The organism is Brevibacillus ruminantium, from assembly GCF_023746555.1.
GTDB classification, from domain to species: Bacteria; Bacillota; Bacilli; order Brevibacillales; family Brevibacillaceae; genus Brevibacillus; species Brevibacillus ruminantium.
The window spans coordinates 4,755,861-4,982,500 of record NZ_CP098755.1 but is presented as its reverse complement, the minus strand read 5'-3'; the positions used below and the strand labels follow the sequence as shown (position 1 = coordinate 4,982,500).

235 protein-coding genes, 5 tRNA genes, 1 rRNA gene, 1 other RNA gene, 7 pseudogenes and 1 riboswitch (2 of these 250 cut by a window edge) are annotated in these 226,640 nt (G+C 46.2%); of the genes and pseudogenes, 191 read left to right on the top strand and 58 right to left on the bottom strand.

Annotated elements, in window-relative coordinates; translation table 11 throughout:
* From NDK47_RS24570 to NDK47_RS24510, 13 genes are all read left to right on the top strand, one after another.
* Positions 1 to 2,658 (top strand): 23S ribosomal RNA (locus NDK47_RS24570) (it extends 270 nt beyond the left edge of the window).
* A gap of 68 nt (positions 2,659 to 2,726) precedes the next feature.
* A tRNA-Asp gene (locus tag NDK47_RS24565) sits at positions 2,727 to 2,803 on the top strand.
* Between the two features lie 36 nt (positions 2,804 to 2,839).
* A tRNA-Phe gene (locus NDK47_RS24560) sits at positions 2,840 to 2,912 on the top strand.
* Between the two features lie 10 nt (positions 2,913 to 2,922).
* Positions 2,923 to 2,998, top strand: a tRNA-Lys gene (locus NDK47_RS24555).
* 69 nt (positions 2,999 to 3,067) lie between these two features.
* Positions 3,068 to 3,143: transfer RNA gene (locus NDK47_RS24550), tRNA-Gly, on the top strand.
* 346 nt (positions 3,144 to 3,489) lie between these two features.
* Positions 3,490 to 5,172, top strand: a complete 1,683-nt coding sequence (locus NDK47_RS24545) for a tetratricopeptide repeat protein (protein WP_251872343.1) — start codon at positions 3,490 to 3,492, stop codon at positions 5,170 to 5,172.
* 65 nt (positions 5,173 to 5,237) lie between these two features.
* A complete protein-coding gene (trxB, locus tag NDK47_RS24540; protein ID WP_251872342.1) occupies positions 5,238 to 6,197 on the top strand; it encodes a thioredoxin-disulfide reductase in 960 nt (319 codons plus the stop codon).
* 280 nt (positions 6,198 to 6,477) lie between these two features.
* On the top strand, positions 6,478 to 7,308 hold the full coding sequence (gene rapZ / locus NDK47_RS24535) for an RNase adapter RapZ (RefSeq protein ID WP_407653465.1): 831 nt from the start codon (positions 6,478 to 6,480) through the stop codon (positions 7,306 to 7,308).
* Positions 7,309 to 7,392: 84 nt separating this feature from the next.
* Positions 7,393 to 8,403, top strand: coding sequence for a gluconeogenesis factor YvcK family protein (locus NDK47_RS24530; protein WP_305883350.1), 1,011 nt, complete (start codon positions 7,393 to 7,395; stop codon positions 8,401 to 8,403).
* A gap of 6 nt (positions 8,404 to 8,409) precedes the next feature.
* Positions 8,410 to 9,360, top strand: a complete 951-nt coding sequence (gene whiA, locus NDK47_RS24525; RefSeq protein ID WP_251872340.1) for a DNA-binding protein WhiA — start codon at positions 8,410 to 8,412, stop codon at positions 9,358 to 9,360.
* 51 nt (positions 9,361 to 9,411) lie between these two features.
* Positions 9,412 to 9,669: an HPr family phosphocarrier protein gene (locus tag NDK47_RS24520; RefSeq protein ID WP_251872339.1), complete on the top strand. Its 258-nt coding sequence runs from the start codon at positions 9,412 to 9,414 to the stop codon at positions 9,667 to 9,669.
* A gap of 132 nt (positions 9,670 to 9,801) precedes the next feature.
* Positions 9,802 to 9,990: a hypothetical protein gene (locus NDK47_RS24515; RefSeq protein ID WP_251876419.1), complete on the top strand. Its 189-nt coding sequence runs from the start codon at positions 9,802 to 9,804 to the stop codon at positions 9,988 to 9,990.
* Positions 9,991 to 10,005: 15 nt separating this feature from the next.
* The gene (locus tag NDK47_RS24510; RefSeq protein WP_251872338.1) at positions 10,006 to 10,194 is read left to right on the top strand and encodes an H-type small acid-soluble spore protein; all 189 of its coding nucleotides are present in this window, start codon (positions 10,006 to 10,008) and stop codon (positions 10,192 to 10,194) included.
* 132 nt (positions 10,195 to 10,326) lie between these two features.
* On the opposite strand, the gene NDK47_RS24505 is transcribed toward NDK47_RS24510, so the two are convergent.
* The 6 genes from NDK47_RS24505 to NDK47_RS24480 form a co-directional block, all read right to left on the bottom strand.
* Positions 10,327 to 10,812: a QueT transporter family protein gene (locus NDK47_RS24505; protein WP_251872337.1), complete on the bottom strand. Its 486-nt coding sequence runs from the start codon at positions 10,810 to 10,812 to the stop codon at positions 10,327 to 10,329.
* An 8-nt stretch (positions 10,813 to 10,820) separates the two neighbouring features.
* A riboswitch (PreQ1 riboswitch) is annotated at positions 10,821 to 10,865 on the bottom strand.
* A gap of 111 nt (positions 10,866 to 10,976) precedes the next feature.
* Positions 10,977 to 11,579 (bottom strand): ATP-dependent Clp endopeptidase proteolytic subunit ClpP, encoded by a 603-nt coding sequence (clpP, locus tag NDK47_RS24500; protein WP_305883349.1) that lies wholly within the window; start codon positions 11,577 to 11,579, stop codon positions 10,977 to 10,979.
* 127 nt (positions 11,580 to 11,706) lie between these two features.
* On the bottom strand, positions 11,707 to 12,834 hold the full coding sequence (locus tag NDK47_RS24495) for a polymer-forming cytoskeletal protein (RefSeq protein WP_251872336.1): 1,128 nt from the start codon (positions 12,832 to 12,834) through the stop codon (positions 11,707 to 11,709).
* Position 12,835: 1 nt separating this feature from the next.
* Positions 12,836 to 13,396, bottom strand: coding sequence for an anti-sigma factor family protein (locus NDK47_RS24490; protein ID WP_251872335.1), 561 nt, complete (start codon positions 13,394 to 13,396; stop codon positions 12,836 to 12,838).
* The gene (locus NDK47_RS24485) at positions 13,383 to 13,988 is read right to left on the bottom strand and encodes an RNA polymerase sigma factor (protein ID WP_251872334.1); all 606 of its coding nucleotides are present in this window, start codon (positions 13,986 to 13,988) and stop codon (positions 13,383 to 13,385) included. The genes NDK47_RS24490 and NDK47_RS24485 overlap by 14 nt, the downstream gene beginning before the upstream one ends.
* Positions 13,989 to 14,060: 72 nt before the next feature.
* Positions 14,061 to 14,312 carry a hypothetical protein gene (locus tag NDK47_RS24480; RefSeq protein WP_251872333.1) on the bottom strand — a complete coding sequence of 84 codons (252 nt, stop codon included), beginning with the start codon at positions 14,310 to 14,312 and terminating at the stop codon, positions 14,061 to 14,063.
* A 641-nt stretch (positions 14,313 to 14,953) separates the two neighbouring features.
* Between NDK47_RS24480 and NDK47_RS24475 the strand changes: the two genes are divergently transcribed.
* A complete protein-coding gene (locus tag NDK47_RS24475) occupies positions 14,954 to 16,186 on the top strand; it encodes a branched-chain amino acid ABC transporter substrate-binding protein (protein WP_251872332.1) in 1,233 nt (410 codons plus the stop codon).
* 51 nt (positions 16,187 to 16,237) lie between these two features.
* Here the strand turns inward: NDK47_RS24475 and NDK47_RS24470 are convergent, their stop codons facing one another.
* Together NDK47_RS24470 and NDK47_RS24465 are read right to left on the bottom strand one after the other, a co-directional pair.
* Complete coding sequence (locus tag NDK47_RS24470) at positions 16,238 to 16,375, bottom strand: DUF4023 domain-containing protein (RefSeq protein ID WP_251872331.1); 138 nt, start codon at positions 16,373 to 16,375, stop codon at positions 16,238 to 16,240.
* 579 nt (positions 16,376 to 16,954) lie between these two features.
* A tRNA-Arg gene (locus NDK47_RS24465) sits at positions 16,955 to 17,029 on the bottom strand.
* Between the two features lie 107 nt (positions 17,030 to 17,136).
* Here NDK47_RS24465 and NDK47_RS27670 point away from each other — a divergent pair.
* The 10 genes from NDK47_RS27670 to eno all read left to right on the top strand — a co-directional run bounded on the left by NDK47_RS27670 (position 17,137) and on the right by eno (position 27,691).
* Entirely contained in the window at positions 17,137 to 17,268 is a 132-nt protein-coding gene (locus tag NDK47_RS27670; RefSeq protein WP_256481315.1) for a hypothetical protein, read from the top strand.
* Between the two features lie 114 nt (positions 17,269 to 17,382).
* Positions 17,383 to 18,759: an RNA polymerase factor sigma-54 gene (rpoN, locus tag NDK47_RS24460; RefSeq protein ID WP_251872330.1), complete on the top strand. Its 1,377-nt coding sequence runs from the start codon at positions 17,383 to 17,385 to the stop codon at positions 18,757 to 18,759.
* A gap of 7 nt (positions 18,760 to 18,766) precedes the next feature.
* On the top strand, positions 18,767 to 19,039 hold the full coding sequence (locus NDK47_RS24455; RefSeq protein ID WP_251872329.1) for a glutaredoxin family protein: 273 nt from the start codon (positions 18,767 to 18,769) through the stop codon (positions 19,037 to 19,039).
* Positions 19,040 to 19,235: 196 nt separating this feature from the next.
* Positions 19,236 to 20,264, top strand: coding sequence for a sugar-binding transcriptional regulator (locus NDK47_RS24450; RefSeq protein ID WP_251876355.1), 1,029 nt, complete (start codon positions 19,236 to 19,238; stop codon positions 20,262 to 20,264).
* Between the two features lie 19 nt (positions 20,265 to 20,283).
* Entirely contained in the window at positions 20,284 to 21,645 is a 1,362-nt protein-coding gene (locus tag NDK47_RS24445; protein ID WP_251872328.1) for a Na+/H+ antiporter NhaC family protein, read from the top strand.
* Positions 21,646 to 21,665: 20 nt separating this feature from the next.
* Positions 21,666 to 22,670: a type I glyceraldehyde-3-phosphate dehydrogenase gene (gap, locus tag NDK47_RS24440; protein ID WP_251872327.1), complete on the top strand. Its 1,005-nt coding sequence runs from the start codon at positions 21,666 to 21,668 to the stop codon at positions 22,668 to 22,670.
* 114 nt (positions 22,671 to 22,784) lie between these two features.
* Positions 22,785 to 23,969 carry a phosphoglycerate kinase gene (locus tag NDK47_RS24435; RefSeq protein ID WP_251872326.1) on the top strand — a complete coding sequence of 395 codons (1,185 nt, stop codon included), beginning with the start codon at positions 22,785 to 22,787 and terminating at the stop codon, positions 23,967 to 23,969.
* A gap of 14 nt (positions 23,970 to 23,983) precedes the next feature.
* Positions 23,984 to 24,736: a triose-phosphate isomerase gene (gene tpiA, locus NDK47_RS24430; protein ID WP_251876353.1), complete on the top strand. Its 753-nt coding sequence runs from the start codon at positions 23,984 to 23,986 to the stop codon at positions 24,734 to 24,736.
* Positions 24,737 to 24,748: 12 nt separating this feature from the next.
* The gene (gpmI, locus tag NDK47_RS24425) at positions 24,749 to 26,296 is read left to right on the top strand and encodes a 2,3-bisphosphoglycerate-independent phosphoglycerate mutase (protein WP_251872325.1); all 1,548 of its coding nucleotides are present in this window, start codon (positions 24,749 to 24,751) and stop codon (positions 26,294 to 26,296) included.
* A 108-nt stretch (positions 26,297 to 26,404) separates the two neighbouring features.
* Positions 26,405 to 27,691: a phosphopyruvate hydratase gene (gene eno / locus NDK47_RS24420; RefSeq protein ID WP_251872324.1), complete on the top strand. Its 1,287-nt coding sequence runs from the start codon at positions 26,405 to 26,407 to the stop codon at positions 27,689 to 27,691.
* A 242-nt stretch (positions 27,692 to 27,933) separates the two neighbouring features.
* Here the strand turns inward: eno and NDK47_RS24415 are convergent, their stop codons facing one another.
* From NDK47_RS24415 to NDK47_RS24400, 4 genes are all read right to left on the bottom strand, one after another.
* Complete coding sequence (locus tag NDK47_RS24415; protein ID WP_251872323.1) at positions 27,934 to 28,125, bottom strand: DUF4083 family protein; 192 nt, start codon at positions 28,123 to 28,125, stop codon at positions 27,934 to 27,936.
* A gap of 87 nt (positions 28,126 to 28,212) precedes the next feature.
* A complete protein-coding gene (locus tag NDK47_RS24410; protein WP_305883394.1) occupies positions 28,213 to 29,055 on the bottom strand; it encodes an ABC transporter ATP-binding protein in 843 nt (280 codons plus the stop codon).
* A gap of 20 nt (positions 29,056 to 29,075) precedes the next feature.
* Entirely contained in the window at positions 29,076 to 30,113 is a 1,038-nt protein-coding gene (locus NDK47_RS24405) for a FecCD family ABC transporter permease (RefSeq protein WP_251872321.1), read from the bottom strand.
* Complete coding sequence (locus NDK47_RS24400) at positions 30,110 to 31,120, bottom strand: FecCD family ABC transporter permease (protein WP_251872320.1); 1,011 nt, start codon at positions 31,118 to 31,120, stop codon at positions 30,110 to 30,112. Before NDK47_RS24400 ends, NDK47_RS24405 begins: the two co-directional genes overlap by 4 nt.
* A 196-nt stretch (positions 31,121 to 31,316) precedes the next feature.
* On the opposite strand from NDK47_RS24400, the gene NDK47_RS24395 reads away from it, so the two are divergent.
* Positions 31,317 to 32,312, top strand: coding sequence for an ABC transporter substrate-binding protein (locus NDK47_RS24395; protein WP_251872319.1), 996 nt, complete (start codon positions 31,317 to 31,319; stop codon positions 32,310 to 32,312).
* Positions 32,313 to 32,769: 457 nt separating this feature from the next.
* Here NDK47_RS24395 and NDK47_RS24390 read toward each other — a convergent pair whose 3' ends face one another.
* The 5 genes from NDK47_RS24390 to NDK47_RS24370 all read right to left on the bottom strand — a co-directional run bounded on the left by NDK47_RS24390 (position 32,770) and on the right by NDK47_RS24370 (position 36,848).
* Entirely contained in the window at positions 32,770 to 34,092 is a 1,323-nt protein-coding gene (locus tag NDK47_RS24390) for a YjgB family protein (RefSeq protein ID WP_251872318.1), read from the bottom strand.
* Positions 34,073 to 34,606 carry an RNA polymerase sigma factor gene (locus tag NDK47_RS24385; protein WP_251872317.1) on the bottom strand — a complete coding sequence of 178 codons (534 nt, stop codon included), beginning with the start codon at positions 34,604 to 34,606 and terminating at the stop codon, positions 34,073 to 34,075. The genes NDK47_RS24390 and NDK47_RS24385 overlap by 20 nt, the downstream gene beginning before the upstream one ends.
* A gap of 269 nt (positions 34,607 to 34,875) precedes the next feature.
* Positions 34,876 to 35,622 carry an ABC transporter permease gene (locus NDK47_RS24380; protein ID WP_251872316.1) on the bottom strand — a complete coding sequence of 249 codons (747 nt, stop codon included), beginning with the start codon at positions 35,620 to 35,622 and terminating at the stop codon, positions 34,876 to 34,878.
* Complete coding sequence (locus tag NDK47_RS24375; protein WP_251872315.1) at positions 35,610 to 36,371, bottom strand: ABC transporter ATP-binding protein; 762 nt, start codon at positions 36,369 to 36,371, stop codon at positions 35,610 to 35,612. The genes NDK47_RS24380 and NDK47_RS24375 overlap by 13 nt, the downstream gene beginning before the upstream one ends.
* Before the next feature lie 81 nt (positions 36,372 to 36,452).
* Positions 36,453 to 36,848: a YqzM family protein gene (locus NDK47_RS24370; RefSeq protein ID WP_251872314.1), complete on the bottom strand. Its 396-nt coding sequence runs from the start codon at positions 36,846 to 36,848 to the stop codon at positions 36,453 to 36,455.
* 398 nt (positions 36,849 to 37,246) lie between these two features.
* On the opposite strand from NDK47_RS24370, the gene secG reads away from it, so the two are divergent.
* The 5 genes from secG to ssrA all read left to right on the top strand — a co-directional run bounded on the left by secG (position 37,247) and on the right by ssrA (position 41,639).
* Positions 37,247 to 37,489: a preprotein translocase subunit SecG gene (gene secG, locus NDK47_RS24365; RefSeq protein WP_251872313.1), complete on the top strand. Its 243-nt coding sequence runs from the start codon at positions 37,247 to 37,249 to the stop codon at positions 37,487 to 37,489.
* A 134-nt stretch (positions 37,490 to 37,623) separates the two neighbouring features.
* On the top strand, positions 37,624 to 40,098 hold the full coding sequence (rnr, locus tag NDK47_RS24360) for a ribonuclease R (protein ID WP_251872312.1): 2,475 nt from the start codon (positions 37,624 to 37,626) through the stop codon (positions 40,096 to 40,098).
* Between the two features lie 68 nt (positions 40,099 to 40,166).
* A complete protein-coding gene (locus NDK47_RS24355) occupies positions 40,167 to 40,337 on the top strand; it encodes a hypothetical protein (protein ID WP_251872311.1) in 171 nt (56 codons plus the stop codon).
* Between the two features lie 130 nt (positions 40,338 to 40,467).
* A complete protein-coding gene (smpB, locus tag NDK47_RS24350; protein WP_251872310.1) occupies positions 40,468 to 40,941 on the top strand; it encodes an SsrA-binding protein SmpB in 474 nt (157 codons plus the stop codon).
* Between the two features lie 343 nt (positions 40,942 to 41,284).
* Positions 41,285 to 41,639: a transfer-messenger RNA gene (gene ssrA / locus NDK47_RS24345) on the top strand.
* Positions 41,640 to 42,097: 458 nt separating this feature from the next.
* On the opposite strand, the pseudogene NDK47_RS27905 reads toward ssrA, so the two are convergent.
* Together NDK47_RS27905 and NDK47_RS24340 are read right to left on the bottom strand one after the other, a co-directional pair.
* Positions 42,098 to 43,132, bottom strand: a pseudogene (locus NDK47_RS27905) (recombinase family protein); the annotation flags it as partial.
* Between the two features lie 36 nt (positions 43,133 to 43,168).
* Positions 43,169 to 43,801: a LexA family protein gene (locus NDK47_RS24340; RefSeq protein WP_024985310.1), complete on the bottom strand. Its 633-nt coding sequence runs from the start codon at positions 43,799 to 43,801 to the stop codon at positions 43,169 to 43,171.
* Between the two features lie 135 nt (positions 43,802 to 43,936).
* On the opposite strand from NDK47_RS24340, the gene NDK47_RS24335 reads away from it, so the two are divergent.
* From NDK47_RS24335 to NDK47_RS24325, 3 genes are all read left to right on the top strand, one after another.
* Positions 43,937 to 44,173, top strand: coding sequence for a helix-turn-helix transcriptional regulator (locus NDK47_RS24335; RefSeq protein ID WP_024985309.1), 237 nt, complete (start codon positions 43,937 to 43,939; stop codon positions 44,171 to 44,173).
* A 205-nt stretch (positions 44,174 to 44,378) separates the two neighbouring features.
* Complete coding sequence (locus NDK47_RS24330) at positions 44,379 to 45,032, top strand: Rha family transcriptional regulator (RefSeq protein WP_251872309.1); 654 nt, start codon at positions 44,379 to 44,381, stop codon at positions 45,030 to 45,032.
* 53 nt (positions 45,033 to 45,085) lie between these two features.
* A complete protein-coding gene (locus tag NDK47_RS24325; RefSeq protein ID WP_251872308.1) occupies positions 45,086 to 45,334 on the top strand; it encodes a hypothetical protein in 249 nt (82 codons plus the stop codon).
* A 23-nt stretch (positions 45,335 to 45,357) separates the two neighbouring features.
* Here the strand turns inward: NDK47_RS24325 and NDK47_RS24320 are convergent, their stop codons facing one another.
* Entirely contained in the window at positions 45,358 to 45,918 is a 561-nt protein-coding gene (locus tag NDK47_RS24320) for a hypothetical protein (protein ID WP_251872307.1), read from the bottom strand.
* Between the two features lie 93 nt (positions 45,919 to 46,011).
* Between NDK47_RS24320 and NDK47_RS24315 the strand changes: the two genes are divergently transcribed.
* From NDK47_RS24315 to NDK47_RS23985, 69 genes and pseudogenes are all read left to right on the top strand, one after another.
* Complete coding sequence (locus NDK47_RS24315) at positions 46,012 to 46,731, top strand: ORF6C domain-containing protein (RefSeq protein WP_251872306.1); 720 nt, start codon at positions 46,012 to 46,014, stop codon at positions 46,729 to 46,731.
* 16 nt (positions 46,732 to 46,747) lie between these two features.
* The gene (locus NDK47_RS24310) at positions 46,748 to 46,942 is read left to right on the top strand and encodes a hypothetical protein (RefSeq protein ID WP_251872305.1); all 195 of its coding nucleotides are present in this window, start codon (positions 46,748 to 46,750) and stop codon (positions 46,940 to 46,942) included.
* Between the two features lie 257 nt (positions 46,943 to 47,199).
* Positions 47,200 to 47,430 carry a hypothetical protein gene (locus tag NDK47_RS24305; protein WP_251872304.1) on the top strand — a complete coding sequence of 77 codons (231 nt, stop codon included), beginning with the start codon at positions 47,200 to 47,202 and terminating at the stop codon, positions 47,428 to 47,430.
* Positions 47,431 to 47,649: 219 nt separating this feature from the next.
* Positions 47,650 to 47,853, top strand: a complete 204-nt coding sequence (locus NDK47_RS24300) for a hypothetical protein (protein WP_251872303.1) — start codon at positions 47,650 to 47,652, stop codon at positions 47,851 to 47,853.
* A gap of 2 nt (positions 47,854 to 47,855) precedes the next feature.
* Positions 47,856 to 48,239 carry a BC1872 family protein gene (locus NDK47_RS24295; RefSeq protein WP_251872302.1) on the top strand — a complete coding sequence of 128 codons (384 nt, stop codon included), beginning with the start codon at positions 47,856 to 47,858 and terminating at the stop codon, positions 48,237 to 48,239.
* 254 nt (positions 48,240 to 48,493) lie between these two features.
* Positions 48,494 to 49,120: a hypothetical protein gene (locus NDK47_RS24290; RefSeq protein WP_251872301.1), complete on the top strand. Its 627-nt coding sequence runs from the start codon at positions 48,494 to 48,496 to the stop codon at positions 49,118 to 49,120.
* A complete protein-coding gene (locus NDK47_RS24285) occupies positions 49,117 to 49,335 on the top strand; it encodes a hypothetical protein (protein ID WP_251872300.1) in 219 nt (72 codons plus the stop codon). The genes NDK47_RS24290 and NDK47_RS24285 overlap by 4 nt, the downstream gene beginning before the upstream one ends.
* 181 nt (positions 49,336 to 49,516) lie before the next feature.
* On the top strand, positions 49,517 to 50,083 hold the full coding sequence (locus NDK47_RS24280) for a host-nuclease inhibitor Gam family protein (protein ID WP_251872299.1): 567 nt from the start codon (positions 49,517 to 49,519) through the stop codon (positions 50,081 to 50,083).
* On the top strand, positions 50,080 to 50,715 hold the full coding sequence (locus tag NDK47_RS24275; protein WP_251872298.1) for an ERF family protein: 636 nt from the start codon (positions 50,080 to 50,082) through the stop codon (positions 50,713 to 50,715). Before NDK47_RS24280 ends, NDK47_RS24275 begins: the two co-directional genes overlap by 4 nt.
* Entirely contained in the window at positions 50,716 to 51,126 is a 411-nt protein-coding gene (locus NDK47_RS24270; RefSeq protein WP_251872297.1) for a single-stranded DNA-binding protein, read from the top strand.
* An 11-nt stretch (positions 51,127 to 51,137) separates the two neighbouring features.
* A complete protein-coding gene (locus NDK47_RS24265) occupies positions 51,138 to 51,473 on the top strand; it encodes an HNH endonuclease (RefSeq protein ID WP_251872296.1) in 336 nt (111 codons plus the stop codon).
* Positions 51,461 to 51,787 carry a hypothetical protein gene (locus NDK47_RS24260; protein ID WP_251872295.1) on the top strand — a complete coding sequence of 109 codons (327 nt, stop codon included), beginning with the start codon at positions 51,461 to 51,463 and terminating at the stop codon, positions 51,785 to 51,787. Before NDK47_RS24265 ends, NDK47_RS24260 begins: the two co-directional genes overlap by 13 nt.
* Before the next feature lie 113 nt (positions 51,788 to 51,900).
* A complete protein-coding gene (locus NDK47_RS24255; protein ID WP_251872294.1) occupies positions 51,901 to 52,716 on the top strand; it encodes a hypothetical protein in 816 nt (271 codons plus the stop codon).
* Positions 52,604 to 53,446, top strand: coding sequence for an ATP-binding protein (locus NDK47_RS24250; RefSeq protein WP_251872293.1), 843 nt, complete (start codon positions 52,604 to 52,606; stop codon positions 53,444 to 53,446). Before NDK47_RS24255 ends, NDK47_RS24250 begins: the two co-directional genes overlap by 113 nt.
* Complete coding sequence (locus NDK47_RS24245) at positions 53,439 to 53,636, top strand: hypothetical protein (RefSeq protein ID WP_251872292.1); 198 nt, start codon at positions 53,439 to 53,441, stop codon at positions 53,634 to 53,636. Before NDK47_RS24250 ends, NDK47_RS24245 begins: the two co-directional genes overlap by 8 nt.
* 5 nt (positions 53,637 to 53,641) lie before the next feature.
* The gene (locus tag NDK47_RS24240) at positions 53,642 to 53,947 is read left to right on the top strand and encodes a helix-turn-helix domain-containing protein (RefSeq protein ID WP_251872291.1); all 306 of its coding nucleotides are present in this window, start codon (positions 53,642 to 53,644) and stop codon (positions 53,945 to 53,947) included.
* A 25-nt stretch (positions 53,948 to 53,972) separates the two neighbouring features.
* Positions 53,973 to 54,224 carry a hypothetical protein gene (locus NDK47_RS24235; protein WP_251872290.1) on the top strand — a complete coding sequence of 84 codons (252 nt, stop codon included), beginning with the start codon at positions 53,973 to 53,975 and terminating at the stop codon, positions 54,222 to 54,224.
* Positions 54,221 to 54,382, top strand: coding sequence for a DUF6906 family protein (locus NDK47_RS27900; protein WP_407653346.1), 162 nt, complete (start codon positions 54,221 to 54,223; stop codon positions 54,380 to 54,382). Before NDK47_RS24235 ends, NDK47_RS27900 begins: the two co-directional genes overlap by 4 nt.
* On the top strand, positions 54,379 to 54,774 hold the full coding sequence (locus tag NDK47_RS24230) for a RusA family crossover junction endodeoxyribonuclease (protein ID WP_251872289.1): 396 nt from the start codon (positions 54,379 to 54,381) through the stop codon (positions 54,772 to 54,774). The genes NDK47_RS27900 and NDK47_RS24230 overlap by 4 nt, the downstream gene beginning before the upstream one ends.
* 753 nt (positions 54,775 to 55,527) lie before the next feature.
* Positions 55,528 to 56,049: pseudogene (locus NDK47_RS24225) on the top strand (DNA cytosine methyltransferase); the annotation flags it as partial.
* A 100-nt stretch (positions 56,050 to 56,149) separates the two neighbouring features.
* The gene (locus NDK47_RS24220) at positions 56,150 to 56,860 is read left to right on the top strand and encodes a hypothetical protein (protein WP_251872288.1); all 711 of its coding nucleotides are present in this window, start codon (positions 56,150 to 56,152) and stop codon (positions 56,858 to 56,860) included.
* 36 nt (positions 56,861 to 56,896) lie between these two features.
* Positions 56,897 to 57,094 carry a hypothetical protein gene (locus NDK47_RS24215; RefSeq protein WP_251871102.1) on the top strand — a complete coding sequence of 66 codons (198 nt, stop codon included), beginning with the start codon at positions 56,897 to 56,899 and terminating at the stop codon, positions 57,092 to 57,094.
* 42 nt (positions 57,095 to 57,136) lie between these two features.
* A complete protein-coding gene (locus tag NDK47_RS24210; protein WP_251871101.1) occupies positions 57,137 to 57,712 on the top strand; it encodes a hypothetical protein in 576 nt (191 codons plus the stop codon).
* 37 nt (positions 57,713 to 57,749) lie between these two features.
* The gene (locus NDK47_RS24205) at positions 57,750 to 58,376 is read left to right on the top strand and encodes a hypothetical protein (RefSeq protein ID WP_251871100.1); all 627 of its coding nucleotides are present in this window, start codon (positions 57,750 to 57,752) and stop codon (positions 58,374 to 58,376) included.
* A 157-nt stretch (positions 58,377 to 58,533) separates the two neighbouring features.
* Complete coding sequence (locus NDK47_RS24200) at positions 58,534 to 58,878, top strand: hypothetical protein (protein ID WP_251871099.1); 345 nt, start codon at positions 58,534 to 58,536, stop codon at positions 58,876 to 58,878.
* Between the two features lie 22 nt (positions 58,879 to 58,900).
* Positions 58,901 to 59,728 carry an MmcB family DNA repair protein gene (locus NDK47_RS24195; protein WP_251871097.1) on the top strand — a complete coding sequence of 276 codons (828 nt, stop codon included), beginning with the start codon at positions 58,901 to 58,903 and terminating at the stop codon, positions 59,726 to 59,728.
* A gap of 203 nt (positions 59,729 to 59,931) precedes the next feature.
* Positions 59,932 to 60,072 (top strand): hypothetical protein, encoded by a 141-nt coding sequence (locus tag NDK47_RS24190; protein WP_251871096.1) that lies wholly within the window; start codon positions 59,932 to 59,934, stop codon positions 60,070 to 60,072.
* 34 nt (positions 60,073 to 60,106) lie between these two features.
* Positions 60,107 to 60,370, top strand: coding sequence for a hypothetical protein (locus NDK47_RS24185; protein WP_251871095.1), 264 nt, complete (start codon positions 60,107 to 60,109; stop codon positions 60,368 to 60,370).
* 37 nt (positions 60,371 to 60,407) lie between these two features.
* Positions 60,408 to 61,523, top strand: a complete 1,116-nt coding sequence (locus NDK47_RS24180; RefSeq protein ID WP_251872287.1) for a DUF5131 family protein — start codon at positions 60,408 to 60,410, stop codon at positions 61,521 to 61,523.
* 48 nt (positions 61,524 to 61,571) lie between these two features.
* Positions 61,572 to 61,943 (top strand): hypothetical protein, encoded by a 372-nt coding sequence (locus tag NDK47_RS24175; RefSeq protein ID WP_251872286.1) that lies wholly within the window; start codon positions 61,572 to 61,574, stop codon positions 61,941 to 61,943.
* Positions 61,943 to 62,314, top strand: a complete 372-nt coding sequence (locus NDK47_RS24170) for a YopX family protein (protein ID WP_251872285.1) — start codon at positions 61,943 to 61,945, stop codon at positions 62,312 to 62,314. Before NDK47_RS24175 ends, NDK47_RS24170 begins: the two co-directional genes overlap by 1 nt.
* Positions 62,314 to 62,700, top strand: coding sequence for a hypothetical protein (locus tag NDK47_RS24165; RefSeq protein ID WP_251871090.1), 387 nt, complete (start codon positions 62,314 to 62,316; stop codon positions 62,698 to 62,700). Before NDK47_RS24170 ends, NDK47_RS24165 begins: the two co-directional genes overlap by 1 nt.
* A gap of 28 nt (positions 62,701 to 62,728) precedes the next feature.
* Positions 62,729 to 62,908, top strand: coding sequence for a hypothetical protein (locus NDK47_RS24160; RefSeq protein ID WP_122958964.1), 180 nt, complete (start codon positions 62,729 to 62,731; stop codon positions 62,906 to 62,908).
* A 117-nt stretch (positions 62,909 to 63,025) separates the two neighbouring features.
* The gene (locus NDK47_RS24155) at positions 63,026 to 63,280 is read left to right on the top strand and encodes a UBA domain-containing protein (RefSeq protein WP_251872284.1); all 255 of its coding nucleotides are present in this window, start codon (positions 63,026 to 63,028) and stop codon (positions 63,278 to 63,280) included.
* A 189-nt stretch (positions 63,281 to 63,469) separates the two neighbouring features.
* Positions 63,470 to 63,802 (top strand): hypothetical protein, encoded by a 333-nt coding sequence (locus NDK47_RS24150; protein ID WP_251872283.1) that lies wholly within the window; start codon positions 63,470 to 63,472, stop codon positions 63,800 to 63,802.
* A gap of 22 nt (positions 63,803 to 63,824) precedes the next feature.
* On the top strand, positions 63,825 to 64,238 hold the full coding sequence (locus NDK47_RS24145) for a hypothetical protein (protein WP_251872282.1): 414 nt from the start codon (positions 63,825 to 63,827) through the stop codon (positions 64,236 to 64,238).
* A gap of 11 nt (positions 64,239 to 64,249) precedes the next feature.
* Positions 64,250 to 64,732, top strand: coding sequence for a sigma-70 RNA polymerase sigma factor region 4 domain-containing protein (locus NDK47_RS24140; protein WP_251872281.1), 483 nt, complete (start codon positions 64,250 to 64,252; stop codon positions 64,730 to 64,732).
* A gap of 502 nt (positions 64,733 to 65,234) precedes the next feature.
* Positions 65,235 to 65,360, top strand: coding sequence for a hypothetical protein (locus tag NDK47_RS27665; protein WP_256481314.1), 126 nt, complete (start codon positions 65,235 to 65,237; stop codon positions 65,358 to 65,360).
* Between the two features lie 365 nt (positions 65,361 to 65,725).
* The gene (locus tag NDK47_RS24135) at positions 65,726 to 66,619 is read left to right on the top strand and encodes a terminase small subunit (RefSeq protein WP_251872280.1); all 894 of its coding nucleotides are present in this window, start codon (positions 65,726 to 65,728) and stop codon (positions 66,617 to 66,619) included.
* Positions 66,620 to 66,855: 236 nt separating this feature from the next.
* On the top strand, positions 66,856 to 68,142 hold the full coding sequence (locus NDK47_RS24130; protein WP_251872279.1) for a PBSX family phage terminase large subunit: 1,287 nt from the start codon (positions 66,856 to 66,858) through the stop codon (positions 68,140 to 68,142).
* 26 nt (positions 68,143 to 68,168) lie between these two features.
* A complete protein-coding gene (locus tag NDK47_RS24125) occupies positions 68,169 to 69,707 on the top strand; it encodes a phage portal protein (protein ID WP_251872278.1) in 1,539 nt (512 codons plus the stop codon).
* Positions 69,673 to 70,413 (top strand): phage head morphogenesis protein, encoded by a 741-nt coding sequence (locus NDK47_RS24120; protein WP_251872277.1) that lies wholly within the window; start codon positions 69,673 to 69,675, stop codon positions 70,411 to 70,413. Before NDK47_RS24125 ends, NDK47_RS24120 begins: the two co-directional genes overlap by 35 nt.
* 556 nt (positions 70,414 to 70,969) lie before the next feature.
* Positions 70,970 to 72,220, top strand: coding sequence for a DUF2213 domain-containing protein (locus tag NDK47_RS24115; protein ID WP_251872276.1), 1,251 nt, complete (start codon positions 70,970 to 70,972; stop codon positions 72,218 to 72,220).
* A 25-nt stretch (positions 72,221 to 72,245) separates the two neighbouring features.
* Positions 72,246 to 72,761, top strand: a complete 516-nt coding sequence (locus NDK47_RS24110) for a structural cement protein Gp24 (protein ID WP_251872275.1) — start codon at positions 72,246 to 72,248, stop codon at positions 72,759 to 72,761.
* 18 nt (positions 72,762 to 72,779) lie between these two features.
* Positions 72,780 to 73,793 (top strand): DUF2184 domain-containing protein, encoded by a 1,014-nt coding sequence (locus tag NDK47_RS24105; protein ID WP_251872274.1) that lies wholly within the window; start codon positions 72,780 to 72,782, stop codon positions 73,791 to 73,793.
* A 12-nt stretch (positions 73,794 to 73,805) separates the two neighbouring features.
* On the top strand, positions 73,806 to 74,111 hold the full coding sequence (locus tag NDK47_RS24100; RefSeq protein WP_251872273.1) for a hypothetical protein: 306 nt from the start codon (positions 73,806 to 73,808) through the stop codon (positions 74,109 to 74,111).
* 15 nt (positions 74,112 to 74,126) lie between these two features.
* Positions 74,127 to 74,627 (top strand): DUF4054 domain-containing protein, encoded by a 501-nt coding sequence (locus tag NDK47_RS24095; protein WP_251872272.1) that lies wholly within the window; start codon positions 74,127 to 74,129, stop codon positions 74,625 to 74,627.
* Positions 74,628 to 74,641: 14 nt separating this feature from the next.
* Entirely contained in the window at positions 74,642 to 75,256 is a 615-nt protein-coding gene (locus NDK47_RS24090; RefSeq protein ID WP_251872271.1) for a hypothetical protein, read from the top strand.
* Positions 75,257 to 75,269: 13 nt separating this feature from the next.
* Positions 75,270 to 75,623, top strand: a complete 354-nt coding sequence (locus NDK47_RS24085) for a hypothetical protein (RefSeq protein ID WP_251872270.1) — start codon at positions 75,270 to 75,272, stop codon at positions 75,621 to 75,623.
* Positions 75,624 to 76,160 (top strand): phage neck terminator protein, encoded by a 537-nt coding sequence (locus NDK47_RS24080; protein ID WP_251872269.1) that lies wholly within the window; start codon positions 75,624 to 75,626, stop codon positions 76,158 to 76,160.
* 18 nt (positions 76,161 to 76,178) lie between these two features.
* Positions 76,179 to 77,279: a DUF3383 family protein gene (locus NDK47_RS24075; protein ID WP_251872268.1), complete on the top strand. Its 1,101-nt coding sequence runs from the start codon at positions 76,179 to 76,181 to the stop codon at positions 77,277 to 77,279.
* A gap of 17 nt (positions 77,280 to 77,296) precedes the next feature.
* Entirely contained in the window at positions 77,297 to 77,734 is a 438-nt protein-coding gene (locus NDK47_RS24070; protein WP_251872267.1) for a tail tube family protein, read from the top strand.
* A 53-nt stretch (positions 77,735 to 77,787) separates the two neighbouring features.
* Positions 77,788 to 78,255, top strand: a complete 468-nt coding sequence (locus NDK47_RS24065; RefSeq protein WP_251872266.1) for a phage tail assembly chaperone — start codon at positions 77,788 to 77,790, stop codon at positions 78,253 to 78,255.
* 5 nt (positions 78,256 to 78,260) lie between these two features.
* Positions 78,261 to 78,437, top strand: coding sequence for a hypothetical protein (locus tag NDK47_RS24060; RefSeq protein ID WP_251872265.1), 177 nt, complete (start codon positions 78,261 to 78,263; stop codon positions 78,435 to 78,437).
* Complete coding sequence (locus NDK47_RS24055) at positions 78,437 to 80,314, top strand: phage tail tape measure protein (protein ID WP_251872264.1); 1,878 nt, start codon at positions 78,437 to 78,439, stop codon at positions 80,312 to 80,314. The genes NDK47_RS24060 and NDK47_RS24055 overlap by 1 nt, the downstream gene beginning before the upstream one ends.
* Positions 80,315 to 80,330: 16 nt before the next feature.
* A complete protein-coding gene (locus NDK47_RS24050; protein WP_251872263.1) occupies positions 80,331 to 80,903 on the top strand; it encodes a phage baseplate protein in 573 nt (190 codons plus the stop codon).
* Between the two features lie 8 nt (positions 80,904 to 80,911).
* Complete coding sequence (locus tag NDK47_RS24045) at positions 80,912 to 81,250, top strand: phage baseplate plug family protein (RefSeq protein WP_251872262.1); 339 nt, start codon at positions 80,912 to 80,914, stop codon at positions 81,248 to 81,250.
* 101 nt (positions 81,251 to 81,351) lie between these two features.
* The gene (locus NDK47_RS24040) at positions 81,352 to 82,023 is read left to right on the top strand and encodes a hypothetical protein (RefSeq protein WP_251872261.1); all 672 of its coding nucleotides are present in this window, start codon (positions 81,352 to 81,354) and stop codon (positions 82,021 to 82,023) included.
* A gap of 77 nt (positions 82,024 to 82,100) precedes the next feature.
* Positions 82,101 to 83,564, top strand: coding sequence for a phage protein (locus NDK47_RS24035; protein ID WP_251872260.1), 1,464 nt, complete (start codon positions 82,101 to 82,103; stop codon positions 83,562 to 83,564).
* An 18-nt stretch (positions 83,565 to 83,582) separates the two neighbouring features.
* On the top strand, positions 83,583 to 84,182 hold the full coding sequence (locus NDK47_RS24030; RefSeq protein ID WP_251872259.1) for a Gp138 family membrane-puncturing spike protein: 600 nt from the start codon (positions 83,583 to 83,585) through the stop codon (positions 84,180 to 84,182).
* Positions 84,179 to 84,538, top strand: coding sequence for a contractile injection system sheath initiator (locus NDK47_RS24025; RefSeq protein ID WP_251872258.1), 360 nt, complete (start codon positions 84,179 to 84,181; stop codon positions 84,536 to 84,538). The genes NDK47_RS24030 and NDK47_RS24025 overlap by 4 nt, the downstream gene beginning before the upstream one ends.
* A 1-nt stretch (position 84,539) precedes the next feature.
* Entirely contained in the window at positions 84,540 to 85,721 is a 1,182-nt protein-coding gene (locus NDK47_RS24020) for a baseplate J/gp47 family protein (protein WP_251872257.1), read from the top strand.
* A gap of 4 nt (positions 85,722 to 85,725) precedes the next feature.
* Entirely contained in the window at positions 85,726 to 86,385 is a 660-nt protein-coding gene (locus NDK47_RS24015; protein ID WP_251872256.1) for a baseplate wedge 1 family protein, read from the top strand.
* Positions 86,386 to 86,399: 14 nt separating this feature from the next.
* Positions 86,400 to 87,341, top strand: coding sequence for a hypothetical protein (locus NDK47_RS24010; protein ID WP_251872255.1), 942 nt, complete (start codon positions 86,400 to 86,402; stop codon positions 87,339 to 87,341).
* 16 nt (positions 87,342 to 87,357) lie between these two features.
* Positions 87,358 to 88,347, top strand: coding sequence for a PQQ-binding-like beta-propeller repeat protein (locus NDK47_RS24005; protein ID WP_251872254.1), 990 nt, complete (start codon positions 87,358 to 87,360; stop codon positions 88,345 to 88,347).
* A gap of 15 nt (positions 88,348 to 88,362) precedes the next feature.
* The gene (locus tag NDK47_RS24000) at positions 88,363 to 88,686 is read left to right on the top strand and encodes a hypothetical protein (protein WP_251872253.1); all 324 of its coding nucleotides are present in this window, start codon (positions 88,363 to 88,365) and stop codon (positions 88,684 to 88,686) included.
* A gap of 82 nt (positions 88,687 to 88,768) precedes the next feature.
* Complete coding sequence (locus tag NDK47_RS23995; RefSeq protein ID WP_251872252.1) at positions 88,769 to 88,903, top strand: CD1375 family protein; 135 nt, start codon at positions 88,769 to 88,771, stop codon at positions 88,901 to 88,903.
* Between the two features lie 90 nt (positions 88,904 to 88,993).
* Positions 88,994 to 89,389 (top strand): phage holin family protein, encoded by a 396-nt coding sequence (locus NDK47_RS23990; protein ID WP_251872251.1) that lies wholly within the window; start codon positions 88,994 to 88,996, stop codon positions 89,387 to 89,389.
* Positions 89,386 to 90,021 (top strand): M23 family metallopeptidase, encoded by a 636-nt coding sequence (locus tag NDK47_RS23985; RefSeq protein WP_251872250.1) that lies wholly within the window; start codon positions 89,386 to 89,388, stop codon positions 90,019 to 90,021. Before NDK47_RS23990 ends, NDK47_RS23985 begins: the two co-directional genes overlap by 4 nt.
* Before the next feature lie 52 nt (positions 90,022 to 90,073).
* Here the strand turns inward: NDK47_RS23985 and NDK47_RS23980 are convergent, their stop codons facing one another.
* The 4 genes from NDK47_RS23980 to NDK47_RS23970 form a co-directional block, all read right to left on the bottom strand.
* Positions 90,074 to 90,337 (bottom strand): hypothetical protein, encoded by a 264-nt coding sequence (locus NDK47_RS23980; RefSeq protein WP_251872249.1) that lies wholly within the window; start codon positions 90,335 to 90,337, stop codon positions 90,074 to 90,076.
* A gap of 110 nt (positions 90,338 to 90,447) precedes the next feature.
* Entirely contained in the window at positions 90,448 to 90,711 is a 264-nt protein-coding gene (locus tag NDK47_RS27895; protein ID WP_407653464.1) for a DUF3653 domain-containing protein, read from the bottom strand.
* Complete coding sequence (locus NDK47_RS23975; RefSeq protein ID WP_251872248.1) at positions 90,692 to 91,366, bottom strand: hypothetical protein; 675 nt, start codon at positions 91,364 to 91,366, stop codon at positions 90,692 to 90,694. The genes NDK47_RS27895 and NDK47_RS23975 overlap by 20 nt, the downstream gene beginning before the upstream one ends.
* 98 nt (positions 91,367 to 91,464) lie before the next feature.
* On the bottom strand, positions 91,465 to 91,812 hold the full coding sequence (locus tag NDK47_RS23970; RefSeq protein ID WP_251872247.1) for a hypothetical protein: 348 nt from the start codon (positions 91,810 to 91,812) through the stop codon (positions 91,465 to 91,467).
* Positions 91,813 to 92,122: 310 nt separating this feature from the next.
* Here NDK47_RS23970 and NDK47_RS23965 point away from each other — a divergent pair, with 310 nt between their 5' ends.
* From NDK47_RS23965 to NDK47_RS23945, 5 genes are all read left to right on the top strand, one after another.
* On the top strand, positions 92,123 to 92,305 hold the full coding sequence (locus tag NDK47_RS23965; protein ID WP_251872246.1) for a hypothetical protein: 183 nt from the start codon (positions 92,123 to 92,125) through the stop codon (positions 92,303 to 92,305).
* A 15-nt stretch (positions 92,306 to 92,320) separates the two neighbouring features.
* Entirely contained in the window at positions 92,321 to 93,211 is an 891-nt protein-coding gene (locus NDK47_RS23960) for an SDH family Clp fold serine proteinase (RefSeq protein WP_251872245.1), read from the top strand.
* Between the two features lie 113 nt (positions 93,212 to 93,324).
* Positions 93,325 to 93,660 (top strand): YolD-like family protein, encoded by a 336-nt coding sequence (locus NDK47_RS23955; protein ID WP_251872244.1) that lies wholly within the window; start codon positions 93,325 to 93,327, stop codon positions 93,658 to 93,660.
* Between the two features lie 157 nt (positions 93,661 to 93,817).
* The gene (locus tag NDK47_RS23950) at positions 93,818 to 94,279 is read left to right on the top strand and encodes a Panacea domain-containing protein (protein WP_251872243.1); all 462 of its coding nucleotides are present in this window, start codon (positions 93,818 to 93,820) and stop codon (positions 94,277 to 94,279) included.
* Positions 94,272 to 94,706, top strand: coding sequence for an MAG6450 family protein (locus NDK47_RS23945; RefSeq protein ID WP_251872242.1), 435 nt, complete (start codon positions 94,272 to 94,274; stop codon positions 94,704 to 94,706). Before NDK47_RS23950 ends, NDK47_RS23945 begins: the two co-directional genes overlap by 8 nt.
* A 435-nt stretch (positions 94,707 to 95,141) precedes the next feature.
* Here NDK47_RS23945 and NDK47_RS23940 read toward each other — a convergent pair whose 3' ends face one another.
* A complete protein-coding gene (locus NDK47_RS23940; RefSeq protein ID WP_251872241.1) occupies positions 95,142 to 95,924 on the bottom strand; it encodes a hypothetical protein in 783 nt (260 codons plus the stop codon).
* 221 nt (positions 95,925 to 96,145) lie between these two features.
* Between NDK47_RS23940 and NDK47_RS27935 the strand changes: the two are divergent.
* Positions 96,146 to 96,262, top strand: a pseudogene (locus NDK47_RS27935) (DUF7667 family protein); the annotation flags it as partial.
* Positions 96,263 to 96,600: 338 nt separating this feature from the next.
* Here NDK47_RS27935 and NDK47_RS23935 read toward each other — a convergent pair.
* Genes NDK47_RS23935 through NDK47_RS23925 form a run of 3 tightly spaced genes read right to left on the bottom strand, consistent with a single transcriptional unit; the run spans position 96,601 to position 99,321 of the window.
* The gene (locus NDK47_RS23935; RefSeq protein ID WP_216541447.1) at positions 96,601 to 97,401 is read right to left on the bottom strand and encodes an ExeA family protein; all 801 of its coding nucleotides are present in this window, start codon (positions 97,399 to 97,401) and stop codon (positions 96,601 to 96,603) included.
* On the bottom strand, positions 97,394 to 98,746 hold the full coding sequence (locus tag NDK47_RS23930; RefSeq protein WP_216541446.1) for a DDE-type integrase/transposase/recombinase: 1,353 nt from the start codon (positions 98,744 to 98,746) through the stop codon (positions 97,394 to 97,396). Before NDK47_RS23930 ends, NDK47_RS23935 begins: the two co-directional genes overlap by 8 nt.
* Positions 98,747 to 98,784: 38 nt before the next feature.
* A complete protein-coding gene (locus tag NDK47_RS23925) occupies positions 98,785 to 99,321 on the bottom strand; it encodes a DUF6431 domain-containing protein (protein WP_230193409.1) in 537 nt (178 codons plus the stop codon).
* A 260-nt stretch (positions 99,322 to 99,581) separates the two neighbouring features.
* Here NDK47_RS23925 and NDK47_RS23920 point away from each other — a divergent pair, with 260 nt between their 5' ends.
* Positions 99,582 to 100,520 (top strand): serine/threonine protein kinase, encoded by a 939-nt coding sequence (locus tag NDK47_RS23920; protein WP_251872240.1) that lies wholly within the window; start codon positions 99,582 to 99,584, stop codon positions 100,518 to 100,520.
* Positions 100,520 to 101,728, top strand: a complete 1,209-nt coding sequence (locus NDK47_RS23915) for a hypothetical protein (protein WP_251872239.1) — start codon at positions 100,520 to 100,522, stop codon at positions 101,726 to 101,728. The genes NDK47_RS23920 and NDK47_RS23915 overlap by 1 nt, the downstream gene beginning before the upstream one ends.
* On the opposite strand, the gene NDK47_RS23910 is transcribed toward NDK47_RS23915, so the two are convergent.
* Positions 101,675 to 102,415: a helix-turn-helix domain-containing protein gene (locus tag NDK47_RS23910; protein WP_251872238.1), complete on the bottom strand. Its 741-nt coding sequence runs from the start codon at positions 102,413 to 102,415 to the stop codon at positions 101,675 to 101,677. The genes NDK47_RS23915 and NDK47_RS23910 overlap by 54 nt on opposite strands.
* A 341-nt stretch (positions 102,416 to 102,756) precedes the next feature.
* On the opposite strand from NDK47_RS23910, the gene dcm reads away from it, so the two are divergent.
* Both dcm and NDK47_RS23900 read left to right on the top strand, forming a co-directional pair.
* Entirely contained in the window at positions 102,757 to 103,740 is a 984-nt protein-coding gene (gene dcm / locus NDK47_RS23905) for a DNA (cytosine-5-)-methyltransferase (protein WP_251872237.1), read from the top strand.
* Positions 103,725 to 104,888 (top strand): type II restriction endonuclease, encoded by a 1,164-nt coding sequence (locus tag NDK47_RS23900; RefSeq protein WP_251872236.1) that lies wholly within the window; start codon positions 103,725 to 103,727, stop codon positions 104,886 to 104,888. The genes dcm and NDK47_RS23900 overlap by 16 nt, the downstream gene beginning before the upstream one ends.
* A 49-nt stretch (positions 104,889 to 104,937) precedes the next feature.
* Here NDK47_RS23900 and NDK47_RS23895 read toward each other — a convergent pair whose 3' ends face one another.
* Together NDK47_RS23895 and NDK47_RS23890 are read right to left on the bottom strand one after the other, a co-directional pair.
* Positions 104,938 to 105,363: a hypothetical protein gene (locus tag NDK47_RS23895; protein WP_251872235.1), complete on the bottom strand. Its 426-nt coding sequence runs from the start codon at positions 105,361 to 105,363 to the stop codon at positions 104,938 to 104,940.
* Between the two features lie 115 nt (positions 105,364 to 105,478).
* Positions 105,479 to 106,327: a hypothetical protein gene (locus tag NDK47_RS23890; protein ID WP_251872234.1), complete on the bottom strand. Its 849-nt coding sequence runs from the start codon at positions 106,325 to 106,327 to the stop codon at positions 105,479 to 105,481.
* A gap of 429 nt (positions 106,328 to 106,756) precedes the next feature.
* Here NDK47_RS23890 and NDK47_RS23885 point away from each other — a divergent pair, with 429 nt between their 5' ends.
* From NDK47_RS23885 to NDK47_RS23860, 6 genes are all read left to right on the top strand, one after another.
* Entirely contained in the window at positions 106,757 to 107,179 is a 423-nt protein-coding gene (locus NDK47_RS23885) for a hypothetical protein (protein WP_251872233.1), read from the top strand.
* Between the two features lie 80 nt (positions 107,180 to 107,259).
* Positions 107,260 to 107,535, top strand: coding sequence for a hypothetical protein (locus NDK47_RS23880; RefSeq protein ID WP_251872232.1), 276 nt, complete (start codon positions 107,260 to 107,262; stop codon positions 107,533 to 107,535).
* Positions 107,532 to 107,756, top strand: coding sequence for a hypothetical protein (locus NDK47_RS23875; protein ID WP_251872231.1), 225 nt, complete (start codon positions 107,532 to 107,534; stop codon positions 107,754 to 107,756). The genes NDK47_RS23880 and NDK47_RS23875 overlap by 4 nt, the downstream gene beginning before the upstream one ends.
* A 1-nt stretch (position 107,757) precedes the next feature.
* Entirely contained in the window at positions 107,758 to 108,099 is a 342-nt protein-coding gene (locus NDK47_RS23870) for a hypothetical protein (protein ID WP_251872230.1), read from the top strand.
* Between the two features lie 148 nt (positions 108,100 to 108,247).
* Entirely contained in the window at positions 108,248 to 110,980 is a 2,733-nt protein-coding gene (locus NDK47_RS23865) for a hypothetical protein (protein ID WP_251872229.1), read from the top strand.
* A gap of 525 nt (positions 110,981 to 111,505) precedes the next feature.
* Entirely contained in the window at positions 111,506 to 111,832 is a 327-nt protein-coding gene (locus NDK47_RS23860; RefSeq protein ID WP_251872228.1) for a hypothetical protein, read from the top strand.
* Positions 111,833 to 112,302: 470 nt separating this feature from the next.
* Here NDK47_RS23860 and NDK47_RS23855 read toward each other — a convergent pair whose 3' ends face one another.
* Positions 112,303 to 112,470: a hypothetical protein gene (locus tag NDK47_RS23855; RefSeq protein WP_251872227.1), complete on the bottom strand. Its 168-nt coding sequence runs from the start codon at positions 112,468 to 112,470 to the stop codon at positions 112,303 to 112,305.
* A gap of 194 nt (positions 112,471 to 112,664) precedes the next feature.
* Here NDK47_RS23855 and NDK47_RS23850 point away from each other — a divergent pair, with 194 nt between their 5' ends.
* From NDK47_RS23850 to NDK47_RS23840, 3 genes are all read left to right on the top strand, one after another.
* Positions 112,665 to 113,114 carry a hypothetical protein gene (locus NDK47_RS23850; protein ID WP_251872226.1) on the top strand — a complete coding sequence of 150 codons (450 nt, stop codon included), beginning with the start codon at positions 112,665 to 112,667 and terminating at the stop codon, positions 113,112 to 113,114.
* Between the two features lie 163 nt (positions 113,115 to 113,277).
* Positions 113,278 to 113,439 (top strand): hypothetical protein, encoded by a 162-nt coding sequence (locus NDK47_RS23845; RefSeq protein ID WP_251872225.1) that lies wholly within the window; start codon positions 113,278 to 113,280, stop codon positions 113,437 to 113,439.
* Between the two features lie 14 nt (positions 113,440 to 113,453).
* A complete protein-coding gene (locus tag NDK47_RS23840) occupies positions 113,454 to 113,714 on the top strand; it encodes a hypothetical protein (protein ID WP_251872224.1) in 261 nt (86 codons plus the stop codon).
* 531 nt (positions 113,715 to 114,245) lie between these two features.
* Here the strand turns inward: NDK47_RS23840 and NDK47_RS23835 are convergent.
* Complete coding sequence (locus tag NDK47_RS23835; protein WP_251872223.1) at positions 114,246 to 114,443, bottom strand: hypothetical protein; 198 nt, start codon at positions 114,441 to 114,443, stop codon at positions 114,246 to 114,248.
* A 446-nt stretch (positions 114,444 to 114,889) separates the two neighbouring features.
* Complete coding sequence (locus tag NDK47_RS23830; RefSeq protein WP_251872222.1) at positions 114,890 to 115,051, bottom strand: hypothetical protein; 162 nt, start codon at positions 115,049 to 115,051, stop codon at positions 114,890 to 114,892.
* A 304-nt stretch (positions 115,052 to 115,355) separates the two neighbouring features.
* Between NDK47_RS23830 and NDK47_RS23825 the strand changes: the two genes are divergently transcribed.
* Positions 115,356 to 115,808 carry a hypothetical protein gene (locus NDK47_RS23825; RefSeq protein ID WP_251872221.1) on the top strand — a complete coding sequence of 151 codons (453 nt, stop codon included), beginning with the start codon at positions 115,356 to 115,358 and terminating at the stop codon, positions 115,806 to 115,808.
* 65 nt (positions 115,809 to 115,873) lie between these two features.
* Here NDK47_RS23825 and NDK47_RS23820 read toward each other — a convergent pair whose 3' ends face one another.
* Positions 115,874 to 119,974 (bottom strand): Ig-like domain-containing protein, encoded by a 4,101-nt coding sequence (locus tag NDK47_RS23820; protein ID WP_251872220.1) that lies wholly within the window; start codon positions 119,972 to 119,974, stop codon positions 115,874 to 115,876.
* Positions 119,975 to 120,179: 205 nt separating this feature from the next.
* Complete coding sequence (locus NDK47_RS23815; protein WP_251872219.1) at positions 120,180 to 121,514, bottom strand: hypothetical protein; 1,335 nt, start codon at positions 121,512 to 121,514, stop codon at positions 120,180 to 120,182.
* A gap of 34 nt (positions 121,515 to 121,548) precedes the next feature.
* Between NDK47_RS23815 and NDK47_RS23810 the strand changes: the two genes are divergently transcribed.
* The 5 genes from NDK47_RS23810 (at position 121,549) to NDK47_RS23790 (ending at position 127,265) form a co-directional block, all read left to right on the top strand.
* The gene (locus tag NDK47_RS23810; RefSeq protein ID WP_251872218.1) at positions 121,549 to 122,790 is read left to right on the top strand and encodes a helix-turn-helix transcriptional regulator; all 1,242 of its coding nucleotides are present in this window, start codon (positions 121,549 to 121,551) and stop codon (positions 122,788 to 122,790) included.
* 222 nt (positions 122,791 to 123,012) lie between these two features.
* Entirely contained in the window at positions 123,013 to 123,759 is a 747-nt protein-coding gene (locus tag NDK47_RS23805; protein ID WP_251872217.1) for a nuclease-related domain-containing protein, read from the top strand.
* Between the two features lie 57 nt (positions 123,760 to 123,816).
* Entirely contained in the window at positions 123,817 to 125,382 is a 1,566-nt protein-coding gene (locus NDK47_RS23800; RefSeq protein ID WP_251872216.1) for a copper amine oxidase N-terminal domain-containing protein, read from the top strand.
* A 617-nt stretch (positions 125,383 to 125,999) separates the two neighbouring features.
* Entirely contained in the window at positions 126,000 to 126,140 is a 141-nt protein-coding gene (locus NDK47_RS23795; RefSeq protein ID WP_251872215.1) for a hypothetical protein, read from the top strand.
* Between the two features lie 582 nt (positions 126,141 to 126,722).
* Entirely contained in the window at positions 126,723 to 127,265 is a 543-nt protein-coding gene (locus NDK47_RS23790) for a Rad52/Rad22 family DNA repair protein (protein WP_251872214.1), read from the top strand.
* Positions 127,266 to 127,469: 204 nt separating this feature from the next.
* On the opposite strand, the gene NDK47_RS23785 is transcribed toward NDK47_RS23790, so the two are convergent.
* Complete coding sequence (locus NDK47_RS23785; protein WP_251872213.1) at positions 127,470 to 128,315, bottom strand: DUF3825 domain-containing protein; 846 nt, start codon at positions 128,313 to 128,315, stop codon at positions 127,470 to 127,472.
* Positions 128,316 to 128,768: 453 nt separating this feature from the next.
* Here NDK47_RS23785 and NDK47_RS23780 point away from each other — a divergent pair, with 453 nt between their 5' ends.
* Both NDK47_RS23780 and NDK47_RS23775 read left to right on the top strand, forming a co-directional pair.
* Complete coding sequence (locus NDK47_RS23780; RefSeq protein ID WP_063231500.1) at positions 128,769 to 129,677, top strand: tyrosine-type recombinase/integrase; 909 nt, start codon at positions 128,769 to 128,771, stop codon at positions 129,675 to 129,677.
* A 279-nt stretch (positions 129,678 to 129,956) separates the two neighbouring features.
* On the top strand, positions 129,957 to 131,762 hold the full coding sequence (locus NDK47_RS23775; RefSeq protein ID WP_251872212.1) for a recombinase family protein: 1,806 nt from the start codon (positions 129,957 to 129,959) through the stop codon (positions 131,760 to 131,762).
* Here NDK47_RS23775 and NDK47_RS23770 read toward each other — a convergent pair.
* A pseudogene (locus NDK47_RS23770) lies at positions 131,725 to 133,131 on the bottom strand (SpoVR family protein). The gene NDK47_RS23775 and the pseudogene NDK47_RS23770 sit on opposite strands and share 38 nt — an antisense overlap.
* A gap of 259 nt (positions 133,132 to 133,390) precedes the next feature.
* On the opposite strand from NDK47_RS23770, the gene NDK47_RS23765 reads away from it, so the two are divergent.
* Entirely contained in the window at positions 133,391 to 134,383 is a 993-nt protein-coding gene (locus tag NDK47_RS23765) for a hypothetical protein (protein ID WP_251872211.1), read from the top strand.
* Positions 134,384 to 134,689: 306 nt separating this feature from the next.
* Here the strand turns inward: NDK47_RS23765 and NDK47_RS23760 are convergent, their stop codons facing one another.
* Positions 134,690 to 135,913 (bottom strand): hypothetical protein, encoded by a 1,224-nt coding sequence (locus tag NDK47_RS23760; protein ID WP_251872210.1) that lies wholly within the window; start codon positions 135,911 to 135,913, stop codon positions 134,690 to 134,692.
* 294 nt (positions 135,914 to 136,207) lie between these two features.
* Here NDK47_RS23760 and NDK47_RS23755 point away from each other — a divergent pair, with 294 nt between their 5' ends.
* The 9 genes from NDK47_RS23755 to argH all read left to right on the top strand — a co-directional run bounded on the left by NDK47_RS23755 (position 136,208) and on the right by argH (position 143,876).
* Positions 136,208 to 136,546, top strand: coding sequence for a sigma factor-like helix-turn-helix DNA-binding protein (locus tag NDK47_RS23755; protein WP_251872209.1), 339 nt, complete (start codon positions 136,208 to 136,210; stop codon positions 136,544 to 136,546).
* Positions 136,547 to 136,581: 35 nt separating this feature from the next.
* Positions 136,582 to 136,719 carry a hypothetical protein gene (locus tag NDK47_RS23750; protein ID WP_251872208.1) on the top strand — a complete coding sequence of 46 codons (138 nt, stop codon included), beginning with the start codon at positions 136,582 to 136,584 and terminating at the stop codon, positions 136,717 to 136,719.
* Entirely contained in the window at positions 136,716 to 136,910 is a 195-nt protein-coding gene (locus tag NDK47_RS23745; RefSeq protein ID WP_251872207.1) for a hypothetical protein, read from the top strand. Before NDK47_RS23750 ends, NDK47_RS23745 begins: the two co-directional genes overlap by 4 nt.
* A 563-nt stretch (positions 136,911 to 137,473) precedes the next feature.
* Positions 137,474 to 138,304, top strand: coding sequence for a polysaccharide deacetylase family protein (locus NDK47_RS23740; protein WP_251872206.1), 831 nt, complete (start codon positions 137,474 to 137,476; stop codon positions 138,302 to 138,304).
* Between the two features lie 239 nt (positions 138,305 to 138,543).
* Entirely contained in the window at positions 138,544 to 139,851 is a 1,308-nt protein-coding gene (locus tag NDK47_RS23735) for a hypothetical protein (protein WP_251872205.1), read from the top strand.
* 199 nt (positions 139,852 to 140,050) lie between these two features.
* Positions 140,051 to 140,872, top strand: a complete 822-nt coding sequence (locus tag NDK47_RS23730; RefSeq protein ID WP_251872204.1) for a transporter substrate-binding domain-containing protein — start codon at positions 140,051 to 140,053, stop codon at positions 140,870 to 140,872.
* 103 nt (positions 140,873 to 140,975) lie between these two features.
* Positions 140,976 to 141,635 (top strand): amino acid ABC transporter permease, encoded by a 660-nt coding sequence (locus NDK47_RS23725; RefSeq protein ID WP_251872203.1) that lies wholly within the window; start codon positions 140,976 to 140,978, stop codon positions 141,633 to 141,635.
* Positions 141,636 to 141,697: 62 nt separating this feature from the next.
* Positions 141,698 to 142,426 carry an amino acid ABC transporter ATP-binding protein gene (locus NDK47_RS23720; protein WP_251872202.1) on the top strand — a complete coding sequence of 243 codons (729 nt, stop codon included), beginning with the start codon at positions 141,698 to 141,700 and terminating at the stop codon, positions 142,424 to 142,426.
* Between the two features lie 25 nt (positions 142,427 to 142,451).
* The gene (gene argH, locus NDK47_RS23715; protein ID WP_251872201.1) at positions 142,452 to 143,876 is read left to right on the top strand and encodes an argininosuccinate lyase; all 1,425 of its coding nucleotides are present in this window, start codon (positions 142,452 to 142,454) and stop codon (positions 143,874 to 143,876) included.
* Between the two features lie 368 nt (positions 143,877 to 144,244).
* On the opposite strand, the gene NDK47_RS23710 is transcribed toward argH, so the two are convergent.
* Positions 144,245 to 145,171, bottom strand: coding sequence for a hypothetical protein (locus NDK47_RS23710; protein ID WP_251872200.1), 927 nt, complete (start codon positions 145,169 to 145,171; stop codon positions 144,245 to 144,247).
* Between the two features lie 179 nt (positions 145,172 to 145,350).
* Between NDK47_RS23710 and NDK47_RS23705 the strand changes: the two genes are divergently transcribed.
* The 5 genes from NDK47_RS23705 to NDK47_RS23685 are packed head-to-tail and all read left to right on the top strand — an operon-like array spanning position 145,351 to position 154,232.
* Positions 145,351 to 146,865 (top strand): TIGR02677 family protein, encoded by a 1,515-nt coding sequence (locus NDK47_RS23705; protein WP_251872199.1) that lies wholly within the window; start codon positions 145,351 to 145,353, stop codon positions 146,863 to 146,865.
* Positions 146,858 to 148,084 carry a TIGR02678 family protein gene (locus NDK47_RS23700; RefSeq protein WP_251872198.1) on the top strand — a complete coding sequence of 409 codons (1,227 nt, stop codon included), beginning with the start codon at positions 146,858 to 146,860 and terminating at the stop codon, positions 148,082 to 148,084. The genes NDK47_RS23705 and NDK47_RS23700 overlap by 8 nt, the downstream gene beginning before the upstream one ends.
* Before the next feature lie 14 nt (positions 148,085 to 148,098).
* Positions 148,099 to 152,271 carry a TIGR02680 family protein gene (locus tag NDK47_RS23695; RefSeq protein WP_251872197.1) on the top strand — a complete coding sequence of 1,391 codons (4,173 nt, stop codon included), beginning with the start codon at positions 148,099 to 148,101 and terminating at the stop codon, positions 152,269 to 152,271.
* A gap of 5 nt (positions 152,272 to 152,276) precedes the next feature.
* On the top strand, positions 152,277 to 153,725 hold the full coding sequence (locus tag NDK47_RS23690) for a TIGR02679 domain-containing protein (RefSeq protein WP_251872196.1): 1,449 nt from the start codon (positions 152,277 to 152,279) through the stop codon (positions 153,723 to 153,725).
* Positions 153,726 to 153,731: 6 nt separating this feature from the next.
* Entirely contained in the window at positions 153,732 to 154,232 is a 501-nt protein-coding gene (locus tag NDK47_RS23685) for a type II toxin-antitoxin system PemK/MazF family toxin (protein WP_251872195.1), read from the top strand.
* Positions 154,233 to 154,507: 275 nt separating this feature from the next.
* On the opposite strand, the pseudogene NDK47_RS27890 reads toward NDK47_RS23685, so the two are convergent.
* Positions 154,508 to 156,075: pseudogene (locus NDK47_RS27890) on the bottom strand (IS1182 family transposase).
* A 248-nt stretch (positions 156,076 to 156,323) separates the two neighbouring features.
* Between NDK47_RS27890 and NDK47_RS23675 the strand changes: the two are divergent.
* Positions 156,324 to 159,185 carry a PAS domain S-box protein gene (locus NDK47_RS23675; protein ID WP_251872194.1) on the top strand — a complete coding sequence of 954 codons (2,862 nt, stop codon included), beginning with the start codon at positions 156,324 to 156,326 and terminating at the stop codon, positions 159,183 to 159,185.
* A 150-nt stretch (positions 159,186 to 159,335) separates the two neighbouring features.
* Here the strand turns inward: NDK47_RS23675 and NDK47_RS23670 are convergent, their stop codons facing one another.
* Together NDK47_RS23670 and NDK47_RS23665 are read right to left on the bottom strand one after the other, a co-directional pair.
* Positions 159,336 to 160,727, bottom strand: a complete 1,392-nt coding sequence (locus NDK47_RS23670; RefSeq protein WP_251872193.1) for a sensor histidine kinase — start codon at positions 160,725 to 160,727, stop codon at positions 159,336 to 159,338.
* 2 nt (positions 160,728 to 160,729) lie between these two features.
* Positions 160,730 to 161,440, bottom strand: coding sequence for a response regulator transcription factor (locus NDK47_RS23665; RefSeq protein ID WP_251872192.1), 711 nt, complete (start codon positions 161,438 to 161,440; stop codon positions 160,730 to 160,732).
* Between the two features lie 157 nt (positions 161,441 to 161,597).
* Here NDK47_RS23665 and NDK47_RS23660 point away from each other — a divergent pair, with 157 nt between their 5' ends.
* From NDK47_RS23660 to NDK47_RS23585, 16 genes and pseudogenes are all read left to right on the top strand, one after another.
* Positions 161,598 to 162,509, top strand: a complete 912-nt coding sequence (locus tag NDK47_RS23660; protein WP_251872191.1) for an ABC transporter ATP-binding protein — start codon at positions 161,598 to 161,600, stop codon at positions 162,507 to 162,509.
* A 53-nt stretch (positions 162,510 to 162,562) separates the two neighbouring features.
* The gene (locus tag NDK47_RS23655) at positions 162,563 to 163,264 is read left to right on the top strand and encodes an ABC transporter permease (RefSeq protein ID WP_251876351.1); all 702 of its coding nucleotides are present in this window, start codon (positions 162,563 to 162,565) and stop codon (positions 163,262 to 163,264) included.
* Positions 163,265 to 163,275: 11 nt separating this feature from the next.
* Entirely contained in the window at positions 163,276 to 164,007 is a 732-nt protein-coding gene (locus NDK47_RS23650) for an ABC transporter permease (protein WP_251872190.1), read from the top strand.
* A gap of 349 nt (positions 164,008 to 164,356) precedes the next feature.
* Positions 164,357 to 164,941 (top strand): sigma-70 family RNA polymerase sigma factor, encoded by a 585-nt coding sequence (locus NDK47_RS23645; RefSeq protein ID WP_251872189.1) that lies wholly within the window; start codon positions 164,357 to 164,359, stop codon positions 164,939 to 164,941.
* Positions 164,931 to 165,845, top strand: coding sequence for a DUF1269 domain-containing protein (locus tag NDK47_RS23640; protein WP_251872188.1), 915 nt, complete (start codon positions 164,931 to 164,933; stop codon positions 165,843 to 165,845). The genes NDK47_RS23645 and NDK47_RS23640 overlap by 11 nt, the downstream gene beginning before the upstream one ends.
* Positions 165,846 to 166,070: 225 nt before the next feature.
* Positions 166,071 to 166,646, top strand: a complete 576-nt coding sequence (locus NDK47_RS23635; protein WP_251872187.1) for a sigma-70 family RNA polymerase sigma factor — start codon at positions 166,071 to 166,073, stop codon at positions 166,644 to 166,646.
* Entirely contained in the window at positions 166,636 to 167,736 is a 1,101-nt protein-coding gene (locus NDK47_RS23630; protein WP_251872186.1) for a hypothetical protein, read from the top strand. The genes NDK47_RS23635 and NDK47_RS23630 overlap by 11 nt, the downstream gene beginning before the upstream one ends.
* Before the next feature lie 182 nt (positions 167,737 to 167,918).
* Positions 167,919 to 168,786: pseudogene (locus NDK47_RS23625) on the top strand (IS256 family transposase); the annotation flags it as partial.
* A gap of 387 nt (positions 168,787 to 169,173) precedes the next feature.
* The gene (locus tag NDK47_RS23620; protein ID WP_251872185.1) at positions 169,174 to 169,779 is read left to right on the top strand and encodes a glycerol-3-phosphate responsive antiterminator; all 606 of its coding nucleotides are present in this window, start codon (positions 169,174 to 169,176) and stop codon (positions 169,777 to 169,779) included.
* A 260-nt stretch (positions 169,780 to 170,039) separates the two neighbouring features.
* Positions 170,040 to 170,864, top strand: a complete 825-nt coding sequence (locus tag NDK47_RS23615; RefSeq protein WP_251872184.1) for an extracellular solute-binding protein — start codon at positions 170,040 to 170,042, stop codon at positions 170,862 to 170,864.
* A gap of 2 nt (positions 170,865 to 170,866) precedes the next feature.
* A pseudogene (locus NDK47_RS23610) lies at positions 170,867 to 171,325 on the top strand (extracellular solute-binding protein); the annotation flags it as partial.
* Between the two features lie 110 nt (positions 171,326 to 171,435).
* Entirely contained in the window at positions 171,436 to 172,563 is a 1,128-nt protein-coding gene (locus tag NDK47_RS23605; RefSeq protein WP_251872182.1) for an ABC transporter ATP-binding protein, read from the top strand.
* A complete protein-coding gene (locus NDK47_RS23600; protein WP_251872181.1) occupies positions 172,563 to 173,432 on the top strand; it encodes a carbohydrate ABC transporter permease in 870 nt (289 codons plus the stop codon). The genes NDK47_RS23605 and NDK47_RS23600 overlap by 1 nt, the downstream gene beginning before the upstream one ends.
* 40 nt (positions 173,433 to 173,472) lie before the next feature.
* Positions 173,473 to 174,288: a carbohydrate ABC transporter permease gene (locus tag NDK47_RS23595; RefSeq protein ID WP_251872180.1), complete on the top strand. Its 816-nt coding sequence runs from the start codon at positions 173,473 to 173,475 to the stop codon at positions 174,286 to 174,288.
* 28 nt (positions 174,289 to 174,316) lie between these two features.
* A complete protein-coding gene (locus NDK47_RS23590) occupies positions 174,317 to 175,150 on the top strand; it encodes a metallophosphoesterase family protein (protein WP_251872179.1) in 834 nt (277 codons plus the stop codon).
* Between the two features lie 36 nt (positions 175,151 to 175,186).
* Positions 175,187 to 175,726 carry a 5' nucleotidase, NT5C type gene (locus tag NDK47_RS23585; protein WP_251872178.1) on the top strand — a complete coding sequence of 180 codons (540 nt, stop codon included), beginning with the start codon at positions 175,187 to 175,189 and terminating at the stop codon, positions 175,724 to 175,726.
* 365 nt (positions 175,727 to 176,091) lie between these two features.
* Here NDK47_RS23585 and NDK47_RS23580 read toward each other — a convergent pair whose 3' ends face one another.
* Positions 176,092 to 176,706, bottom strand: coding sequence for a TetR/AcrR family transcriptional regulator (locus NDK47_RS23580; protein WP_251872177.1), 615 nt, complete (start codon positions 176,704 to 176,706; stop codon positions 176,092 to 176,094).
* Between the two features lie 202 nt (positions 176,707 to 176,908).
* On the opposite strand from NDK47_RS23580, the gene NDK47_RS23575 reads away from it, so the two are divergent.
* From NDK47_RS23575 to NDK47_RS23550, 6 genes are all read left to right on the top strand, one after another.
* Complete coding sequence (locus tag NDK47_RS23575; protein WP_251872176.1) at positions 176,909 to 178,111, top strand: thiolase family protein; 1,203 nt, start codon at positions 176,909 to 176,911, stop codon at positions 178,109 to 178,111.
* Positions 178,112 to 178,257: 146 nt separating this feature from the next.
* The gene (locus NDK47_RS23570; RefSeq protein WP_251872175.1) at positions 178,258 to 179,406 is read left to right on the top strand and encodes a CaiB/BaiF CoA transferase family protein; all 1,149 of its coding nucleotides are present in this window, start codon (positions 178,258 to 178,260) and stop codon (positions 179,404 to 179,406) included.
* A 28-nt stretch (positions 179,407 to 179,434) separates the two neighbouring features.
* Positions 179,435 to 180,184 carry an SDR family NAD(P)-dependent oxidoreductase gene (locus NDK47_RS23565; protein WP_251872174.1) on the top strand — a complete coding sequence of 250 codons (750 nt, stop codon included), beginning with the start codon at positions 179,435 to 179,437 and terminating at the stop codon, positions 180,182 to 180,184.
* A 50-nt stretch (positions 180,185 to 180,234) separates the two neighbouring features.
* Positions 180,235 to 181,491: an MFS transporter gene (locus NDK47_RS23560; RefSeq protein WP_251872173.1), complete on the top strand. Its 1,257-nt coding sequence runs from the start codon at positions 180,235 to 180,237 to the stop codon at positions 181,489 to 181,491.
* Between the two features lie 25 nt (positions 181,492 to 181,516).
* Positions 181,517 to 182,380: an alpha/beta hydrolase gene (locus NDK47_RS23555; protein WP_251872172.1), complete on the top strand. Its 864-nt coding sequence runs from the start codon at positions 181,517 to 181,519 to the stop codon at positions 182,378 to 182,380.
* A gap of 30 nt (positions 182,381 to 182,410) precedes the next feature.
* Positions 182,411 to 183,799 (top strand): dipeptidase, encoded by a 1,389-nt coding sequence (locus NDK47_RS23550; RefSeq protein WP_251872171.1) that lies wholly within the window; start codon positions 182,411 to 182,413, stop codon positions 183,797 to 183,799.
* 509 nt (positions 183,800 to 184,308) lie between these two features.
* Here NDK47_RS23550 and NDK47_RS23545 read toward each other — a convergent pair.
* From NDK47_RS23545 to NDK47_RS23530, 4 genes are read right to left on the bottom strand one after another with little or no spacing between them, the layout of a single operon-like run.
* Positions 184,309 to 184,845: a phage tail protein gene (locus tag NDK47_RS23545; RefSeq protein WP_251872170.1), complete on the bottom strand. Its 537-nt coding sequence runs from the start codon at positions 184,843 to 184,845 to the stop codon at positions 184,309 to 184,311.
* 17 nt (positions 184,846 to 184,862) lie between these two features.
* Positions 184,863 to 185,360: a phage tail protein gene (locus NDK47_RS23540; RefSeq protein ID WP_251872169.1), complete on the bottom strand. Its 498-nt coding sequence runs from the start codon at positions 185,358 to 185,360 to the stop codon at positions 184,863 to 184,865.
* Between the two features lie 38 nt (positions 185,361 to 185,398).
* The gene (locus tag NDK47_RS23535; protein WP_251872168.1) at positions 185,399 to 185,896 is read right to left on the bottom strand and encodes a phage tail protein; all 498 of its coding nucleotides are present in this window, start codon (positions 185,894 to 185,896) and stop codon (positions 185,399 to 185,401) included.
* A gap of 23 nt (positions 185,897 to 185,919) precedes the next feature.
* The gene (locus NDK47_RS23530) at positions 185,920 to 186,405 is read right to left on the bottom strand and encodes a GNAT family N-acetyltransferase (protein ID WP_251872167.1); all 486 of its coding nucleotides are present in this window, start codon (positions 186,403 to 186,405) and stop codon (positions 185,920 to 185,922) included.
* 799 nt (positions 186,406 to 187,204) lie between these two features.
* On the opposite strand from NDK47_RS23530, the gene NDK47_RS23525 reads away from it, so the two are divergent.
* Complete coding sequence (locus NDK47_RS23525) at positions 187,205 to 192,160, top strand: chitobiase/beta-hexosaminidase C-terminal domain-containing protein (RefSeq protein WP_251872166.1); 4,956 nt, start codon at positions 187,205 to 187,207, stop codon at positions 192,158 to 192,160.
* A 156-nt stretch (positions 192,161 to 192,316) separates the two neighbouring features.
* Here the strand turns inward: NDK47_RS23525 and NDK47_RS23520 are convergent, their stop codons facing one another.
* Positions 192,317 to 192,559, bottom strand: a complete 243-nt coding sequence (locus tag NDK47_RS23520) for a transposase (protein ID WP_251872165.1) — start codon at positions 192,557 to 192,559, stop codon at positions 192,317 to 192,319.
* A 195-nt stretch (positions 192,560 to 192,754) separates the two neighbouring features.
* Between NDK47_RS23520 and NDK47_RS23515 the strand changes: the two genes are divergently transcribed.
* Positions 192,755 to 193,408: a M23 family metallopeptidase gene (locus NDK47_RS23515; protein ID WP_251872164.1), complete on the top strand. Its 654-nt coding sequence runs from the start codon at positions 192,755 to 192,757 to the stop codon at positions 193,406 to 193,408.
* Between the two features lie 100 nt (positions 193,409 to 193,508).
* Entirely contained in the window at positions 193,509 to 194,168 is a 660-nt protein-coding gene (locus tag NDK47_RS23510; protein ID WP_251872163.1) for a hypothetical protein, read from the top strand.
* A 40-nt stretch (positions 194,169 to 194,208) separates the two neighbouring features.
* Here the strand turns inward: NDK47_RS23510 and NDK47_RS27885 are convergent, their stop codons facing one another.
* From NDK47_RS27885 to NDK47_RS23480, 7 genes are all read right to left on the bottom strand, one after another.
* Positions 194,209 to 194,367 carry an integrase core domain-containing protein gene (locus NDK47_RS27885; protein WP_407653462.1) on the bottom strand — a complete coding sequence of 53 codons (159 nt, stop codon included), beginning with the start codon at positions 194,365 to 194,367 and terminating at the stop codon, positions 194,209 to 194,211.
* A gap of 921 nt (positions 194,368 to 195,288) precedes the next feature.
* Complete coding sequence (locus tag NDK47_RS23505; RefSeq protein ID WP_251872162.1) at positions 195,289 to 195,576, bottom strand: hypothetical protein; 288 nt, start codon at positions 195,574 to 195,576, stop codon at positions 195,289 to 195,291.
* Positions 195,577 to 195,750: 174 nt separating this feature from the next.
* Positions 195,751 to 195,906, bottom strand: a complete 156-nt coding sequence (locus tag NDK47_RS23500; RefSeq protein WP_251872161.1) for a hypothetical protein — start codon at positions 195,904 to 195,906, stop codon at positions 195,751 to 195,753.
* Between the two features lie 23 nt (positions 195,907 to 195,929).
* A complete protein-coding gene (locus NDK47_RS23495; protein ID WP_251872160.1) occupies positions 195,930 to 196,316 on the bottom strand; it encodes a hypothetical protein in 387 nt (128 codons plus the stop codon).
* Between the two features lie 16 nt (positions 196,317 to 196,332).
* A complete protein-coding gene (locus NDK47_RS23490; RefSeq protein ID WP_251872159.1) occupies positions 196,333 to 196,878 on the bottom strand; it encodes an NAD(P)H-dependent oxidoreductase in 546 nt (181 codons plus the stop codon).
* A 45-nt stretch (positions 196,879 to 196,923) separates the two neighbouring features.
* On the bottom strand, positions 196,924 to 198,492 hold the full coding sequence (locus tag NDK47_RS23485) for a DHA2 family efflux MFS transporter permease subunit (RefSeq protein WP_251872158.1): 1,569 nt from the start codon (positions 198,490 to 198,492) through the stop codon (positions 196,924 to 196,926).
* A gap of 14 nt (positions 198,493 to 198,506) precedes the next feature.
* On the bottom strand, positions 198,507 to 199,148 hold the full coding sequence (locus NDK47_RS23480) for an HlyD family secretion protein (protein ID WP_251872157.1): 642 nt from the start codon (positions 199,146 to 199,148) through the stop codon (positions 198,507 to 198,509).
* 222 nt (positions 199,149 to 199,370) lie between these two features.
* Between NDK47_RS23480 and NDK47_RS23475 the strand changes: the two genes are divergently transcribed.
* From NDK47_RS23475 to NDK47_RS23460, 4 genes are all read left to right on the top strand, one after another.
* Positions 199,371 to 201,092: a protein kinase domain-containing protein gene (locus NDK47_RS23475; protein WP_251872156.1), complete on the top strand. Its 1,722-nt coding sequence runs from the start codon at positions 199,371 to 199,373 to the stop codon at positions 201,090 to 201,092.
* A 59-nt stretch (positions 201,093 to 201,151) separates the two neighbouring features.
* Positions 201,152 to 206,176 (top strand): S-layer homology domain-containing protein, encoded by a 5,025-nt coding sequence (locus NDK47_RS23470; protein WP_251872155.1) that lies wholly within the window; start codon positions 201,152 to 201,154, stop codon positions 206,174 to 206,176.
* A gap of 174 nt (positions 206,177 to 206,350) precedes the next feature.
* Positions 206,351 to 206,905: an RNA polymerase sigma factor gene (locus tag NDK47_RS23465; protein ID WP_251872154.1), complete on the top strand. Its 555-nt coding sequence runs from the start codon at positions 206,351 to 206,353 to the stop codon at positions 206,903 to 206,905.
* Positions 206,902 to 208,641: a DUF4179 domain-containing protein gene (locus NDK47_RS23460; RefSeq protein ID WP_251872153.1), complete on the top strand. Its 1,740-nt coding sequence runs from the start codon at positions 206,902 to 206,904 to the stop codon at positions 208,639 to 208,641. Before NDK47_RS23465 ends, NDK47_RS23460 begins: the two co-directional genes overlap by 4 nt.
* 119 nt (positions 208,642 to 208,760) lie before the next feature.
* Here NDK47_RS23460 and NDK47_RS23455 read toward each other — a convergent pair whose 3' ends face one another.
* Together NDK47_RS23455 and dpaL are read right to left on the bottom strand one after the other, a co-directional pair.
* Entirely contained in the window at positions 208,761 to 210,023 is a 1,263-nt protein-coding gene (locus NDK47_RS23455) for a Zn-dependent hydrolase (RefSeq protein ID WP_251872152.1), read from the bottom strand.
* Positions 210,024 to 210,071: 48 nt separating this feature from the next.
* Entirely contained in the window at positions 210,072 to 211,295 is a 1,224-nt protein-coding gene (gene dpaL, locus NDK47_RS23450; RefSeq protein WP_251872151.1) for a diaminopropionate ammonia-lyase, read from the bottom strand.
* A 244-nt stretch (positions 211,296 to 211,539) separates the two neighbouring features.
* Here dpaL and NDK47_RS23445 point away from each other — a divergent pair, with 244 nt between their 5' ends.
* The 17 genes from NDK47_RS23445 to NDK47_RS23365 all read left to right on the top strand — a co-directional run.
* Positions 211,540 to 212,223, top strand: coding sequence for a GntR family transcriptional regulator (locus tag NDK47_RS23445; protein WP_251872150.1), 684 nt, complete (start codon positions 211,540 to 211,542; stop codon positions 212,221 to 212,223).
* A 195-nt stretch (positions 212,224 to 212,418) separates the two neighbouring features.
* Positions 212,419 to 213,693: an erythromycin esterase family protein gene (locus tag NDK47_RS23440; protein WP_251872149.1), complete on the top strand. Its 1,275-nt coding sequence runs from the start codon at positions 212,419 to 212,421 to the stop codon at positions 213,691 to 213,693.
* Positions 213,694 to 214,020: 327 nt separating this feature from the next.
* Positions 214,021 to 214,599, top strand: a complete 579-nt coding sequence (locus tag NDK47_RS23435; RefSeq protein ID WP_251872148.1) for a uracil-DNA glycosylase — start codon at positions 214,021 to 214,023, stop codon at positions 214,597 to 214,599.
* Between the two features lie 321 nt (positions 214,600 to 214,920).
* Positions 214,921 to 215,187 carry a CD3324 family protein gene (locus tag NDK47_RS23430; RefSeq protein WP_251872147.1) on the top strand — a complete coding sequence of 89 codons (267 nt, stop codon included), beginning with the start codon at positions 214,921 to 214,923 and terminating at the stop codon, positions 215,185 to 215,187.
* A gap of 186 nt (positions 215,188 to 215,373) precedes the next feature.
* The gene (locus NDK47_RS23425; RefSeq protein ID WP_251872146.1) at positions 215,374 to 216,030 is read left to right on the top strand and encodes a FusB/FusC family EF-G-binding protein; all 657 of its coding nucleotides are present in this window, start codon (positions 215,374 to 215,376) and stop codon (positions 216,028 to 216,030) included.
* Positions 216,031 to 216,371: 341 nt separating this feature from the next.
* Positions 216,372 to 216,674, top strand: coding sequence for an urease subunit gamma (locus NDK47_RS23420; protein ID WP_251872145.1), 303 nt, complete (start codon positions 216,372 to 216,374; stop codon positions 216,672 to 216,674).
* 35 nt (positions 216,675 to 216,709) lie between these two features.
* The gene (locus NDK47_RS23415; RefSeq protein WP_251872144.1) at positions 216,710 to 217,033 is read left to right on the top strand and encodes an urease subunit beta; all 324 of its coding nucleotides are present in this window, start codon (positions 216,710 to 216,712) and stop codon (positions 217,031 to 217,033) included.
* Complete coding sequence (ureC, locus tag NDK47_RS23410; RefSeq protein ID WP_251872143.1) at positions 217,030 to 218,742, top strand: urease subunit alpha; 1,713 nt, start codon at positions 217,030 to 217,032, stop codon at positions 218,740 to 218,742. Before NDK47_RS23415 ends, ureC begins: the two co-directional genes overlap by 4 nt.
* A 22-nt stretch (positions 218,743 to 218,764) precedes the next feature.
* Positions 218,765 to 219,220 carry an urease accessory protein UreE gene (gene ureE, locus NDK47_RS23405; protein ID WP_407653343.1) on the top strand — a complete coding sequence of 152 codons (456 nt, stop codon included), beginning with the start codon at positions 218,765 to 218,767 and terminating at the stop codon, positions 219,218 to 219,220.
* Positions 219,213 to 219,899 carry an urease accessory protein UreF gene (locus tag NDK47_RS23400; RefSeq protein ID WP_251872142.1) on the top strand — a complete coding sequence of 229 codons (687 nt, stop codon included), beginning with the start codon at positions 219,213 to 219,215 and terminating at the stop codon, positions 219,897 to 219,899. The genes ureE and NDK47_RS23400 overlap by 8 nt, the downstream gene beginning before the upstream one ends.
* Positions 219,900 to 219,935: 36 nt before the next feature.
* Positions 219,936 to 220,547 (top strand): urease accessory protein UreG, encoded by a 612-nt coding sequence (gene ureG, locus NDK47_RS23395; RefSeq protein ID WP_251872141.1) that lies wholly within the window; start codon positions 219,936 to 219,938, stop codon positions 220,545 to 220,547.
* A 2-nt stretch (positions 220,548 to 220,549) separates the two neighbouring features.
* Positions 220,550 to 221,374 carry an urease accessory protein UreD gene (locus NDK47_RS23390; RefSeq protein ID WP_251872140.1) on the top strand — a complete coding sequence of 275 codons (825 nt, stop codon included), beginning with the start codon at positions 220,550 to 220,552 and terminating at the stop codon, positions 221,372 to 221,374.
* A gap of 120 nt (positions 221,375 to 221,494) precedes the next feature.
* Positions 221,495 to 222,355: an urea transporter gene (locus NDK47_RS23385; protein WP_251872139.1), complete on the top strand. Its 861-nt coding sequence runs from the start codon at positions 221,495 to 221,497 to the stop codon at positions 222,353 to 222,355.
* A 279-nt stretch (positions 222,356 to 222,634) separates the two neighbouring features.
* Positions 222,635 to 223,477 carry a 5'-nucleotidase, lipoprotein e(P4) family gene (locus NDK47_RS23380; protein WP_251872138.1) on the top strand — a complete coding sequence of 281 codons (843 nt, stop codon included), beginning with the start codon at positions 222,635 to 222,637 and terminating at the stop codon, positions 223,475 to 223,477.
* Between the two features lie 222 nt (positions 223,478 to 223,699).
* Positions 223,700 to 225,055 (top strand): APC family permease, encoded by a 1,356-nt coding sequence (locus tag NDK47_RS23375; RefSeq protein ID WP_251872137.1) that lies wholly within the window; start codon positions 223,700 to 223,702, stop codon positions 225,053 to 225,055.
* 42 nt (positions 225,056 to 225,097) lie between these two features.
* Complete coding sequence (locus tag NDK47_RS23370; RefSeq protein ID WP_251872136.1) at positions 225,098 to 225,862, top strand: SDR family NAD(P)-dependent oxidoreductase; 765 nt, start codon at positions 225,098 to 225,100, stop codon at positions 225,860 to 225,862.
* A gap of 278 nt (positions 225,863 to 226,140) precedes the next feature.
* On the top strand, positions 226,141 to 226,640 hold the 5' portion of the coding sequence (locus NDK47_RS23365) for a peptidase U32 family protein (protein ID WP_251872135.1). It continues 424 nt past the right edge of the window; the window shows 500 of its 924 coding nt (coding positions 1–500); it begins with the start codon at positions 226,141 to 226,143; its stop codon lies beyond the right edge, outside the window.

Sequence of the window (226,640 nt, the reverse complement as noted above, 5' to 3'; positions counted from 1 at the left end):
CTAAACCGTCAGGTTTACCTGGCGGGGTTGTGGGGCGTCTCACATGGAGTTACAAAAGACGCGCGTAGGTGAACAGTTTGGGAAAGCTGACCATAGAGCGTGACAGTCGCGTAGCCCAAACGCGCGTCTCTCCGAGACCCACCCCGAGTAGCGCGGGACACGTGAAATCCCGTGTGAATCTGGCAGGACCATCTGCTAAGGCTAAATACTACCTAGCGACCGATAGTGAACCAGTACCGTGAGGGAAAGGTGAAAAGCACCCCGGGAGGGGAGTGAAATAGTACCTGAAACCGTGTGCTTACAAATAGTCGGAGCCCGATCTATGGGTGACGGCGTGCCTTTTGTAGAATGAACCGGCGAGTTACGGTAGCGTGCGAGGTTAAGTCGAAGAGACGGAGCCGCAGCGAAAGCGAGTCTGAATAGGGCGCAAGTACGTTGCCGTAGACCCGAAACCGTGTGATCTAGCCATGTCCAGGGTGAAGGTAGGGTAACACCTACTGGAGGCCCGAACCCACGCACGTTGAAAAGTGCGGGGATGAGGTGTGGCTAGCGGTGAAATTCCAATCGAACTCGGAGATAGCTGGTTCTCCCCGAAATAGCTTTAGGGCTAGCCTCGGAATTAGAGTCTTGGAGGTAGAGCACTGATTGGGCTAGGGGCCCTCATCGGGTTACCGAACTCAGTCAAACTCCGAATGCCAATGACTTATGTCCGGGAGTCAGACGATGAGTGCTAAGATCCATCGTCAAGAGGGAAACAGCCCAGACCATCAGCTAAGGTCCCCAAGTGTATGTTAAGTGGGAAACGATGTGGAGTTGCCCAGACAACCAGGATGTTGGCTTAGAAGCAGCCACCATTTAAAGAGTGCGTAATAGCTCACTGGTCGAGTGACTCTGCGCGGAAAATGTAACGGGGCTAAACATACCACCGAAGCTATGGCAGTCCTTATGGACTGGGTAGGGGAGCGTTCCAAGCAGCAGTGAAGCCGTACCGGAAGGAGCGGTGGAGCGCTTGGAAGTGAGAATGCCGGTGTAAGTAGCGAAAAGACAAGTGAGAATCTTGTCCACCGAAAGCCTAAGGTTTCCTGGGGAAGGCTCGTCCTCCCAGGGTTAGTCGGGACCTAAGCTGAGGCCGAAAGGCGTAGGCGATGGACAACAGGTTGATATTCCTGTACCACCTCTGTACCGTTTGAGCAATGGCGTGACGCAGGAGGATAGGGTGAGCGGCCTACTGGATGGCCGTCCAAGCAGCAAGCCTGGTGTGTAGGCAAATCCGCACACTATCAAGGGCAAGCTGTGATGGCGAGGGAAATTTTAGTACCGAAGTCCCTGATTTCACACTGCCAAGAAAAGCGTCTAGCGAGGAACAAGGTGCCCGTACCGCAAACCGACACAGGTAGGCGAGGAGAGAATCCTAAGGTGCGCGGGATAACTCTTGCTAAGGAACTCGGCAAAATGGCCCCGTAACTTCGGGAGAAGGGGCGCCCCGGTAGGGTTTATAGCCCGAGGGGGCCGCAGTGAAAAGGCCCAAGCGACTGTTTAGCAAAAACACAGGTCTCTGCGAAGCCGCAAGGCGAAGTATAGGGGCTGACGCCTGCCCGGTGCTGGAAGGTTAAGGGGATGGGTTAGCGCAAGCGAAGCTTTGAACCGAAGCCCCAGTAAACGGCGGCCGTAACTATAACGGTCCTAAGGTAGCGAAATTCCTTGTCGGGTAAGTTCCGACCCGCACGAAAGGCGTAACGACTTGGGCGCTGTCTCGGCAAGAGACCCGGTGAAATCATAATACCTGTGAAGATGCAGGTTACCCGCGACAAGACGGAAAGACCCCATGGAGCTTTACTGTAGCCTGGTATTGGAACTTTGTGCATCATGTACAGGATAGGTGGGAAGCTGAGAAGCAGGGGCGCCAGCCTCTGTGGAGCTGTCGGTGGGATACCACCCTTGATGTACGGAGTTTCTAACTCGTCACCCTGATCGGGTGAGAGGACCATGCCAGGTGGGCAGTTTGACTGGGGCGGTCGCCTCCTAAAAGGTAACGGAGGCGCCCAAAGGTTCCCTCAGAATGGTCGGAAATCATTCGTAGAGTGTAAAGGCAGAAGGGAGCTTGACTGCGAGACCTACAAGTCGAGCAGGGACGAAAGTCGGGCTTAGTGATCCGGTGGTTCCGCATGGAAGGGCCATCGCTCAACGGATAAAAGCTACCCTGGGGATAACAGGCTTATCTCCCCCAAGAGTCCACATCGACGGGGAGGTTTGGCACCTCGATGTCGGCTCATCGCATCCTGGGGCTGAAGTAGGTCCCAAGGGTTGGGCTGTTCGCCCATTAAAGCGGTACGCGAGCTGGGTTCAGAACGTCGTGAGACAGTTCGGTCCCTATCTGTCGCGGGCGCAGGAAGTTTGAGGAGAGCTGTCCTTAGTACGAGAGGACCGGGATGGACGCACCGCTGGTGCACCAGTTGTCACGCCAGTGGCACAGCTGGGTAGCTATGTGCGGAAGGGATAAGCGCTGAAAGCATCTAAGCGTGAAGCCCCCTCCAAGATGAGACTTCCCACAGCGCAAGCTGGTAAGACCCCTCATAGACGATGAGGTTGATAGGTTCGGTGTGGAAGCGCGGCAACGCGTGGAGCTGACGAATACTAATCGGTCGAGGACTTATCCACAAACCTTTAGCAATCATGCATATCCAGTTTTGAAAGTGCGAAACCAACCTCGTAAGAGGTTTTTTTATGGAGCTGTGGTGAAGTTGGAGTTCACGCCGGTCTGTCACACCGGAGGTCGCGGGTTCGAGTCCCGTCAGCTCCGCCATTTTCCACTTTCTCTTTCAGTTTCTCTGTGTTTCGCGGCTCGGTAGCTCAGTCGGTAGAGCAGAGGACTGAAAATCCTCGTGTCGGCGGTTCGATTCCGTCCCGAGCCATCTTTGTTGCGAGCCATTAGCTCAGTTGGTAGAGCATCTGACTTTTAATCAGAGGGTCGAAGGTTCGAGTCCTTCATGGCTCACCAGTACTATATCCCCAAAAGTGACGTAGTGCCTTATTCCAAGGACTTTTGGGAACATGGTATCAAAAATATGCGGACGTAGCTCAATTGGTAGAGCGTCGCCTTGCCAAGGCGAAGGTCGCGGGTTCGAGACCCGTCGTCCGCTCCATAGAAGCAATTCAGGTCCCTCACCCGTTCCGGGTTCACCCTCGGGGATGAGACAGAAGCAATGCTCGGGTACATCTGATCTGGCTGCGCGAAGGAGCAAATCGACGCAGAGTCGCCAGTAGGAAGCGAGACCCGTCGTCCGCTCCATAGAAGAACTGATACAAAACACCACTTGCTGTTCAGCCAGTGGTGTTTCCTGCTTTTTGGCGAGAAAAGCCCATTCACACCTTCTGAAAAAGAAGTTATACGGGGCAAAGGAAAACTTTAAACGGGTGCATCACCTTGTAGGCTAGGGGCGCTTCTGGTACGATACATGAAGGTACTGCCCCTGTGATGCTGGAGGTTCTATGAAACAAAACAAAAGTGTCGTGAACAAGACTATTATTCATTTCAACCAGGATGCTCGTTTCTTTGTCGAACGAGGCCTGCGTTTTTTACAGCGCTATGATTATGAAAAGGCGATGCGCAGCTTTCGTCGGGCCATCGAACAGGAACCGAAAAACGCCGAGTATCAATGCCATCTGGCAAGTGTATTGGCGGAAATCGGTAATTTCCAGGCGTCTAACGATATTTTGTACGATGTCCTTGAAAAATGTGGTCCTCAGATGGTAGAAGTCTACTTCTATATGGCAAATAATTACGCCAATCTGGAAGATTACGAGATGGCGGAAGAGATGGCGATTCGCTATCTGCAACTGGAGAGTGACGGCTCGTACCGTGATGATGCGGAAGAGCTTCTGGATTACATCTACTTTGAACTGGATATGCCCCCTCGTCATTTTCTGGCTGGGGAGCGTGAGGATTTGTACAGCAAGCACGAGCGTGCGCGGCATAGTTTGGAAGAAGGCCGTTTTTTAGAAGCATTGGAGCTGTTAAAAGAGATTGTCGAGTCAGATCCTTCTTTCATGCCTGCATGGAATAATCTCTCCTTGGCTTACTACTACGTAGGTGATTTTCAGCAGGCGATGACCACGATTGAGGAAACGCTGGAGCGTGATCATGGCAATCTCCATGCGCTTTGCAATCTGGCTGTGCTGTTGTCCCATCACAACCAGGCCAAAGAACTGGTAACCTTGATTCAAATGCTAAAAAAGGTCGTTCCCTACCATCCCGATCATGCCTACAAGCTGGCAACCACCATGGGTGTGTTGGGACAGCATGAGGAAGCGTATCACCTGTACGCCAAGATGCTGAAGTCCGGCCGTCCCCATGAAGCATGCACCTACCACTACGCTGCCATCTCCGCGTATATGAGCGGCCGGAAGGAACAAGCGATTCGCTGGTGGCTCAAAGTAAAGCAACTGGACCCGGACTCCGGGGTGGCTGAATACTATATGGAGATGGTAAAAGCGGAAAAGGACGGGCAAACTAGGGAAGTGATTCCGTATCATTACCATCAGCCGCAGCAGGAAGTCTCTTGGGAGAAAGCTCCTGAAACAGGAGTGGAAGAGCTGAAAAATGACCCGATGATCCGTGCATCCCTGCTTTGGGCACTGCAGCATGGACGGGATGAAGTGAAGTTTGCTGTGCTCCAGACGCTGGCGCTGATCGGCGATGCTGAGGCCGAGGCGGCTGTCCGGCAATGCTACTATCAGACGGACGATCCCCAGCTCCAAAAGCTGGCACTGCTTGCGTTGGCGGATATGGGGGCGGAGATGCCGACGGCGAAAGCGTCGCATACAGCCGAAGGAATGGCAGGCACCTCTGTCCGTACAGAGGCGCAGAGAATCGAGACCGGAAGCAGCACGGACGCGGTAGACAGCGTGGAAGCAATGATCTGTCGATCGCTTTGTGCAGAAGGAGAAAAGGAGCTGCGCGAGTGGTCCGTAGCACGCTGGAGAAGCTACGTGCAGAAAGGCAAGCGCTCCGTACAGGTGCAAAAGATTGTCGCGTGGGTGGCGGCACTCGAATATCTATACGGTGCATCGAAAGATGACAAAAAGCAGTCACAAGCCAAGCTTGCCGAAAAATACGGAGTCTCCCCATCAACTGTGTCAAAATGCGTAAAAGCGCTACAGCCCCTTGATTGAAATAGATTCTCATTTTATAATAAATATAAACAAACAATTGTTGTAGATTGAGGAGGCAATGGATCATGAGCGATCAAAAAGTGTACGACGTTATCATTGCCGGCGCTGGCCCTGCTGGGATGACCGCCGCTGTATATACCTCTCGTGCGAATATGAGCACACTTATGCTGGAGCGTGGTATTCCTGGCGGTCAGATGGCCAATACAGAAGAAATCGAAAACTACCCTGGCTTTGGGTCTATTCTGGGTCCTGACCTGTCTACCAAGATGTTTGAACACGCGCAAAAATTCGGTGCTGAATACGCGTACGGAGAGATCAAGGAAATCAAAGATGAAGAGCCGTACAAGCGCGTCATTACCTCCGACAAGGAGTACCTGGCCAAATCGGTTATTATCGCTACAGGTGCGGAGCATCGTCTGTTGGGTGTAGAGGGTGAAAAAGAGCTCTCCGGACGAGGCGTTTCGTATTGTGCAGTTTGTGATGGCGCCTTTTTCCGGGGAAAAGAGCTCGTCGTTGTCGGGGGTGGGGACTCTGCGGTTGAGGAGGCTGTGTTCCTGACGCGTTTTGCATCCAAAGTGACAATCATTCACCGCCGCGACCAGTTCCGGGCCCAAAAGATCCTGCAAAAACGTGCATTTGACAACGAAAAAATCGAAGTGATTTGGGATACCGTGGTGAAGAAAATCAACGGAGAAGGAAAAGTCCAAAGCGTTTCTCTGGAAAATGTAAAAACAGGAGAACAAAGCGAGCTGACGACGGATGGCGCCTTCATATACGTAGGGATGGACCCGCTGACCGAAAGCGTTCGCCATTTGGGCATCACTAATGAAGCCGGGTATGTGCTGACAGATGAACGCATGTATACAAAAGTAAAAGGGATTTTTGCTGCAGGGGATGTACGTGAAAAAATGCTTCGTCAGGTTGTAACAGCCACCGGCGATGGATCGATCGCTGCCCAATCTGCTCAACACTATGTAGAGGAATTGAACGAACGCCTCGCGGAAACAAATGTCACAATCTCTTAACCTGTTTGTAACATGAGTGAAATATTTGGCAGGTAAGATAAAGACAATGAATTGACCCCCTTATCTATACGAACCATTTGCGTGGCTGATAAAGCCACGCCATTTTTTTTCTATAAGGGACTACGCTTGGACAAAAACAACATCCAGATACAGAGTTACCATAGCCAACTGATGCGAAAATACCAAGGAATATGGTATGCTTACATCAGAATCGTAGGAGGCGAGTGGAGTGACAGAAGTGGGAAACGAGAGGGACGTAAATCTATTGATCATTACCGGGATGTCCGGTGCGGGAAAAACCGTTGCCGTTCAGAGCTTGGAAGATCTGGGTTTTTTTTGTGTAGATAATCTGCCGCCTGTCCTTATCCCGAAGTTTGCGGAGTTACTCAAGCAGTCAGGGGGCAATATTGAACGCGTCGCTTTGGTGGTAGATCTGCGCGGCCGTGAATTCTTCGAGAGTTTGTCAGAGGCCATTGACAGCTTAAATCAAACAGATGGGATTTCCTTCCATATCCTTTACCTGGATGCCAATGATCAGACGCTGGTTTCCCGGTATAAGGAAACACGTCGCCGTCATCCGCTTTCACCCAACGGTTCACCACTGGAAGGAATCCATGCCGAGCGTCGATTGCTTCAGGAAATGAAGGGGCGCGCCCATCAGATCATTGATACCAGCCAAATGAAACCGGCACAATTGCGAGAAAAAATAATTAGCCAGTATACCTTGCAAGGCTCATCCTTGACCATCAACATCCTGTCTTTCGGATTCAAGTACGGAACCCCGATTGACGCCGACCTGATGTTTGATGTGCGATTTTTACCTAATCCGCATTACGTTGAAGAATTGCGGCCAAAAACTGGGTGTGACCCGGAAGTGGCCGAGTACGTCATGAATCAGAAGGAAACAAAAGAATTTGTCGAAAAGCTGATTGATTTCTTGGCCTATACATTGCCGCATTACCAGCGAGAAGGGAAAAGCCAGCTGGTAATCGGGATTGGTTGTACCGGAGGTAAACATCGTTCGGTGGCGATTACCGAGCACTTGGGTGAAGTTTTTGCCAAAGACTTCTCCATTCGGGTCAGTCACCGTGACATGGAAAAAAGCAAGTAAGCATAGGATGGCAGGAAAAGAGAGAGAAGTCATCCGTGACGAAATGGGCCTTTGTATGTGTATCAGCATATAATGAGGTGACATATGCCGACGAGGAGAATGGGATCACAGCCTGGCAACCGGCTGCGGATAGTTGTGATCGGCGGTGGAACGGGACTGTCTGTCCTGTTAAGGGGATTAAAGCATGCGCCGGTTCATATAACGGCTGTTGTAACCGTCGCTGATGATGGAGGAAGCTCAGGCAGACTGCGTGAAGAGATGGATATGCTCCCGCCTGGAGACATCCGCAACGTGTTGACTGCCTTGGCCGATACCGAGCCGTTGATGGAAAAGGTGATGCAGTACCGTTTTTCTACGGGTACTGGATTAGCTGGGCATAATTTGGGAAATCTACTTCTTGCAGCGATGAATGAAATTACCGGGGATTTTGTCACGGCTGTCAAAAAGCTGAGTGATGTACTGGCCGTTCGCGGCGATGTGCTTCCGGCCTCGACACAATCGATCCGGCTCATGGCCGAGATGGAGGATGGTTCGATCATTGCGGGAGAATCACAGATCCCGCTGACGGGCAAGAGGATCAAGCGGGTATATCTTGATCCTGAGGATGTTGTACCTTTAAGTGAGGCATTGCAAGCCATAGAAGATGCAGACGCCATCCTGATTGGTCCGGGCAGTCTGTATACCAGTATTCTGCCCAATTTGCTCGTGCAGGGCTTATTCACTGCGGTGAAAAGATCAACGGCACCCAAGATCTACATTTGCAACGTCATGACGCAGCCAGGGGAAACGGACGGCTATTCCGCATCCCGGCATGTAGAAGTGATGTACAAACATGTAGGCGGACCGTTTTTGGATACAGTGATCGTCAATTCAGCAACGATCCCCGATCTGATCCTGGAAAAGTACGCAGAGAAGGGGGCGACCCCTGTGGCGTGCGATGTAAAGCGCTTACGACAATTGGGGCTGCATATCATCGCGAAGCCGCTTGTCGGGTATGAAGAAGGGTACCTGCGTCACGATGCGAAGGCAGTGAGCAAAGAAGTCGTTTCGCTGGTCAAGCGGAAGCGACGGACGCAGAGGAAAGAGAAGGAGTGAGGGGTTATGTCATCTTTCGCCGCGCTGACAAAGAAGGAACTAACCATGTTAGAGGGTCCTGATTGTTGCAGCCGTGCAGAGCTGGCCGCACTGATACGCATGAACGGCAGCCTGCAATTTGGCGCAGGGCGTCTCGTACTGGATGTGACTACGGAAAATGCGGCGATTGCCAGACGGATCTACACTCTGTTGAAAAAAATGTTCAAAGTGCATGCAGAGCTTTTGGTCCGAAAGAAAATGCGGCTGAAGAAAAACAATGTCTACATCGTAAGAATTCCGCATGGTGCCAACGAAATTCTCCATGAACTGCGCATCATGGAGGAGAGCCTTTCCTTTGTCAGGGGAATCTCACCCGACATCGTGAAATCATCCTGCTGCCGGGCAGCTTTTCTGCGTGGTGCTTTTTTGGCCGGCGGGTCTGTCAATCATCCGGAGGCATCCAGCTATCATTTGGAGATCTTCACCTCCTATCAGGATTTTTGCGAGGCGCTGACCAAAATGGCGAATCGCTACAAGCTGAATGCCAAGTGCATTGAGCGGAAAAAAGGGTATGTGCTCTATATCAAGGAAGGGGAAAAGATCACGGAATTTCTCAGCTTGATCGGGGCGCATCAGGCGCTGTTTTACTTTGAGGATGTCCGCATCGTAAAGGACATGCGCAACTCGGTAAACCGCCTGCATAACTGCGAGATGGCCAATATCAACAAGACCGTCAATGCAGCGGCCAAGCAGATGGAGAATATCAAATTGATCCAAGAAGAGATCGGTCTGGAAAACCTGCCCAAGCGGCTGCGCGAGGTAGCAGAGCTGCGTTTGATCCATCCCGATATCAATTTGAAAGAGCTGGGCGAGATGATTCCCAGCGGCGTGGTCAGCAAGTCAGGGATCAACCACCGATTGCGGAAAATTAACGAAATCGCTGACAAATTACGAGAAAAAGAAAATATTTCCGTATAGAGACATGGTATACTAACGATATAAGTGACACTGGACGAGGAGGTTTCACCCATGGTTCAACAGCAGGTTGTGGTCAAGTTGAAAACTGGTTTGCAGGCCCGTCCTGCGGCGTTTTTTGTGCAGGAGGCTAACCGGTTTGTATCGGAGGTATTTGTTGAAAAAGGGAACAAGAAGGTAAATGCGAAAAGCATCATGGGGATTATGAGCCTCGCCATTAGTTCGGGAACGGAGATCGTGATTTCTGCTGAAGGGCCTGATGCATCGCAAGCAGTTACCAGCCTGAGCAATTTGGTGAGCAAAGAAGAATAGGTGCGTAAAAGCAAGGAAAGACACTTTCTGCGGAAGGTGTCTTTTTTTCTGTATCTCCCAAGCGCTTGCATGGTTCCCGCACAAACTGGGCATTGCTAAGGGATGTAACAGCGAGAAAAAGGAGGGAGAAGCGTGAGCACCGAACGCGAAAAGTATACCGAGGGTCGGGAAGATTATGACATGGATATCGACCGCATGGTCAATGAAGGGCTGGGCGGGGGACAAGTCATGGATCAGAACGGACTGATTGAAGAGACCACGACAGACACGATGACAGGAGCGAGTACCGCAGGTGACGGTGACGCTCTGGATCAACAGTAAAGGAGAAAGGGACGCATGGACCTGAATCGAGCACAGGAAATTATCCGTTCCACAGACAAGATCGAAGTCCAGTATCAAGGGAAGTCTGTCTGGATTGACGGGGTAGATGAGCACACGGAAACCGCTCGCGTACATACCGAAGGAAACCCGACGGACAGCATGACCGTAGACGTGCGGCAACTCGATGAAAAGGTATTGCTGTAAATCGTATGAGATGCAGTCACAGCATAAAAGCCGAGCAAACACAGGTAGAGACTAGTGTTTACTCGGCTTTTTATACCATTGGACTTCTCTCTTAACGACCTCTCATGCGCGTCTTATTCAAAAGACTAAGCCTTACACCCGTTTTTCCAACTGGAGACGTTTGTTTATGAGATACATGATGGGTGCACCGACCAGCATCACCGCACATTCACCCACTGCTGTGGTCAGCCAGGTAAAGTAGAAGGGCAGATCAAAGACCAGCTTCAGCTCATAGGCGATCAAGAACATGGTGAAGGTAAAGACGGCGGTGTTGAACATCATCCGGGCCCAGATGCCTTTGATAAACCGCATGGAGAAAATGGTAATCAGGAGGGCGAGCACGGATTGGCCGACACCAAAGACCAGATCGTAGGCAGCCATCGGCGAAAACAGCAGATTGGTGATAAAAACTCCCAGGACAATTCCGAAAAAGTACTTCTTGTTGAACACGATGAGATGGTTAAACATTTCGGATACCCGGAATTGTACATTGGTAAAACCAAACGGCTGGATGAGCATCGAGACAGCAATGTACAAAGCTGCCAGGATACCGTTTACGACAAGCGTTTTTACGTTCATATTCAGTTAGCTCCTTAGTTTTTTATCGTGGGATGGTTTCGAACCACGTGGGGATTGGCCCCAAGTTCATATAGTATCGTGACAGGAGAGGGGAAGTCAATCGAAATTGCACAAAAAGAAAACCTGCCATTTTCGGCAGGCTGTGTGCAAGCAGGTAAACTTGCTTATTTATTGGCAGTTGGTTCAGATGTAATTACTTTGTCAATCAGGCCGTATTCCATCGCTGCCTGTGCAGAAAGGAAGTTGTCGCGATCGGTATCCTTTTGGATGCGCTCCAGGGGTTGGCCGGTTCTCTCGGAGAGAATCTGGTTGAGATGCTCGCGCATTTTCAGGATGCGTTTGGCTGCGATTTCGATATCGCTGGCCTGGCCTTGTGCACCACCGAGGGGTTGATGGATCATCACTTCGCTGTTTGGCAAAGCGTAGCGCTTACCTTTGGCGCCCGCAGCCAGCAGGAATGCCCCCATCGAAGCAGCCATCCCGATACAGATCGTAGATACGTCCGGTTTGATAAACTGCATCGTATCATAAATCGCCATACCGGCGGTAATGGAGCCGCCCGGGCTGTTGATGTACAGAGAAATATCCTTTTCCGGGTCTTCCGCTTGCAGGAACAGCATTTGCGCAACGACAATGTTGGCTACTGTATCATTGATCGGAGTGCCGAGAAAGATAATGCGGTCCTTCAGAAGACGGGAATAGATATCGTAAGCACGCTCACCGCGGTTCGTCTGTTCAATTACAGTCGGAATCAAGTTCATGTGCATTCAAGTCTTCCTCCTCTCTTTGTAAGAATATCATACACAAAAGGTCAATGAAGGTCAAGAAAGGTCAAAGATGCAAACTGTAGGTCCCTCTCTCCATATTGGCCAAAAATCGGGAAGCTAAACGTCCTCACGGGAGAAAAGTTTTATTCGTTTTGATCACGGCTCCGGCCAATGCTCCAAAGAAGGCGACCCATACGGGCAGAGCCATCAGCCAGCCCAGCAACGGGATGAGCAAAAGACACTGGAGGGCAATCACGCCCAGCAGCTCCGCCAACAGCGGGGAGCTTTTCCAATGGAATCTTTCCGTCAGCCGTATACCCAGCCAGGCTCCCACGAATACCTTGGCCAGCCAGGTCAAAATCAGAAAGACAGACAGGAGAATCAGGCCTACAGGAATGCCAATCAGTGAAATCCATAACAGGATCATTAAGAGTGGAATACCCAGAACCAGGCATGTACCCCACACATACGTACTCCCTTTTCCCAGATCAAGCTGTCGATAGATGCCGGTTAGCCCGGCCGGAAACAAAAAGCGGATCGCCAGCCACAGCAGCAGCGTGCTCAGCAAAGAAGCAAAAGCCAGAAAGAGTGGAAGGTACCCCAAGTTGAGATTGATTTCCAAATCCTCGAGATAGGAATAGTCTTCTTTCCCCTTCAGGACGGCGCCAGGTCCGATTACCGCCCGCTGCGGGCTGCTATAGACCAGATCGCCGCCAATTTCGGCAGGGGCGTCGATGCTCAGCGTCATCGCGTGCAATTTAGAGATCCCCTCTCCGATCCTGCCGGTTATCCCGATATTTTCTACCATTCCGTTTACTTCTCGATCCACTTCACCGCCGAGGTCAGCTTGGGATGCCAGCAACAGCAGGTTCTTTCCGATTTTGCTGTCCTTCTCCAACCGCATATGATTGGAAATGGAGGTAACACTTCCCGCCACTTTCCCGGTGACGAAAAGCGTATCTGCCAGAGAGCGAATATTTCCATCGATCTGACCGGAGACAATCGTGGCGGCAGCGAAGCTTAATAAATCTCCTGTGACGTGTCCTTTTATTTGCACATTTTGACTAAAGACGTACAAATCTCCGTCGACCACGCCTTCAATGACGGTATTCGTAGAATATACGGCCAGATCTCCCCGATGTACCACGTCAGCAGCCAGATGAAAACGCTCTTCGGAAATCCCGGTAAAAGCAAAAGCAGCGGTGCCCATGAACAAGAGAGTGACCAGCAGAAGCAGACTGCACAGGCGTTTCAATTTAATCAACCTCCCGCTTGGTGATGCTCGTGTGAGAGAGAGGCGAAAAGCGGATATTCAGGACGAGCAGCAAGCCGATCAAAACCAGGAACGGCAGCGGGAGCGCGATGAGATAAGCACCGGGGGCGTTCAATAGATCGCGTGCATTGTCATTGATCCACAGCGCCGAGCTCCAGAAGAGCTGTGTTCTCCAGGTGGTCAAGGCTGGCAGTGCCCACTCCACCCAGATGCGCTGCCAAAAAAGGAGGTAGCCGGTTACCAGAGCGATGATGCTCCCTGCAAACAAAATGATGCGCCAGGTAAATCGCCGGTGCTTCTGTTTGTGCAGCCTCGCGATTCCCTTAATCTGAGCCTTGGTCAGTGGATGAAGCTCAAACGAGAGGGGAGGGAGGTCGCCGGCAAAAAAATGTTCTGCGACCAAACTGCCTTCTGCCATCTGCTGCTCCATGGCTTTTCGGCAAAGGCAACAGGTGCTGACATGCTCTTGCACGGTATATGCTTCTGTCTCAGATAATTCCCCGTCACAATACATCATCAAGGTAAATTCATCAATATGCGGCATCGGAGCGTCTCCTTTCCTCTCTTTGTCGGTCAAGCAGCTCTTTTAGATGTTTTCGCGCGCGGAACAGCCTTGTTCCGATTGTATTTTTACTCATGCCAACCATGCTTCCAATCTCTTCGTAACTCAGTTCCTGAACAAACCGGAGGGTCAGGATCAATCGATCTGTATCATTCAAAGAGTCGAGCAAGGAGGTTAATTCTGAATAGCTTTCTTTTTCCAGCAGGAACAGCTCAGGGCTTTTTACTCGATCCGTGGGCTGCTTGTGGACTTGCTGATGAAGCTGTTCATCCTCCAAAACAATTTCCCGTTTTTTTCGCAAAAAATCAATACAAGCATTGGAGGCGATGCGGTAAAGCCAGGAGTGAAAAGGAAGGGTTGTATCGTATTTGTGCAAATGTTGGGCAACTTTCAGCCAAATTTCATTGTGAAGGTCCTCGCCGTCATGGTAGCTGGAGACCAATCTCCTGATAATGCTCATCACCCGGGGAGTAAACAACTGAACGAGCGCCGGAAACGCCCGGGACTGGCCTTTGAGAAATTGTTGCACCAACCGGGCAGCTTCTCGATTTGCCCGTAGTAATTCTTGATCCATTGTCGCATCCCCTCCTCCGCATTTGAATACGAAAAACCGGCAGGAAAAATTTCACTGCCGCAATCTGGTTCTTTAGACGTTTTTCTCCTCTTTAAGTTGTGGGGAAGAGTCCTCTTTTTCTTCGTCTTCGTGCAGTTCTACCGCCAGACGCAGAGTAGCTTTCATTTTTATTCCTTTAATGATAGTGTATTCATCCACTTGCAGGGATTGAAGGCGGTTGATCGCTTCCGCCAGTGCGTTCGGTTCATCGTAGGGCTGAATCGTGAGCAGGCACTCCTCGTCACTGGCCTCCTGATAGATCAGGTAAAAACGGTCGGATGGCACAAATCGCTCCTCCTCACTAGAGTTATCCACAGAGTTATCAACAGGTTGTGCACAAAAACGTTTGTTCGCGGAATAAAGGATGAATGTGAACCGCGAATGTTGATTGGTTCGTACGATTCTTCACTGGCTAGTTTTTGCATGTTTCCCTAAATCTTAGCATAGGAAAGTTATGGGATGAAAAAGGAAGAAAAGGGTGAATGGTGTAACCTGAAGATTGAGATCCAGAAATAAGGCTGGCTGGATGATTCCTCCGTTGTAAGGAGATTCTTTCATCCCTTATAATAGTTTTTAAGAAGAGGGAGAGGGGATTGTCCGATGGAAACGGCCGTGATCGTGATCAGTGTCATCATGTTTATCTTTTTTGTCAGTCTGACGCTTTTTGTCACGAAAAAAGCATATTCTCGCAAGTATTATAATAATGATTAATAGAAAGCAGCACGAAATGGCCGTTCTCTAACAGGAGAGCGGTCTTTTTTTAATTGAAGTTAACTTTTTTAGTGTGACTTATTTATCAAAGTATGACAATTTTCCTAATCTTTAATATATGAACCGAATTTATATGTTGCAAATTTTCATATTTATTTTACAATGAGAGAAGGTGACTCATTGTTTGTCCGTAAAGTAAAAGGGGGATTTTCGGGATGAAAAAACAGAAAAGTATTGCTCTTCTTACAACAGTATTTGCTTTAAGCACAGCGCTGGCGGGCTGCGGCGGCGGTGGCAACACGGGCGGCGGGCAGGCTACGCAGCCAAGCGGTGATTCGGGCGGTTCTAATGGAGGCGGCGGTGGCGCTACAGAAAAAATCGTCATTGCGACTGTAGGTCCAATGTCCGGTCAGTACTCCGACTACGGCAGCACGGCAAAAGCAGGTGCAGAATACGCCCTGAAACAAAACCAGGAGAAATTCAAAGCACTGGGCTTTGATATCCAAATGCTGACACAGGACGACCAGGCCGATCCGAAGCAAGGTGTGGCGGTTGCCCAAATGTTGATTTCCAATGCAGACGTTCTCGGGGTTGTCGGTCACGTAACCACCGGTGCATCGATCACTGCATCTGCCCAATACGAGCAAGACAAACTGGTCATGGTATCTCCGTCTTCCACGGGCTCCAACCTGACAGACGAAGGCAAAAAGGTTGTGCACCGCATCTGTGCGCGTGACGACCAACAAGGCTCCAAGGCAGCCATTTTTGCCAAGAACCAGCTGAACGTAAAAAATGCCTACATCGTTCACGACAAGCAGGCGTATGGCCAAGGTCTGGCTGACGAAGTGAAAAAGCAATTTGAAAAAGACGGCGTAACCATCGCGGGCTATGAGGGCATCACGGCTGGTGAGAAGGATTACAGCGCTGTAATCAACCAAATCGTCGCGGCCAATCCGGACATGATCTACTTTGGCGGATACTACTCCGATGCCGGTATCCTGATCAAGCAAGCGCGTGATAAAGGCTACAAAGGCGTATTCATGGGTGGAGACGGCTACGACTCTTCAGACCTGGTGAAAATCGCCGGTGCTGACAACGCAAACAACGTGATCTTTACGTCTACGGTAGGCGATCTGACTGCAACTGAGGAAGGCAAGAAGTGGATTTCCGATTTTGAATCTGCTACTGGCAACAAAGTAGGGATCTTTACTTCCTTCGGTTATGATTCCATGAACGTACTGCTGCATGGTCTGGAAGAAGCAATCAAGGCCAATGGCGGCAAAAAGCCGTCCCGTGAACAAGTGCTGGATGCTGTTCACCAAGTCAAGGACTTCCAAGGCCAATTCGTAAAAGTAACCTTTAACGAAAAAGGCGACAATGAATTCGCGTCTGTCTATGTGTACAAGTATGAAAATGGTGAAAAAGTATATGTAGGCGAAGCGAAGTAACGAAAACGTATCAGGAAACGCCCTGGAGAGGAGCAATCTCCAGGGCGTTTTTTAGCGGATGCCCTGCTTGCTGGGGAGACGTTTTTCCGGATGGCCGTATCCGCTGTGCTCCTTGTTCTCCCGAGCATGGGCCTGAGCTTCGTGAACTTTTTCGACGAACTCTTTTGTGCTCATCTTGGTCATATCCATAGCGGCACCTCCCAGTATTGGCATCACGCTTTTTTACTATGGCCGATTTACGGAAATTCCATAAGGGTAAAAACAAACCTCCGTTGCAGATGAACGGAGGTTTTCGTGGCTCTTGCGCATAAAAAAACAACCGGTTTTAACCGATCGTTTCGTCATGATATGGTACGCCCGAGAGGAGTCCCGGCCCCAAGCTCGCCTAAAAGCGGGAAGAAAACGGGAAGCAGGAAGGCGAGCTAAGGGCCGGGACAGGCCGCTCCCTGCTGCGCATGGAACAGCCGTCGAACAGGTTTTCCCTTCGGGAAAAGTTCGACTCCATGTGGCTTTTGAGCATAAAAAAACGACCGGTGTTAACCGATCGTTTCGCATGATATGGTACGCCCGAGAGGAGCCCCGGCCCCAAGCTCGCCTAAAAGTAGGAAAACACGGGAAGCAGGAAGGCGAGCTAAGGGCCGGGACAGGCCGCTCCCTGCTGCGCATGGACCGGCCGTCGAACAGGTTTTCCCTTCGGGAAAAGTTCGACTCCAGTAGCTTTTGAGCATAAAAAAACAATCGGTGTTAACCGATCGTTTCGTCATGATATGGTACGCCCGAGAGGAGTCGAACCTCCGCACGCGGTTCCGGAGACCGCTGCTCTATCCACTGAGCTACGGGCGCAAGATGTGACAAATTCAATTATAAGAGAAATGAACATGAGTTGCAAACGTAAAATCAACCAGGCCGGGAATTGGAATTACCTGTTTGAATTTTGAAGGGGGACGTGAGTGCAATGCAACAGCATTGGCCTTAGCAACTGGAGAAGACGGGTGGCCAAGTGGCGAATGGCGCTGGTCAATATGTACGTTATTTCTGACAAAGAGCCATTGGAAACGGAACAGTTTCCACGCTTTTTCTAATCCGCAAGCATTCAGATATTGGCAGGAAAATTGCAAGAGAAGGAGAATATAATGAAAATAAGTAAAAGTGAGAATGCCGCGGGCAATTGACTGCATGAGAGGGGGCGAACGCAGGTGAACATGGGTCTTGGACTTTATCAGGAACAAACCTTGAAGCTTGTAATGACACCGGAGCTGAGACAGGCTATCACGATTCTGCAATATTCGGCTGTCGACCTTGTTTCTTACTTACAGGAGCAGGCTAATGAAAATCCGGTGTTCGATTTGCAGGAAGCTGCGGCTCCGTTGGCACCGGCAAAAATGGAGAAACAACAGCCGGAAATAGATTGGAAGGAAATCGTAGGGAACCGGGCCACAGGAGATTATGCTACAAACAAAAATGAAAGCACTTACAATCCACTGGATTTCGTCCATCAAGGAACGGTTACCTTGTATGAGCATTTGGAGCGCCAGCTTGGCTTTATCAAGAGCTTTACCCCGTCCCAGCGAAGGATGGCGCTGTTTTTGATCGGCAATCTGGACGAAAAAGGGTATCTGGAGATCACGTTGGAGGAAGCTGCAGAGGGGCTGGGTGCAGGCCTGGACGAGGTGGAGGATGTTCTGGCCGTCATCCAGCATTTTGATCCGGTGGGTGTGGCCGCACGCAATCTGGAGGAATGCCTCTTGCTTCAGCTTCGCCACCTTGCTTTGGACGACGAGCAGATCGTGCTCGTGGTCAGCGAGCATCTGCAGGATGTGGCCGATTGCCGCTTTCAGCGCATCGCGGATAAGGTAGGCTGTACGGTGCAGGAGGTTCAGGGAATGGCTGACCTCCTGCGGACTCTCAATCCCAGGCCGGGTGCTGCTTTTTCCAAAGTGGAAACGCGCTATGTCATCCCGGATGTCTCCGTGGAAAAAGTGGGCGATGAGTACCTGGTACTGGTCAACGATATCACGACACCGCGGTTGAAGATCAACAGTTTTTATGAAAAAATGCTGAACCAGCCAAAGAGCCAGGATGAGGCAAAGCAGTTTATTCACGAAAAGCTGAATGCCGCGATGTGGCTGGCGAAAAGTCTGGAGCAGCGCCGCCTTACGCTGATGCGGGTGACGCAAGCGATCGTCGAGATGCAGCGGGAGTTTTTTGATCACGGCGTCCATTACTTAAAGCCGATGACGCAGAAAGAGATCGCGGAGAGGGTCGGCTTGCACGAGTCGACGATCAGCCGCGCGACCAGCAACAAATACGTCCAGACACCGCGCGGGATTTTTGAGCTGAAGTACTTCTTTACCTCGGCGCTGTCTACCGCAGGCGGAGAAGTCACCTCCTCGGAAAGCGTCAAACGCCGGATCAAGGCGCTGATCGAGCAGGAGGACCGCAAACAGCCGCTCTCCGATCAGAAGCTGGCAGAAATGCTGATGCAGGAAGGAATCGAAATCTCCCGGCGCACGGTGGCAAAATACCGGGAAGAGATGATGATTCCCTCGTCAGCCAAACGAAAGAGGTACTGAGCAAAGCATGAACAGGAAACCATTTCACATCGTTCTGTACGGCCGCCCGGGCTGCCATCTCTGCGATCAGGTGGAGGCAGTGCTGCAGGTACTGGGAGAGGAATTTCCGCTGGAGCTGAGGCTGGTCAACATTGAGCAGGACCCCGCGCTGCATGAGCGCTATCTGTTTGTCATCCCGGTCGTGGAGATTGACGGGGAGGAGGTCTTTCCGTCCGTGACGCATGTGGTGACCATGGAAGAGCTGTGGAATGAGCTGGACAGACGCTCCCGGCAAGGATAAAAGAAAGAAGATCCCTTTGCCAGATCGGTTAATAGGTGAAGGGATCTTGCATGTTTTTGACAACTATGCTACATTCTAAGTGTGAATCACGTTTATTTTTTTGGTTGAAGCGGGACGTAAAATGTATGTATATGGACAAAAAATGTCCCGATCAAACCAATGCGAGTACATTTTAGTTGAAGAGGACGTACTGATGATGCAGCGTTTTATTGAGATGCAACAAAAACTGCTGCCTGACCTGATTGCCGTTATGCGGGAGCGCTACATGCTGCTGCGCTCGATCTCACATCTGCAGCCGATCGGAAGACGGGCGTTGGCCCAGGCGATGCAAACCACGGAACGGATTCTCCGCGCCGAGGTGGAGCTGCTGAAGGATACCGGGCTGATCCATGTGACGGCGGCAGGCATGACGCTCACCGAAGAGGGACACCGGGTATTGGAAGAGATGGAGCCGCTGACGGCAGATCTGTTCGGATTGACTGAGCTGGCAGAGCAGCTTCAGCGATTGCTTGGCATCTCGCAGGTCGTTGTGGTGCAGGGAGACGCGGATCACTCGGCCTGGGTGAAGGAAGAGCTGGGTAGAGTCGGCGCGCGGCTGCTGAAGCAGTACATTCACGAGGATGACATCGTGGCCGTGACCGGCGGCACCTCGGTTGCCAGCGTGGCTCATCATCTGACTCCGGCACCGTCCTTTCGGGGCGTACAGTTCGTTCCGGCTCGGGGCGGTCTGGGCGAGCGGGTAGAGCTGCAAGCCAACACGCTGGCCTCTGCCATGGCCGCAAAGACCGGCAGCTCCTACCGCCTGCTCCACGTCCCTGACCGCTTGCGCCCGGATGCGCTGCAGACGCTGATGGATGAGCCGCAGGTGCAGGATGTCCTCGCACTGCTGCAGCATACGCGCCTGGTTATCCACGGGATCGGGGATGCGCTGGCGATGGCGAAGCGGCGCAACTACACGGAGGCGGAGCTGGCAGAGCTAAAGGCAGCCGGGGCCGTATCCGAGGCCTTCGGCTACTACTTCAATGCCGCCGGTGAGACCGTCCACCGGATGCCGACCATCGGGCTGCAGCTGGAGGATGTGAAGCAGGCAGAAACGGTCCTCTCCATCGCGGGAGGAGAAAGCAAGGCAAAAGCGATTCTTTCCTTTGCCAAACAGTCGTGCCAGAATGTACTTATCACGGATGAAGGAGCCGCACGCGCGATTCTTTCCTCCAATCGACTGTAACGGAAGGAAGTACGCTTACATGAACATTCATACCGTTCTCCCGATCCTCTCACTGATGGCGGGCATCGCGCTCAGTTTGACGTTTGGCTTCCCGCTGTTTTTAGGGATTGTTTTGGCAATCTTGGTCACACTGGTTAGTGTAAAACGACTTGGGTATTCCTGGCGCAAACAGTGGAATTTTGGCTGGGAGGGAGTCAAGCAGACCAAGCCGGTACTGATGATCCTGTTTCTGGTGGGACTGCTGATCCCGCTCCTGATGATGGGCGGCACGATCCCGGCGATCATCTTTTACGGGCTCTCCATCGTGGATGTAAAGTACATGCTGATCCTCTCCTATTTACTGGCGTCAGCTGCCAGCTATCTGCTGGGTACCTCCGTCGGCACCCTGAGCACCGTCGGACTGGCCCTGATGGGCATCGCCCATACGGCGGGCATTCCGGCGGCGATGGTAGCCGGTGCCTTGATCAGCGGGGCCATGGTGGGAGAACGGTTTTCCCCCATCTCCAGTAGCCGGCTTTTGATCCTCAGCAGTCTCGACATGACCGAAAAAGAGGATCGCAGCAACTCCCGGACCGCCTGGCTGGCAGTGGCCATCTGCGGAGTCATGTTTCTGACCCTCGATCTTTTCCGGTCAGAAGCCAGTGACACAGGTGTCATCGGGCAGTATCAGCAGCTTTTGCAGCAGGTCTTTGCCATCGGCTGGCTGCCGCTGGTTCCGCTGTTGGTCCTGATCGGATCGTTTGCCTTTCGCGTCAAGGCGGTTCCCGCTTTGCTTTACGGACTGCTGTCGGCTGCGTTGCTTGTGCTGGCCACTGTACCGATCGAGCCTGCTGCGATGGGCCGCTCGATCCTGTACGGTTATGAGCTCCATACCGGAACGCCGCTGGATCAGCTGGTGCACGGCGGCGGCATGCTTGCCATTTTGGAGGTGCTGGTGCTCATTACGCTAGCGGGCTTTCTGAACGGCATCCTCAACCGCGCCAATCTGCTGGCACCCCTCGTAGAGGGACTGATCGGAAAGACGGAACACACTGTCGTCCTGGCTGGCAAAGCGGTACTGCTGTCGCTTTTGGTCGTGATCATCAGCTGTAACCAGACGATTCCGATTCTGGTGATGAGCTCGACGCTGCTGCCCCGTTTTAGCCGGATGGAGCAGGGGCATGTGTTTTTGGGACGGACGATGCTGGACTCGACACTGGTCTTGCCCGTCTTGATCCCCTGGAACGGTCTGGCGATGGTCATGTCTGTGACGCTGGGTGTCCCTACGGTACAGATACTGCCATATCTCTTCTTTTCTTTTGTTTTGCCTGTCCTGACAATCATAACGGCCCGGCGCTTTCAGGCATCGGGAAGTCCAGCTACACATAAAAAAGCTATGTAAACGAGCAGGAGGAATTCACTATGGTAAAAGTAGGAATCAACGGATTTGGACGTATCGGACGCAATGTTTTCCGCGCAGCACTGAACAACCCAAACGTAGAAATCGTCGCGGTTAATGACCTGACAGACGCAGCTACGCTGGCACATCTTTTAAAATACGATACCGTTCATGGCGTGCTGCCGGTCGAGGTGGAAGCGCATGAAAATACCCTGATTGTCGACGGCAAGGAAATCAAGGTACTGGCTGAGCGCGACCCGGCGAGCCTGAAATGGGCGGATTACGGCGTGGAGATCGTGGTAGAATCCACAGGCCGCTTTACCAAACGCGAAGACGCAGCCAAACATCTGGAGGGCGGCGCGAAAAAAGTGATCATTTCTGCACCGGCGACCAATGAAGACATCACCGTGGTGATCGGCGTAAACGAAGAGCAATACGATCCGGCAAAGCATACGGTGATCTCCAATGCTTCCTGCACCACCAACTGTCTGGCGCCTTTTGCCAAAGTCCTGCATGAGAAATTCGGAATCGTGCGCGGTCTGATGACGACGGTTCACTCCTACACCAACGACCAGCAAATTCTCGACCTCCCGCACAAAGACCTGCGCCGTGCCCGCGCTGCCGCAGAAAACATCATCCCGACATCGACAGGTGCGGCAAAAGCAGTAGCTTTGGTCCTGCCTGAGCTGAAGGGCAAGCTGAACGGCTTCGCAATGCGCGTGCCAACGCCAAACGTCTCCGTGGTTGACCTGGTAGCCGAGCTGAAGCAGGATGTGACCGTAGACGAGGTAAACAACGCCCTGAAAGAAGCCGCTGAAGGGCCGCTCAAAGGCATTCTCGGCTACTCCGAGAAACCGCTGGTCTCTTCCGACTACAACGGCAACCCTGATTCCTCCACCATCGACGCACTCTCGACCATGGTCCTGGAAGGCAACATGGTGAAAGTAGTCTCCTGGTACGATAACGAGTGGGGCTATTCTAACCGCGTCGTAGACTTGTGTCATTTTGTTGCACAGCGTGGCTTGTAACACGTAAAATAGAATTGTCGTGAAAAGGGAGAGAAGCCTCTCCCTTTTCCCATAGGAGGACGTGAAAAAGTCCGGAAAAGGGAATACAAGCCATTCAAGTGGGGAGGATCGTTCATGAACAAGAAGTCTATCCGCGATGTCGATCTGGCAGGGAAACGCGTGTTTTGCCGGGTCGATTTCAATGTGCCGATGCAGGACGGCGTCATTACGGACGATACACGGATTCGTGCGGCTGTGCCGACCATTCAGTTTTTGCAGGGAGCCGGAGCCAAAGTGATTTTGGCCAGCCATTTTGGCCGTCCCAAAGGACAGGTAGTCGAGGAAATGAGACTGACGCCGGTGGCCAAGCATCTGTCCGGCCTGCTCGGCAAGGACGTAAAAAAGCTGGATGACTCGGTTGGCCCTGAGGTGGAAGCGGCGGTAGCTAGCATGCAGAATGGAGAAGTGATTCTGCTGGAAAACGTACGTTTCCATGCCGGTGAGGAAAAGAACGATCCCGCATTGGCGCAGAGCTTTGCAAAGCTGGCCGATCTGTTCGTCAACGACGCGTTTGGCGCGGCTCATCGCGCGCATGCGTCCACGGCAGGGATTGCCCAGTACATACCGGCCGTTGCAGGGCTTTTGATGGAAAAGGAAATCCGGTTCCTCGGCGGCGCGCTGTCCCGTCCGGAACGCCCGTTTACCGCGATTGTCGGAGGGGCTAAGGTAAAGGACAAGATCGCTGTCATCGAAAATCTGCTGACGAAGGTAAACCATCTGATCATCGGCGGCGGCATGGCCAATACCTTCCTCAAGGCGCAAGGCTGCGAGATCGGTGCATCCCTCTGCGAGGATGACAAGCTCGATCTGGCGAGAACCTTGATGGCGCAGGCCAAAGAGCGCGGCGTGCAGCTGCTGATGCCGGTGGATGTGATCGTGGCAGATCGTTTTGCTGCGGATGCCGACAAACAGACCGTTGCTGTCGATGCCATTCCGGACGGCTGGATGGCGCTGGACATTGGTCCGAAAACAGTCGAGCTGTATCATCAGGTGATTGTCGATTCCAAGACAGTGGTCTGGAACGGGCCGATGGGCGTATTTGAAATGGACGCTTTCGCCGGCGGGACCATCGGTGTGGCCAAAGCGATGGAAGCGTGCCAGGGCACCACAATCATCGGCGGCGGCGACTCGGTGGCAGCCGTGGAAAAAGCAGGCGTAGCCGAGAAAATGACCCATATTTCTACCGGCGGCGGCGCTTCCCTGGAGTTCATGGAGGGCAAAGAGCTCCCGGGTGTGGCCGTACTGCAGGATAACGAATAAGGAGGGCGATTCCTCTGAGAACCCCGATCGTAGCAGGTAACTGGAAGATGTTTAAAACCATCGCGGACGCAAAGCAATTCGCCGATGCAGTGAAAGAGCAGAAAAAAGTGGCAGGTGTGGAACAGGTGATCTGTGCGCCGTTTACAGCGTTGTCCGCACTGGCGGAAGCACTGCAGGGCACGGAGATTGCCCTCGGCGCGCAAAACATGCATTTTGAAGAGCAGGGTGCTTTTACCGGAGAGATCAGCCCGCTGATGCTGAAGGAAATCGGTGTGCGCTATGTGATCATCGGCCACTCGGAGCGCCGTCAGTATTTCAATGAAACCGATGAGAGCGTGAACAAAAAGACAAAGGCGGCCTTGCAGCACGGGCTGAAGCCGATTGTCTGTGTGGGCGAAAGCCTGGAAGAGCGGGAAGCAGGCAAGACTGCAGAGGTAGTCGGCACGCAGACGAAAGCGGCTTTGAGCGGAGTTTCGGTTGAGCAGCTCGCTGATGTCGTGATCGCCTATGAACCGATCTGGGCGATCGGGACGGGCAAATCCTCTACTTCCGCTGATGCGAATGAAACGATTGCCATTATCCGCAGCGTGATTGCCGAGGATTTTGGACAAGAGGCGGCAGCTGCTGTGCGAATTCAGTACGGGGGAAGCGTCAAGCCGGAGAACATCGCCAGCTACATGGCGGAGTCGGAGATTGACGGTGCGCTCGTGGGCGGGGCCAGCTTGACCGCAGACAGCTTTATCCAATTGGTTCAAGGTGCCAGGTAAGGAGGAATCACCATGACACAACGTCCAAAACCGGTTGCGCTGATCATTCTGGACGGCTTCGCCCTGCGCAGTGAGCATTACGGAAATGCTGTCGCACAGGCAAACAAGCCGAATTTTGACCGCTATTGGAATCAGTATCCGCACGCGACGCTGCAGGCGAGCGGACTGGCTGTCGGACTGCCAGAGGGGCAGATGGGCAACTCCGAGGTGGGCCATTTGAACATCGGGGCAGGGCGCGTGGTTTATCAGGACCTGACCCGCATCACCAAATCGATCCGGGAAGGCGATTTCTTCGAGAACGAAACCCTGGTCGGGGCTTTTCAGCACGCCAAACAGAACGACAAGCAGGTGCATCTGTTCGGACTTTTATCCGATGGCGGGGTGCACAGCCACATCCAGCATTTGTACGCGATTCTCGAAATGGCCAAGAGGCAGGGAGTCAGCCGTGTCTTTATTCACGGCTTTCTGGACGGGCGTGACGTCGCTCCGGACAGTGCGGTCGGCTACATCGAGGAGCTGCAGGCCAAGCTGGAGGAAATCGGCGTAGGACGGATTGCCACCGTACAGGGCCGCTATTATGCCATGGATCGGGACAAGCGTTGGGAGCGGATCGAGAAGGCCTACCGGGTCATGGTGTACGCGGATGGCCCTGCCTATACGGACCCCCTGCAGGCTGTGAAGGAATCCTATGAAAAATCCATCATGGACGAATTCGTGATGCCGACGGTCATCGTTGACGAGCAAGGAAAACCGGTGTCGACGATCCAGAGCGGGGATTCGGTCATCTTCCTGAATTTCCGGCCGGATCGGGCGATTCAAATCTCCCAGGCCTTTACCAACGAGGATTTTCGCGGCTTTGACCGGGGCGAGGATTATCCCCGCGATCTGCACTTTGTCTGCCTGACTCACTTTTCCGAAACCGTAAAGGGCTATGTGGCCTACAAGCCGACCAATCTGGACAACACGCTGGGCGAGGTGCTTTCCCAGAAGGGGCTGAGGCAGCTGCGAATCGCCGAGACGGAGAAATATCCGCATGTCACGTTCTTTTTCAGCGGCGGCCGGGAGCAAGAGTTTCCCGGAGAGACGCGCATCCTGATCCCGTCGCCGAAGGTAGCTACCTACGACCTCAAGCCGGAGATGAGCGCTCCTGAGGTGGCCGAGGCCGTGGTCAGAGAGGTAGAAGCAGAAAACTTCGAAGCGATCATCCTCAACTTTGCCAACTGCGACATGGTGGGTCACTCCGGGAAAATGGCGCCGACAATCCAGGCGGTGGAGACCGTCGATGCCTGCCTGGGCAAAGTAGTGGACGCGATCACAGCCAAGGGCGGAGTAGCAATCATTACAGCCGACCATGGAAACGCCGATCTGATGCTGGATGAGGCGGGACGTCCGATTACCTCCCACAGCACGTATCCGGTGCCCGTCATCATCACCCGGGAAGGTCTTCAACTGCGTGAGGATGGCGTACTGGCTGACTTGTCGCCAACACTGCTGCAATTGCTGGGAGTCGAACAGCCGGCGGAGATGACAGGAGAGTCGCTCGTCAAAGCATCCTCATAAGAGATATGTACCAAAACAATAGCTTGACTATGGCGAGATTATAGGTATGAATGAATGTGTACGCTGATTCGTCATACAGAAGAACGAACATAAGGAGATGGATGGCAAATGACAATGATCACCGATGTTTACGCACGTGAAATCATGGACTCCCGCGGAAACCCGACGGTAGAAGTAGAGGTATATCTGGAAGACGGCTCGATGGGTCGCGCAGCAGTGCCTTCCGGTGCTTCTACGGGCGCATATGAAGCAGTGGAGCTGCGTGATGGCGACAAATCCCGCTACCTGGGCAAAGGGGTTTTGAAAGCTGTTGAGAATGTAAATGATATCATTGCTCCTGAGCTGATCGGCATGGATGCCCTCGACCAAGTGGGCATTGACATGGCGATGATCCAGCTGGACGGTACGCCTAACAAAGCCAAGCTGGGCGCAAACGCGATTCTCGGCGTATCCATGGCTGTTGCTCATGCCGCTGCCGAATCTCTGGGCGTTTCTCTGTACAATTACCTCGGCGGATTCAACGCAAAGACACTGCCTGTACCGATGATGAACATCCTCAACGGCGGAAAGCACGCAGACAACACCGTCGATATTCAAGAATTCATGGTGATGCCGGTTGGTGCCGCATCCTTCAAGGAAGCGCTGCGCACTGGAGCAGAAATTTTCCACTCTCTGAAAAAAGTGCTGAATGAAAAAGGACTGAGCACCGCTGTAGGTGACGAAGGCGGATTTGCGCCAAACCTGAAATCCAATGAAGAAGCGATCACAACGATCCTGGAAGCGATCAAAAACGCTGGCTACGAGCCGGGCAAAGACGTTTTCCTGGCTCTTGACGTGGCTGCGACAGAAATGTTCAAGGATGGCAGCTACCATTTTGAAGGCGAAGGCGTTGTAAAGAGCACCGATGAAATGATCGCGTTCTATGAGGATCTGGTAAGCAAGTATCCAATTATTTCCATCGAGGATGGCCTCTCCGAGGACGACTGGGATGGCTGGAAAAAGCTCACTGAGCGTCTGGGAAGCAAAGTGCAGCTTGTCGGAGACGACTTGTTCGTAACCAACACGGAGCGTTTGGCACAAGGTATCGAGACCTCGACCGGAAACTCCATTCTGGTGAAGGTGAACCAAATCGGTACGCTGACCGAGACTTTTGACGCGATCGAAATGGCCAAACGTGCAGGCTACACGGCTGTCATCTCCCACCGTTCCGGTGAAACAGAGGATGCGACCATCGCGGACATCGCTGTAGCGACCAACGCCGGTCAAATCAAGACAGGCGCTCCATCCCGTACGGACCGTGTAGCGAAGTACAACCAACTGCTGCGCATCGAGGACGAGCTGGGTAATACCGGACGTTTTGGCGGTCGTGCGGCTTTCTATAACCTGAAAAAATAATAAGTGTGGCTCTCAGAAGTCATCTCTTCGGAAAAGTCCGCGTCCTTTTGTGTGAAGCAACGGGAGCGGGCTTTTTTTATACATTCAGATAGTGTAATTTCGCTAACGCGATAGTAGTCGAAAGGTTAAGTGCAACTAAGGCCTCGCCAAAAAGCTTGGCGCGAAGCCAAGTTTTCTCGTGTCAGAACAGCAGAAGGTGCAGCCCTTCCTCAAGGGACATGCACCTTTTTTCTTTTTTCGTTTCATTTTGTGTTTTTATGTTCCTGCTGTTCGATCAGCCGATCCAGCTTTTCCTCGATTTGCTTCAGTCCGTCACGCCGCTCGCGGGAGTTGCGCAGCAAGGAACGGATAAAGTAGACAAAGGACACGACAAAGAGAATAATCAGTGCAACGACCACCAGCAGAATGAGGCCGGGGACTCCAATACCGGACATGTAGAGCAGCTCCTTTCACGACTAATAAAGAAGTCTTCTCCATTTATTAAGAAATTCCTTTGATAAAAACGATTTTGATCTTTTCCCCTATACCAAAGCGGCTGTTTTCTGCGCTTCCGCGGATTCGTTTCGGTGCTTGGTCACCAGCCGGCTTTTGCTGAAAGGAATGCACATCGGCGTGCCGTAAATCGGGTCGCGGGTAATCCGGCACTCCATCTGAAAGACGTGACGGACCAGTTCCTCGGTCATGACCGCTTCCGGCTCCCCCTCGGCAAAAACGCTCTGGTCGTGGACAGCTACGATGTGGTCGGCATATCGGCAGGCCAGGTTCAGATCATGGAGCACCATGACAATCGTCCGTTGCTCTGTCTGGTTCAGGTCGTAGAGCAGGTCGAGAATCTCGATCTGATGCGACATGTCCAGATAGGTCGTCGGTTCGTCCAGCAGGATCGTATCCGTCCCTTGCGCCAGTGTCATGGCAATCCAGGCGCGCTGCCGCTGTCCACCCGAGAGAGAATCCACTTCCCGGTCCGCCAGTGAAGAGAGCTGGGTAGCTTCCAGCGCTTTGGCGACCATCCTTTCATCCTCCTCCGACCATTGCTGCAGCCAGCTTTGATGAGGGTAACGGCCCTGTTTGACAAGCTGAAGCACTGTCAGTCCTTCCGGAGCGACCGGGCCTTGGGGGAGAATCGCCAGACGCTTCGCCACTTCCTTGGTAGGACGCTTGGCGATCGCTTCACCGTCGAGAAGAATGGCCCCTCCTTTTGGCTTTAGCAGCCGAGCGAGGGAGCGAAGCAGTGTCGACTTTCCGCAGCCATTGCTACCGATAAAGACGGTAATCTTGCCGTGCGGGATGGCCAGGTCCAATGACTCGATAATATTTCGCTCTCCGTAGGACAGGGTTAGCTGACGAGTCTCCAGAGCATGCACAATCATCACAAGCCTTTCTTTTATCGATTTCGGTTCCGGTACAGAAGGAAAATGAAAAACGGCGCACCGACAGCTGAGGTAAAGACACCAACAGGTATGTCAATCGGTGAAAACGCCACGCGGGCGATCAAATCGGCGATCAGCACAATCAAGGCCCCGATCAAAGCTGACAAGGGCAGGGCATTACCGAATGACGGTCCGACCAACTGTTTGGCAATGTGCGGAGCCAGGAGTGCGACGAAGCTGATCTCCCCGCCGACTGAGACGGCTGTTCCGGTCAATGCAGCACAGATCAGGAGCAGAAAGAAACGGTCACGCTGGACGGCACTGCCCAAGCTCATGGAAATGTCATCGCCCAGTTGTTGGATGTTGACGCGTCTGGCCATCAATGCTCCCAGCAGGATCAGTCCGACTGTCCAGGGCAGGATCATTCTCGCATCTGCACACGAGACACCGTATATACTCCCGGTCAGCCAGAGAATGGCCTTGTTTTGCAACAAAAACGGACTAAAGGTGATCAGCATGGTGACGACAGCACCGGCGGCAATTTTGATCCCAACGCCGATCAGCACGAGCCGAAGCGGTGTCACGCCCTTTTTCCAGGCAAGACCATACAATAAAAACATGATCAGCGTAGCGCCGAGAAAAGCGACAGGCGGCAGCCATTTGATACTCACCGTTTCAAAAAAGAGCAGAAATGTGACGGCAGCCACAGACGCACCGCCAGAAACGCCAAGGATATCGGGAGAAGCCAGCGGATTTCGCACAACACCTTGCATGATCGCCCCGGCAGCGGCCAGGGAAGCGCCGACCAGGATACCGACGACGATGCGCGGCATGCGAAACTGCTGGACAAGCAAATTTTGCTGCTCGTCGCCCATGCCGATCAGTACCCGAAGAACATCGAGCGGGGAAAGCTTGATCTCTCCCATGCCAAGACTGATGACAGCCATGACAAAGGTCAACAGGGCGGCGACAGCCGTAACCAGAAGAGTTTTTTTGTGCAAATGAAAAGACGATAGCCCCTTGCCGGGGCGCAGAGTCAAGTAGCCTTTCATCCTTTGTCCAGCCCCTTTCGTGCGACGTAGATAAAGAAGGGAATACCGATCAGGGCTGTCATGACGCCGATGGGTACTTCGGCGGGCTTGGCAACAAAGCGGGCGGCGATGTCCGCTGCCAGCAAGAGTACGGCTCCCAGAAGGCCACTGTAAAGCATTACCCAGCGCGTCTCGATCCCGACGAGAAAACGGGCGAGATGAGGCGTGACCAGTCCAACAAAGCCGATCGGTCCGGCAACTGCCACAGAGCTGCCGGACAGCAGGACGATCGCTGCACCCGCAGCCAGTTTTACCAGAAGCGTGCGCTGCCCCAATCCTTTGGCTACGTCATCACCCATGAGCAAGGTTTGGATCGGGCGTGCCAGCAAAAAGGCGAGCACCCAGGCACTGAGCATATAAGGAAACACTGATTCTAAAAATTCCAACTTTCGTCCGCCAACTGACCCGGAAAGCCAAAATAGAACCTCGTCGACCGATTTTTCGTTCAAGACCATCATGCCGTGACGGGCAGAAGCGGCTAATGCCGTGATCGCAGCGCCTGCCAAAGTCAGCTTGACCGGTGTCATTCCGTCTCTGCCAAGAGAACCCAGCAGGTAGACGATCACACCGCTCACAGCAGCTCCGAGAAAGGCGATCCAGGTAAACTGGGTCAAAGAGCTGATGCCAAAAAAGGTGATAGCGACGACGACGAAAAGGGCGGCGCCCGCATTGAGTCCAAACAGCTCCACATCGGCAATCGGGTTGCGCGTCAAGGCTTGCAGCAGCGTTCCGGCAATGCCCAGACAGATGCCGACGGACAGCGCGTTCAACACGCGGGGGACCCGCACTTCTTTGATGACAATATGTTCATTGGAGCCGTCAAACTGGGTGAAGGCATCTATCGCCGTATGCCAGCTTGTTTCCACAATGCCGAAGACGAGACTGGCATAGCTGAGATAGGCCAGCAGTAAAAGAAAAAGGCCGACTCCCATGATTTTCAGATACGTATTGGATAGCAAAGCTCTCATAGCGGGGATTCATCCTTAGAATGGGTAATAGAGAAATGATGTCTATTCATTACTAAGTGTAGGGGCAGTCATTTTCCTTGTCAATGATCTTGATATTCATTATCATTTTCCTGTTGACTTGTTCATGGCACAGGATGTAGGATAATCAATGAAAGTGATACACATTCTCAATTGTGATTTGAAGGGAGTCATCTTCATGTTTCAACCTACATACAAGCATACTCGCGGAAAGATGTTCTTTTCCGTTATGATGGCCCTCATGCTGATCGTGACAGGTTGCGGAGGGAAGCAAGCAGAACAGCAACCGGCCGGACAGCCAGTAGGCAATGCCAGCGAAGGCAGCGCTGAAAGCTATGTGGTTAAACACGCGATGGGGGAGACGACGATCACGGGTACCCCGCAACGCGTCGTGATGCTGACCGCGCAAGGTGTGGAGACACTGGTCAAGCTGGGCGTGAAACCAGTTGGGGCAGTCGGCTCCTTTACTGACCCAACCCAATTCTATGAGCCGGTTAAACCCTATCTGGAAGGCACCAAGCTGGTCGGCTCGGAATCTCAGCCAAACCTGGAAGCGATTATGGCGCTGAAGCCTGACCTGATCCTGGGGATGAAGTTTCGCCATGAGAAAATCTATGAGCAGCTGAAGGCGATTGCTCCTACCGTATTCGTGGAAGAGCCTCGCGGCGACTGGAAAGCAAACTTTATGCTGTACGCGGAAGCGCTGAACAAAAAGGCAGAGGGCGAGCAGGTCATTGCCGATTGGGACAAACGCGTGGCAGAATTTAAAGAAAAAGCTGGCGACAAGCTGAAAACAGAAGTATCGATCGTGCGCTTCATGCCGGGTCGCGTACGTATCTACTATAAAGACACCTTCCTGGGCACGATTTTAAAAGATCTGGGCGTAGCCCGTCCGGCCGCGCAGGATAAAGAGGAATTCGCAGATGAAGTAACCAAAGAGCGGATTCCGGAAATGGACGGCGACATCATGTTCTACTTCTCCTATGAGACAGGAAATGGCGAGGCCAGCAAGCTGGAGGAAGAATGGACGAATGATTCACTGTGGAAAAACCTGAACGTCGTGAAGAACAACAAGGCATTCAAGGTTGACGACGTAGTGTGGAATACCTCCGGTGGCGTGATTTGTGCCAATATGGTGCTGGATGAGCTGGAGAAGTACATTATTGGGCAGTAAGCTGGCTTGATGGATGGTGAAAAGCTGTTGGGGTGAGAATCCTGACAGCTTTTTTCTGTGAGGATCGTCCCAAATGAAGGTTATGGTATGATAAAAAGAAAGCTGTTTCGCAGAGATGTGTAAAGGAGGGGGATGGAAGCTGTCGCGTTCGCACTCCCTGTTTATCATTAGCATCGCTTGCATGATGATCTTATTTTCGTTGTTCGGGTTGTTGGATGCTTATTGGCCGCATGTGGGACCGATCGGGAATGGTCCCAACTATAAAAAGATATGGTTTCAGTTTTCTTTGCAAATGCTCAGTGCCATCTGCTTTCTCGTATTGGGGATTCACGGTTACGTCAAGCAAAGGAATGAGAAAAAACCGCCTCCCGGTGAATAGCAGGGGGCGGCTCTTTTCGTTTTCAATACACTGTCAGGGCGGCTGTCTATCCAATTTCACCGTAAGAGGCGGGAGTAATCATTGGGCCATCAGGTTTTTCATTCCTCTTGGAAATTGAAGATTGACGTGATCCACCAGCAAAGTTTTCTCGTTTTGGGGCGTGACAATGCCGGAAAAGACAAATTTCAGCTCATATTCATCGGTTACGTTGTAGGTGTAGATGGTTTCCCCGGCTACGTTGGCGATCGCAGTCGGCTTGCCCAGTGCCGTTTTTACATCGGCTGGTGTCAGTGCTTGCAGGCGCGTGTCATAGCTGCGGATGTCTACGATTTGCATTCCTTTGTTAAACGCGAACACAATTCCCGGGATTCGGTAGCTGGCGTAGCTGATTCCGTTTACCATGTTCAGCCGGTCTGGTTTCCCCCATTCTTTTTCTACAGTATCAAAAACGCTATTCTCCACCGGATACTCCACCCCGAGCAATTTCCCTTCCTTGGCCATATCACGAACGGCTGTCAGCATTTCCGTGGCATTTCCGTAAAGCATGAGATTGACTGTTCCGCGCGGATAGAAGACATATGTGCGAACAGCGCGAAGCTCGCTTTTGCCATCTTCGATTCCCTGGTAGACGATCTTCAATTGATACTTATCCGTGATGTTGTAAATATGAATGGTCTGCCCGGCAAAAGAGTTGACACGAGCCGGTTCGCCGAGAATCCTTTTGACCTGTTCCAGAGACAAGCTGTGCAGCTGTGGGTCATTGGTTCGAATATCGACGATTTGCATACCTTTGTTGTAGCCGAGAACCACTCCTTTTTTCCCGTAGGTGGCATACATTATCCCGTTTGCACTATCCGTCCGGTCTGGTTTGCCCCAGGCTTGCTCGAGCTCGTCAAACATGGACGTCTCCAGCGAAATATTTTGATTGAAAACTTGGCCCTGCATCGCTTTTTCCTTGATCGTACGGATCAGGGTTTCTTCTTTGTTGTCGGAAACAGCTCCCGCACCCGCGCCAACGCCTACACCTGCACCACCTGTACCTGCACCACCTGTACCTGTACCAATCCCCGATCCTTGGGGCGACCCTTCTGGGCCCGTGCTGCCCGGCGGCTGTTGATCCGTTGCCGGAGTAGTGGGGGCGGGCCCTGCAGACTGATTCCAGTTGATCAATTGGCTGCCCAGCCAGACAGTCGCCACAAGCAGCGTGCAGGCCGCAGCCGTTCTTGCAATGGGAGCCAGCCGATGAGCCTTCTTGCGTCGATGGTCAAAAGTTCGGGTTCCTGCTCCTGTATGTGTGTTGCGAATGGTCATGATGATCTTCTCCTTTTGCTTTGGTTGCAGCTTGATATCCGGCAGATTGCGCAGTTCTTCCAACAGCTTTTTATCGTAGTTTGACGGCATCGCCAATCCCCTCCTGTCCCTGCTGTCCCCAGCGATCCTTCAGCGCTTTGATCGCCCGATGGTAGGTGACGTGGACTTTGTTTTCACTCCATTGCAAAATCTCGGCTGTCTCCTTAGGGGAGAGCTCTTTGATTCCGCGCAGGATCAGTACCTCCCGATGAGCCGGCTTCAGATGTTGCAGGGTCTGATACAGCTCGCGCTTCTCTTCGTGGAGATTCAGCCATTCCTCGGGGGTTCGCCGGTGATCGCGGACGTCGCTTAAAAAACTGTCCGGCAGCCATTTGCGAAGGCGTTGTTTTCGTTGATAATCGACCGCGGAGTTGCGGGCAATCGACAAAAGCCAGGTTTTGGGCAGCGATCTTCCTTCGAAGTGGTCGAGTGCCTGCAAGGCCTTGATGAAAACATCCTGCAGCAGATCCTCCACATCAGCAGTACCCATGTAATACACGAGGAATTTATAGATCTCGTCACCGTAACGCAGGAACCATTGCTCAATCAGCTCATTCTTGTTCACGCGTTCCCCACCTTTACGGTTTCTTCTATGTAATTGGACGGTCGAACTCTTTTATTCTTACAGTTTTCCTCAAAAAAGAGCTGCCAAGTGATGGAAGGGGAAATTTTTTGTGAGGAAATGGCCGGGAAAGCGTTTGGAAAATGAATGGGAAAAGGTAGGCACAGAGGAAAGCTGCGCCAAGCAGGGGCAGGCCGGGTAGGGCCGGAAAGCACAGTAAGGAACAGGCGAGGAAGAGACCTGGAATCGACGGGGGAGTCGAAATCCGAGTCTCAGGGGCGCAGAGTGGACTCGCGAGTAAACCAGGACGAGTAGGCAAGTATGCTGATCAGGACGGCAGAGATGGCTGCCGAGGAGGAAAAGGCAAACATGATCAGGATTTGGTACCGCACAGCCTCAAGCGGACTTGCTCCGGCGATAATCATTCCCGTCATCGTTCCGGGAAGCTGGACCAGTCCAATCGTTTTCATCGTATCAAACGTAGGAATCATGCTCGCTTTGACGGCACGTTTCAAAACGTCGTGAATTGCTTGACGCTTGTTTGCACCGAGGCAGAGCAACACTTCGATTTCCCCCCGCGCCGTCTGGGCTTCCCGGTTCATGTGACTGAGAAACAGACCGGCGACAATCATCGCATTGCCGATAATCATCCCGCTGATGGGAATCAGGTACTGCGGCGTCGGCTGGATCAAGCGAAGCAACACAAGCAACGACATCGTCAGGGCAGCCGTGACGGTCAGGGAGGCGGCTACGCGCCACCAGATTCCGGGCAAGCCCTCTCCGCGCCGGGAAGCGTTCCAGGAAGCAACGGCGATCATCATAGCAAGCACCAGGGCATGGTAAACCGGATGGTCCGTATGAAAAACGAATTGGAGCACATAACCAATCGCCAAAAGCTGAACGGCCGAGCGCACCGTCCCGATGGCGATCTCCTTTTCCAGGCCAAGCTTTTGCCACATGGACAGAAAGAGTGCAATGACGACAAATGTAAAGGAAAGCCACAAACTCATGGATGACATGGAGCGTCCTCCTTTTGATCGCGATGAAGGATGAGGAATTCCCTGGCCTCAGGGGTCTGGGGGGCATGGAAAAAGAGAGCGGCCGGTGAATCCTCCAAGAGCCGTCCTCCCGCCAAAAACCAGACGCGCTGGCCGACCGAACGGGCTTGCTCCCAGTCATGTGTTATCCAGAGAAGAGTTGTGCCGAAGCGGCGATGCAGATCCAGCAACAACTCCTCCGTGGCCCGCTTGCTGATCGCGTCCAGCGAAGCGGTTACCTCATCCAGCAGCAGCACGGATGGACGAAGCAGCAGCGTGCGCACCAGTGCCACCCTTTGCTTTTCACCGCCGGAGAGCTGCGCCGCCGGTTTGCTCCAATCCAGATCGCCAAGCCCGACAGCCTCCATCCATTGGTGGGCCGTATCCGATTCAAATGGACGTTTGTGCAAACGGCTCACCGTCTGGAGGTTCTCTTCCACCGTACCTGGCAGCATCACCGGGTGCTGCGCGACATAACTAACCGACATTCTCCATTTCTCTGCACTCCACTCCGCCGGTGTTTTTCCCAGATGCCGGATGGTCCCGTGATCAGGGGTATCCAGGAAGCCGAGCAGGCGCAGGAGAGTGCTTTTTCCCTGACCGGATTTGCCCATGATCAGCGTAATCTCCGGAGAAAGAATTTCGGCTGATATGCCGGAAAACAGCCATGTATCTGGCTGTGAGGGAAACTGCTTACCCAGTTGTTCCAGGGTGAGAATGCTGCTGCTCACAAAATCGTCCCTCCCGTTTGGAGAATGAAAAAACACCGAAGGCTGCTTGCTTCGGTGTTTTTGTGCACGATGACTATGTACTTACTTATGCTCGGACAGCCACTGTGCAACTGCTTGAATCTCAGGCTGCTTTTTCAAGAGGCCTGGAGGCATGCCGCCGCGTCCTTCTTTGATGATTTTCGCAATCTCATCAGCGGACAGATGATTACCAACTTGAGCCAATGCCGGTGCGGAAATCCCTTCCAGGTTTTGTCCGTGGCAGCTAGAGCAGTTTTGTGCAAACACGTTGGCAGGATCGATGTTGGCGGTTGGTCCGCCGCCTTCAGAAGCCTGGCCTCCATGCTGCGGTGGGAAGAAAGCAGAACCTACAAGTGCGATGAGGAAAACAAGAAACAAGATACCAAACGAAGCAAAAAAGGCCTTCGCGGAATCAATTACGTCGTTTTGATTCATGTTCTTTTTGTTAGAACCAGCCATCTGACAAAGACCTCCCTAGGGCGAGTATAGCAATATACATGCAATTTTACGGTAAAAGCGGGACAGTTGCAAGGAAACAGCAAAACAGACAAAGAAAGTACACATTTACATTTTTCCATTTTTATAACGTGCCCAGTCAGCTCGCTATTTAAATAGAAGAAAAGCGGGATGGAGCAGGCTGTGCGTGTGTTACAAGAAAGGTTGTTGATGATCACGTCCAATTGTGGTAAAGTAGTAATGCTGGTTTGTAGCTTTTTATGCTCGGTTCGTGCATAGGATGGCGGCAAACGGGATATGATTTTTTGGAAAACGAGAAGAGGCATGGAAACACTCATCTTATAGAGTGTTCATGAAATGGGTTTCTTACGCCTTGGAAATACGTCTTGAGGTGAATAAACATGGCATTGGCTGCGAAAATTTTGCTGATAATCGCGAGTATCGGATTAATTATTGTCGTTTTGCTCCAATCTGGTAAAAGTGCCGGTCTTTCCGGAGCAATTGGCGGCGGCGCTGAACAACTGATGGGGAAACAGAAAGCCCGCGGAATTGATGCGCTGCTTGGCAGGCTGACGGTTATATTTGCCGTATTGTTTATGGTGTTTGCGATCTTGTTGGGATATTTCTTAAAAAGCGGAGCGTAATGTTCGATTAGCGTAAGACAGCAAGGTAACCTTGCTGTCTTTTTCTCTATTTGGTTTGCCGTGAGCGCGAGCGGCGAATACTACATAGTAAGAGAAGCTGGCGAGACATGTATTCGCGGCAGAGGAGGCTTAGTATGAAAGAACATGAAATACTCGCGTTCATGAGGGAACAGGCATATCACCCCATGACGGTGGCAGAGTTGGAAGCTGCATTTGGAATCGAGGATGCGGATGCTTTTAAAGAACTGGTCAAAACGCTGAACCAGTTGGAGGATAGCGGAGAAGTCGTGCGGACGAGAACGAATCGCTACGGCGTACCGGAAAAAATGAACCTGATCCGCGGAAGACTGCAAAATCACCCCAAAGGGTTTGGTTTTGTGATCGCGGAGGCCCCTGAACAGGATGACATCTACGTGCACGCCAATGATATGAATGGCGCCTTGCACGGCGATACCGTTCTGGTGAGGCTGGAGAAAATCAGCGGTGGGAACCGCTCTGAGGGCAGAATTATTCGCGTCGTGGAGCGGGGAATTACCGAGGTCGTCGGTACCTTTAAAGACGAGACGCATTACGCCTTTGTCATTCCCGATGAAAAACGAATCGGCAAGGATATCTTTATCCCGAAAGAAGCGTACAACGGAGCGGTAGACGGTCATAAGGTCGTGGCCAAGATCGTCCGCTATCCGGAGGGGCGCGTCAATCCCGAGGGCGAAGTAACCGAGATCCTGGGCCACAAAAATGATCCCGGTGTAGATATTCTCTCGATCATCCGCAAATTTGGTTTGCCGGAGGCCTTCCCAGCCGATGTGCTGGCAGAAGCAGAGGCAGCTCCTGATGAGATTTCCGAAGAAGAAATCAAGGGCAGACGCGATCTGCGCGATCGCGTGATGGTCACGATCGACGGAGCAGATGCCAAGGACCTGGATGATGCCGTTTCGGTCGAAGTGTTGCCCAACGGAAATTACCGACTGGGTGTCCATATTGCAGACGTCAGCTACTACGTCCGGGAAAATTCTCCGCTGGATCAGGAAGCGTATCGACGCGGGACGAGCGTCTACCTCGTCGACCGTGTCATTCCGATGCTGCCGCATCGCCTGTCCAACGGGATTTGCAGCCTGAATCCCAAGGTAGACCGCCTGACGATCTCCTGCGATATGGAAATGGACGCAGAGGCCAATGTGGTCGGCTACGACATCTTCCTGAGCGTCATCCGCACCAATGAACGGATGACCTACTCCGATATCCGCAAAATCCTGGAGGATAACGACGAAGAGCTGATCGCCAAATACGAAGCGCTCGTCCCGATGTTCCGCCAAATGGAAAAGCTTGCTCGCAAGCGTCGGGCCAAACGGATGCAACGGGGCGCCATCGATTTCGATTTCCGCGAAGCGAAAATTTACGTCAACGAAGAGGGCACACCTACGGACATCGGATTCCGTGACCGCTCCATCGCGGAAAGCATTATCGAAGAATTCATGCTGGCTGCCAACGAAACGGTGGCCGAGCATTTCCATTGGATGAAACAGCCTTTTATTTACCGGGTTCACGAAGATCCCAAAGAGGAAAAGCTGCTGGCTTTTATGGAGTTCATCACCAATTTTGGCTACAGCGTGCGCGGCAAGGGAAACACTGTGCATCCCCGCGCTCTGCAGCAGCTTTTGGAGGAAGTAAAAGGAACACCGGAAGAAATCATCATCAGCACCGTGCTCTTGCGCTCGATGAAGCAAGCGCGATATGACGCGGAAAGTCTGGGGCACTACGGGCTGGCGACCGATTTCTACACACATTTTACATCCCCGATCCGGCGCTACCCCGATCTCATCGTGCATCGCCGCATCCGCGAATCGCTGGAGGGAGAGTTGTCGGAAAAACGGTTGGCCCATTGGCAGGAGCAAATGCCGCTCATCGCGGATCATTCTTCCCAGCGCGAGCGCCTGGCCGTAGATGCAGAGCGCGAGACAGACGACCTGAAAAAGGCGGAATTCATGCTGGAGCGGATCGGCGAGGAGTTTGAGGGCGTGATCTCCGGCGTCACCTCGTTTGGGATGTTCGTCGAGCTGCCCAACACGATTGAGGGCCTGGTGCACGTCAGCTTTTTGACCGACGACTATTACCACTACCACGAAAAAGCATACGCCCTGATCGGCGAGCGGACAGGCAAGCAGTTCCGCATCGGTGACGTCGTCCAGGTGCGCGTCTCCAACGTAAACGTCGACGAGCGCGCCATCGACTTTGAAGTCGTCGGGATGAAAAAGTCAGGCGGTTTCCGCGGCCGCGAGCGCGGTCCCAAGGTCATCGAAGGGCGCGGGAAAGAGCGTCAGGACAGACGGACCAAGCAGGAGCGCTCCGCCAAAAAGGATCAGCCGCAGAGACGAGAGCTGCACCCAGCAGCCTTCCGCAAGAAGCGCAAGGAGAGCGGAGCGAAGACGTACAAAGTGAACCAAAATCCGGAAGCGACCGGTGCAAAAGCCGGCGGAGAAGATGTCATCCGGTTAGGGGATACAGAGCAGGCGGCTCCACGCGAGAAGGCTTTCTGGGAGGACCTGGTTCGTTCCAAGAAAAAGAAGCGGAAGAATGTAGCGGGTCAGGCGAAGCGGAAGCGGCGGTAGGTAAGACGGACCGATCTGTAAATGGATAGGCTGTTGCCTTCGTTGGCTGGATTTGGCGGTGTCTAAAAGTGGTACACTGGACGACAGTGGAGTTTGTAGCAGAGCAGCCGCTTTTGTTTGAAAGACAAGCAACTGCCAGCAGACATATTGACAAAGACAAGCAACTGCCAGCTGACATAGTGACGATACCCGCAGCAGTCTGGAGTAAGAATGACGATCAATCACGGGAACGGCGGTAGTGCACCGCCGTCCCTTTGCTTTACAGATCGATTCGAGATAAAAATTCTTGCCACCGAACCTATTTTTTGCTAGACTAACTGTTACCATATTTTCTTTATTTGAACCGGTACCAAAAGCGAGGTGATCTCCATGTCAAAACCGAAAACAGGTGTCAAAACGCTGGCGCAAAACCGGAAAGCCCGCCACGATTATCATATCGAGGAAGTCTACGAAGCAGGCATTGCCCTGACGGGGACGGAGATCAAATCGGTGAGGGCCGGTCGCGTACAGCTCAAGGACAGCTTTGCCCGGATTCAAAACGGTGAGATGCTTCTGTACAATGTGCACATCAGCCCGTACGATCAAGGCAACCGCTTCAACCATGAGCCGGAGCGGACGCGCAAGCTGCTGTTGAGTCGTTTGGAAATCCTCAAACTGAACAGCCTCACCCGGGAACGCGGCTACTCGCTGGTTCCGCTCAGCATTTACTTAAAAGGCGGCTGGGCCAAGGTAGAGCTGGCGCTGGTCAAAGGGAAGAAGAACTACGACAAGCGCGAGGACTTGAAGAAGAAGGACGCTGCGCGTGAAGTGGAGCGTGCGCTGCGGGAGCGGCAGAAGGTGTAAGTATAGGAATGCCATGGACGTCTTGCTGTTGAAGAAAAATATGGAGCGAGTGAATAGGCGGTATGCATGTACTGTCTCTCGCGAAATTCACGGACTTTGGCGCACACTGGCAGGGTTACCACTAACATACGTTGAGAATTGCATGATTCATATGCTATAGTAAAGAAGCAATGAGTGATGTGAACCAAAACGTCTGGGTGTGGAACCGATTATCGATTTCGCCTGGGCTTTTTTTGTCTCATCTGATATAGCCTCAGATTCAGACACATTCGCATGAGACCTCATTCAATCTTTTTGACAACATCGTTGTCTACCTAATCGGTGACACGATCTTTCCCATCCTGGGGGCGTTCTGGATTCGACGGGGATGGTAGAGCATAAGAAGCGAGCCGGGGGGTTGCGGACCTCGTCATCAACGCAAACGCCATTAACTGGCAACAAACAACTTTCTCTCGCTGCTTAATAACCAGTGAGGCGCTACCATTCCATCGCCCATGTGGCATGACTAGCGCTCAACTTTAGTGGGATACGCCGGAGGTCTCCGCCTGGGGCCAAAGGAAGAAGATCAATCAGGCTAGGTGCTGGGTCAGCGCGTCACTCCGCGAATCCATCACCGAAATCTAAATGAGTGACTGCGCTCGGAGATGCTTATGTATCGCTGTTTTCGGACGGGGGTTCGAATCCCCCCGCCTCCACCATTAAAAACCCTGCATGTTAATTCTACATAAAAGTTGTTAATATCCCTGGATGGCAGTATAATTACTTCCTGAACGAATTCCTGGAGCACTTGCTTTTTTTCTTCGTCGCTGTCGGAGAAAAGCGAGTGCTTTTTCTGTTCCAGTAAGTCGATAATCAGTTTTTCGTCAATGTCATTGATACTGTTCATTACTTCGATATGGTGTAATTCGGATTCAAGAATAACTTTCCGCTGGTTTGCTTCTTTGATCTTTTCAGCCAATACATTTTTATCAAGCAGCCCTTCGCCGATCGCTTCAATCCAGTTATTCAGCTTCTTTTCAGTTTCTGCAATTTCGCGTTTGATCGGCTGTATATCTTGCTGACTGCTGGCCTTTTGTTCCCGATAAAGGTCCTGTACTTTGCGTGCAACTTCTATCATGGCCGCATCGGTAAAGCAGTTTTCTACAAGCTGTTCGATAACGATATGTTCCAAGTCTTCTTTCCTCACGCCTGTATTACCGCACTTGGCAGCGCAACGGTAGTATCTTAAATGGTTGCCGCCTTTGTGATTAACGTAAGAATTACCCGCGTAGTTTGCTCCGCATTTTCCGCAGCGAACCTTTCCAGTAAGGAGATACAATATTTTCGACTTGAAAGCCCCAGGTTTCTTTTTTCTGTCGGCCATAATGGCGTTCACCTTTTCCCATAATTCTTTGGATACAATCGCTGGAATAGCCCCCGGTATAATTACTTGCTGTTCGACTGGTTTTTTCTTATGGGTATTTCGCTTGCCATCCTCATTTTTGGCGCTGGCTACATCCCAAGTATATACGCCTTTGTATTTCTGATTCGATGCCCAGCCGTCAAAGCTGTTCTTTGTAAATTTCCTTCCTGTTCTTGTACGGAATCCTTGTTCATTCAGTAACTCTACAATCTGAGGTACGGATAGACCGCTAGCGATCCCTTCGAAGTAAATCTGTACAGCCCTGTACGTTTTTTCGTCAATCTCATATTTCAGCGTTTCGGGGTTTACCTTATATCCGTATGGAGGACGGCCGCCAGCGTGCAACCCTTTTTCAGCATTTTCGGCCATACCTTTTCGAGCTTCACGGGCTAGATTGGCACTGTAATATTCTGCCATACCGTCAAGAACAGACTCTAAAATAATTGATTCTGGAGAATTGTCGAACTGTTCCAGGACGCTTTCAAGTAAGACATTATTCTTTTTTAGCAAGCGTTTGTAAAAGGCACTGTCATAACGATCACGCGCAAACCGATCACGCTTGTGTACCACAACTACGTCAAAAATGCCCATAGAACTATCAGCCATCATACGCTGAAAATCTGGACGGCGGTCAGTCGTAGCGGTTTTAGCTTCGTCTGTGTATGTGCCGACAAGGATATACCCTTTTCGCTTGCAATACTCCTTAATTGCTTTTAACTGTGCGTCTATTGATTCAGCCCGTTGATTGTCTGAACTGTAACGTAGGTAAGCAACGGCGCGTAAAGACATATCTGATCTCACCTTATCACTAGTATTTCATTATATTTAAAGGTCAACAGAATATTTGATAGCCCGTCCAATTATGCGTACCTGGTTCTCGTTTGTCGCCACTATCGGCTCATACGCAGGGTTGTCCGGCATTAAAATCATGATGTCCCCTTGCCACTTTATCCTCTTCAATGTTGCTTCAGTATCGCCGTTAAGTAGCACTGCTGCGATTTGTCCAGACTCAACAGTCGGTTGCTCACGGATCAAGACGAGGGAGTTGCTAGGAATGGTCGGGCTCATAGAGTCACCTTTTGCGTATAGATAATACAGCTTTCCGGACGGTAAGTTTTCGACAACCTCATACCGGTAGTCTTCAACATTCTGTTCCGCAAAAATCGGATCGCCGCAAGCAATAACGCCGATAATCGGGATCGGCCTAACTTCCCGGGGAAGAGGAATAAGGTTACTGATTTCCTCATTAATTTTTGGGAACAAATCGTTAATGCTAACTCCGAGAGCGTCGGCGATAGCGAAAAGCGTATTTTGTTCAGGTTCATTCGTCCCAGCCTCATATGAAGATATGGTATTATGCTTCACACCGATCTTCAGGCCCAGCTCTTTTTGTGTCATGTTCCGCATTTTGCGGTACTTCCTTATTTGCATACCTACATACCTTGAAACGTCCTTCATGAAATTTCCAACCACCTTTCAATTATATTATACCAAACTTCATGAAACCGTAAACATTTAATTTCATATTTTGTGAAAATATTTGTTGACTTCCTTTTTTACTTCATGTATCATGAAGTCATCGGAGGTGATGATATGCAGCAAGAAAAACTGATCGCTTGGCGGAAGTATCATGGGTTAACGCAACAGGACATGGCGAAGCTGATTGGTGTTGACGTGCGTACCTACATCAACAAGGAAACTGGCATATCTCAGTTTAAGGCCAATGAGATGTTCGCGATAGCCGAAAGATTGGGTAGAAAAATAGATGAAATTTTTTTACCCACAAACTTCATGAAACATGAAGTTGAAGTAGGTAAAACAACTGCCTGACTACGATCAAACAGCACGAAAGGAGGAAATGGCTTGGGAGTCGTTAGGGAGCCCGCGGCAAAGCTAGGAATCACTGTAAAAACCGTTCCACATCCCAGACCAGATGAGGCGTATGACTTGATCGCGAAAATGATAGTCAAAGACTTGATTGCAAAAAGCAAACCAACATCAATGTAACAAAGTACAGCGTGAAAGGAGGTACACCATGAGCAAACTCATTCTCAATCCCGAATACGGCCTATATGAACGCAACGGTCAAGCGTTTTGCAGTAGTCGTCAAGTTGCCGTAGAGTTCGAGAAAGAGCACTACAACGTACTTCGAGACATCGAAAACCTAGATTGCAGCGAGGAATTTAGAGCCCTCAATTTTGAGGTCTCCTCTTACCGAAGTGAACAGAACAAGAAGATGCCAGAAATCCTTATGACCAAAGACGGTTTCACTTTCTTGGTAATGGGATATCGAGGTAAGAAGGCAGCGGTCTTTAAAGAAGCATACATCCGTCGGTTCAATGAAATGGAGCGCTTTATCCAGTCTTTGCAGGCAACCAAGATTGAGTTTCCGGCATTTACGGATGCGATTATGGCAGCTCACGAAGAGCCAAAGCACTATCACTTTTCCAATGAAATTAACATGATTTATCGTATTGTGCTCGGTGTGGATGCAAAGAAGTACCGTGAGCAATGTGGAATCCCAAAAGGCGAAGTCATTAAACCTTACCTGAGTCTAGAGCAAATCAAGGCAATAGAAACGCTCCAACGCGTGGACATCGGCCTGATCGTAGCGATCACTGATTATGAGCAACGTAAGCGGACACTTATGCAATATTACGAGCAGATGAAACTAAAGCGTATTGCGTAGGTGGACAAGCTAGAAGTCGCTCTGGTGGACAAGCCAAGGAGGAGATGAAAACAATGGAAAAGCAGACTACCACAGAAATTGTGATTGTCGGGACTGAAGAAGTATCGGTGGAACCAGTTCGGGTCCAAGTTTTAATTAATGGCAGGGTCGCCTACGACCAAGAAGTAGCGATCAAACGAAGATTGGATGTCGAGGTAATTGCAGATAAATCAAGCGATGGCAAACATTCACTGCATTTATTCAGAAATGCAAGTGTTCAAACTCTCAGTAAAGAGGAATTTCGGGGATTCCCTAGCGAGTAAAGAAGGAAATCCCTCTGGAACAATTATTTCGTGAAATGCTCAAGCAACCTCCCGACGATCGGCGAGGTAATCCACGAATATTTTGAGATCAGATCGCTAAATCGGGCAAAAGTTCCTTTTTGAACGGGAATGTTATTTTGAATAACTGCATTCAATGTTTCAAGCAGAGCGTGCAGTTCTTTTCGGTCCTCTTCATTGTCGCATTGGGAATCAATTAAATCCCTGATTTGTTCGTCGGAATAAGTGACATTTATCGTCGACTGATTCTGAATGCCGAACATGGAGTTGGAAGCCTGGTTGATGTGAAAGTTTTGGATAGGTTGAATCAGAGGCTCTTGGTGTTTTCCTTCAAGGAATCTTAACCCCTCTATGGTTATCCTAGGGTTATTCAGAGATAACATGTATCCACCGAGGGACCCACTCAAAGAATATCCGGTTGCATAGCCTAAATCCAATAATTTTTGCAAGACATCGATGTTATCCTGCTCACTATTGGTTTCGTAAAATTGCTTTAGTTTTCCGTTTTCTATATTGCGAAGCGCCATTTTCATGGCATCTTCAAACTCTTGAGCGGAGCTAAACATTGTTCCACCTCCCTCCAGGTTGATTTTGAAAGTCTAGACAACTTCCAATATTCGACAGAGAGGGATAAAGTCCTACAAAAAGGAGATGAAAGAATGAGTCAGTTACAGGTCATCCAGCACAACCAACAACGAGTATTAACAACAGCGCAATTAGCAGAAGCATATGGGGCTGATGTAAAAACGATCAGCAAAAACTTTGAGCGTAACAAGGAGCGGTATCGGGAGGGTAAGCACTTTTTCCGGTTAGATGGTGATGAACTGAGGGCTTTCAAAGCTAGTCGTCAAATTGACGAAAACCTTAAATTCGCGCCAGTGATCTACCTCTGGACCGAAAAAGGCGCTTGGATGCATGCGAAGTCACTTAATACAGACAAAGCCTGGGAGGCTTATGAAACTCTTGTTGATGATTACTACAGGGTGAAGGAGGAGCAATTGAAACTCAGTCCTGAAGTGCAGGCGATCTTTTTCCTGGATAGGAAAACACAAGAAATCGAAACCCGGGTAGAAAAACTCGAAACCAACATGACGATCGACTACGGCCAGCAGCTGGCACTCCAGCGAACAGCCAAGGCGCAAATCCTTGAACTTGTTGGCGGCAAAGAATCGCCAGCCTATCAAAACAAACCATTGCGGGACAAGCTGTTTAGCTCCATCTGGAGTGACTATAAGGATTACTTCAATGTTGGATCATACAAAGACACTCCGGTCAAAGATTGCGAAAAGGCAAAGGAATACCTCAAGAAGTGGTCCCCACAAGGAAAGCTTCTGCGTGAGGTTGAGGAAGCGAATCAGCAGCTTACATTTGTTAGTTGAAAGGGGAAGCCTAAAAATGAGAAACCGCTTCGTAATTGATTATGGCGCAGTAAATCTAAAGAGCCTGGTCGTTACCAACGACGCGGACTATTACGAAAAAATGAAGGCTCAAGACAATATCGGTGTATTGTTTGAGCCAAAAGTAATCGGTGATGTTGAACTAGGGGAAACGGCTAAGATTTATGCAGTTGGGATTCTGGCGGATACTTAGGTTCTGTATCAGATTCCCACACTAAATTGACGAAATAGACCTCACTACCCAAGTCAAATTTACTCAGTATTCTCCATCCAAGATCGACATGCTTTTGAACATACTCAAGGTCTTTCTCTTCTGATTTTCGCTTAACTTGAATCCGTAAAGATTGCAACGGTAATCTCACCTTCCTGTAACGTTTTGGTAAGTCTGGACAACGAACCAATTCGACAGAGTGATGGAAAATCCTACAAATTTTGAAAGGAGGCGAAATCATGAGCATTAACCGTTACCCACGGTACGTAAGCGCAGCTGACGAATTAAAAGGGGCGTTGGTGACATACGTACATGAAGTGAAGATGACGGCACCAGAATTGGCACCACAGGCAGAGAAACTTATGCGAACTGTGCTTGAGCAAGATGTTGAAATCTTCAATTTTTTGAGGAGTCGGCGAGCAAGCTGCCCAACAGTAATCGGGGGGGATGATGAAAATGAGCAAGTCTAACGAGAAAGTTCATTTAACAAGCGGACCAACACCGAGGATATACCTATGGTCATGCCCGGGCTGCAATGGAACATACAGTTGGTCGCAACAAATCAACGCAATGTGGGGTCATCCTGATGACAAGGCGTTCTGTGCAGTGTGCTTAAAGTATTACGAAATAACCAATCTTGACCAGTATGGGCGGGTAATTTAACGAAACTTGAGGTGGCGAAAATGACGATGACCAAGCAGCAAGTCGTTGAGAGTGGATTGTTTTTGATTTACGTCAAAGATGGCACGATCTATCCAGTAGCTTTGACCAAGGAACAAAAAGAAACATTCTATTTTCTGATGAACATCTTACCCCAGCCCGTTAAATACATCGCAGATCGTCCGTTGGGTAAAGCAGTAACGCTTGCGAGTCTCTTAAAGCAGGAGGTATGAGCATGGCCGAACAAGATCAACAAATCATTGCGACCTTGGCAACGAAGGTTATGGGGTGGGAAAGGTTCTTTCATGAAGGCATGCAGTTGTGGGGGTGGAAGCAAGATTCGCCTTACTTCTTCACATCTCATTGGAATCCGCTTCACAACATAGACGATGCTTGGAGAATTGTAAAAAAGTTGAAGGCGGACGGATGGCTTTATGAATCCTTCAACGACCGCTTTGGGAGAGAATATTTCAGATTTGCTGGTCACCTTCAAATTGAAGGAAACTTCCTAGGTGAAGGCACAACTTTACCAGAAGCTATCAGTGATGCCGCCCGCAAGATGATCAATAACGAACCTCTAGGCTTGAAATGGCGTAAAGCAGCGATGGAAATGGATTAATTCGACCAATTATCTCCAGAAGGGAGGGTAACGCATGGAAACTCATCTACTCCGTAAGCTGCTACGGTTTTACCAGCAGAGGATGGTCGAGGCCAGAACATCAGGCGACTTGAAAGCATACGACATTTATCGACAAACGACTAGGGAGCTATCCGAAACCATCCATAAAAAAGAAAAAAGCGTCTGCTGACACAGACGCAAAAACCCTAAAAACCTGGTTCCATTTTAACGGAACGGAAAGAAGAGGTCAACCCATGAAAAAATATGTCCTGACTGAAAATACAATCGAGTTTTTCGGTATCACGCTTTACCAAATAAAAGCTGTTCGTTCGTTTGGTGACGTCGGGGAAGGAGAACTTGGCGGCTGGATCGCAAAGGAGGAAAACCTTGATCAGTCCGGCAATGCTTGGGTGTCCGGCGATGCTCGGGTGTACGGCAATGCTTGGGTGTCCGGCGATGCTTGGGTGTCCGGCGATGCTCGGGTGTACGGCAATGCTTGGGTGTCCGGCGATGCTCGGGTGTACGGCGATGCTCGGGTGTACGGCGATGCTTGGGTGTACGGCGATGCTCGGGTGTCCGGCGATGCTTGGGTGTACGGCGATGCTCGGGTGTACGGCGATGCTCGGGTGGAATCAAGTCGGCACATCGTATGGTTTAGTAACGTTGGGTCAGAAAACGGGACATTAACTGCTTTCACTTCTAAGACTGGAGAAATTGAAGTGACGCGGGGTTGCTGCTTCGGAACTATTGATGAATTCGAACAGAAAGTAAAGACGAGACATAGCGATAGCAAGTATGCAGAAGAATATCTGATCTTGGTTGAATACATTCGTCTTCGTTTCCGTGATGTAAAGGTAACGGCGGATGGTGATAACTCTTGAAACCGATAAGCGCACGAATAGATGACTTGAAAAAAGAGGTCGCCAATTTAACGGCCCTTCGTGAAGAAGCAAAGTCTGAATGGCTTCGCTATGCAGATGAGTCGATATATTACCGCAATAAATCCGTTGCAGCTGAAACGAGGATGCTCAATCTGATAAATGAAATTGAATACCGATTGACGGAAATCGCTGAATTGGAGGGGGCTTGTAAATGAGAGTTTGCTGCTGCTGCGAAGAAGAAGACATATACAAACAGTTGATTACTTTGCCTGTGACGATTGTGTTTGAGGGGAAGAGATATACTCGTCCAGCGTTCGAACCAACTGACAATTTCATATGCTTCGACTGCTTGCAAGAAGAAGCAGAGAACATATTCGCGTTATAGGAGGAATGATTATGAACGCACTGGAGCAAATGGAACTTGATGAATTGCAGGAGCTTGTTTTTCAGCTGTCTGAAGCTGAAGTAAAGCAACGCTTTCGTATAGATAGCTTTGACTCCCTTAATTGGGCGTTGCGCAAGCTTGCCGCGCTAGAAGCCAAACGCAAAGAGAATGAAGCCTTAGCCAAAAAGGAGTATGAACGGATTAAGGCGTGGGAGGAGAAGATGACAAAGGGCATCGAAGAGCATAAGCAATTCTTTACCTCGCTGATTGAAGAATACGCACGATCGCAACGAGCAGCTGATCCGAAATGGAAGGCATCCACACCTTACGGGAAAGTTGGCTTTCGAAAGCAGCAGCCAAAATGGATGTACGACGAACAGAAGGCCTTAGAATCGGTCGAATCGACAGGGCTAGATAAGTTTATCCGCGTAAAAAAAGAGCTTGATAAGGTGGCTCTCAAGGCGTCTGCGAAGGTGCTGGAAGATGGTCGTGTGATTGATACGGAGACGGGCGTTTTTATTGAAGGCGTATCAGTCGCGGAGCAGCCAGAAGCGTTGAAAGTGGAGGTTGTGGAATGAGCGAACAGCGAACCTTAGTCAAAAAGTTGGCTAAAGTCATGCAAGAAGTCAAGTATATCCAAAAGCGCGGGTTTAACAAGTTTCATCAGTACAGATACGCCACGGAATCGGATGTAGCAGAGAAAATACGTGAATCTCTCGCTGAACAAAACGTTGTCATGATACCGAACATGACCTCTCATTCAATCCGTGAACATACCACAGCAAAAGGTAATCGCGAGTATATTACGACGGTCGTCATGGAGTTCAAATTCATCGACGGAGATTCGGGAGAGGAAATCACCTTTACCATGATTGGGGAAGGCCAGGACCCCGGAGATAAGGGGCCATACAAAGCAATTACAGGCGCACAAAAGTATGCCCTTATGAAGGCTTTCATGATTCCAACCGGGGACGATCCAGAAGCAGACGAGGGTGTTGACCAGCGTAATAACGAGCAGCGATCCGGCCAAAAACCAGCACCTAATGTTTCGGCTCCAAAAGAGGCAACGCTCAAAGCGAAATACCAAATGGGCAAAGGATCGTTGGATGGCTTTGACGATTGGTACAACCAGCAAAAAGCAGCAGGTTTTTCGGATGAACAGATAGACGCAATCCTCACAAAGAGGCTCAAGGAAACGGGAGTGGCTTAGATGAATAAAGTGATCCTCATTGGCAACCTGACCAAAGATCCGGAGTTACGATACACACCCAATGGAGTCGCTGTCTGCACCTTCACCATAGCCGTGAACCGGCGCGTGAATGGGGAGAATCAAGCTGACTTTATCGGCATCGTGGCATGGCAAAAGACAGCTGATCTATGTGCTACCTATCTCCGTAAAGGCAGACAAGCAGCCATAGAGGGGCGAATCCAAACGCGGTCATACGACAACAAAGAGGGCAAAAAAGTATACGTCACTGAGGTAGTTGCCGAAAATGTTCAGTTTATTGGTGGCAGAACAGGCGATGAAGGGCCGTCAAATAAAGGCACTGATTCGTTTGGTGATCCGTTCGTGAATTCTGGTACACCGATTAATATTTCGGATGATGTCTTACCGTTCTAGGTGGTGGAAATATGATGCCGTTTCATCCATATCCCAAATCAGAACAAGTGAGACACAAACGGCGCACTCCCAAACGCAAGGAAAAGGGCCGTATTAAGCCCCAAACGTATCGGGCGGTATTTGACCGGGATGGAGGAAAATGCGTCTTATGCGGGCGTACAGACGGTCTGGAGATGCATCACGTTATCTACCGTAGTAGAGGCGGGACAGGGGAGGAACACAACCTCGTCCTCCTCTGCAAAAAGGACCATATGGCAGCCCACGCCAACAGAGAGATTCGTAAGCAACTGGAAGAATACATGAAACGACTTTATCCCGACAAATGGGAGGACCCATGGAAAGCGTAGAAATTGCGAAGGAAATCCTTCGCGTCTCAAGTCGATTGGATAAAGTGCCTCAAGCAATCTTTGATAATGCAAAAACATTCGCTGAAGCAGAGAGGGCCTACCGGATGGAACTTGCAAAAGAGATCACCAGGCTACGAGCAGGAGGCTTACAAGCGACGTTAATCAGCGATGTGGCACGCGGGAATGTGGCTGAGTTGAAATACAGACGTGATCTAGCAGAAGGACTATACCGATCTTCTGTAGAGTCTTCAAAGGCACTGCAGGCGGAAATGAGCGGACTGCAAAGCATTCTGAAAGTACAAAGTGATGTGTGAACTTGAAACAGCAACGAAACACCTTGAAGCGTTGATGCATCAACGTTCATGTCACCACCTAATCGCTAACTTGAAACAGCAACGAAACAGCAATTCAGGTAGGAAGTGGGGTAATGGGAGGAGCTTTTTTAACCAGTAGGGAGATATTCTCAAACCCGATTTGGACCAACGTCGTTGAGTTCCGCCTATTCTTCCTCATCTACGGTAATGCCGTATTTTCCGAGGAAGGGGTGAGAGTAGGGGACATCCTCTTACAGCGCGGGCAGTGGTTACGGTCGATTCGAAATCTTCAAAAAGACCTTGAGTATATGGAGAACCGAGCCGTCAAATCCTACTCAACGGCAACGATAAAAAGAGCAATCGACAGCTTAGTAAAACAGAATCGAATAAAAATTGAAACAGTCGAACTTGGAACACTATTTACGGTCGTGAATTACGCGGTATATCAAGGTTTTGAGCGTTACGAATCTGTTATACCGAAACAACAACGAAACAGTGACGAAACAGCGACGAAACAGCGACGAAACAATAATAAGAATGTAAATAAGGATATGAATGTTATTAAGGATAAAGAAGAAAAGATTAGGTTGTTCGATTCGGTTTTGCTAACGCAAAAGCAAATCGATACGTTGATCAAAAAATATGGTCAAGAAGGATACGAACGAATTGTTTGGCTACTGAATGATTATAAGACCAGGACAGGGAAGAAGTACGATTCAGATTACCAAGCTATCAATCGATGGGTAGCCAAACGATACCTTGAGGACCTTCAAAAAGCTGCAAAGGGAGGGAAACCATTTGCAGGGGCTAGACAAAATGCTGGAGGACATCAAAGCAAGGGCGGAACAACAAGCCCGTTTGATGGCTTCAAAGCAACGAGCAAGCCAGCCGAATACACAAGTCAAGGAACCATCGACGACCTGCTCTAAGTGTGGCGGCAAGGAAGGGACGCTGAACATCTGGTATGAAGAGCGCGAGTTCACAAAATTGGTAGACGGTGAGCCGGTAAAAGAAAAGCGCCAGGTCAAATGTGAATCGTGGACATGGTGCGAATGCTACTACCAAAAGCGCGTACTGACAGCAAGCCGGATTACTGACGACTTCAAGGAAAAGGGGTTCAAGAACTTTTCCGTAGACGGTCGACCGCTCATCGTAAGAGAAATGTTCGAAAAGGCCAAGCAGTATGTCAGATCATTTGAGGGCATTCGGAAACAGCGAAGAAACTCGATTGCGTTGCTTGGCAATCCAGGAGTCGGTAAAACACATCTCCTCATGGCAGCATGCAACAATCTCATGGCAAAGGGCGTTCCGGTCACATACTTCCCGTGGGTGGAAACGTGGAACGAAATTAAAGATGATTTTGACCTACTCAATCAACGTGTAAACCTGCTGAAAGAAAGCGAATTACTGTTCATCGATGATCTATTCAAAGGGAGGCAGGCACCCACCCCTTTCCAACTGGAACAGCTATTTGCCATCGTGAATTACCGCTACATGGAGAAGAAACCAATCATGTTGTCGTCGGAACGCTCATTTGCTGACATGCTCAAGATCGACGAGGGAATCGGTTCACGACTATATCAGATGTGCAAAGATTACACGATCGAAGTTCAGGGTGATCCATTTGAACTGAACTATCGGTTGGTGGAAGGTGATTAATTTGCAGGTTGATTATCTCGGCAAACAATATACAGCAGTCGGTATAGCCAAAAGCACGGTATTGCCAGAAGAGTTTATATTGCTGCAGGGTCATGGCGAATACCTCGTTGCTCCAACTCATGATTTGAGTGGATTGAGATGGAATGATGACAATACCGATAAGCAAGTGAATGGCGCAATCGGGAGGTGAGTGTAATGCTCATATGTCCAGTTTGCACTCATGAGATGAGAAGAAGACGCGGAAATATCTATATTTGCGATGAATGCGAATACGAGCTGGAGCAAATGACCATTGACTACGTTGAGAACAAAGAAAGGCAAAAGCTCATTGCCGCTAGGTTAAAGGCAGGATTTGAAACAGTGCATGAGGCGGCTAATGCGTCAGGATACAACGCGAGTTATCTGCGGGGGCTGGAAAGAGGGGCGCACCCCTTCACACCGAAAACAGCTGGACGTCTGGCGGCAGCTTATGGATGCGGAATCAGTGATTTGGTTGATTAAAAAGCGAAGAAAGGGAGAGGGAAAAATGAGCTATCGCGAAGATCAGGAAACTATATTGCGCTATGACAGGTCGGAGGGCCGCTGGTTCGCCTTCAGCTCTTATGGACCGCATATACAGAAGATTGAACGTTTGGCAGAAAAAATCGTTTCTGTTGAGGCGGATGCAAACGGGAATCTCATAGAGATTGAGGCATTCTTGGGAAAGAAAGGTGTAAAGATCGGATGGCCAAACGGGTTGGACGAACTGTCAGAAAACGCAGGGGTGATGGATGAATGAAACGGCCAAAGAAGCCAACCCGCCGTCAGAAGGAAGAGATTGTGTTTCGAGGCCTTACGCCCCAAAACTGGCTCGTAGAAAGGGATACACCGGATGAGTTTGTAGTGGTCCATCGGTACACAGGGACAACAAAGCGATTTGGAAGGTCGATAGCATGAACGAATTGCGAATCGTTATCCCGGGAAATCCGCCGACCGTCAACCATGTATACCGAAACGTAGCCATTAACCGAAGAATCACCACGGCAGACGGTCAGAAATGGCGTCAGAACGTTCAGGCGATAGCGTCTAGGGCAATTGCCACCCAGGGTTGGAAAATGAGCTCAGAAGAGAAGCTGGTGGGCGAGGTGATGATCTATTGGCCTACCAGACGCAAGCGAGACGTTGAGAACGTCGGAAAACTCCTGTGGGATGCATTGGAAGGGATTGTGTACGAAAACGACAGGTGGTTGCTCCCAAGGTATATGGATTTCTCAGTGGACAAGCATAATCCAAGGGTGGAGATTAAGTTTTACCGTTTGGAGGAGACAGCAGATGTACATTGCTTGTGAATACTTCGACTTTATCTGGACGGACGAAGAGTTACAAAGGTTCAGGCAATTATGGCGAGACGGTCTACATCTACTTGATATTGCCAAGGAACTTAAACGTCATCGAAATGAGGTACTAATCCTCGCGGTAGATCAGGCAGACCGGGGATACATCAAAACAAGATATGGCGCGATCTTTGGACGGGATTGGAAGAAAGGGAGGAGATCAGATGAAAGGGCACGACCTCGTTATAGGCTACGAAGGTATTTTGAATCGGAGCATGCTTAGGAATAGTCCTCCAGGAGAGGTAATCACCTACATGTTGCCGGAGGCAGAACGCCTAAAGCTGATCGAAAAGTACGGCCCAATCCATAGGCCGCTGCATCGGAAAATGAACAGACACACAATAAAAAGAGCCGAATAAAGCGATGGCAGATCGGAAGGCGCATGGTAACAACCAAATAACCAAGTATGCCGATGTGAGTCGTGTGTGAATCTGTTGAAGGAGATGAGGAGATGTCAATCAGCGATTTTAACCCAGAAGATATCACCGCGGGGGAGACTTACTGGATTAGAAACAGAAACGGACAGGTCCTTGCGAGAATGGTTTTACAAACTGATACCCCAAAGAATGGATGGGTCCGAGTCAAACGCATCCAGGAAGATGACATATACGATTGTGATGCACGGATATTTGCGCGAGTGTATCGGATGATGGGGATTTCAGAGCAGGATACACAATCTCAATTATGTTAAGCAGGGGGGGAGAACGCATGCGAATGCTGTCGCTCTGCTCAGGAATAGACGGAATCGGTTTGGCAGCCAAATGGGCAGGGATAGAGACGGTAGCTTTTTGCGAGATCGAGCCTTATCCAGTGAAGGTCCTGAACAAACGATTCCCAGGGATACCGGTCTTCGATGACCTTCGGAAATTAAACAAACAAATGCTTATAGATGCAGGGGTGATAACGAGTGATGGAAGCAGATCAATTGACATTATTTGCGCCGGATACCCTTGCCAGCCTTTCTCCCACGCCGGGAAGAGACTTGGCGAGGAAGATGACCGCCACCTCTGGCCGGAAGTGTTTAGACTTGTGTGCGAGCTCAGGCCCTCTTGGTTCCTTGGAGAAAATGTTGCTGGACACGTCACGTTGGGCCTCGACAGCGTACTTGCTGACCTGGACAGTGCGGGCTACACCGCAAGGGCGTTCCTACTTCCGGCTGCATCCGTCGGTGCCCCACACCGACGAGATAGAGTTTTCATTGTGGGCAACACCAAATACCATGGACAGCTTGCCGCAAAGATCGGATGAGGCATTGATTCGGCAAGCTACAACAACAAGAAAAGGTAGAACAAAGTCAGCGAACCTTCGAGAACAGGTTGATGAACGGATAATGAAATTATGGCCGACTCCCCAGGCGCGGGACTATCGGAGCGCAGATAATCAAGATTCGCCCCGGGTTGCCCGTAAAGCAGAGCAGGGATGGAGTCCCAATCTGAACGATGCAGTAAAGCTTTGGCCAACACCACGGGCAAATGATGCAGAGAAACGTGGAGACATAAATGCGGATGATCCAAGGAATGGGTTACCAGCTGCCGTTAAACTCTGGCCGACACCAGCGGCGCAGGATGCAAAGAATGCAACGCTCCCACCGTCTCAGATTGATCGCGATACGGTGCCGGGTGCGGTGATGCGGGAGATGAAACTATGGCCAACGCCAACGGCAAGCCAAGACTGGAAACCGATTCGTCCGCTTGCTCCATCCGAAGCGAATGGGACGCACGGAACGATGCTGGTCGGGGCAGTAGGGGATACGGAACCGCACAACGTCGGTGGCCAACTCAACCCGGCCTGGGTGGAGTGCCTTATGGGATTCCCGATCGGCTGGACCGACTTGGATTGTGACGAGCTGGACGAAAGCTGGATTGACACCCCGCGCTGGCCTGCCGGGATTGGACAGGAACAACACGAATGGGAGCCGCCACGAGTGGCAACGGGCGTGAAGGATCGGGTGGCGAGATTGAAGGCCCTGGGGAATGCGGTTGTACCGGCGCAAGTGTATCCGATCTTGGCGGCAATCAAGCAGGTGCATGAAGCAATTTAACACTCTGCTCAATTTGATAAACGAGGAGGAACGAGCATGGATGAAATCAAGACTCTAATGACAAACTGGCAGCGCCTTACATCTGAATGCCCTGAAATACACGAGGCGATAAAAGACGGGTACGAGGTGGGTGCTTACGACGAGGAGACGGGGTACATTATCTCCATGGAAAAAGTGGGCGACGAGCTGAAGGTGCGTGTAGTCATGGATGCGCACTTCATTCCGAAGAAATAAGAGCACTTACCACAATGTGTAGGGAAGAAAGGAGTTGAAAACATGGGATGCACCAACTGCGCAAACTATCATGAAGAATCAGAGTATGGTGACTATGGAACTTGTTACGGTACATGGTATGAATGTACTGCAAAACCGAACATGGGGAATTTAAAAGCGTTCCCCTTCAAAACAGTGCCGAAATCATGCCGTGGGGTTTTTAAAGTGGATAGGGAAAAGCTTACTGGCGGGCGCGGCTGGGAGGTTATGGCTGAACTTTGCGACTCCATATGCGGCCGATCAGAGGACCACGATTTGAAATACGACAAGGTAAATGGTTGCTCTTTAGGAACGTGCGAAGCGTTCAGGTATATCGAGGGGCGAACTGATTTGTGGGAACGGGATAATCCACTCGGCTACATGCATGTGACAGAGGAAAGAATCAGGGACGCTCTGAAGGGCAAGAAGCTTTTCTTTAGAGATCGCAAGGGAAGAAAGCATGAATTTAAGGTTGCGATTCGGGAAACATGCCCAGATTGCAAAGGAGATAGCTACAAGCTCGAAAGAGGAATTGCATCCTGGTTATGCCCAACCTGCAATGGCAGCAGCGTTGTTCTAACAGCGATAGCAAGCCCGTGATTTTACTAAATAGTTAGGGAAGAAAGGAGCAGCGACTATGTTTGAGTGGCAATTGGCAATCAAGGGGGAAGATACCTGGGGACGCCGGACGGTTGTAGCTGAGACAGCTGGCAAAGCAAAGTACGAGCATTTCCGGTACATGAGTGAGTTCTGGGATATTGAGTTTCGGGATTTTTTGAAGCATGTTAGCTGCCACAAGGTCGGTCCTGCATCAGCAAAGAGCTTCTTTGGTAACAAGGAACAATTTGAACGGAATTGCGAGTATCGAAACATACCATTCGCATATCAAGGGATGCGGATAGAAGTAGCCGGGAAGATGGGAACAATCGTAGGAAGCAACAGAAGTTGCAACCTGGACGTTGTATTCGATGGCAGATGGTATGCAGAGAACTGCCATCCTTGGTGGGAAACGCGGTACTTTGATGAAGCAGGCAACGTGATAAAGGATTATAGGGAGCAAAAAGTTGATAAGGTTCGGATGGAGCAAGAACAGGCTCGGCAAAACGTAGCGAGTTTTGTTGCTGAGCGAGAATACACTTACACAGTCGATCAGGTAGTTGATAACTATCTGAAATACTACAAAAACGGAAGCTATATCAGTCATTCGATGAAAGATTGTGTGAAGCATCTGGAAGCTGAACTTGAGGTATTAACACAACGGTAAGGGAGGGAAGACATGTCCAAAACGTGCAAATGCGGCAGGGTACTGTGCGATCTGTGCGGCAAAAACAGCGCTGCCGTACAGATGCGGAATAAGCTAAACGGCAACACATTGAAATGCTGCCGGGAATGTTACCAAGAAATCTGGGGAGGAAAAAACGATGAATAAACAAGCGGTTCTTGATGTACTGAACAGTCTGGAAGTGATCGAAATAAACGGGGGCGATAGCCCATACATCCTTGTCGAGAACAGCGTGGAGAACCGAAAGAAACTTAATGCTGTAGGAATTACGGATGAGGTAATTTACAGCTATGGCGACGATGAAACATTTTGCATCTTGGCGTTGGCTTACAACGAAGGATACGCAGACGAATGGAGGGACGGAAAACTGGTGCTGTGGGGGCCAATTGATGATGAGTTGCGCACAAGGGTTGTGAACGGTGAAGGCACGCCAGCGGACGCTGAACGATTGTTGCGAGAATTGGAACCTGAGTTATTCGCTTAACACACCGGTAGGGAGGAAAGGCATGGCGAGTAAAACAAATATTCGAGCGGACGAAATCAAACGAGCGCTGGCAAAACGCCATACCGACGATCTTTTCCTCACCGAGGTAAAGACCGGGCAGACATGGGGAAACAAGGAGTTGCTAAAGTTTGATGCGTTTGCGATCAAGAGGAGTTGGGCGAAACCACGCTTTACCGGATATGAGGTCAAAGTCAGCCGCGCCGATTTCCTTAACGATCAGAAGTGGCCGGGGTATTTGCCACATTGTCATTGCTTCAGTTTTGTTTGCCCGAAGGGGTTAATCCAGCCGGAAGAGTTGACCGATGAAGTCGGGTTGATTTGGTATTACCCTGACTCCGGCGCGTTGGTAACGAAGAGACCGGCCAAATATCGGTTAATAGAAGTGCCTGCTGACCTGCTATATTACATCCTGCTTTCCAGGATAGAATCAGACCGCCATCCATTTTTCAGCGATCGACGGGAGATGATTGAATCATACCTTTCGAATAAAGAAGCGCGTTTGCGTATCGGCCAGGAATTTAAAGGACGATTATTCGATGAAATCAGCGGGCTGAGGAAAAAGGTTAAGGAGCTGGAAGATGAGCTGAGATACGGCGGCAACAAGGAAGAACAACTGGCCATGATTAAGGATGCTGCCGAGAAGGCAGGCATTAATGTCCGGTATCGCTGGTGGACAAACGAAGTGGTGAAGATGTTAGAGAACAGCATCCACCCGGACATATTGCACGCGGTCGAGCGAATCAAAAGAGAGGCCGATGAGATACAGAAACTCGCGAAAGTAAGCGCAAATCAGGAGCAGCCAACCATGCTCCTTGATACACAACGGTAATTCTGGATATAGGGAGGGACGGAAATGTTTCAGAGTAGCAAGCAAAGGCAAAACGCCAACGAACAACATCTTTGCGCCACATGTAAAAAGTCCGGTGATTGTAACGTAAAGCCGTCTGTTGCCGAATGGAGATATGTTCTCCAGTACTGCCAGAGGTATGAGGGGTCAACAAAACACACGATGTGATAAATGGGGTGAGAGAGATGTTGGACAGACTCCATCGACTGGTTTGGAGGGCGATGGTTTGGGTGAGTCAAAAGAAAAAATCCCTGGCCCAAAAGATTGAGGATATCGACCGGGCTGAACGGATTGAAAGGATTAAGGACGATTACCAAGGGTCTTAAACAAAACAATCGATTTGTAAAGGTGGGAAGTCAAATGGGCAAATACCGCAAAAAGCCAGTTGTAGTTGACGCTATAAGATGGGATGGCAGTAACTATCACGAAGTGTGTGATTTCGTAGAAAAGCCATTGGCGATGGAGTATTCGAGTTTTCCGCCTTCTGAACGAATTCTCGTCATTGAGACACTGGAAGGTACGGTACGTGCAAGTGCGGGGGACATTATTATCCGCGGAGTAAAAGGGGAGTTTTACCCTTGTAAACCAGACATCTTTGAGGAGACGTATGAGCCTGTTGATTGATTCAACAAACCATTACTTTTGAAAAGGAGTGAACGGAATGGGAACAGCGATTGAGTGGACGGACACGGTTTGGAACCCAGTCACAGGCTGCAGCAAAGTGTCAGAGGGTTGCCGCAATTGCTATGCTTTTGCACTCCATGACATGCGGCACAAGTCGTTCCTGGAAGGAAAGAAGCTGCCGCAGCAGTACGCAAAGCCTTTCAGCGAGATTCAGCTTTTCCCAGAGCGACTGGATCAACCGTTGAGGTGGAGGAAGTCGCGGCGAATATTCGTCAATAGCATGAGTGATCTTTTTCACGATCAAGTGCCAGATGAGTATTTGGATCAAGTTTTTGCAGTCATACTGGCATGCGCCACTATTGGGAATCCCGAGCACACATTTCAGATTCTTACAAAACGCCCAGAGAGAATGCTCAAATATTTCACTGACAGGGAACCTTTCGAATTGATTAAGGCATGGTCGAAAGCCGGAGACGGTTGGATAACCATGAATGATCCGGATGTCTACTTTTCCGAATACATTGAGGGACTTACTTGTCACGATTGGGACAAGGACGGAAGGAATAGTAACGCAAGCGAATATATGCCTTGGGGCTATTTAAAAGGACTGTGGCCATTACCGAATGTCTGGCTTGGGACAAGCGTTGAGAACCAAAAGGCAGCAGACGAAAGAATCCCGTTACTCTTGCAGGTCCCGGCAGCCGTCCGGTTCCTGAGCTGTGAGCCGTTGCTTGGGCCGGTTGATCTTGAATTCATCGCACAATTTGAGCATGAGGACAACGAAGGGTACGGGGTAGCGGCGATAAAGGGTATTGATTGGGTGATCGTAGGCGGTGAGTCGGGAACAAACGCCCGACCAATACACCCGGACTGGGCGCGAGACTTGAGGGATCAGTGCCAGGAATATGGTGTAGCATTTTTCTTCAAACAATGGGGAGAATGGTTTCCGCGAGATCAATGGGAATACAACCCGGACCTGATACTGCCAGATGATAATGCAGCTTACACAGATGGACCAAAAACCTATGTGTTTGATGGGGTGTATGGTCTTTATCCGACACATTGCATTGGAAAAAATAAAGCTGGGCGCTTGTTAGATGGAGAAGAGTGGAACGAATTTCCGGGAGGGGAACGGGATGCAAGCAAGAGGTGAGATTAAGTTTCGGGGCTGGTGATACGTTGAAAGATTGGAGGAATTAACATGAGCATATGTATACGTTGCAAACAAGAGTTTGAAAGCGAGCATAGTGACTATGTATGCGACGACTGCCACTTGTTATCTATTCGCAAACGGATTGATGGCAATACGAGTTACCCGACTCATATCGCAGATTTGCGATTTTTGATGAAACGCTATGACGAAGAGAAACGGAAGCTACGAGAGCAACTGCAAAGAACGGTAGAACTGTACCAGTTCGAATGTAGACGAAGAGAAGAAGAAACAGAAGAACGAGATAAGCTGGTCGAGGCGTTACGTGAGATCGACACTTATATCCGCGGAACACGCTACCCATTGCCATATATCGCTGAGGTGTTGAAAAATACATTACCTGAGTATGAGGAGGAGAGATAATGCAAGCAGGACGTGAGATCAAGTTTCAAGTCTGGGACCAGGATACCAGGAAGATGTGGACGTGGGAAGACATCATTGAAGCTGAGTCAGCAATGTTCATCACGCTACTGGAGTTCCTGCAACAGGATCAGTTTATCAAGCGGCAATTCACCGGCCTCCGCGATAAGAACGGCAAGGAGATTTATGAGGGGGACATTGCCCTCATCTATGGTGACAGGTGCGTAATTGAGTATGACTCAAAGTCAGCTTCCTATGTTGCAAGAACCAAAATAGACAGTTACTGGGCTCTGGACGAGGAGACTTTCAAACTGGGTGTAGAGGTAATCGGAAACATCTACGAAAATCCCGATCTGCTGGAGGTGGGCAAGTAATGGAGGCAGGACGTGAGTTGGATGCGAAAGTTGCGGAAGCGTTGGGGTGGGACATTACACCGACTGCGGCTAAATTCAACCCGGAAAATGACATTGAAGTTGATTATGTCATAGACGATGCTCCAGCAGAATGCCCAGAGGGATTGAAGTCGGTTACAGGACAAATTATCGTCCGGCGATTACCAGACTTTTCTACCACTTGGGAAGGCATGGGCGTTCTGGTTGAGGAGGCAAGGAAGCAGGGGATCTATATCGACATTTTGCCACGGGCAAACGGTTATCACATCGTTTGGGGTAAACGGTGGGCAGATAATTTGGTAATCTCAGATGCTCCGTATGGCGTGTGCATTGGCCTCCTTAAGGCAAAAGCTGTTGCAGCAGTTTAACAAAAGAGAAATTGTGATGAGGTGAAGCATGAAAATCATCGATTATGACACGCGCCAGGAAATCGGCGAGATGGAACATCACAACTTTGAGCCTGGGGCAAAATTCCGCATTCCATTTCCAGATAAGAGTCTTTATTTCAGGATTATGGCAATTCAGGTCGGTGCAATCCACGTAAGAACGCTGACAGCAGAGGAATACAGGCAATGAGAAGGGCCAAATGGTGGTTCATATGCCGGCATATGTGGTGGATCGACGGAGACGAGAGGCTGTTTTGTGTGAAGTGTGGACATGTTCAGTAAAAAAATGTGATGAGGAGGAGAAACCGTGGTAGCTGAGTGGAGCGACAAGATATCAGCGTTTTGGTACGGCGGGATAGATGTAAAGAATGGACAATCAGTGGAACTAATTGCATGGAAAGGGTCTCATCACATCATGGTTTACCCAGTCCACGAACACCCTCAACCGCCTTCGAAATTCTTGCAATATCACAAACGAATCGAAACCTTGGAAGACTTCCAGGATGCGATCGATAACAACAAGGAGTATATGGCTACTTACTTGTTGCTGGAACGCATTTAACAAAATATTTCAGGAGTGAAACAGAATGGATCAGCCCTTGAAATGCCCAAAATGCTCGGAAACTTATGGGCCGAACGATTATTTCTACAGCGATCATAAGTACGACCTGGAACAATACGGAATGTGTTTTCACTGCTGCAGGTGGTATTTAGGACATGCTGGTTATGGTGAGTGAAAGGGAGGTAATCCATGAACGCAAAAGACTTACAATACCGACCAATTATTATAGACAGGCTAGACCGCCAGACAGAAAAAGGGATCAGGAAGTATGGTGGTACGATCGACAAGTCGGGTCATCTAAAAACAGTCAGTGAAAGTCTGGAATATCTGGCAGAAGAACTAACGGACGCTTTAGTATACATTGAACACGGAAAAAGACAGGTTCGTTCATTGGTCAATGAGGCAGCTAGTGTCATGAGGAAGTGGGATGTTGCAACATTGGCGTTAAGAGCAATTGCCAAATGTGAAGGGGAAGAGGCGTTGATTGCACAAAAGGCACTCAAAGATATGGGGATGGAATAACAATTCGGGAGAGGTGACCAAAGTGAACGAAATCGATGCTTTGCGACTAACTTCTCAGTTCATTACGGCATTCCAAGCAGTACGATCGGCAGTACAACAGAACGAATCAGACATTATTTACTACGAGCATGAATACAACGACCTGACCCATGCGCTGGAGCTAACAAAATTCAATGCGGCCGAAGGGTATCAGCTGGCAGTCCAGCAAAAGGAGAATAGGGTCAATCGTCGGAAAGCAAAAGACCAAGTAGCACAGCTACAGCCGCTTTTTGATGTGATGACCAGACACCAAAGCTACTTCCAAGACCTACGAAAAGCACAAGCTCAGATAGAGAAGATCAAATCGAGTCAAGCGAGCCGGATGTACACTGCCCGTGCAAGAACGGATATGCAGGATGCCTTTGACCGAGCCAAGCAAAAACAGGTTGCACAATAGGGGGAATGTAGATGAGCGCATTGGCGGAGTTCCAATCCACCTATAACGAGTTGATCATGGAAATAGACATCCTAGAGACACGAATTACGGATTTGGAAAAGGAGCGAAGGTTTCTAGTTGCCAACATGCATGCCAATGCACCAAAGTTACCCGGGGCGGTCGATTACTCCAAAGATAGGGTGCAATCCAACTTTGTCCCGTTTGCTCTGGATCGGATTATAGAGCGAATGAACAAGATTGACGAAACATTGGGACAACTACGAGATCAGCTAAAGGCAAAGCAAGAAACGATGGATAGGTTGGATCGGATACTTGCTCAAATGGATGATCTGGAGTACAAGGTAGCTTTCATGCGGGACAAGCTTCATATGCGTCTTCAGGAGATTGCCGATAAATTGGGTTACAGTTACGACCATATCAAACGAATTTCGAGCAGGATACGAAAGATGCCACCCAAATGCCACCGACAAAAAGATATTCGTGGTATAAACTAGATATAGTGAGGCAAAAAGGTTATCGTACCAATTGCCAGTGAACACAAGGGATCGGGGTATCCCGGTCGGGTGAAGGGACTGCGCATTCGCGGGCCTTTCGCTTTCGGAGCTTTCGCGCGGTTGAAGTAGGTGTCGCGAGCCGAGAATCGCTGTTGTTACCTTGGCGATGTGTGGTTAATCGCAAAACCGCGCACAATCAAAACGCATGACGGGCCTGGGTATCAGATTACCCGCCGTGCTTATAAAAAGATGCAGTGGCGGAATAGGTAGACGCTTATACCATAAGAGTGCATAGTTGCCGAATTCGCTTGAATAGAGGGCGCTTGCCGGAATTGCATTCATGCAAGGTGCAAATCCTTGCCTGCATCATAACAAAGCGGAAAGCCATTCGGAACATACCCGGGTGGCTTTTCTTGTTGAGGGAGGAATCCATATTGCTGGAGAAATGGCAATGTCACAATGATACGTTGAAATTTTTGCGGCAGTATGGAGGAGAATAAGCATGACCATCGTTAAAATCACAATGCCAACCAAAGACGGAAAACTCGTCGAATGGGAAGATTGCGTGATTGCATATCGGGAGAAAGAGAAGATTAGATGGGGGAAGAAAGCCGATGTGGAGAGCTGAACGAAAGACACAACAGCGGAGAGGTGAGTTCTAATCGAACAATTGTTACTTGCGGCTTTGATGGTAGTAGGAGTGCTTAGTACTTTGGCGATCAGAAAACTAAATTTACTCTGGGAAGAATCTTGTAAAAAGTTGATGAGGAGACACGAAGAAGAACGTAGAGAATGGTACGAAGAGCGCAAGGAGTTGCTTGATCGTATAAACAGAAATACATAAAAATGGCGGCATTACGGAGGTGCCTGATATGGGCTACATTATAGGCGTGATGATAGGTGTCACATTAATCATGTTTTGCCCTCGTTTCAGAAAGTGGTGGATGGGTTAACGTTTGAATCAATTAACCAAACGGTGGTGGTGAATATGTAATGGCAAGAGCAAGGGATCCGAACCGAGACAAAGCATTCGAGATATGGAAACAGTCCAATGGAGAGATAAAGCTAAAGGATATAGCCGATCAGCTCGGCATATCTGAAGGCACTGTCCGGGGATGGAAGAACAAAGACAAGTGGGACGAGCAATTGAACGGAACGTTCCAATCAAAGGAACGGAACGGAACGAAAAAAGGAACGGAGCGCTCCAATAGAGCAACAGAACGAAAGAAGCCTCCTCCAGCCGTGGAAGTCGAAGCAGACGACCTGACTGATAAACAGCGGATTTTTGTGATTGAGTATTTACGAGACTTCAACATTACACGGGCAGCAATGGCTGCAGGGTATAGCAAGAAGACCGCTCATGTTGTTGGGTGGGAAACCCTGAGGAATCCTAAAGTTCAAGCTGAAATCCAGCGCCATAAGGAACAGCGTACTAAAGAGTTGGGGCTAGATGTGCAGCGAGTCATTGCGGAATACATGAAGATAGCTTTCGCGGATATCACAGACCTTCTTGAGTTTGGTCAAAAGGACGAGCCATTGTATGACAACGAAGGCAATCCAGCCATCGATCCTACAACTGGCGAGCCAATGACATACAAACGTAACTACGTTTCGTTCAAGAACAGCGATGAGATTGACGGAACGGTTGTAGGAGAAGTCAGGCAAGGTAAAGATGGCGTGTCGATCAAGCTCCACGACAAAATGAAGGCGCTGGAAAAACTGGAAAAGTACGTTGACTTCATGACTGAAGAACAGCGCCTGAAGCTTGAGAAGGCCAGACTTGAAGTTGCACATCTACGAGGCGATGAGGGTGAACAGGAGGACGACGGTTTCCTGGAAGCTCTTGATGGTAAAACAGAAGAGATTTGGGACGACGAAGATGAGTGAAGTTTATGCATCCTTTATGCATTTCCGGCTTGGGAAATATTTTGCTGTGAGTGCTGAAAATCGCGATATAAAGCGATTTGTATAAATGTTGCATAAAGGTAGGTTATCCACATTTCAGATAAACGTTATCAAATCAACGTTTTATGAGATATGTTGAGTCCCGATAATACACATTATGTAACCTGAAAATGTATATCGTATACACAAGTGAAGGGGGTCAAAGGGTGATGAGGTAGATGAGAAAGAAAAATCAGGAATCATTTAAATGGAGACCTTTTTCAAAGAAACAACTGAAGGTTTTGACGTGGTGGCGCCCCGACTCTCCTGTAAAGGATAGGGACGCCATTATTTGTGATGGGTCCGTTCGTGCTGGGAAGACGATTGTTATGTCTTTCTCATTTGTTGCTTGGGCCATGGACACATTCAGCGGCGAGAACTTGGGGATGGCTGGGAAGACAATCGGCGCGTTACGAAGGAACGTCCTGCAACCTCTAAAGCGTATCTTGAAAGGCAGAGGTTACAAGGTCAAGGACCACAGGGCAGACAATTACCTGACGATCACCTATAAAGGTAAAACGAATTACTTTTACCTGTTTGGCGGGAAGGATGAAAGCTCGCAGGATCTGATCCAGGGGATAACGCTGGCCGGCATGTTCTTCGACGAGGTGGCACTGATGCCGAAGTCTTTCGTAGACCAAGCTACGGCGCGGTGTTCGGTAGAAGGAGCAAAATACTGGTTCAACTGTAATCCGGCAGGCCCTTACCACTGGTTCAAACTTGAATGGTTGGACAAACTCGAGGAGAAAAACGCGGTTCATATCCATTTCACGATGGATGACAACCTTTCGCTCTCGCCCAAAACAAAAGAGCGATATAAACGGATGTACTCGGGGGTTTTCTACAAGCGCTTTATTCTTGGACTTTGGGTGCTTGCACAAGGCATCATTTACGACATGTGGGATGATGACGAAAATACCTTCGATGATGACGATTTACCACAAGGCTTTAAATATCGTGCAAGAAGACACATTGCCGTTGACTACGGGACGCAAAACGCCATGGTATTCCTGGACATATGGGATGATGGCGATACATGTTGGATTCTCAACGAATACTATTATGATGGCCGTGACAAAGGCATTCAAAAAGAGGATTCCCAATATGCAGATGACTTTGAGGAGTTTGTCGGTACAGAATTCTTGCCAGCCTTTACAATCATCGACCCATCGGCGGCGAGCTTTAAGGCTGCGCTTCGGAATCGGGGTTACCGTATTAAGGATGCCGACAACGATGTTGAGGATGGCATTCGCATGACACAGACCATGATCCTGAAACGGAAAATACGTGTTCATAAACATAATTGTCCCAATTTCCTCAAGGAAAGGGCGAGTTACATTTGGGATGAGAAGGCATCAGGAAAAGGGATCGAAAAACCAATCAAGCAAAACGATCACTGCATGGATGGTACGAGATATTTCGTGAAAACGGTCATTACTCCACGGAGATTAGCTTCTGCAAGCTAGAACGCCTTGAAGGGAGGGATAAACAATTGAGCAGACGCAAAAGAAACGCCGTAAAAGACGCTAGGATGCCTCCTAAGAGTCCGGTGCCTAAGACACCTAAAGGATTGACCACAGACGCTTTTCAAAACGTTCTGGCGAGGTTGGGGGCAGGCACACCGAACCTGATGGAAGGCACCAACTACAATTTGACCAGGCTGACGCAAAACTATCAGCTTATGAATACCTTGTACCGCGAGCATTGGATCGTCAGAAAGATCATCGACACTATCCCGGAAGACATGACCCGCAACTGGATAACCATAACGACACAGCTTCCTCCTGACGAAATCCGAAAGCTGGACAAGGTATGGCGCGTCAGAAGGATTCGACAAAAGATCCTCCAAGGGTTGAAATGGGGCCGGTTATACGGCGGCGCAGCTGGTCTTATCATGATCGAAGGGCACGAAGACATCCTACATGAGCCTTTAGACTACGACACAATCATGCCGGGTTCTCTGAAGGGTTTGATGATCGTAGATCGATGGTCAGGCATCTATCCCAATCCCGAGCTTGTCGAGGACCTAGACGACCCTGAATTCGGCTTGCCACAGTCGTACCAACTGACATTAGAAGATGGGCAGGTCGCAAACGTTCACCACAGCCGAATTATTCGATTCATGGGCCGTGAGCTTCCTTATTGGGAGAAGCTTGCAGAGGTGTATTGGGGCGCGTCTGAGGTTGAAGTGGTCTTTGATGAACTGAAGAAACGCGACAATACGAGCTGGAATATAGCCCAGCTTATTTTTCTTGCCAACTTGCGCGTTCTCAAAATGAGCGATTTTGGCGAGCTATTAGCTGTCGGGGATGAACGCTCTCAAAAGGATTTGTACAACACTTTAACAATGCAAAACTGGCTGATGTCTAACATGGGAATGTATATCCTCAACAAAGAGGACGACTTCGCAACACACCAGTATTCATTCGCCGGTCTTAATGATATTTACGAAAGTTTCATGCTCGATATTGCTGGGGCATGCCAGATTCCGGTTACAAAGCTGTTTGGACGCTCTCCAGCCGGTCTAAACGCAACTGGAGAGAATGACATGCAGAACTATTACGAGATCGTTCAGCAGGGGCAAGAGTCCATCCTTGGACCAATCCTTGATAAACTGCTACCGATCATGTGTATGAGCGAATTTGGAGCAATCCCGGATGACCTGGATTATGCCTTTAATCCGATCCGGACGCCAGATGACAAGGAAGTGGCTGAACTAGCCGACAAGAAAACAAAATCAATCATCGAGACGTACAACGCCGGACTCATCAGCCAAAAGATTGCCATGAAAGAGCTGAAGCAAATGTCCGAAACAGTCGGCATGTTTAGCAACATCACAGATAACGACATCGAGCAGGCTGACGATACTTTCCATCAGGGAGAGCTTGGGTTTGGTGGTGATTTAGACTATGGCGGATTTATGGGCACCGAAACGCCGGATCGAGCAGGCATACCGCAGAGCGATTCAAACAGCTTTGAGAAGTTTAGGCGAATCCTTGGACGGTTTGGAAGACGCCTCGGAAATTCTTAGTCGAATCAGGGATTATGCCTACAACTCGGATTTCGTGGCATATGCCGAAGCGCAAGCCATGAAAATGGTTACTCACCTGTTTAGTGATGCGGGAAGAACATGGAGGCAAGCAGCAAAACATAACAGCAGGGGGCGACTCATCTACCAGGCTTTGCAAAAAGAAATGCGCGGGCCGATTGGCGCGTCTGTCCGGCAGCAAGTAGAGCGTAATGCTGCTGTCATCAAATCTCTACCTCTCGATGTGGCAAAGCAGGTTAACAAGCATGTTATGCGTGAGGTCATGAAGGGAACCAGGTCAAGTGAGATTGCCGAACAAATCAAGGCATACTTTCCTGAGGCGTCAAAAGCGAAGGCGAACCTGATCGCCCGTACCGAAGTGAGTAAGACGTCTACGGCTCTCACACAGGCCCGCAGCGAGTTTGTTGGGGCTGATTGGTACGTCTGGCGCACAAGCGAGGATTCAAGGGTGCGTAGCTCGCACAAGATCATGGATGGCGTACTAGTGAAATGGAATGCTCCCCCGTCTCCTGAAAAACTTGATGGGCAGAATCGCACATTCGGCAACTACAACGCAGGTGAAATCTTTAACTGCAGATGCTATCCCGAGCCTGTGATTGATCTGAACCTGGTAAGATGGCCCGCGAAGATTTACTACAACGGAAGTATTCAGCGTATGACGAGGAAGCAATTTGAAAGGATTATGTAGGAGGTTGGACCCTCATGAGCGATTCGACAGAATGGGATAAATTCGAAGAACAAGTGAAATCCTTGCTTTCGATGTGTCGAGCAATGAATGATGCGCATCCCGGATATCCTGGACGATGCATTGGAGCATGCGTCGCGGGAATAAACGAGATTGATGTCGTGGTTAAAAGGAGAAAACAATTCGAAAAATCATGTGAGGTGAATTCGAATTGAAATTTAAACCCGGTGACGAAGTAGCAATTGTGGAAGACCCTTTGAATTTAGGGTTGCCATTGGAACATCACGCGATAGTAATGAGGGTGGATTTAAACGCTTTAGAATTGCGTAGGTACCTTATCTGCGTGCCTTTGAAAAGAGAGGAGTATTGGGTTTCGGAAAGATGCATCGAATTGGCGACAGAAGTTAACGCGCGGTGTGCTGAGGAAGCTCTACGAAACCATTTGGTCGATCTCTCTTTGGATAAACGGGACAAAGTTCTGTTCGATCAGGTAACCAGAACACACAAACAGTGAACACAGGAGCCAAGAGAAGGCTTCTTTTTTATTGCCTGAGAGGGGGTGAGAACAATTAGAAGAGCATATTACGGTTCGCGTTTCAGCAAGAATATGACGGCCACACCAGAAGGATTTTTGATCTGTCACAACGTTCCAATCGCTCGCGCCGGTTGGTATGAGTACCTCGGTGAGGAAATCGGAGCCGATGATCAGCGAGGGAAAATTGTAAAAGTGTATCGCAGTCCTGAGGATGTGTTCAGTCCTGCTGCCATTGCCAGCTTTGAGGGGAAGATCCTGACCGACGAACATCCCGTGGAGGCGGTTACGCCCGGTAATGCAACCAGATACTCCAAAGGGGTTGTGCAAAACGTTCGGCAGGGGTCCGGGGAAAACAGTGACCTGCTGCTGGCCGACTTGGTGGTTCATGACGAGACGTTAATCAATGAGATCCAGGACGGAAAACGAGAAGTTTCATGCGGATACGAATGCACCTACGAACCCATGAATGACGGTACGTATCAACAAAAGGATATTCGCGGCAATCACGTTGCCGTAGTGAAAAGTGGCAGGGCGGGTGACCGCGTTGCAATAAGAGATTCCAAGGAGGAAAGAAGCATGAAGAAAAAAATTACATTGCCGCGTAAAGCGCAATCTCGTGTCACTGACCTATTGGCCGCAATCGGCCTGAAGCAATTTGCTCAGGATGCTGAGCCGGAAGAAATCAAAGATGCAGTCGATGCCCTAACTGAAGAAAAAATTTCACAAGATGAAGACGAAGAAAAGCACGAGCAAAAGGATGAAAACCCCGCTATTCAAGCTCTGGCAGCACAGGTACAAGAGCTTAAAGAAATGTTTGCTCAACTTGCGAAAAAAGAGCAAGAGGACGAAAAACCGGAAGACGCTATCGACCAATTGATCAGCGAACTGGAGAAAAAAGACATCGCGGAAGATGAAGAGGAAGAAGCTCACACAATTCCAGTTGAATCCATGATGGACGAAGAGGGTCCTGTTGCCCCTGCTGAAGAGCGTCCACAGAGCGCTTTGGACAATGCATACAAAATCGCGGCATTGAAAGAAATCAAGCCGATTATCGCGGCTATCCCTGATCCGAAACAACGAAAGCAGGCGACGGATGCAGCTATTGCAGCGATTAGAAAAGGAACGGGTAAGAATACCTATGCTGCCATTCAACGAGGCCAACGCACGGTAGCAAACGACAAGAAGAATGCCGCTGATAGCAAACAACAAGACCTTTCCCAACTTGGTAAAGAATGGGCTAAAAAGTTCAATCCTCACTACAAAGATCGCGCCTAATTGCGCACAGAAAGGATGATGAAACATGCCAGGAAAAGTAATCGGTAAATCTCTGAATCTGGGTTATCCCGGGAATATCTCTCGTAGTGCTGATGCCATAATCGACAATCGGGTTGTAAAGCCTACGGATACAGATAACATCAAGTTCGGGGACCCTGTTGTTCTCAATGACGACAACACCTATTCCAAATTTGGAGCAGACGGCACAGCCGCTACATTCGGAGGTATCGCAGTTCGTGAGGTAAAACAATCGACGGACTATTTCTCTGCTCAAGGCTTCTATGCTCCAGGTCAACCTTGTGACGTCGCAACTCGCGGCAGCTTGACAGTTGTCTGCAATGTCGGTACTCCAAAGGCCGGTGGATCTGTTTATGTTCGTATCGCCACAAACGCTGGCATCCCTGACGGCGTGATTGGCGGCTTTGAAGCAGCAGCAGACGGTGCAAACACAGTTGAAATTCCGAATCTGAAATGGACAACCGGAAGACTGGATGCGAACAAAGTGGCAGAAGTCACTATTCTGACTCGGGTGAATCCGTAATAAAGGGGGAAACACAAAATGAATTTGGCAGCCAATCAATCTCAACGAGTGTTTGAAGTGCCAGGGCTTGGCAGCGGAAGAATGATGAATGACTCTGCTATTGGTAATGGTATGGCATTTTTGAATGCTGAATTGGAAAAACGTGATCCTCGCTTGCATGAACCGTTGCAAAGCGTAACATGGACACGCGATATCGTAGCAAAAACTGGGGGCGGATGGGTGGAATATTCGTCCAACTACTTTGTAGATTACGCCACTACCGGCGGCAATGAAGGTGGCATTATTGGTGGCGAAACCAATAACATTCCAATCATGCAGGCCAATCTGAACAAGGATGTATGGAAGGTCTTCACATGGTCTAACATCCTGAAAGTGCCTTTCGTTGACCAAGCCAAACTCCAAAATATCGGGCGTAGTTTGGATGATATCCTGGATAAAGGCATTCGTTTGAATTACAACAAGTCAATTGACAACTTGGTCTATAACGGACTCCCAGTGATGGATGTGTATGGCCTTGTAAACAACCCTGATATCGTTACATCGGCGGCACCAAATGGCGCTTCTGGGTCCTCTACATGGCAATCGAAAACGCCAGATGAGATCTTAGATGACGTAAACTCTTTGATTACTGAAACTTGGGCCGCCTCAGAATACGACTTAACAGGTATGGCAAACCATATTCTGCTTCCACCGGTTCAATATACTTATCTTGTTAATCGCAAAGTAAGTGACGCCGGAAATATTTCTATTTTGAAATACCTTGAGGAAAACAACATCGCTCGCAACCAAGGCATTGACCTGGTTATTGCTCCTTCTCGCTGGTGCACGGCAGCGGGAACCGGTGGCAAAGATCGCATGGTTGCCTATGTGAACGAAGAAGATCGCATCAACTTCGATCTGCCAGTTCCTCTGAGCCGCGTAATGACTCAGCCACAAGTTACTGAAATGTCTTATATGACCGCATATGCTGCTCAATTGGGCCAAGTCAAAGTGCTGTACGATACTTGCATCCGCTATATGGATGGAATTTAAGGGGGAACTGACATGCGTATCTTTTCCAAAAAAGCGTTCAAATTCGATCATCCGGCGGGCCAAGAGCCTGCCGTGATTGTTAAATCCCATAGTTTTGCGGATGTGCCGGACTGGGTTACTGAATCGGCTATGTTCAAACTTGCAAGCAGCGTAGGGGAAGTGTCGGTATTCGAAACCAAGCAGGATGAAAAAGCTGCTGAGGCAGAAGCAACAGAAGGGCGCGGCAGCCGCGGCAAAAAGAAAGAAAACGAAGGTGGCAAGACCGATGTCAAAGAGAGCCCCCAGGAAACTGCAGAAACCGAAAGCGAAATCCAATAGGACTGGGGCGATCCTATGTCTATCGCAAACAACATAAATACGAGTGTTTCGGATATCATCGGGATTGCTTCCAACATTAGGACCGGGAGCAATCCACCTTTTACGTTTGAGGATTTTATTGCTGTATACCCTCAATTCGGCCCAGACGACACGGGGAAGACTGTAATCGCTCAGCCGATCGTGCAAATGTATATTGACCTGGCAAATGCCTGCATCTTGCAGGCTCGGTGGCATTCCTACTGGAAAGTCGCTATGGGCTGGTTCGTGGCCCATTTCTGCACGCTGTATCTCCAAGGCACTGCCGATCCAAACAGCGGCGCCGCTGGAGTCCTCAAGGCTGGACAAACTCGCGGACTGGCAACCTCAAAATCAGTCGGTGACGTATCGGTAAGCATTGATTACTCCCTGATTGCGCAGGACTTGGACGGATGGGCCGCTTGGAAGCTAACGATCTACGGCCAGCAGCTGGCGACGATTGGCCGGCTGGTCGGAAAAGGCGGCATGTATGTTTACTGAGGGGGTGACTACCCTTGTTCAGCGCTATCGCCAAAGTTACAACAGGCATTGATAAAACGGACGAAATCAAAAAGATTCTCGACAGATTGGCAAAAAAACAGGTCTATGTGGGTATCCCCGAAGGTGGGGAACGGCCAGAAGAAAAGGGCCAGCCCATTGACAATGCTCAGTTGCTGTATGTCCAAACACATGGTGTTCGTAAGTCAGCGATGAGAAAAGAGATGAACCCCAAAGTTGAGAGTGGCGAAATGACGTACAGCCAAGCCTATCAGTTATGGCTTCAAACGCACGGATCGCCACTATGGCATACTCCACCCCGACCGGTGATTGAGCCCGCGCTTGAACACAACAAAGAGGCGCTTGCGAAACAATTGAGAAAGGTATCTGAGGTTGCCTTGGATGGTGGGGATCCAGAGCCGGAGTTGCACAAAGCAGGATTAATGGGGCAAAACTTCGCTCGTGACTGGTTTACGAATCCAGAAAATGGATGGCCCCCTAACTCTCCCATCACGATCAATGGAAGTAAGCCAGATGAAGATGGGAACCAGTTTATCAAGGGGAAAGGCAGCAACAAGCCGCTCATTAATACTGGCGAACTCCGCAAAGCTATCACGTATGTCGTGAAGTAGGGAGGATGATTATGTGATCGATGTTAGCGAAGTGATTACCGATCCCGATTTTGCCCAGACATATGTGGTTTACCGTCAATCTGGTGAGTGGGTGAGGGGAGATTGGGAGGCGTCTGCGGAGAAACAAATCAGAGTGACAGGGGTCATAACCGTCGCTGATGCCAAAACGCTGGAGCAACTACCTGAAGGGGATCGAGTTACCGGACTGATGTGTTTTTATGCCACTCAGGAATTGTTCCAAACCCGCGAAGAAGGTACTTCCGATCAAATCGAGTGGCGCGGGGAAAGGTACCGTGTGAAGCAAGTCTTTCCGTATGGTGACTATGGTTACTGGAAAGCAGTTGCCCAGAGGATGGAGGGTGATTAGATGGCAGATTCAGCGCTGCAGATGTCTGAGATAGAAGATATTTTTTGGGAATGTACTGTAAAGAATCTTGGCCTTGACCCAGCGGCTAAAGCAACACAAAAACGAATACGCATCGGATACCCGGCAGAAGGCGCTCCAGCTTGGAAGCGAACTGAGAATGTCGGGTTTATTCTTGTCTCCTTTGAAAACGACCCATACGCACAGCCGGTTGAGATCAGCTACAACAGGGACAACGAAACGGTAGCGGATCGGATAGCCAGCTATACCCGGTTCATTCAAGTTTCATGGACTTTCTATGGCCCCAGTAGCTACGACGATGCTGACAAAGTGAGGGCGGGATTGTTTTTGAATCCTTTGCTATTCGCGCCGATGTATCTTGTCACAGACGCCCCTACTCCGTACCGGCTACCGGAGCTTTTCGAGGGGCAATGGTGGGAAAGGAGCACATTGGTGGCTCGTTTCAATGAGAAAGTAACCCGATCCACCAAAGTCAACTACATCGAATCGGCCGAAGTACAGGTCATCCCAAATAGATAATAAAGGCAGGTGTTTTTCTTGGCACAATCTCTTGATGAAATTGTCAAGGTTAATGTCATAGTGTCACCCATGGCACAAAGTGCTGGGACATTCGACATTGGTCTAATCGTTGGGAAATCGAAAGTGATCCCGGATTCAGAACGTGTAAGAATTTATTCAAGTCTCACCGACATGAAGGCGGGGGGCTGGAAAGAATCTGACCCCGAATATGCAGCAGCCACACTTTACTACAGCCAGACTCCTACGCCTTCAAAAATTGTAATTGGTAGATGGGATGAAGGAGAGACGTCCTCGGAAGCAGTTGCAGCTTGTCGTGCTGCTAATGGCGATTGGTACGCCTGCTATGTGACAAACGCTACGAAAGACGATATCGAGGTGACTGCTGCGGCAGTTGAAGCGATGGAACCAGCGTCTGTGTTCTTCTATACAACAAGCGACGAGGACGTGAAAACAGGCGCTACTGGTAACATCATGGAAACGTTGAAAAACAAGGGGTACAAACGGAGCTTTGGTCAATACAGCACGACTCCGCACGCTGCTGCAGCCGCGATGGGATATGCGATGGGGGCTAACACCGGGGGTGCAAATTCGGCGTATACCATGGCTTATAAAACCTTGGTTGGTGTCGCACCTGAGCCTCTTTCAACAACCGAAGTACAAAAAATCCTCGAACTCAATGGCAATGTTTACACAAATTATGGATCCAAGTTCAAACTGCTTGTACAAGGGAAGGTAGCGAGCGGAGTGCATTTCGACGAGGTGCTGAACCTTGACATGCTCCAAGCAGAGATCCAGATCGGCGCAGTCAATGCCCTCGTTATGGCGCAGAAAATCCCGCAAGCAGAGGATGGTTTGTCCTTACTGATGAGTGCAATTGCGGAACAGTGTCAGAAATCTGTTACACGGGGCGCGATTGCTCCGGGCGTGTGGAAAGGTCCTCCAATTTTAACGTTGCAAAGAGGAGATACGTTGTCCAAAGGATACCTTGTCCTCGCAGGAAGAATTGAGGACCAGACACAAGAGGAACGAGATGCCCGACTTGCACCGCCCATTTACGTACCAGTGAAAATGGCTGGCGCAATCGAACATGTCGTTATTAACGTAACGGTAAATCGCTAGGGAAGGAGGAGTCATGGATGTCTCATACAACGTATAGCTTTGCGGATGTATCAATGGTCATTTCTCACCCAGCAGTAGGGCAGTATGTAGCAACCGGAGCAGGCCTAGGTAGCATTTCTGTATCGATGACAACCGATCGTACCACACATGATGTTTCGGCAGACGGGTCTGTCATGGTATCAAAAGTTCTAGGACGAAACGGCAGTCTTACAATCTCTGCTCAGCAGACGTCTGATCTCAACAAGTGGCTTTTAAAGCTATACAACTACCTGGAACAAGCGCCAACCTCAGAGTGGGCAGGGATAAACGTTAATGTTCGCTCTTCCACTATGCAGGACCTTATCCGAGCAACGGGAGCAGCTATCCAAAAACTTCCGGACAGACCGTACCAGGCACAGGGCCAACAAGTGTCTTGGGTGCTGATGGCAGCAGATATCGACCAAGCCGTAGCCTAATACAAGCTGAATGAGCCAATGGGGCTCTATTTTTATTTTGGAGGGAAAAATTCATGCAACCACGTTTTAAAGATGTCGAAGTGAATGGGCGAAAGTTTCGGATCAAGAAATTTTCGGCCCGGGTAGGTTCATTCATGGTGGTGAAACTGACTGCAATCTTGGCTCCAATGATTGCGGCGCTAAAGCCCAATCTCAAAGCCATATCAACAGAGGATGTCGATTTGGAAGATATCGACGTCACTGAGATTGCAGGGATTGTGGGGCATCTTGGCAACATCCCCGAGAAGGACTTTGCCTATATTCAAGACCAGGCGCTTCGAGTTTGCTATGAACTATTGCCCGCCGGCCCGGCGCAGGTGCTAGACGATAACGGTTCGTTTGGTGTGTCTGACTTAGAGGACGATACTGTGACAATCATGACTCTTACTGCTCATGCTTTGGGGTTTAATCTGACAAGTTTTTTTCAAGGCAGCGGACTCGGTGGCCTGGTGGGGGGCTTGATTTCATCCCGGCAAGATTAGAAAACGTGGATGAATTTCTTTTCGCACCTGTCCTTGGAGGGCTTTGGACTCACAGCGAGGTGGTTCGTGATGTATTTGACATCGATGACTTGCTGGATGCCCATGAGATCCTTGAGGTGAGAGAAGAAAACAGGAGAAGGGCAGAAGAGGCTGCCAGACTGCGGGAAAGGGGGATGATGTGATGATCGACGTTATCAAAGAATATTTGGTCTCGCTCGGCATGCAGGTGGACAAGAAGTCTTTTAACGACGCCCAGCAGACCATCCAGAAGGTAGAAAAAGGGGTAAAGGACTTTGCCGGATCAACGATCAAAGGGTTTGCTCTTGCGGGCACCGCGATTGTTTCAGCGCTGGCGTCTGCTAACGTCGGTCTTTACGCCTTCCTTGGCCGTCTGGCAACCGCTGACCTGGAAAACGAAAAGTTTGCCCGCAGCATGGGCATCTCGAAAAACGCTGCCGAAGAACTGACCAATACGCTCAAAGTGATGGGCGCCACAATAGAAGACCTCTACCTCAGCCCGGAGCTTATGCAGGACTTTCATCGGCTTCGTGCGTCCATAAAGGACATGCGCCCGCCGACCGACTTCAAAGAGCAGATGAAATTTGTCCGCTCCGTACAGTTTGAATTCCAGCAGCTCCGCCTGAGCGCAACATACTCGCTCCAGTGGATCGGTTATCACTTGTTCAAATACATGGAAGGTCCGCTAACTCGGGTAAAGACCACTTTGCAAGGGATCAACAAGCATGTTGTAAAAGACATGCCGAATTGGACCAAGAAGGTAGCTCAGGCAATGAGCTGGATTGGTCGCCTTGGCGCAACCCTGGTAAAGGCCGGGGCTGATGGTTACAGGATTTTTTCCGAGCTTGGAGAGCGTATACCGCGTTCGATCAAACTTATTGGTGCTGCTTTACTCGGGCTCGCTTTCATCCTCAAAACAGGACCGTTCGGGTTAATAACCGCTGTCTTAACCGGCATACTGCTGCTGCTTGATGACTTTTACACGTACATGGAGGGCGGCGAGAGTGCGCTTGAGCCAATGTGGAAAAAGCTTAAGGGCTTTTATGACCTCCTAAAAGATACTGGTGTCATAAAGCGATTCGCTGATGACTTTGAGCGCGGCATGCGAAAAGCTGAAGCCTGGTTCAAGAACTCATGGGATTGGCTTGTCCGGCTGTACCAAAAATTTGAGGATAACGGCTCTCTGGAAAACTTCAAAGAAGGTGTCCAATCGAATTTCAGTGTTGCCAAGCAAGTAGTACAGGATTTTGGCGGTTGGGTTTCGGATGTTTTCGACCGCCTAAATGAGGAAGGGGTTCTGTCTGGGCTGGAAGCATCGTTTGTCAGCTTGGGCAAAGAAATCTCCGAGGATTACAAGGCAGTATCCAAATTGATTGACAAACTTTATGAAACGGAAGAGACAAAGCAAGTCTTTCAGATTATTGGCGACTACCTTGAAGGATATTTGTTGTTCGCGCTTGAGTCTATTAACGACACCATACAAACTGTGATTTTCTCGTTGAAATCACTACGGGCTTTACTCACGGGCGATGAAGCGTTGCAGGAAGAGGCAAATCGGGAGTTTTTTGGAGAGGCTTATGATGACCAGAAACCTTCAGGCGGCATGAAAAATATGTCCAAAGATGATTTGCGACGGGTACGGGAAGGGAGTGCCCCAACCTCACCAGGTCCACAAGATACAAGGCTGGAAAACAGCGTGAACAGCTTGCCCCGGAACTTGGAGCCGTCGTTCAAAAAGGCGCTGAATGAGTCGGAGTTAGTAAAAGGAATTCGTGGGTTTAATCAGGACCTTAACAGTGGTTTCAAACTCCTGGCGGCAGCAATCAACCCTGACGTTCTCCAATATTACCAGACGATGGCTTCCGGAGGGTATCCAGGCAGCTATATGTATTCATCTAATGCGACTTCAAACCAGACATTTATCAGCAATGACAATAGACCGGTTTACCATATCACCAGTAATGATCCGAAAGGTGTTGCAAGGGAAGTGGAGCAAACTTGGTCAGGGATTAACATTCGTAATATGCGTCCACTTTTTTAGGTAGGAGGTAATGTTGATGGCCGGAAATCCAATATTGGACCTTAACTCACAGCCAATTGCATCCCTCGTATATCTCAAGACGAATGTGGGCGGATATTTCTTCGACGCGTACCTACGTTCCACTCATGCCAGCCGATTAAATATTACAGAACATCCTGTGCAGACCGGGGCAGCACTGACAGACCACGCATTCCTGCAACCGAAAGAGTTGACGATGGAAATCGGCATGTCAGATACAGCTGCTAGTCTTATCCCCGGTCAGTTTACGGGAGGCTGGAGCCGATCTGTGCAGGCTTTTAAGGTACTTCAGGAGCTACAAGCATTACGGGTACCCCTCCAGGTCCATACGAGGCTTGGACTATACCAAAACATGCTGATCGAAGAGATCAACGCCCCTGACGATTACACAACCCTGTACGGCTTACGCTGCACAGTAACTCTACGTGAAATTATGGTAGCACAGGTTAGAACCGTAAAGATCAGCAGCAAACCGGCGGTAACGGATCAGATTAATCGAGGAAAGCAAGAGCCCAAAAGTGTAGATGTGAGTACTTTAGAACAAATTCGTAGGAAAGTGTCAGGAGGTTAGGGTGAAGTATGGCGAATACAATATTACCTATTACCCCTAGGATGAACCAAGAATTTACATGTACGCTTCCTGTGGATTCACGGAATATCACTTTGGACTTTTCTCTGACATATAATTCACCAGCTGGTTATTGGTTTATGTCGATAAAAGATCACGAAACAGGGGCATTGTTAATTGACTCCCTCCCTTTGCTGCCTGGAGAGTATCCTGCGGCTAATATGTTAAGTCAGTTTAGCTACCTTGGCATAGGTAGTGCAGTGCTAATTTCTGTTTCAGGTGACGATTCGATGCCCACATTTGAATCACTCGGACGTGAACATTTGATTGCCTGGGGAGATAATCCCTGACTCGAAATAACAAAGATTCTTATGTTCGCCAAATTTCGACAAAAAATATATTTCACCTGTGGTATTATGACTCTGGCAATTAAAAACTTGGTGGTGAGATTATGAGGTGTAAATGGGTCGTTTCTTATTTGACGTTTCTTACTGTTGTTATGATGTTTGTAGGGGCAGTAAGTGCGGCATCACCTGTAGCAACCAGTCCTGTCTCCAATTATCAAAATCAAGTGCAAATACCCGATAACATAAAAACTCTCGATGAATTAGTGAAGTATTTGCGGTCCAAAGGTATCATTAAAACAGACAATGACATCTTAGATTACATGAAAAGTAACAAGCAAGTAATTCTTAAATTGAGTCCAAATCTTATTGATTATGGATTCACATATAGGTTGTATGCAGAAACTAATACACCTACTAGAAGCGACGGTCTAGTTAAAGTCACTCACGATTATGGAGTTAAAGAAGTTAAAATTTGGGTTGTTCCATTTTCTATCACGAACAATAGTGACCAAACATTAGAAATCAGCAAAGAAAATTTTGCGTTGGTTCCTAAAAGCATTCCTGAAGGAAAAGAATTGGAAGTGCTAGCTATTGAACCTGAATACATTATGGACAGCGCAAAAGGGAATGTACTTGGAAATTTCAAACTCCCACCAAATAACGAAGTTCGACTAAACGCGGTATTTTATGTATTCCCAACTACTTCAGAGCAAAATGTAAATTTAAGGGTATACGACGGTAAAGATCACACTGACGTGGGAATCGCAAAACAATGATAAACTGTATAGGCTTGGTGAAGGCGCTCCTTTTAGGGGCGCTTTTCTTTTCGCCTGTTCCGAATGGAGGGGTTGATGTGTCGGACATTAAAAGCCTTGCAATATATGAGGCGCAAATGCAGGGAGTAGATGTAAATATTGTTTTGGCTACCATTGAAGCGGAAACAAATTTTACTAATAAAACAGGTGACCAAGGAAAATCTCTTGGCCCTGGTCAAGTGCAACCTCGCTGGCACAACGATGATTTCATTTGGGCAGCAAATCGGTTTCGGCTTAATTGGCCATCCACATTACAAGAGCAGACGAAACTTGTTCTTAACAATGATCAATTCGCAACTGCTGTAGCTGTACGAGTAATCGGCAAGACATGGCGTGCATCTAAACAAAACTTCCGGGAGTTCTCTTTGATATATGTCGGAAAAAAAATTCCGGACTGGGATTATCAACGCCGTTTAAAGATATATCAAAAGTATGCAGGGGGAGGTGCGGGAGCTTCGGCTGCACCCTATCCCTCTGTCAGAGACTCAACAGGTGGGGGTGGCGGCGGAAGCCAATCGTCCGGGTTAATCAGTGACATAGAACTACCCTCAACCAATTACGGGGTAGTTGCCAACAGTCAGAGGAATGGAAACGTTTTGTATGGGCGCCGATATCGTGTCTTTGTGGCAAATTCAAAAGGAACAGCTTTAGATGTATCCGACTTGCGATGTACATTTGATATTCGCAAAACACTGATACCGCAGCCGAATTTTTCGACAGTAACCGTCTACAACCTCAATACCGAAACAGAAAATCAAGTCATAAACGAAGGAGATTCCATCATTGTTGAGGCAGGCTATGAGGGAGAGCAGTACGGACTGATTTTCCGTGGGGATGTAGTACAGCCCATTCGCGGAAAAGATGACGGTGTAACGTACAAACTAACGATAAATTCACTGGATGGCGACAGATTCATGAATTCGGGATTTGTCGCCTTTTCCGTGTCCAAAGGCCAAACTGCTCGTACTCAAATCGGGGAAGTAGCTTCTCGAGCCCGAATCCCATCACAACTTGGGACTATATCGAACAACCTGCAGGCCGCGCAACTTACACGCGGAAAAGTTTTTTTTGGCGCGGCAAAAGACTATTTACGTCAACTTGCTCAGTCAAATGCAGCAACATTTTATTTGGAAGACGGGAAAGTAAACGTTATCACCGCCAAAGATTACCCTCCGAACGAGATCGTCGATTTAGCGCCAGAATCCGGGTTGATCGAGACGCCGATGCAGACAGATTTTGGAGTAAATTTCAAATGTCTCCTTAACCCACGTCTAAAAATCAACTCACTCGTTCGAATTAATAACAGTTTGATCCAGGCACAGACATTTCAGTTCGGACAAGTTCCGCGTGGGTTGGATGCATCCGGTATTTACCTGATCGTTGGCATGCGGCATATCGGTGATACTCGTGGAGACAACTGGTATACAGAATGTGAGTGCGTGTCACAAGCTGGAGGAATTATTCCGGGCTTAATGGTTTCTACAACCGTGAATCCTTGGTAGCGTGAATGGAGGGATAATGTGGGCGTCTCTATATACGAACGCATCAACAACAACGACACTGAACTATTCAATATCGTTGCCGACAAGATTTTCAATACTCTCCGGGTGAGTGTTCCGGGAATCATTAAAAAATTTGATCCAGAGACACAGACGGCAGAGGTACAGATAGCGCTGCGTGAGCATGTAAGGCAGGAGAATATGGACTATAAGTGGATGGAAATTGATCCTCTTTTGGATGTCCCTGTCGTCTTCCCGCGGGGAGGCGGCTATGTACTCACTTTCCCAATTAAAGAGGGCGATGAGTGCCTGATCGTATTCTCTGACATGTGCATTGACGCTTGGTTTTCCTTGGGAGATATTCAAAACCAAATCGAAAAGCGCCGGCATGATCTGTCCGACGCCATCGCGATTCCAGGTCTGTGGTCGCAGCCGAAAAAGCTGAAAGACTACTCTACCAAGCACGTCGAGCTGCGTAGTGAGGACAGGAATGAATTCATTCGCATCAAACCAGGCGCAATTGATCTTGTAGCGCCTGCGGTACGGGTTAACGGTGTAAACATGACAACCCGCGAGAGATATGACGAATGGATCCATGGGGGAGGGAAGGTGGACACATGAGGTACAGAGAGATGGTCGGCGGTGACTACAGCATGGGCAGGCCGTTTTTGACCAAAGCTGCTGCCGTAGGGCAAGCGATCTACACGCGCCTTAAATTGCTCATGGAAGAGTGGTGGGAGCAGTTGGACGATGGTTTACCTCTCTTCCAAAACATCTTGAGTACAATGGGCCATCCTGACAACCTGAAGCAAGTTGATCTTTTGGTACAAGCTAGGATCATCGAAACACCGCATGTATCCCAAATTACAGACTTCCGCAGCTCCTATGATAACCGGACCTACTCATTTCAATGTAATGTGGAGACCGACTTTGACGAAACAATTCCCATAACAATGAATTTTGGAAGGTGGGAATAGAATGGCTTATTTCGCACCTTATATCGATGAAACCGGATATCATATGCCCAGTTACAATGACATCCGGGACGAGTTAATCAGCAAAGCAAAGCAGATATTTGGACAAGACATCTACCTGGGCAACGATAGCCAAGACTACCAGTTTATCTCGGCCTTTGCCAGTATGCTCTATGACTCCTATCTCACCTGTCAGGCTGTCTACAACAGCCGGGGGCCCGCAACAGCAATTGGTACCGGTCTGGATGTAGTCGTCGGTGTAAACGGGATCAAGCGGCTGCAGGACACGTACTCCAAAGCTCCTGTCTGGCTAACCGGCACCCCCGGGACACTCATCCAAAATGGGATTGTCTCTGATAAAGCCGGAAACAACTGGTCTTTGCCAGCATCCGTCACAATTGGAGTCGATGGGACGTACGAAACAACGGCAACCTGCCAGGTGCCGGGACCGATTCAAGCGGAAGCCGGCACGATTACCGGCATTGTCACCCCGACGTTGGGCTGGACAAGCGTAACAAATCATGAACCAGCACTGGCTGGCAGAAACACAGAACAAGATCCTCAGCTCCGTGCCCGTCAAGCGATCAGTACAGCCAATCCAAGCCGTACGGTGTTGGAGGGAATCAAAGGAGCAATCGCAGCAGTCAGTGGCGTTACAAGGCACGAGGTATACGAAAATGATACGGGTGAGGTAAATGAACTGGGACACCCGCCCCACTCGATCACAGCCGTTGTGGAGGGCGGAGATGATCAGGAAATAGCCGAGACAATCGCGAAGCACAAAACGCCGGGCTGCTACACAAACGGGACCACAACAAGGGACGTCACCGATATCTACGGCGAGCCTACTCCAATTCGGTTTTTCCGTCCGGCCTATGTGGATATTTCCGCTGTCGTGCAGGTTAAGCGATTGAGTGGATTTACGACTCAAACAGCCGATGATATCGCCAGCTACGTTGCTGATTATATTAACAGCCTTGCGTTCGGGAACACGAGTTTGGTCATATCAAGCCTATGGGGTGCCGCGCTGCAAGCAAACCGGGTTCTGACGAGTCCCTCTTTTTCAATTGTCGGACTAACAGCAGCAAGACAAGGTGAAAAGCAATCAACCGCAGATATACCCCTTGCATTTGACGAGGCGGCGCGTGGCTCTAAAGAAAACGTCACCGTGAATGTTGTGGGGTGAGTAGATGATACAACAATATCTCGATTTGATCACTTCCCAGCACTGTAATAAAGACAAATTCATGAGTTGGCTTACTGTAGTCCTAGAAAGAGGGGACGCAGCGGTAACGGTCGTCAGCAGAATACCCGAAGCTTTTGATGTCAACAAAGCGGTCGGGGTACAACTTGATACAGTGGGCGATTTAGTAGGCAGGTCAAGGTACCTGCCTTTTCAATTGGCTGACGGGTCATCCCCGGTGCTGGACGATGACAATTACCGTATCGCTCTCAAGGCAAAAATCGCGCAGAACCAATGGGATGGGACTATACCTCAGATTTATAAACTGTGGGATGATCTCTTCCCGAGCGCAAGGTTGAGGCTGTTCGATAACCAAGACATGACGATGAAAGCCAAAATCCGGGGGGATCTGGGTCTACACAGCGTTTTGCTTGTCACACTGGGCTACATCATCCCTAAACCATCAGGTGTACGTATCAACATCGCCTGGGAATCGGAAATAGACCGAATGGATTATGTTGGAATGCTGGTGAGTGGCAGAGACACAATCACAATTGAATCTGAGATGCCGCAAGAGTGGTGGATGTCAGAGGCTAATAGAAAGGACTATCTCGGAGTTATTGTAAGTGGTTGCGACCGAATCACGATTTCTTCAGAGGCATTATAAGGAGGGGAAATGAATTGGCGATTTACCCTAAAATGACAATCACAGAGTTGGGGAAAAATCTTTATGCAAAAGCGCAGTCAGGCACCGCCATCACTTATACACGAATGCGAATTGGCTCCGGATCGTATAATGGCGACCCGGCAGTTCTGACAGATCTTGTTCAGCCGATTGACTGGGTCACTATCTTTGGAATTAGTCGTACTGGTAGTACAGCACATGTCAAGGGTCTCTTTGAAAACACAAATGTCAAACAGGCAGTTTATTCTTGCGAACTCGGAATATATGCCGAAGATCCTGATCTAGGAGAAATCTTGTATGGGTATACAAATGCGGGAACAAAAGGGGACAACATCCCACCGATTTCAGCAGGTCCATTTTCTCGTGAGTTTCAGGTCAATATTGCAGTCGGAAGTGCCAGTGAGGTAACGGCAGTTATTTCGCCAAGCGGTTTTGTAACTCATGAGGAGTTTGAAGATCATACCAAGAATTACTCCAATCCTCACAAGGTGACAGCGGATCAAGTTGGAGCTGCGGCTAAGAACCACACACACCCGAATGCCACGCAAACAACAGCGGGTTTTATGAGTCCTTCAGATTTTTCAAAGCTAGCAGGGATACAGAGTGGGGCAATTAATCAGACCACGGCTGATTCCTTGTATGCTAAAAAGTCTGGTGATACCTTTACAGGCGATGTCAAGATAGACGCCGGTTTAACTGTTCGACTACGATTTTCAAGGAGTGGCTTGGACTCAAACGGGAAATTTGTCACAGCAGAATGGCGCAGAAAAAAAGACAATACTCTCTTTTTAAAGTCTGTTCTGAGCAATCCGGATAGCAACGGCAATTACCGAACAGACACTTGGAGCATCTACAATGCTGCTGGGACATCCGTAGTAGAAACAGTAACGTGGACCATTGCTTATGATGCCGATGGCAATATTATCAGCGTGACTTAGAAAGGAGGGGATCACGATGAATGTAATGGATGTTCTTGCAGCGCATGGGCTGGCTGGAAAAAGTGTAGCATTGCCAAAAGACCTGAAAGAAAGCATAGAGACTATGTGGGAAGTAAACGGTCTCGATACGGGGAGCACAACTGTGTTCCCTGAGGTTGACGATGACAATTCCTTCTACATGACCTATAGCCAAAAATGGACAAAAAAATTTAGTCCTAATGATGGATCAGTTGTTTGGACAGTTCCGCTTAACTTCGTAGTAACATCTACATGTATTGGGCAAGATGGTTTTTATTATGTGTTTGGAGAAACAAAGTGCCTTAAAATCAACCGGACAACAGGGGCTCAAACAGAGATTGTATTTTCATTTTCTTATCCTTTCTCGATTGGTCAAGGTACAGTCGATAAGTCGGGTGATATCTATGTAGGAGGAACTTATAATTCAAAAGAGATCATAGCAAAACTATCTCCGACTGGGAGTATGGTTTGGAGACATGAAATAGGAACTGCATATTCTATCAGTTACTATGGGATCATTTTCTTTGAGTCTCATATATATTCGCACCAAGGTGGCGCTGTCTATAAACTTACATCAAATGGTAGCCTAGTTTGGGTAAATAGCAATATATCGCTCCGATCTGTAATTCCTGATCCCTTAGACGCAAAATGTCTACTCTCTGTTAGTTCTCCGATCGGTAGTAGTTTCGTGTATGTCATTAGAGTTGATGTTTCTGGGTCTTCCGATCCTGTTATAAAAAATAGACAAGAAATTCCGACTAGCGACGACTCTAGGGCAGGGAGGATGCCGCGTCTGCGGGTCATAAAAGATGCCGTATATGCTGCAGTTGGAAGTTATGGATTTAAGCTAAGACTTTCTGATTTGTATCTATTCGGCTTGTACCGCGATTCGACGGCCCCTTTGAAGGGTGTGCTTTCAGACTCAACTTTCTACTCACTCCCTGCTAAAGGGTTACGTCGAGTGAAATTTTCTTACAAAATACTTTAAGAAAGGGTGTTAAGAATGTATCTCGGATATAGAAAGGAAAGCGATACAAAAGCAAGAGTTGTTTTGATTCACGATTTTCCCTCAGAACTTCCTGAAGATTTGATTGCTGCTGGGGTACTTGTTGATTCTCTCCCAGAGCCTGAGCGAGTACCGGGAAAACGTGCTGATCTGTACATCAATCCGGAAACGAGCGAACTGTGGTACGAGTATGCAGATATTATCAATCCAGACCAGGAAAGAATTGATCGATTAGAAAAGGAAAATGCTGAATTAAAGAAATCAAACCTGGACGCCCAAGAGGCAATTTTAGAACTATACGAAATGATCACAGGAAAATAAGCCAGCATAGGAGGGAGCCGGAATGCTTCAGCGACTATGGATATGGCTTATTTTTTTGTTCTTGGAAGGAGGTGAACACACTATGGTAACTGTATGCGTAAGCCTGATTGTCAATGGCCGCCGCACCTTTGAACAAATCCCGTTGAACCTCCAAGACGCTGTTAAAGCTGACCTGGAGGCTATGGGTTTGGGCACAGACGGCAAGCCATTGGCGTAACGCTCCGTAGGAAGGGCGTTTTTTTCATGGGGAGCTGCTTATGTGGCTCCCTAATTTTTTGCCCCAAGAGGGAAGAGAGGAAGATATCTCATGGAAATGACTTATAAATGGGTAGTCGCATTTGGCGGGGCTGCGGTAACCTATCTATTTGGGGGATGGTCCCCGTTGCTGGGCATTTTGCTTGCTTTTAACATCATCGACTATGTAAGCGGAGTTATAGCCTCGGGTATGGAAGGGAAACTCAAAAGCAAGGTAGGTTTGATTGGGATCGCCCGAAAGGTGCTGATCTTTGCAATGGTTGGCATTGCTCATCTCGTCGACACTGCACTTGGGGACCAACACTTTTTACGGGACGCGACAATTTTTTTCTATCTGGCCAACGAACTGCTGTCCATCATTGAAAATGCAGGCCGGGCCGGTCTGATGGTCCCGGAGCCTATCAAACGTGCGGTGGAAGTGTTGAAAGGAAAGGGTGCTGCGAAATGATCGCTCTCATGCAGGAATATCGCGTGACCAGTCCTTACGGTCCACGGAGAAGCCCCATAACCGGAGGAAATGAATTCCACACCGGCATTGACCTTGTGAAGGCGCCAAACTCTGAAATCAAAGCATTTATTCCAGGCACGGTGATGCATGCCAAAATGGGGCAGACAGGAACGGGTGTGGGTGGATTCGGCATTACGGTAATTATCCAAGATAAATATAACCACCTGCAGTTGTATGCTCATCTTTCAGAGGCTTGCGTAACTGTGGGGCAAAAGGTAGCAGAAGGGCAAGTGATTGGGAAGCAAGGCAGCACTGGCAAATCAACAGGGCAGCATCTACATTTTGAGGTGAGAGAAAACGGAAAGAGTTTTGGGTATGGGAACCATATTCATCCGGTTAAATACGTAGATGACTACTACGAGAAGGAGAGAAAAACTGTGGATAATGTTAAACAATGTGTAGATAAAGATGCTGCGGAAAAAGTGATAGCGGTACTTGGCGCACTCTGGACGGCAAGCTCGGATAAGCAAGTACAGGCAGCAGCTCATTATGCAGCAAACGCACTGCGCGATGAGGTAGGTATACCACGAAACAATTCGCTCACGGACCAATACCCGAATCACTTCAATTGATGAAAATGCCCTCCACCGCTTATCCCGGAAGGAGGGCATTTTTTATTATGGCCTATACAATACGAGCAACATCTTTCCAATTCAGCGAGTCCAACTCAGGCTCATCGCCTTTGACAAACTCAAACATCCAGTAAACTGTAACTTCGTTGCCTTCGTTGTCTACAGCTGGGGCAGAGAACTCCGCGTCGTACTTGTCTCCCTCGCTCGCATCTGTGTAATTTTTGTAGCGTCCCTCCAACAACCGGTTCGTAAAATCAGCTTCGCCTGTGAGTTTGTACGTTTTGCCCTCAAAATTTACTGTTCCATAGTTTGACACCTTTCATCGCTCCTTTGGCTTGTTTTAACCGTCGTCCCTTGCTGTTATCTTTATTATACAATCACTACACGTAATTGTATAGGGGAACACAAGCGAACAAATTGTTAACTTTACTTATCGAAAAGATATCTGATTGTCTCAGCTCGCCACGTCTTGCCCTCATCAAAGGGCGGCAGAGTCCCTCGCCTGACTCTATCCGCAATTGCGCCACGTGTTACACCTAGGGCCTTTGCAAGATCAGCCTGTGAGTACACCTTTGGTTCGAGGTCTACGGGGAGATACCTGCGCCCGGATGGACTTATAAGAGTATCCTCAACGATTCGCCAACCATCCCATGTACCCGTTCCTGTCCACTTAATTTTTGCTGTTTCCATCATTGCTGCCCTCCAAATACGGTTTGTGATATTTTTCTTCCGCTGCAGCTCTCGCGGCAATAGCATCCTCTTTTTCGTCGAATATCCCTAAATAATGCCTCTTACCTTTGATGGTTATGTTCGCAACGTATTTAATGCTCCCATCCTTTTTTCGTTGAATAGACACGCCCTTTGCGCCGGTCGTACTGTTTTTCTGCAATTTTTGTTTAAGGAGTGGCACAAAAACTCCATCTACGGTATGGTGCTTTTCGTTATGCTCTTTTAAAGTGGATGTATGATCAGGGATAAGACATCCACATGACTTTTTATTTCCGCTTGTTAGATCTCTCGATGAAACTGGAACGATTTCGCCACACTCACACTCACACTCCCACATCACGCTTCTGTTGTGCCGCATGTTTCCATCAGTACCTATCACCCGGAGTCTTCCAAATTTGTGGTTTGTCAAATCTTTAAAACGTGACCTCGCTATCGCCTCTCGGTTTAGGCAACCGCATGATCGTGTGAGTCCGTCAAGCAGTTTGTATAGGTTTACGACTTTTTCGTTTCCGCAATCACACTTACACAATACCTGCCGGCGATTGTTTTTCTTATCGACCTCACGGATAACCTCTAGCCGATTGAAACGCTGACCTGGAATCAACTCGTGCTTCATGCAATACACCTCTCTTTAGGCTGCTGCTGCCGTTAATACCGTTGATTGTCAACCACCGACACTTGACCGCCAAACACTCGCCGGCATTTACCTATTTATCAGTGGACTTTAACGCCGTTGAGTTGTTTAGCGTCATTGACGATGGTGTAAAATACAGCGGTACTGATGCCTTTGCCTACTACCAGGTACCCATAAGCTTCACGGTAGTCAGATACATTCAGGTTTTCACGTTTGAAAAACACTTTTCCATTGCGCTCGCCGTACACATTAATGAGTTTTGTATCGTGGTTTGCTTCGACGATGACCTTTTCAGTTGCGGCAGTCATGGATTTGACCTCGTACCAAGCGAGACGAAGGGATTGAGCGAAAAATTCCTTAACTTTTCCACCGAATTTGTTCGCAGCGAGCTTTGCGATTTCCCATGCTCTCGTCATTACGTTTTTCATAATGGTTCGCCCCCTTGTCCTTGTTATGTCTTTATTTTATCAAACCTATACCATTGTGTATAGGGGAACAAACACGAACACACTGTAAATGTTTGGATGTATTTACCAAAGTACAAATCTCTTGGAGATGTCCAAAGAAGGATGTTTTTTATCTTTTTAGGGTATATTAAGGTGTTCAATACAGTAAAAGTTTGATTACAATTTTGCTTGGTGTATTGAGAGTTAATTCCAAGTATGGTATCGTTGAATGAAAAAATGACAGTAAGTGAAATCTGTGTTACATTATCCAATTCGCTGAGGTGATAAAATGTTGGATATGTTATTAAAGTCTATTGAAGAACAGAAGATCAAAACTGATGCAAATGGGAAATCGTTGGAGCAGAAATATGAAACATTTTTGACTGATTATTCTCGTTATCAAAAAAGCATCCAAGAGTCACCACAACAAAATCCCCATGAAAAATCCACTCAAAAGCAATATTACAAATTTTAGTTGAGGTGAAGTATCTTGTCTTCAACCGGTGAGTTTAATTTCCCTAAACAAACACCGTTATATTTTGCAGCCAATAGAAATCGTTACTATCGACAAGAATGGATCAAAGACATTGAAAAGTTAACTGGTCGTCGCATCATTGTTTACGTTTCTAATTTTCATCACAGTAACAGTTCTATTAGTAGAGACGATGTATTGCCTTTCAGTGAATTGATACATGATTTGGAAGACGATAGTGAAGTGGATTTCTTACTTCATACACCGGGCGGAGATCCAAATGCTGCTGAACAACTAGTAAACACACTGTTACCTAAGATAAAGCATCTTCGTGTCGTAGTACCGCTAACTGCCAAAAGTGCGGGCACTATGATTTCTTTATTTGCTGACGAAATTGTGATGGGAGACTCATCTGAACTAGGGCCAATTGATCCACAGGTACCAATTCGTAACATGCAAGGGATCATGACTTATCGTCCTGCAAAAGCGTTCTTAAAGGGACTCGAAGCTATTCAAGCTGAGGTAATTAAGAATAATGGCAACTTGAACCCTACGTACTTCCCAATATTGCAGAGTGTTGATGCAGCTTTCATTCAGTTTTGTAGACAGGCTGAAGATCATGCAAGGAACATTGCAGAACGTTGGTTATTGAGATCGATGTGTATAGGTGATGCTCAAAAAGCGAGAGACATCGCGGATCAGTTATTGGATATTGAAAAATACCCGAATCACGGATCTGTAATCAACTGGTCTGAAGCAGAATCATTAGGACTGAAAGTTCGTTATTATCAGATTAATGATACGGTTTGGGAAGCTTACTGGAGATTGATGTCTATTTACTTAACGGATATGCAAACTCAAGGGCTAGCGAAAGTGTTTGAAGGAAGTAAGAACTCAGTATCTGTATAGCAAAGAGAAATTATAATTTTTCTTTTGCCTCGTATTAACGAGGCATTTTTATTTGCATGTTCGCATGTTGTTCGCATATAATACAAACAAACGTTCGTGTATGAGGTGAGATAATGGGCAAGATGGACGATTTGTTTGCAATGCGATGGGTTTTGCCGGAACATGGCCAAGCGTTATCCGATTACTACTTTGAAAAAACACTGGTCGAAAAACCAGAACTGGAGGAGGACGAAAAGGCCGAGATCAACCGCATTCTTCAGGAATCTTTGCAACTGGACTACGCAATCACCATTATCTGGTGGCAACAGTTCAGAGAAGAGCTGGGCAATACCTGCAGCATGTGGGGAATTGTAAAATGGATTGATCAGCAGGGACGACGTATCAAGCTGATGAACGACGAGGAAATCCAGTGGATCCAGATGGATCAAATAGTGGATATACGGACATAATAGAACAAACCATAACATGATTACATGTAGAATTTTGTCGAATAACGCGCTTTTTGACTGATGTCATTTTCATAATCTGTGATAAAATGAACTCGAAACAGTACCAAGTATGTTTTAATGCCCTCTGTCATGAACTAAGCGGAAAGGGGGATAGTAATTGACTACAATAAACGATGTAGCGAACTATTTCTTAACAAAAGTCGATCGAGATTCTGGCGACAATATTACGCATCTAAAACTCCAAAAAATATGCTATTATGCTCAGGCATGGCATCTTGCAATTGAAGATGAACCTTTGTTTGAAGCTCATTTCGAAGCTTGGGCACATGGACCAGTTAATCCGGGTCTGTGGTACGAATATCGAGGTTATGGCTGGGATCCAATTCCTTATCCGGAGGATTTCGAGATAAAATCAATCCCGAAACCAATTCGTGAATTCCTGGACGAGATTTGGGATGTATATGGAAAGTACTCAGCGCGCTATTTGGAAAACCTTACTCACCAGGAAGACCCGTGGCTTGAGGCTAGAGGAGATCTTCCAGAAGGACGTTCTTGTAATACCCCAATTGATGAAAACACTATGAGGAACTATTATAAGGATATGATTGAGGATGAGTAAAAGAAGACCAAAAGTGAGGGCGGTTAGTAACAAGATTCGTGATAAACGCCTTTCCGAAAAGGCTGTAATTGCACCGGAGGACACTGGATCAACAGATCACATGCCTCCAGTGCTTTCATTTAAAGATGTTTGTCCAAATCATTTTCAGTTAGAAGAGTGGCAGGGGACTGAATTAAAACAACTGGTTGACACCTTAAAGAAGCTTGGGAATAGTACATGGCAAGATGCCTTAAAAATAAAAGGGCTCGGAATAAAAATATTAGACCCCAAAACCTTTTCCAAGGATTTGCCAGAGTATATATCCCCTGATGTATCAATTTATGAGTGTCGTGTTTCACAGCGGGCAAGGCTTTTCGGGTATCGAATAAGAAATGTATTTTACGTTATATGGTTTGACCGCAATCATGAGGTTTATCCTATGTCCTAATGTTCAAAAAAATGAAGGTAAAACTACACTTAACATACATAAATCCCCAAAACTCTACATACGCTCTAGTGTAGCGCGTAGGCGCAAGCGAGCGTTAGGCAAAAGTATGGCCTCCATCCTGAACGGGTAGGGGCCTTGTTTTTATGCTACGCTGGGTGGTGGGATGGTGCGATCCGTAGTTCCGTTCACGGATCAGCGCAGTTGGTTCTGTAATAGGATATTTGTTCTCATGATTCTATGGGGATGGGAGCAAGTTGTAAAAGTGAAGCCCTCCCCGGAATAAACTAAGAGAGGGCATTCAAATTAATTGGTAATACGAGGAGAAATTATGTCTGTCTAAGTGTGCTTTACTACATACAAGCAAGTTAAATGATGAGGTAAAACCGAATAAGCAAGGTTATTGTAAGTTACAGGCAAGTATTAGATCCATGTCAGTTATGCCCAGAAAGGTATATATTTCATATATCTCGGGGCTGTATCAGGGTCTAATGGTTTTATCTTGCCTTCGTTAAGAGCGTCTCTAATCACTCTAGAAATTATTGAGATGTCCCTGTCTTCTTTACCAAATCGTTGTCTGAGGCTTGCGTTGGTCATATATTCTTTTGTGACGTATTTTAAACTTGCATGTAGATAACATGCGTGTATTTTCTCTTCACGCTCCATCTCATGAAACGGTTTATGGGTAAATAATGTGATGCGGGTATTATCACCAACAACCAGCATCGTCTTGCGGTTGTTTAGTCCGTCCTGGATGTGGGGGAGCTTCGCTTGGTAATCCTCAAAACTCCGACCAAGCGGTATACGGTAGCGGTATTCTGTACCCCAAGGGTAATTGACCTTTTTAACGAGCTGTGCTGTATAGGTCTTGTCACCGTCACGAACGTTCAATCCGGTCAACGAGAAGATTTTGTTTAATTTCTCACTGTCGTTCGATATTCCTGATTTCCTCAAATGTGCATACAAAGCCACACCTCCCATCACAGCTGATGACACGATTTCAAGCAGCACATCACACACCACCTCACTATTGTTTCTGAAAGAAACAGTTGTGACGAAAGCGAACTTGTTTGAATCAACTGAAGCCGTTGCCGCTATCGCATTTTCCTGTTCGCTTTGTCGTTCGCGAGGTACGCATCGAAAACGAACCGCCGAGCGAACCAGCAAACGAATTGGATTTGGTACTATGGGATGCAGCGGGGATTGTCCAATATTACGCATTTTTTAAACACGGCTCGTATACTTTTCTGAATGTTTGTCCAAGATATGGGTGAGGTGATAGCTCATGAGGCTCTGCGGAAAGTGGATCCCAATGTAAAGCAGGATGACTTCTGGACGATGTAGGATTGGGGACGGATATGAACGGATACGAACAAGAAAAACCCTTGAAATTCAAGGGTTTTTTAGATTGACTCGGATTCAAAAAGATAGGGTAAACTCCCGCGTACCGAGCCTGGGAGGTCGCAAAGCTGAAAAATCTATCGTTGCTTGCTCATATGACGAATGATACTCAATGCCAACATGAATTGTGCGCTCGTTTAGAAAAGCTGACGGGATGAAAATAGGCCATTTTCATGGGACTTGTGTTTGTTTTCTAGTTTTTGACGTATCGGGCTACAGTTGTAAATGACAGGTTTTTTACAGGTGTAGCCCCGCCTCCACCATCAATATACATAACATTGAAATGTATATACTCTAATCGCTTAAAAAACTGATGCTATTGAAGCATCAGTTTTTTTGATTTTTATTATTTGTGTTTAACGCAATAAAAGCCAGCATTATATCCGTAGGGATGTAAGACTGTTATTGCTAACGCATAATGTCCGGAGATTGATGGTGTAAGTTATCCTGCTATTGACGGTTAATCTGACCGCATCCGGATATACGAGAGGGGGAATTATGATAATTCTCCCTGAATGACGCGTTTAACCATATGATCATCGATGATGCGGTGTTTGTTCTGGGCCCCATAGATTAAACAATGGGTGCATACTTTGTTGATTAGCCTAGCTGCTCCACTAGAAAAGCGATAGATGTCATCAATGGCTCCGTCGGTGAATATGTCCCGTTCCGCACCGGCATAGGTCATGTGTCTCTCGATGTAAGCTCCTGTTTGGGCCCGGTCGTAATGCGGAAGTTTGCATTGCAGATCGATGCGTTGACGAATTGCAGCGTAAGCTTGTAGGTTAATGCGATCCCAGAGTTCGCTTTGCCCGACAAGGATAAGAGCCATTGGGCTTTGTGCATCCATCTTAAAATTCAGAAGAAAGCGAACCTCTTCCAGCATCTCACGATCCAAAAGATGACTTTCATCCACGACCACGACGGGCTGCAATCCATGAATTCCTCGCATGAGCTCAATCTCCCGATGCAACTGACGCTTCGCATCCCCGCGATAAAACTTCGACTCACAACCGAGTTGTTCCAGTAGTCCCTTGTAGAAATGCCGCGGGGTCAGCTTTGAATCTGACAGATAGAGCACTTTGAACTTTGCGGGATCCAGTTCTTCCGCAAACCGCCGAATCGTTGTCGTCTTCCCCGTTCCGCAGTCTCCGGTAACGACAGCAAACCATTGCCTCTCTGCCGCATATTCTAACCGTCCCAGCGTCTCTTCCAAAATGACCGACTCATACAGCTCGCTAGGCGGGACATCTCTGGAGAACGGTGAACGACTAAGCTCGTAGAATGCCTCAAACATCGCCATTCACCTTACCTTTCCTACGGTAACTAACGGCCGGAGCTTGCACGGAACGGCGGTGATGACTCTGTACTTCGGCAGCACTTAGCAGCCTTGACGATTCTACTGGAACAGGCTGAAGATGGTCTGGCAACGGAGGACGCTTTCCGGCGCGTTCACCGATCACGAGCTCTTTGACCTTCCACGGTTCGTGGCCTTCATACTCAATCGTCAACTCGGTGGTGTCTGACGGGTCATACACGACATCCACGGTACATCCGATGAAAGGAAGCCCCACTTCATATTTTCGATCCAAGAAGCTAATGCAACCGGTTTTGTCGACTTTGCGGGTTTCACAGTGAAGGAATGCATTGGCAAGTTCCTCCGGTTCCACAAACCGAAGCGCCTTCTTGTCATTTCGAAAGGCGATTTCAGGGCTTCGTTTGTTTTCTAATGCCGAATGCGGCTTGTTCTGGTAGCATTCCGAGAGCCAGACCTCGAACAACTCATTCAGTCGGTCGATCGTCTTAGGCTTTTCAAGTGCTGCTTCGCTAAGGAAAGAATCTACCACCCGGTTGAATCGCTCAACCTTACCGGTCGATTCTGGCGAGTACGGTTTCGCAAAAAGAAGTCGCACACCCAATTTGGAACACGTCCGTGTCATCCATTTGGTACGGTACTGCTTCCCATTGTCGAAGTACACCGCCTCCGGAACACCGTATTTCTGAATGGCCTTTCGGAAACAGTCTTCGACGATCGTCTTATCCATGACCGGGTAAAATTCGCCATGCAGCACGAATCTCGTCGCATCGTCGATGAAGGTGACGAGAAACACTTGTTTCATCGCTCCATCCGGTCCAATGGGCAGGTACGGACCATACTTTAAGTCCGAGTGCCATAGACGATTGCGGTGTGGCTGTTGGAACCTGCGAGCCGCTACACCAGAGTTTGCATACATTCGCATATGTCTTGTGCTGTAACCACGTTCCGTTAGCTTCTCTTGAAGCGTGCTCCGTTTGATTTGACCTGGCTTAACGCGGCCTTCCCATTCCAGGATCTGAATGATCTGGGTGACACTACGACTTGGTACCTCTCGCCGCAGCAAGATTGCTTGCTCCAAGACCTCCGACGGAATGGCGGGGGCTGCGGGTTGCTTCCCTTTGCTCTTCGGCTTTAATCCGCCAAAGCCATCTTGCCGGTAGGCTGCTAGATACCGCCGCAGCGTTCTCTCCGATATTCCGATTTGCTCGCAAATTCTTTGCTTGATTTCCCTCGCCTTTGCCGGATCGAGCCCTTCCGTAAGCAACGGGGCAAGGAGCTGCACACGGTCTGCTGCGATTTGCTCTGCTTTCTTTTGATCTTTCATCCCATTACACCTTTCCTCTGATAGATTCGTTTACGAGTCTATCTCAGAGGGCCTTGGACAAGAATGCAGAACGGGTATGTAACCCAAAAGTTTGAATTTGCAACAGGCCGGACAACTCTAGCTAGCCATCCGTCAGCATCACCGACATAACGTCCGAATCTATGGTGTGCAGCTTGTGAAGGAGTGGACGATTCCTCCACAACATCTAGATGAAAGCGAATGGCGATAGACTCTAAGCACCCTAGCAAGTAGGTGGCCATGGAGCAAAACCAAGCCCGCCAACGGTACAACGTGGAGTTGTCTGCGGCAACATCTACTTCTGACGGTTCAGACGTGATGACATTTTCCACACATTCCGACTCGTAACGCTTGTAAGGTACAATGCAATCCGGTAACTCATGATGAATCTTCCGACAAGCCGTACAACGCAATCTTCGAATAACCAACTCGCTCTTTTCCCCTGTAGCATGAACAATCTTCCGGCCTCGGCTACCGATTACCGTTAAACTCGCAATGCAGCAAGGGCTAGGGACAATTTCTGCACACCTAACAAAAAACGCCGGGGATCTTCTCATCCAGCTCATAATTTGATACAATGATCATACGTTTTGTGAGGGGATGTCTCCAGTGAGCTTGCGCGAACAGGCTCACGCTATATGGAGGCATCCTTTTCCTTTTCTGTGATACGGACATTATATTCGTCAATCCCTGGACAGGCAATACCGTCAGCTTTCGGGCATTATGCTTCAGCGTAAACAGTAAGACTGTTAATTATGACGAAAAAAGTAGTATACTGGAACTATATTGGAAATATCTACTTTGGGGAGGAAGGTCCTTGCGAGCACCAGACTTAACAGTAGACGAAGTGAAAGAGATTTGTCCTGAATGTAATGAAATTGAGTTTGTGGGAAAAGGTGGGCAAAAAACCGTTTTTTCCTGCCTGATTAATGAAGACAAATTTGCAATAAAGTTTCTAGATCTAACAAATATTCAAAATCAACAAGCCCCACAAGATTTGTTAAGTTTGAACTCACAGATTACTGTGTCTCCTATGGAGGATATTAGGGAAGATGTGTTGGCAAGGGCGAAACGGGAAATCGATATTATGGATCGTTGTGAAACACCGACTTTAGTTAAATTGGGTCCAATTGGAATGACATTCGTTGATTACAATAATAAAAAACTTCTTTACTTTACTGAAGAACTTATAAATGGTGATGATCTCCATACCATAATCAGACGGGACAAGCAGATATCACTTCAAGAAGGAATTCAATTAGGGATTGATATCGCAACCGCCGTTAAGCATTTATGGGAGATTAAAATGGTACATCGAGATGTAAAACCTAAAAATATCATGAGGCGTGATAATGGGAGTTATGTGTTGCTCGATACCGGCTTAGCATTCGATCTAACTGATGAATCGCTTACAGCAGCGTTCATGACGGTAGGGACACCAATCTATATGTCACCAGAACAGTTAAAGAATGTGAGGAGAGGAATCGATTTTCGTTCCGATCTTTTCTTATTAGGTATAGTTCTTTATGAATCGTTAACCGGTAATCACCCGTTCTTTACAAGGGGAATTAATTCTATGCAGTTAGTTGCGAATATTGTTTCGAACCAAGTTGAGCCACCTAATAAATTTCGCACTGATTTACCGAATAGTCTAAACACAGTAATAATGCGACTTTTAGCAAAAGAGCCTCATTTAAGGTATAAAAGTTGTGAATCCCTTATAGATAAACTATTGCAAGCAAGGGAGGAAATCTAGTGAAGTTATTTGTACAGCAGGGATATGGAAAGGGAACAAAAATACACCAAGCGCTTTCTAATGGTGCGGCTGATGGAGTGATATTAAGTCCACGGGATGATACTGAAGATAACCTAAGAACATTTAGAAAAGAACTATTTGATGATTACTCGAAATCCGAGGTTTTATTGGACCCTCAGTTTTATTACACAACTTATATAGACGGAACTACTAAAAATTTACCCAATTATGCGTATTATCCGGGTCATCTGACAATGCCGTCATTTCGGTCCATTCGGGATATCCAAAAATACGCAGAGGATACAATTGATTTCCAGATGTCTTTAGGAGCGCATTATATTTTATCTCCTACGCTTTTAATAAATAGTTTTAGTGATAGACAGACCCAGATTTGTTTGAGTTTAGCGGAAGAGTCCAATAATGTAATGATTTCCAAGGGTTATACTCAGCCACTACTGACATCACTCATATTTACTGAATCTGCCCTTAACGAAACGGATCGGGTTAATGAATTTTTAAACGAAATTTCTGTTTTCGACATGGAGGGTTTTTATCTAACAGTAGCGAGAAATAATAAAGACTATAATCAGGACTTTGACTCAGATCTTGCGCTTTCTAATTTGCTTTATTTCATTTATTCCCTATCAGAGATAAACGAATTTAAAGTAATTGTGGGATATGCTGACATTATTGGGTTGCTCTACTTATGCGTAGGCGCATACGGGATCGGAACCGGTTGGCACAATAGTTCGAGGAAGTTCACTATTCAGCAGAGGATTTTGCCTTCGACGGGTGGGAGGCTACCAAGGGAGCGATATACATCAGTCCCGCTACTTAACTCAATACTGGTCTCTGAGTTGGATTCCATTGCTGCAAACGCTCCACAAAGTATTTTCCGAGATACGCTTTCTAACACTAGTGAGGATAGAATCATTCTTGCGGGGTCAAACCCATCGGATGCTTGGAGTAGAGCGTTATCACATCAGCAACATTGGTCTGCTATAAAGAAAGCATCTAATGATATTTTCCAAAGTACAAAAGATATTACTACACGCCTGAATAATATGGAGAAGGCCATCTCACATGCAAGTTCATTGTACACACTTTTGGAGAGGTACGCAGTCCAATTAGAAAGGGCATCTTCGAAATCGCATTTAAATACTTGGCTCTCCGCTATTCGTCTTTTCAGAGGGGCTGCAAATGTCTGATTGATTCATAGTTGCAATTGTTTTTCCGATGCCGACTAAGTGAAAAGCCCTTTTCCTTGGTCGGTTTTTCCTTGGCTTCAGGTAAACTTTATATTTCTGATTGGTTACTGAAATAATCCCAATCCCGTTTATTTTAAAATGCTCTATATTATCTAATGCTGCTTTGACATATCGTTCAGGCATTACAATGGAGGAATATTGCGCAAACCCTAAATAGTTAATAGCCTGATATAATGCTCTTTTCCAATTGTGTAGTTTTCCCTCATAAGCATGAAATGTTACGTTAGGTAACACAACTGATGGATGCAATGTATATGACTCTGATTCATATTTTTGTATTAGTCCTATTTCAAGTAGTTCCTTCAAGACTCGACGTACTGTTGACTCAGATAATCCTGATAATGAGACAATATCAGGATATTTTTGTTTCCGTTTGGGATACAATACTGCTAGCAACTGAGCGGGACCTAGTCGACTCATGATATTTTCGGCACCTACAGGTAATGTCCACCCATCATTAAAATAAGCAGCCACCACATCAGCCCTACCTTGCCAACAGTCCATTTCACGAATTATTACTGGATACCTTTTTGATGACCTTTGACTTAGATAACTTTCAAAAGAGTCGATTAGTATACTTTCCTTTGAGTCAAAGGTATTAGTGATATCGCTTATCCTCATCGCCAAAGATCTGTCCCCCTCCCTCTTAAATTAACAAAGGATAGTATTTCTCTAAAGGGGAAACAATATCCTTTTTGTTTTAATATCCCCTCCATATTATCACTGAAAAGGGTAACAGAGTATAGCATGCATTGCTTTTGAACAAAGAAGAAGCATAAGAATGATCTTCTTTTCATGGCATACACCAAATGCCGTTTATTTTCAAATAAAGTAGTGTTTCAATGGTTGTTGTACATGGAGCACATTCCCTTGCCAGTAGTTAAAAAGAGGGATAAAAAGCAGGACATACACATGATATAATAAGAATAAGAAACTATGTTCGTAAGCAACGTGGGTGGAGGAATCAAATGTTTGCTTTTATAGATTTATTCGCAGGTGTCGGTGGTATTAGAATGGCCTTCGAACGGCAGGGAGGCGTTTGTGTATTTACTTCTGAATGGGATGTTAAAGCACAAGAAACATATGAAGCGAATTTCGGGGAAAAACCACATGGAGATATTCGAACTATTGAACCAGAAGATATTCCAGACCATGATATTCTATTGGCAGGTTTCCCTTGTCAGCCATTCAGTCTCGCAGGGGTTTCTAAAAAGGCTTCTCTAGGAAGAGCACATGGTTTTGCTGACGAAACCCAAGGAACACTATTTTTTAACATTGCAAATATCTTACATGCAAAAAGACCAAGAGCATTTTTGCTCGAAAATGTTAAAAACCTACGGAGTCATGATAAGAAGAGGACTTATCAAACAATCATGAAAGTATTGAAAGAAGATCTTGGCTATACTGTTTACGATGAAGTTCTAGATGCTAAAGGTCTGGTACCTCAACATAGAGAACGAATTTATATTGTTGGCTTCAGAGATCCAATTAAATTTGAGTTTCCCAAACTGCCAGAGCAAGGACCACCTTTAAGGTCTATTTTGGAAGAAGATGTAGATGATAAATACACATTGTCTGATAAATTGTGGGAGTATCTGCAAGCATATGCAGAAAAACATCGTCAAAAAGGGAACGGATTTGGTTTTGGGTTGGCAAATCTAGACGGACACTCTCGTACACTAAGCGCACGCTATCATAAAGATGGCTCAGAAATACTAATCCCACAGGAAGGAAAGAATCCACGACGATTAACTCCAAGAGAATGCGCAAGACTTCAGGGCTTCCCTGAAGGATTTAAAATTGTTGTGTCGAATACTGCTGCATACAAACAATTTGGAAATTCTGTCGCTGTTCCAGTTGTCTCTGCAATTGCCGAAAAAATGATTGAGGCATTGGATGCAAACAGAAGAATCGAAATAGAAGGGCAAGATACTGTATGCAAAGTAATTTAGACAATGCTATAGAAACGGCTAGGAAATATGGCCGTTTCTTTTGTAAATTCTTAAGTGCTAACGATACTGGCTTAACAAAAGCGCATCAGGAGGGTGTCCTTGTTAGTGTTGAGGCTTGGCCATTTTTATTTGACGAGCCGGGGCAGAAAGGTGAAAACAAGGAATCATGGATTCGAATCCATTGGGAAGATGGAATTCCACCAGTTGAAAGCAGGGGAATTTGGTACGGGACAGGAACAAGACGAGAATATCGGATTACACGTTTTTGGAAGGAGTCTCCATACAACAAGGCAGAGCATTGTGGCGACTTACTAATTCTTGTTGAAGCAGATAAACATGAATTTTATGGATTTATATTGTCAACGGATGACGATATTGAAGAGTTTATCAATTTCTTTAGCCTTTCTATCGTTCATACAAGTGCTGTCTACGGCCTAGAAAAAGATGATAAACCAAACAAACTCGACAAATTGATAAAGGGCTATGCAAATGATTTTTCGGATGAAGATGATTTCCCTGCTACAATTGAATTAGCCCTAAAAGCGAGAGAGTTTTATTTTAAGTTGAATAAGAAAGAGTGGAGCCCAGACTTAGCACTACTACATTGGATTGATATTGAGTATTCGTTATTTAAAGCATTGGAACAAGCAATATATAAGCCATATATAGAAACTGCCATCGGTGATGTAGAAAAGTTTATTGATATTGCAAACTCTATTCTAAATCGTCGTAAGAGTAGGGCTGGTAAATCGCTAGAACATCATGCTGATTTTATCTTTAGAGAATTTGATTTACCATTTGACCATCCCGGTAAAACGGAAGGAAACAAGAAGCCAGATTTTCTATTTCCGTCGAACAAATATTATGCGCGGGATGATGCAAATTCATCGCTGCTGACATTTTTGGGAGCAAAAACAACCTGTAAGGACCGTTGGCGGCAGATCCTTAATGAGGCTAATAAGATTCCTGTGAAGCATCTCCTGACCTTGCAACAGGGAATAACTAAGAATCAACTGCAGGAAATGAAAGAAGAAAATGTCGTTCTAGTTGTACCAAAGCCGTATCATAATATGTATCCAACAGAATACAGAGCCGACTTAGTTGACGTAAGTACTTTTATCGGTCAGTTGATGGAGAAATACGCTTAGTATGGAAAAAAGGCAAGTGACAGGGGAACTGTTGCTTGCCTTACTTCGTTTATATGCAATGTCGAGAGATTATGCTTTTTAGGATTTCTGTCTTTAGCATTTTAAGTTCCTCATGTGTTCTTGTTCGTTCGGCTACCATCTTCTCAAAAGCCGTTGGGAAAGACAGGAACAGGCTGTCTTCAGATAGAGTGTGTGTATTTATTTCAATCTGTCCTTCCTTGATAATCAAGGCCACATCGTGCTTGGCAGCCCACTGGACTAATTCAACAAGCCGCTTAAATGGACTTTCAATCAGTTCAGTTTCGTTGTTAACAAGCACAATGTGAGTGTATTGCATGTACTTCGTCAATAACTCAAGAGTGTCGAAGTTCATCACATGTCGCCAGTTCTGTTCGTTGCAATACTCTTTGACTGATTCTAACTGCTCATTGAATAGTGCTTCGTCCGATTGATTAATGTAAGACACGACATTCATACGACCACTCCTAGTCATTTACTTTTATTTATATATATTCTCACGACTGATTGGGACAAAAATAGCCTTGTAAAAGAAAAATACTCATGCTTAAAAACATGAGTAGGAGAGAATATTACGATTTATCTTGTTTAACTTGAAAAACTTCCGCTACTTTAAGCATCACTTCTTCAATTGGCTCATGGAAAAATTCGTTTGATTCCAATACAGTAACATAAGCACCACTTTCATACGACTTTGTTACTATGTTTTTAAACATATTTTCGTTTAATCCACTGAAGTCGTAGATATATGCACGTTTATAATTATGTAACTCTAATGCTTGCATAAAATCGTTATAGTCTCGAAATATTGAGTAATCATAATTATTATGATAGCAAATATCGAGAATACTTGAGTATTTTTGCTTCATTACTTCTAAAGAGTCCTTACGTGTATTAACATAGAAAATTGCTTTTGAATACACCCATCTTTTAGTATTTGAATCGAACATGTTGTTTGAAAAGCGATTGTTATAAACTGCCTCAGTCAAATCAGGATGAATAGCAGCATCGGACAATGCTTCTATCATATTGTTAAATACTTCTTGATTGTTTTCTTTGTCTGAATGAAATAATTTAAGTGCATTAATAAATCTATCCCAAATGATTTCGGAAAAGTTTATTTCTGCTTGATTAGAAACGAAATATAAACGCTTCTTTTTCTCTTCACTATCTACAACATTTATAAGTTTTTTTACCTTACTTTCTTTTAGATAAATTAAGTCCTCGTGACAATAGAAAACAATCATATCGTAATTATCCATCTTATCAATGTGATTAAAAAACAAACTATCTTGATTATAGATAGTAACCAAGTCCCAGTTTTTATTTTGAATATGGCTGCTAACTTCGGCATTAATGTTATTGATGGAATTTTGGTTATGTATATCTGCTTTTTCGTTAATAAATGCTACAACTCTCATTTGTATCCCTCCAGTTGTTTTTATGTCGTATCATAGTTAAACGTGCAATAATTTAAAAAGTTTCATTCATATAAAATTTTTTCTAAAATAAAAAAGGATATCGTCCGATAATGTACTATATAAATGTATAGAAAAAAGTCAATAAAAAATTTCAAAAAATGCTCTTATAATTTGACACAAACATATGTTTGTTATATACTTCAAGTATAAGATATTTTTTTACACTAGAATGTAGATAAAATGTAGTGAAACAACACACAACAAATACACTTTCAACAAACCACCAACAAAGCAAATTACACCTGAAACCAGTTCTTTTTGAATCTGGAGGTGTGCTTTCTGGTGGTTTTTATTTTCACAAAGTGAGGCGAAACACTTCAAACAAAAAGGTGGGGCGGCAGGAGGGCTAATAAGAGGAGGATGATATGTATGGAACTGGAAAAAGATTATGAAGAAATGATTAACAATGAAGAAGTAGAGTTAGTGTTTAGCGTTAGGATGGGTGAACGATATGATGACGCTCATTATATTGTCCTTTTTTACAAAAACGAAGAGGAATTTGTGATAGAGTATTATGCTGTTGATTATATGAGTTCATATTCGTATACAACCAGCAAAGAAGAAGCAATAGAATTATTTCTTGAAAGTATCACTGCTGCATTTGATTATATAAGTCACTTTGATTGTGATTATGAACAACAAGAGTTGATAAGAAGATATTATGCAGAATGCATTTTTGACGGATTAGACAATGTTAAATACTTTCACAAAGAATACGCGGATTTAATTGAAAAATATGAAGATAAGTTGTTGGGATATATCAAAGAATATTATCCGAAGGAAACGGAATAGTTTTAAAACTCCATAGTGGCCTCAGGATTTCTTGGGGCTACCAATGGGGCTTTAAACCTCAGAAAGGAGAGTGATGCCGTATGGCAATACTGTATGGGAGTGTAAAAAACGGAAGTGTTCTCACAAAGAGGATGCTTGGAAAGATTATTGATGAAGAATTTAAAATCATAGCAAATGACGATTATACATATGCAATCTGGCGACGTAAGAAAAAAGACGGTACTTGGGAATTTGATAAAACCAAGCAAGTTGATTATTTGAATAAAGAAGATACTCATAGAAGAAAGAAATTGATGGGGTGGGAATTGGTTAAAGACCAAGATTGTTCATTACAAAAAGGAGGTGTTGCGATATGACAAATCGCTTAATAAATGACTATCGTGCAGCAAACTATGTAATCGCAAGATTAGATGAAGAGAACAATACATATAACTTGCAAATGAACTTTTTTGAATGCGATCCGGAGGGGAACTCTTACAAGTATTTTGTAAACGAAGATGTAACAGCAGAAGAGTTCAGATTTCTAAGAGATTTAAGAGAACCGAACGAAATCTATATAGAAAGGGAGTGGGATTGATATGAATAAAGATTATGTTCTTTCAATAGAAGAGATAAAACAAATCCTGTCGGGGCATTATGAGAACTATCAAAGAGAAAGAGAGAGTGATTTACTCTCATTCAAATTGTTCGATATAAATTTCAGTTTCAAGAAAATCAAATACTCTGCAGAAATAGTGGGTATTGATGTCACTGTAAATAGTAAGAAACATTCATATTTTGACATAGACGATTTTTCTAAGATATTTATGCCGAAATTCAACAAACTTTGGAGAAACGAACAGACGAACAATCCAACATCAGAGAAATACAACTGCTTCAAAGAGTGCAAGAACAGGATATATGAGTATTTGGAAATGTAAAAAGAGGTTATGCCCCTTCTGGAGTGCAGAAACACTTTTACATTACAAGAGGGCTATAAAGTCTTATAGGGATAAACAATAACAAAAAGACCCTTCAATAAAAATACAAATGAAGTACATCCCTCCGTCAGCAGAGGAGGCGATGAAAATGACGAGTAAAGGAGGCGATTTTCGCCAGTTAAAAGTAAATGTAAGTCTTGATAAAGTAGGATTTAATCGGAAACCAGAGAAACAGGAGATAGCAGGAATATCATCAAGACTTGGTATTTCTGCTAGCCAAATTTCAATTCAGGATTTTGCAAAAGAAGTGGTTTGTCCAAATGCCCGTTCTTTTTCTCCATCGATTTTTAAAAGTGGAGAAAGAACTAATGCGACTTGGGTAAGTCAGCAGATTTTCGCACTAGATATTGATGAAGACATTAGTATTCAACAAGTGCTTGAACGATGCAATGACTTTAATCTTATGCCAATAATTATCTACACTTCGTTCAGAAGTACAAAAGAGCATGAAAAGTTCCGTGTAATCTTTTTACTTGATGAAGAGGTTACAGACATTCGAGTAAGGGATTTAGTTCAGAAATCGTTAATGTTTGTTTTTCCAGAAACGGATCGTGCAACAAAAGATGCGGCTCGATTGCTGTTTGGCGGGAAAGAAATCGCTTATGAAAACTACGATAACATAATTACTGTCCCCGGACTGTTAACCTCGGTTTGTGCCTATATTCGTACTGGAAGTAATCCGACTAGGGATATGGAAAAGTATTGCCGTTTTGTGGGGATAGATATGGTGAATGGGTATCCAAAGATACAAACTTTTGAGAATGAGTCAGAAATAGCAGGGATTGTAGGGGCTAATGTACATGTGAAACTGACTAAAAACTGGACAAATCCTATAATATATAATAGGATTTGCCCGATTTTTAGTCAAAATTACATACTGTATTTCAGCAAAGATAACGCGCAAGAACATTATTTAAAAACTGACAGCAGCAAAGATACTAAGTTTAATATCGAAAAGACGAAAGAAGAGTTTACTCTCATTCGCAACTTTAATTTCGATGAACTAGAAGATAACTGCCAACTATTTAGAGAAGCCCTAAGCGGCGACTATTGGTTGTATCACGAAGAAATGTTCGGACTCATGACTAACCTACTGCACATTAAAGGCGGGAAGGAAAAAGTTCAGCAAATACTAAATAGCCGTAAGGAATACGCTCGAAAAATTGATTCTTGGAATGTCATGGCTAATCAGATTTCAAAGTGCAATTATGCTCCAAGTCGTTGCGATTCGTTCTGCCCGTTCGCTGATTCTTGCCAACATGCTCGCAATGTAATAGATCAAGGAAAACTAGTTCGTGGCAGAGTTCAGGTTTTAGAAGAAGAACATTTAAAGTCACTTCCTCAAGCAGAAAAAGAGTTGGAGCATATCTTTACACAGATAATTGAAAATGAAGAGGAAGGAATTTATGTTATTAAGGCTCCAACCGGTATCGGTAAAACGGAACTGTATGTTCAAGCCTGCAAACAACACAAAGCAACTATCGCATTACCAACTCATGCACTAAAAGACGAGGTAAGCAATCGAATGAAGGAGAGCGGAGTCAGACATTTTACAGTTCCTCAACTCCCGGATAATTTAACCACGGAGGTCAGACAGAAACTTGAACATCTTTATTCTTTGGGGGCATTTAAGACAGCAAATGTATATCTTCGTGACCTTGCTAAAGAATTCACTCATCAAGGGATTGTTATTGATAAATACATAAGAGATATCGAAAGTGCTAAGACAGTTAAAAATACAACAATACTTACTACTCATCAAAGAGCCATTTATACAAAAGACCACAATGATATACTTATTGTTGACGAAGATATTATTCCAACACTGTTTCCACAGTCCAGCATGAGCCTTGCAGATTTTACTTTAGCAATTGCAAAACTCAAACAAACGAAATCAAATCAAATGGATATAGATGTGCTGTCTAGTCTTGAAAAGCAAGTAATGGATGCCCCAATTGGTTTAATTCAAGAAGCAGCATCATTCTTCTTGTCTACTGCAGAAGAGATGGAGCAGGAAGTTGTAAAGAGCGACGATGTGAATACAAACATCCTCGGTTTTCTGAACTGCACTTATTATGTAAAAGTGAAAGCATATGGAGAGATTGAGTTCATTAACTTCATTAGTCGAAAACAACTCCCTGCGAAAAAAGTGATTATTATGAGTGCCACCATCAACGAACGGATATCTAAAATTGTTTTCGGACAGCAGATTAAATTCTACGACTTAGGACTTGTCGAAACGAAGGGAAAAATCATTCAAATTCCAAGTAAATCCTTTAGCCGTTATTCAATCAAAGAAAACAAAGAAGAAATGCTGAACTTAGCAGAGAATTTAATCAACACATACAATCCAAATAGCCAAGTTATTACATACAAAAACATGATGAAGACATTAGAACAAACACCAACTTTCGGAGCAACGGCCGGTGTAGACTATCTGAAAGGACAGAACATAACCATTCTGGGGACTCCAAATGTACACCCACTTACATACCTGCTTTTTTCGGCTGCGTTAGGTCAAAAATTAGGATTTGATGATAGTAAGATGGAGTACCAACCTGTGATTCGGAACGGATTTAAGTTCTACTATCAAACATACTCAAACAAAGACTTATTGAAGGAAATCCAGTTCTATCTAATCGAATCAGAATTGCTACAGGCAGTAGGTAGAGCCCGTATTCTTCGCACAGAGGCAACCGTACTGGTATTAAGTAATTTGCCAATCCAAGGAGCAGAGTTCGTATTCTTCAATAAACAACAACTGGACAAACTAAAGAAAAGCATTGCAATTCAAGATCACTTGAAAGCGAGTGGAGAATAATCTCCACTTTTTGCTTTTTCCTTGGATGTTTTTCCCTTGATGGTGCGACAACCTCTTCGAGATACGTTATAATAAAAACACAAACAAGCGTTCTTAAAATAACAGGATTTGAAGCAGTTTTGTCAAAGATACAAGTAATGCCCTTTGTCTTTAATCGTATCTTTACAGCGACAGAACGAGCACACAAATGATAGTTCTAACTCTTCTGAAGAGGTGAAAGAAACAATGACAGAGAACAAGTACATTGTTCACAAGAAGACATTCGTAAAGAATGGCTCTATGGTGGTTGTGAAGTTCTTCTTCAACAGAGACACTGAGAAACTTTGTTCAGAGATTTTCTTTTTCAGTCCAAGATTTTCGCAAGAAACAAGTTATGACAGCATAGAGAAACAAATGGCTATAACGATTCAGTCAGTAAGAAGACACAATCTGTTTAAAAATGTTTCTTTCACTCAAGATGATTACTCCAAGATAATGTACAAAACAAAGCAAATGAGTAAAAAATTCAAAGGGAGAGCAGAAACTATGACACTAAGCGACTTGATGGACGGAATCAAAGCCTCTGAGGGTATTGCTACAGTGATTGAGTACCCAAGCGGGAATTCACATTTACGGCTGTCCTATTCGTTCACAGACAGCAAGGGAGAAACGCACGGAGCCACAGAGAGGATCTACTTGAATAAAGAGCAGACCAGTGGTTTGTATCACCTGTTTTTGACACAGACCAGTGGCAAGGACTACTGCTCACTCAACTGGGTGATTCTCGATCAGATTGACATTGAGAATGCTTCTGATGATTTGATGCTAAGTCAGACAGAGACAGAGGCAGAAACACCAGCCGAGCAAGGCTAAACTTACAACAACAACAATCTTTCAACACAGCAACCATACAATTTGTCCCGCTCCGATACAGGGACATATTTGGTTGCTTTTTAATTTTTTTACACGAAATCAGGAGCGTAAAATTATAGACCATTTTGGGTTCGATACCGTGAGAAGAGAAAGAACTAAAAACATAGAAGAACCAGTTAGGTTAGTAGTATTTTATAGAGAAGATATTAATGTAAACATAATGGAAATCATAGTCGATCCAATTGATATTGATATAAAAAAGGGGACAATACAATTTAAACAATTGTAATCAACTTAGGAGCGGGATAATCCCGCTTCTTTTACTTCAGTCGGCATGACATTCGTAATGAAGCGGGACTCGATCCACACTGTTTCAGTGACATTTACGATTTTGATTTTTTTGTAACTACATATTTGACGACTCCCCAAAATGAGAAGAGAGTGCCGAGTCCGTTCTTTTTATCCTTCCACTAACTAACAGTAACATAGTCATTTCGTGCAGAGTCGCGGATGGCATAATCGAACTGCTCTAATTTTCCCTGCTCCAAAACCGGCTGCTGAATCAACATCTTTTCTTCCTGCAGTTCCAGAATGATGTCCCGTCGCTGTGGCAAAATCATTCGCATTGATGCAAACAAATTGTCCCGCTTCTCCATAATGCTTACACTCAAATCGAATAAGAATATGCGTTTGCATTTCATTGCTTACGACGATAAATATGCAATAGGTATTTGGTTTGGACCTGACAGAATATGGATTGGATGATATACTAGATATATACGTATAAGAACATACATTCTAGTCTGTGTTTCTGATATAGGAGTGATGACGGATGTTAGATAAAATCGAGCGCTTACTGGATAAAACGAATTTCCCTGCCCTTTTGACTAGTGTTATTCTCTTTTTCAATTGTTTGATTATGTCCATTATTTTGTATCTGCCAATAAAGAGTCTTTTCCTTACGGAAATCAGTATGGGGAGATATGCAATACTAGCGATGGGATCGCTGATTATCGGAGGGTTTATGCTCTGGCATATCGACGAGGAGTGGGGACTAGAGAACCGTTTGGTTATGGCAGCATTACTTGCAATCGTATCGCTTGTATGTGCAGCGGGAACTTACTTCTATGCTACTAACACATTCTTTCCTCAAGTGGATTTCTTCAAGTTCATTAGTGTGGCCGCGATTCTGATCGGGAATGGAGGCTTTATGTATCTGAATGCAGTAAGTTCCGCAAGGAATGCAATAGCAAGAAACAATCTTGGAAATATTTCTGAATAAAAACAAGGGATTCAAAAAGTTTTTGTCTAAGAGATAAGTACGAGAATCGCATATGAATGATTGAGCAAATACTCGATATGAGCAATCACAACACACAAGAGGGTGCAAGATGTGTTGTTGGTTTGCTCTTTTTTGTTATCTAACTCGATAGGAGGAATATCGCATGATTATCAGTTTGTATATACTCGGAATGGCTATTCTGTTTTTGATTCTTACTATTTTTGAATTTATTACAGAAAGAGATAAGCCAGTTCGCAATACTATAATTCTTCTTGCTACAATTGTTCAATTTGCAACTTTTTTTTGGTTACAGAGTTATCTATAAGGGGGTAATGTGTGATGGATTACAGAAAAGAAATTGAAAATCTAGAGAAGGTCTATTTTAGATATGAAGATGAGTTTAACTTGCTGGAAGTACAAATATCTGGGATTTTTGACGAGTTTAAAGAGAAAGATGCGGCCAGTAGTTTAGGACTTGAATTACTTGATAAAACAGAACGACAAATGCATGTAGAAAAGCAAATGACTGCAATTTACAAAAAAATCAGGTTTATGGTGAACCGGGACCGGGGATCGGAAGAAATTGGAGGGGCAAATTAAATAGTAATATTCTTGAAGAAGAGAAAGAAGGGGGAAAACTATATAAATCATTTGGTTTTCTTGCTCCCAAATAACGGATACGACATTCGATTTATGTTGACAGCCTAGAGGAATTGGTGAAGATTTGTTAACACGAAATAACAGTTCTATAGTCAGTAAATGCAATTGGCTTTCAAATACCCTTCTGGGTTGTTTATAAGGCAATACGGGGCTTCTGCCCGGTTACTGGCTTAGATTACTACGGATTTATTCCGTGCGAATATGAGGCTCTGAGCGCGTCTAACACGGTCCCGCTTCTAAATGTTTGATATGAATTCAAAAAAGTATTCTACAAGCAATTGTCTTCAGCAAACGAGGGAACTGGAAGGAGGAGAGTGAATCTATCACATTCTTGATAATAACATTGGCGACAACTTTAAACCGAACGGACGAACTGCTTAACAAGTTCTCTATATATAGTGTGAATAACTTTATTATACTTTACCTCCTCTTTCAATGGCGGAACACTTCAACCGGAGTTCCGTCTTTTTATTATTCAGCAATTTCTTGTTCACTGATTAATTCTAATTTGTAATCTACAACAAAATTAATTGAAGGCTTAGTGTTCCATGCGGCCATCTGCCGAGCCTTTTTTAAACTATCAGCAGTTATAGCAACATTGCCTGATTCAGTAGTTATTTTCCCCCTAATTCTTTTAGTTAATGAATATTTAAAATAGTATTTTTTCATTTTTTCCTCCATTTTTGCTTTACTTTTACTATACATTTTTGACTCTTCAAAAGGGGATTAAACTATTTCAAATCTGGATAAGGTAGAACCAGAGGTGATTTTATTGAGGCAATTCTGGAGAGTTCTATACATAGTTGCTTTTTTCGCTGGTGGAGCGGGACTGGCTGCTGTCGGTTTGGATCTGCTTCTGTTCAGACAGAATGTATTTGATACTGCAGAGACAACTGAGTTTATATTCTTGATTGCATTTGCATACCTGATAAAGAGATTTATATATCCAATGTATGTATAGAGCCGTACTGCTATCTTTTTTGGGTTGTGAAGAAGAGGATTACACCGTACTCTTAATCCCATGAATTGGTCCTTCCCCTCGTGCGATGTAGGCTCTTTTTTCAACAGAAATTATACTGATTAGTTAGCCTGAAGGTGTGTAGTTAGAAGTTTGACTACATACCTGTCTTTTTTTGAATACTATTTATTACTGACTGAATGACAGATGTAGGCCAGTTACTGAGATTTTCTGGAGCAGGCATAGCATGTTGCTTCGCTAAATTCTTCATTTCGCGTTTTTTGCGCTCACGATTAAGGTCATAAGCATTTTTATTCATGGCAATCACCCTTTTATTTTCATTACTGCTATTATAATCAAATCAGAAGGGATCAGGGAATGCGAGCATTATTTGTATCAAGCCTGTTGTAATTTTCTCAGAGGTCTCGAAACAAAGGAAATTTCATCTGTTTGGTTGTCGTTTTATGTCGAATATCCGGAATGCAAATGTTATTTCATATCGATATGGTATTTTTATTTTTCAGTTATAATACAAGAATCAGGATAACTGAAAGAAAAGGAGAACAATAAACTAATACAACAAACCACTTCCTTTTCCATTATGGAGAGGAGAGATGTTTAGCATGAAAAAGGATTTATTGCGAAATATGTTGAAAGAACTTTATGAGAAAAGTGAGGAAAAAGAGAGGCTTATTAAAGATCTACAGCACCTCGTCTGTGGTGTATTAGATGAAATAGCCGGGAACCTACCAGCAGGAACACAAATACAGATGCCGATCATCGGTACGGTGGACATTAAGCGATTCACATCAAATGTTGGCTCGAAAAAATGGCTCACCGTAAAAGGGGCTGTGTTAGAGTGTGGGTATCCTCCAGAATCAACATTTTGTTTACATGGAGATTCTAAATGCTTGATAACTGTGGCTAGTCTATCCACTTTTCTTAGTATCGCAAATCAGTTGCCGACTCTCATTAAAAAATTGCAAGAAAGAGAAGAATGGACAAGTAATCTTATTAGACAGGGTATAGAAAATGTAACCCAGTTCTCTATGGAAACGGATAATTCCGAAACGTGAAACAATTTAAAATACATACGACTAATATAAAAACAAGTCCTCTGACAAGAGGACTTGTTTTTATATTACAGTGAAAAAGACAGCACTGAATCAATATTCGAGTTTAATCTCAAAGTTCTCAGAAGAATTACAATTGCCTCAGCCCTTGTTGTATTATCTTCTGGAGCAAAGAGATTGTTATCTGTGCCTTTGATTAGCCCTGTCTGACTAACTTTGTTAATTGTCTCTTTTGCCCAATGCTGTTGAATATCGGGGAAGTACTTGCTGCCGTTATTGGGAATCACCTCAAAATTTATCAAACGGGAGATGAGCGTTACCATTTCAGCACGAGTAATATTACTGTCAGGTTTGAAAGTCCCGTCTTCATTCCCAATCACTATCCCTTTTTTTACGAGTGCAGTGATGTAGCCTTTTGCCCAACTGTGTTGGGTGTCTTTAAAAGAATTCCCGTTTACCGGGTTTATCTGGAAGGCTCGGCTAACCAATGCAACAAATTCTTCACGTGTGATTGCATCGTCAGGTTTGAATGTTCCATTGGGATTTCCTTTTGTTAGGTTCAATGCTCTTGCAACACGTATCTCTTTTTTCGCCCAATGATTTGAGGTATCCAAAAAATCGGTAACGGGAATAGACTTAAGATTCTTAGCCAACATGACGGTATTCCGTTCAACAGCAGCAGAGTCAACGATATTGTTGGCAAATGGAGTCCTGTTGGTTGAATCTTTCTGTATGGCAGACGTACTGTCCCGATAACTGCGATTATTGTTGCTTGAACTGCGCGAGACGGTTGTTCTTACAGCATCCGTTTTTCCTTTATATCTTGCAGTGATCGTTACCTTGCCTGCATTACCAGTGAAGGTAACTACTCCTTTTTGGCTGACCTTTGCTACTTTGGTGTTACTTGAACTCCATGTAACATTGTCCAGTATTTTTGTGGAACCGTCTGCGTATCTTCCCTTAACAGTTAGATCGACGGTACGCTCGCTGTATTCGAGATCTTCTCTGATAAAAATACTCTCCAATATGTTTTCTTCAACCTTGGTGCTTACCGAGTCGGTTAGTCCTTGATAATTAACAGAAATCGTGACTTTTCCACTCTTTCCGGTAAAAGTAACTGTTCCATTTGAACTAACAGTAGCAATTCTGGAGTTATCAGTTTCCCAAGTCGCATTATTAACCTGTACTTTCCTGTCTGGAGCGTAGTTTGCATATACCTTTAATCTGAGTGGCTCTTCGCTGTATTCCAAGGGAGTCATAATTTGTAATGAAGTTGGTTTTTCAACCTCCAGAACAACTTCTGTATTTACCGTGTCCTTAAATCCGTTATATCTTGCTGCAATCGCCACAGGTCCTTCATTTCCGGTAAAGGTGACTTCTCCCTGATTATTGACACCAGCCACATTTTCATTGGTTGATGACCATGATACGTTTTGGAGTAATTCTGCTGTATTGTCCGAGTAATGACCGATAGCCGTAAGTTTTAATGGTGTTTTGCTGAAAACTAGAGGTTCGTTAATTTTTATAGAAATGAGTTGACGTCCACTTGTTCGATTTACATTGGCAGTTACGGAACTTGATAAACCATCGTAAGTTACTGCGATTGTAACGGAGCCATTCATTCCTGAAAATAATACACGGCCATTTGAGTCAACTGTTGCTACGTTGGGGTTGCTAGAGAGCCATGAATTACCGTTCAGGGATTTGGTACTCCCATCGGAGTAGTATCCATTTACACTAAGTTGTAATGGGGAACTGCTGTATGCCAATGATTCGTTTATGGCAATGGCAAGTAATTTTGCCTCTCTATTAACTGTGGTTGATACGGAATTCGAGAATCCATCATAAGAAGCGATAATCTTTACTGAGCCAGTAACACCTGTAAAAACAACTCGTCCATTGGAGTCCACAGTCGCAACGTTAGAATTGTTCGAATGCCATGTAATGCCCTTACTCAAGGCTTGAGTTGAATTGTCCGAATAGAGAGCGGTAACGGTTAACTGAACGGGAGAAGTGCTGAATGCCAGTGATTCATTGATAGTAATGTCGGTCAAGGTTGGTGTAAGGCTAACCGTAGTAGATACTGAATTACTCTTCCCTTGAAAAATAGCGGTAATGGTTACAGAACCAGCCTTACCTGTAAAAGAGACTTTACCGTTGGAATCGACTGTCGCAACAGCAGGGTTACTGGACTCCCATGTAGAGCCGCTGCTCAAGACTTGAGATGAATTATCAGAGTAACGGGCAGTGGCCGTTAACTGGACAGGATATGTACTGTAAGCCAGCGACTCGTTGATAGAAATGGCAGAAAGGCTTGGTGCTAGGCTAACCGTAGTGGAAACGGAATCGCTCTGTCCTTGATACGTAGCGGTAATGGTGACAGAACCATTCTGACCAGTAAAAGAGACGTTCCCGCTTGAATCGACTGTCGCAACGGTAGAGTTACTAGACTCCCAAGTGACGCCACTGCTCAAGACCTGAGTTGAATTATCAGAGTAGTAGGCAGTGGCCGTTAACTGGACAAGGGAAGTACTGTAAGCCAGCGACTCATTGATAGCAATGGCAGACAAAGTTGGTACTAAGTTAACCGTAGTGGAAACGGAATCGCTCTGTCCTTGATACGAAGCGGTAATGGTGATGGAACCGTTTTTGCCTGTAAAAGAGACGTTCCCTCCTGAGTCAACTGTCGCAACGGCAGGGTCACTGGACTCCCATGTGACGCCGCTGCTCAAGGCTTGAGTTGAATTATCAGAGTAGCGGGCAGTGGCCGTTAACTGGACGGGAGAAGTGCTGTAAGCCAGCGACTCATTGATAACAATTGTCGTAAGTGAAGGCGCAAGGTTAACTGTGGTTGAAACAGAATCGCTCATCTCTTCATAAGTTGCAGTGATAGTGACAGAGCCATTTTTTCCTGAAAACGAAACCTTTCCATTTGAATCCACAGCCGCTACGTTTGGATTGGTGGAACTCCAAGTTATTGTGTTACTTGGAATTACAACTTTTGTATTATCGCTTTGCATTCCCTCCACGGACAAAGTGACAGGCGTTGTTGAATACTCAAGCCTTTCTTTTATTGCAATAGAAGTAATGGGAGTAAAAGAACTGTAAGGAACAATTTGGCCAAACCAATACTCATTAAATGAGGCAGGGGAGGATGTAACATTTGCAAGATTTTTCCCCTCTCCAAAATCGTAACGTTCCTTGATATATAAATTGGGAAGTTTGCCGAAACTCGAATAAACGGGTGAAGATAGTGGACGATAAGCCTGTACAGACGGGGTAGAAGGGTAAGATATACCATTCTCATCTTTTACCGCATATGTTTGCAAGGTAGAAGAGGAGATAACGGGATCAAAAGCGACCCAGTCGTAACCGGGCAAATATACCTCAACCCACATGTGACGCGCATAGACACCGCCAGTAATCAGATTGACTTCTCCATTTTGCAAATCAGACGGTTTTATTTTAAAGCCAGTTACCGTTCTTGCAGGAATGTTATTTGCGCGAAGAAGAGCGACCATCAAGGAAGAGTAATCTTCGCAGTTTCCTACATTGTAATGAGCAGCGAATAATGCTCCCTTATTTCTAACGCCATTATCAAACGTGTAGTACATATGTGTTTGAACATAATCGTAAACAGCCTTTGTTATAAAGTAAGGATGGTTTCGGTCACTCGAAGGAACTGAATTTTTGATTTGAGTGGCTATATTTTTAATGAAAGAATCATCAGATTCGATTTTTAAAGATGGTTGCAAATAAATAGACAAATCTGATTTGTAGTTGTAGTCAGCAGATATATTAGCGGGATCAACCTCATAGTCAATTGTACTTGCCCTCACTAGATACTCATAATTTAATATACCCTTCGAACCGTTAGGAATGCTGTTAAGATAAGTCTCTCCACGACGATTCCCCTTGTTATCAACGGAAGTAATATTGGTAAAAGGTGTTGAAGACTTTTCGTCTAAGAACATACTGTATAATGAATCAACGGTATTTGTGAGAATTGGTTGAAGGCGAGTATTTATAGTCCTGCCAGAATTGTTTCCAATTTCATAGGAACCTCGAATTTTTACATTGTAATTAGTTCCAAGCGAATAAGCGAAGGTTATCGATTGGAAACATAAAAATAAACAAAAAAATGTGAGTGTTCTTATTAGTAATTTCATGGTATCACCTACACTGTTGGGATCAAAATAGTTATTCAACTTACATTAAAATTTATATGTGCAGTTGTACCATGAATTATCGCAAATTTTATAATGTAACTAATGCGATAAGTTTTCGACATAGATGTATGGAATGTTAATAAAAATAGCCACTAGATTTCCAAACATTACGCTCAGAGTTCCGGTGGCCTTTTGAGTTTTGTTTCTATAGTTTTAATAATAAAATGCTTTTAAGTAAATCCTCTGGCAAGTAATCCCTGAATTCAATAACAATTGTTGCCATTGATGCTATTTCGTCGGTGTGTAGACTATGAATAGTTGTTTTGTCGATAATTTGCCTTAAGCAATTATTTGCCAAGTGTATTTTTCCCTTTTCGTAATATCTTCGTGTTTTTCTAAGACAAAATCTTAAAAGTAATCTATTTAGCCAAGGATTCTTAGGGAGACTTTTGTAACAAAATTCATCAAGAGAAGTTTCTAGGATTTCAATATATGTGTTCGGAACATTAATTGTGTCATGTTGATAGATGTATTCAGTAATGAATAACAATAGAATTAACTTTCTGATGGTTAAAGGCTGGCTACTTTGAGCGATTGATTCAAATGTATCTGAGTGTATTAGGTGAAAAATTGAATTAATCTCTTCGTAATACTGTAGTAATCTATGCTCTACTTCATTTGGACTTAATATTTCGAGAATAAGTTGTAGTGATAAATATTGAATAACAACAGTATTAGTTATATAGTTCTTAAAAAGATTTGCGCATTGTTGTAAAGTATCATTTTGATTTTCTAAAGAGATCAAGTACAGTTCTTCAGATAATAATTTTACTTTTTCCCACTTTCCTTCCAAGGAAAAAATCGATAGTAATAGGAAATAGGCATGTGCTTTAATTTTCAATGCATTGTGGGAATAGAGAGTAATGGGGAGACTTTTGGTATGAGTTGAAAGTTGTATTGCTGCTTCAACAATTTCGGATTTGTTACATTCTGCCTTTTCTATTGAAAGCATGAGAATTCTATAAAAACTAATTGCAAGTGCTTCTGCATGAGGGGATTGACTTTGTTTCACTTGGACCACAATTGAATAGAACCTTAAGGATTCATGATATTTTCCTGATTCATATAATTTGTTAGCAATCTCAAATAGTGGTTCCATATCATCGCCAATCTTTATAATCAATTGGTGTAGCAGATTTTCTATCAAATTAAATAAACCTAATTTGCAACATTCTAGAATAAAGCGCTGCGTCTTTCCAAGTAATATATCTTTTGAATGGGAATTGGCTTTGTTGTTACGATAACATTCAGGTTCATAATAATAGTAGAGATCCCCTTTTCTATACCCCAACGCTTCTGTAATAGCATCAAGTGTATCTAGAGTGAAACTTCTTTTTCCACTCAAAATCATCGTCAAATTAGATTTAATCCTAGGTCGAATTAATTGAGTCAATTTTGCAGTAGACATTCTTTGTTCCTTCATTAGGAGCAAAATAACATCTCGCAAGGGTATTCCTTTATTAAATTTGTTCTCAATCATTAGTACAACATTCCTTTTATAATGAGGGGTTATTATGGTTAGTATTGGTAAACTAATAAAAGAAGCGCGTAAAAAACAAAATATGACACAAGAGTTACTCGCTATCGGAATATGCAATCGCAGTTATATTAGTCAAATAGAAAAGGGGCTCGTTGTACCTTCTAGGGATGTATTAGAAAAATTATATAACCGACTGAATATAATTGAAATAAATTATGAAGAGAAAATTAATGAGATAGTGGAATGTATCGATGAAGGCGATTTTCAGAAGGCAATAACATATATTACGGACATAGAAGGTGTTCATTTGTCCCCACACCTTCATGCTTTACGGTTCTGGGCCAAAGGAGAGGTTGAGAAATTCCTCCATAAGTATACTGACAAGGCGATTTCATATTATAAGGATGACTTAGATTTAGAATCTGTGGATGTTTCAACAAAAACTCGAATATTATTGTCTATAGCAGACAGCAAGTTGTTCTCACGTGAACTACATCTAGCAGAAAAATATTTAAACGAAGTATTTAAAATAATTAAAAGCCAGAATGTCTCAGGTTATTTAAAAGTACAATTATTTACTTTACTTGCAATACTGGATGCCAAGAAAGGCGATTATAAAACTGCTCTTAGTTATTATCGTCAAGCCGAACAGTTAAACAGAGATTACAGCACAAGTTATCTTATGGATATAATATACAACGGAATAGGGACGATTTTTTCCCTTCAAAAGCAGTATGAAGAGGCAGAATATTATTTAATGGAGGCAATAAGATTTGGAGAAACCCGAAAGAATAGAGACGATGCCTCTATTGCGAGAAGATATTGTAATTTAGGTATAGTATTCCGGCTAAATGGTAAATATAATTGCTCGATTGAGGCATTAAACAGTGCCATAAAAATAATTAACAGCATAAATAATAAACCAGATATCTTTAATAGTAAGGTTGAATTGGCGAAAACATATAAGTGTATGGGAAGATACTTGGAAACAAAACAACTTTGTTACGAGGTAATTGAACATTGCCCTCATTCAGAAACATTAGCAGACGCTTGGTACATAATAGCGGAAATTCACAAGGAAAATCACGATTTGGAAACTGCTATAATATATTTTGAAAAAGCATTAAAACTACTAGAAAACTGGGGCGAGTACTCTCCGTTTCTGCCAAGAATGTATAAACAGTTAGGTGATTTATACAATCAAGTTGGGCGTTATTCAGAAGCAGCACTAATGTATGAAAAAGGATTAAATCTAATGAAACCACTTGGATTATGAAGTATAAAGTGTTTCCGAGAGCCTCATTATTTTGAGGCTTCTTTTGTTTTGTTAACATTTTCACTTCAACTTGTCGTTTTTTTATCGTTTTGCTTACAATTAATAGTTTGTGATAATTCGTGGTAGAAAAGAAGAGAAAGCAAATAGAACAGCCCGCCTTCAACAGGTGGGTTTTCGTGTAATGATGTCTGAATTGCAAAATGATCAGGAGTGAGGATTTTTATGGCCAATGTCATTCATTCTAAAAACAGTCTTAGTATTCAACTAAAGCAACAAATAGTAAAACAAATCTTTTTCTTATTGGGATTTCCTGTGCTTATATTTATCGGTCTTATCCTATTAAAAGTTTTATTTGGTAATCAGACTCTTTTTTTATTTGGTGTTTTCGCAGGTATCTTTATTTGGGGGATACTAAATGCCAAACAGTACACAAAGATAAAAATTATATATGCAGGTCTTCAGGGAGAAAAGAATACAAATAGATTGTTAGGGTCTCTTCCAGAATCTTATGCCGTGTTATCTGATATAACAATTGAAGTAGAGGGGAAACGTAGTCAAATTGACCATATCGTAGTAGGACCAACAGGCGTCTACGTAATCGAAACGAAAAACCTCAACGGTTCAATTGTTGGAAGTGAAAGTGATCATCAGTTGGTTCAACATAAAATCGGACGTCGTGGAGGCGAATACAGCAAATCATTTTATAATCCAGTAAAACAAGTGGGAACTCATGTGTATCGATTGGCAACTTATTTAAAAAAATATTCATTAGATACATGGGTGCAAGGAATTGTTTACTTTTCAAATCCTGATGCCGAAGTTAACGTGAATAGCGAAAAAATACCGGTATTTTGTTTTGAAGAAGGTCCAAATCAGATTATCCGATATGTCATGGATCAAGAAGCAGAAACTTTGTCTGTTGAAAAGACGAAGAGAATAGTAGATCTATTATCTAAATTGACACTTTAGTATTCGGGTTTAGTTGAAACAATATTTAGATCAAAAGGAAGGAATAGGTGAAAATTCGTGAAAAAAACCATTGGTATCATTCTCATATGCTTGTTAATCAGTAATCTCCCGAATACTTCGTTATCTGCAGAGAAGGAACAAATTACTATCGTCTTAGATGGTGAAGCCCTTAAATTAGACGTCAATCCTATTCTAGAAAAGGGATCAATATTAGTGCCAATAAGGGAGATATTTCAACGAATGGGCGCCAGAGTATCTTTTGATCCAAGTACCCAAAAAATTGTGATTGAACAATCGGATAGCAAAATAGAATTGTGGATTGGCAATAACAATGCTTATGTAAATCAAAAACTATTTAACCTTGATGTACCTCCTTCTATCGTAAATGGAAGAACCCTTGTTCCTCTTCGATTTATTATTGAATGTCTAGGTTATCATATTGAATGGAATCAAACCAATAAAACAGTAAACATTTCAACGAATGGTTCACTGACTCAAGCCCTTAATTCAGCACAAGCCGTAAATTCTGTTCCTTCCAATGTACTGCTCTCTATCATTCATCAAAAACCAAATCCTTATTGGACGTGGACAAAAGTTGACCAAGACTACCTGCAAAACTTTGGAACGAATTTAACAGAGAATCAAAAGGATATCCTTCTTAAGGAAATGCTTGTCATTCAAGACGAGGTGGAAAAATGGGAAACTCACTATACGAAAGTAAAAGGAATGAAATTTTACCCTTCGTATACGGTAGGTATCATTGATACATTGAATCGGGCAATAAAGGCAAGATATCTCCTTGTATATGAGTCAAATAATTATAAATATGTAAGTGATGGGCAGTCTGGGATCGTTGGAAATGAAGTTATGTACGGTAATTTTATTGAAAGAGATTTAAACGCTTCTGACCAAAAAATACTACATGCTATACAACAAGTACCATTTGATACTAAGATCTATGAAGGATTACGAATTTTAAATGTCCCCATAGATTCTTTACAAGGGTTAAATTCAGAGTTTTATGCCGCAGGCTATGCTTCACGTTCTACCGCAACTATTTCCATAGTTACTGGAATAAACAATGCTGATAACACAGGGACTTTTTACCACGAACTAGGACATATCTGGGACGGTTTATATCACGATGAAAAGAAATACCTATCTATCCGTCAAAAACAAAGACTAGATGATTCCAGTTGGGGAAGTAGCCTTGATGAGAATTTTGCTGAAGATTTTCGTTTAGCCATGTCTCCGAATAAAGATCAGATGCCTTCATTAACGGCATTTGGTCAACCTGACGAAGAAGTTTTATCTTCGTTAAGAGAATGGATTTTAGATACAACAGAGAATAATCCAAAAATACTACCTTTTGTCGAAATAGATAATGAACAACGGTTTTCTTATCTTTATGCTACGAATGAGGATTCCATAACCTTTAGTGGAACTGCCCAAGACGATTTTACAATGACGATTATTACACCTAACGGAGATAGAGAGGAACAAGAAGTCTCTACAAAGAACAATCACTTCCGAGCAAAAGTTTCTCTTCAGCAAGAAGGTGTTTATCAAATTCGTTCTGCAATAGGTTCTTTCACAATCGTTTATCTCAAGTACGGCAAGTAGAACCAGAGCCAATTAAGATTAAAATAATGGAAGTTCTCTTTAACAAGGATAAGGAATTAGTGACGTTGATAGAGTAATTACAAAAGGCATAAGGTAATGACAAAGGAAATAATCAATATGGAATGTGAGGGAGATTCTTTTCTTTAGAAAGAGTCTCTGTTTTTTGTTGGGTTATATTAAGTCTGGTTTGTATTCAATGATTTTTGTTATTAGCAAAAAATAATAAAAAAATAATTTGCATATTCAATGTTTTCAAAAACATGGGACTATGTACGAATATGTATGGTAAACAATAGTAAGTGGGAAAATGAGTAGAAGTTCCTCTGATTAGAAACGTGTTATATATGCAAGTAAGTCCCTGAAAAAAATCTCTGAAAAAAATCGCCTACTAACGGATATTGATTCAAGAAAAAAAGAGAAAAAATCTGAGAATGCGAAAAAAATGGAGTTTATATCGACATTTAATTAGAACAGGTTAAAACAAAATTAAATAAATCAAAATCGGTCTAAATCGACTTTTCGATGAATTTCTATGCTTCTCAAATTTTCGAATGCACGTCTACATTCTGTATTTCGCGCCTAGATTAGAAATAAGACAATGAACTAGGGGGCTGGATATGGGCAGATACAATGAAGATGAACACACAGATTATGCTGGAAATGGCTTGGGAATGAGGAGCGCTTACTACGGATTGATTCTTGGCTGCTGGTTCATTGGCATCCTGTATGTGATTCATTATTTTCAGGAAAAGTTCTAATCAAAAAACAAGGGAACAGCCGTTCCGTATCAAAGAGACAAGCATAAACAATAAACTTACTTAGACAGAACAAATTGGGAACACGAAGACAGAAAGGCTTAGGGATAAGTCTCTGTTTTCGTGTTCTTTTTTGTTTCCAAGTCAGTAAGAAGCCATAAGAAAGAGGAGGTTGAGTATTTGATTGTTTTGCTCAAACGGTTCGCAGAAATTGCTTTTGCCATCGTATTCGTGGTTTTAACGGTTTGGGTGATTGTATCCTAAAATCTTTGTCTTCTGGCCAGAAAACAGAGTAAACGGGGAGAGATGTAGAAATGACATACGGAAAAATGAGAGCAGTAATGTACTTAGCAGTAGCAGTCAGTTTCATTTCGTTTTTGAGCAGGTAATGATGGTAAGCCTTAACTATGAAACTGGAAGGATGGTAACATGAACTGCAGGTCTGTGAAGGTGGCATTTTTCGTCTTCCTCGGAATGTTAACAACATTCATTGCTGGGGTGGTTCTAATCTCATATTTGCAGTAACTCACACAAACAAAGCCGTTGCATAAAAAGTCAACGGCTCTCTTATGGGGAGGGGTCATGATGAACTTGGAATTGTTAACAAAGCAATTCCCCAGAGAACAGATTAAATCACGGCAAGGCAAAAAAGGAATGACATATTACTATGTGCCGGCCACCAGCGTGATTGAACGGCTAAATCAAGCATTAAACTTTAATTGGAGTTTCACAGTTGTTAAAGAGTACATTTTTGAAAATGAAGTTGTTGTGTTGGGTGAATTGAAGATTGGGAATGAAATTGTGAAACAAGCGTTCGGTAATTCGCCGATCAACGGCTCCATCGGGGATGCACTAAAGTCAGCAACTAGTGATTCCATTCGTAAGAATGCCGCCGCGTTAAATGTTCCGGCTATCTTTCACACTCCGTCAAACACAGCAGAGCAACAAGGGAATAATCAACAGAGTTCTCCACAATTTCCACAGCAGCAACAACAGACTGACAATCCGTATAGATGTTCAGAATGCAATGCTGGTATCACAAAACAAATACATGATTATAGTTTTCGTACTTTCAACAAAGTGCTGTGTATGAAGCACCAGCAAGAAGCGCGAAAACAAGCACGTTAGGAAGTTAGGAAACAAAAATTTTTATGCTTCTAATTAATTGATCTGCTTTATGGAATAAATTAGACAGGATTCCAACTCTTACTCCGAGATTGTTGAAATTTCTGAATGGGTAGGAAGTTCCAAGAAAAAGAGTCAAAACTGAAATTAGTTGGATAATAACAAAGAAAACCCCAACTGCTTTTTGGCAGAAAGGGTTTTCCCATATTATTCTCCTACATGCTCCGGGGTAATAATGATTCCCTCTTCATCCTCTTCATCTTCTACATCATCTATATCTTTTGAAGGTTTTAGCCATGCAGGGTCAGGTTTAGTAATTAGCCTTGCATTGTTGTATGCCATAGCCATCGTAAGTATCGTCTTACCTTTGTAGGTATTATTGACCTTAGTTACGGCTAAAGCACAATCTGCAATATTTTCATCTTCTATACAGATTGGAATAAGCAATTGGATTTCATCCAAGCGCGGAGAGTACTGAGGTATGGCCAGTTTATAATTCCTTTTTACTCTTTTATGAGCCCGACGTAAACGATTTTCAATTATATCTTCCCTGTATTGTGGAGGTATAGTTTCAATTACCTTTGGTAGGCGGTGCTGCCGTTCAAATATGTGTTTAACTTTATAGGTCATAGGCTTATTTGTATCAAAAATAAAGTCTGCAGGATCAAGTAGGTAATTTGCTGGCTCAGGTAAATTACCTCGTACTGGGTCAAGAATATTGTTAGACTCTTCAAAAAATCCGATTAACTCTAACCTCCCGTCTTTGTTCTTCCGAAAAAGTGCAAATATCTCCTCGTACCCAATTCGTGCCTCAAGTCCAGTATTAAAGCAGCCATAATCACTATTTTCAAAGATTTTATGCGATTCTTTTCTTATTAAATAGCGAAAAGTGTGGTGTATATATTTCCACAAGACGAAGAATTCAGAATCAACGTCTTGAGCCGGTTTTGTTCCGCCGCTCCAGTCCTCTTCAAGTGCTAGAAGAGATAACTGTCTTAATTTCCTATTTTGACCTTTACATATTGCCCATTCATACAGATTAGAAACAGTCATAGTTACCCTCCAATGTTCGATTATAAAGAAATTATATCAACCTATGAAAAGTGATTCTATAAAAACAGCAGATAGAGAAAAATAAAGGGATTTGACTGTGATTGTATAAATAAAAAATACATAGCGTACATAGACAGATTTGGAAAGGCACATAGACAGTAACAGGCCGATAACTTCGGTCAGGCTGCTCTGTGTCTTTTTTGATTTGAAGATGAGGTACTCCAGAAAGCATGTAAGTGAAGGGGGATAGGGTATTTGAAACTACAATTATGGAAGTGGCAAGAGGGATAAAATTTGTTGGAATCCTGTTATTTAAAATCATGCGTTTTTTTCGGCATTTAATATGAATTATGCGACGAATACCAGTCAAAGGTTAGTATGATTCGTCAGATAATACGCTAAATGACCTTGAATTTTTCGTCATATAACACTAAAAGAAAGAGAGTAAATAAAATGACCGCAGAAAGAATAACTGTTTCAGAAGGTATCCGATTATTCTTGAGAAAATTGAGTGAAACGAAGTCTGAGAACACTGTAAAAAGTTACAAAAGTGATCTCGATATTTTTCTTAGGCATTTAAATGTATCATGGATTGGTGATAATGATGGAGACATTTTAGTTCAAGAAATAACAAAAACTGATTTGAGAGATATGATTTCAAACTGGAAAAACCTTAATACATCTGCACCAACTTCTATTAATCGTAGAATAGTTGCAGTTAAATCCTTCTTTAAATTTTTGAATGGAAATGGTTACGTAATAACGGATATTGCAGAGGACTTAAGTGTAAAACGTATTCAAAAACAAAATCTTGTGAAATGGTTAACTAGACAACAAGTAGGTCGCTTGCTCCATGTAGTAGAGAATCAGTTAGGTAATGAGGCGAAGAAAGCGAGAGATAGAGTAGTATTTATTACTCTATTAAATTGTGGTTTACGGGTTAATGAACTGTGTTCATTGAAACTTGAGGATGTAAATTTACAATCGCATATATTAACGGTTTCAAGCGGTAAGGGTAATAAATATAGAAGATTACCATTGGGGAATTCAACAGTAAAGACAATAGAGCATTGGCTGAATTTTCATCCCGGTAATTCAGAATATTTACTGACGACAAAAAGAGAGCCACAAATGACAACAAGAGCAGTTCAACATCTACTGAAAAAATATGGAGAAATGGCAGGAGTTGAAGTAACCCCGCACACATTACGACATACCTTTTGCAAGAACCTAGCGGATCGGACAGGTAAACTTGAGATTGTATCTGAACTAGCAGGGCATACAAGTATAGAAACCACTAGAATTTATGTAACTCCTTCTTTACGAGAACTGAAAGATGCTGTAGAAGGAATTGAGTTCTGAATTGAATTTCTTATTAAACTTCTTATGGGTGGGATCACTTAGAACTTGAGTGATCCTATTAGTTTTAAAATCCCCAAAAAAATATAGTAAATTATCAATTATCTTTTAACATACTTTTGTAGACTTTTAAACGTCATGTTATCATCCATTTAAGGAACGCTAAGAGTACAAACAAACTACAAAAATTCTATTGTCGATGAAAATGTTTATTAAGTAGATCGCACAACCAATTTACAATAAACACTCATACTCTATGGCGCAAATAAAGGAGGTATGTTTATGAAAAATTTATCTGATGTGAAAATTCTTGCTGTGGATGTAGATGCTCAAGATAACGAACAAGACATGAAAAGAGCAGTAGGATATATTCGCGTATCAACTTCAGATCAAGCGGAATTTGGAGTGTCTTTGGAATTTCAAGTGGACAGTATAAAGCAGCATTGCTTAAATAATAATTTTGATTTAATTGAGATATGCAAAGATGAGGGAGTTAGTGGGTTCAACAAAGGTATGTATGATCGAGTCGGTTCCGCTAAGTTAATTGATTATATCACTAGTGATAAAATTGATTATGTCATAGTAACAAAGAACGACCGACTAGGAAGAGATCATGTGGAGAAACTCCTTTTGAGAAAACTAATGAAAAAGCATTCTGTAAAGGCCATTTGTTTATTTCAACAGGGAATTGGGGAAGATGAAACTCCAGAGCAAATTTTAATGACAGGAATGTTTGATTTACTTGATGAGTTTTATTCTCAAAATCTTTCTAGGGATGCCAAAAAATTCGGTCAAAAAAAGGCCGATCTTGGGGAATACACGGGTGGTAAAGTCCCGTTTGGATATCGAGTAGATAATCAAACAAAAAAATACATTGTGTTTGAACCGGAAGCAAAAATAGTCAGGTTAATTTTTAATATGTATTTAAAAGGGAACGGAACACAGAAAATCAATAAGTATCTTCAAGAGAATCATCCGGTACCCGGTAAAACTTGGTCCCATTCTACTGTCCGTGAAATGTTACTAAACCCCAATTATACTGGGGACTTTGTTTGGAATCGAAATGAAGGGAAAAGGGTTAAGAAGAAGTTTAAAGATAAAAAGGATTGGGCTATAAAACCAGATAATCATGAAGTTATTATTCCAAAGGAGATCTTCCAGCAGGTAGAAAAATTGAGGGGAGAAAGGAATAGGAATAGTAACAAAGATGGAAACAAAAACCCTAACATCAACCACAGTCGTACTAGTGCAGAATTACTGGCAGGGCTGATTAGGTGTGGATGCTGTGGAAATCATTATGGGAAGCATAATGTTACTAGTAAAAGGACTGGAAAAACTAACTTATACTATAAATGTTCAGGGAAAATACGACATAGTTCTGTTTATTGTAAGCAAAGGGGGCTAAATCTGAAAAAGATGGATGCTCTGATTATTGACACGCTTGCACCAGTATTAACAAAAGACATGATGTTACAAATATTAAACGATAATTGGAAGAAGTGTATTGAAGAACTGAAACAAGAAATGGAACGTCCAGAAAATCTATCGAAGCAAATTCAAAAATGTGAAAGGAACATTTTAAAGTACCGCGCGCTTATTGATGAAGAGGATGACTTTGATTTAATAAGGGAACATAACAAGAAAATCAAGGAATTGACACAAGAAATAAAAAATCTGAACAAAGAACTTGAAGCGAGCGATTACAAAAACTTTACCCTTGAATTCGATACGATGTATCCTTTGGCCGGAGAGTTAGAGTTTGATATTAGATTCTTTAAAACATTAGATAAACCAACTCTAAAAGAATTTCTTGGAACACTCATTAAACAAATTACGGTAAGGGATCTAAATAATAGAGAAACTGAAATCGAAATTCAACTTCAAATAAGTTCGCGCACATTAAAAACTGTCATAGATATTCAAAAAGTAAAACCTAAATTAATTGCTGAAGGAGAAAATATGTTTTTCGTTGAAGATAATGAAGGAGATACGGAGTTGGTAATTAAAAGTCAAAGAAATCAATTTACAAACGATTTTTTTTTGACTAATGTTATGTCATTTGATTGTAGCGCCCCACCTCCACCATAACATAACAAAAAAAGCTTACAATAAGAAAGAAGGCGCCTTCCGATACAGGGAGGTGCCTTCTCGTCTTTTCAGCCTCTGGCAGAAGCCTGCCTTTAATAAACAGCATGATCGAGTATCTTAATAAAAACCGTCGATGCACTTTTTTCCCATCATACGTAAACTGGACAGCCCGCTCGTCAATTACCGATTCCAGATGAATGTTCTTGCCCCACATCTGGTAGATATTCGGGATCGTTTTCTCTACGTATTTGACGTCCAGCTCCAGTCCCTCGTAGTGATGCTTCAGGTAAAGCTCTCCCGACCGCAGGTGGTCGCCATTATGGACCATGATGTATGGAAAACCGCCGTTGACGCGCGTGATCGCCAGACCATCCCGGACATCCTCCCAGGCTTTGTCTGTCACCACCCAATCGTTCCCCTGCTTGCCAAACATGTAGAGATTGAGCTAGCTGACCAGATCCTTAGTCAAATAATTGCGGATAAAGCTGATATCCGACTCCAGCTCACGCACTTCAAAGAGCTTCGCCCGCCCCTGGCCCGGTATTCTGCCGAAGCGCTCCTGTTCTTCCTTGGTCGGATGATCCCAGCGATGCTCAATATCCTCAAAGATTTTCAAACCCAGATGATAGGGATTGATGCTGGTCGGCGATGGCTGGATGACAGAGGAGTGCAGCTTGGCAAATTCGATCGTCTCAGCTTCGGTAAGGTCCCTTTCGCGTAGAATGCGCATGTGCCAGTAGGAGGCCCAGCCTTCGTTCATAATCTTGGTCTTCAGCTGCGGCCAGAAATACAGCATTTCATCCCGGACGATTGTCAGGACATCGCGCTGCCAATCCTCCAAGATCTACTTCCACCTGAGCTTCGGATGCAACAAGCTCGGATCAATATACTCCTGGATAGCGAGACAGGCATCCAGCAGCGATTCCACTGCATCCTTGCCGGATTTGATCTCGTATTGGCGAATCCGCTCCGAGCTGGCGGCCATGCTCTCCACCATATCCCGGTTGGTATTGGCGAAGCGGGAATTATTTTTGAAAAAGTCGCAGTGGGCGAGGACGTGGGCGACGATCAGCTTGTTTTGGATTAGGCTGTTGCCGTCGAGGAGGAAGGCGTAGCAGGGATTGGAGTTGATGACAAGCTCGTAGATTTTGCTCAGGTTGAGGTCGTATTGCAGCTTCATTTTATAAAAGGATTTTCCAAAGCCTCAGAGGGAAAAACGGGTCGGCATCCCGTAGGCACCAAATGTGTAAATGATGTCCGCCGGGCAGATTTTATAGCGTATGGGATAAAAATCAAGGCCGAAGCATTTGGCAATCTCCGTGATCTCGTCAATCGAACGCTCAAGCTCTCGAAGCTCCTCCATTGTCATGTTGTTCCCCCCAAGTCTTACCGTTTCTTGTCATGTGTACATGGGAGGAGCTTGGGGATAGATGAGTTTTCTTGGGGATTTTTATTGAGAGGAGTATCTATTCATCTTTACCTAATAAGATGTTCTCGGAATTTGTTACCACGAAAATTCCCGACGTGGGTGGTTGCTTTTTCATGGTCGTAATTTCCTTACTTGTTGAAGCGACAGATGGACCGGTCCCTGCAGTCGTTTTCAACTTTAATATAAGGGGGAACTTACTATGGCCATGCGTAATCTACTGGTATACATTGGGAAACAATACGATCCCATTCGTGCACGGGATCTTGATAAACTTGATGATGTGGGTTTGAATCACATTACTTTAGAAGTAGGGTTAGGGAGCAATAAATTTCGATATGACGATGATAGACATAACCGGAGTATTGTAGATTTCTGCATTAACGGAGTAGAATCCTTTTTCCGAGAATATGCAAAATCCGTTTTTCAACCTTGGGTATGGGTCGGCTTGCCACAGTACGAGCTTACTGAACGGACGGTCACCAAGGAGAGAGATTTATACAGATACTACAGGGATTATATTGATGGCGTAAGAGAGCGTCTTGAAGCGATTGGGCGTTGGGAGGACGTTCGAGGTTTTTACTATTCTATGGAGGCAGTGCAACCCATTCAAGAAAAGATTAGTGAGACCTCTCCGACTTCCACCCCCAGCGTCAGGTTGATGAACGACATTTCTTATCACATTCATAACCAAGCGGGGAGGTATGGTAATCAATTCTTGTGGTGCCCTTACTACGGATATGGCAGTTACCAGAGTAATATTATTCATAACTTGGGTGTTATTGCCAATCGAACAAATATTTTTGACCACATTTTGGTTCAACCCCAATATTACTTCAGGCCAGCAGTAAAGGAAAACGTAAACGCTGTTCGAAATTCTGTAACAGATCGAAACTGGGATCAAGAAGGGGAAATTGTTGATCTAAATGGCAATCCTGTAGCTGGTGGACGAAGGGCTAGCGCAAGCGCAAGTATTGGAGTTGTAATGGAAATTAACGTTGAGTACTTTTCTGAGCCTGACTACGCTGACCGTTACAATTATTATGATCGCCGTTTTACACGCTTCCTCCAACCTCGTTCAGATACACCTTTTACTTTTTACGCTGGACAGCTTTCAAGTGTTCTTGAGAAAAAACCCGGCGGTAGTTTGGATCGGATAATTAAAGCTTTCTATGACCAGAGGAAAAATTTTTAGGCGAGTAAAGTTAACTCAAATTTAGTCTGTGACTCCTAAGATACTACGCTAGTTGAAGTAATTGATAATTTAACGATCTGACGAAAGTTCCGTGTAAACTCGATCTGTCCAAAACCTTACAAGGTTTCACGCCTTGTTCGGAACATCCTTCTTAGAGCCAATAGAGTCAAGGGCGTCAATCAAAGCGAGCCCTTGACTCATCGGCCGAGAAAGAGAAAATCCTTAGCAGATGAAGCTCTTCATTTTAGCAGATGTACGGTTGTACTGGTACCCCGAAGAAAATCGCTTGTTTTACATGAACTTGTTTCATTTTTGGGGTATCTTGAATAATATCCCATTTGGATCTTGTACGTTTTCAAAAAAATAAATACTCGTGAGTTGGGGTTCCCTTTCGGGGACAATTCCAAAATTTTGTTCATAATATTCTTCATCCAAATATGTCCAATAATGTTCCTCTTTCATCGGCAGACCTGTTTCCTCATTTACAAACGCGACTTTCGTACTAAATCCTTTCGGCTCAGTATCCACTCTTTTGTAAACCTGTACCTTCTTCCCGTCAAAGTTCATAATTTTCGTCCGTTTCCACTCTGGCCCCTTTTTAGATTGAAAACTAGATAGTCGTGGAGGGATAAATTCCCCTGGTTTACTCTCCGTTTTTTCAGTAATTTCCCCCTGTTCCTTTCTCATTTGGTAAAATTCCTTTCCCTTTTTTCCTTGCTGATTAACAATCCATTGACTACTCATACTTTCGTTGGATTTAAATCCGTAGTCAAAAAATTCAAACCGTTCATCTCCATTTTGTGGATTATGCCAGTTTTTTGAAAACTTGATACTACTCCCACTAATTGAAATCCTTTTAACATGTTCGATATTGGTATTATGCGTCTGGGAATTCGGAATTGTGAAGACAGCACCTGCCGGGTCGTGTACTTTTTCAAAAAAGTACACCTCCGTAATCTCCGGTGCTTTCGATATGTCACTTCCCTGATAATACTCCTTTTTCATAGGCAGGCCTGTTTGCTTCTCTAGATAGACAACCTCGGTATAAACGGCAGCCGACTCTCGAACCACTCGTATCTTTTTCTCAGCAAGTTTGCTGTCAAGCCCAACAGTACCTGTTGAAGTCCATTCCGACGTTTGATAAGCATCTAGCAAAGACTGGAACAGGGTTTTACCAGGGAGTATTGATGTTTGATACGGACCCGTTCCGGTTTCCTCCGTAGTTTTCCCCTGTTTTTGGATCATCTTATAGACTTTTTTCCCCTGCTCTTTCACTAACATTCTTCTCATCTCGATTTCTTCGCTACCGGCATAGGAGTATTGGAGTTCGTCATGGCGCTCATCTTTACTCTGTGTATGGTACCAACTTTCCTTTACCAGTATCTGCCCAGGGCTTTTTACCAACGTAACCATTTGCTCAATGACCGGTTCAAGATGCGCAGTAGCAAATGTGGACGGGATACTGCCCAGCACACTCCACATGAACATAGAGAGAATGGTCAAAAACAATACGGTTCGCTTATGAATCATGCGCTTTCTCCCTCTTTCTTCATTTGATAAAATTGTTTGTTCTATATATGACGTTTATAAAATCAATAAGTTTCCCAGTATTTACTATCGTTCAAATAATTGTCATACAATGGTTGTCTTTGGTGTTTTTTCCAAAATTAAGTTGCTTTTTGGTTACTGAATTTTCCAAGTTAGTAGATAGTTCAAAACAAGGCTGGTGATTACATTAATTTTAGGTCAAGTTTTCTGGTTCGCGGAATAGGAGCACAACGATTATTTCATCAACTTCGGAGATATGAACAGGAGGTGAGATAAGTGAGAGATGAAATACTAAAAGAAAAGTGTCGAAAAATTCTAAAACGAATTGCTTGGCGCTTACAATACGCTGTTAAAAAAAAGGGGCATCGCGAAACCTATCTGGTTGATGAAATTCATGGAGATGATATTACTTCCTGTACTATCTCACAACTTTATGTTGAAGAGGTACTTTTGCAGATACCAGAAAAAGCTCGTTTTATTATCTATAGCATTGTCATCGATGGAATGACAGAAGAGGAGGTAGCCCAAAAATTGAATGTAACGAGACAGGGAGTGAACAAATGCAAAAACAAATACCTTCGTGTACTCGCGGAAAAAATACTTCCTTTTATATAACGTTTAAACTCGCCCAGGCAGGTGATAACCGGGCAATGCTGGAAATTATTGATTTTCTGAACCCCGACATGGAATACCTAGCAAACTTTATTAAACTGCCACGAGAAGAGTCAATACAGGAAATGAAGGCTGCTATGATTGAAGCGATCCGCCGGGGAGAAATACAACCATGATGTCATTTGACTGGGTGAATGCGCTTGCTCTCATCGTTTGCTTTTTAGTTCTGGTTGTAACATACAAACATATAGAACTACAGGTACGAATTAACAATATTTTAGATTTACAATTAAAAGCAAATAAAGATAATAAGCAATGTGAAGAAAAGAAGGAAAATAATGAAGGAGAAGATCATAGTCCACCATAACTTATTTGGGTGGAAACGAAAATAACTGGGCTGTTTCCCCCCTTTTCAATCTCTTCATTTTACTTTCTGAAAGGGAGATGTACTGCTAAATGGTTGAAGCTGTATTAATTGGATCATGTTCGATATTGGTCGTTCTATACAGTGGTCAAGTTATCTTACTAAGGCGGATCAAACAAAACAAACAATAAGTAGAAAGTCAAGGTCGGGTCTGTCAAGATTTTTGTATAAACTCAATCAACCGATATATGAAAAGGTTTCGTCCACCTAATTGGGACGTCTTTTTCGAAACCAATAGAGTCAAGAGCGTAAGGCGAAGCGAACCCTAAGGCGGAATTATAATTAAGAAAGGAAGGGCGTAGTTTCCCTTCCTTTTTTGATGAACTAATGCCTACTCCTGTATGTACGATCATCTCTACAGTTCACTTCAAAAAGTACGTTCTTTTGCAACTATACACGAATGTTTGTCTGGTCAAGGAATCAAGAGTGAACCCCGCCTTATTGTGTCACAAAAATTACCGGGCTGGATCTAATGGATAAACACAATAAAGGTAGAGGGGAATACTATGCATCGTTTTTTTCTGGTCTTACTCGTGTTCGGAGTATCTTTTCTTATTGTCAGCTATTCAAAACAACCTGTCTATTATCAAAACAAAGCAATCATACTGACGTATCACCATCTTGATTTTGTTGAAAATGATGCCACGCTGTCTCCATCTACATTTGCACAGCATTTAGACGCTCTTATCCAAAAACAATATAACATTATCAGCATGGAAACCTTCGTAAAATTTATTCGTACAGGTGAAAAGATACCTCCAAATGCTGTTGTTTTGACGTTTGATGACGGATATGAAAGTTTTTATACCTATACTTATCCTGAGCTAAAAAAGCGAGGCATTTCGGCTACCAATTTTCTGGTTGTGAAATCGATAGACGTTTTCGACCCTGCGGCACTTCCACATCTCACGTGGAACCAAATACAGGAGATGAAAGCGAATGGTATGAGTTTTTACAGCCATACCTATGATCATCATCGTAAAATGAAAACAACTCAGGACGGAAACAGTAAGCCCATGTTAGCCAATAGAATCTACTTGGAAAGTGAAAAACGCATTGAATCGCAGGAAGAGTATAAAATGCGGATAAAAGCCGATCTTGAATTGGCTGAAAAGAGACTGTTCGAAGAATTAGGTGAACAATCCCGACTCCTGGCTTATCCATATGGAGCCTACAACGAAACAGTAATCGAGGTTGCTACGGAATTAGGTTATGAGTTGTTCTTTACAGTAGAAGAAGGGATTAACCATAGGAACCAACGTAAAATTTTCCGGATAAATACGAACAGAAAATCGGCGGAAGACTTGATAGAGACACTACAGAAGTATTCCATATAATAATCTTTTCACTGCTCATCAGGAATGAGTCAAACAAGTTCTACTGATACGAAACCCTTCCAACCACTGGAAGGGTTTTTGTTTCCAACTCGCCCAGCAAGCCGACCACTGCAAGGTAGACGAGGAGGAGACGAGCCTGGCGGAGATGGGCGACTGGAAAAACAGGAGAATACACTAGCTTTCCCACAAACTCCATGTATAAAATAAATGAGGAATCTTGGGGAAAGTGGGAAAAATAAATGTATAGAATCGGTGTTGTCGGGCCGCATCTCTCTGTGGATCGGATTCTTGATGTGGCGAAAGAATTTGGGCAGATGATGGAGTTTATTCCCTATCCGTACCAATCGTTTAAAAATACACCTGAGATTGTTCTGGAGCATGACCATCATGTGGACGTGTGGCTCTTTTCTGCACAGATTCCGTACAAAATTGCGCGAAAGACGCTGGGATCGGATGAAAACATGATGCATATTCATCACTCGGAGGCCAGTCTGTATAAATGCTTTCTCAACATGGCCTGTGAGCTGGGAACCTATATCGATCGGGTAAGTATCGATGAGATTGACACGTCCGACCCGGAGGAAGCCATTCAACAACTAGAGAACGTTCCGAGCAAGATTTATGTGAAACTGTATGACGAAGAAACAGATCTAAAGGAATTGCTGCAATTCCATCTGGATCTCTGGAAAGCGGGAAAGACGGATGGAGCGGTTACCTGCTTCCAATTTGTCTATCAGTCGCTGCGTGAAGCGGGAGTGCCGGCTTTTTGGATTTCGCCGACCCGTATGGAGATTCGCAAGACTCTTCGGATTCTTGCGGAAAAGGTCAGAACTATCTATTTCAAGGATACGCAAATCGGCGTGGTGATCATGGAAATCGAGCAGTTCGACAAGATTGCCCAAAAGGCGAAAAGCCCCTACCATCTCCAGTATCAGGAGCTGCGTTGGAAAGAGGCCCTGCTGCGGCTTTGCGAAAAGCTGGATGGCTCCCTGCTGGAAAAAGGATATGGCCGCTATGTGATCTTCAGTTCCCGCGGGGCGATTGAAAGAGAACTGACGATGGTGCAAAACACCGTTTTCCAGCTGTCACTGGAATCGGAAACGACTGCAGCGGTGGGCATCGGGTTTGGAGAGACGGTTTTTAAAGCGGAGGTAAACGCCAGGCAGGCGATCCAGTATTCGAAGGAAAAAGCGGAACGAGGCATGATTATCGTGCAGGAAGATGGGACGATCAGCGAGTCGGTGGGCAAGGAAGAGATTACGTACTCCTTCCGCATGGACGACAAGGATTTATTGGAAAAGCTGAAAAAAGGAAACATCAGTGTGAAAACCTATAATAAGATCGAAGCACTGATCCGACGGATGGGCTGGAATGATTTCACCACAAAAGATTTGACCACCCACCTCTATATGGACGAACGGAATGCGCGAAGGATTGTCGCTCTGCTGTGCGAAGTGGAGCTGGCGGAATGCATCGGCGAGGAATCATCCGCTACGCGCGGCCGCCCAAGTAAAATATACCGTTTGTATAATCATTCTATTCAATGAATGATTATTTTTTTTAGATTCTTTAAAAAAATGCGTTGATATGGCAGGGTGATACGAGTACAATCATTTACAGGGTATTTACCCTTAACTAACCCGTAAATAGTACATCACGGGTTCAACATAGGTGACAGCTTTCGTGTGCCAATATTCGGCATTTAGAGGTTGGACATACACAATGATTACTGAGGGGGAAGCGTTGATGAAAAAGGCAATTATCGTGATGTTATCCTTTCTTCTTCTGGCCGTAACAGGTTGTTCGCAACAGGCCGGACCGGAACAGAAGGCGCCATCGACCATCCAGAAGGTAAAAGAAAAGAAGAAGCTTGTGGTGGGTACGGGTTCTGCCTATATGCCGTTTGAGATGAAGGACAAGCAGGGCAACTTTATCGGGTATGACATCGACATGATGACGGCATTGGGCAAAGCGCTTGGCGTTGAAGTGGAATTTAAACAAATGAAATTCAGCGGGTTGATTCCAGCCCTGCAAACAGGCGATATTGACATGGCGGTTTCGGCGATGACCATTCGCGGCGATCGCGCACTTTCTGTCAGCTTCTCCAACCCTTACTATTCGACAGGACAGGTATTCATGGTGCCGAAAGCAGACACGACTACCAAGTCTTGGGAGGACCTGGACAAGCCTGATAAAAAGATCGCCGTTTCCCAAGGGACTACAGGTGCGCTGTTAGCCAAGCAAATTTTCAAGCAAGCCAAGGTACTCGATTTCGAAAGCGTCCCTGCGGCTGCAATGGCAATGACTCAGGGACAAGCGGATGGCGTTGTCACAGAAGAAGTGGTTGTTCGCGAATATGAGCAAAATCCTTCTTTCCAGACAAGAGGGATTTACGACTTGATTTCTACTGACAATCTGGGGATTGCGGTTCCGCTCAACGATGTGGAAACAGTCCTCTGGATTAACTCCTTCCTCGCTTCCTACAAAGGCAGTCTGGAAGATCAAGCCTCCATTGAAAAGTGGTTCCATTCCAGTGATTGGAGAAGCGAAGTAGAAAAGAAAGAGTAACGGAAAAATAAACGAGCATTTCTTAAAGGGCGGGAAGGGTCCATTATGGCTCTTCCTCTCTTATTGTATGTGCTGAAAATACAAAGGAAATGGGGGTACATTCATGGGTTACCAAATGGAATGGGGCGTGATTGCGGACAATCTTCCTCTTTTCTGGGAAGGGCTGCTGATAACGCTGAAAATCTCAGCGATGGCGCTATTATTTAGCCTTCCGATCGGAATTGTGGCAGGCTTGTGCCGAATTTCCCGGAATCGGATTCTTTCCTTTATCGCCTCTGCATACGTGGAATTGGTTCGAGGGATTCCTCTTCTCGTGCTGCTGCTGTGGATTTTCTTTGTACTGGGTAGATTCTTGCGCATCGATTCGTTCTGGGCTGCCGTCCTTGGCTTGGCTATATTCTCGGGCGCATTTGTGGCGGAAATTATTCGTGCCGGTATACAATCCGTTCCACGCGGACAAATGGAAGCAGCGCGTTCGTCGGGAATGAGCTACGTGCAGGCTATGCGGCTGGTGATACTTCCGCAGGCTTTCCGCAAGGTACTGCCTCCGCTTGCCTCCCAGTTTATCATCCTGATCAAGGATTCTTCGCTCGCTTCGGTCATTTCCGTTGTGGACTTAAGCCTGGTGGGGAACAATCTGGTGGCGACCACCTTCCGCGTGCTTGAAATTTGGACCTTCATCGCAGCTGTCTATTTCTGCATCACCTTCTCTCTTTCGCAAATCGTACGTTATTTGGAACGGAAATACCGTGTATACGAATAGCAAAATAAAGTGACGGCGCGATCCATATTTCATCCGGAAATGGAAGGAGGAATCATACCGATATGATTTCAATAAAGAATGTGACGAAAAGCTTTGGAACGGTAACAGTACTTCATGATATCAATCTGGAGATTCCGCAATCGCAGGTGTTTGCCTTGATCGGCCCGAGCGGTGCGGGAAAAAGCACGCTGATCCGGACGATCAATGCGCTGGAGGACATTCAGGCAGGGGAGATCGTCGTAGATGGAACCTCCGTACACGAGAAAAAAACAGATATCAACAAGCTGAGAGCCAATATCGGCTTCGTGTTTCAGTCGTTTAACCTGTACCCTCATCTGACCGCATTGGAAAACGTAGCCGTTGCTCCGATCAATGTCAAAGGTGTCGGCAAAAAGGAAGCAGAGGAAAAAGGAAAAGAGCTTCTGTCCAGCCTTGGTTTGGGCGAAAAATTCGGCTCCTATCCCGGCCAGCTATCGGGTGGACAGCAGCAACGAGTCGCGATTGCCCGTGCTTTAGCAATGGACCCAAAGGTCATGCTGTTTGACGAGCCTACCTCGGCGCTTGACCCGGAAATGGTAAAGGAAGTATTGGATGCGATCCGCAAGCTGGCAGGTACGGGGATGACGATGGCTGTTGTGACGCATGAGATGGGTTTTGCCAAGGAAATCTGCAATCAAATCGTCTTTATGGCAGAGGGGAAAATTGTTGAGGTAGCACCCCCTTCGGAGTTTTTCAGCAATCCGAAGACGGATCGGGCACAGGATTTCTTGGGCAAAGTGCTCAATCACTAGATAAAAAATCGGGAGTGAACCATAGATGAAATTGTGGGGTGGACGTTTTACCAAACAAACGGACAAGCTCGTGGAGGAGTTTACGGCCTCTATCGGTTTTGATCAAAAACTGGCGCGTGACGATATCCGCGGCTCGCTGGCCCACGTGAAGATGCTGGGAGCCTGCGGCATTATCCCGCAGGAGGATGCCGACAAGATCAGCGAAGGCTTGCGAGGCATTTTGCAGGAAGTCCATGCGGGGACGTTTGTCTTCAACGTAGAGAATGAAGATGTCCACATGAATATTGAAAAAGTTCTGATCGAAAAAATCGGGCCGGTTGGCGGCAAATTGCACACGGGCCGTTCCCGCAATGATCAGGTGGCGACAGACCTGCATCTTTATTTGCGCCGGGAAACCAAGCAGATTGTCGCTTACCTGGTCGATCTCCTGGATGCGCTGGTGGAGACAGCGGAAAAGAATTTTGACGTGATGATTCCGGGCTATACCCATTTGCAGCGGGCTCAGCCAGTGCTGCTGGCCCATCATCTGCTCGCATACGTCGGGATGTTTTCCCGTGATGTGGAGCGTTTGCAGGATGGGTTGAAACGGATTGATACGCTGCCGCTTGGTGCCGGGGCTCTGGCTGGTACCACGTTCCCGATCGATCGCGAACTGGTAGCAAGAGAGCTGGGGTTTGCACGGATTTATGAGAATTCGATGGACGCCGTCAGCGATCGAGACTTTATTCTGGAATTCCTGGGTGCCGCATCGCTTGTGATGATGCATCTATCTCGTTTTTGTGAAGAGATGGTGCTTTGGTCCTCCACAGAATTTGGTTTTGTGGAGCTGGATGATGCGTACTGTACAGGCTCCTCAATCATGCCGCAGAAAAAGAATCCGGATGTGGCGGAATTGCTGCGCGGGAAAACAGGCCGCGTCTATGGCAACCTGATTGGCCTCTTGACCGTATTGAAAGGATTGCCGCTCGCCTACAACAAAGACCTGCAGGAAGACAAGGAAGGCATGTTTGATACGGTGGATACGCTAAAAGGCTCTTTGCAGTTGTTTGCTGGCATGATCCGGACGATGGAAGTGCGCCGGGAACGTGTGGCTCAGGCATTGAAAGAGGATTTCTCCAACGCCACCGATCTGGCCGATTATCTGGTGCGGAAAGGAATGCCGTTCCGTCAGGCGCATGAAGTGATTGGCAAGCTGGTGCTGTATTGCATTTCCAATGGAAAATACCTGGCAGATCTTACGCTAGAGGAGTATAAGCAGCACAGTGCTAGCTTTGAAGAGGATCTCTACCAGGCGATCGACATGCGTACGGTAGTAGATGCGCGTGATGTACTGGGTGGAACAGGCAGCAAGCAAGTCGAGCAGAGTATCCGTAAAGCCAAGGCTTTCATTGCCGAGCTGGAAAAGTGGACGGAAGAGGCTTTGCAGGAAGAAGAGGTACGTACTGAATAGGAAGACAATGCCCATGCTTGAACAAAGCGGGGCATTTTTTTCGACCGGCCTTCACAAGCAAAAGGAACTGTACCTTCAAGCAGTGACGTCTAATTACATCACTGCGGATGGACTTCTTGATTTTAGTCCTGTGGTTACATGAGATTTGAACATGCAAAACAGTTGTCGCAGGAGGAGCCTTAGCGATAACTGTTTTATTATTGTGAGGCAGAACAATAAGTTCATTTATACTTCAATTAATATAAAATAATATAATTTAATTAAAATATCATCTATATAACTTAAATGTGGTCTGGTAACTGAGTTAGCGAGTTCACAAAAACGTCACAATTATTTTTCTCTTGAGTTTTCAGCAGTTCCCGTACCTGTCAGTTGAATAGCAGTTTATTTGCTGCTCCCATATTGTTCGTCAGCATTGTGTATCTGAAAAGGGTACCTTGCTGCTCTCTGGTAATTTTTTTTAGCTTATGTTGTAAAGCGAAGAGGCTTAAGAAGCCTATCAAATCATTGATTGGTAAGCCTCGATAAATCAAACTGATGTTAGTAAAATGGCGAAGGAACTGAGAGACAGGGCTATTCCGGTCACGTTTCTCTACTGTCTTATGTCCTTCTGATGGTCCGAAGAACTTTACATCTTTAAGAACGGTGTTGTTCGGAAGGGGGGGCAGAGGAACATTTGAATGGATAGTTGATTTGTCATTAACTTGACTCAAAAAAGCATCCCAAAGATTCGAGCGATTCTGGTTTATCTGAAATACAAAGTTGTCCAGTCGATCCTTGGCTACAATAAGATAGATTTGTTTATTGCCTTTCACCAGTTCTTCTGAGTTCCGGACATATTTGGGTCTTTCCAGGCTGGTAATCTCTACTTCTTCGGCTACTATTAACCCCTGCAATTTTTCCTGATAATAATCAGTTGCGAGTTGCACAAACTTCTTTCGCCAGCGGTAAAGGGTTACCTTACTTAGCCCTAATTGTTTCGACATTTGTCCTAAGCTTGCTCCTTTAACTACCAAATCCATAAAATCAGTCCATTGTTCCGGATGACGGCAGCGGTGGAAAAGAGTTTGGGAAAAATCATTGACAGTAGCCCCACATTTGCATTTATAACGCTTGCGACCTCGATAATAGGAATGGAAAGCAAATGAGTCATTTCTTTTGCATTCCGGGTTCTGGCACTGAAGTCCACCGTATTGGGCGTATAATTTATACTTCTCCAAGTTCCTTTGAATATCGGCCCAGAAATGTTGTTTTTTTGACATTCTACCTTCCTCACAAGATCCTCGCTGTGTCATATTTCTCCCTCCCTACTATTCCTATTTCCTTTTTATTCTAACACGGAGCGATAAACGTAAACCACAATTAACTTTACAAATCAAAGGGGGATGAATTTACAAATTTTACCAATCTGGATTTTTTCCGAACTCCCATATACCATATTCGATAAGAAAAGTCGGACGGGAGGTTCATCTTCATGGATCATTCCATGTCAACAGCGATGCTGCGAGGCGTTCCCGAATTTCGTTATTTAAACGCAGATAATGTCGCTCGCTATCGGGCAGTGATGCGTTTTTTCTATCAGGAATACCAGCGGCTGCGCTACTGGCTTCGAGTAGAAGAGGTATTCGAGGGAGTGAAGCAGTGGGGGATACTGGAAGATTACACAGTTGAACAGTGCCAGGCTGATCTGGAACAGCTCAAGGATTGGCGCAATCTTGCATCCAGGCACGATGGCGGCCGAGCTCAGACTGTTGAAGAGTACATGAGAAAGAAGAGTCAGTATGTACTGACGCCTTATTCTATCGAGATCGAACGGATGCTGCAAACGCTGGAAACGATAAAAGGGTACGGCGGTTCGCTGGAGACGACTTATCTGGATACGATAGCGGAGTGTCTGGTAGCTGTGCGAGAGAGCGGCGGATTTTTCAAAGAAGGGGAAGCTGCGATTTGTTGGGAGAAGCTGTATCAAGCTTTTAAAACCATGCATGAGAATGCCGCTGACTTCATCGCCAGCATGCACTCGATTCAAGCGGAGCAAATGATGGCTACGGAAGCGTTTTTGCTGATGAAGGACAAACTGACCGATTATTTGCAGCATTTCATCAAAGGATTGCAGAAAAAAGCTTATCAGATTGAGGGGCATCTGTCTAAAATCTCCCCAATTGTGGCGGAAACGTTCGTGGAACATGTCGTAAAGGACGAGATGCGAAAGCCGCGGTTGGAAGACAGTTTTTCAAGTGAAGAGATGGCTAATTCTCTGCAGCAAGGCTGGCAAAATCTGCGGAGATGGTTTCTGGTAGAAGGAAACGAGCAGAGCGAGCTTGTGCTGCTGGAGCGTGCAACCAAAGAGACGATCGCGAAAGTGGTCCGCTGCGCAGTGAGGCTGCAAGAGCGAAAGCGAGCCGGAATCAGCCGGAAGAAAGAATTGGAGTATGTAGCCCAGTGGTTTGACCGCTTGGACTCACTGAACGATGCCCATTGTCTCGCCGCATATGTGTTTGGCCTTTTTCCCAGCAGGCATCTGCAAGGTGAGGATGAGCGCACGACTGACCTTGCTGATATCTCCATGTGGAATGAAGTGCCCAAGATTCGTCCTGTCCGTTCACGAAGCCGGAAAAGACTTTCACGTTCTGAGGCAGAACCGGTCAGACAGTCAGGAAGCCGAAAGCAGGCGGCACGAGCTGTCATTGAGCGGCAACTGCAGGAGGAGCGCGAGTTTGTCCAGCGGATGGCCGAAAAGCAGCAGGTGCGTATCTCTGAATTGGGTATTGTAGATGCAAAAACGAGGTTGCGGTTATTGCAATGGATCGGTCGCTGCATGGGAAATGGTTCCCGTTCGTTCGTGACGGCGGAGGGAATTAAAGTGAGGTTGCAGTTGGCCCAGTCCGATGAGATGACAACGTTGGTATGTGAAGACGGAAAATTGGACATGCCAGACTATACGCTATCGTTTGACGTGCCTTATAAGGAGGAGACCGTTCATGGGTAGAGGCGGAACTCGGTCATGGGCACTGCGACGCATGCGAATGCAAGGCCGATCAGGTGCCGATGTGTGGCGGGAAAGGCGACATTCATGTGCCCATGCTCTGCTTAACCGTCCATGGATTACCAAGGAGGAAGAGCCTGAATTGTTTTACTGGATTCGAGACCAGTATCGTGAACTACGAGACTGGTTTGCGGAATACGCCGGATTTTCTCTGATCCTCACTCGATCCATGGCAAAATTGGACAAGGCCCCGCTTCGGGCATACCCGTGGATGGGGTTCCAGGAATTTCGTGAGCCGCGGGATTATACCTTTTTCACGTATGGATTGTGGTTTTTGGAAGGAAAAACGGAGTTGGACCAATTCCTGTTGAAAGACATGGTGGTGCAAATCCAGGAACAGATGGTTGGAACGGGGCTTCATGTCGATTGGGAGCTATATCCGCACCGCTTGTCGATGGTGCGTGCACTGAAGAAGCTTAAGCAGCTTGGGGTGCTGATCGCGGTGGATGGTGATGAGCAGGATTGGGCCCACAACGACGAAAACAACGTCCTCTATGAATGCACTCCGAATGTCCGATATGTGCTGCGTCAATTTCCTGAGGAGCTTACACGCTTCACTGACATCCATGAGCTTAACGCCCAGATGGTTTATACGGACACAGTGGACGGAGAAATGAGAAGGAGAAGACATCGAGTCTACAGGAGGCTTTTATTGGAGCCTGTTATTCTCGATCAGGATTGGGATTCAGACGATTTGTACTATGTCATTACCCAGCGCAGGTCATTGATCGAGCAGCTCCGCGCCATGTTTGGCTGGGAAGGCAGTCGGTACCGGGAAGGATTGTTGTTTTTTCATCCAGACGCCACTGGTGATGGTGACCTTTTTCCTACCATGTCGGCTATATCCGATCTGGTGCTGCTGTTAGCAGGAGAATTGAGAAGGCTGCAGCATGCCGAGTCGACGCTGTGGTATGTGGAAGAGAATGGTGAGATGATATTGGGGCGGACGGACATGGAAAATCTGTTGCTTGTTTTGCGCCAACGCCACAAGGAATACTGGAGCAAGGAGCATCAGGACATGACAGCGGCAGAATTGGCGGAAGCATTGACCAGACACATGAGTGAATGGGGATTGGGCCGTTGGCAGCATGAAAACCGGTTCGCTATTTCTCCGGTGCTGAGCCGTTGGAATGGCATCTATCAAACGGAAGATCCGGCATAAGGGGAGGGAGATGTATGCATCCTGAAAATCCATTGCAAAATGATTCCATTGGTATTGCGGAAGGAAAGCAGACGCGAAATCGATGGGAGATGTCTCGGGCAGGCATCTTCAATTTTTGGGTGTACGATGATGAAGAAATTTCTTTGGAGGAAGGTCGTCTCATCCTGCGGGGAACAAATGGTGCCGGGAAATCCGTAACGATGCAAAGCTTCCTCCCGCTTGTGCTGGACGGCGACAAGCGGCCGCACCGGCTGGATCCGTTTGGTTCGAGGGATCGGCGCATTGAGTATTATTTGCTTGGTGATGATGGCAAGCATTCTGATCGGATTGGGTATTTGTGGATGGAATTTCAACATCCACAAAAAGGTATATACAAAACGATCGGTATCGGATTGCGTGCGCGCAGGGGGGCTTCTCAGGTAAGCTTTTGGGGATTTTTGCTGGATGACGGCCGCCGGGTAAACCAGGATTTCTGGCTGTATGATCGGGTTGCCTGGTTGGAGGGGAAAGGAAAGTATCCTCTGGACCGCCGTGAACTGGAAGCCAGGATTGGGGCCGGAGGACAAGTAGTACAGGAGCAAAAAGGGTATCGAGAACTAGTGAACAAGGCGTTGTTTGGTTTTTATGACAGCGAAATATTCACGGACTTGATGAACCTGATCATCCAACTGCGGAGCCCAAAGCTGTCTAAAGATTTTAAGCCATCAGCTATTTATCATATATTGACGGAATCGCTGCCGCCGCTCCAGGAAGATGATTTGCGGCCACTGTCCGAGGTTTTGGAAGATATGGACCAGATCGCGGATCGGCTGGAAGAGTTGAAGCTGCATCAGAGTGAGCTGGAAAAGCTGGAGAATTCATATGACCGCTATAATCGCTTTCTCCTCTACCAAGCATCAGAAAAAGTGCTTGATGCCAAAGCAAAAGCGGACGAAGAAGCGAAGGAAGTAGAAAAAGTTCAGGCTCAATACAGGGCAATGGAACAGGAATTGTCTGAATCTCATAAACGTTTGCAGGGATATCGGGCTCGGTTGCAAGAAGTGGATGCCGATCTTGCTATCTTGAATCGACATGAGGCGATTGAAAAGCAGACAGAATTACAAGTGCTGGAAGGGAATTTTGCTGATACCTCCCAGTATTTGGGCAAATCGCGCGAACGGCTAAATGGTTTCATACAGCGCAAGGATCGGATGCAAGTGGAAATCGAGAGAAATGAGGGGCTGATGTCGGAGCAGTTGCATGCCCAGGAAGATCAACTGCTGGAGCTTGAGAGTCTGGCAAGAGAGATGGAATTCGCCGAACACGATATCTACCATCGCTATTGGCACCAGCACCCTCCTGAAGAAGACAGGTTTGTTCTGGAGTGGAAAAAGGATGTAGCCCGTCACCGCGATGCGATCGCCCATGCACAGAAGATTGCCCAGGAGGAGCGGGATGCATGGAACAGTCTGCAGGAATTAGAGAAGGAACTGGGAGCCATACGGCAGGAAAGGGATGCAGCCGAACTGGCGAAGGTTGAGTCCGAAAAACAGACAGAAGCCGCACTGCAGCAGTTAAAAGAGGAGATTGTTCAGTGGAAACAGCAGCTAAAAGAGCTTGCTATAGAAGAAGGGACATTTCAACGGGTATTGCAGGCAGTCTCCGCTATTTCTCTGGAAAACAGGAATTTCGCCGATGTGAAGCAACCCGTCATCGAATCCGCGGAACAGATCCGGAGACAATGGAAGGAACAGGAATGGCAGCTACGCCATGACATGCAGCGGATCGAGGAAGAGAGAACCGCACTTTTGCGAGAGCAGCAAGCGTGGAAGGAGAGCCGTGAACCGGAGCCGGATCGAAGCAGCGCGAGAATAGCTGCCCGTACAGGTCGGGAAGCTGGAGCAGGGGCCCCGCTGTATGCCGTGTGCGATTTCCTGGACCATTGGACGGAGGAGGAGCGGGCTCGCATCGAAGGTGTCCTTGGCGCATGCGGTCTTCTTGACGCATGGGTAGCATCGGATGGACGCCTGGTCAGAGTCAAAGAAGGTGAAGAGGTATGGCTTGCCCCCGCTCCAGCGGAATGGGGGTATACCCTCGCTGACGTGCTGAAGCCTGTTCCCTCCCCGGAAAGCGGCCTCGATGAAGCGATGATCGATGCGGTGCTCCGGACGTTTGCCTGGAGAGAAACGACAGACACGCCGCAATTTGAAGAGTGGGACGCCACGTCGATCTGGATCGGTTCTTCCTTTTTTCAATTGGGACCGCTTCACGGGTGTGTAACAGATACCCAGCCAGCCCGTTTTATTGGTAAGGAGGCCCGGCGCCGCTACAAACAATCTGAGATTGAGCGATTGCAGCGTGAGATAGAAACCTGCGATAAAAAATGGGGAGAGTTAGAAAAGAAAGCAAGCGAAATCCAGAGAGCGATTGCTCAGGTAGAAGAAGATGTGCAGGCGTTTCCGAATGACAAGCTGGTTCAAGAACGATTGGACGCTCTCTCTGAAGCCGTTCACAAGCTGCATGCGGTGATGGCTCAGGCCCAACGAATGGCCAATCGTGTACGGGAAAAGAACAATCAATGGCAGCAGTTGAAAATCGAGCTGGCGATGAGTACGGAGCAATGGACCCGTCTCAAAAATCTTAAAGAGTTGCAAATGGCACGAGAAACGATCCAGCATTACTTGGACGGCATTTCCAAATTGCATGAGGATTGGAGACAGTATCAGCATGCGTCGCAAACCATTGGGAGGCTGCAAGAAGAGACCGTAGAACTGTTGTCGGAAATTGACAATGAAACAGAACTGGCGGAGGAACTGGAGGAGAAATACAACTCCCTACAAGTAAAGATTGAAAGCCTGCGACGCCACATGCAAGAACTGGGCATTCATGAGTTGGTCGAACGTATCTCCCAGTTGGAAGCGGAGAGAAAACAACTGACTCGCGATATCCAAAGCAAGGATAAAGACATCAGAGAGAAGGAAAATGAGCAAGCAAGGTTAACCGAGCGACTAGACTCAAGAACGCGACGATTTGATGAACTTCAACAAGCGGTAGAGCGCGCATTGCAACAATGGAATGGCGAGATCTCCTTGGGCCTTGTCAGAGATTGGGTGGATGTATCGAAATCGAAAGTAGACGATATCGAATCCTTTCGTCTATGCAAAGCGATATATGAAAAATTGCAGCCTTCCTCGGCAGGCAGAAACCGCGAAAGCGTGACGTCTTCACTGCTCGATCAGTTCAACGCAGTCCGCCATCTATTGATGGATTATGTCTTGGAAGCCATGGTGAATGACCAGACCGGGCGGGTAACAATTGTATCCATGCGTGATCGATTGCGGCCCCAAACGCCATCCGCCCTGCTTGAGGAGATTAACGATTTGATTACGGAGCAGTCCGGATTGCTGGATGAAAAGGACCGGCAGCTTTATGAAGAAATTATCTTGCGCAGTGTCGGCAAGACGGTTCGCCAGCGGATTATGCGTGCCGAACAATGGATTAAGGAAATGAACCGGCTGATGGCCGAGCGAAACACCTCAAGCGGCTTGAAATTGCAATTGCAATGGGTGCCCAAAGCGGCCCAGTCTGAGAAAGAAATGAACGCCGAGCAATTGGTGGAGCTTTTGCGCAGGGATGCGCGGCTGCTGCGGGAAGACGAAGTCGAACGAATGATCCAGCATTTCCGATCGCGGATCCAATGGGCGAAACAGGGGGCGCAGGAAGAGCGGGAGTCGCTCCGCAAACACATCTACGAGATCCTGGATTACCGGACATGGTTCCAGTTTATGCTTCGGTACAAAAAAGGCGGCGAGGCAGGGTACCGGGAGTTGACTGATTCGAGATTTAACGTGATGAGCGGTGGCGAAAAGGCGATGTCGATGTATATTCCACTGTTTGCCGCCACGTATTCCCGGTATGCGGACGCCAGCCCCGAAGCGCCCAAAATCATCTCTCTTGACGAGGCGTTTGCCGGTGTTGACGAAGAGAACATTCGCGACTTGTTCAAGCTCCTGACCGAAATGGATTTTGACTACATGATGACCTCTCAGGTGCTATGGGGCTGCTATGATACGGTCCCGAGCTTGTCCGTAGTGGAAATCTATCGTCCTAATGATGCCGACTTTGTCACTCTGTTCCGTTATCGCTGGAATGGGAAGCGCCTTGCGTTATTGCAGACGGACGAAGCAGCTGCTGCGAGTGAGGAATAGTGGAGATGGATGAACAACGGATCAATCAGATTCAGGTATTTTTTTCAGAGCCCGGGCTTGCACGGTTTATTGATGCGAGTCGAGACACGTATCGTCGGCGTGGGGTGTCCGGATTCGTTCGGGTCCCTCAGCTATCTGCCGATGAATGTGACTCACTTGCAGGATTACTGGGGCAACTTTGGAAGCCTGGGGAAGATTTGAAATTCTCGATGAAGAAATTGGATAACATTTTACAAAAGAGTGGGTACAAAATAACGATTCAAGAATTGCTTACTTGTCTCGATGGCCAAGAAGTGTTGACTCGAGCGGAAGAGGAACAACAAGCAGAGAGGAATTGGAACCAGTTTATTGATGAGGCATTGCAGACGATGAAGAGTGGCAAATTGCCGGTTCCGATTGTCGAATGGGTGGAAGGCTTGCGAAAAGGGGCTGCGCAAGGAAGCCGCCGGATTTTGCGTGGAATGTATATCCAAAATCCGGGAGAAGCTCAGCAACATTTTGTGTATTGTCTGGATGCGCTTTGTCGTGTGTGGGAGTTGAAGCAGAAAAAAGATACAGAGGTTGAATGTGCCCCACCTGAGAAGTTTATCCGTCTCCCTGTACTTGCTGCAAAGGTTGCCAAAAATGCTCACAGGTTCGATTTCAAATATCCGGTTGGGCGATTGCTGTGGTACAGTCTTCGAGAGATTTTTTCACGGGAATTCGATCACGAGTCAAGTGATTTTTTTCAATCAATAGCTTCTGGTGAAGAGTGGGAATCGTCCAGCACTGGCAGCATAAACGAGAATGACGAGGTGGATCCGGTCAAAAGCTTAGAAATTCGAAAAATGTATCGCTTTGCGGGTATCGCCGACGATGATATTTCTTCCCAGGTCATTCTCTTTGCGCCGCAACTGACCGAAAAAAAAGAAGAGATCGTTTTGACACTTCGGCAAGTAGAGAGATTGCCTGCCATTCAACCATTCTCTGCGCTTTATGCAGTGGAAAACCCCTCGGTGTTTGCAACCTTGCTGGACGAAACGTTGCAATGGGAGAATCCAATGGACCTCATCAGTTGTGACAGCCTTCCGATATTCATTTGTTTAAATGGTCAGCCGAGTGCGGCCACCATTCGATTTATAGACCGCTGTTTGGAGACAAATGACCATCATGAGCTACGTCTTCACTATTCCGGAGATTTTGATGTAAAAGGCTTGGAGATCGCACAAGGGCTTGCTCGGAGATACAGAAAGCATTTTGTGCCATGGCGTATGAGTTTTTCAGATTACGAGAGGCATACAGAATGTGGGATGTCCTTGTCGGATACGGAAAAACAGAAACTGCGGAAAATGACGGTTGATTGGGATGACCGACTTTGTTCAAAAATGTGCTTGATTGGTGTGAAAATTCATCAAGAAATTTTTGTTGAAGAGCTGTTGCGTGATTGGATGGAAGCAAATGGGATGGAGGTGTAGTGACTGTTGCAGGGATCGCAAGAAGAGGATATTGAAAAAATTTGGAGTGAAGTTAAAGAATTCCTAACGACTCAGCCGGATCGCGAAAAAACCGTGAAATTTGTTAAGTGGATGAAGCAGAAAGCTGTCTTAGCGTTCGGTTCAGAAAATGTCCATAAATTTCCGATTTTTCGAAAGGGAATTTATTGGGCGGAATTAGGAGAAAACATCGGCAGCGAAGAAAATAAGCATCGGCCCGTAGTCCTTCTATGGAGTACAAAGGAAGCTCCGATCGCTGTTGTTGTACCACTTACTACTCAACGACTACATGACGAGTACTTTTTCCATATCGATCTGGAACATTATAATAACACGGCACTTATTGAACAGATCCGAACGATAAGCTTGAGGAGAATCACTTATCCGCTACGAGCGAAAGGAAGGGTAGCTTCCGTAAGTCATCAAGACATAATGAAGATTGATGATGCGATTAGGAGATTGTTTACCACAAGACACACCGCTACTTGACAGATGCTTTTTGTCGTGCAATAATTCATAGTGAAAGCATTGATCCCGTGAATAATCACGTACACCTAATTGATCCCAAAAGAGCAACTTTCACAGTTGCTCTTTTGTCATATTTTATGGTTTACTGCATATAGTATGATTACATTGATCCCATAGCATTTGCTATGTAATGGATTGATATAGGGGATAGCCCCGGAAGGGGGTGTCCCAAAAGTAAACTTTGGAACACCCTCATCAGCAAAAAAATTAGATGAGTTTCGGAAGAAACCAAGGAGTTAAGCGGTCCGTTCTCGCTTCGTTCCTTGGTTTTTAGCGTCTACCGCCGCTTTCTTGAGCAGATTGTGGGCAAGGGAAAGCCACCCGACTTCCAGACTTACTTTTGGTAAGCCTCGAAGCAGGAACCTTTTAAAGCCTCGATTGTTCTTCATATCGCCAAATACGGGCTCCGGCTCAATCATGCGCCTCACGGCCAGGGCATAGCCTTCTTCGCTGCGGAGTTTTTGCCTTGCTTGGTTCTTTAGCCGCAAATACTTCATGCTGACTTTGATCTCACGATCTCCTTGGGCTTTTGTACACTGAGGCTTTAGCGGACACTCTTTGCAACCGGTACTGCGGTAATGACGGTATTCGATTTCATACCCACTTTCCGTTTTCTCCTTACTTACTCGGAGGAAATGGAGCGTTTGACCCGCCGCACATGTCCACGTATCTTGTTCGCTGTTATAGGACCAGTTGTCAATCTTGCTAATGTCCTTTTGCCATGCCTTACTTTTTTCACGGTGGTACGTGCTATATTTGACGATAGCTTCGACTTCATTCTGTTCCAAGTAGTCATAGTTCTCCTCGCCGCCATAGCCCGCATCGGCAATGACGGTGTTTGGCAGCTTGCCGAACTGTGATTTTATTTTCTTTAGATGAGGGATGAGGCAGCGTGTATCGGTTGGCCGCTGGTGGACACTGTAGCCGAGAATAAATTGATTTTCGGTGCCGATTTGAATGTTGTACCCCGGCTTGAGCTTGCCATTTCGCATGTGGTCTTCTTTCATCCGCATAAACGTAGCATCATGGTCCGCTTTGCTGTAGCTGTTTCGCTTGCCTAAAATCGTCTCATGCGTCTCATACTTTTGGAGGCGAGGGAGCAGATCCTTGCGGATGGTGCGCACCGCCTTCTTTAGTGGCTTGTTTTTCGGCTTCTCCTGCAGGCGCTCTTCCAATTGCTTGACAGCATACTCCAGTTTTTCGCTGGTGATGGCAGAAGACTCATCTATTTCACGAAGATCCTTGCCCTCGTGTTTTTTTCTTCATGCCTCTCAGTTTCTTCAATAGCGGCGAACAAGGTCTGGACTTTCTCCTGAAGCTTGACCTTCTGCTTCACGACTGCCTTTCCCCAAACAAACGTATACCGATTGGCATTGGCTTCGATCTTGGTGCCGTCCACAAAGTAATGCTCCAGTTGCACATAGTTCTCCTCAACCAGAAATTGAAGCACCGCGGTAAACACGGTCTCCAATACGGTTTTCATGCGCTCTGAGCGAAACCGATTGATGGTACGAAAGTCTGGGCGTTGCCTGCCCGCGATCCACATAAACATAATGTTTTCACGGACAGCCTTGGCGATTTGGCGAGAGGAATAGATACGCTGGGTATAGGCATAGATGATGATTTTGGTGAGCATTTTGGGGTGATAGCTGTCTCGTCCGCCTCCGGGGTAAGCCGCATCGAAGATGGCGTCGTCGAGACGATTGGCGGCGGCGTTGATCACACGAACGAGGTGATTTGCGGGAATGTCTTCTTCTAAATCCATTGGTAAGCAGAGTTGATCCATGGTATATTGAATGTACAAAGAAACCGTCTCCTTTTTGTAAATGGTGGGTGGTACTTCCATTTTACCAAAGGGCGGTTTCTTTTTGTTTGACTAAATGAAAAGAGGGCCGTCCCTCAGTCATCTACAATGACTTTTGGGACACCCTCTTTTTACTTATGCTCGCCACCAATAAATAATGGCCTCAACCCAAAAGGAATTGAAAAATAGTTGTCGAAATATTATCACAATTATTAGTGGTCCACTTTATTATCTGGAGGAACAAGACCATGAATCGACTGATAGCTCTGGATAGCTGTGCTAGTCTTTCTTTAGAAAGAGTAAAGCTTGAACAAGAGTGGGAACAATTTATCACAGGTGTCAAATCAAAACCGCTAATCCGTTCGGTGATGTACGAGTCATGGCAGCGTTGTCAGGAACAAAACATCAATCCGCTGCATAACAAGGCTGCAATTAATCTTTCCAAGGAGCAGATCGAGGAATATATGCTAACCGAACTGCACTATCCCATTCTGAAGCCGTTGCTTTTGCAATTGCAGAATCAGTCTATTGATGCTGGTCATTTGATAACGTTTTGCAATTCCTCCGGAGATATCGTGTATTTGGATGGCGATGTGTCGCTCATGTTAAAAGCTGAGGACATGAACTTTGTCAACGGCTCTTCCTGGGCAGAAAATAAGGCTGGGACCAATGCGATCGGGACTTCACTCGTTACCGGTTCGCCTATACAAGTATTTGCCGGAGAGCATTTTTGTCAGGAAGTACAAAAATGGACATGCTCTGCAGCTCCCATCCGAGACCCGGCGACCCAAAAAATACTGGGGGTCATGAATATGACGGGCTTATGGAGAGCGTATCATCCTCATTCTTTATCTGCGGTTATTTCAGCAGCCCAAAAGGTAGAACAAGAGCTTTACAAACAACTGGAGCAAGAGCGGTTTAGACTTACGGAAAACTACTCTCAACTTCAAGCTTCTTCTGCGAAAACTCCTTTCTTGATCTTGGATCGCGGGTGTAAGGTAATCCATGCATCCCCTATGCTATATATCGAAGGTTGGATAGATGCAAATGATTTTTTAGTGGGTGCTCCTTCTACCCCCTTCCCCTTGACGTCTAGAATGCAATGGGAAGTTGAACATCGTAAAGGATTCTGGCGCTTTGAACTCAGTCCCTATATATACGGTGGCAATCCGATAGGGGCGATCGTTTACGTTTTTCCTCCGAACGTCATAAAGCCCGTTCCCAACGAAAGAATACCGAAGTCCCTGCCTGTTGAAACAGCAGTCGAATCAGTATCAGGTGATATTGTTATGGAGCGATCCGCTGCCAAATCTTTTATCAAGAGCGATGCCTTTTACAAGTCCCTTTTTGAAGATAATCCTTCCGCAATTATCTGTTATGACCTGCAGGGGAATATATTGGAAGCAAACCCGGCTGTCGAGAGATTGATTGGCCATACGATTGAAGAGCTGCGGAATATCAACATTGAGTCACTTATTTTGCCAGAGTATGTAGATAAAAGAGTAGACCACTTCGCGAAAGTGAGAATGGGCAAGCCGCAGGAAATTGAAATCGCTGTCAGACACAAAAATGGGCATACAATCGACGTTAGGATTCATTATTTTCCGATGTTTGATCAACACGAAATCATCGGGATTTACGGAATTGCGAAAGACATTACCAAGCATAAACAAATCGAGGAGGATCTGAAATCAACAAAAGAGCAATTGGAATTGTATCTCAAAAACACTGTCGATTCAATTGTTGTGTTGGACCTGCATTTCAAGGTAATAAAAGTGAATCGAGCCTTTGAGAGAATGTTTGGCTGGACAGAGCAGGAAGTAATCGGTGGGGATCTGCCCACGATTCCCGACTATCTGCACGATGAGTTCAGCAGACTTCAACAGGAAATCGTTATTAGCCGACATGTCACCTCGTATGAGACAGTAAGACAGCGCAGAGATGGAAGTCTGCTGGATGTCAATACGTTTGTGTCACCGCTCTCGGATACGGAAGGGAATGTGATCGCTTTTGTTGCGATCCTCCGAGATATTACAGAACGCAAGCGGATGGAAGAAGCACTAAAAGAAAAAGAAAAGCAATTGCGCACCTTGATTAATGCCATGCCGGATTCAGTTTGCTTCAAGGATGGCGAAGGGCGATGGGTGGAAGCGAATGATTGCTGTTTGCGTACTTTCCAGCTGGAAAATACCCCTTTTCAAGGAAAGCGGGACAGTGAACTGGCAGCGATTGCCCCTTTTTTTTCTACAGCATTGTTGCTTTGTGAAGAGTCAGATAATAAAGTCTGGGAAAAGGGCAGTACTGTCCGGTTGGAAGAAATCATCCCGCAGCCGGATGGAGAGTGCAAAGTATTTGATGTCAGTAAAGTCCCCTTGTTTAATTCGGATGGACGTCGAAAAGGAATTGTAGTCATCAGTCGTGATATCACTGAGCTGAAGAGGACGGAAGAACTGTTGCGCAAATCCGATAAGCTATCGGTAGTGGGGCGATTGGCAGCAGGCGTTGCTCATGAGATCAGAAATCCATTGACCTCCATCAGAGGGTTCATTCAGTTTATCAAGGAGGGCAACTACAAAGAAGAATATTTTCACATGGTATTATCGGAGTTGGACAGAATCCAATCGGTTGTAAACGAATTTCTGGTACTGGCAAAACCACAGGCGACCAACTTTCAACCTCGAGAACTCACTGCTCTATTGAATCAGGTCGTCGAATTGCTAAAAACAGAAGCCATCATGAATGATGTCCAAATTGAGGTTGAGTTTGAACGTACGCTCCTCATTGTGAACTGTGAAGAAAATCAATTAAAGCAAGTTTTCATTAATATTCTTAAAAATGCAATTGAAGCAATGCCAAACGGAGGGGAAATCAAGATTCAACTTCAGCAGCAGCAAAATGCAGTCTCGATTCGCTTCATTGACCAAGGAGATGGCATTGACGAAGACCGCATACAAAAATTGGGCGAGCCATTTTATACAACAAAAGAAAAGGGCACGGGATTAGGCCTGATGATCAGTTATAAAATTGTCCAGGCACATCGGGGAGGCATGAAGATCAATAGCCAAAAGAATAGAGGAACGACTGTCGAAATCATGTTACCGATTGAGTAGGGGGTAAACAATCTGGTATTACCGAGGATGTGGGAACATGGGGTATTCTCGCTTTTTCACCCTGTGGGTACTGGCGCCGGACGGGGGGGCGAACCCCCGTCTCCACCACACATATGCATGTATACCACCTAGCGAGGGTGGTTTTTTGGTTTATCCATTCGATTTTACCGGAGGCAGTTCTATCGTTGCACAAAACCCTTCCCCAACACCACTAAACAAACTCAACCGTCCACCATGCGCTTTCGCAATCCGTGCCGCCATCGGCAACCCCAACCCATGCCCGTTCTGGCGAGGACGATTCCTCTTGGCCGAATAGGGCAACTCTAGCAAATCAGTCAGTTCCTCTTGGGCTGTTCCCTTCCCATTATCCGAGACAACAATCCGGCAGATCTGTTTATCCGGATCATAAGAGGTATGCAAACGTATCTGGCAGCCATCCGGGTTGTGACGGATACAGTTCTGCAGCAGGTTGGTAATTGCCCGCAGCAGCAGTCGTTCATCCCCGTTGATCTTAGAGCCTTCATCCGCAATATCTACTTCAAGTGTAAAACCTTCATCTACACCGTTATTCAGGAATTCAGAAGCAACTTGTCTTGCCAATGCTGATAACCGAAGCGGTTTCATCCCTAAGGGCTGCATCTCATATTCCAGCATGGAGACAAGATTCAAATCATGAACCAGTGATCGCAGATGCTCTGCTTGCTTTCGAATAATCTCTGCCAGCCGCTTGTGCTCGGAAGGAACATCGTCGCTTTCTGCAATTTCGCTTGCGTAGCCTAGCACCATGGAAAGCGGGGTGCGAATGTCGTGTGAAATCCCTGCAATCCAATTGGAGCGAGCCTCATCTCTGCTGTTTAAGGACTGGGTTTTCTTTTGCAACAGCGAGGAGACATGATTGATGCTCGTCGCCAAGTCAGCCAATATTCCTTTCGGCTCAATCTTTACCTCTCTGTCTTCAGCGAGTGCGTGTATGCCATGCGTAAGCGGACGGATTGAGTGAATCAGCTTGGATCCGATCAAGAGTGATAACAGCAAAGCAAGTATGATATTGCCGATCAACAGAAGGACAGCTTTCAGCGGCAAGCTTTCCACCCATCCGACCGGAAGAATATGCTGGTATTTGGCGAGGCTGCCTTTTGGATAGCCCACCACTACCAATCCTTCCTGATGCTCATAGACAAAGACCGGATAATCCATCAAGTAACTGCGGGAGAACTTGGCTACATCTGTCAGGGAATACGTTCGTTCGATCTCGTCTGGCAGCTTGAATTCCCAGGCAACTTTCCCCGTATTGTCAATGAGCATGGCCCATATTTGCTGCTCTTCCAGCAATTTTTGCAAGAGAGTGTCCAGGGAATAGTGATTGGGGCCGCCATCCAATTTCTCTGCGACCTTCTGTACAACAATGGAAGGGGACTCATCCGCGTTAATTCCGTTCCCAATCCAGAGCAGCAGTACAATGAAATTGAGGAGCAAGAGGAACAGGGAGATAAGGGCAGTAGCATTGATGAAGCGCTTTAAGATGCGGACAGTGCTTTCCATCTTTACTCCCCCTTCACGACAAGCTTATAGCCCAGGCCACGTACGGTGACCAGATAATGAGGATCGGAGGGGGCGGGTTCTATCTTTTCGCGGATGCGGCGGATGTGTACCATGAGTGTATTTTCATATCCTTCATAGTCATCGCCCCATGCTGCCTGACAAAGAGCGTCGCTGGTAACGATTCGATTTTGATTTTCATATAACTTGGAAAGCAGGATAAGCTCCTTGGCTGTCAGAGGGAACTCGCCATCTTGATTTTTCACAGTGCCGCTTTCCAAATCAATGAAGCGTGAACCTAATTGAAAGACTGGCCGCTTTTCCTGAACATAGGGAGAATAGACCCTGCGCAGGATTGCCTTCAGTCGCAGAACCAGTTCTCGCGGCAAGAATGGTTTTACAATGTAATCATCTGCACCGAGTCCCAATCCGAGCAATCGGTCTTCATCCTCTCCCCGTGCAGTTAAAAAGAGGACAGGCATATTGGAAATTTGACGCAAAGAAGTCAGCAGGGAAAAGCCATCTCCATCCGGGAGCATTACATCCAGGATGGAGATGTCAGGATTCACGGAACGGCACAGCTCTATGGCTTCCGCACAGTTTGAGGCTTGATAGATGCGGGTAAATCCTTCTTTACGAAGAAATCTGTCCACCATATCTCGAATCTCCCGCTCATCCTCGACTATGAGCAGTTTTTTATATTGCAGCTCTTCCATCATCCATCACCCATTACCACTATAACAATTTTTCGGCTATATACTCGCTCATTTCCACTATTTAAGGTTGACGTAAGGTCATTTTCAGGTTGAAGCAAGATAGGGCTGCCATACTTGACACAAGAAACACAACGTCGATGGATGGGAGCCATGAAACATGAATCAAATCGTAACTACCCACAACCTTTCCAAACGTTACGGGAATGTCTTCTCTGTTAAAGAGGTAAACCTGTCCGTTTGCGAAGGGGATATTTATGGCTTTTTGGGGCCAAACGGTGCAGGGAAAACGACTACCTTGAAAATGATCTTGGGACTGGTCCGGCCCACGGATGGAACGGTGAATATATTCGGAAAGGAATTGGAGGGAAACCGCCGCTACATTTTACAAAACATCGGTTCACTGATTGAATCCCCGTCAAATTATGAGCATCTTACCGGACTTGAGAACATGCGTGTTGTACAGAGGCTGCGGGGTGTACCGGATAAAAACGTAACAGAAGCGCTGAAGATGGTTCGATTGGAAAAGCAAAAGGATAAAAAGGTAGCTCAGTATTCTCTGGGTATGAAGCAGCGGTTGGGAATTGCGATGGCGATGCTCTCTTTTCCGAAGCTGCTGATTCTGGACGAACCGACAAATGGCCTGGACCCAGCGGGGATCGGAGAGATGCGGGAACTGATCAAATCGCTGCCGCAGCGTTACGGCATGACGATCCTTCTTTCCAGTCATCTTCTTTCGGAAATCGAGCAGATGGCTACTTCAGTGGGGATTATCCACGGTGGAACCATGCTGTTTCAAGGAAGCATGGAGAAGCTGCAAGCCCGAAGCAGACCAACCATCCGCATAAAGTCACAAGATAATCTGGGGGCGCGGGAACTGCTCGCGAGCAGAGGATTTTTTCCGAAGGTACGAGAGGATTCTCTATTACTGGAAAATATCACGGACTCACAAGTTGCACAGGTGAATAGAGACTTGGTTGCTGCCGATATTGGTGTGCTTCGCATCGAAGAGCAAACGAGAAATTTGGAGAGCATCTTCCTGGACCTTACCGGAAAGGGGAGCAGCTTGTGATATACGCAATCCGGCTTGAATTTTATAAGTTGCGTCGAAGATTCCTGTATGGGATGACAGTCTTGTTTTTAAGTGTGGAGCTCATTTGGGCGTTTATGGCGGCGAGCATGTCGTTTGCCCGCAATCCCGATCGAGTCGGATGGGAACCTGTCATCGCGATGTTCACTTCGCTGAACGGGCTGTTTTTGCCGATTCTTTCCGCGATAGTGGTGTCCCGCATTTGTGATATGGAGCACAAAGGGAATACGTGGAAACTGCTGCTGACCTGTTCGATGAAAAGAGAAGTACTGTATGCTGCGAAATATATCTGTGCATGTGCCATCGTGCTATGCGTTTGTGCCATGCAAGGGCTGGCCATTGCTGCGTTTGGAACCGTTCAGGGGATTGCACAATCTGTTCCTTGCTTTCTGCTTGTCAGATTTATGCTGGGTACCATCGTCACCAGTATGGTTATCCTTGCTTTGCAGCAATGGCTGTCCATGGTCATGAAAAATCAGGCCTTTGCGCTCTGTCTTGGCATGCTTGGCGGTTTTGCCGGTTTGGTGGGTGATTTATTTCCAGCCACAGTCAGGAAACTTCTCATATGGTCCTACTATTCGGGTTTAAGTCCGATTGCGCAAAATTATACAGGGAATGAATTGCAGTTCTATGTACGAAATCTGAGCGATTCACTGCCTGAGGTCGGGGGATTAATGGTCGTTGCCATTGTGATCTATTTGGCTGGAAGATTTTCAATATCCAGACAGGAAGTATAGGAGGATCTGTCATGCTGCAACAATGTATTTCTGCGGAATGGATAAAACTGCGACGTTCGTATCTATGGATCATGATGATGAGCTTGCCGCTCGTGAGTGTTTGCATTGGGTGTGCGAACTTTGCCATGAATCAGGGTGTACTGAAAAACGAGTGGTATAGCTTATGGTCGCAAGTGAGTTTGTTCTATGGAGAGTTTTTCTTTCCGATTCTGATCGCCATTTGCTGTGCTTATTTGTGCAGGCTGGAACATGCGAATAGGAACTGGAATATGATCATGACCGCTCCGGTGTCCATAGGCAGTCTGTTTATTGCGAAAGTGGTTGTTATCAGTGTGCTTCTGTTTTTGGTACAAGGTTTTTTCTTCATTTTGTATGTTGGCGGGGGAAAGCTGATCGGGTTACAGGCTACACTTCCTCCAGAATTGCCCGGGTGGTTGTTTCGAGGCTGGATCGCAGCTGTTGCCATTGGCGTTTTGCAACTGGCTTTGTCCGTTCGCATCCGTAGTTTTGCGGCTCCCGTTGGCATTGGTTTATGTATGACGTTTTTGGGTCTGGGAATGTATGTGATGAATATAGGCCTGTTTTTTCCACATTCGCTGCTAACCGCCGGAATGGGAGTGTTGAGTCAAGAGGGGCTTGGGCTGGGTTCTAGCTTTACATTTTATGCAATGAATCTGCTTTACGTCGTGGTGATTAGTGCAGGAGTGATTCATCGAATGCGAACAACCGATGTGGTAAGTTGACTAGTTACCGAAAAAGGACTTGTGATATCAAAGACGATTATTATGGACTCTACACATACGGTGGCTGCTTCGCAAAAACAAAAGCCACTTGAAGTGCTGCGGGATGCTGCGAAGCGAATGGTTACGTTAATCGAAAAAATGCAGCCAGTCTCCTAGGGAGAACCGGCTGCATTTTTTCCTTAAAGTCCTATTTCTGAAATAGATTCGTAGGGATTGCCGGGGCTATCCCTCATCAAAAGAGAAGGTGGGCGCTTTTTGTTTTGCTTCTATTCATTTATCGTAAAAATAGCGAACGAAAACCGGCAAAGTCTGCAATATACAGTGAAAAGGCTGAGGAGGGAATAAGCGGATGGAAAACAACCCAGAATTGCTGGAACTGATCAGCAGAGCGGCAGCGGGCAGCCGCAAAGCATTTGCAGACGTGTACGACTTAACCTATCGCGATGTTTGCCAAACTGTCCATTTTCTCGTGAATGACATGGCAGACAGGGACGATGTAGTACAAGAGATTTATATCCAACTGTATAAGTCCCTTTCCCGCTTTGATCCAAACCGACCTTTTCGTCCCTGGCTTATCGGACTGGTGATGCGGCAAGTAAGCGCCTATCGCACCAAGCGATGGATGTCCTTTCAACTGCTCGCCCGCGAACGGAAACACGCTTCGGAGGTTCAGCATGATTTTGCTCCCGATCTTGTCGACAAACTGGATAACCGGCATCTGCTGCAGAAGATTGACGGTCTCCCGTTCAGATTGAAGCAGATCATTGTTCTGCGCTACCTTCACGACTATTCCCAAGATGAGGTGGCCAGCATTCTGGGGGTTCCGCTAGGGACGGTTAAATCCAGGCTTCATTCTGCCTTAAAACGATTGCGCCGCAATCAACAGACTTCCACTTACGCTTGGGGAAAGGAGAATAGCCAACATGGACATTGAACGTCGTATCGGTGAAGTATTAAAGGAAGAAGCGAAATGGGTACGGGAATCTCAGGGGTTGAAAGACAGCGTTTTGAAACGGATCGAAACAGAAGGAGGAGTTGGGTTCATGAAAGGGATCTATTTGAACATGAAGAAGTACAGCATCGCCTCGTTGGCTTGCGGCATTTTGTTGTTGGGCACGACCGGATATGCGGCCACCAAGGTTTATCAGTTGTTTGACCAAGACGGTCAAGTGAGTGTTTCCTACCAGTTTGGCGAGGAATCGATCCAGACAGGTTCCGATCTGTATGAAAAATACGGCGAAAACCTGCGCAAAACCCTGAAACCGGGCACAGCCGCTCTGTTCCTCGTCAATGGCGAGGAGAATCCGGACAAACGAATTATTGGAGTGCAAAACCCGGTTAGCTATGACGACATGAGCAAGCTACAAAAGACAATCGGTGCGTTCGCGGTAATTCCTTCAGCCTTGGAAGGCCATTTCCGTTTTGTCAGCGGAACGATTGACTACAAACTGAAGGAGGAAGCACAAATTTCCAAGGAGATGTACATGGAAGCAATGAAGACTGATCAGCAGATGATCGTCAGGGAGGTGTCTCTCGATTCGGCAATTACAGGCGTTTTGACAACATACAGGGCCGACAGCGGAAAAAGCGTGATGATTCAGTTCGAAAATCTGGGCGATTCCGTCGACAAGACGGTGTATTCCAGCGATCCGGGTATAGGAGTCGAAAAACTCGACCTGAACGGCAGCGAAGCACTGTTTCATACAGAACGAGATGAGTCGGGCAAGGAATATCAGTCGATCACGTGGGTGAATGGACAAAAAATCCGAATTTCCGTTAGAACCAGCGACACCTTTTCAAAAAGCGAGCTGATGGACATTGCCAACCAGTTGAGGTAGAAACGTGACAAAATAAGCTGGCCAAAATGGCTAGCTTATTTTTGTGAGCATTTTGCAGAAATGCGATAGTCTTACTTGCATCCGCGTTAGCAGTCGCTCGCCAAAAGAAAAAGATTGCTGTATTCTTATGCTGCTTTTACAAAAGTTCAAATGAAATAACCCGAACCTTTTTCCAGCAGAGCGACAATATAGGGTGTAAGCTGCTTACTCAGGAGGGCCCTCTGAATGCAAAGTGAATATATGTACCAATTACTCACAGAAATGAAGGATGGTGATCAACAGGCGTTTCAGACGTTATATGATGCCACCTATCAGGACGTCTATCGGACAGTCTCCTTTCTGGTGGATCACCAGCAGGATCGGGAAGATGTCATGAATGAGATCTATATGCAAATGTGGACCTCGCTTGCTAACTACGATTCGAACCGACCTTTCCACTTCTGGCTACACGGCTTGGTAATCCGCCAAGTACAGAGATTTCGGGTCAAGAGCTGGCGGAGATTCCGAATTTTTGAACGCATCCGTGCCTTCACTCGGGAAGAATCTCATTGGGATCAACCTGCTGTATTGATGGATGGGACGAACCAAATGATATCGCAGGCCATCCAAAAACTGACCGACAAACAGCGAATGGTGATTATCCTCCGCTTTTATCACGACTATACGCTTGAGGAAATCGCGACATTGCTCGATATTCCACTGGGTACAGTCAAGTCCAGATATCATGCTGGCCTTCAGGCGCTTCGAAAAAAGATATGGAATCTCCCCCCAGAAAGGATGGAAAAGATCAATGACTATTGAACGCAAAATTCGTGAACATCTGCACGAAACAGCTGAAACGCTGGAGTGCCCTCCGGCCATTTCCAAACGAATCGAACAATCCTATTCTCACTATTTGCAACGAAAAAGGAGCGAAAAAACCATGAAAAAACGATTAATTGGTGGAATTGTTGCTGCTGCAATTTTGATCCCAACCGCAGCATTTGCTGCCCCTCCCCTGATTGAAATGCTTACGAGAACACCATTGACTGCTGAACAAGTCAAGGTAGATGAGGTTAGCAAAGCAACACTTGAGAAGCTGTATAGCGCGTTTCCCGAAACAAAATCCTTTGAGATTGTAGATGCAAGCAATGTTCAAGGTGAAGCAATCAACCCGAAAGACTCCACTGATTTATCCAAAATAAAAGTGAACCAAACAAGCATCATCCTGCAGGAAAAAGGGGGAACCGGTAAAAAGATTACCCTTCATATAAATGCGGGTACGGGTGAGATTGAACACGTGGATCAAGAGAATTGGGAGCCTAAGGAGAAGCCGCTCATTTCATTAACCGATCAGGAAATCAAGGCGAAGGTAGATAATCTCATTGAAAAAATGTATGGTAGCGTCAATGCGTACGAGTTTGCTATGGAACAAATGGAGAACCCAGATCAAAAAGTATTGATGTTGAATTACATCATAAAGGGAGCAGAAAAACCGTTCTACCAAGTATTTGTTCATGACAATGCCATTAATCTTACTCGGGTAGGAGGCGAGCCTGCACCTTCACACATCAAAGTAGAAGGTTTATTCACAAGGGATGGTAAGCCTGACTATACGTATGATTCCATTTTAAACGATGATAAACTATTTTCTTTACTGCAAATTAGCCCGACGGAATTAAAAGAAGAATTAGCAAAAGGCCAATCTGTTGCGGATATTGCAGCATCTAAAAATATCTCTAAACAACAAGTGCTTGAGGTGATTGCAAATACACAGGTTGAAAAACAGCTGGAAGCTGAACAAAATGGAGTGGTTCCTAAAAGTAATCGCTCAAAGGAACAATTGTTAAAAGATATTGAACCAAAGCTATTGCTAATCCTTGATCACAAAAATGAAACACCATCGAATTGACGATGTGAACAAATTATCAAATCCCCCACCAGACGTGGGGGATTTTTGCCCAGAACCATACTCCTGTCCATGATGAGGGTGTAGACGGGTACTTTTCGTATTTGGAGGGACTGTAAAATATTCTGTGTAAACTCTCAAAACCTATGACAATAAGAGAAGGATGGTTTGAGAGGATGACACCCATGGCGAGATTTAGTAAGGAACAAGTGAAGGCGTTTGTGAAGGAAAACAACCTCAAGACGATGGACGATGTGCAGTCGGCACTGAAGGAACTGTTTGCAGAAACGTTGCAGTCGCATGCTAGAGGCGGAGCTTGACACGGAACTCGGCTATGAAAAGCACGATGTGAAGCGAAAGAAAACAACAAACAGCCGTAACGGGAAGACAAAGAAGACGGTGATAAGCGAATACGGCGAGGTGGAGATCGCGGTGCCACGTGACCGTAATGGCGAATTTGAGCCCGTTATCGTGAAAAAGCATCAGTCTACCGTTACCGGCATGGAGGACCAAATCATCGCCATGTATGCCAAAGGTGTAAACACACGGGATATCCAGGACCATCTGAACCATCTGTATGGAATTGACGTTTCTCCTACCATGATCTCCAATGTGACGAATAAGATCGTGCCACTCATCAAAGAATGGCAGAACCGACCGCTACAAAGCATCTATGCGGTTGTATTTATGGACGCCATTCCCTACAAAGTCAAGCAAGACGGTGCTATTGTGAACAAAGCGGCTGATATGGTCATTGGCATTGATTTGGACGGCAACAAGGACGTATTAGGCATGTGGATTGGAGAGAATGAATCCGCAAAGTTCTGGCTGAGCGTACTGAACGACTTACGGAACCGTGGGGTTCAGGATATTCTCATCACCTGCGTGGATAACCTAACGGGCTTCTCTCAGGCGATCTCTGCCTGCTATCCGCATACGGAGATTCAAAAGTGCATCATTCATCAAATCCGCAACTCGACCCGTTATGTTTCTTACAAGGATCTCAAGAAAGTAACGGCGGATTTAAAGCCAATCTTAGCTGACGTGACGATAATAAACGTTCTGTTAATGTGCGTCTGAATGATCGATTGCATTTTTTGCATATGATGGATCACATTGGTAACTGCTTACCAAGGAAACTATCACTATTTCCTGGGCGGTATGATATCATAAAAAAACTTGAAAGGAATTTTTTGGGGGCTCGAGTCTGCATATTGACTCATGCCTAATTCAGTATTATTCTTAAAAACGAGAATAGCCGAATAAAATCTTCATCTAATTAATAGGGTAAATTCATTAGTGATCTGATATGGTCAAAATCCAGTTTTTCTTGTCAACTCAATTCTTTGAAGAAAGTGACAATGATATTCTAGAACAAGATGAGTGGATCGGACTTAAGAACGAAAACCAATGTTTTACCAATTAGAGGAGGATATTTTGGTGAAATTTACGAAAAATAGCTTTTTTCAACGATTGGAACAGCATAAATTAATTGCGGTCTTGAATGACCCTTCACAAATTGAAAAAGTGATAAAGTATAAACAGAATATTAGTGCTGCTACATTAATGACGGGAAACATCTTAACGGTTAAAAGGTATATAGATTTACTGCACAAAGAAGGGATTCCAGTCATCCTGCATATTGAGAAAATAGAAGGTTTAAAAGCAGATCATTACGGGATTGATTTTACTACTGAGTATCTAAAACCTTTTGCGATCTTAACGACGAAAAAAAACGTAATGAAACAGGCGAAATCAAAAGGAGCTTTCGTCATACAGATGGTGTTTTTATTCGATACCCTCAATTATCAAAACGTATTAGATAGTTTGGATGATATTAACGCCGATATGCTTGAAATCATGCCTTGCAGAGCTACTGACCTGATAGCGGAAATTGTCAGGTTATCTCCAATACCTATTGTTACAGGCGGATTACTGACTGATTTCCGATATGTAAAAGAAGCACTATCGACAGGTGTTGCTTCGTTAGCTACATCAAACAAAGAAATTTGGAAACGAGGCGTGTCTGAATTCCAACATGGATGATGCCATACATGTAAAGGGTTTATGCCAATAGGATTAACAAATCCCTTACAAGCAGTTAATAGCAGATTAATACTTTTCATCTATTATGAAAATGCAAAGTGAATAGATAGTTGGCAACCGTAAGAGATGCCGTAAATACCTTGGTTTACTAAGGTTATTTACGGTTTTTTTGACTTTATTTTAAAGAGGAGTTGGTTCAAAATATTGAAAATTCAATTATACACATGATAAAAAACACTAAGATTTGGAGGGGAACAACATTGAAAAAATTATCGGCGATCTTTCTGGCTGTAGCATTATCTTTTTCAGTAGCCGCTTGCTCATCAACAAAGGAAGCAGCTACTGGAGTAAAAGAAAAAATTGAATTGAATTATTGGTTTGCGTATGGTGGTCCAATAGAAGAAGCAAACAAAGGTTTAGTTGAAAAATTCAACAATTCCCAAGACGCCATTCATGTAACAGCGACAAATCAAGGTTCTTATGCTGATGTAAATTCAAAAGTGCAGGCATCTATTGCTGGAGGTAATACTCCTGACATATTTGTGGCTCAAAATATAATGATGGAAACTTTCGCGAAAGAAGGAATGACCGAGAGTTTAACTCCATTCGTCAAAGCTGATTCTGAAGAAGTCAAAATGGATGACTTTATACCAGGCCTGCTTGGCAATTCCTATGTGGGTGATCAAATATACGGTCTGCCATACTTAGTAAGTACACCATTATTGTATGTGAACAAAACAATGCTTGATAAAGCAGGAATTGATGTTAGCCAGTTGGAAACGTGGGAAGGTTTCTCTCAGGCAGCAAGAAAACTTTCGACAGATGGCGTCAAAGCTGTTTCCATGGAATGGGATGTCTGGTTCTTTGAGGCATTTATCGCTCAAGCTGGTGGAAGCATGGTAAATAAAGATGGCACAAAATATACTTTCAATGAAAAACCGGGTGTTGAAGCGGCTAATTTTATAAGAGATCTCGTCAATGATGGAGCGTGGAAAGTTCCAGTTGGCGATAATGCAGGGATGTTGCATTTCAGGATTTTGCAAGTCAAAAGTCTGCTTTCCGGTTTGCTTCCACAGCCAATTTAACGAAAATGATGAAAGCAGCGGAAGAAAATGGATTTGAACTAGCTGCACTCATGTTGCCTAAACATGTAAAGCAAGCTGTTAATACTGGTGGCAGCAATATCGTTATGATGGCTGGTCTGAATGAAGAAAAGAAAAAAGCAGCCTGGGAATTTATTAAATTTATGACAGGCACCGAGCAAAACCTTTATGCAAGTAAGGTTACCGGCTATTTGCCAACGCGTTATTCGTCTATTGAATCCGATGAAAGAAAAAAACTTCATGCAGAACAACCAATGTATAAAGTTGCCGTTGATCAATTACAGTATGCTCAACCTCGTCCAATGGTCCCTGGTTATAACGAAATTGAAAAGAAGGTTTATCCACAGGAAGTGGAGAGACTGATCCTTGATCCCTCTATCGACACGAAACAAGGATTAGATAGAGCGGTAGAAAGAAGCAATGCACTCATAAAAAACAAATAAACGATATCCACACATAAAATGCGATCATTGCGTGAGAATCTTTGTCTCACGGACATAGATTCTACGCAATGATCATCAACAAGATAGTATCAATGGGAAGGGGTGTAAAAATGGCAGGGATAAAAATGAAAAATGTATCAAAAGCCTACCAGAATACAAATGAGAGAGAGCCACAAAGAATACAAATATTTAAGAAGAAAACAAAAGAAAATACAAGGAATGTACAGGTGATTGACAAGATAAACCTGGATATAAAAGATGGATCATTCACGGTATTGGTAGGACCTTCCGGGTGTGGAAAGTCTACCATGCTTCGGATGATTGCGGGCTTGGAAGATATCACAGAAGGTGAAGTGTGGATCGGAGATAAATTAGTTAATCATATGTCACCCGGTGATAGAAATATTTCTATGGTGTTCCAAAATTACGCTTTATACCCCACCATGACTGTGAGGCAAAATATTGAATTCGGCCTAGAAAATATAAAGGTACCAAAAGCGGAAAGAGACCGACTGGTCAACGATGTTGCCGAAACAGTAGGCCTAATGGAATACATGGATACGAAACCAGGCAAACTCTCAGGAGGTCAAAGACAACGTGTTGCATTAGCCAGAGCAATTGTGAAAAGGCCCGATGTATATATTTTTGATGAACCGCTCTCGAACTTGGATGCAAAATTAAGAGCAGAAATGCGGACGGAACTGATTCAAATGCATGAAATACTGAAGACCACTTTTATTTATGTTACACATGATCAAGTTGAAGCCATGTCGATGGCTGACGAAATTGTTTTGATGAACAAAGGGAAAATTATGCAGGTAGGCTCCCCTGTAGAGATATACGATGATCCAAAGAATATTTTTGTAGCCCAATTTATGGGGACACCTTCGATGAATGTGATGCCGATTGGCGAATTATTCAATCGATTGGAACCGCAGTTCCAACATGTATCCTATTTTGGCTTTCGACCCGAGAAAGGTATTTTATTAGGTCGTTCAATCTCTCACCTCTATGAAATTGAGATTGCCAGCAAAATTGTAACGAGAGAAATCCTCGGTGCAGAAACAATCTATAAGATTGAAAATAAATATGGAGCACAACATATTAAAACTTCCGAGACTTATTATTCTGTAGGAGAAGAGGTGAATCTTTGTTTATCACCCGAATCCTTGTATTACTTTGATCACGATGAACGAAGAGTGTACGCTGACATTGACGGACTAAAGGCGGTCAAATGATGAGAAAGCAACACATAACGCCATATATTTTCATAGCACCCGCCACTGTCGTATTCATCGTATTTTATATATACCCATTAGTGTATATGGGCTATTTAAGTTTTCACAGTTGGAATTTTATCCGTGCGGAAAAGCCATTTGTAGGATTAGAGAATTACATCAGTATATTTTCTGATTCGATGTTCTATGAAACGGTATGGAATACGTTAAAGTATGCATGTATTACCGTTGCCCTGATCGTAATCATTGCCATACCTTTGGCCATTTGGATAAACCAAAAAGGCAGAATCTTTACGGCTACCCAAGGAGCAGTATTTAGCCCGCATATTATCTCCTTGGTGTCCGTTTCGATGGTATGGATGTGGATCATGGATGTGGATTATGGACTGCTCAATTGGGTTGTTTCTTTATTTGGAATCAAGTCTGTCGGCTGGTTAACGAATCCGAATGTGGCGATGTATTCGTTGATTTTTGTCTCTGTCTGGAAAAACTTGGGTTACTATACCTTAATTATTATTGCTGCTTTGCAGAGCATACCAAAAGACCTCTATGAGGCAGCAGCTATAGATAAAGCCTCCAAATGGAGGGTATTCAGTAAAATTACTTTTCCAATGTTAACACCAACGATCTTTTTTATTTCGATCATTGCTTTGATCAATTCAATCCAGGTTTTTGAAACCATTGATATTATGACGGGAGGTGGTCCAATCAATTCCACTACTACCTTGGTCTATTACCTATACGATGAAGGATTTAAGCATTTTCATTTAGGAACAGCTTCTGCAGCTGGAATGGTGTTATTGTTCATTTTAATGTTGCTTACGATTTTATACTTTAAAGTGTTGAGTAAGAGAGTTCATTATCAATAGAGAGTCCAAGCATTTTTATCATGAGATGAGGAGGCAATGGATGAGTATCCAAAAAATACTTACGAGAATTGCTTTGGTGGCGGTGATCATATTTTTCGCATTTCCGTTTGTTTGGTTGGTTTCATCGAGTTTAAAAACGGTAGTGGAAACATTGTCCATTCCACCAACTCTGGTTCCAAAAAATTTACAATGGAATAACTTTGTTATCGCTTGGAATTCAGGCCCATTTCTCAAATACTTAATCAACAGTATTCTCGTAACCTTCGGAGTGCTGGTGCTTCAAATCATTACCGTTGTCCCAGCAGCTTATGCATTTGCTCGATACGAATTTGCCGGAAAGAAAATCTTTTGGGCGATTACCTTAATTACGTTAATGATTCCGTCGCAATTAATCTTTTTACCCGTATTTTTGCAGTTGAGCAGCTGGGGAATATTAGATAGTTTATGGGGTTTAATTTTGCCTTTTGCCGCGGGGGCATTCGGTATTTTCATGTTGAGACAGACTTTTATGCAAGTGCCAAATGAAATACTGGATGCTGCAAGATTGGATAAAGCATCAGAATTGAAAATTATTTGGAAAATCATGATGCCACTTTCAAAACCAACGATTATTACAATGTTGTTATTTACTTTTGTTTCCAGATGGAATGATTATTTCTGGCCTTTAGTCATGACGACGAAAGAAAATGCGAGAACACTTCCAGTTGGGGTTGCCATGCTCCGTACATCCGAGACTGGGGTGGATTGGAATATTGCATTGGCTGCAAATGTCATCCTTGTTATTCCCATCTTAATTGTTTATTTCTTTGCACAAAAGAGAATCATCCAAGCGTTTACCTACACAGGTGTTAAATAAAATGAATGAGATACGAGGAGGAATTCGGATGAAAATAGCAGTCATGGGGGATTTGCACTATCCTAGCAGACATGGAGTAACCAAAAGATTAGAAGAACATGTAATCGAGAGCAGAGACTCTTTTTATTCCAACTATCTCAAGTCTTTCTTTAAGCAGGAAGCCGATATATACGTATCGGTTGGTGACTTGACGAACTTTGGTACAAAAGACGAGTTTGAAGAAGTATATGAATACATTCGCAGCTATAACAAACCCTTTTACCAAACTCTTGGAAATCACGATCTGTATAGTATGCCCCGTCGTGAAGTATTGGAATTAACCAAGATGAACGGGAATTTTGTCATGGAAGAAGAAGTTGTTTTACTATTCTTGGAAACAGCAAGAGAATTGGACAGAGGTAATTTTGATGGTTGGGTAACGAATGAGCAGTTAGAATGGTTGGAAAAAGTAATTGATGGTTCTGGGGAAAAAACAATGATCGTCTTTGCCCATCATCCAGTCTATGATACGACTGCACGCTCCAATAAAAACATGCTCTCGGTCCATCCTTCCATTGATTTGTGGTCAGTCCTGAATAAGAAAAAAGGAAAGGGTATTTACGTTAACGGGCATACACATACAGACTCTATTGTAGAAAAAGAGAATTGGACATTTGTTCAAATCTCAGCAGTTTTAGACGATCAAAGTGTTCGAATTCTGGAACTTGATCATGATCAAGTTTCTGTTAGTGCAATTGATGTATCAGATGATGAGTCTATTGAGCTAGCAACGACGATTGGTAATGGCATTGAAAGATTTACTCTGTTTCCTCAAGGTGTTTGTACAACTTTAAATCGCAATAAATCAATCAAGATACGATAAACCAGAGAGACGAAGTTACTTGAGAGGAGTATTAACTTGAAAAGAATCGCAATTGATATGGACGAGGTAATGGCTGATACGGTTCATAAAAGCTTGCTTGTATTTAATGAAAGATTTAATAAGCATGTAACAAGAGAGGATTTGAAAGGAACGAAGCTCGTTCATTTATTTCCAGATCTAAAGGAAGAGATTTATGAAATGCATAACCAACCGGATTTTTTTCGGGATTTGCCCGTTATAGAAAATTGCCGAGAAACCATTTTAGAGTTAAGCGAACACTATGAAATTATGATTGCCACAGCAGCAATGGAGGTACCAGGATCATTTCAAGCGAAATATGAATGGTTAAAAGAGAACTTTGATTTCTTAAATGATAACTATTTTGTCTTTTGCGGTAATAAAAGTGTTATTCAGGCAGACTATTTAATAGACGATAACATCTATCAACTCGAAAGCTTTAAGAATCAAGGAATTCTTTATACGGCGCCACATAATATCGATGTAGAATATGATGTCCGATGTAATAATTGGTTGGAAATAAAGAAGTATTTCATGGATAGTTTAGCTCATGTATAGTCTATTCATTTCATAGACGAAATCCATAAATCAACCCCGGTAATTGAAAGCCAAAGCTATCTTCCTGGTGGAGTCTGTCAAGAATTTTATTAAATCTAAAACGATGCACTCTGTATCGGGCTTGACAAGGAGGCTCTAGCGGGCGTGATTTATGGCGATTAAGCGATGAGAGTGAGCTAGCATCGCAAGGTAACCCAGACTGTCATGCCCGCCCCTCCATGTAAAGCCTTCGATGTAACTTTTCATTTCTTAAAAACCCATTTACACAAAATAATTTACAATCCCTCCTTTTACGGAATTGGGAACTCTTTTTCCATCCTTGGGGTTCTCATCGATCAGACCAATCATCTGCAATTTTTCCCATACTAACTCTGTTTTTTAAGAAGATTTTCAATAAATGTGTGCACAAAATCTCTGCCTTCTTCCACCAGATCGAAATCTTCATCAGGCAAACACCAATCATACACCCAGCCACGCATGCATCGAATGATTATTTTTGCCAGCCGATCGGCAGATAGATCACTTCTAAATTCACCCGTCAGTTGCCCTTCCTTAATGATCGTTTCCGTTATTTTGTAAATAGATCGATTTTCACTGGCAATAAAAGAATGATCTGCCTTCCCAAGCTGACTGCTGTAAGTAACTTTAATCATATCCCTGCCTATTCCTTTGGCAGTGTAGGAAAATAGCTCCTGGCAAAACAAAATCAGTTTGTCGACAAAAGAAATGTTGCTTGGCATCTTGTTGTAAAAACGAAGGTAATGCTCATCGAACATTAGAAACTGCTCGATAATGACTTGATCTTTTGATTTGAAATGCGTGTAAAATGCCCCCTTGGAAGTTCCTGCTTTCGCTACGATTTCATCAACGGATACCGCATCATAACCTTTTTTGGAGAACAATTCCATCGCAGTGAGAAATAATGTTTCCTTCGTCTGTAATGCTTGTTTTTGACGAGCTGTGAGTTTTTTTTCTTCCACCGTAGTATCTCCAATCCCAAGTAGTTATCAGATAATTATAAAAATATTGACAACTAAAAAACACGGCTGTAAAATGACCGTAGTCGGTGACTGTAGTATGTGACTTTGGTCGATTATTGAAAGGAATTATAGCATAGGATATAAATTTATTCAATCCAATGAAAATTCCGAATATGAAATTCAGTGAAAGGGGACAGCTGTTGTGAATCATGATGTCGTCATTGTTTCGGGTATTCGGACACCTTTTGGAAAGTTTGGTGGTTCTTTGAAAGATAGTTCAACGATTGACCTAAGTGCGATTGTCATGGACAGTGTCCTGAAAAAAGCCGGCATCTCTCATCAAACGGTGCAAGAGGTGAATTGGGGCGTCTGTTCACAAGCCGAAGCAGACGAAGTATTAGCACCGGTTATCGCGAGGCAAGCCTTATTAAAAGCTGGACTCCCTGACACCACAATATCAATGACCATCGATCAAGCATGTTGCTCCGGCATGGCTGCGGTAAAACATAGTTATCTATCTGTCAGGAGAGGGGATGTGACCGTTAGCCTGGGGGGCGGAGCAGAGGTAATGAGCAGAACTCCCATGGTGATTCGGCCGCTTCGTTGGGGAAACCGCTTGGGAGATGTAGTCATTCGCGATCCCGCGGATGGTTTGCGTTACTTCGATTACAATCTGGTATCCTTGGATGCTGCGGAAGTCGCCATGGAATACGGTATTTCCAGAGAGGAGCAAGACGAATGGGCATACCGAAGCCAACAAAATTGGCTGAAAGCTTTCAAAGAAAAGAAGTTTGAGGATGAGATCGTTCCCATAACGACTTTGACAGACAAAAGGGTATTTGCGGTTGATGAATTTCCCAGACCTGATACAACAATTGAGAAATTGGCAGCGCTCCCAACTGTTTTTGGCAGCCCCTCGATAACAGCGGGAAATGCTCCGGGGCTAAACGATGGTGCGGCTGTCTTACTGTTGATGAATAGAAAGGAAGTGGAAAAACGTCAACTCAAGTCCCTGGCTACCATTGTCTGTACAGCAAGCGTAGCAACTGCGCCGCGACAAATTGCTTCGGTTCCGGCGCTGGCAATCCAGAAGGCTCTCTGCCAATCGAAGTTATCCATTGATGACATGAAACTATTTGAAATAAACGAGGCGTTTTCAGCCGTTCCCTTGGTGAGCAGTCTCATTTTGGGAGGAGAGAATCGCGAACGTATGTTACAGATCAGAGAAAGAGTAAATGTGAATGGCGGAGCGATTGCAATCGGTCATCCAGTGGGTGCAAGCGGGGCGCGAATTTTGCTGACCCTCATTCATGAATTAAGGAGACGGGGAGGAGGCTATGGAGTTGCCAGTATCTGTGGCGGATTGGCTCAAGCGGAAGCAATCATTGTAAAGGTTGATGACTAGAAAGGGTTCGAATTTTACGTATCGATTATTTTTGTCGTGATGTTTTGGAAGCAAGGCGTGACCGGCTTGTTTTACGGTGCAGCATGAATGAGAAGATCAAAGCCAAGCAAGCACCGTGATTTTGTTCAATTAGGAGGAACAGGGCGATGAAGACAATCTTTGAAGGGATAAAGGTATTGGATCTTACCAACAATATTGCAGGTCCATATTCAACGGCAATGCTAGCGGATTACGGAGCCGAAGTCATTAAGGTGGAAAAACCGAATGGTGGAGATGACAGCAGAGCATGGGCTCCATTGGTAGATGGCGTCAGCGCTTATTATCTTTGGCATAATCGTGGCAAAAAGTCGATTGTACTTGATTTCAAATCGGATGCTGATTTGGAGATTATCAGGAAGCTAGTAAAGCAAATGGATGTTGTGGTGGAGAGTTTTCGGCCAGGTATTATGGATAAATATCGTCTTGGGTATCAAGACCTCGCAAAGATCAATCCAAAAATTATTCTCTGTTCGATTTCAGCCTTTGGCCAAACAGGTCCGTATCGGAATTTGCCTGGCTACGACTTAATCGCGCAAGCCATGAGCGGTGTCATGGACGTTACTGGAGAGGCTGATGGTCCTCCTCAAAAATTAGGCCCATCGATTGCGGATTATTCCGGCGGATTTAATGCCTTTGGAGCGATCTCAGCTGCGCTGTTTTATCGGGAGAGGACTGGTCTGGGCCAACATATTGATGTCTCTCTTCTGGAATGCATTATTGCGGCGAATGATTACTGTGAGCCAGCGTTCATGGGGCGGCCTGTCACTCGCAATGGAAACCATCATTCCATGCTGGCTCCTTATGGTGTGTTTAATGGAAAGGATGGAAGTATCGTCATTGGAGTGCTAAATCCCAAGCTATGGGACACTTTTACAACGATTATTGGCAAGCCGGAATTAGCAACCGATCCGCGTTTTGTCACGGCCAGTGACCGTATTGATCATTTGCCGGAGGTGATTGAAATCATTGAGGAATGGTTGTGCACACTTGATCAGATCGACGACGGAGAAAAGCTGCTCAAGGAAAATGGGATACCATGCGCAAAAGTGTTGCGTCCGATTGATCTTAAAACAGATCCGCATCTTCTCGAGCGTGGAACGGTAACCGAGTTACAACTGCCCGATTCCAACAAGAAGTTAACCACAAGAGGTGTTCACATCAAGTTCTCCAAAACGCCGGGCAAATTAGGCATTCCTCCTAAACTGGGTGAACATCAGCAAGAAATATTCGAAAGATTCAATATAGCGAAAAAGTAAGGTGATGCACAGAAAGGAGAGATTGCAGATGCATCTGTTGGGCAAAGTGGCTCTGGTGACCGGTGGAGCAAGTGGAATCGGGGTGGGAATCTGTAAGAAGTTGGCTGAAAAAGGGGCAAAAGTAGTCGTCAATTACATCGGGGATTCCTATGAAGAAAAGGCGAAAAATTTGGTGCAGGAAATTCGAGCCAACGGGGGCGATGCGATCTGGATAAGCGGCGATGTTACCAACCAAACGCATGTGGAGCAAATGATAAACAGTACACTTGAGCAATACGGGAAAATAGATATTCTCGTGAACAATGCGGGAATTACGATTGATGGGCTGACGCAGAACCTGGAGACAGAAGACTTTATCAAGGTATTATCGGTTAATCTGGTTGGTCCGTTTCTTACCATGAAGTTGGCATTGCCCCATATGATTGCCAACAAATTTGGCAGGATTATTAATATTTCCTCCGTTGCCGCCCTTATAGGATTGCGAGGGGCTCCCGCTTACGCAGCATCGAAAGCAGGTTTGATCGGATTGTCCAAAACAACAGCCAGGGAAGTAGCGAGGAAAGGGATTACCGTAAATGTTATTTGTCCCGGTTACATCAATGCTGGAATGACAGAAAGGGTTGCGCAGGAATATCTCGATTCGATGACACCGCTTATTCCCATGGGGATATTCGGGGAGCCGGAGGATATCGGGGGCGGAGTAGTTTTTCTTGCTTCCGATGAAGCGAAATTGATTACCGGAGAAGTGATTCGGATCGATGGCGGGATCGCAATGTAATGAGAAAGGCGTATGAAATCTTAGCAGACAAAAGAAAATGGGGGGTATCTATGGGAGGAACGGAAATCAGCAAGCGGAAAAGGTATCTGATTTTGGTCCTTTTATTCCTTGGCTGGTTATTAGGAAACATAGACCGTCTCATCATAAATGTCGCCGTTTTGTCTATCGGGGAAGATCTGCAGTTAAATGCCTCCGAGACTGGTCTGGTAATCAGCAGCTTCTTCGCAGGCTACGCGCTTATGCAAATTCCTGGCGGGTTGTTAACGGATCGATACGGTTTTCGGAAAATTATGATCATAGCTGTCGTGACGTGGTCGCTCTTTACCTCCCTAACCGCTGTCGCTTGGTCCTTTACATCGATAATCGTCATCCGCTTTTTGTTTGGAATTGGTGAAGGCAGCTTGGGCTCGGCCAGCGCAAAAACCATTTCCGTTTTCTTTCCGCAGTCCGAACGAGGCAGGGCGATGTCGATTGTACTTTTAACAGGCAGCATAGCTGGAATCATAACGCCGATATTGGCTGCGTCGATGATCACGTTTGTAGGCTGGCGAATGACGTTTGCGATTATCGGGTCCATTGGAATCATTGTCGCCTTGTTGTATTGGATTCATCTGAAAATGCCAGCTACAGCGCAGCAAACGCCTCCATCTCCAACATCTTCTGCCGGACAGCGGGTGCCCTATGCACAAATACTGAAAATGCCATTGATTTGGAAGTTGTTCGTTGCGACTTTCGGGATCTATGTCGTAAATTGGGGACTCATATCTTGGATGCCAACCTATTTAGTTAAAGTTCGGCATCTCGATCTGATGTCGATGGGATTTGCTTCGATGATCCCGGCAGCAGCAGGAATTTTGAGCGTATTGTTGACCGGTTACATTGTCGATAAATTGTCCTCTAAGCGCCACAGGCAATTGGCTATTCTCTGCACGATTGTTGCGGCTGTTCTTCTCTTCCAGATGTTTCATGCATCAAGCGTTGCTGCTTTTATCGTGTACCAAACAATCACCATCTTCTTCACCTCGTTTGTAACCATCCTCTTGGGCGCATATCCTGTGAAAAAATTTGCAACGCACATTATTGGTTCCGTGCAGGGAGTCATCAATTTCGGCGCACAGCTTGCCGGTTTGATCACTCCGATGGCTATCGGTTTCATCGTGGACGCTTTTCACGGTTCGTTTGAGATGGCTTTCTGGTTTATGATTGCGTTCGACTTGATTTGCATGTTGTCATTCCTCATTCTCCGTGATGACAAAGGAGAGTTGCTTGAAAGTAATGGTGAAGTGAAAACCACGATTCTACAGTAGGACAACATATTCGGGAGGGATAAAAATGTATACGACATATGATCATGAATGGAAAGGGTTAACATTTAGGATCGCAGAATGGACGGGGGGAAGTCCAACAATTGTTGGAATACACGGCTTGGCAGGTAATCACAAACATTTTACGGCATTGGCCAATGAATTATCTCCTGAATATCGAGTCTTAGCCTATGATGTCAGAGGCAGGGGCAATAGTTCGCGAGCCGAACAGGATTCATCCATTTTATTGCATGCAGAAGACACGATTGAGTTAATAGAATCTTTGGGAATCAAATCTCCCATATTAATCGGCCATTCAATGGGGGCATTTATTGCAGCAATTGTCGCAAGCAAATATAAAAACCTTGCCGGAGTTGTTCTTGTAGACGGTGCAGGGCTGTTAACCTCTAAAGAAATCGAAATTGTAAAGCCCGCATTAGACAGATTGGGCAAATCGTTCCCTTCCAAAGAAGCATATATCCATCATTCACAAAACATATACCATGCCATGGGATTGGAATGGAATGAATATTTTGAGGAAGGCATTCTTTATGGAGTAGAGGAAGTCGATGGCCAGGTTAGATTTAAAGGTGAGCCGGAAGTGATTATGAAAGACCTTGAAAGTATTGAGCGTGATTTTGATCATAAACAGATCTGTTCATCTATTGCCTGTCCGGTTTTACTGGTGATAGCAAATGGAAAAATAGGGGGTTCGCCTGTCTATACGGAAGAATCTTACAGTAAAACAAAGGAGTATACCGCGAATTTACAATCTTATCTGTCGGATGCCAACCACTACTCCATATTGCTTGATCGACAACCAGATCTGGCTCACAGAATAAAGCAGTTTATCGCGGAAATAAGCGAATCTGATTTAAAGGGCGATCATTGACTATGGATACAGGGAAGGGTGTATACCGGCATGTCTATATCCGAGCGTCTTGAGACCTATTTTCGAGAGCATAGAGAGCGGCATCTGCAGGAGCTGTATGAATTTTTGCGCATTCCCAGCATCAGTTCATTATCCGTTCACACACCGGACATCATCTCCGCGGCGAAGTGGCTAGCGCAGCAGTTAACGTCTGTTGGATTAGAGAATGCCAGGGTGATCCCAACACAAGGTCATCCCATCGTCTATGGAGAGTGGCTCGGGGCCGCGGGAAAACCGACAATACTCATTTACGGTCACTATGATGTTCAGCCTGTAGACCCACTTGAATTGTGGGAGACGCCGCCATTTGAGCCGGCGATCAGAGACGGCAAGCTGTACGCACGTGGTGCATCAGACGATAAGGGGCAAGTGTTTATGCACATCAAAGCAATTGAAGCGATGTTGAAATGCACAGGAGAGCTTCCTGTAAACGTTAAGTTTTGCCTCGAAGGGGAAGAAGAAATCGGCAGTCCTCATATTGGCGCTTTTATCGAAGCGCATCAGGACCTGTTGGCTGCCGATGTGCTGCTGATCTCTGATACCCCTCTATGGGAAGCGGGACAACCGGCTATTTGTTACGGGTTAAAGGGTTTATGTGGGCTCCAGGTAGATGTGCGTGGACCAAGTGAAGATCTGCACTCCGGTTTGTACGGTGGAATGATTCACAATCCTTTGCATGCCTTGGCACATTTGTTGTCAACATTATTTGAGCCCGACGGCAGAATTGCGATTGCAGGCTTTTACGATCAGGTGAAGCCGATTACAGAAGCGGAGAAGGCTGAGTTTGGCTGCATTCCTTATGACGAGACGGCGGTGCGCGATGAACTGGGTGTTCCCTGTCTGTTCGGCGAACAAGGATACACCGTTTTGGAGCGCAACTGGGCCCGGCCCACACTTGATATAAACGGGATGTGGGGTGGTTTTCAAGGAGAAGGTACAAAAACGGTTATCCCTGCCGAAGCGCATGCGAAAATCACCTGTCGCTTGGTAAATGATCAGGATCCTGAGGAGATTTTAATGTTAGTGGAGAGACATCTGCACCAACATACACCAGCGGGAATTGCGTTATCGACGACAGGAATGAACAGCGCAGCCAAGCCGTACGTCAGTTCCATCGATCATCCGGCGATTCAAGCAGCTGCAAGGTCCTACCAATCGACATACGGTGTGCGGCCGATTTATACACGAATGGGAGCGTCTATCCCGGCAGCTGAAATCTTCTTTCGACTGCTTCATCTTCCTATCGTTCTTTTAGGCTTTGGATTGCCAGATGAAAACTGTCATGCTCCAAACGAACATTTTCATCTGCAAAACTTCGAAACAGGATTACAGACCATTTGTTGTTATTACAAGGAAATCTCCACGATAAGAAGTTTATAATGAACGGCCGGCGGTGAAGATTCAGGAGCGAATGGAACAGCCTGTGAACTACTCTCCACTTAGGCTAACGCCATGAAGTGGGAGCTTCTCAAATCCACGACGAAAGTAACCTTTCGTCTCCTCGAGCGTTACTTCGGGTAGTCCCTACCCTAGATGTCCGACGTTTCGGAGTTCTTTTGTTACCTTGGATATTTTACGCATGGAAGGATAAGCTTGGTTTTCGCATTTTGTTTCTCCATGCAACCCCATATATCCAGTTATCAAAGAACATCATAAGTAGATTTTACCAAAGTGTCGGACAACTGAACAGGCAAAAGCCTGTCCTTGTCCAAAGTCGATTCATCCCCCACTTACAACCAAACGCTGTAAGGTTTTAGAAGTGGGAGACTTCTCGACCTATAAGTTAAACACGAGTAGCAGCGTGTTTAAAAGCTGTTCTTGCACAATTTTTAAATGGTATGTGACAGAACCTTCTGACGGACTGTTTACCACTGCCCCATCAATCGCGCTTAACCCTTGCTGGGGTATTCACCATCTAAACAAATGATAAAATTTTGGGCGATAAAAGGTTGCAAGTTGTTATGCGGCTGAGAGCCACCCGTTACATTGAGCGCAACTGGAGACATTTGCACATTGGGTGTCGGATCATACAGGTTAGGAGCATCGGAAAAAGGGTCTGGCTGCGGTGGTGTTGCCCAGTTTCTACCGGTCGGATCGCTCGAATTGCCTTCACCAATAACTGCTTGTGGTATATGTGTGTGTGCAGGGATTTGTGTGCTAGTAAGCGTCACAGTTGAGCTCCCTACTTTGCTGCCAACTGTACGCGGGGTCAAGCCTTGTCCTTGCCCTTGATGCATGGTAGCACTGCCCATCAGATTCGGCAAGGCAAAGGTCGTTTTGCCGTCCCCGCCATATTGTGTGTTAATAATGGAGTAAAGCGCTGTGTATTGCTGGATATGCAGCAATTGACCATCGCAAAGCGCCCACCCTTTAGGCGCGAAGTTTCCTGCAAAAATGCGGATTTCACCAAGATATGCGTCTGCCATATGTATACCCTCCTTTTTTAATTTCTGCTTGGGTAGATCCCTTGAATTGCAATTGCATAGTTCAGCACCAGATACGGCTGCATGTTGTTATGAGGTTGGCTGCCGCCAGCTGTGCCAATTGCACTTTGATTCATTTGGACCATGGTTGCTGCCGGGCCATATATGTTTTCCGCTGCAGCCCAGGCATTGTTGAGCGGTGAAGGGGACGTAGCTGCGTTTGAAGAAGCAGATACTTGATGTGTGTGCTGAGGCATTTCATTTATCGTCAAGGTATGGTTGGCCTCGCCAGCAGATGTACCCCGCGGAAAGGAAGGGCTCACGTGAATCGGCACGCGGCCACGGTAATCAGGCAAAGCAAAGGTAGTAACACCATTTCCTCCGTAAACATTCCCCAACAAGGAATAGAGTGCCTGATACTGCGTGGTTTGCAGGATCTGCCCTTCACAAAACATCCATCCCCTTGGCGCATAATGATTGGCAAACAGACGAATTTCGCCCAAAAACGGTTCAGACATTGTTAAAAACCTCCTTTTAATTTATGGATCGTTGGCGCCTATTGTTGGGGTGGATAGTATCCGTATATTGAAATGATAAATGAGATCGTGGTGGTGGGCATCATGTTGTCGTGCGGCTGGCCGCTTCCGACCGGTGCGAGGAGTTGACCGGACATGTTGGTCGTAGCTCCAGTAGAGTAGGCCATCATTAGGTTTTTCCCCCAGATGGAGTTGGCCGGAGTATGACCGGTTTCTAAAGTAGAGGTTGCATTTGCGATATGGGTGTGCTGAGGTAATTGATTGGAAACCAAAGTAACGGTTTCCGTTCCATTTTTTGAAGCCAGAGGGTAGGAAGTGCTTGGATGAATGGCAATTCTCCCGCGCAAATCAGGCAAGGCAAACGTTGTTTTTCCGTCGCCGCCATACGTTGTGCTAAGCAGTGCATACAATGCTTCATACTCGCTGATGTTCAGCAATTGACCATTGCATAGTGCCCAGCCCTGTGGTGCATAATTGCCCGCAAACATGCGAATTTCTCCCAGGTAGGATTCACTCATTGGGGTCACCTCTTGATATTTATTTAGAAGGTTCCTTCACCAGATGGTGTTGGAGTCCATTCCATGCTGATATGGAGCCCTAAGCTGCCGATTGCGCGAAAGCCGAGACGTTCATACAACTGCATCGCACGGTTGGTCGGCAATACGCTAAGAAGAAGTGGATGCAATGAGGCTGCTGCTTCATTCTGAAGTTCCCGAATAAGCGTGGTGCCAATGCCCATGCCGCGATAGTCAGGCAGAATCGTGATGTCCACGAGTATGACAGCCGTATCGCTGCGTGCAACAATAATTCTTCCAATCGGAATATTTTGATAACAAAGCAAAATATGCTCGGCATCAGGGTATTGCATCGCATAGGAATGCTTCTGTGCCCGCCACTGTAACTGCAAGAATTGCTGTTGCATCACCTCATCCCACCCCCAGGCTGCAAGCTCGTCCAAGCGGGTGCTCGAATAAAGCTGAAACAAAAAGACTTCGTCCGTTTCTGTCACTGCTCGTTTTTGAATCATTGCTTCTTCCTTTCAGACTGGTCAATTATTTGTATACGAGGGTTTTCCGAAAAATATCGATAAATGAATTTTTTGGTAGATAAAAATTGAAATGATATATTGATTGGTAATATGATAGAGCTATCAAATATCAATTTCTGCCAGGGAGAACGCACAAAGGTGAGGGGAAATCGGTAATGGCATAAACTGCCGTTTCAAGAAGGTGGTAACAAAACGGTGTTGTTCGTAGATGAGAGGAAAGGAGAGATCAGATGACATATTACTAGTTTTACAGTAACATGTACCTATTTAAAAAGGAACATATATCTGATTTTGTCGAAAAGTAAAATTCTGTGGTTTTTCATGTCGTACCTGAAACTTCATTTGGTAATAAAATTTTCCTGCCAAGGGGGGTATTATGAACGGAATATTCGGTAAATCCGGAATTGCTGCAAAGATTTTGGTCGCACTTATTTTAGTGATTTCGTCTATGAATTTGAATTTTTTTGTTTCGCGTGCATCAGCTTCAACCTGGACTCCCGTAAACCCTGGTTTTGGTACAGCAACGAATAATAAAATCGCGTATCACAATGGTACATGGTTGTTGTTTGCTGGAAACGGGGACTATGGCACGTCCTCAAACGGCACAAACTGGACGAAGGCGTCACGCCCACTGGAAGTGGTTGTAAATCAATCTCTGCATTATCAGTCAATGTGGGTTGCTATAGGTCAACTAGATGGGGTCGGAAAAATTTATACCCTCAATGATGGCTTAGATCAGCTCGATAGAAACAATTGGATTGAGCGATCTGGGCCCAACATGAAGAAATTGGTGTCTATTGCCACTAATGGGACAAATATCGTCGCGGTTGGAGACAGCGGAGGAGCGATTTACGATTCTGTAGACGGAACGAACTGGTTTGACAGGTCGTTGCCTGCGGAGGTTTCTGGGTTTAATGCTGTAACGTACGGAATGGGCAAGTTTTGGGCTGTAGGCAAAAGTTCAGACAATGCTACGTTTGTGATTTATTCTTCAATTGATGGGGAAGTTTGGACGAAAGTGGATTCTGCAAGACCTTCCAAACAGCTTTATGGCGTGGCATACGGAAATGGGAAGCTTGTGGCTGTTGGATTAAGTGGATATATTTATGTTTCTGATGACGGTGTTAGCTGGGAAGAAAAGACACCACCAGCAGGTGTAGAAACGGTATCATTTGCTACAGTTACATATGGAGATGGAAATTTTTACGTTGGTGGAACGAATGAGAAAATGCTCAGTTCGTCAGATGGTTCAGACTGGACGATTGCACATAGTGGTAGTAGCGGAAAATCAATTTCGTCCATTAAAGTTGGTAGTGGAAAAGTATTTTTGGCAGGTTCAGCAGGATTGGTTTTAATCGGGGACGCGTTTGTGCCACTTGTACCTGTACAAATGCCTACAGCCAGCCCGGCGGGAGGAGAAGTTGAAGCAGGGACGACTGTAACGTTGAGTTCAGGAACAGCGGGAGCAACGATTTACTACACAACAGATGGAAGCACCCCAACGACAAACAGCAGTGAGTATAGCGATCCAATCACGGTGAACAGTGCCGTTACTATCAAAGCCATCGCCGTAAAGTCAGGCATGACGGACAGTGAGGTGATGAGCGAAAGCTATACCATCGCAGCGATGCCCCAAGTTGCTACACCAACCGCGAATCCGGCGGGAGGGGAAGTTGCAGCAGGAACAACGGTAACACTAAGCTCGGCTACAGCAGGAGCCACGATTTACTACACCACGGACGAAAGCACCCCAACGACAAGCAGCAGTGAGTATAGTGGCCCAATCACGGTGAACAATGCCGTAACTATCAAAGCCATCGCCGTAAAGTCAGGCATGACGGACAGCGCGGTGATGAGTGAAAGCTATACCATCGCAGCGATGCCCCAAGTTGCAACACCAACCGCGAATCCGGCAGGAGGAGAAGTTGAAGCAGGAACAACGGTAACACTAAGCTCGGCTACAGCAGGAGCCACGATTTACTACACCACGGACGGAAGCACCCCAACGACAAGCAGCAGTGAGTATAGTGATCCAATCACGGTAAACAGTGCTGTAACTATCAAAGCAATCGCTGTGAAGTCAGGCATGACGGACAGTGCGGTAATGAGCGAAAGCTACACAATCGCAGCGATACCTCAAGTTGCAACACCAACCGCGAATCCGGCGGGAGGGGAAGTTGAAGCAGGCACGAGGGTAACACTAAGCTCGGCTACAGCAGGAGCAACGATTTACTACACCACGGACGGAAACACCCCGACGACAAGCAGCAGTGAGTATAGCGATCCAATCAGGGTGAACAGAGCCGTAACTATCAAAGCCATCGCTGTGAAATCGGGCATGGCAGACAGCGCCGTGATGAGCGAAAGCTACACAATCGCAGCGATGCCCCAAGTTGCGACACCAACCGCGAATCCGGCGGGAGGAGAAGTTGAAGCAGGCACGAGGGTAACACTAAGCTCGGCTACAGCGGGAGCCACGATTTACTACACCACGGACGGAAGCACCCCAACGACAAGCAGCAGTGAGTATAGCGATCCAATCACGGTGAACAATGCCGTAACCATCAAAGCAATTGCTGTGAAATCGGGCATGACAGACAGCACCGTGATGAGCGAAAGCTACACAATCGCAGCGATACCTCAAGTTGCAACACCAACCGCGAATCCGGCGGGAGGGGAAGTTGAAGCAGGCACGAGGGTAACACTAAGCTCGGCTACAGCAGGAGCAACGATTTACTACACCACGGACGGAAACACCCCGACGACAAGCAGCAGTGAGTATAGCGATCCAATCAGGGTGAACAGAGCCGTAACTATCAAAGCCATCGCTGTGAAATCGGGCATGGCAGACAGCGCCGTGATGAGCGAAAGCTACACCATTGCAGCGATACCTCAAGTTGCGACACCAACCGCGAATCCGGCGGGAGGGGAAGTTGCTGCAGGGACGACAGTAACACTAAGCTCGGCTACAGCAGGAGCCACGATTTACTACACCACGGACGAAAGCACCCCAACGACAAGCAGCAGTGAGTATAGCGATCCAATCACGGTGAACAATGCTGTAACTATCAAAGCTATCGCCGTGAAGTCAGGCATGACGGACAGCGCGGTGATGAGTGAAAGCTACACGATCGCAGCGATACCTCAAGTTGCGACACCAACCGCGAATCCGGCGGGAGGGGAAGTTGAAGCAGGGACGACGGTAACACTAAGCTCGGCTACAGAAGGAGCCACGATTTACTACACCACGGACGGAAGCACCCCAACGACAAGCAGCAGTGAGTATAGCGATCCAATCAGGGTGAACAGAGCCGTATCTATTAAAGCCATCGCTGTGAAGTCAGGCATGACGGACAGTACGGTGATGAGCGAAAGCTACACGATACGCATACCAAATGTTGAGGTGACAGGAGTCGAATCTCCGGCTCCGATCACCGATTTGCCGAACGGTACTGCAAAAACTGTCGTCGCGCTCGGTTTGCCATCCTGGGTAGAAGTAACATTGAGTAATGGGGCCTCCATCGATACAGAGGTGGATTGGTCAGTAACTACAGCAGACTACGACCCCACCAGCAAGGAGAAGCAAACCTTTGCGGTATCTGGAAATCTGGTAAATCTGCCAAGAGGCATAACGAATCCGCAAAACCTGACCGCCTCGATCCAGGTCACCGTAAACGCTGCCGAATCAATAGATCGAGACATCATCAGCGTTACCAGCCCGGCCCCGATCACTGGCCTTGCCAACGGAACGCCGAAAAAAGCGGATGCACTCGGTTTGCCTGATGAAGTCGAGGTTACGCTGGCAGATAACAGTACGCTAGCAGTCAGTGTCAAATGGGATGTGTCCAACGCGGATTACGACCCGGAAAGCAAGGAAGCTCAGAGCTTTACCGTCACAGGTGAACTGGTGAAGCTTCCGAAGGGTGTAACGAACAGCCAAGATCTTAGGGTAAGCATTCGCGTGAAAGTGAAGGCAGCGGACGAAGCAGAGACGCCCCGCCAGATCGTTAAAGTGAGACAGCCGGAAGCAATTAAAGATGTGGAGAATGGAACACGAAAAAATGCTACTGCACTGGGACTTCCGGAAGAAGTGAGAGTAACGCTGGATGACGACAGCACGATTTCGGTCGAAGTCAAATGGGATGTGGAGGACGCTGATTACAATCCAAACAGTCGGAAAAAACAGCGTTTTACCGTAAAAGGGAAATTAATCAATCTGCCGGATCACGTAGAAAACCCGGAAAATCTTGGAGCCAGCATCAGCGTGACGGTGGATGCAGCACCGCGCGAGAATGACCGTGACGATGACAAAAACGACCGGGATAACGACAAGGGCAAAAGTGGAACTGGCGGAAGCAGTAGTGGCGGTTCTACATCTTCCGGTATCAAAGATTCGACTAGCCGTGTCAAGGTTGAAGCAGGAAACGACCAATCTTTATTTGAGCAGCTTGAAATTACCCGTAAAACCTTGGAAGGGAAACAGGTAGACGAAGTCGTATTTGACCGACAAAACGCAAAAAATATTTTGCAAAAAGCGAAGGAAAACAACAAGGATATGATCCGGATTAGGATCGATGACCTGCCTGGTAATCCTGCCGATGAAGTCATCGTCAAAGTGCCAAAGAACACTCTTGAGCTGATCAAGGAACATCAGGTTGCGCTGGAGGTCAAAACGGGAGATGTCATCATTGCGATCCCGAGGGAAATAGTAGCAACCCTCCCAGAAAATGAACTGTATTTCCGGGTGGTACCGATCAGCAATCGGAGTGACAGGCAGGCTGTGACACAGCGTACGCTCGATGCGGAAGCTGTGAAGCTGGCGGCTGGTGGACAGCAGGTGCAGGTGGTAGGCAAGCCGATGATCATCGAAACCAACTATAGCAACCAAAGAACGCGGGTCACGTTCCCGCTGCAGGATGTTAAGCTGCCAACTGAATCGGGTGCATTGCAAGCCTTCCTTGCGACTCTGGCTGTCTATGTGGATCACACGGATGGAGAGAAGGAATTGAAGACAGGTGTGATCCGCTACGACGAAAAAGGCAAGCCTGTTGGGATCGAGATCGAAATCACCAAGTTCAGTACGTTTACCATTCTGTCATTGCAAGGAAAGCAGGTGCATGTGGAGCATAAGGCGTTCATGACCGGTTATCCAAACGGGACATTCCAGCCCAACCGGATCATGTCTCGTGCGGAAATGGCTGCCGTGATAGCTTTCTTCCTGCAAGAGACCGGACAGCAAACCCAAGCAGAAGTGGCCACCTTTGCGGATGTGGAGCCCAGTCATTGGGCGGCGAAAGCGATTCAGCTCGTGTACAGCGCCGGGCTGATGACGGGGGACGCAGATGGCTTGTTCCATCCCAATGCCACAGTGACACGGGCGGATATGGCAACCATTTTCGCCAAGTGGAAAAATCTCGAAACGAAACAGGGTGCAGCTTTTACAGATGTACAAGGTCATTGGGCAGCCACAAGCATTGCCGCCGTTGCCGAGCAAGGAATGATGAAGGGATATGCCGATGGATCATTCCGACCGAATCAGGGAGTGACTCGTGCGGAGGCTGCAGCCCTGTTCAATCGCGTGACCGGAAGAGGACCGCTGGTCGGTATCACGAAAGCAATCTGGTCTGATGTTTCGATGACGCATTGGGCATTTGCCGAGATTGCGGAAGCGACTATATCCCACGCAGCGATGCAGAATGCGGATGGCACGGAGCAGGTTACGGACGAAAGATAAAAGAATAAGTGAACTGAGAAAGAGGCAGTCCGTTTTTGCAGAGCGGGCCGCCTCCTTTCTTACATCCAACAAGATGGTGCTAGCTTCGTATTTGCTCAAAATCGTGTTCCTATAAGAAGATAGTAAACCCGAAATTTATTGTTATGTTCGGGTTTATTAGTTTCCGTTTGTATACAATTTATTATTCTCCGTTTCCAGTTCACGAAACTCTCTTGGGCTTGGTGTATAACTCGTTACAGCTTTGGCTTCGGTAAAAGTATTTTGCCAATCTCGTATCCAACGATACAGCATTTTGACATCTATCCCATGCCGTGTGGCTACCTGGCTCGCGTTTCCTGCTTCTTGGGCTTCTTGGATCAGCTGTTGTTTAAACTCGATTGAATAGCGTTTCCGTTGCATAAAAAATCCCCCTCTGTTCTTCTGATACCAGCTTAACAAGATAAGAAGGTAAGTGTCGAGTGGTATTGCAATGAACCTCATCGCATTTAAAAATAAATGAAAATAAAGACTATTATTCTACAAATTTCTACATATGTTATTTGGTATAATTACCATCAATTGGGATTTTTATCTCAAAACACAATGGTGGAGGTTATGCACTTGAAAAAGCAAGCTATCTCTCTTTTAACGGTAATTTCTATTCTAGGATGTGGAGCTATCTCAGCATTTGCCAAAGAATGGCCTGTTCCTGCTTCAACTGTTATTAATCAGTATTTCAACGGAAGTGATCATAAAGGACTCGATATTAGAGCAAGTACGAAAGGTATAGCAGGAGATAAGATTGTAGCAGCTTATGATGGAAAAGTGGTTAATGCTGGGTACCATCAAAGCAAAAGAGCAGGCGGAAGTTATGGATGGCTTGTAGTAATTGACCATACAATTAAGGGAAAAGAAATTCAAACATGGTATGCTCATCTAGATAAAGCGCCTGTTGTTGATAAAGGGGACCTTGTAGATGAAGGGGACAAAATTGGGGTGATGGGCAATTCCGGAGATTCTAAAGGGGTACACTTACACTTTGAGATGAGAAAAGGATCTGGCTTTAATTTTGATAACACCCCTGTTGATCCACTAGACTACTTTACTGAGTATAGACCCCCTAATTACTTGCTACCACAATCTTCAAATGATATTGAAATTGGAGACACGCTCGATTCCAACTCTGAAGATTATACTTTCTATAGCATGGAAGAAATAAATGCAATGACACCTGAGCAACGCATCGAATTGGGTATTCCATTAGAATAAACAAGTTATTCATGTCTCAAGTAACTTTCTCGGGACTAAGACTTCCATTATTGTAGTCTTATCCCGAGGTTTTTATTTATAGTACCAAGGAGGAGCTATAATGAAATCTAAAGGCTTATTTATTACTTCATGTCTTGCAATAGCCTTAACTGGATGTACTTCTAACACTACTGTTCCTGATCAAAGTTTGGTAAAAAATGCTTCGACACCTTTAGTAACCAACTCTGGTCAACAAGAGGGTAAACAAGATCTACTAACAAAAGATAACGCAACCTTCCTTATTGAAGTTTTGGACAACTATGCTCCTCCCGAACTGGACGATAGTATTTTAAATTCGAAGGAACCAGTTTATATTTGGGACTGGTTCCGAAAATTACAAGTGTGGACCGACGATTTGACTCGCTTATCAAGCGTAAAACCTAATGCAGAAAGTGCGGTTAAAGATATTGTTACGTCACGCCTAAACAAGTATTTTACGAAAGAACAGGCTGAAACAATCTTCACCTCCTTTTTTAGAACATCTCAGGATGGTACTTTTGAGACCTTTGCAAGAGAGCGTTTTGAGGCTGACTTAGATGCCATCGATGAAAATTTACAAGTGGACATACAAGAAGTCGATCAAAAGATAGTCGTAAAGTTTACAGGGATTGAGTATGATTATTTTAATGCTGACAATAAGCAAAAACACAACCTCAATATACAATTCAAGTTAATAAAAAGCGGTACTCAATATTTAATAGAACATATTGAACGAGACTAACTGGTTCGGTTTAACCCTTCAAAATTAGAGCATATCTCCCTTATTCTCGCACTTGGTAGCTTTGAAATTCATTTCGTTGCAAACATTCTTTCTCGAAAACATTGTGAAATGATTCGATGTGAGCATTTTTATTCGGTGACTTTGGAGGAATTCTTTCATGCACCGTTTGGAAAAGCTGACAGGCGGCATTCAAACGCATGGCTAATAAACTGTGGACCGTTATCCGTACGGATAACAGGGTGATCTTTATGTTCGAATTGCTGCCGTTTCCACAAAGCACGTTTGTTTTTCTTTTGCCGTTGTGGTTGTAAGAGTTCTTCTTCTTTACAATAAGCGGTAAACCTTTTTCTTGTTGATGATCAATTGGTAGTTTCGTCGTAGGCAGACAGTAAGCTTTCGACATCCATAACCATAAGTAGCTTCTTCATCTGCAATCAGCTCGGATAGCCATTCTTTGATTTGTTCGTCAGAGACAGGTTGTCCGTCCTTTGACAAAGAATAACCGGGTATTGGCCGCCCTCTGTGGTAGACACGAGGTTTTTTTGGGGAGGCTTTGTTTTTTCGGTAGTAGTAGGTTGCTTCAAGGATGCCGACAATACGTAGCACCATTTTGGTTGTATACCGTATCTACTTGTCGGCTATTTCCATTCTGTCCGATAAGCTGGGTTCACCCTTTTTACAAGATCCAGAAGGATCGCGATTTCCAAATCCTTTTCTCCAAGTAATTTCTTCAGTTTATCATTCTCCGTTTCCAGTTCACGAAACTCTCCTGGGCTTGGTGTATAACTCGTTACAGCTTTGGCTTCGGTAGAATGAGCTTAAGAGTTATTACCCACGTACATACGTTCTTAATCTCGCTAATAACCGGAGGATGATTTCCGTCCATATCCCGCTATAAAGCAAACAAAAAAGAAATAGATACATGATCGTGTCGACATGAAAGGTCTCTGTATCCGACGGACCGAGTAGACGAAAGCGAAAGCCATATAATACCAGCGCAATTCCAGCCCATAACGCGACTGTGGAAAACAAGACAACCTGAATCCGATTTTTGAAGTGCACAACGCTGAAGCCTAATGCCAGTCCAAGCAATCCCGTAGTAAACGGAAAGACGATTAGTTCACTCGGTTGAATGAGCAGCAATAATGATGACAAGTGCATAAGCGATAGCACCTGAGCGTAAAGAAATGAGAGTTGCTACTACTATCGGGGCCGTAGAAAGAGGACTGATCAAGTATCCTGGTCCCGGCATAAAGCCTCCCGCTAGTTGGAATAGTGTGGCTAGAGTACTAAGCAAGGCAACGGTAACAAGTGTTATGGTTTGGTTTCCACTAAGCCGGGCTACTAATGATGTGAATTCCCTTTTCTGCAGCGGTTTTGTCCAATAATTGAGGAACTGTTCAAGCATTGTTCAGAAGCCTCCTTAGAGGGTTATTCGGAAAACAACCCAAACTCTTTACCATTTTATTCGGGTAAGATTTTTCTTCTAGAAAGGAAAACCATAAAAACACCTCCAGGTTGTTCCCATATCTTATGACATGGTTGCATTCTCTTGAAGGTGTTTTGATTTGTCTTACCTTGTTCAAATCCGTTCATGGAGAGCAGGCTCACCGTTTTCTGTCACCTGACCATTTTGCAGGGAGTCTTCTCCTACTCCAGCGAAATCTCGAAGGGCTTGTCTGTATTCATCGTCACTCATCTCCGCTAACTGCCCAGGATCACTATGAGAAGTGGTCAATTTGATTCCTCCTTTCTGTTCATTTAATCGCGTTTGCCCAGAGATCGAAGGCCTTCCCGATAGGCTTCGTCATTATTTTTCGAAGCGGGAACAGGGTCTTCTTTCTTTTCATCCGCCTCATGACTAGAGGCACCTTTGCTGTGAAAGTCCCGCAAAGCGTTTCTGTATTCATCGTCGCTTTGTTCCCGAAACCTGGGGGTTCCCGTAAGTTTAGGTTGGGGCTCAGCATGTCGCATGGCCTCCTCCCTGGGAGTGGCCAGCTGTTTATTTTCCTCCATCACTAACTGCGGAGGATCGGTAGACGGGTTATCCTTCGGGACTTCGGGCGGACGGGTCCGGCCTGCTTTCATGTTAAATACGATGAGACCGATGAAAGCGGCGACCACAACAATCGCAATTCCATAGAGCATAGTGGTTCCTCCCGTTTTAGGTCTGCATCGTCAATTTTTTGGTGATTTCCGCCACGCGGCGTCCAAGTGCTCTCCCTAGCGCCAAATCATTTTCATTAGGTAAATTGGGAGGATCGTCGGGAGACAGCTCTACTGGGCACGTCACCCCGACACCATAATACGAGCCGTACAAAGCGTTCTCCGGCACATTGCCTGGCAGCCCGACGACGATCATTCCGTGGTGAAGCATGGGTGTGATGAGATTCAGCATCGTGGCTTCAATGCCGCCGTGGACGGTCGCCGTTGTGCAAAAGACGGCGCCCACTTTGCCAATAAGTTTTCCTTTCGCCCACAAATAACCGAGTCGATCAATCCAGGTCTTCAACCCGGCACTGATGGTGCCGAAATGGCCGGGGCATCCCCAAATAATGGCGTCCATTTGCGCCAGCTCGTAAATATCGGCTTCCTTTACATGATTAAGCCATACCTCGGCTTGTTTTACCTGCTTGGCGCCTTCCGCGATCGAACGAGCCAAAACCTCGGTATGTCCGCTTTCGCTGTCGTAGACCACTAATATTTTCATACGGTTCTCCTTTGCGAGTAATGTGGAGCCTGGCCCGCCCTTTCCTTATGGTCTGACCGTCTTCGGCTCCTCAATGGGAGGCTTCCTCACGACTTCTGTCGTCTGCCTTTCCGGCCTGCTGATAAAGAAGGAGAGGAAGAGCGCGATGAGTGCAAAGAGGGTAGCGAGGAGAAAAGCGTCATTAATCCCTTTGATGGTCGATTCCATCATCGCTTTTCCGTAAATGGTCTGAATCGCTGTCGCCTGCGCTGCTGGGAGGGGCATGCCTGTCAGGCTCGCGATTGAGCCAGAAACCTCCTGAAGAGCAGAAAGTATTTCCGGACTGCTCGTCGTGATCGTATTCGCGTAATCACCCATATGGATCGTGGAGCGTGTGGTCATGACCGTCACCATCAGGGCCGTCCCGATGGAGCCAGCCACTTGCCGGACCGTGTTGGACATCGCAGTGGCATGCGAGCTAAGGCGTAAAGGCACCTGATTTAAACCGGCGGTCTGCACCGTCATCATCATGAATGACATGCCGAAGCTGCGAACCGTATACAGCAACATGATATGGGAATACGTTGTATCCGAAGTCAGTCGTGTGAATTCCCACGTGGTTACCGCGGTAATGATGAGCCCGATAATCGCCAAAGGCCGGGCTCCGATCCGGTCGAACAGCGCTCCCGAGATCGGGGACATGACGCCCATCAGCAGTGCCCCTGGGAGCATGAGCAAGCCTGCTTCTAACGGGGTAAAACCTCGTATGTTTTGCAGATAGATAGGGAGTAATATCATGCCCCCGAACATGGTCAGATTAATGGCAGAGCCGATCACCGTCGTCAGTGTAAAGATGTTGTATTGGAATACCCGCAGCTCTAGCAAAGGCTCCTTTATCGTGAGCTCACGCCAGACAAACAAGGCGAGGAAGAACGTCCCCAGCAAAAGGAATCCGATAACTGTGAAGCTGCTCCATCCGTAGGTGCCTGCTTCGCTGAAGCCATAGAGAAGCCCGCCGAAGCCAAGCGTTGAGGTGATGGCCCCCCAGGTATCGAATTTCGGGAAGGTCGGACGATTCACGTTTCCCAGCCATCTGAAGGCAAGTAATAAATCGATCAGCCCCAAAGGAATCATCATGATGAACAGGATTCGCCATGTATAGTGTTCCACGATCCAGCCGGCCAGCGTCGGACCGACGGCAGGGGCGAAAATCATGGCGATTCCCATCATACCCATCGCCGCACCGCGTCTCTCAGGAGGGAAGATGGTCAAAAAGACGTTCATCACGAGCGGCATGAGTATACCAGCTCCGATAGCTTGCAAAATTCGGCCGATCAGCAAGACACTAAAGGTGGGAGCAATGGCACAGATGACGGATCCAATCGTAAAGAAGCCCATCGCCGACAAAAACAAGGAGCGGGTCCCAAAGGTCGCAATCAGAAAAGCGGTGATCGGAATGAGTACCCCGTTGACCAGCATGTAGGCGGTGGAGAGCCACTGGGCCGTCGTGGCGGCCATGTTAAAGTCCGTCATCAGATGAGGGAGGGCAATATTGATCAGCGTCTGATTCAGAATCGAAATAAAAGACCCGAGCAGCAGGACAGCAAGCGTTCTTCCCAGATGGATATTTTCCATGGTGTCATCCATCCCTAAATATGGATGCGGACTGTTGCGCTCATACCGGGAGCCAAGGAGACCCCTTTGTACCCGTCAAGCACAATCGTAACCGGTAGCACTTGAGCTACTTTGGTATAGTTAGCCGTCGTATTCGTGCTGGGCATCAGGGAGAAGGAACCAGCGGTGGCTTGGCCAATTTTGTCTACCCTTCCTGACAGGACAATGCCAGGAAATGCATCGATATAAATATCGACAGCCTGTCCGACTTTCACATCGTTGTACCGAGTTTCTTCGATATTCGCCGTAATCCATAGGTTACTGAGGTCGTAGGCACGCGCAAGCACTGTCCCAGCGGCGACAAACGAGTTGGGCACGACTGACTGTTGAACAACCGTCCCGTTTACAGGGAAATCAATCGCAACCGTACCTGTCTGGCCAATCGGTGCGATACTTCCAATCCGGTTACCCGCTGCAAAGGTCTGACCGAGCTGTCCCCTCCATTCTGTCAGTCTGCCCGAGGCAACGGCCGAAATGGTGATTTGCTGTCCGTCGACCCTCGCGTTGTCGGTACTGATGTAATTGGCGTTCTGATTGTAGTAGTAGAGGCCCGCAGCCAATCCGCCGAAAATAATGAGGATTAATAGCAGGTTAACAAGCAGTATTCTTGAATTCACGGTAACCCTCCCCAATCGGTATTTTCTTATGAGGTATGTTGGGAGAAAAATCAAGTATTTATTCAACGGGAAGGAATTGCTGAAGTAAACGCGGGTGTAACCAAGGACGGTCATGATATCCGTAATTGTTTGTAGGATATTTCCGACATGCAACGAAAGATATAAGAAAGTAGTTATTTTTTTGCATGTATTTGAATATCCCGATTGAAAAAGGAATCCACCATGCCTACAACTGCCGGCTATCAAATAAACCAAGTCATTTACGAAGACCCGTATATCCTGATTGGCCATGCTTATCCAAAAGACTCCGCCCGTCAGATGCTAGTAAAAATGGTCAAGGAGAGCGATCGGATCGTTCTCGAGAATGCGAAACTCATGAACGAGTACCGTATTGCTTCCCGCCTAGAGATGGAAGGCATTCTAAGACCTATTCTCCCCATAGTGAATGGAGATGTCATGGCATTGGAATATACGCCGATCAACGGGGTAACGCTGCGCCGTTATTTTGCGCTGCACCCCGTATCGGTTTGTGACTTTATTCAGCTTAGCCTTCGCATCTCCAGTCTGTTGCTGGAGCTTCATCGCAGACAGGTTCTTCACCTCAATATAAGACCCGAGACCATCCTGATTCAACCGACTACCAAACGCGTCTATTTTGCAGGCTTTGGTTATGCGGTATCCATCTCAGAGAAGCAAGATCTCAAAAAAAGGTCCACACTCATGGAAGCAAGTCCGCCATATATGTCACCCGAACAGACCGGGAGAATCAATCATCGGGTGGACCATCGAGCGGATTTGTACTCTCTCGGAGTTACCTTTTTTGAGATGTTAACCGGGAAGCTTCCCTTTCAGGCTGCTGATCCCCTTGGGTGGTCCCATGCCCATATGGCGATACCTCCAGCTTTGTCCAGTGACGATGTCCTGCGCATTCCGCAGTCGCTGTTGCACATTCTTTTCAAATTGTTAGCCAAGGATCCCGAGAAACGTTATCAGAATGCGTGGGAACTGCGTGCTGATTTTGAGGCCAGTTGGATGGAAGGGCAGACCACCACTTTCAATGCTGAGGTGCTGCCTGCCAAAAAGATAGAGAATCCAAAGCTTACGATTCTATCAGAAGTAAGAAATAATCGGGATGTAGAATCATTACCCGAACAACATACGAGCTATCCGCAGTTGCTTGATATAGCAGCGATTATGCAGTCTTCTGACATTTTTGTAAGGGAAACAGATGAACGCCAGGTCGTACGTGAACTGATGTCCCTCATCCTCAAACAAGCCGGCGCCGAGAAGGCGTGGTTGTTTTCCGTGCACAACGGCAAAGCAAAGGTCGAATGGATTGCTGAGGTAAAGCTCGGTCAGTTGGTTGTTTCACATGCTCACTTGCCACTTGAAGTATGTACGGAAGCCCAAAAATCGATGATTGCAGAAAGCCTGCGGTCGCATGCGGTGATTCGCATAAACGGCGAAGGGAAAACAGACGGACCGATTCCACCCGATCTGCCTGCCGGAGAAGGCTCTGTGCTCTGTCTGCCCATTTTGATCCAGGAGAAAGTCATGGGCATGTTGTATTTGGAAAACAATCAGACGCAAAAGGCGTTTGTAGCAGAAAGGTATTCTGTGCTGCGACGGTTATCCTCCCAGGTTCTCTACCTGACGAAAAATATGGTTCGTACAGAGAACCCCCAGCATGATTCAGACTCAGACGAGGCGGTCGCTGCCCACGGCATCACACTGACAGAAAGAGAGAAGGAGATTGTGCGCCTGATGGCAGGCGGTTTATCCAACAAAGAAATGGCCCAACGATTAATCATCGCTCCGGAGACCGTGAAAGCGCATATGCGAAACATTTATCGCAAGCTGAAGGTAAGCCGGCGAATCGAAGCTGTGATGGCAGCCAATCAACTGCGGCTTCTTGATGATCAAAATACCCCGTTCGGGGGATAGAATTGCAAATGAGGAGGGGATAAGGTAGAGGAAAAGAACTGTGGAGGAGAATTATTGTTGTGACCAGGATCGCAATAAACCGAATACGCCCTATTCTTTTCCTTTCCCTCGTTTTTATCCTCTTTTTTACATCTCTTCCTATTCATGTTGTACAAGCCGGCGATCCACCCACCGATCCACCCACCGATTCTCAGGTGACTGCCCAGCGCATTGGCGATTTGCCGATTGGGACAAAAATTCGCGATAGCAAGGATTGGGAGTATTTCACGGGCAAGGAAGAAAGCTGGAATCCAACTGTGAAAGACGTGTACAAGACTGCTCCCATCACCTGGATTCTCGTGGATAAAGAAAAGCACGCACGAAACACCAGCTTGTTCGTTTCCGAGGAAATTGTGGCTGAGTTAGACGTGAGTCATCGATTTGATACATTGCTGTGGACAGAATCCTCTCTTCGAGCATGGTTACGGGGAACATTGTATCCAGAACTTTCTCCATTGTTCCAGCGTGCAATTGCAGTGACCACCTACAAAAAAGACTATTTTGACGACTTGGAAAACGATACTTTGTTCGTACTTGCTGCCCAAGATTTAGTAACTATTAATGATTCGATGGTAGATCCAGACCAAACCGTTATTCCGTACTTCAATCATGCGAATAACAGGATGGCTAATGGAAACAAATCGGGATTTTACAGGACAAGAACAATTCATTCTCAGTATGAAGTCTATTACATGGTGAGTAATTCTACAGGTGAAGTTCGTACTTCATCCGTATATCCCCCCCACGGTGTACGCCCAGCCGTTAATTTAAAATCGGATACCATCGTGATGGGGCCCTTTAGCGACTCCGAGAACGGCAGTTCCTACTATATGTTAGCCAATGAGAAATATCGGGGGACGGCTGAGATCAATCCAGCGGGACTGCAAGCAGGACAAGCAGCAGATGTCCTTTTTCAGGTTCGCAATGTGGAGAACAGTATCGACACCACCTTCAACCAGCTAGCGGATGTAACGATCAGCGGCTATGTTTCCGCACCGGATGGAACAGCAGGATCATTTGCTGGCGAGGAACTTAGCGGTACACAAAAGACGATTCCAGTGCCATTTACCAACGGTGTCGCGACTGTGCCTCTTGTTTTGAATTCAACGACGAAGCAGACGCTTCATTTTCAGATCAAGGGACTGCTGGAACCAAATGTGGAAGCGATTGTGGTTCAACCCGCACCAGATGCTGTTCCGTCCGCGATTGTTGAGCGGCAGCCAGTCGGACCTTCACAAGACGGAGGAGGCCCGCTAAGCACGCAGCCTACTCTAAAGATTCAGGACAAATTCGGCAATCCCATTCCCGGGGTGACGGTTCGTGCTGTGAAAAAAGCTGAATCCGGCGTCTGGACATTGAGAGGAAATGTTTCGATCACAAGCGATACAGCAGGGATCGCTTCCTTTACTGATCTTACCGCCATCAGTACCAATACCGATCATAATATCGAAGCGGCAGTCATCGAATTTTTAATCGGGAATACAGTTGTGGCCGAAAGCACATCGTTTCAAATAGGGAAAGCCCCTCTGATTCAGAGATTTTGGCCAGTTCCCCATAATTCTGTAGATGATCCAGGGAAGTTTAAAAAATTGGATTCTCATGTCTATATCACGAATGAGCCTTATGCGGATCTGTTATTCTCGATAAAAGGCGCCAATCAGGTTGAAGTTTTGGTAGACGGGACCAGTAAAGCACGTGCAGAGAGGAAGGCATGGAATTTTGAAATTACGCAAGGGGCAGAGACTCTTCGTATCGATTCATCAGACCCTTTCATTGACACTTTTCTACTGCGCTTTAGAGAAGAGCCTATTCTAAAGACAAGTAAACGAATTGAAATAGTAGCAACGTCAAACGCGCGCAGCGAATCGAGCTCCGTTGTTTTGCTGCAAGCTCCAACGGTACTATCTCTTGACGTTCCTGTTAAACTGGAAGCAAATAAGACGATCACCATCACCGGAAGTACTGATATTGAAGCAAAATTGCCAATCAACATCACTTCTACCCAAGGTATGATCGAGTCGGTAACAACTGATGATGAAGGCCATTTCTCTTTCGCGTTCACAGCGCCCTCTGCTTTAGGAAAAGTAACCGTAACAGCAGAAGCACCCGGGGTGGAAGAACAACTAATAGAAAGCCGGGACATCACCATTTATGAACCGTTTGCGATCACATCTCCCGATACTTGTAACGGAACCGTGGAGAAGCCTTTTTCCTGCCAGCTTGCAGCCACGGGAGGGATCGGTGATCGAACCTGGACGATCCAATCGGGCAGCCTGCCTGCTGGGGTAGAATTGGATAGCCAAACCGGCCTGATCTCGGGCATACCCGAAAGAGAAGGCACGTATCCGCTAACCATTGCGGTTATGGATTCAACTCAGGAAAAGCGAACAAAAGCAATCACCATCATCATCGAGCCAAAAGATGTGCTCCCTGCCCCCACCGGCTTGAGGGCAACAGCCGGAGATGGCGTAGTTGTTTTGTCTTGGGAGCGTGTGGAAGGAGCCACCTATTACGATGTTTATGAGGGTCTCTCTTCAGGCAATTACATGGGGACGATGAGATTTCATTACTATCCTGACAGCTATTCAGCTACAGGGCTACCCAATAACATCACTCGCTTCTTTGCAGTAAAGGCAGGAAATTGGGAAATGGAAAGCGACTTCTCAGCGGAAGTGAGCGCAACGCCTAGAAAAAATACAGTACCTGCTGCAAGTCATGTCCGCATAGACGGGACTCCGCAGGTGAACGAGACGCTTAGAGGAAGATATACGTACGAGGATCAGGAAGACGATCCGGAAGGCGAGTCGATCTACCAATGGTACGTAATGGACGATGATTCGGGCACGAATAAACAAGCACTGGCAGGAGAGGACGAACAATCGCTAGTGCTGACGCGAGATTTGCAGGGCAAGCTTGTAACGTTTGAGGTCACGCCTGTTGCCGCATCGGGTACCAGAGTGGGAGCGGCAGTGGAAAGCGGAGCGGTCGGTCCCGTTCGTGCCAAGCCGCGTCCGCCGGAAACGCCGGAAACGCCGGAAACGCCAGAAACGCCAGAAACACCAGAAACGCCGGAAACGCCAGAAACGCCGGAAACACCAGAAACACCAGAAACGCCAGGTGAAAATGAAGATGGCGATGAAGCGGCAGTAGCAGCAGACACCGAGGCGCTGACAATCAAATTTTCTGCCGGAGACAGCGAGAATCATGTGACCCGGCGTGTTACGCTTTCAAGCTCAGGGCGGAATGGGAGCGAAATCATTTGGTCCTCCGACAATCCCTCTATCATCGACGACAGTGGTGAGGTAACACGTCCGGCTCCAGACCAAGGCGATATCCTGGTTACCTTGACAGCGACGATTACAAAGGGTTCTTTCACTGCGAGCAAGTCATTTGTATTAACCGTTCTGGCGCGAGAGAAAGCGCCTGAGGGCAATGCAGATTTAAGCGATTTGCAGATATCTGGCGCTACCTTGAACCCAAGGTTTGATCCAGAGATCACTTCCTATCGGGCGCATGTTTCAAACCGGACAACTTCCGTCACAGTAACGGCATCGATATTCGACCGCGATTCGACCGTCACAGTACAAGGGAAAACCGTGCCAAACGGAAAAGAAAGTGATGACATCGATCTGGACGTTGGCAGCAACAAAATTGCGGTCGAAGTCAAGGCCCCAGATGGTACGCAGAAGACATACACGATCCAGGTGACAAGAGCATCCTCCTCCTCTTCGTCATCGTCAGGCTCTTCTCGCTCCGAAAAGAGTTCCTCCGACAATGAGAATACGGTACAAAAAGGGCTGGAAGTGATGATCGATGGCAAACTGCAAAAAGCAGTGGCAACGATGTCTGCTTCAACGAAGGGCGGGCAAACGGTGCATACCGTGACTGTGCATGCGAAAAATTTGGCGGATCAGCTTGAAAAGGCAGATCAGCAGACGACGGTTGGGATCACAGTCACGTCTCCCACAGATAAAGTGGATGTTGTCCTGACAGGTGATGCGGCCAAGGCTATGGATAAAAAGAAGGCGATTTTAGAAATACAGACACCGAACGGTCACTACAAGCTGCCTGTTATCGAATTGCGAATCGATCAGTTGGCGACGCAGTTCGGAGCAAAGGTAAACCTATCGGATCTCATCATCCACATCGGGATCGCGAAGGGCGATCAGGCACAGGTAAAAAGGATGGGCGACGCAGCAACAAAAGGGAAGTACACGGTCGTCGTTCCCCCCGTCGATTTTTCGGTGACGGCCACTCATCAGGGCAAAATGCTGCCTATCCCGAGCTTTACTACGTATGTGGAACGGAAAATCCCGCTCCCTGCTGGTGTATTGGCAAATAACGTCTCAACCGCGGTTGCTTTGACCGAACAGGGGAAAACGTACCCTGTTCCTACCTCTGTACGTTCAGAGGAAGGGAAAACCTATGCCGTGATCCACAGCTTAACGAACGGCATCTATTCCCTGATTGGGAATCCGGTTTCGCTTACGGATGTCAACGGCCACTGGTCGCAAGAAGTGGTAAATGACATGGCGTCCCAGATGGTGGTAAACGGGGGAGATGGAAGCCATTTCCGTCCGGACGAACCGATCACTCGTGCTGAGTTTGCATCCATTATTGTTCGGGGACTCGGTCTTCCAGATCATGAGAATCCGGTCGTATACGAGGATGTGAAAACGAGCGATTGGTATGCTGGAGCTGTGGCGAAAGCACAGGAATACGAAATCGTGAACGGGTATGCGGATGGATCATTCCGCCCCATGCATTCGATTACACGGGAAGAAGCGATGGTGATGATCACGCGGGCGATGAAGCTTGCAGGATTGGAAACGATCAACAGCGGCGTGGAAGTGAATGATCAGCTATCCAGGTTTCCAGACGGTATGGAGGTTCATTCGTGGGCCAAGGATGCCGTCGCTGCGGCAGTCGAACATGGACTGATTACAGGGACGAATGCGGGACTGATGCCGAAGAACATGATGACAAAAGCAGAAACAGCGGCAATGGTCCAGCGAATGCTGATCAAGGCGAAACTGATTGAGTAATTATAGATAGAAAAACGAATACAACGTTCAGGCTGCTGGGTCATCCCGGCAGCTTTTTTTATGCAAATGGAGAAAAAGTTGCGATCTTTTCCTCATTTTTCCGTCGTAACTAAGTGTAAAGCAAAAAGGCACTAGCTGCGCAGCGTACCTTTTTGAAATGGAGGAAAGCCAAACATGCAGGACGACAAGATGATCGTGGACGAGGTCCTCAATGGCAACAAAGAGGCTTATGCTCAGATCATTCAAACCTATCACAAACGAATCAGGCTTCTGATCCGCAAGATATTGGGGCCATCGCTACATGAGCAGGATATCGCGCAAGAAATTTTTATCAAGGCGTACTACCATTTGGGCGACTACAGCAAAAGCTACGATTTTGGCGCATGGCTTTACCGGATCGCGACCAATCACTGTTTTGATCAACTGCGAAGCCGAAAGCGGTCGATAGCAGTAACAAACGCAGAAGTGGAGCCGGCCACGAGCCATACGCCGGAAGCGGAGTACCTTGCGAAAGAACGAAGTGCCTTCCTGCGCGAACGGATGATGACACTGGATTCGAAATATCGGGTCGTCTTGGAGATGCGCTATCTCCATTTTATGACCTATGAAGAAATGAGTGAAATGCTGGATGTTCCGATCAGCACCGTACGGACGCGTCTTTCTCGGGGGAAGGAGAAGCTGAAGGGAGCGCTGACGAGAACAGGAAGAGGAGGGGACTACTATCTATGAGATGCCTTGACAACGAGATGCTGGTCGCGTATCTGAAAGATGCACTTCCTTTCGAAAAGAGTCAAAACGTACAAAGTCATCTTCTAACCTGCGGCACCTGTCAGCTCCTGTTCGAGCAGTATTTGCTTGAGCCCGAGAGGAATGAGGCTGGCGCAAAAGAAGAATGGCAAACCGACACCATTATTGAGAGGGTTTTGGATAGGGTCCCCCCTTATCCCCTGAACGTGCTAAAGCGGGTCGATCGTTACCAAGCCGATTTATTTGACGGGAAAAAACGAATAAACGGGAAAAAACGGAGTGTGGTTATGATGAAAAAAGCGACGCTGGCAGCAGCCGGACTGGCTCTGGTTGTATCGTTAGGGACGCTCGTTTATCCTGGTTTCGCCACTTATGTGCAAGGGGTTTATTATGCGGCCAATCCGATGAAGGAACCGTATACAGATATCCAGGGCATTGTCAGCTTGTACGCAAAGGAGGATACGGATGCGGGCGTATTGCAAGCTGCTCAGCAGGGGTATGTAAAGCCGCTTCATTTAAAAGCTGTCGATCAGGGACTGACGTTGGAAGCAAAGGCAGTGTTGGCCGATCCGGCTCAAATTATGGTTTTGGGGTCGCTTACTGACAAGGACGGGAAGAAGTTGAACACATTTTGGGAAGACCGGTTTAGCAGAAATTACGATGGAACGATAGAAGCGAACAGAGTCATCCGATTGAAGGACAAGACAGGTAACGTATTGAGACCACAGCTAATAGTTCCGAAAATGCCGGACCCACTATACTGGAATATACTCCCCAATGGTGAAAACTTTATCATTCAAAGTGATCTTCGCAACTTCTTCCCTGATCCGAGCAAGCTGCCGGATGAAATGATACTCGAAGTGCAGGTAAGGCAATTGGGTAAGAAGGAAGGAAACTGGAACTGGGATATTCCGATTGATCTGCGATTGGCAAAAGCTGCGACAAAAACAGTTTCCGTCCAGCAACAGTTCACCACGCCCCAAGGAGAAAAGATCGATTTCAAGGAAGTTCGTTTTGGTCCGAGCGCCACGCAATTGATGTTCACCACAAACAATGTGACCGCGCGTGAAAAAGGCATTCGCTATCATTTGATTGACGAGCAGGGAGCAGTGCTAGCGACGTGGGATGACGTGACCATACTATACGGCATTTCTGCCGGTGAAAAGCTTTATCAAAATGTAAGCTTCAATTTGAGCCATGGGAGCCTGTTGAATACTGGGCTCTTGCCTGAAAAATACAATAGGGTTCATTCCTTCTATCCGATTGATCGCACAAAGAGTGTAACGTTGAAAATGGATGCAGTCTACACAGCGGAGAAGGCTGATTTTCGTGCCAAGCTCCCGATTACCGAACTGAAGAAGAATCCGATCACGGTGACAGAAGAGGGGAATAGGATTACGTTTACAAGACTCGAAACGCAAACGGGAGAGAAGGAAGCAGGGAAGGATCGAATGACCTACATTTTCCATGTGGAAGGAACCTTGACAAAAGATATTGCGGGTATTACGAATGAATGGCGGGTGATGGATGAAAACGGAGAATCCGAAAAGGTTCTGTTCTTTCCCAGCTTGACCATTGCAGAAGACGGGACCAGAAAGCTGAGCGGCACACTTAAGGTGAGCATGAAGAATAAAGACGCCAAAGAGTTTACGATCTCGTATGACGAGAAGATCAAACAGCATCCTGTGACATGGGAAGTTCCCATCCCCCAAAAGTAGATCCGTTCAAAGAAAAACAGCGGCCATCTGGGAAGAGAAAATAACGTCCCAGACTGCCGCTGTTTCTGTCTGCATTCAACTATGGATACCCGTTAAAAATACCAAAGTTACTACATACGTTACCCGTTTTTTTCCTGTTCGCTTGCAAGATTGCTGATAACATCTAACAACACATTTGCTCCGGCTACCAGGTCCGGTTCTGGCGTGAATTCGCGAGGGTTATGGCTGATGCCCCCGATGCTCGGCACGAAAATCATGGCTGCCGGGCATATGCGAGCGATCATTTGGGCATCATGTCCGGCACCGGAAGTCATTCGCCTGGAGGACAATCCGCGCCGCTGGGCTGCTGCTTCCACCGTCATGACGATCTTTGCATCAAAGGTGACAGGTTCAAAGCGAGCCATGCGTTCTGCAGTGATCTTCACCCCTTCGGCAGCAGCAAGTTCTGTGAGATAGGCACGTAATGCCGCTTCCTCCGTCTGTAAGCTGTGTTCGTTTGGATCACGCAGATCAACGGTGAATACTGCACGAGAAGGGATAATATTGACCGCATTTGGCTCAAAGCGGATACAACCAACCGTCGCTACAGTAGGCGTTTGGGAACTCATTGCCCGGTCGCGCAGGAATGAAATGACACGTGACGCTGCATATCCCGCATCTGCCCGCATGGATATCGGTGTGGTACCGGCATGGTTTGCTACACCTTCAATGGTAATCCGCTGCCACGAAATACCTTGGAGGTTTTCAACTGCACCGATCTGTATTCCCTCTCTTTCCAGTACAGGGCCTTGTTCGATGTGAAGCTCTACATACGCATGTGGTTTCAAAAAACCAGGCTCCTTCGAACCTGCATAGCCGATCCGTTCCAATTCTTCTCCAAGTACGGTGCCATCCGTACCGACAGAAGAGAGTGCCTCTTCAACAGACAGCCCGCCGGCATACACAAGCGAACCCATCATGTCTGGTGTATATCGCACCCCTTCTTCATTCGTAAAAGCAGCGACGACGATAGGGCGGGACGGAACAAAGCCGGCTGCCCGCAACGTCTGAATGACTTCGATACCGGAGAGCACACCATAACACCCGTCATACACTCCTGCATCGATGACCGTATCGATATGCGATCCGATCATAACAGGTTCTTGATCATCTTCACTTGAAGCTCGCCAGATACCGAAAATGTTGCCGATTCTGTCTACCGCAACCTCCAAATTCGCCTCCTTCATCCAGGAAACAAGTGTGTCACGGCCGCGCTTATCCGCGTCGGTAGCCGCCAGCCTGACGAGCCTGTCCTCTCCGTCTCGGCCAATTTGTCCCAGCTGCTCGATTCGGCTCAACAATCGTGCAGAATCGATCGAAGTCATGGAAGAATCGAAAGCCATTTCACATTTCCCCTTTCGCTTGAATATATAGATTGGCATTCACCCCGACTAAAAAGACGGATACATGCCGTCCCATACGATATTTCTGTACCCCTCGGGATCTGTGTCGCCTTCTGTGCTAATGATGAGAATTCTTGAATCTGTGTTAATTTGGAGCTGTGAAGCCATTTGGTGCAAGGCTTCTTCTCGAATAAGACTGAGCACACCTAAACCGACAGCGCCGGATTCTCCAGAAATGACACGGGGATCTCCAGGCAAAGGGTTGCCAAGCATCCTCATGGCCTTTGCGGATACATAGTCTGGAGTGGAGATATACATATCAGCATAGTCTCGTAAAACACCCCAAGCCACCATGCTCGGTTCTCCGCAGGCGAGTCCGGCCATAATGGTTGGCATGAAACCAGTTACCGCATGGGGTTTTCCGTCATTTACGGCAACGGATTTATAAATACATGCTGCTTCATTCGGCTCCACTATGATGGTGATCGGCCTGTTTTTGCCAAATCTCGTCAATAAATAGCCGAGTACGCTTGCCGCAAAGGAGCCTACGCCGGCTTGCAAAAACACATGCGTCGGCGATTCTGCTCCCTCTTGTTTTATCTGTTCAAGCGCCTCGTCAATAAGCGTGCAGTATCCTTGCATAATCCAGGTAGGGATTTCTTCGTAGCCCTCCCATGAGCTGTCTTGTACCAGCACCCCGTTATGCTCGTCAGCATATTGCTTGGCCAACCTGACCGTATCGTCATAGTTCAGCTCGGTGATCGAAGCTATCGCGCCTTCTTTTTGAATATTGTTCAAACGGATTTCGGAAGAGCCTTTGGGCATAAATACGACTGATTTTTGTCCCAACTGCTTCGCGGCCCAGGCAATCCCTCTGCCATGGTTTCCGTCCGTAGCGGTAACAAAGGTAATGTCACCCAATCTCTCTTTCATTTCTCTCGACTTCAAAATCTCAAAGGAAAGCTCCGAAATATCCATACCCAGTTTATTTGTTACGTACTTTCCAACCGCATAGGAGCCGCCCAAAACTTTAAAAGCATTGAGGCCAAATCTGTATGACTCATCCTTTATCCAAATATTCCGAACGCCAAGCTTGCGCGACAATTCTTTCAAGCTGTGCAGAGGCGTCACCTGGTATTCTCGAAAACTCTTGTGAAAATCTCTGATTTTCCCAATTACTTCTTGGTTCATAAAAGGTACGGAGATGTGCTCGGTGTCAAATTTACGTGCTTGTTCATTTGTGATGTACGTAAGTGAAGTGCTGTCTACCATTTACATTCCCCCGTTACAAATGTAATCAGCGCTGGCTATAGCCTCGGCCTTCTTTTGCATCCATCATTTGAATAACGCTGCAAGAAGAAAATAGAAACATGTGAAATGTGATATATTACATTCTAATCAACAAGATTATTCCATGTCAACTTAGCAGAGTTTCCATAGATCTGTCCCTTGTTGAAACCGACAAATTGTACGTGATATATTACATTCATATAGTAGTAAGGAGGAGGCGTATTCTTTGTTATTGGAGCATGCCAAAAAGGTCAAACGCACATCCATTCGTGAGCAGGTATACCATCAAATTCAAGAGTGGATTATTAGCGGCGTATTAAAGCCGGGTGACCGATTAAAAGATCAGGATTTGGCGGAGGCGTTGGGGGCAAGCCGTACGCCTATTCGTGAAGCCCTGTTGAGACTGGAAGAAGAAGGAATGATTCAAAGCAAAGCGAATAGCTGGACACAGGTTGCTCCCGTTGACATTAATCAGGCTTTTCGCCTGTATCCGATGATCTGGACGCTGGAGAAGCTTGCTGTTTCATTTGCTAAAGAGAATATGAAAGAAGAGCATATCGAGAAAATGGAAGCGATTAATGAAGAGCTGGATCGGGCTTTAAAGCAGGGGGATGCGCTTGGCGCCCAACACCAGGATGCTCGCTTTCACCAGGTGATTATAGATTTATCGGAAACTGAAGAACTGATTCATGTGCTGGATGGATTGAAAAAAAAGCTGCGCCGTTATGAAATTACCTACTTCAACGGTATTTCAGGGGTTGAACAATCGGTTGAAGAACATAAAAAAATCATTCTCTCGTTAAAAGAAAAAAACTTTGAAGCTGCTGCCGAAAGAATAGAGGTCAATTGGCAGGAGAGTTTTCAACGCCGCATATCCAATATGGAAGTCAAGAATCGTAAAAATACATGACAAGATTAAACATAATTTAATTAAATTTAATATAGTTAAACAAAACAAGAATGCAGTATAATAAGATAAATGCCAAGAAAAACCATTCCATGAGTATCGTACGTTTTTATCAATCCGAGCGGGAAGGTGACATACGAGGTTGTCACCTTTTATCCGGTGAAAAACGAATGCTCAGCTCAAGAAAGAGAGAACAATATGAAAAAAAATCTCCTGTTCGCAATAAGCTTGTTAATCATGATGAGTGTATTGACAGGTTTCCAGTCATCAACCAACACGCTGCAGCAGTCGTTGGAATCCAACCTTGTTCCAGTTTCCAAAATGGAACTGCCTTCGAAAACCATCATCGGGTTTGGCGAAGCTACACATGGCAACAAGCAATTTACCACGCTAAAGTTTGATATTTTTAAGCATCTGGTGGAAAAACAAGGATTTCGCGTATTTGCCATCGAAGGCGATTTCGGCGGAGGCCAGAAGGTCAATGAATACATTTTAGGAGGCAGTGGAACTGCGCAAGATGCTGCAAAAGCAATCGGATTTACGATATACAATACGGAAGAAATGGCATCCCTTTTATCTTGGATGCGCTCCTTTAATGAACAGCGGGATACAAAAGATAAAATTCACTTTTATGGTTTTGACATGCAGCGCTATGACCATAACAAAAACGGGTTATTCACTTATTTACAAAAGGTTGATCCGACACTCGCCTCCCAGTATGGGGTTGCACTTGCGAATCTGAATGACAAAACGGTATACGATCAAAAAAAGGCCAAGGTACAGGAGGGGCTCTCCCACATTAAAAACCTGATGGAGCGGATGAAAGAAAACAAATCCGTCTATATCGCGAAAAGCTCCGAGAAAGAATATGAGTTGGCTCTGGCCTTTGCCGAGGCAATCAAGCAAAACGCTACCCTGCACGGAACCAATGTGAACTATAGCAATGCCCGCGATCTCTATATGGCGGAAAAAGTGAAATGGATGTTATCCTTTGAAAAGAAATATTACGGTCGCGAAAACATATTCATAACAGGACATAATGGACACATCGAAAAAACCTCCACTACCACGGGAATGACAACCTGCATGGGAGCGCATCTGGCGAAAACCTTTGGGGAGCAATATTACGCCATAGGAAGTGAATTCTACGAAAGCTCCTTTATTGCGAATGACGCTGCTACGAATGAGCGAAAAGAGTTTTATGTAAAAAACAGTGGGAACGATCGGCTGGCTGTACTGTTTGCACATACAAACAGGAAGGATGGATTCCTGGACTTTGCAAAGGCGAGACAGGATGAAAATTTCACTGCATTTCTAAATAGGGCTCAGCCCATTAGTGCAATAGGTGCAGTCTTTAGCGGACTGTATGGAAAAATTGAAAAGATGTATACGTTACAAATGATTCCGGCAAAAGCTTTTGATGCGATTATTTTCGTACGGACAGCTACTCCTTCGATCATGATAACGGATTAATGCAGTTTGAATCATCATGCCACCTTTGAAGGTGGCTTTTTTCTTCCCGGTCATCAGACTTTTTACAATCCCCCGTCGTCTTGCATAGTGAGAACAAAATGATGCGCGCATTGTGATCCCCACCGATGTCATCGCGGACCTGCTGGTAAGTCGTGAATATATTCGGTAGGAAAAGCAGCCCCGGGACGTTCCGAATCGTTCCGGGGCTTGTGCTTGCTATTCGTGCCGACAACGATACAGATCACGAGCGAGAAAAGCGTTTGAGATCTTGATCCAAGCCCCATCCTAATGAGGGAAGACATGCGTTAAGAAGCGGAGGGTAGAAGCGTGGATGAACAATGCCTTGCTGTGTGGCCGGAAGAGAAACCTCCGGCTGGTATCGAGAACTGTATGGATTGCGGGCTGTATCAACATGGCTCTCGGATGATTTGGGGCGAGGGCAATCCGCACGCCCCCATCATGATCGTATTGGATAATCCGGGGGCACGAGAAGATCGCGAGGGAAATCCATTTATCTGTGGAACCAGGGAGACATTGCAAAAGGCCGCAGCTGCGGCAGGGATCAAGAGAGAAGAGTTGTATCTGACATACGTGCTAAAGCGTCGTCCCACCCGGGCATACGACAAGTGGACTGCAAGAGCAGCCTGTATGCAGCACCTGCTGGCCCAACTGCAAAAACACTCCCCTCAGTTTGTCTTTTGCCTGGGAAATGTGGCGTCACAGGCATTTTTTGATAATCCGGAGGCTGAGGTGAAAACACTGCGGCAGATGTGGCACTTCCCACGAGGGTGCAAAACCACAGTCTCGTACCATCCTTTGGCTGTCCGCAGACGACCTAACCTTTGGAATACTTTTATGGAAGATTGGATGTTTCTCGTCTCCTCGTACAAAAAATCGGGTAGTTGAGTAGCGAAAAAGGGAAGCTGGTTTCCCTTGGCTTGGATACAACTAGCAGGAAAATCGGCTTGAACAGCCAGCCCGAGCCTGTATATGATAAAATCATAACACGAATGAAAAACAGTTATTCAACATCCAGGAGGTGATCACCTGTGGTAATTGCGAGCACATTACCCAACACAGCAGCTACTCATGCAAAGCCAAGTATTGGAGGCGATACTTTGCATGGGGTGAACGTTTGTCTGTCATCGCCCAATCGCGCATAGATCATTTCTGATCATTTGGCTTTGCCCCTTATTTCTATGAAAAATAAATAAGGAGCGAGCTGAAATGAGATATGTCAAAGCAACAACGATTTTACCGGAGCAGCTGATCAAAGAAATTCAAAAATATATTCAAGGGGAAACCCTTTATATTCCGAAACAAAAAACGACTTATCAAAAATGGGGAGCGCGTTCTGGAGGAAGAAAGCTAATCGATGAGAGAAACGCTCAAATTAAGAATGCGTTTCAAAACGGAACCACGATTCAGCAGTTGGCCGAGGATTACTTTCTTGCTGTAGAGACGATCAAAAGGATTGTGTATTCACATAAATAGGGAAAACGACTGAAGCACCGATGATCCGGGGAATGGATGATCGGTGCTTTTTATGTTGAGTTTGTTTCTGAGTCAAATCCTGCATTTCTTTCCTGCAGTAAATTCTCTATAGTAAAAAAACGGAGCAGGTAGAGTGGAACAACGATCCTGCACCCTGGATGATAACGAAGGTTTGGAGGGAAAGAGATGACGGAGCCATTTATCCGAAACCATCACTATAACTTTATTCGACAACAAACAGAGCACCTGCAAAAAGCAACGGCAACGGTAACGGATGCCAAAGTACTGGAAGCCGTCCGCTATGGAGCAGAAGCCAAAGTCATAGACTTGTTTTCTTCAGCGACATCGTCCCAAAGAGAATTGCTTGGGGAAATCTCTTCATTAAAAGCGGCGGGAGATTTTCAGAAGTATCTCCAGGCGCTATCGCCCTATCTGGCCCCGTTTCCACAAGTGACAGAAAAACAGGTAAAAAAGCTGTTCCCCAAAAATAAGAAGCTGAAGGTTCCCGATTTGACAGTGATCGATTACCAGGCAGTCACGTACCTCGGTTGGGTTGATATTGCAACCAACAAGTTGTTCATCGTATATCCGTTGAACGGAGAAATAAGGGGTATCGAAGGAAGATTTACGATTGCTCCCAAGAAAAATATCTGTTCACTCTGTCATGGGCACGGAGAGGTTGCGCTATTTACTGCGATTTCGAAAACGCGGTCGGTGCATACATCACCGGATTATTACAAAGCGATTGGCAACTATATCTGCACGAATAGTCATGAATGCAACAAGCGGATCACTGACGTGAAGGCATTGGAAAGATTGATTCAGGAAATTACCGGCGCGTGATGGGACATATTGCTGAAAGGGTTTTGCCCTTCGATAAAAAACAATAAAGGCCACTGCAAAAGACAGAGCAGTGGCCTTTCGTTATTTCATTATCGTAAACGCTTTGTATCTCTCAATCAAAAATGTATTCCAGGTTATCCTTTTTGGCGAAACCGGCGAGTTGGGACGTGTATTCAGATGGATATCTACCCATCGGTGAAAAATTTCACAGAAACACATCGAATAGGAAAAATTTCCATGGGAAATAGTAGAAAGAGATAGGAACTTTAGATATGTACCCATTTCCTGTACCTTCCTGGAAAATAGGACGGCAGCACAGGCGATTGCGATGGAGGGATCGTATGAGACTTTCCCAAAGGGAACAAGAAAAATTAATGATTGTCGTGGCCGCAGATCTAGCCAGACGACGGAAAGAGCGGGGGGTTAGGCTAAACTTTCCCGAAGCGGTGGCGCTGATTACCGATTACATCATGGAAGGGGCGCGCGACGGCAAAACGGTTGCGGAGCTGATGAAGGAAGGCAAAGAAATTCTGACGAGTGAGGATGTCATGGAGGGGGTCCCGGAGATGATCCACGATATTCAAGTGGAAGCCACATTCCCCGACGGCACCAAGCTTGTTACTGTTCACTATCCCATTACATAGGGAATGACCGTCCCCAAACGAAAGGAGAATTTCTTTTGATTCCTGGAGAGTACGTGCTGCGTGATGATGATATTGTTTGCAACGAGGGCAGGGAAACGACCAAATTAAATGTTTTGAATACAGGCGATCGCCCGATTCAGGTAGGCTCTCACTTTCATTTCTATGAGGTGAACGCTGCGTTGCAGTTTGATCGGGACAAGGCTTTTGGGATGCATTTGAATATCCCCGCCGGGGCAGCCGTTCGTTTTGAGCCGGGTGATCCAAAGGATGTTGAGGTTGTCGCATTCCGCGGAGAGAGGCGCGTTTACGGATTGAACAACAAAACGGATGGACCCTTGGACAAGGAGGGAGGGAAATGAGTTTTCGCGTAACGAGAAAACAATACGCGGATTTGTTCGGCCCCACGACAGGGGATGCGATTCGCTTGGCAGATACGGATTTGTTTATCGAGATTGAAAAAGACTACACCAAATACGGTGATGAATGTAAATTTGGCGGAGGAAAATCCATTCGAGACGGGATGGGACAGCATCCGCTGGCGACGCGTATCGAAGGCGCGTTGGACGTTGTCATTACCAATGCGGTGATCCTGGATTACACGGGGATTTATAAAGCGGATATCGGAATTCTGGATGGAAAAATCGCCGGGATCGGCAAATCGGGAAACCCCTTGCTTATGGAGGGTGTTGATTTAATCATCGGCGCCAGCACAGAGATTATCAGCGGGGAAGGATTAATTGTAACGGCGGGCGGGATTGATACGCATATTCATTTTATCAATCCTGCACAAGTGGAAACGGCTCTGTCTGCTGGGCTGACAACCATGATCGGCGGCGGAACCGGACCTGCCGAAGGCACCAAAGCGACGACGTGCACACCGGGCGAGTGGAATATCCACCGGATGCTGGAAGCAGCAGAGGGGTTGCCGATCAATCTGGGCTTTCTCGGGAAAGGGAACTCTTCATCAGTCCCGGCTCTCGCCGAACAGATCCGCGCAGGGGCGATCGGGCTGAAGATTCACGAGGACTGGGGAGCGACTGCCTCGACCATCGATCATTCCTTGCGGGTAGCGGACCAATATGATGTGCAAGTCGCGATCCACACCGATACCTTGAATGAATTTGGATTTGTCGAGGACACAGTGGCTGCGATCAATGGCCGAGTCATCCACACCTATCACACGGAGGGCGCGGGCGGCGGGCATGCGCCGGATATTATCAAAATGGCCATGTATCCAAACGTCCTGCCGGCTTCCACCAATCCAACCAAGCCGTTTACGACCAACACGATTGATGAGCATATCGACATGCTGATGGTATGTCACCATCTCAGCCCGAAGGTACCGGAGGACATCGCGTTTGCCGACTCCCGCATCCGCCGCGAAACGATTGAAGCGGAAGATATTTTGCATGACATGGGTGTACTCAGCATCATGAGTTCGGACTCCCAGGCGATGGGCCGGATTGGCGAAGTGATCTTGCGCACATGGCAGCTTGCCGACAAGATGAAAAAGCAGAGAGGCAAGATGAAGGGCGATCAGGGAGTCGGCGACAATAACCGGGTCAAACGGTATGTAGCCAAGTACACGATCAATCCTGCAATCGCACATGGCATCTCTTCCTATGTAGGCTCGATTGAAGTCGGAAAAATTGCAGATCTGGTTCTGTGGCATCCTGCTTTTTTTGGCGTACAGCCTGAGATGATTTTGAAAAGCGGCATGGTGGTCCACAGTCTCATGGGCGACGCCAACGCTTCGATTCCGACGCCGCAACCGATTCTCTACCGGCCGATGTTTGCTTCTTATGGAAAAGCGTTGTTCTCCAGCTCGATTACTTTTGTATCGAAAGTGGCATTTGAAAACGGGATTCACAAGCAATTGGGCTTGCAGAAGTGTGTGCTCCCGGTTTCCGGCATCCGCAATTTAACCAAGAAGGATATGAAGCTGAATGGAGAAACCCCCGAGATTACGGTAGATCCGCAAACCTATGAAGTAAAGGTTGACGGCGAATTGCTTTCGTGTGAGCCCGCAGATGTTTTGCCGATGGCCCAACGCTATTTCTTATTCTAAGAGTTCTAAGAGGTGAAGCCAGTTGATTATTGAGGAAATCCTGAGTGACTGGGAAAATCTGCACGCAGATGACAGGCACAATCGCCATGTGGAAAAAGTGTTTTTGCGAAGTGATGATTTGGTAAAGCGGGTTCAGCGGGTGGTCACCGACCACGGCAGAGAGCTGGGCATATCCTTGCGCGAGTCGCGGGATCTGACAGACGGCGATGTTCTGTACATGGATGATGAGTCGCTGATCGTCATCGAGGTGATTCCCGAAGATCTTCTCGTGATTAGCCCGCGCAGTATGCAGGAGATGGGAGAGATTGCCCACAAATTGGGGAATCGTCACTTGCCTGCCCAGTTTCATGAAAATCGGATGTTTGTTCAATACGATTATCTGGTCGAAGAGACGCTGGCAGAAGCGAGCATCCCTTACGAACGTGAAAAGGTAAAAGTAAAAAAAGCATTTCGGCACGTCGGCCACAGCCATGGATGAGTATGTATTATCGCTGCTGCAGCTGTGTGATTCCAATTTTCCAACCGGAGCCTTCAGTCATTCTTTTGGTCTGGAAACATATATTCAAGACGATAAGGTGACGAACAAGCAAACCTTCGCACAGTGGCTGGAAGTCTATATCAAAGAGCAGCTCACCCCGATCGATGGATTGGCGTGCAGGCTTGCGTATGAGGCGCTGAAGCAGAATGAGCCGGAGAAAGTGTGGAAACTGGATCGTCTGCTCTATGTGCAAAACCTGCCTCGCGAAACAAGAGAGGGCAGCAGCAGGATCGGTGTAAGAATGGCAGAGCTTGGGGCGAAGCTGTATCCTTCTTCGCCTCTGGTTTCGTATTTGGAACGAATCAGGTCCGGCCAGTCGAAGGGCCACCCTGCTCTCGTGTTTGCCATGCTCGCTCATCACCTGCAAATTCCCTTATCTGTCGCCGTGTTGTCCTTTTTGTATTCTTCCACAGCCAGCTTGATCCAGAACGGTGTGCGAGGGATTCCATTGGGACAAACAGAGGGACAGCAACTGTTTCGTGAGCTGCAAACCCATTTGCAGTCAGCGCAAAAAACGATACAACGACTGGACCTGGATGATTTCGGGGCAGTTTCGCCTGGTCTTGAATTAGCCCAAATGAGGCATGAACGTCTCCATATCCGCTTGTTCATGTCGTAGTCAGGAAAGGATTTTGTAAGGAAGGGAAGAGTGAAAATGCGGCCGATCAAAATCGGAGTAGGCGGTCCTGTCGGAGCTGGAAAAACCATGCTGGTGGAAAAGTTGACGCGCTCCATGAATAACGATCTCAGCATGGCTGTCATCACCAACGATATCTATACAAAAGAAGATGCAAAATTTCTGATGAAAAACGGCGTCCTGCCATCAGATCGCATTATTGGAGTCGAAACAGGCGGCTGTCCCCATACCGCCATCAGAGAAGATGCGTCCATGAATTTTGCCGCGATTGATGAATTGCAGAAACGGCATGCCGATGTGGAGCTGATTTTTGTGGAAAGCGGAGGTGACAATCTGGCTGCCACATTCAGTCCCGAGCTTGTTGATTTTTCCATCTACATCATCGATGTGGCGCAGGGTGAAAAGATTCCGCGCAAAGGCGGCCAAGGCATGATCAAGTCGGATTTGTTTATTATCAATAAGATCGATTTGGCCCCCTATGTCGGTGCCAGCCTCGAAGTGATGGAATCCGACACGCGCACGTTTCGCGGGGATCGTCCGTACATTTTTACCAACCTGAAAGACGAGGTTGGGCTGGCTGATGTCGTCACGTGGATCAAAGAAAATGCGCTGTTATCGGGTTTGCGCTAGCCATGGAAAACTTGACAGGTTTTTTGCGGCTAGCCGTACTCCACAAGCAAAACAGAACCATTCCGTATGATTCCTTTTATCGGGGGGCGTTCAAGATTACACAGCCGGTGTATCTGGACAATTCCGGGCAACCCTGTTTCTACCTCATGAATCCGGGGGGCGGTTACGTAGATGGGGACCAGTACCGGGCGGAAATCTGTTTAGATGAGGACGCCCACATGCTGTTGACCACCCAATCCTCAACGAAAATCTACAAAACCCTGAAGAGGCCGGTCGTGCAGGAAACGGTCATTACCTTGAAAAAAGGGAGCTTTCTCGAATATATACCGGACCCGATCATCGCCTATCAGCACGCCCGGTATCGTCAACAAACGGTTGTGAAAATGGAGCGGGGAGCCAGCCTGGTGTACGCGGAGATCATTACGCCGGGATGGTCCCCTGACGGTGAATGGTTTCGCTATGACTGGCTACAGCTAAAAACCCAGGTGTATCTGGATGAGGAGCTGGTACTCTTTGACCATTTGAAGCTTTGTCCGGGTGAGAGTGCGATGAAAGGCTTGGGGATGCTGGAGGGGTATACGCATGTAGGGTCTATGATCGTTATCGGAGAGCGAGCCACTGACTCATTTTTTGAGCGGCTGTCTGACGTTCTTGAGCGCAGTACGTTCCCGGTAAAGATCGGTCTGTCCATGCTGACGGAGCCTGGTTTTACCTTGCGTGTGCTGAGTTCTTCCACGCAGGATATCGAGAAGGTGTTTGAAGCCTGTCAACAGATGATACGTGAGCAATGGTTTGACAGAAAGCCCATCTCCCTGCGGAAGTATTAATCTCCCCTTCCTTTGGCGAGGAGGGGCATTAAGCCAGTTGAAGCACGAAGGAAAGAGGGATGACAAATTCAAACAAGGGATGTTTCATTGCTTTCCGCTGCGTTAAAAGGGATCTCGCAAGTGCTGTTGATCGAAAATGCCATCTCCGGCGTACTCATTCTGGCAGGGATCACGATTGCGGATTACCGGTTGGGGATCATTTCATTCGTCTCGGCATGGATTGGAGCCTGGATGGCGTATGCCGGCGGGGCAGACAAAGCGGCGGTGGCGCAGGGATTATTCGGCTATAACGCGGTCTTGTCAGGATTGGCCCTGTCTTTGTTTTTGAGTGGGGGGCAGCGCTGGTGGATTGCTCTTGCGGGAGCTGCGATCAGTGTTTTCGTCACGGCGGCGGTGATGTACATGATGCGCGGCACCGATGTTCCGGCGCTCACCTTCCCGTATATCATCCTGACATGGTTTTTATTGCTTATCCCGTATCATCTCGGATTTTTCGAAGCAAGCTCGGAGCTGGTCCCCCAGGATCTTGCCCATGCCACGTTTCACCAGGAGGGTACGATTCAGCTTTTGGACGGCTTGATAGACGGCATCGGACAAGTGTATTTCCAGCAGGGGGTGTTGACGAGCCTACTGATTTTGGTCGCCATTTTTTGGGCAGGTTGGAGGCTTGGACTTTATGCCGTCATCGGGACGGTTGTCGGTTGGCTGACAGCCTTTTTGCTGAACGCGGAAATTACTCTCCTAAACCTGGGGTTGTACGGGTATAACGCTGTGTTGACGATACTCGCTGTTTCTGCAGTATTTGCTACCGATCACCGTATGGCTACGTTGACGGGTATCCTTGCAGCCATCATTACGGTGCCCGTTACCGCAGGCCTCAGTAGCTGGCTCCAGCCATACGGTCTCCCCACCTTGACGATGCCATTTGTTCTGGTCACGTGGATGTTTATCGCCGCCCGTAAAGAGCTGAGCCGCATGTGAGCAGGGTCTGCCAACGATCAGAATGAGCCTTGATCTTTTCTTTTATTCGCGGAAAAGGATCAAAGCTCTTTTCTATGATGCTGAAAGGCAAGGAAAGGAAAGACTTTGTTACGGTAGGATGGTGTGGACAGAGTTAAATTCAGAATATTATAAAAATAAACAGGAGTTCGGTCTTGCGCAGCGAAAAATTTGGTAAGAAAGGAGGTGCAGTCAGGTCTGGGCTCGTCGCGAAACGTCTTTGGGTTCAACTGCAAATATGAAAAACGAAGGGTGGTTACTATGCGAACAGGTAAAAAAACAAAATGGATTCTGAGTGTCGTGACTTCGATCATTTTGCTTCTGCCGACAGCAGCACTAGCCGAATCGCCCCCACCGTCACTGGAGAAGAGCGCCGTCTCCAAAAATCCGCTGGTGGAGCAGAAGGTAGCGGCTACCTTATGGCTCAAATCGGCGGAAGGAAGGGCTCTCTCCTACCAGGCGTTTAATCTGGCCAAAATGATGTTCGACAAAGCTTTGGCGGAGAATGAGAAACATGAAAAATTGGCAGTGATTGTCGATATTGACGATACGATTATTGATACATCCGGATATACCGTAGATGTAATCATGGGCTTGGAGGCCTCCGGCGCAGCCTGGACAAACTGGGTGCAATCCCAGGCCGCGACTCCTCTTCCCGGTTCGGTCGAATTTTTGAATTACGTGGTGGAAAAAGGGGGAGATGTCTTTTACGTGACCAACCGTCTTCCTGACATCAAAGAGGCCACTCTCAAGAGCCTGGCAACCTTAGGATTTCCACAAGCGGAGTACGGACATTTGTTTATCAGGGAGCAGGGGATGGCTTCGAGCAAAGAGAGCAGAAGACAAGAGGTAGCCAAAAACCACAAGATCGCGCTGCTCATGGGAGATAATCTGGAGGACTTCTCCGACCTGTTCGCTCCGGTCAATGTGAAAAGCAGAGCGGAAGCCGTCGATCAGGCAAAAGATTTGTTCGGGACCAAATTTATCGTGCTGCCAAATCCGATGTACGGAGACTGGGAAAAGGCGATTGTAGAAAACAAAAAGGATTTGAGCATCGAGGTAACGAGAGAGCTGAAGATAAAGGCGCTTACTGGAAAAGATTGATTGGGGCAGGGGTGTGGAAAAACAGCAGTTGTTGCCGGATAGGATATATTCCGTGCTGACTGCTGTTTTTGTTGAGCAGCTTTTTTACTGTACAGCTACAATGGAGTGAAGAAATTTTTATAGACAATTTATAGCAAGCGTCATTATAATTTAGGTTAACAATTTTAGTTGTGTTGTATTTCAAAATTTACGGAAAATTAGAACGATGTGAGGGGCGGTATGATGTCCAGTTCCAGTCCAAACGAACCGAGTGTATTAAAACGAACGCTAACACTACGACATCTCATCATTTACGGGATGGTGATGATGGCTCCTCTGGCTCCATGGCAAGTGTACGGAATGGTTGCCCAAAGCAGTTTTAACATGGTGCCGCTCGTATATGTAATCGGCATAATTCTGATGTTTTTTACCGCATGCAGCTATGCGCAGATGAGCAAGGAATTTCCCAATGCAGGCTCCATTTACACGTATGTCTCCAGGGGGATCAATCCCCATGTCGGCTTTGTAGCCGGTTGGACGCTGTTATCGGATTACATTTTGGCGCCAGCGCTTCTGTATTTGTTCGCCGGCATCTGGATGTCAGGGATCACGCCGGAAATTCCATCGATTGTCTGGAGCCTGGTGTTCCTGGTGTTTAACACGGTAATCAATATCCGGGGGATCGAGACGAATGCAAAGGTCAACCTCGTCCTGTTCTGGGTGCAGATCGTATCCTTGCTCGTTTTTATCGGTTATGCCATCAAGTTCATCTTTGTGGACGGGCACGGAGTCGCGGGTTTTTCCATCGCCCCGTTCTATCAGGCAGAGCATATTGACTTGCCCTTTATCGCGACAGCGGTATCGATCGTGGTCCTAGGATTTCTGGGATTCGACGGCATCTCCACACTGGCAGAGGAAGCGAAAGATCCCAAAAAGACCATTGGCAAAGCCAGCGTTCTGGCCCTGGTGATTACCGGTCTTATTTTTCTCGTTCAGTCGTATATGGCGGCGTTGGTGCATCCGAATTACACCGATTTGGACCCGGACATGGCATTTTTTGATATCGCCAAGGAAGTGGGCGGTTCCGGCTTCTATGTCGTGATGATCATCGTAAACGTACTCGCAGTAGGCATCGCGGTAACCCTGAACGTGCAGTCGTCGGTTTCCCGGATTATCTTTGCGATGAGCCGTGACCGTGTGATTCCGGGGGCATCGTTTTTGAGCAAAATCCATCCAAAGTTCCAGACACCTGTCAACGCGATTCTGCTCTCCAGTGCGGTTGCGCTCATCGTCTCCAGTACCTTGTCGCTTGAGACGATCCTGCTGTTCATCAACTTTGGCGCGGTGACTTCCTTCATGGTTTTGAATCTTACCGTGATTTACTATTTCTTTGTTCGCAAAGGGCAGCGGGATGGAAAGAGTATCCTCTTTTATCTTCTGTTCCCGCTCATTGGTTTCTCGGTGTGCGCGTTTGTCTGGACGGGCTTTGATTTCGCTACGTATTTGGCCGGCTTTAGCTGGATCGCGGTGGGTGTCATCGTTGGTTTCATCAAATCAAAAGGCTATAAGGAGAACAGTCCCGTGTTAAAGGACATGTAAACCATTTCAATCTCAAAATGAAAACAAGGAGTGGAATTCAAGATGATGTTACAAGCAAAGGTTGCGATTGTTACAGGAGGAGCACAGGGAATCGGAGCTGCGATCGTCCGCAGATTTGTAGAGGAGGGCGCCCGGGTGGCCATCGCTGACATTCTCGTGGAAAAAGGAGAGCAGCTTGAGCAGGAGCTGACGGAGCAAGGCCACGACGTCGTTTTCATTCGGACGGATGTATCCCAGACAGAGAGCGTAAAGGCATTTGTCCAAAGTGTGATCGATCGTTATGGACAAATTGATATCCTGTGCAATAATGCGGCGGTGAATATCCCCGGCTCTGTAGAAGAGCTGGAAGAAGAGTTGTGGGATAAAACGATCAACGTGAATATAAAATCGCAATTCTTGATGTCCAAGTACGTCCTGCCTCATATGCGCAAGCAAGCCAAAGGGGCGGTGATCAATATGGCTTCAGCCAACAGTTTTGTAGCGGAGCCAAGGCTGGCGGCCTATGTCGCGAGCAAGGGAGCCATCATGCAGCTGACAAAAGCGATGGCACTGGATTGTGCGCCAAACATCCGCGTGAACTGCATCTGCCCGGGCTGGGTGGATACGACCTTTAACGATGCCCATGCGGCACTGTACGGAGGACGTGAGAAAGTGCTGGAGGGACTGGCCAACGTGCAAATCATCGGGCGCCCGATCCAGCCGGTCGAAATCGCCAATGTGGCGGTGTTTTTGGCATCGGATCTCTCTTCCTGCATGACCGGTGTGCCTGTTCTGGCCGATGGCGGAATCACGGCCGGGATCGCGTAACGTTTGGGCCCAGGCTCATTGGTTGTTGGGTACCGGACAAGCTTGCATGCTGGATGAAGCTGCTGAAAGTAGACAAGTGAAAAACAAGGTTATCTAAATAAGGGTGACCCGTGAGAAGGGCATTTTGAAAAAAGTGCTCCTCTTGCGGGTCATTTGTGTTTGGGTCAGGGAAAATCAGAGTTCCTGCCCAGGAAATTAAGGGAACTCCCTGATTGTTCCAACCAGACCGGATCAATACAATGGTGCTGGTAGCCTGTCTGGGAGAAAGGATGATTCTCATGAATTTCCATAAACCGGAGTTAGTTGTCTCCGCAGGAAGCATAGAAGAAGCCGAGAAGCTGTTCGCGGCCGGGGCAGATAGCGTGAACGTCGGGACTGCTCAGTATTCTTTGCGCATGCCAGGGGATTTTTCACTGCCGATGATCGGGGAGGTTTCCCGTATCGCTCATGCGCAGGGGAAAAAGATATACGTTTCTATCAATTCGCTGCTCCATCACGAGGAGCTTGGCAGCCTGGAGGGGTACATGCAGCAGCTCGCGCAGTACGAGGTGGACGCCATCGTCTTTGGCGATCCAGCCGTGCTGATGACGGCAAGAAAAGCAGCTCCTTCGCTGAAGCTGCACTGGAATACAGAAACCACATCAACAAACTTTCGGACCGTGAATTTCTGGGCAAAGCGAGGGGCGAGCAGCGCTCTGCTGGCGCGCGAACTCTCGATGCAGGAGGTGATCGGCATTAAAGAGCAAAGTCAGATTCCGATTCAGGTGCAGGTTCACGG

What these genes read in the sequence shown, in the direction of transcription:
- NDK47_RS24545 (WP_251872343.1), top strand. Translation starts at nt 3,490, where the DNA reads ATGAAACAAAACAAAAGTGTCGTGAACAAGACTATTATTCATTTCAAC.
- trxB (WP_251872342.1), top strand. Translation starts at nt 5,238, where the DNA reads ATGAGCGATCAAAAAGTGTACGACGTTATCATTGCCGGCGCTGGCCCT.
- rapZ (WP_407653465.1), top strand. Translation starts at nt 6,478, where the DNA reads ATGTCCGGTGCGGGAAAAACCGTTGCCGTTCAGAGCTTGGAAGATCTG.
- NDK47_RS24530 (WP_305883350.1), top strand. Translation starts at nt 7,393, where the DNA reads ATGCCGACGAGGAGAATGGGATCACAGCCTGGCAACCGGCTGCGGATA.
- whiA (WP_251872340.1), top strand. Translation starts at nt 8,410, where the DNA reads ATGTCATCTTTCGCCGCGCTGACAAAGAAGGAACTAACCATGTTAGAG.
- NDK47_RS24520 (WP_251872339.1), top strand. Translation starts at nt 9,412, where the DNA reads ATGGTTCAACAGCAGGTTGTGGTCAAGTTGAAAACTGGTTTGCAGGCC.
- NDK47_RS24510 (WP_251872338.1), top strand. Translation starts at nt 10,006, where the DNA reads ATGGACCTGAATCGAGCACAGGAAATTATCCGTTCCACAGACAAGATC.
- NDK47_RS24505 (WP_251872337.1), bottom strand. Translation starts at nt 10,812, where the DNA reads ATGAACGTAAAAACGCTTGTCGTAAACGGTATCCTGGCAGCTTTGTAC.
- clpP (WP_305883349.1), bottom strand. Translation starts at nt 11,579, where the DNA reads ATGCACATGAACTTGATTCCGACTGTAATTGAACAGACGAACCGCGGT.
- NDK47_RS24490 (WP_251872335.1), bottom strand. Translation starts at nt 13,396, where the DNA reads ATGCCGCATATTGATGAATTTACCTTGATGATGTATTGTGACGGGGAA.
- NDK47_RS24485 (WP_251872334.1), bottom strand. Translation starts at nt 13,988, where the DNA reads ATGGATCAAGAATTACTACGGGCAAATCGAGAAGCTGCCCGGTTGGTG.
- NDK47_RS24475 (WP_251872332.1), top strand. Translation starts at nt 14,954, where the DNA reads ATGAAAAAACAGAAAAGTATTGCTCTTCTTACAACAGTATTTGCTTTA.
- NDK47_RS24470 (WP_251872331.1), bottom strand. Translation starts at nt 16,375, where the DNA reads ATGGATATGACCAAGATGAGCACAAAAGAGTTCGTCGAAAAAGTTCAC.
- NDK47_RS24455 (WP_251872329.1), top strand. Translation starts at nt 18,767, where the DNA reads ATGAACAGGAAACCATTTCACATCGTTCTGTACGGCCGCCCGGGCTGC.
- NDK47_RS24450 (WP_251876355.1), top strand. Translation starts at nt 19,236, where the DNA reads ATGCAGCGTTTTATTGAGATGCAACAAAAACTGCTGCCTGACCTGATT.
- NDK47_RS24445 (WP_251872328.1), top strand. Translation starts at nt 20,284, where the DNA reads ATGAACATTCATACCGTTCTCCCGATCCTCTCACTGATGGCGGGCATC.
- gap (WP_251872327.1), top strand. Translation starts at nt 21,666, where the DNA reads ATGGTAAAAGTAGGAATCAACGGATTTGGACGTATCGGACGCAATGTT.
- NDK47_RS24435 (WP_251872326.1), top strand. Translation starts at nt 22,785, where the DNA reads ATGAACAAGAAGTCTATCCGCGATGTCGATCTGGCAGGGAAACGCGTG.
- gpmI (WP_251872325.1), top strand. Translation starts at nt 24,749, where the DNA reads ATGACACAACGTCCAAAACCGGTTGCGCTGATCATTCTGGACGGCTTC.
- eno (WP_251872324.1), top strand. Translation starts at nt 26,405, where the DNA reads ATGACAATGATCACCGATGTTTACGCACGTGAAATCATGGACTCCCGC.
- NDK47_RS24415 (WP_251872323.1), bottom strand. Translation starts at nt 28,125, where the DNA reads ATGTCCGGTATTGGAGTCCCCGGCCTCATTCTGCTGGTGGTCGTTGCA.
- NDK47_RS24405 (WP_251872321.1), bottom strand. Translation starts at nt 30,113, where the DNA reads ATGAAAGGCTACTTGACTCTGCGCCCCGGCAAGGGGCTATCGTCTTTT.
- NDK47_RS24400 (WP_251872320.1), bottom strand. Translation starts at nt 31,120, where the DNA reads ATGAGAGCTTTGCTATCCAATACGTATCTGAAAATCATGGGAGTCGGC.
- NDK47_RS24395 (WP_251872319.1), top strand. Translation starts at nt 31,317, where the DNA reads ATGTTTCAACCTACATACAAGCATACTCGCGGAAAGATGTTCTTTTCC.
- NDK47_RS24390 (WP_251872318.1), bottom strand. Translation starts at nt 34,092, where the DNA reads ATGCCGTCAAACTACGATAAAAAGCTGTTGGAAGAACTGCGCAATCTG.
- NDK47_RS24380 (WP_251872316.1), bottom strand. Translation starts at nt 35,622, where the DNA reads ATGTCATCCATGAGTTTGTGGCTTTCCTTTACATTTGTCGTCATTGCA.
- NDK47_RS24370 (WP_251872314.1), bottom strand. Translation starts at nt 36,848, where the DNA reads ATGGCTGGTTCTAACAAAAAGAACATGAATCAAAACGACGTAATTGAT.
- secG (WP_251872313.1), top strand. Translation starts at nt 37,247, where the DNA reads ATGGCATTGGCTGCGAAAATTTTGCTGATAATCGCGAGTATCGGATTA.
- rnr (WP_251872312.1), top strand. Translation starts at nt 37,624, where the DNA reads ATGAAAGAACATGAAATACTCGCGTTCATGAGGGAACAGGCATATCAC.
- smpB (WP_251872310.1), top strand. Translation starts at nt 40,468, where the DNA reads ATGTCAAAACCGAAAACAGGTGTCAAAACGCTGGCGCAAAACCGGAAA.
- NDK47_RS24340 (WP_024985310.1), bottom strand. Translation starts at nt 43,801, where the DNA reads ATGAAGGACGTTTCAAGGTATGTAGGTATGCAAATAAGGAAGTACCGC.
- NDK47_RS24335 (WP_024985309.1), top strand. Translation starts at nt 43,937, where the DNA reads ATGCAGCAAGAAAAACTGATCGCTTGGCGGAAGTATCATGGGTTAACG.
- NDK47_RS24330 (WP_251872309.1), top strand. Translation starts at nt 44,379, where the DNA reads ATGAGCAAACTCATTCTCAATCCCGAATACGGCCTATATGAACGCAAC.
- NDK47_RS24325 (WP_251872308.1), top strand. Translation starts at nt 45,086, where the DNA reads ATGGAAAAGCAGACTACCACAGAAATTGTGATTGTCGGGACTGAAGAA.
- NDK47_RS24320 (WP_251872307.1), bottom strand. Translation starts at nt 45,918, where the DNA reads ATGTTTAGCTCCGCTCAAGAGTTTGAAGATGCCATGAAAATGGCGCTT.
- NDK47_RS24315 (WP_251872306.1), top strand. Translation starts at nt 46,012, where the DNA reads ATGAGTCAGTTACAGGTCATCCAGCACAACCAACAACGAGTATTAACA.
- NDK47_RS24310 (WP_251872305.1), top strand. Translation starts at nt 46,748, where the DNA reads ATGAGAAACCGCTTCGTAATTGATTATGGCGCAGTAAATCTAAAGAGC.
- NDK47_RS24305 (WP_251872304.1), top strand. Translation starts at nt 47,200, where the DNA reads ATGAGCATTAACCGTTACCCACGGTACGTAAGCGCAGCTGACGAATTA.
- NDK47_RS24300 (WP_251872303.1), top strand. Translation starts at nt 47,650, where the DNA reads ATGACCAAGCAGCAAGTCGTTGAGAGTGGATTGTTTTTGATTTACGTC.
- NDK47_RS24295 (WP_251872302.1), top strand. Translation starts at nt 47,856, where the DNA reads ATGGCCGAACAAGATCAACAAATCATTGCGACCTTGGCAACGAAGGTT.
- NDK47_RS24290 (WP_251872301.1), top strand. Translation starts at nt 48,494, where the DNA reads ATGAAAAAATATGTCCTGACTGAAAATACAATCGAGTTTTTCGGTATC.
- NDK47_RS24280 (WP_251872299.1), top strand. Translation starts at nt 49,517, where the DNA reads ATGAACGCACTGGAGCAAATGGAACTTGATGAATTGCAGGAGCTTGTT.
- NDK47_RS24275 (WP_251872298.1), top strand. Translation starts at nt 50,080, where the DNA reads ATGAGCGAACAGCGAACCTTAGTCAAAAAGTTGGCTAAAGTCATGCAA.
- NDK47_RS24270 (WP_251872297.1), top strand. Translation starts at nt 50,716, where the DNA reads ATGAATAAAGTGATCCTCATTGGCAACCTGACCAAAGATCCGGAGTTA.
- NDK47_RS24265 (WP_251872296.1), top strand. Translation starts at nt 51,138, where the DNA reads ATGATGCCGTTTCATCCATATCCCAAATCAGAACAAGTGAGACACAAA.
- NDK47_RS24260 (WP_251872295.1), top strand. Translation starts at nt 51,461, where the DNA reads ATGGAAAGCGTAGAAATTGCGAAGGAAATCCTTCGCGTCTCAAGTCGA.
- NDK47_RS24255 (WP_251872294.1), top strand. Translation starts at nt 51,901, where the DNA reads ATGGGAGGAGCTTTTTTAACCAGTAGGGAGATATTCTCAAACCCGATT.
- NDK47_RS24250 (WP_251872293.1), top strand. Translation starts at nt 52,604, where the DNA reads ATGCTGGAGGACATCAAAGCAAGGGCGGAACAACAAGCCCGTTTGATG.
- NDK47_RS24240 (WP_251872291.1), top strand. Translation starts at nt 53,642, where the DNA reads ATGCTCATATGTCCAGTTTGCACTCATGAGATGAGAAGAAGACGCGGA.
- NDK47_RS24235 (WP_251872290.1), top strand. Translation starts at nt 53,973, where the DNA reads ATGAGCTATCGCGAAGATCAGGAAACTATATTGCGCTATGACAGGTCG.
- NDK47_RS27900 (WP_407653346.1), top strand. Translation starts at nt 54,221, where the DNA reads ATGAAACGGCCAAAGAAGCCAACCCGCCGTCAGAAGGAAGAGATTGTG.
- NDK47_RS24230 (WP_251872289.1), top strand. Translation starts at nt 54,379, where the DNA reads ATGAACGAATTGCGAATCGTTATCCCGGGAAATCCGCCGACCGTCAAC.
- NDK47_RS24220 (WP_251872288.1), top strand. Translation starts at nt 56,150, where the DNA reads ATGAAATTATGGCCGACTCCCCAGGCGCGGGACTATCGGAGCGCAGAT.
- NDK47_RS24215 (WP_251871102.1), top strand. Translation starts at nt 56,897, where the DNA reads ATGGATGAAATCAAGACTCTAATGACAAACTGGCAGCGCCTTACATCT.
- NDK47_RS24210 (WP_251871101.1), top strand. Translation starts at nt 57,137, where the DNA reads ATGGGATGCACCAACTGCGCAAACTATCATGAAGAATCAGAGTATGGT.
- NDK47_RS24205 (WP_251871100.1), top strand. Translation starts at nt 57,750, where the DNA reads ATGTTTGAGTGGCAATTGGCAATCAAGGGGGAAGATACCTGGGGACGC.
- NDK47_RS24200 (WP_251871099.1), top strand. Translation starts at nt 58,534, where the DNA reads ATGAATAAACAAGCGGTTCTTGATGTACTGAACAGTCTGGAAGTGATC.
- NDK47_RS24195 (WP_251871097.1), top strand. Translation starts at nt 58,901, where the DNA reads ATGGCGAGTAAAACAAATATTCGAGCGGACGAAATCAAACGAGCGCTG.
- NDK47_RS24190 (WP_251871096.1), top strand. Translation starts at nt 59,932, where the DNA reads ATGTTGGACAGACTCCATCGACTGGTTTGGAGGGCGATGGTTTGGGTG.
- NDK47_RS24185 (WP_251871095.1), top strand. Translation starts at nt 60,107, where the DNA reads ATGGGCAAATACCGCAAAAAGCCAGTTGTAGTTGACGCTATAAGATGG.
- NDK47_RS24180 (WP_251872287.1), top strand. Translation starts at nt 60,408, where the DNA reads ATGGGAACAGCGATTGAGTGGACGGACACGGTTTGGAACCCAGTCACA.
- NDK47_RS24175 (WP_251872286.1), top strand. Translation starts at nt 61,572, where the DNA reads ATGAGCATATGTATACGTTGCAAACAAGAGTTTGAAAGCGAGCATAGT.
- NDK47_RS24170 (WP_251872285.1), top strand. Translation starts at nt 61,943, where the DNA reads ATGCAAGCAGGACGTGAGATCAAGTTTCAAGTCTGGGACCAGGATACC.
- NDK47_RS24165 (WP_251871090.1), top strand. Translation starts at nt 62,314, where the DNA reads ATGGAGGCAGGACGTGAGTTGGATGCGAAAGTTGCGGAAGCGTTGGGG.
- NDK47_RS24160 (WP_122958964.1), top strand. Translation starts at nt 62,729, where the DNA reads ATGAAAATCATCGATTATGACACGCGCCAGGAAATCGGCGAGATGGAA.
- NDK47_RS24150 (WP_251872283.1), top strand. Translation starts at nt 63,470, where the DNA reads ATGAACGCAAAAGACTTACAATACCGACCAATTATTATAGACAGGCTA.
- NDK47_RS24140 (WP_251872281.1), top strand. Translation starts at nt 64,250, where the DNA reads ATGAGCGCATTGGCGGAGTTCCAATCCACCTATAACGAGTTGATCATG.
- NDK47_RS27665 (WP_256481314.1), top strand. Translation starts at nt 65,235, where the DNA reads ATGACCATCGTTAAAATCACAATGCCAACCAAAGACGGAAAACTCGTC.
- NDK47_RS24135 (WP_251872280.1), top strand. Translation starts at nt 65,726, where the DNA reads ATGGCAAGAGCAAGGGATCCGAACCGAGACAAAGCATTCGAGATATGG.
- NDK47_RS24130 (WP_251872279.1), top strand. Translation starts at nt 66,856, where the DNA reads ATGAGAAAGAAAAATCAGGAATCATTTAAATGGAGACCTTTTTCAAAG.
- NDK47_RS24110 (WP_251872275.1), top strand. Translation starts at nt 72,246, where the DNA reads ATGCCAGGAAAAGTAATCGGTAAATCTCTGAATCTGGGTTATCCCGGG.
- NDK47_RS24105 (WP_251872274.1), top strand. Translation starts at nt 72,780, where the DNA reads ATGAATTTGGCAGCCAATCAATCTCAACGAGTGTTTGAAGTGCCAGGG.
- NDK47_RS24100 (WP_251872273.1), top strand. Translation starts at nt 73,806, where the DNA reads ATGCGTATCTTTTCCAAAAAAGCGTTCAAATTCGATCATCCGGCGGGC.
- NDK47_RS24095 (WP_251872272.1), top strand. Translation starts at nt 74,127, where the DNA reads ATGTCTATCGCAAACAACATAAATACGAGTGTTTCGGATATCATCGGG.
- NDK47_RS24080 (WP_251872269.1), top strand. Translation starts at nt 75,624, where the DNA reads ATGGCAGATTCAGCGCTGCAGATGTCTGAGATAGAAGATATTTTTTGG.
- NDK47_RS24070 (WP_251872267.1), top strand. Translation starts at nt 77,297, where the DNA reads ATGTCTCATACAACGTATAGCTTTGCGGATGTATCAATGGTCATTTCT.
- NDK47_RS24065 (WP_251872266.1), top strand. Translation starts at nt 77,788, where the DNA reads ATGCAACCACGTTTTAAAGATGTCGAAGTGAATGGGCGAAAGTTTCGG.
- NDK47_RS24055 (WP_251872264.1), top strand. Translation starts at nt 78,437, where the DNA reads ATGATCGACGTTATCAAAGAATATTTGGTCTCGCTCGGCATGCAGGTG.
- NDK47_RS24050 (WP_251872263.1), top strand. Translation starts at nt 80,331, where the DNA reads ATGGCCGGAAATCCAATATTGGACCTTAACTCACAGCCAATTGCATCC.
- NDK47_RS24045 (WP_251872262.1), top strand. Translation starts at nt 80,912, where the DNA reads ATGGCGAATACAATATTACCTATTACCCCTAGGATGAACCAAGAATTT.
- NDK47_RS24040 (WP_251872261.1), top strand. Translation starts at nt 81,352, where the DNA reads ATGAGGTGTAAATGGGTCGTTTCTTATTTGACGTTTCTTACTGTTGTT.
- NDK47_RS24025 (WP_251872258.1), top strand. Translation starts at nt 84,179, where the DNA reads ATGAGGTACAGAGAGATGGTCGGCGGTGACTACAGCATGGGCAGGCCG.
- NDK47_RS24020 (WP_251872257.1), top strand. Translation starts at nt 84,540, where the DNA reads ATGGCTTATTTCGCACCTTATATCGATGAAACCGGATATCATATGCCC.
- NDK47_RS24015 (WP_251872256.1), top strand. Translation starts at nt 85,726, where the DNA reads ATGATACAACAATATCTCGATTTGATCACTTCCCAGCACTGTAATAAA.
- NDK47_RS24005 (WP_251872254.1), top strand. Translation starts at nt 87,358, where the DNA reads ATGAATGTAATGGATGTTCTTGCAGCGCATGGGCTGGCTGGAAAAAGT.
- NDK47_RS24000 (WP_251872253.1), top strand. Translation starts at nt 88,363, where the DNA reads ATGTATCTCGGATATAGAAAGGAAAGCGATACAAAAGCAAGAGTTGTT.
- NDK47_RS23995 (WP_251872252.1), top strand. Translation starts at nt 88,769, where the DNA reads ATGGTAACTGTATGCGTAAGCCTGATTGTCAATGGCCGCCGCACCTTT.
- NDK47_RS23990 (WP_251872251.1), top strand. Translation starts at nt 88,994, where the DNA reads ATGGAAATGACTTATAAATGGGTAGTCGCATTTGGCGGGGCTGCGGTA.
- NDK47_RS23985 (WP_251872250.1), top strand. Translation starts at nt 89,386, where the DNA reads ATGATCGCTCTCATGCAGGAATATCGCGTGACCAGTCCTTACGGTCCA.
- NDK47_RS27895 (WP_407653464.1), bottom strand. Translation starts at nt 90,711, where the DNA reads ATGGAAACAGCAAAAATTAAGTGGACAGGAACGGGTACATGGGATGGT.
- NDK47_RS23975 (WP_251872248.1), bottom strand. Translation starts at nt 91,366, where the DNA reads ATGAAGCACGAGTTGATTCCAGGTCAGCGTTTCAATCGGCTAGAGGTT.
- NDK47_RS23970 (WP_251872247.1), bottom strand. Translation starts at nt 91,812, where the DNA reads ATGAAAAACGTAATGACGAGAGCATGGGAAATCGCAAAGCTCGCTGCG.
- NDK47_RS23955 (WP_251872244.1), top strand. Translation starts at nt 93,325, where the DNA reads ATGGGCAAGATGGACGATTTGTTTGCAATGCGATGGGTTTTGCCGGAA.
- NDK47_RS23945 (WP_251872242.1), top strand. Translation starts at nt 94,272, where the DNA reads ATGAGTAAAAGAAGACCAAAAGTGAGGGCGGTTAGTAACAAGATTCGT.
- NDK47_RS23940 (WP_251872241.1), bottom strand. Translation starts at nt 95,924, where the DNA reads ATGCGTAATATTGGACAATCCCCGCTGCATCCCATAGTACCAAATCCA.
- NDK47_RS23935 (WP_216541447.1), bottom strand. Translation starts at nt 97,401, where the DNA reads ATGTTTGAGGCATTCTACGAGCTTAGTCGTTCACCGTTCTCCAGAGAT.
- NDK47_RS23930 (WP_216541446.1), bottom strand. Translation starts at nt 98,746, where the DNA reads ATGAAAGATCAAAAGAAAGCAGAGCAAATCGCAGCAGACCGTGTGCAG.
- NDK47_RS23925 (WP_230193409.1), bottom strand. Translation starts at nt 99,321, where the DNA reads ATGAGAAGATCCCCGGCGTTTTTTGTTAGGTGTGCAGAAATTGTCCCT.
- dcm (WP_251872237.1), top strand. Translation starts at nt 102,757, where the DNA reads ATGTTTGCTTTTATAGATTTATTCGCAGGTGTCGGTGGTATTAGAATG.
- NDK47_RS23900 (WP_251872236.1), top strand. Translation starts at nt 103,725, where the DNA reads ATGCAAAGTAATTTAGACAATGCTATAGAAACGGCTAGGAAATATGGC.
- NDK47_RS23895 (WP_251872235.1), bottom strand. Translation starts at nt 105,363, where the DNA reads ATGAATGTCGTGTCTTACATTAATCAATCGGACGAAGCACTATTCAAT.
- NDK47_RS23890 (WP_251872234.1), bottom strand. Translation starts at nt 106,327, where the DNA reads ATGAGAGTTGTAGCATTTATTAACGAAAAAGCAGATATACATAACCAA.
- NDK47_RS23885 (WP_251872233.1), top strand. Translation starts at nt 106,757, where the DNA reads ATGGAACTGGAAAAAGATTATGAAGAAATGATTAACAATGAAGAAGTA.
- NDK47_RS23880 (WP_251872232.1), top strand. Translation starts at nt 107,260, where the DNA reads ATGGCAATACTGTATGGGAGTGTAAAAAACGGAAGTGTTCTCACAAAG.
- NDK47_RS23875 (WP_251872231.1), top strand. Translation starts at nt 107,532, where the DNA reads ATGACAAATCGCTTAATAAATGACTATCGTGCAGCAAACTATGTAATC.
- NDK47_RS23870 (WP_251872230.1), top strand. Translation starts at nt 107,758, where the DNA reads ATGAATAAAGATTATGTTCTTTCAATAGAAGAGATAAAACAAATCCTG.
- NDK47_RS23865 (WP_251872229.1), top strand. Translation starts at nt 108,248, where the DNA reads ATGACGAGTAAAGGAGGCGATTTTCGCCAGTTAAAAGTAAATGTAAGT.
- NDK47_RS23860 (WP_251872228.1), top strand. Translation starts at nt 111,506, where the DNA reads ATGACACTAAGCGACTTGATGGACGGAATCAAAGCCTCTGAGGGTATT.
- NDK47_RS23850 (WP_251872226.1), top strand. Translation starts at nt 112,665, where the DNA reads ATGTTAGATAAAATCGAGCGCTTACTGGATAAAACGAATTTCCCTGCC.
- NDK47_RS23845 (WP_251872225.1), top strand. Translation starts at nt 113,278, where the DNA reads ATGATTATCAGTTTGTATATACTCGGAATGGCTATTCTGTTTTTGATT.
- NDK47_RS23840 (WP_251872224.1), top strand. Translation starts at nt 113,454, where the DNA reads ATGGATTACAGAAAAGAAATTGAAAATCTAGAGAAGGTCTATTTTAGA.
- NDK47_RS23835 (WP_251872223.1), bottom strand. Translation starts at nt 114,443, where the DNA reads ATGAAAAAATACTATTTTAAATATTCATTAACTAAAAGAATTAGGGGG.
- NDK47_RS23830 (WP_251872222.1), bottom strand. Translation starts at nt 115,051, where the DNA reads ATGAATAAAAATGCTTATGACCTTAATCGTGAGCGCAAAAAACGCGAA.
- NDK47_RS23825 (WP_251872221.1), top strand. Translation starts at nt 115,356, where the DNA reads ATGAAAAAGGATTTATTGCGAAATATGTTGAAAGAACTTTATGAGAAA.
- NDK47_RS23820 (WP_251872220.1), bottom strand. Translation starts at nt 119,974, where the DNA reads ATGAAATTACTAATAAGAACACTCACATTTTTTTGTTTATTTTTATGT.
- NDK47_RS23815 (WP_251872219.1), bottom strand. Translation starts at nt 121,514, where the DNA reads ATGATTGAGAACAAATTTAATAAAGGAATACCCTTGCGAGATGTTATT.
- NDK47_RS23810 (WP_251872218.1), top strand. Translation starts at nt 121,549, where the DNA reads ATGGTTAGTATTGGTAAACTAATAAAAGAAGCGCGTAAAAAACAAAAT.
- NDK47_RS23805 (WP_251872217.1), top strand. Translation starts at nt 123,013, where the DNA reads ATGGCCAATGTCATTCATTCTAAAAACAGTCTTAGTATTCAACTAAAG.
- NDK47_RS23795 (WP_251872215.1), top strand. Translation starts at nt 126,000, where the DNA reads ATGGGCAGATACAATGAAGATGAACACACAGATTATGCTGGAAATGGC.
- NDK47_RS23790 (WP_251872214.1), top strand. Translation starts at nt 126,723, where the DNA reads ATGAACTTGGAATTGTTAACAAAGCAATTCCCCAGAGAACAGATTAAA.
- NDK47_RS23785 (WP_251872213.1), bottom strand. Translation starts at nt 128,315, where the DNA reads ATGACTGTTTCTAATCTGTATGAATGGGCAATATGTAAAGGTCAAAAT.
- NDK47_RS23780 (WP_063231500.1), top strand. Translation starts at nt 128,769, where the DNA reads ATGACCGCAGAAAGAATAACTGTTTCAGAAGGTATCCGATTATTCTTG.
- NDK47_RS23775 (WP_251872212.1), top strand. Translation starts at nt 129,957, where the DNA reads ATGAAAAATTTATCTGATGTGAAAATTCTTGCTGTGGATGTAGATGCT.
- NDK47_RS23765 (WP_251872211.1), top strand. Translation starts at nt 133,391, where the DNA reads ATGGCCATGCGTAATCTACTGGTATACATTGGGAAACAATACGATCCC.
- NDK47_RS23760 (WP_251872210.1), bottom strand. Translation starts at nt 135,913, where the DNA reads ATGATTCATAAGCGAACCGTATTGTTTTTGACCATTCTCTCTATGTTC.
- NDK47_RS23750 (WP_251872208.1), top strand. Translation starts at nt 136,582, where the DNA reads ATGCTGGAAATTATTGATTTTCTGAACCCCGACATGGAATACCTAGCA.
- NDK47_RS23745 (WP_251872207.1), top strand. Translation starts at nt 136,716, where the DNA reads ATGATGTCATTTGACTGGGTGAATGCGCTTGCTCTCATCGTTTGCTTT.
- NDK47_RS23740 (WP_251872206.1), top strand. Translation starts at nt 137,474, where the DNA reads ATGCATCGTTTTTTTCTGGTCTTACTCGTGTTCGGAGTATCTTTTCTT.
- NDK47_RS23735 (WP_251872205.1), top strand. Translation starts at nt 138,544, where the DNA reads ATGTATAGAATCGGTGTTGTCGGGCCGCATCTCTCTGTGGATCGGATT.
- NDK47_RS23730 (WP_251872204.1), top strand. Translation starts at nt 140,051, where the DNA reads ATGAAAAAGGCAATTATCGTGATGTTATCCTTTCTTCTTCTGGCCGTA.
- NDK47_RS23725 (WP_251872203.1), top strand. Translation starts at nt 140,976, where the DNA reads ATGGGTTACCAAATGGAATGGGGCGTGATTGCGGACAATCTTCCTCTT.
- NDK47_RS23720 (WP_251872202.1), top strand. Translation starts at nt 141,698, where the DNA reads ATGATTTCAATAAAGAATGTGACGAAAAGCTTTGGAACGGTAACAGTA.
- argH (WP_251872201.1), top strand. Translation starts at nt 142,452, where the DNA reads ATGAAATTGTGGGGTGGACGTTTTACCAAACAAACGGACAAGCTCGTG.
- NDK47_RS23710 (WP_251872200.1), bottom strand. Translation starts at nt 145,171, where the DNA reads ATGACACAGCGAGGATCTTGTGAGGAAGGTAGAATGTCAAAAAAACAA.
- NDK47_RS23705 (WP_251872199.1), top strand. Translation starts at nt 145,351, where the DNA reads ATGGATCATTCCATGTCAACAGCGATGCTGCGAGGCGTTCCCGAATTT.
- NDK47_RS23700 (WP_251872198.1), top strand. Translation starts at nt 146,858, where the DNA reads ATGGGTAGAGGCGGAACTCGGTCATGGGCACTGCGACGCATGCGAATG.
- NDK47_RS23695 (WP_251872197.1), top strand. Translation starts at nt 148,099, where the DNA reads ATGCATCCTGAAAATCCATTGCAAAATGATTCCATTGGTATTGCGGAA.
- NDK47_RS23690 (WP_251872196.1), top strand. Translation starts at nt 152,277, where the DNA reads ATGGATGAACAACGGATCAATCAGATTCAGGTATTTTTTTCAGAGCCC.
- NDK47_RS23675 (WP_251872194.1), top strand. Translation starts at nt 156,324, where the DNA reads ATGAATCGACTGATAGCTCTGGATAGCTGTGCTAGTCTTTCTTTAGAA.
- NDK47_RS23670 (WP_251872193.1), bottom strand. Translation starts at nt 160,727, where the DNA reads ATGGAAAGCACTGTCCGCATCTTAAAGCGCTTCATCAATGCTACTGCC.
- NDK47_RS23665 (WP_251872192.1), bottom strand. Translation starts at nt 161,440, where the DNA reads ATGGAAGAGCTGCAATATAAAAAACTGCTCATAGTCGAGGATGAGCGG.
- NDK47_RS23660 (WP_251872191.1), top strand. Translation starts at nt 161,598, where the DNA reads ATGAATCAAATCGTAACTACCCACAACCTTTCCAAACGTTACGGGAAT.
- NDK47_RS23655 (WP_251876351.1), top strand. Translation starts at nt 162,563, where the DNA reads ATGACAGTCTTGTTTTTAAGTGTGGAGCTCATTTGGGCGTTTATGGCG.
- NDK47_RS23650 (WP_251872190.1), top strand. Translation starts at nt 163,276, where the DNA reads ATGCTGCAACAATGTATTTCTGCGGAATGGATAAAACTGCGACGTTCG.
- NDK47_RS23645 (WP_251872189.1), top strand. Translation starts at nt 164,357, where the DNA reads ATGGAAAACAACCCAGAATTGCTGGAACTGATCAGCAGAGCGGCAGCG.
- NDK47_RS23640 (WP_251872188.1), top strand. Translation starts at nt 164,931, where the DNA reads ATGGACATTGAACGTCGTATCGGTGAAGTATTAAAGGAAGAAGCGAAA.
- NDK47_RS23635 (WP_251872187.1), top strand. Translation starts at nt 166,071, where the DNA reads ATGCAAAGTGAATATATGTACCAATTACTCACAGAAATGAAGGATGGT.
- NDK47_RS23630 (WP_251872186.1), top strand. Translation starts at nt 166,636, where the DNA reads ATGACTATTGAACGCAAAATTCGTGAACATCTGCACGAAACAGCTGAA.
- NDK47_RS23605 (WP_251872182.1), top strand. Translation starts at nt 171,436, where the DNA reads ATGGCAGGGATAAAAATGAAAAATGTATCAAAAGCCTACCAGAATACA.
- NDK47_RS23600 (WP_251872181.1), top strand. Translation starts at nt 172,563, where the DNA reads ATGAGAAAGCAACACATAACGCCATATATTTTCATAGCACCCGCCACT.
- NDK47_RS23595 (WP_251872180.1), top strand. Translation starts at nt 173,473, where the DNA reads ATGAGTATCCAAAAAATACTTACGAGAATTGCTTTGGTGGCGGTGATC.
- NDK47_RS23590 (WP_251872179.1), top strand. Translation starts at nt 174,317, where the DNA reads ATGAAAATAGCAGTCATGGGGGATTTGCACTATCCTAGCAGACATGGA.
- NDK47_RS23570 (WP_251872175.1), top strand. Translation starts at nt 178,258, where the DNA reads ATGAAGACAATCTTTGAAGGGATAAAGGTATTGGATCTTACCAACAAT.
- NDK47_RS23565 (WP_251872174.1), top strand. Translation starts at nt 179,435, where the DNA reads ATGCATCTGTTGGGCAAAGTGGCTCTGGTGACCGGTGGAGCAAGTGGA.
- NDK47_RS23560 (WP_251872173.1), top strand. Translation starts at nt 180,235, where the DNA reads ATGGGAGGAACGGAAATCAGCAAGCGGAAAAGGTATCTGATTTTGGTC.
- NDK47_RS23555 (WP_251872172.1), top strand. Translation starts at nt 181,517, where the DNA reads ATGTATACGACATATGATCATGAATGGAAAGGGTTAACATTTAGGATC.
- NDK47_RS23550 (WP_251872171.1), top strand. Translation starts at nt 182,411, where the DNA reads ATGTCTATATCCGAGCGTCTTGAGACCTATTTTCGAGAGCATAGAGAG.
- NDK47_RS23545 (WP_251872170.1), bottom strand. Translation starts at nt 184,845, where the DNA reads ATGGCAGACGCATATCTTGGTGAAATCCGCATTTTTGCAGGAAACTTC.
- NDK47_RS23540 (WP_251872169.1), bottom strand. Translation starts at nt 185,360, where the DNA reads ATGTCTGAACCGTTTTTGGGCGAAATTCGTCTGTTTGCCAATCATTAT.
- NDK47_RS23535 (WP_251872168.1), bottom strand. Translation starts at nt 185,896, where the DNA reads ATGAGTGAATCCTACCTGGGAGAAATTCGCATGTTTGCGGGCAATTAT.
- NDK47_RS23530 (WP_251872167.1), bottom strand. Translation starts at nt 186,405, where the DNA reads ATGATTCAAAAACGAGCAGTGACAGAAACGGACGAAGTCTTTTTGTTT.
- NDK47_RS23525 (WP_251872166.1), top strand. Translation starts at nt 187,205, where the DNA reads ATGAAGAAATTGGTGTCTATTGCCACTAATGGGACAAATATCGTCGCG.
- NDK47_RS23520 (WP_251872165.1), bottom strand. Translation starts at nt 192,559, where the DNA reads ATGCAACGGAAACGCTATTCAATCGAGTTTAAACAACAGCTGATCCAA.
- NDK47_RS23515 (WP_251872164.1), top strand. Translation starts at nt 192,755, where the DNA reads ATGCACTTGAAAAAGCAAGCTATCTCTCTTTTAACGGTAATTTCTATT.
- NDK47_RS23510 (WP_251872163.1), top strand. Translation starts at nt 193,509, where the DNA reads ATGAAATCTAAAGGCTTATTTATTACTTCATGTCTTGCAATAGCCTTA.
- NDK47_RS27885 (WP_407653462.1), bottom strand. Translation starts at nt 194,367, where the DNA reads ATGCGTTTGAATGCCGCCTGTCAGCTTTTCCAAACGGTGCATGAAAGA.
- NDK47_RS23505 (WP_251872162.1), bottom strand. Translation starts at nt 195,576, where the DNA reads ATGCTTGAACAGTTCCTCAATTATTGGACAAAACCGCTGCAGAAAAGG.
- NDK47_RS23495 (WP_251872160.1), bottom strand. Translation starts at nt 196,316, where the DNA reads ATGCTCTATGGAATTGCGATTGTTGTGGTCGCCGCTTTCATCGGTCTC.
- NDK47_RS23490 (WP_251872159.1), bottom strand. Translation starts at nt 196,878, where the DNA reads ATGAAAATATTAGTGGTCTACGACAGCGAAAGCGGACATACCGAGGTT.
- NDK47_RS23485 (WP_251872158.1), bottom strand. Translation starts at nt 198,492, where the DNA reads ATGGAAAATATCCATCTGGGAAGAACGCTTGCTGTCCTGCTGCTCGGG.
- NDK47_RS23475 (WP_251872156.1), top strand. Translation starts at nt 199,371, where the DNA reads ATGCCTACAACTGCCGGCTATCAAATAAACCAAGTCATTTACGAAGAC.
- NDK47_RS23465 (WP_251872154.1), top strand. Translation starts at nt 206,351, where the DNA reads ATGCAGGACGACAAGATGATCGTGGACGAGGTCCTCAATGGCAACAAA.
- NDK47_RS23460 (WP_251872153.1), top strand. Translation starts at nt 206,902, where the DNA reads ATGAGATGCCTTGACAACGAGATGCTGGTCGCGTATCTGAAAGATGCA.
- NDK47_RS23455 (WP_251872152.1), bottom strand. Translation starts at nt 210,023, where the DNA reads ATGGCTTTCGATTCTTCCATGACTTCGATCGATTCTGCACGATTGTTG.
- dpaL (WP_251872151.1), bottom strand. Translation starts at nt 211,295, where the DNA reads ATGGTAGACAGCACTTCACTTACGTACATCACAAATGAACAAGCACGT.
- NDK47_RS23440 (WP_251872149.1), top strand. Translation starts at nt 212,419, where the DNA reads ATGAAAAAAAATCTCCTGTTCGCAATAAGCTTGTTAATCATGATGAGT.
- NDK47_RS23430 (WP_251872147.1), top strand. Translation starts at nt 214,921, where the DNA reads ATGAGATATGTCAAAGCAACAACGATTTTACCGGAGCAGCTGATCAAA.
- NDK47_RS23425 (WP_251872146.1), top strand. Translation starts at nt 215,374, where the DNA reads ATGACGGAGCCATTTATCCGAAACCATCACTATAACTTTATTCGACAA.
- NDK47_RS23420 (WP_251872145.1), top strand. Translation starts at nt 216,372, where the DNA reads ATGAGACTTTCCCAAAGGGAACAAGAAAAATTAATGATTGTCGTGGCC.
- ureC (WP_251872143.1), top strand. Translation starts at nt 217,030, where the DNA reads ATGAGTTTTCGCGTAACGAGAAAACAATACGCGGATTTGTTCGGCCCC.
- NDK47_RS23400 (WP_251872142.1), top strand. Translation starts at nt 219,213, where the DNA reads ATGGATGAGTATGTATTATCGCTGCTGCAGCTGTGTGATTCCAATTTT.
- ureG (WP_251872141.1), top strand. Translation starts at nt 219,936, where the DNA reads ATGCGGCCGATCAAAATCGGAGTAGGCGGTCCTGTCGGAGCTGGAAAA.
- NDK47_RS23390 (WP_251872140.1), top strand. Translation starts at nt 220,550, where the DNA reads ATGGAAAACTTGACAGGTTTTTTGCGGCTAGCCGTACTCCACAAGCAA.
- NDK47_RS23380 (WP_251872138.1), top strand. Translation starts at nt 222,635, where the DNA reads ATGCGAACAGGTAAAAAAACAAAATGGATTCTGAGTGTCGTGACTTCG.
- NDK47_RS23375 (WP_251872137.1), top strand. Translation starts at nt 223,700, where the DNA reads ATGTCCAGTTCCAGTCCAAACGAACCGAGTGTATTAAAACGAACGCTA.
- NDK47_RS23370 (WP_251872136.1), top strand. Translation starts at nt 225,098, where the DNA reads ATGATGTTACAAGCAAAGGTTGCGATTGTTACAGGAGGAGCACAGGGA.